The 230,686-nt window shown below is 42.2% G+C and carries 167 protein-coding genes, 1 pseudogene and 1 riboswitch (2 of these 169 cut by a window edge); of the genes and pseudogenes, 86 read left to right on the top strand and 82 right to left on the bottom strand.

Annotated elements, in window-relative coordinates:
- The 3 genes in view from R8P61_15705 to R8P61_15715 are tightly spaced (at most 2 nt apart) and all read left to right on the top strand, a layout consistent with a single transcriptional unit that may run on beyond the window.
- Positions 1-1,224, top strand: the final stretch of a protein-coding gene (locus tag R8P61_15705; GenBank protein ID MDW3648511.1) for a TonB-dependent receptor. 1,488 nt of this gene lie to the left of the window's left edge; the window shows 1,224 of its 2,712 coding nt (coding positions 1,489-2,712); its start codon lies beyond the left edge, outside the window; the stop codon is at positions 1,222-1,224.
- Entirely contained in the window at positions 1,221-2,303 is a 1,083-nt protein-coding gene (locus tag R8P61_15710) for a DUF4249 family protein (GenBank protein MDW3648512.1), read from the top strand. Before R8P61_15705 ends, R8P61_15710 begins: the two co-directional genes overlap by 4 nt.
- A 2-nt stretch (positions 2,304-2,305) precedes the next feature.
- Positions 2,306-3,934 (top strand): hypothetical protein, encoded by a 1,629-nt coding sequence (locus R8P61_15715; GenBank protein MDW3648513.1) that lies wholly within the window; start codon positions 2,306-2,308, stop codon positions 3,932-3,934.
- 151 nt (positions 3,935-4,085) lie between these two features.
- Here the strand turns inward: R8P61_15715 and R8P61_15720 are convergent, their stop codons facing one another.
- The 4 genes from R8P61_15720 to R8P61_15735 form a co-directional block, all read right to left on the bottom strand.
- Entirely contained in the window at positions 4,086-4,667 is a 582-nt protein-coding gene (locus R8P61_15720; GenBank protein MDW3648514.1) for a YceI family protein, read from the bottom strand.
- A gap of 90 nt (positions 4,668-4,757) precedes the next feature.
- On the bottom strand, positions 4,758-5,645 hold the full coding sequence (locus R8P61_15725) for a dienelactone hydrolase family protein (protein ID MDW3648515.1): 888 nt from the start codon (positions 5,643-5,645) through the stop codon (positions 4,758-4,760).
- Between the two features lie 67 nt (positions 5,646-5,712).
- Positions 5,713-6,405, bottom strand: coding sequence for a response regulator transcription factor (locus R8P61_15730; protein MDW3648516.1), 693 nt, complete (start codon positions 6,403-6,405; stop codon positions 5,713-5,715).
- Entirely contained in the window at positions 6,402-7,433 is a 1,032-nt protein-coding gene (locus tag R8P61_15735; GenBank protein MDW3648517.1) for a histidine kinase, read from the bottom strand. Before R8P61_15735 ends, R8P61_15730 begins: the two co-directional genes overlap by 4 nt.
- A 234-nt stretch (positions 7,434-7,667) precedes the next feature.
- Between R8P61_15735 and R8P61_15740 the strand changes: the two genes are divergently transcribed.
- Positions 7,668-8,207, top strand: coding sequence for a TlpA disulfide reductase family protein (locus tag R8P61_15740; protein MDW3648518.1), 540 nt, complete (start codon positions 7,668-7,670; stop codon positions 8,205-8,207).
- A 27-nt stretch (positions 8,208-8,234) separates the two neighbouring features.
- Positions 8,235-8,840 (top strand): thioredoxin family protein, encoded by a 606-nt coding sequence (locus tag R8P61_15745; protein MDW3648519.1) that lies wholly within the window; start codon positions 8,235-8,237, stop codon positions 8,838-8,840.
- Positions 8,841-8,912: 72 nt separating this feature from the next.
- Here the strand turns inward: R8P61_15745 and R8P61_15750 are convergent, their stop codons facing one another.
- Complete coding sequence (locus R8P61_15750; protein ID MDW3648520.1) at positions 8,913-10,235, bottom strand: prolyl oligopeptidase family serine peptidase; 1,323 nt, start codon at positions 10,233-10,235, stop codon at positions 8,913-8,915.
- 223 nt (positions 10,236-10,458) lie between these two features.
- On the opposite strand from R8P61_15750, the gene R8P61_15755 reads away from it, so the two are divergent.
- Positions 10,459-12,840, top strand: coding sequence for a TonB-dependent receptor (locus R8P61_15755; protein ID MDW3648521.1), 2,382 nt, complete (start codon positions 10,459-10,461; stop codon positions 12,838-12,840).
- Between the two features lie 120 nt (positions 12,841-12,960).
- Here R8P61_15755 and R8P61_15760 read toward each other — a convergent pair whose 3' ends face one another.
- Positions 12,961-17,481: a translocation/assembly module TamB domain-containing protein gene (locus R8P61_15760; GenBank protein MDW3648522.1), complete on the bottom strand. Its 4,521-nt coding sequence runs from the start codon at positions 17,479-17,481 to the stop codon at positions 12,961-12,963.
- Between the two features lie 95 nt (positions 17,482-17,576).
- Between R8P61_15760 and tsaD the strand changes: the two genes are divergently transcribed.
- The gene (gene tsaD / locus R8P61_15765; GenBank protein ID MDW3648523.1) at positions 17,577-18,575 is read left to right on the top strand and encodes a tRNA (adenosine(37)-N6)-threonylcarbamoyltransferase complex transferase subunit TsaD; all 999 of its coding nucleotides are present in this window, start codon (positions 17,577-17,579) and stop codon (positions 18,573-18,575) included.
- A 22-nt stretch (positions 18,576-18,597) separates the two neighbouring features.
- Here tsaD and R8P61_15770 read toward each other — a convergent pair whose 3' ends face one another.
- Positions 18,598-19,146 (bottom strand): sigma-70 family RNA polymerase sigma factor, encoded by a 549-nt coding sequence (locus tag R8P61_15770; GenBank protein MDW3648524.1) that lies wholly within the window; start codon positions 19,144-19,146, stop codon positions 18,598-18,600.
- Between the two features lie 208 nt (positions 19,147-19,354).
- Between R8P61_15770 and R8P61_15775 the strand changes: the two genes are divergently transcribed.
- The 6 genes from R8P61_15775 to R8P61_15800 are packed head-to-tail and all read left to right on the top strand — an operon-like array spanning position 19,355 to position 32,486.
- Entirely contained in the window at positions 19,355-20,362 is a 1,008-nt protein-coding gene (locus tag R8P61_15775) for a FecR domain-containing protein (GenBank protein ID MDW3648525.1), read from the top strand.
- 59 nt (positions 20,363-20,421) lie between these two features.
- Entirely contained in the window at positions 20,422-23,931 is a 3,510-nt protein-coding gene (locus tag R8P61_15780; protein ID MDW3648526.1) for a SusC/RagA family TonB-linked outer membrane protein, read from the top strand.
- Between the two features lie 6 nt (positions 23,932-23,937).
- A complete protein-coding gene (locus R8P61_15785; protein MDW3648527.1) occupies positions 23,938-25,737 on the top strand; it encodes a SusD/RagB family nutrient-binding outer membrane lipoprotein in 1,800 nt (599 codons plus the stop codon).
- Positions 25,738-25,745: 8 nt separating this feature from the next.
- Entirely contained in the window at positions 25,746-26,732 is a 987-nt protein-coding gene (locus tag R8P61_15790; protein MDW3648528.1) for a hypothetical protein, read from the top strand.
- Between the two features lie 14 nt (positions 26,733-26,746).
- Positions 26,747-29,341, top strand: coding sequence for a T9SS type A sorting domain-containing protein (locus tag R8P61_15795; GenBank protein ID MDW3648529.1), 2,595 nt, complete (start codon positions 26,747-26,749; stop codon positions 29,339-29,341).
- A 19-nt stretch (positions 29,342-29,360) separates the two neighbouring features.
- Complete coding sequence (locus R8P61_15800; GenBank protein MDW3648530.1) at positions 29,361-32,486, top strand: hypothetical protein; 3,126 nt, start codon at positions 29,361-29,363, stop codon at positions 32,484-32,486.
- Between the two features lie 56 nt (positions 32,487-32,542).
- On the opposite strand, the gene R8P61_15805 is transcribed toward R8P61_15800, so the two are convergent.
- The 5 genes from R8P61_15805 to R8P61_15825 form a co-directional block, all read right to left on the bottom strand.
- Positions 32,543-33,562, bottom strand: a complete 1,020-nt coding sequence (locus tag R8P61_15805; GenBank protein ID MDW3648531.1) for a radical SAM/SPASM domain-containing protein — start codon at positions 33,560-33,562, stop codon at positions 32,543-32,545.
- 134 nt (positions 33,563-33,696) lie between these two features.
- Complete coding sequence (locus tag R8P61_15810; protein ID MDW3648532.1) at positions 33,697-34,674, bottom strand: type I restriction enzyme HsdR N-terminal domain-containing protein; 978 nt, start codon at positions 34,672-34,674, stop codon at positions 33,697-33,699.
- Positions 34,675-34,906: 232 nt separating this feature from the next.
- The gene (locus tag R8P61_15815) at positions 34,907-36,382 is read right to left on the bottom strand and encodes a DUF1501 domain-containing protein (protein MDW3648533.1); all 1,476 of its coding nucleotides are present in this window, start codon (positions 36,380-36,382) and stop codon (positions 34,907-34,909) included.
- An 18-nt stretch (positions 36,383-36,400) separates the two neighbouring features.
- The gene (locus R8P61_15820; protein MDW3648534.1) at positions 36,401-39,595 is read right to left on the bottom strand and encodes a DUF1553 domain-containing protein; all 3,195 of its coding nucleotides are present in this window, start codon (positions 39,593-39,595) and stop codon (positions 36,401-36,403) included.
- Positions 39,596-39,597: 2 nt separating this feature from the next.
- Positions 39,598-41,016, bottom strand: a complete 1,419-nt coding sequence (locus R8P61_15825) for a c-type cytochrome domain-containing protein (protein MDW3648535.1) — start codon at positions 41,014-41,016, stop codon at positions 39,598-39,600.
- 188 nt (positions 41,017-41,204) lie between these two features.
- On the opposite strand from R8P61_15825, the gene R8P61_15830 reads away from it, so the two are divergent.
- A complete protein-coding gene (locus tag R8P61_15830) occupies positions 41,205-42,059 on the top strand; it encodes a VOC family protein (protein MDW3648536.1) in 855 nt (284 codons plus the stop codon).
- A gap of 4 nt (positions 42,060-42,063) precedes the next feature.
- Here R8P61_15830 and R8P61_15835 read toward each other — a convergent pair whose 3' ends face one another.
- Positions 42,064-43,809: a hypothetical protein gene (locus tag R8P61_15835; GenBank protein ID MDW3648537.1), complete on the bottom strand. Its 1,746-nt coding sequence runs from the start codon at positions 43,807-43,809 to the stop codon at positions 42,064-42,066.
- Between the two features lie 379 nt (positions 43,810-44,188).
- Between R8P61_15835 and gtfA the strand changes: the two genes are divergently transcribed.
- The 10 genes from gtfA (at position 44,189) to R8P61_15885 (ending at position 56,565) form a co-directional block, all read left to right on the top strand.
- Positions 44,189-45,688: a sucrose phosphorylase gene (gene gtfA, locus R8P61_15840; protein MDW3648538.1), complete on the top strand. Its 1,500-nt coding sequence runs from the start codon at positions 44,189-44,191 to the stop codon at positions 45,686-45,688.
- Positions 45,689-45,726: 38 nt separating this feature from the next.
- Positions 45,727-47,376 (top strand): alpha-glucosidase, encoded by a 1,650-nt coding sequence (locus tag R8P61_15845; GenBank protein MDW3648539.1) that lies wholly within the window; start codon positions 45,727-45,729, stop codon positions 47,374-47,376.
- Between the two features lie 90 nt (positions 47,377-47,466).
- Positions 47,467-49,845, top strand: a complete 2,379-nt coding sequence (locus tag R8P61_15850; GenBank protein MDW3648540.1) for a TonB-dependent receptor — start codon at positions 47,467-47,469, stop codon at positions 49,843-49,845.
- Between the two features lie 230 nt (positions 49,846-50,075).
- Entirely contained in the window at positions 50,076-50,456 is a 381-nt protein-coding gene (locus R8P61_15855; GenBank protein MDW3648541.1) for a transmembrane 220 family protein, read from the top strand.
- A 283-nt stretch (positions 50,457-50,739) separates the two neighbouring features.
- Positions 50,740-51,102 carry a CHY zinc finger protein gene (locus R8P61_15860; protein MDW3648542.1) on the top strand — a complete coding sequence of 121 codons (363 nt, stop codon included), beginning with the start codon at positions 50,740-50,742 and terminating at the stop codon, positions 51,100-51,102.
- Between the two features lie 107 nt (positions 51,103-51,209).
- Positions 51,210-51,722 carry a DUF4395 family protein gene (locus R8P61_15865; protein ID MDW3648543.1) on the top strand — a complete coding sequence of 171 codons (513 nt, stop codon included), beginning with the start codon at positions 51,210-51,212 and terminating at the stop codon, positions 51,720-51,722.
- 9 nt (positions 51,723-51,731) lie between these two features.
- A complete protein-coding gene (gene miaA / locus R8P61_15870) occupies positions 51,732-52,643 on the top strand; it encodes a tRNA (adenosine(37)-N6)-dimethylallyltransferase MiaA (GenBank protein ID MDW3648544.1) in 912 nt (303 codons plus the stop codon).
- A gap of 24 nt (positions 52,644-52,667) precedes the next feature.
- Entirely contained in the window at positions 52,668-53,063 is a 396-nt protein-coding gene (locus R8P61_15875; GenBank protein MDW3648545.1) for a nuclear transport factor 2 family protein, read from the top strand.
- Between the two features lie 318 nt (positions 53,064-53,381).
- A riboswitch (cobalamin riboswitch) is annotated at positions 53,382-53,568 on the top strand.
- A gap of 127 nt (positions 53,569-53,695) precedes the next feature.
- Positions 53,696-55,597: a TonB-dependent receptor gene (locus tag R8P61_15880; GenBank protein MDW3648546.1), complete on the top strand. Its 1,902-nt coding sequence runs from the start codon at positions 53,696-53,698 to the stop codon at positions 55,595-55,597.
- Positions 55,594-56,565: a DUF4465 domain-containing protein gene (locus tag R8P61_15885; GenBank protein ID MDW3648547.1), complete on the top strand. Its 972-nt coding sequence runs from the start codon at positions 55,594-55,596 to the stop codon at positions 56,563-56,565. The genes R8P61_15880 and R8P61_15885 overlap by 4 nt, the downstream gene beginning before the upstream one ends.
- A gap of 48 nt (positions 56,566-56,613) precedes the next feature.
- Here the strand turns inward: R8P61_15885 and R8P61_15890 are convergent, their stop codons facing one another.
- Positions 56,614-58,731, bottom strand: a complete 2,118-nt coding sequence (locus R8P61_15890) for a cation-translocating P-type ATPase (GenBank protein ID MDW3648548.1) — start codon at positions 58,729-58,731, stop codon at positions 56,614-56,616.
- A 123-nt stretch (positions 58,732-58,854) separates the two neighbouring features.
- On the opposite strand from R8P61_15890, the gene R8P61_15895 reads away from it, so the two are divergent.
- Positions 58,855-59,610, top strand: a complete 756-nt coding sequence (locus R8P61_15895) for a DUF1573 domain-containing protein (protein ID MDW3648549.1) — start codon at positions 58,855-58,857, stop codon at positions 59,608-59,610.
- Positions 59,611-59,658: 48 nt separating this feature from the next.
- Here R8P61_15895 and R8P61_15900 read toward each other — a convergent pair whose 3' ends face one another.
- Together R8P61_15900 and R8P61_15905 are read right to left on the bottom strand one after the other, a co-directional pair.
- Positions 59,659-61,818, bottom strand: a complete 2,160-nt coding sequence (locus tag R8P61_15900) for a right-handed parallel beta-helix repeat-containing protein (protein ID MDW3648550.1) — start codon at positions 61,816-61,818, stop codon at positions 59,659-59,661.
- A gap of 195 nt (positions 61,819-62,013) precedes the next feature.
- A complete protein-coding gene (locus R8P61_15905; GenBank protein MDW3648551.1) occupies positions 62,014-63,435 on the bottom strand; it encodes a redoxin domain-containing protein in 1,422 nt (473 codons plus the stop codon).
- A gap of 177 nt (positions 63,436-63,612) precedes the next feature.
- Between R8P61_15905 and R8P61_15910 the strand changes: the two genes are divergently transcribed.
- The 3 genes from R8P61_15910 to R8P61_15920 all read left to right on the top strand — a co-directional run bounded on the left by R8P61_15910 (position 63,613) and on the right by R8P61_15920 (position 66,230).
- Positions 63,613-63,894, top strand: coding sequence for a 4a-hydroxytetrahydrobiopterin dehydratase (locus tag R8P61_15910; GenBank protein MDW3648552.1), 282 nt, complete (start codon positions 63,613-63,615; stop codon positions 63,892-63,894).
- Between the two features lie 13 nt (positions 63,895-63,907).
- Positions 63,908-64,342: a dUTP diphosphatase gene (gene dut, locus R8P61_15915; GenBank protein MDW3648553.1), complete on the top strand. Its 435-nt coding sequence runs from the start codon at positions 63,908-63,910 to the stop codon at positions 64,340-64,342.
- A gap of 280 nt (positions 64,343-64,622) precedes the next feature.
- Positions 64,623-66,230 carry a tetratricopeptide repeat protein gene (locus tag R8P61_15920; protein MDW3648554.1) on the top strand — a complete coding sequence of 536 codons (1,608 nt, stop codon included), beginning with the start codon at positions 64,623-64,625 and terminating at the stop codon, positions 66,228-66,230.
- Between the two features lie 23 nt (positions 66,231-66,253).
- Here the strand turns inward: R8P61_15920 and R8P61_15925 are convergent, their stop codons facing one another.
- Genes R8P61_15925 through R8P61_15935 form a run of 3 tightly spaced genes read right to left on the bottom strand, consistent with a single transcriptional unit; the run spans position 66,254 to position 68,933 of the window.
- The gene (locus R8P61_15925) at positions 66,254-67,297 is read right to left on the bottom strand and encodes an MlaD family protein (GenBank protein MDW3648555.1); all 1,044 of its coding nucleotides are present in this window, start codon (positions 67,295-67,297) and stop codon (positions 66,254-66,256) included.
- 24 nt (positions 67,298-67,321) lie between these two features.
- Positions 67,322-68,086 carry an ATP-binding cassette domain-containing protein gene (locus R8P61_15930; protein MDW3648556.1) on the bottom strand — a complete coding sequence of 255 codons (765 nt, stop codon included), beginning with the start codon at positions 68,084-68,086 and terminating at the stop codon, positions 67,322-67,324.
- 1 nt (position 68,087) lies between these two features.
- Positions 68,088-68,933 (bottom strand): ABC transporter permease, encoded by an 846-nt coding sequence (locus R8P61_15935; GenBank protein ID MDW3648557.1) that lies wholly within the window; start codon positions 68,931-68,933, stop codon positions 68,088-68,090.
- Positions 68,934-69,089: 156 nt separating this feature from the next.
- On the opposite strand from R8P61_15935, the gene nadE reads away from it, so the two are divergent.
- The 4 genes from nadE (at position 69,090) to R8P61_15955 (ending at position 74,382) form a co-directional block, all read left to right on the top strand.
- A complete protein-coding gene (gene nadE, locus R8P61_15940) occupies positions 69,090-71,012 on the top strand; it encodes an NAD(+) synthase (protein MDW3648558.1) in 1,923 nt (640 codons plus the stop codon).
- A 181-nt stretch (positions 71,013-71,193) separates the two neighbouring features.
- A complete protein-coding gene (locus R8P61_15945; protein MDW3648559.1) occupies positions 71,194-72,480 on the top strand; it encodes a citrate synthase in 1,287 nt (428 codons plus the stop codon).
- A 211-nt stretch (positions 72,481-72,691) separates the two neighbouring features.
- A complete protein-coding gene (locus tag R8P61_15950) occupies positions 72,692-73,690 on the top strand; it encodes an acetyl-CoA carboxylase carboxyltransferase subunit alpha (GenBank protein MDW3648560.1) in 999 nt (332 codons plus the stop codon).
- A 185-nt stretch (positions 73,691-73,875) separates the two neighbouring features.
- Positions 73,876-74,382, top strand: coding sequence for a hypothetical protein (locus tag R8P61_15955; protein ID MDW3648561.1), 507 nt, complete (start codon positions 73,876-73,878; stop codon positions 74,380-74,382).
- Positions 74,383-74,598: 216 nt separating this feature from the next.
- Here the strand turns inward: R8P61_15955 and R8P61_15960 are convergent, their stop codons facing one another.
- The gene (locus tag R8P61_15960) at positions 74,599-75,036 is read right to left on the bottom strand and encodes a peptidylprolyl isomerase (protein ID MDW3648562.1); all 438 of its coding nucleotides are present in this window, start codon (positions 75,034-75,036) and stop codon (positions 74,599-74,601) included.
- A 235-nt stretch (positions 75,037-75,271) separates the two neighbouring features.
- On the opposite strand from R8P61_15960, the gene R8P61_15965 reads away from it, so the two are divergent.
- On the top strand, positions 75,272-75,622 hold the full coding sequence (locus R8P61_15965; GenBank protein MDW3648563.1) for a T9SS type A sorting domain-containing protein: 351 nt from the start codon (positions 75,272-75,274) through the stop codon (positions 75,620-75,622).
- 82 nt (positions 75,623-75,704) lie between these two features.
- Here R8P61_15965 and R8P61_15970 read toward each other — a convergent pair whose 3' ends face one another.
- Positions 75,705-76,817, bottom strand: coding sequence for a D-TA family PLP-dependent enzyme (locus tag R8P61_15970; GenBank protein ID MDW3648564.1), 1,113 nt, complete (start codon positions 76,815-76,817; stop codon positions 75,705-75,707).
- A gap of 194 nt (positions 76,818-77,011) precedes the next feature.
- Here R8P61_15970 and R8P61_15975 point away from each other — a divergent pair, with 194 nt between their 5' ends.
- Together R8P61_15975 and R8P61_15980 are read left to right on the top strand one after the other, a co-directional pair.
- On the top strand, positions 77,012-77,953 hold the full coding sequence (locus R8P61_15975; GenBank protein MDW3648565.1) for a DnaJ domain-containing protein: 942 nt from the start codon (positions 77,012-77,014) through the stop codon (positions 77,951-77,953).
- 58 nt (positions 77,954-78,011) lie between these two features.
- Entirely contained in the window at positions 78,012-79,571 is a 1,560-nt protein-coding gene (locus R8P61_15980) for an FMN-binding glutamate synthase family protein (protein MDW3648566.1), read from the top strand.
- A 67-nt stretch (positions 79,572-79,638) separates the two neighbouring features.
- On the opposite strand, the gene R8P61_15985 is transcribed toward R8P61_15980, so the two are convergent.
- A complete protein-coding gene (locus R8P61_15985; protein MDW3648567.1) occupies positions 79,639-80,376 on the bottom strand; it encodes a DJ-1/PfpI family protein in 738 nt (245 codons plus the stop codon).
- A gap of 154 nt (positions 80,377-80,530) precedes the next feature.
- Between R8P61_15985 and R8P61_15990 the strand changes: the two genes are divergently transcribed.
- Positions 80,531-80,980 (top strand): hypothetical protein, encoded by a 450-nt coding sequence (locus R8P61_15990; protein MDW3648568.1) that lies wholly within the window; start codon positions 80,531-80,533, stop codon positions 80,978-80,980.
- Between the two features lie 90 nt (positions 80,981-81,070).
- Positions 81,071-82,186: a glycoside hydrolase family 3 protein gene (locus R8P61_15995; GenBank protein ID MDW3648569.1), complete on the top strand. Its 1,116-nt coding sequence runs from the start codon at positions 81,071-81,073 to the stop codon at positions 82,184-82,186.
- 182 nt (positions 82,187-82,368) lie between these two features.
- Here the strand turns inward: R8P61_15995 and R8P61_16000 are convergent, their stop codons facing one another.
- The 3 genes from R8P61_16000 to R8P61_16010 form a co-directional block, all read right to left on the bottom strand.
- A complete protein-coding gene (locus R8P61_16000) occupies positions 82,369-83,736 on the bottom strand; it encodes a PDZ domain-containing protein (GenBank protein MDW3648570.1) in 1,368 nt (455 codons plus the stop codon).
- Between the two features lie 56 nt (positions 83,737-83,792).
- Positions 83,793-84,200: a hypothetical protein gene (locus R8P61_16005; GenBank protein ID MDW3648571.1), complete on the bottom strand. Its 408-nt coding sequence runs from the start codon at positions 84,198-84,200 to the stop codon at positions 83,793-83,795.
- Positions 84,201-84,345: 145 nt separating this feature from the next.
- Positions 84,346-84,747: a response regulator gene (locus R8P61_16010; protein MDW3648572.1), complete on the bottom strand. Its 402-nt coding sequence runs from the start codon at positions 84,745-84,747 to the stop codon at positions 84,346-84,348.
- Between the two features lie 113 nt (positions 84,748-84,860).
- Between R8P61_16010 and R8P61_16015 the strand changes: the two genes are divergently transcribed.
- Positions 84,861-86,249, top strand: a complete 1,389-nt coding sequence (locus tag R8P61_16015) for an aminopeptidase P family protein (protein MDW3648573.1) — start codon at positions 84,861-84,863, stop codon at positions 86,247-86,249.
- Positions 86,250-86,252: 3 nt separating this feature from the next.
- Positions 86,253-88,034: an aminopeptidase P family protein gene (locus tag R8P61_16020; protein MDW3648574.1), complete on the top strand. Its 1,782-nt coding sequence runs from the start codon at positions 86,253-86,255 to the stop codon at positions 88,032-88,034.
- Here R8P61_16020 and R8P61_16025 read toward each other — a convergent pair.
- Positions 88,019-90,070 (bottom strand): AMP-binding protein, encoded by a 2,052-nt coding sequence (locus R8P61_16025; GenBank protein MDW3648575.1) that lies wholly within the window; start codon positions 90,068-90,070, stop codon positions 88,019-88,021. The two genes, R8P61_16020 and R8P61_16025, sit on opposite strands and share 16 nt — an antisense overlap.
- 297 nt (positions 90,071-90,367) lie before the next feature.
- Between R8P61_16025 and R8P61_16030 the strand changes: the two genes are divergently transcribed.
- Complete coding sequence (locus R8P61_16030; GenBank protein MDW3648576.1) at positions 90,368-91,324, top strand: hypothetical protein; 957 nt, start codon at positions 90,368-90,370, stop codon at positions 91,322-91,324.
- A gap of 63 nt (positions 91,325-91,387) precedes the next feature.
- Here R8P61_16030 and R8P61_16035 read toward each other — a convergent pair whose 3' ends face one another.
- Positions 91,388-92,299: a helix-turn-helix domain-containing protein gene (locus R8P61_16035; protein MDW3648577.1), complete on the bottom strand. Its 912-nt coding sequence runs from the start codon at positions 92,297-92,299 to the stop codon at positions 91,388-91,390.
- 179 nt (positions 92,300-92,478) lie between these two features.
- On the opposite strand from R8P61_16035, the gene R8P61_16040 reads away from it, so the two are divergent.
- From R8P61_16040 to R8P61_16050, 3 genes are read left to right on the top strand one after another with little or no spacing between them, the layout of a single operon-like run.
- On the top strand, positions 92,479-92,934 hold the full coding sequence (locus R8P61_16040) for a (2Fe-2S)-binding protein (protein MDW3648578.1): 456 nt from the start codon (positions 92,479-92,481) through the stop codon (positions 92,932-92,934).
- Between the two features lie 45 nt (positions 92,935-92,979).
- Positions 92,980-95,253: a molybdopterin cofactor-binding domain-containing protein gene (locus R8P61_16045; protein ID MDW3648579.1), complete on the top strand. Its 2,274-nt coding sequence runs from the start codon at positions 92,980-92,982 to the stop codon at positions 95,251-95,253.
- Positions 95,254-95,261: 8 nt separating this feature from the next.
- Entirely contained in the window at positions 95,262-97,514 is a 2,253-nt protein-coding gene (locus R8P61_16050; GenBank protein MDW3648580.1) for a molybdopterin cofactor-binding domain-containing protein, read from the top strand.
- Between the two features lie 111 nt (positions 97,515-97,625).
- Here R8P61_16050 and R8P61_16055 read toward each other — a convergent pair whose 3' ends face one another.
- The 3 genes from R8P61_16055 to R8P61_16065 all read right to left on the bottom strand — a co-directional run bounded on the left by R8P61_16055 (position 97,626) and on the right by R8P61_16065 (position 100,459).
- Entirely contained in the window at positions 97,626-97,994 is a 369-nt protein-coding gene (locus R8P61_16055; protein MDW3648581.1) for a hypothetical protein, read from the bottom strand.
- 190 nt (positions 97,995-98,184) lie between these two features.
- Positions 98,185-98,850, bottom strand: a complete 666-nt coding sequence (locus tag R8P61_16060; protein MDW3648582.1) for a T9SS type A sorting domain-containing protein — start codon at positions 98,848-98,850, stop codon at positions 98,185-98,187.
- A 598-nt stretch (positions 98,851-99,448) separates the two neighbouring features.
- Positions 99,449-100,459 carry a histidine kinase gene (locus tag R8P61_16065; protein ID MDW3648583.1) on the bottom strand — a complete coding sequence of 337 codons (1,011 nt, stop codon included), beginning with the start codon at positions 100,457-100,459 and terminating at the stop codon, positions 99,449-99,451.
- Between the two features lie 76 nt (positions 100,460-100,535).
- On the opposite strand from R8P61_16065, the gene R8P61_16070 reads away from it, so the two are divergent.
- A complete protein-coding gene (locus tag R8P61_16070) occupies positions 100,536-101,462 on the top strand; it encodes a J domain-containing protein (GenBank protein MDW3648584.1) in 927 nt (308 codons plus the stop codon).
- On the opposite strand, the gene R8P61_16075 is transcribed toward R8P61_16070, so the two are convergent.
- Positions 101,459-102,934, bottom strand: a complete 1,476-nt coding sequence (locus R8P61_16075) for an FG-GAP-like repeat-containing protein (GenBank protein ID MDW3648585.1) — start codon at positions 102,932-102,934, stop codon at positions 101,459-101,461. The genes R8P61_16070 and R8P61_16075 overlap by 4 nt on opposite strands.
- Before the next feature lie 171 nt (positions 102,935-103,105).
- Between R8P61_16075 and R8P61_16080 the strand changes: the two genes are divergently transcribed.
- Positions 103,106-105,550 (top strand): TonB-dependent receptor, encoded by a 2,445-nt coding sequence (locus R8P61_16080; protein ID MDW3648586.1) that lies wholly within the window; start codon positions 103,106-103,108, stop codon positions 105,548-105,550.
- Positions 105,551-105,552: 2 nt separating this feature from the next.
- Entirely contained in the window at positions 105,553-106,620 is a 1,068-nt protein-coding gene (locus R8P61_16085) for a DUF4249 domain-containing protein (protein MDW3648587.1), read from the top strand.
- Here the strand turns inward: R8P61_16085 and R8P61_16090 are convergent.
- Positions 106,617-108,164, bottom strand: coding sequence for a hypothetical protein (locus R8P61_16090; protein ID MDW3648588.1), 1,548 nt, complete (start codon positions 108,162-108,164; stop codon positions 106,617-106,619). The two genes, R8P61_16085 and R8P61_16090, sit on opposite strands and share 4 nt — an antisense overlap.
- Before the next feature lie 134 nt (positions 108,165-108,298).
- Here R8P61_16090 and R8P61_16095 point away from each other — a divergent pair, with 134 nt between their 5' ends.
- From R8P61_16095 to R8P61_16110, 4 genes are read left to right on the top strand one after another with little or no spacing between them, the layout of a single operon-like run.
- A complete protein-coding gene (locus R8P61_16095; protein MDW3648589.1) occupies positions 108,299-108,880 on the top strand; it encodes an RNA polymerase sigma factor in 582 nt (193 codons plus the stop codon).
- Positions 108,858-109,238 (top strand): hypothetical protein, encoded by a 381-nt coding sequence (locus R8P61_16100; GenBank protein MDW3648590.1) that lies wholly within the window; start codon positions 108,858-108,860, stop codon positions 109,236-109,238. The genes R8P61_16095 and R8P61_16100 overlap by 23 nt, the downstream gene beginning before the upstream one ends.
- Entirely contained in the window at positions 109,216-109,731 is a 516-nt protein-coding gene (locus tag R8P61_16105; protein MDW3648591.1) for a hypothetical protein, read from the top strand. Before R8P61_16100 ends, R8P61_16105 begins: the two co-directional genes overlap by 23 nt.
- A 36-nt stretch (positions 109,732-109,767) precedes the next feature.
- Positions 109,768-110,982, top strand: a complete 1,215-nt coding sequence (locus tag R8P61_16110; GenBank protein ID MDW3648592.1) for a cytochrome c peroxidase — start codon at positions 109,768-109,770, stop codon at positions 110,980-110,982.
- Between the two features lie 34 nt (positions 110,983-111,016).
- Here the strand turns inward: R8P61_16110 and R8P61_16115 are convergent, their stop codons facing one another.
- From R8P61_16115 to R8P61_16125, 3 genes are all read right to left on the bottom strand, one after another.
- Complete coding sequence (locus R8P61_16115) at positions 111,017-111,274, bottom strand: hypothetical protein (protein MDW3648593.1); 258 nt, start codon at positions 111,272-111,274, stop codon at positions 111,017-111,019.
- A gap of 716 nt (positions 111,275-111,990) precedes the next feature.
- On the bottom strand, positions 111,991-112,296 hold the full coding sequence (locus R8P61_16120) for an SH3 domain-containing protein (GenBank protein ID MDW3648594.1): 306 nt from the start codon (positions 112,294-112,296) through the stop codon (positions 111,991-111,993).
- Between the two features lie 30 nt (positions 112,297-112,326).
- Entirely contained in the window at positions 112,327-113,349 is a 1,023-nt protein-coding gene (locus tag R8P61_16125) for an SH3 domain-containing protein (protein ID MDW3648595.1), read from the bottom strand.
- Positions 113,350-113,496: 147 nt separating this feature from the next.
- Here R8P61_16125 and R8P61_16130 point away from each other — a divergent pair, with 147 nt between their 5' ends.
- Positions 113,497-114,150: a DUF1080 domain-containing protein gene (locus R8P61_16130; GenBank protein MDW3648596.1), complete on the top strand. Its 654-nt coding sequence runs from the start codon at positions 113,497-113,499 to the stop codon at positions 114,148-114,150.
- Between the two features lie 60 nt (positions 114,151-114,210).
- Here R8P61_16130 and R8P61_16135 read toward each other — a convergent pair whose 3' ends face one another.
- The 8 genes from R8P61_16135 to R8P61_16170 form a co-directional block, all read right to left on the bottom strand.
- The gene (locus R8P61_16135) at positions 114,211-115,770 is read right to left on the bottom strand and encodes a helicase HerA-like domain-containing protein (GenBank protein MDW3648597.1); all 1,560 of its coding nucleotides are present in this window, start codon (positions 115,768-115,770) and stop codon (positions 114,211-114,213) included.
- Positions 115,771-115,897: 127 nt separating this feature from the next.
- Positions 115,898-117,589, bottom strand: coding sequence for a hypothetical protein (locus R8P61_16140; protein ID MDW3648598.1), 1,692 nt, complete (start codon positions 117,587-117,589; stop codon positions 115,898-115,900).
- A 176-nt stretch (positions 117,590-117,765) separates the two neighbouring features.
- On the bottom strand, positions 117,766-119,892 hold the full coding sequence (gene recQ, locus R8P61_16145) for a DNA helicase RecQ (protein MDW3648599.1): 2,127 nt from the start codon (positions 119,890-119,892) through the stop codon (positions 117,766-117,768).
- A gap of 512 nt (positions 119,893-120,404) precedes the next feature.
- Complete coding sequence (locus R8P61_16150) at positions 120,405-121,991, bottom strand: hypothetical protein (GenBank protein ID MDW3648600.1); 1,587 nt, start codon at positions 121,989-121,991, stop codon at positions 120,405-120,407.
- Between the two features lie 204 nt (positions 121,992-122,195).
- Positions 122,196-123,569, bottom strand: a complete 1,374-nt coding sequence (locus R8P61_16155) for a DUF5723 family protein (protein ID MDW3648601.1) — start codon at positions 123,567-123,569, stop codon at positions 122,196-122,198.
- Positions 123,570-123,626: 57 nt separating this feature from the next.
- Positions 123,627-124,985, bottom strand: coding sequence for an alanine/glycine:cation symporter family protein (locus R8P61_16160; GenBank protein ID MDW3648602.1), 1,359 nt, complete (start codon positions 124,983-124,985; stop codon positions 123,627-123,629).
- Between the two features lie 125 nt (positions 124,986-125,110).
- Positions 125,111-126,625, bottom strand: coding sequence for a M28 family peptidase (locus R8P61_16165; GenBank protein ID MDW3648603.1), 1,515 nt, complete (start codon positions 126,623-126,625; stop codon positions 125,111-125,113).
- Between the two features lie 81 nt (positions 126,626-126,706).
- Positions 126,707-127,291, bottom strand: a complete 585-nt coding sequence (locus R8P61_16170; protein ID MDW3648604.1) for a hypothetical protein — start codon at positions 127,289-127,291, stop codon at positions 126,707-126,709.
- A 300-nt stretch (positions 127,292-127,591) separates the two neighbouring features.
- Here R8P61_16170 and R8P61_16175 point away from each other — a divergent pair, with 300 nt between their 5' ends.
- Complete coding sequence (locus R8P61_16175; GenBank protein MDW3648605.1) at positions 127,592-128,851, top strand: TPM domain-containing protein; 1,260 nt, start codon at positions 127,592-127,594, stop codon at positions 128,849-128,851.
- Positions 128,852-128,945: 94 nt separating this feature from the next.
- Positions 128,946-130,085, top strand: coding sequence for a hypothetical protein (locus tag R8P61_16180; GenBank protein ID MDW3648606.1), 1,140 nt, complete (start codon positions 128,946-128,948; stop codon positions 130,083-130,085).
- 7 nt (positions 130,086-130,092) lie between these two features.
- On the opposite strand, the gene R8P61_16185 is transcribed toward R8P61_16180, so the two are convergent.
- Positions 130,093-131,052, bottom strand: coding sequence for a DUF2027 domain-containing protein (locus R8P61_16185; protein MDW3648607.1), 960 nt, complete (start codon positions 131,050-131,052; stop codon positions 130,093-130,095).
- Positions 131,053-132,532: 1,480 nt separating this feature from the next.
- On the opposite strand from R8P61_16185, the gene R8P61_16190 reads away from it, so the two are divergent.
- The 3 genes from R8P61_16190 (at position 132,533) to R8P61_16200 (ending at position 135,146) form a co-directional block, all read left to right on the top strand.
- Complete coding sequence (locus tag R8P61_16190; GenBank protein MDW3648608.1) at positions 132,533-132,718, top strand: hypothetical protein; 186 nt, start codon at positions 132,533-132,535, stop codon at positions 132,716-132,718.
- A 290-nt stretch (positions 132,719-133,008) separates the two neighbouring features.
- Positions 133,009-133,539, top strand: coding sequence for a GNAT family N-acetyltransferase (locus tag R8P61_16195; protein ID MDW3648609.1), 531 nt, complete (start codon positions 133,009-133,011; stop codon positions 133,537-133,539).
- A gap of 197 nt (positions 133,540-133,736) precedes the next feature.
- On the top strand, positions 133,737-135,146 hold the full coding sequence (locus tag R8P61_16200) for an RtcB family protein (GenBank protein ID MDW3648610.1): 1,410 nt from the start codon (positions 133,737-133,739) through the stop codon (positions 135,144-135,146).
- Positions 135,147-135,984: 838 nt separating this feature from the next.
- Here the strand turns inward: R8P61_16200 and R8P61_16205 are convergent.
- From R8P61_16205 to R8P61_16215, 3 genes are all read right to left on the bottom strand, one after another.
- Positions 135,985-140,559, bottom strand: a complete 4,575-nt coding sequence (locus R8P61_16205) for an SUMF1/EgtB/PvdO family nonheme iron enzyme (GenBank protein ID MDW3648611.1) — start codon at positions 140,557-140,559, stop codon at positions 135,985-135,987.
- 184 nt (positions 140,560-140,743) lie between these two features.
- The gene (locus R8P61_16210; GenBank protein ID MDW3648612.1) at positions 140,744-142,234 is read right to left on the bottom strand and encodes a CHAT domain-containing protein; all 1,491 of its coding nucleotides are present in this window, start codon (positions 142,232-142,234) and stop codon (positions 140,744-140,746) included.
- Positions 142,234-143,232: a MoxR family ATPase gene (locus R8P61_16215; protein MDW3648613.1), complete on the bottom strand. Its 999-nt coding sequence runs from the start codon at positions 143,230-143,232 to the stop codon at positions 142,234-142,236. The genes R8P61_16210 and R8P61_16215 overlap by 1 nt, the downstream gene beginning before the upstream one ends.
- Positions 143,233-143,433: 201 nt before the next feature.
- Here R8P61_16215 and R8P61_16220 point away from each other — a divergent pair, with 201 nt between their 5' ends.
- The 8 genes from R8P61_16220 to R8P61_16255 all read left to right on the top strand — a co-directional run bounded on the left by R8P61_16220 (position 143,434) and on the right by R8P61_16255 (position 150,881).
- Positions 143,434-144,168, top strand: a complete 735-nt coding sequence (locus tag R8P61_16220; protein ID MDW3648614.1) for a metallophosphoesterase family protein — start codon at positions 143,434-143,436, stop codon at positions 144,166-144,168.
- A gap of 16 nt (positions 144,169-144,184) precedes the next feature.
- The gene (locus R8P61_16225; GenBank protein MDW3648615.1) at positions 144,185-145,117 is read left to right on the top strand and encodes a hypothetical protein; all 933 of its coding nucleotides are present in this window, start codon (positions 144,185-144,187) and stop codon (positions 145,115-145,117) included.
- Positions 145,118-145,128: 11 nt separating this feature from the next.
- Complete coding sequence (locus R8P61_16230; GenBank protein ID MDW3648616.1) at positions 145,129-145,866, top strand: DivIVA domain-containing protein; 738 nt, start codon at positions 145,129-145,131, stop codon at positions 145,864-145,866.
- Between the two features lie 48 nt (positions 145,867-145,914).
- Complete coding sequence (dcd, locus tag R8P61_16235) at positions 145,915-146,451, top strand: dCTP deaminase (GenBank protein MDW3648617.1); 537 nt, start codon at positions 145,915-145,917, stop codon at positions 146,449-146,451.
- Positions 146,452-146,642: 191 nt separating this feature from the next.
- Entirely contained in the window at positions 146,643-147,572 is a 930-nt protein-coding gene (locus R8P61_16240) for an ATP-binding cassette domain-containing protein (protein ID MDW3648618.1), read from the top strand.
- A gap of 24 nt (positions 147,573-147,596) precedes the next feature.
- On the top strand, positions 147,597-148,322 hold the full coding sequence (locus R8P61_16245; protein MDW3648619.1) for an ABC transporter permease subunit: 726 nt from the start codon (positions 147,597-147,599) through the stop codon (positions 148,320-148,322).
- Positions 148,323-148,332: 10 nt separating this feature from the next.
- Entirely contained in the window at positions 148,333-149,856 is a 1,524-nt protein-coding gene (locus R8P61_16250) for a Gldg family protein (protein MDW3648620.1), read from the top strand.
- Positions 149,857-149,945: 89 nt separating this feature from the next.
- Positions 149,946-150,881: a DUF4340 domain-containing protein gene (locus R8P61_16255; GenBank protein ID MDW3648621.1), complete on the top strand. Its 936-nt coding sequence runs from the start codon at positions 149,946-149,948 to the stop codon at positions 150,879-150,881.
- Between the two features lie 594 nt (positions 150,882-151,475).
- Here the strand turns inward: R8P61_16255 and R8P61_16260 are convergent.
- The 4 genes from R8P61_16260 to R8P61_16275 all read right to left on the bottom strand — a co-directional run bounded on the left by R8P61_16260 (position 151,476) and on the right by R8P61_16275 (position 156,840).
- On the bottom strand, positions 151,476-152,087 hold the full coding sequence (locus R8P61_16260; protein MDW3648622.1) for a riboflavin synthase: 612 nt from the start codon (positions 152,085-152,087) through the stop codon (positions 151,476-151,478).
- 90 nt (positions 152,088-152,177) lie between these two features.
- Positions 152,178-152,903 (bottom strand): hypothetical protein, encoded by a 726-nt coding sequence (locus tag R8P61_16265; GenBank protein MDW3648623.1) that lies wholly within the window; start codon positions 152,901-152,903, stop codon positions 152,178-152,180.
- A gap of 101 nt (positions 152,904-153,004) precedes the next feature.
- Entirely contained in the window at positions 153,005-153,880 is an 876-nt protein-coding gene (locus tag R8P61_16270) for a LytTR family DNA-binding domain-containing protein (protein ID MDW3648624.1), read from the bottom strand.
- A 17-nt stretch (positions 153,881-153,897) separates the two neighbouring features.
- The gene (locus R8P61_16275; protein MDW3648625.1) at positions 153,898-156,840 is read right to left on the bottom strand and encodes a gliding motility-associated C-terminal domain-containing protein; all 2,943 of its coding nucleotides are present in this window, start codon (positions 156,838-156,840) and stop codon (positions 153,898-153,900) included.
- A 484-nt stretch (positions 156,841-157,324) separates the two neighbouring features.
- On the opposite strand from R8P61_16275, the gene rplM reads away from it, so the two are divergent.
- From rplM to R8P61_16295, 4 genes are all read left to right on the top strand, one after another.
- A complete protein-coding gene (gene rplM, locus R8P61_16280) occupies positions 157,325-157,771 on the top strand; it encodes a 50S ribosomal protein L13 (protein ID MDW3648626.1) in 447 nt (148 codons plus the stop codon).
- A gap of 23 nt (positions 157,772-157,794) precedes the next feature.
- The gene (rpsI, locus tag R8P61_16285) at positions 157,795-158,187 is read left to right on the top strand and encodes a 30S ribosomal protein S9 (GenBank protein MDW3648627.1); all 393 of its coding nucleotides are present in this window, start codon (positions 157,795-157,797) and stop codon (positions 158,185-158,187) included.
- Between the two features lie 18 nt (positions 158,188-158,205).
- Positions 158,206-158,991 carry a 30S ribosomal protein S2 gene (rpsB, locus tag R8P61_16290; GenBank protein MDW3648628.1) on the top strand — a complete coding sequence of 262 codons (786 nt, stop codon included), beginning with the start codon at positions 158,206-158,208 and terminating at the stop codon, positions 158,989-158,991.
- Between the two features lie 113 nt (positions 158,992-159,104).
- Complete coding sequence (locus tag R8P61_16295) at positions 159,105-159,890, top strand: hypothetical protein (protein ID MDW3648629.1); 786 nt, start codon at positions 159,105-159,107, stop codon at positions 159,888-159,890.
- A 3-nt stretch (positions 159,891-159,893) separates the two neighbouring features.
- Here the strand turns inward: R8P61_16295 and R8P61_16300 are convergent, their stop codons facing one another.
- From R8P61_16300 to R8P61_16325, 6 genes are all read right to left on the bottom strand, one after another.
- Positions 159,894-162,971 carry a DUF2723 domain-containing protein gene (locus R8P61_16300; GenBank protein MDW3648630.1) on the bottom strand — a complete coding sequence of 1,026 codons (3,078 nt, stop codon included), beginning with the start codon at positions 162,969-162,971 and terminating at the stop codon, positions 159,894-159,896.
- A 132-nt stretch (positions 162,972-163,103) separates the two neighbouring features.
- On the bottom strand, positions 163,104-163,472 hold the full coding sequence (locus R8P61_16305) for an SxtJ family membrane protein (protein ID MDW3648631.1): 369 nt from the start codon (positions 163,470-163,472) through the stop codon (positions 163,104-163,106).
- A gap of 1 nt (position 163,473) precedes the next feature.
- A complete protein-coding gene (locus R8P61_16310; protein MDW3648632.1) occupies positions 163,474-163,623 on the bottom strand; it encodes a DUF5989 family protein in 150 nt (49 codons plus the stop codon).
- 24 nt (positions 163,624-163,647) lie between these two features.
- Entirely contained in the window at positions 163,648-165,468 is a 1,821-nt protein-coding gene (locus R8P61_16315; GenBank protein MDW3648633.1) for a carbamoyltransferase, read from the bottom strand.
- 125 nt (positions 165,469-165,593) lie between these two features.
- Positions 165,594-166,709, bottom strand: coding sequence for a T9SS type A sorting domain-containing protein (locus R8P61_16320; GenBank protein MDW3648634.1), 1,116 nt, complete (start codon positions 166,707-166,709; stop codon positions 165,594-165,596).
- A 10-nt stretch (positions 166,710-166,719) separates the two neighbouring features.
- The gene (locus R8P61_16325; protein ID MDW3648635.1) at positions 166,720-173,616 is read right to left on the bottom strand and encodes an HYR domain-containing protein; all 6,897 of its coding nucleotides are present in this window, start codon (positions 173,614-173,616) and stop codon (positions 166,720-166,722) included.
- A 666-nt stretch (positions 173,617-174,282) separates the two neighbouring features.
- Here R8P61_16325 and R8P61_16330 point away from each other — a divergent pair.
- Genes R8P61_16330 through R8P61_16340 form a run of 3 tightly spaced genes read left to right on the top strand, consistent with a single transcriptional unit; the run spans position 174,283 to position 179,090 of the window.
- On the top strand, positions 174,283-176,253 hold the full coding sequence (locus R8P61_16330) for a DUF1592 domain-containing protein (GenBank protein MDW3648636.1): 1,971 nt from the start codon (positions 174,283-174,285) through the stop codon (positions 176,251-176,253).
- Positions 176,250-177,626 (top strand): DUF1552 domain-containing protein, encoded by a 1,377-nt coding sequence (locus tag R8P61_16335; GenBank protein ID MDW3648637.1) that lies wholly within the window; start codon positions 176,250-176,252, stop codon positions 177,624-177,626. Before R8P61_16330 ends, R8P61_16335 begins: the two co-directional genes overlap by 4 nt.
- A gap of 3 nt (positions 177,627-177,629) precedes the next feature.
- The gene (locus tag R8P61_16340) at positions 177,630-179,090 is read left to right on the top strand and encodes a c-type cytochrome domain-containing protein (protein MDW3648638.1); all 1,461 of its coding nucleotides are present in this window, start codon (positions 177,630-177,632) and stop codon (positions 179,088-179,090) included.
- Positions 179,091-179,141: 51 nt separating this feature from the next.
- Here R8P61_16340 and R8P61_16345 read toward each other — a convergent pair whose 3' ends face one another.
- Positions 179,142-181,547 (bottom strand): TonB-dependent receptor, encoded by a 2,406-nt coding sequence (locus R8P61_16345; GenBank protein ID MDW3648639.1) that lies wholly within the window; start codon positions 181,545-181,547, stop codon positions 179,142-179,144.
- Between the two features lie 367 nt (positions 181,548-181,914).
- Here R8P61_16345 and R8P61_16350 point away from each other — a divergent pair, with 367 nt between their 5' ends.
- The 4 genes from R8P61_16350 to R8P61_16365 all read left to right on the top strand — a co-directional run bounded on the left by R8P61_16350 (position 181,915) and on the right by R8P61_16365 (position 187,979).
- Positions 181,915-183,588, top strand: a complete 1,674-nt coding sequence (locus tag R8P61_16350) for a T9SS type A sorting domain-containing protein (GenBank protein MDW3648640.1) — start codon at positions 181,915-181,917, stop codon at positions 183,586-183,588.
- Positions 183,589-183,705: 117 nt separating this feature from the next.
- The gene (locus R8P61_16355) at positions 183,706-185,964 is read left to right on the top strand and encodes a TonB-dependent receptor (protein ID MDW3648641.1); all 2,259 of its coding nucleotides are present in this window, start codon (positions 183,706-183,708) and stop codon (positions 185,962-185,964) included.
- An 82-nt stretch (positions 185,965-186,046) separates the two neighbouring features.
- Positions 186,047-186,826 carry a DUF4292 domain-containing protein gene (locus R8P61_16360; protein ID MDW3648642.1) on the top strand — a complete coding sequence of 260 codons (780 nt, stop codon included), beginning with the start codon at positions 186,047-186,049 and terminating at the stop codon, positions 186,824-186,826.
- On the top strand, positions 186,804-187,979 hold the full coding sequence (locus R8P61_16365) for a peptidoglycan DD-metalloendopeptidase family protein (protein ID MDW3648643.1): 1,176 nt from the start codon (positions 186,804-186,806) through the stop codon (positions 187,977-187,979). The genes R8P61_16360 and R8P61_16365 overlap by 23 nt, the downstream gene beginning before the upstream one ends.
- Positions 187,980-188,114: 135 nt before the next feature.
- Here the strand turns inward: R8P61_16365 and R8P61_16370 are convergent, their stop codons facing one another.
- The 12 genes from R8P61_16370 to R8P61_16425 all read right to left on the bottom strand — a co-directional run bounded on the left by R8P61_16370 (position 188,115) and on the right by R8P61_16425 (position 200,837).
- Positions 188,115-188,624, bottom strand: a complete 510-nt coding sequence (locus R8P61_16370; protein MDW3648644.1) for a hypothetical protein — start codon at positions 188,622-188,624, stop codon at positions 188,115-188,117.
- Between the two features lie 122 nt (positions 188,625-188,746).
- Positions 188,747-189,496 (bottom strand): tetratricopeptide repeat protein, encoded by a 750-nt coding sequence (locus R8P61_16375; GenBank protein ID MDW3648645.1) that lies wholly within the window; start codon positions 189,494-189,496, stop codon positions 188,747-188,749.
- Between the two features lie 192 nt (positions 189,497-189,688).
- Entirely contained in the window at positions 189,689-190,615 is a 927-nt protein-coding gene (locus R8P61_16380; protein ID MDW3648646.1) for a DUF58 domain-containing protein, read from the bottom strand.
- Between the two features lie 92 nt (positions 190,616-190,707).
- On the bottom strand, positions 190,708-191,448 hold the full coding sequence (locus R8P61_16385) for a LytTR family DNA-binding domain-containing protein (protein MDW3648647.1): 741 nt from the start codon (positions 191,446-191,448) through the stop codon (positions 190,708-190,710).
- 23 nt (positions 191,449-191,471) lie between these two features.
- Positions 191,472-192,281 (bottom strand): hypothetical protein, encoded by an 810-nt coding sequence (locus tag R8P61_16390; GenBank protein ID MDW3648648.1) that lies wholly within the window; start codon positions 192,279-192,281, stop codon positions 191,472-191,474.
- Between the two features lie 50 nt (positions 192,282-192,331).
- On the bottom strand, positions 192,332-193,021 hold the full coding sequence (locus R8P61_16395) for an ATP-binding cassette domain-containing protein (protein MDW3648649.1): 690 nt from the start codon (positions 193,019-193,021) through the stop codon (positions 192,332-192,334).
- A 40-nt stretch (positions 193,022-193,061) separates the two neighbouring features.
- Complete coding sequence (locus R8P61_16400; GenBank protein MDW3648650.1) at positions 193,062-193,277, bottom strand: fructose-6-phosphate aldolase; 216 nt, start codon at positions 193,275-193,277, stop codon at positions 193,062-193,064.
- Positions 193,278-193,281: 4 nt separating this feature from the next.
- The gene (locus R8P61_16405) at positions 193,282-194,034 is read right to left on the bottom strand and encodes a PspC domain-containing protein (GenBank protein ID MDW3648651.1); all 753 of its coding nucleotides are present in this window, start codon (positions 194,032-194,034) and stop codon (positions 193,282-193,284) included.
- A 251-nt stretch (positions 194,035-194,285) separates the two neighbouring features.
- Complete coding sequence (locus tag R8P61_16410; GenBank protein ID MDW3648652.1) at positions 194,286-197,636, bottom strand: CHAT domain-containing protein; 3,351 nt, start codon at positions 197,634-197,636, stop codon at positions 194,286-194,288.
- Positions 197,636-198,319: a hypothetical protein gene (locus tag R8P61_16415; GenBank protein ID MDW3648653.1), complete on the bottom strand. Its 684-nt coding sequence runs from the start codon at positions 198,317-198,319 to the stop codon at positions 197,636-197,638. Before R8P61_16415 ends, R8P61_16410 begins: the two co-directional genes overlap by 1 nt.
- A gap of 115 nt (positions 198,320-198,434) precedes the next feature.
- Positions 198,435-198,983, bottom strand: a complete 549-nt coding sequence (locus R8P61_16420) for a hypothetical protein (protein ID MDW3648654.1) — start codon at positions 198,981-198,983, stop codon at positions 198,435-198,437.
- A 3-nt stretch (positions 198,984-198,986) separates the two neighbouring features.
- A complete protein-coding gene (locus tag R8P61_16425; GenBank protein MDW3648655.1) occupies positions 198,987-200,837 on the bottom strand; it encodes a hypothetical protein in 1,851 nt (616 codons plus the stop codon).
- Between the two features lie 250 nt (positions 200,838-201,087).
- On the opposite strand from R8P61_16425, the gene R8P61_16430 reads away from it, so the two are divergent.
- Positions 201,088-204,300, top strand: coding sequence for a CHAT domain-containing protein (locus R8P61_16430; GenBank protein MDW3648656.1), 3,213 nt, complete (start codon positions 201,088-201,090; stop codon positions 204,298-204,300).
- Here R8P61_16430 and R8P61_16435 read toward each other — a convergent pair.
- Genes R8P61_16435 through R8P61_16445 form a run of 3 tightly spaced genes read right to left on the bottom strand, consistent with a single transcriptional unit; the run spans position 204,260 to position 206,354 of the window.
- A complete protein-coding gene (locus tag R8P61_16435; GenBank protein MDW3648657.1) occupies positions 204,260-204,820 on the bottom strand; it encodes a hypothetical protein in 561 nt (186 codons plus the stop codon). The two genes, R8P61_16430 and R8P61_16435, sit on opposite strands and share 41 nt — an antisense overlap.
- Before the next feature lie 3 nt (positions 204,821-204,823).
- A complete protein-coding gene (locus R8P61_16440; GenBank protein MDW3648658.1) occupies positions 204,824-205,648 on the bottom strand; it encodes a hypothetical protein in 825 nt (274 codons plus the stop codon).
- Positions 205,649-205,661: 13 nt separating this feature from the next.
- Entirely contained in the window at positions 205,662-206,354 is a 693-nt protein-coding gene (locus R8P61_16445; GenBank protein ID MDW3648659.1) for a sigma-70 family RNA polymerase sigma factor, read from the bottom strand.
- A gap of 363 nt (positions 206,355-206,717) precedes the next feature.
- Between R8P61_16445 and crtD the strand changes: the two genes are divergently transcribed.
- The 3 genes from crtD to R8P61_16460 all read left to right on the top strand — a co-directional run bounded on the left by crtD (position 206,718) and on the right by R8P61_16460 (position 211,978).
- Positions 206,718-208,184: a 1-hydroxycarotenoid 3,4-desaturase CrtD gene (gene crtD / locus R8P61_16450; GenBank protein MDW3648660.1), complete on the top strand. Its 1,467-nt coding sequence runs from the start codon at positions 206,718-206,720 to the stop codon at positions 208,182-208,184.
- A 258-nt stretch (positions 208,185-208,442) separates the two neighbouring features.
- Complete coding sequence (locus R8P61_16455) at positions 208,443-210,923, top strand: TonB-dependent receptor plug domain-containing protein (protein MDW3648661.1); 2,481 nt, start codon at positions 208,443-208,445, stop codon at positions 210,921-210,923.
- Between the two features lie 11 nt (positions 210,924-210,934).
- Positions 210,935-211,978 carry a DUF4249 domain-containing protein gene (locus R8P61_16460; GenBank protein MDW3648662.1) on the top strand — a complete coding sequence of 348 codons (1,044 nt, stop codon included), beginning with the start codon at positions 210,935-210,937 and terminating at the stop codon, positions 211,976-211,978.
- Positions 211,979-211,980: 2 nt separating this feature from the next.
- On the opposite strand, the gene R8P61_16465 is transcribed toward R8P61_16460, so the two are convergent.
- Positions 211,981-212,727: a PLDc N-terminal domain-containing protein gene (locus tag R8P61_16465; protein MDW3648663.1), complete on the bottom strand. Its 747-nt coding sequence runs from the start codon at positions 212,725-212,727 to the stop codon at positions 211,981-211,983.
- Between the two features lie 174 nt (positions 212,728-212,901).
- On the opposite strand from R8P61_16465, the gene R8P61_16470 reads away from it, so the two are divergent.
- Positions 212,902-213,666, top strand: coding sequence for a GLPGLI family protein (locus R8P61_16470; GenBank protein ID MDW3648664.1), 765 nt, complete (start codon positions 212,902-212,904; stop codon positions 213,664-213,666).
- A gap of 86 nt (positions 213,667-213,752) precedes the next feature.
- Here R8P61_16470 and R8P61_16475 read toward each other — a convergent pair whose 3' ends face one another.
- The 4 genes and pseudogenes from R8P61_16475 to R8P61_16490 form a co-directional block, all read right to left on the bottom strand.
- Positions 213,753-216,680 carry a TonB-dependent receptor plug domain-containing protein gene (locus R8P61_16475; GenBank protein ID MDW3648665.1) on the bottom strand — a complete coding sequence of 976 codons (2,928 nt, stop codon included), beginning with the start codon at positions 216,678-216,680 and terminating at the stop codon, positions 213,753-213,755.
- Positions 216,654-216,821, bottom strand: a pseudogene (locus tag R8P61_16480) (carboxypeptidase-like regulatory domain-containing protein). The gene R8P61_16475 and the pseudogene R8P61_16480 overlap by 27 nt, the downstream one beginning before the upstream one ends.
- A 15-nt stretch (positions 216,822-216,836) precedes the next feature.
- Positions 216,837-217,010 (bottom strand): hypothetical protein, encoded by a 174-nt coding sequence (locus R8P61_16485; protein MDW3648666.1) that lies wholly within the window; start codon positions 217,008-217,010, stop codon positions 216,837-216,839.
- 278 nt (positions 217,011-217,288) lie between these two features.
- Positions 217,289-218,608: an NCS2 family permease gene (locus R8P61_16490; protein ID MDW3648667.1), complete on the bottom strand. Its 1,320-nt coding sequence runs from the start codon at positions 218,606-218,608 to the stop codon at positions 217,289-217,291.
- A 103-nt stretch (positions 218,609-218,711) separates the two neighbouring features.
- On the opposite strand from R8P61_16490, the gene R8P61_16495 reads away from it, so the two are divergent.
- The 4 genes from R8P61_16495 to R8P61_16510 all read left to right on the top strand — a co-directional run bounded on the left by R8P61_16495 (position 218,712) and on the right by R8P61_16510 (position 223,230).
- Positions 218,712-220,268, top strand: coding sequence for a hypothetical protein (locus R8P61_16495; GenBank protein MDW3648668.1), 1,557 nt, complete (start codon positions 218,712-218,714; stop codon positions 220,266-220,268).
- 37 nt (positions 220,269-220,305) lie between these two features.
- A complete protein-coding gene (locus R8P61_16500) occupies positions 220,306-221,370 on the top strand; it encodes a purine nucleoside permease (protein ID MDW3648669.1) in 1,065 nt (354 codons plus the stop codon).
- Between the two features lie 11 nt (positions 221,371-221,381).
- Positions 221,382-222,179 (top strand): hypothetical protein, encoded by a 798-nt coding sequence (locus R8P61_16505; protein ID MDW3648670.1) that lies wholly within the window; start codon positions 221,382-221,384, stop codon positions 222,177-222,179.
- Positions 222,180-222,459: 280 nt separating this feature from the next.
- The gene (locus R8P61_16510; GenBank protein ID MDW3648671.1) at positions 222,460-223,230 is read left to right on the top strand and encodes a hypothetical protein; all 771 of its coding nucleotides are present in this window, start codon (positions 222,460-222,462) and stop codon (positions 223,228-223,230) included.
- 281 nt (positions 223,231-223,511) lie between these two features.
- Here the strand turns inward: R8P61_16510 and R8P61_16515 are convergent, their stop codons facing one another.
- Positions 223,512-224,357, bottom strand: a complete 846-nt coding sequence (locus R8P61_16515) for a S1-like domain-containing RNA-binding protein (GenBank protein MDW3648672.1) — start codon at positions 224,355-224,357, stop codon at positions 223,512-223,514.
- A 253-nt stretch (positions 224,358-224,610) separates the two neighbouring features.
- On the opposite strand from R8P61_16515, the gene R8P61_16520 reads away from it, so the two are divergent.
- Positions 224,611-227,433, top strand: coding sequence for a TonB-dependent receptor (locus R8P61_16520; protein MDW3648673.1), 2,823 nt, complete (start codon positions 224,611-224,613; stop codon positions 227,431-227,433).
- Positions 227,434-227,524: 91 nt separating this feature from the next.
- Entirely contained in the window at positions 227,525-228,325 is an 801-nt protein-coding gene (locus R8P61_16525; GenBank protein MDW3648674.1) for a DUF5995 family protein, read from the top strand.
- Here R8P61_16525 and mgrA read toward each other — a convergent pair.
- From mgrA to R8P61_16540, 3 genes are all read right to left on the bottom strand, one after another.
- The gene (gene mgrA, locus R8P61_16530) at positions 228,322-229,320 is read right to left on the bottom strand and encodes an L-glyceraldehyde 3-phosphate reductase (protein MDW3648675.1); all 999 of its coding nucleotides are present in this window, start codon (positions 229,318-229,320) and stop codon (positions 228,322-228,324) included. The two genes, R8P61_16525 and mgrA, sit on opposite strands and share 4 nt — an antisense overlap.
- Positions 229,321-229,364: 44 nt before the next feature.
- Complete coding sequence (locus R8P61_16535) at positions 229,365-230,114, bottom strand: MBL fold metallo-hydrolase (GenBank protein MDW3648676.1); 750 nt, start codon at positions 230,112-230,114, stop codon at positions 229,365-229,367.
- Positions 230,115-230,223: 109 nt separating this feature from the next.
- Positions 230,224-230,686, bottom strand: the 3' end of a protein-coding gene (locus tag R8P61_16540; GenBank protein ID MDW3648677.1) for a PKD domain-containing protein. It continues 1,400 nt past the right edge of the window; only the last 463 of its 1,863 coding nucleotides appear in the window; the start codon falls outside the window, past its right edge; its stop codon occupies positions 230,224-230,226.

Below are 230,686 nucleotides of genomic sequence, written 5' to 3' on the forward strand. Positions count from 1 at the left end.
AGTGTGGGAAATTCCTATTGGAAAGCCAAAGAGAATTTCAATTTCTCCAAAGACAGATTTTCGATGGATGCCGGCATTTCGGCTATTTTGTATAAGGTAAATCCGGGTGAATTGAAAGCCAATGGTCCGACTTCCGCTATTTCAGAAAGAAAAGTTGAGCGGGAAAGGGGCTTAGAACTGGCAACTTATGTAAGTGGGACCTACGACTTTTCTCCCCGACTATCTGTAAATAGCGGCTTACGCTTCACCCATTTCCGCTATCTGGGTCCCGGCAGCCTACACATCTACCAAAATCCAGATCAAGTACGTGAAGATGAAATCATCGGAATCCAGGACTTTGATTCGGGCACCATTTTTAGCGAAGGGAAAGTTGAACCCCGACTTTCAATAAGGTATAAACTAGACTCGCAGTCATCTCTTAAATTCAGTTATACTCGGAGCAGTCAGTTTATCAACCAGATTTCTAATACTGAAACGCCCTTGCCAACTGACATTTGGCAATTGTCGAGCCCTTATATCCCTACTCACCTATCCCATAACTTTTCTTTGGGTTACTTCAGAAATTTTGATCAAAATAAATGGATTAGCTCACTGGACATTTTTTATCGGAATATAGACCAATTGTTTGATTACAAGGATTTTGCTGAGCTGGTAAGCAATGAGCATATCGAAACAGAATTGAGACAAGGAATAGGGCGCAGCAGGGGCATAGAATTGAGTATCAAAAAACAGCTGGGATTTATTCATGGCTGGTTTAGTTATACCTTTTCAAGAAGCGAACGAAAAGTGATGGAAATAAATGAAGGTCAATGGTATCCTTCAACTTTCGATAAACCCCATGAAGCATCTCTGGTAACAAATATTCAGCTGAGTAAAAGAAGCACGATCTCTTTTAATTTTAATTATGCGAGTGGAAGACCTATAACCATACCCATTGATAGGCACCTTATAGATAATCGATTGATTCTGTTAAACTACTCTCAGAGAAACGCTTTTAGAATACCCGATTACCATCGCCTCGATATTGCATATACCTTAAGTCAAAGTTTTAGGAAAAGTCAGAAGTTGAAAAGTAGTTGGACTTTTTCCGTCTACAATATCTATGGACGGAGAAATCCATTTGCAGTATTTGTAGATCAGGCCATAGTGGGTGATCCCAAAATCAAAAGACTATCTGTATTGGGTAGCGCCTTTCCTTCTCTTACCATTAATATTGAGCTATGATCAGAAAATCTCAGATATGGAAATGGACCTGCATAATTCTGGCTCTCTTTTTTTGTTTTCAAGCCTGTATCGATACTATAGAAATTGATCTACCTGAAAGCGATGGAGGAAGACTTGTTATAGAAGGTTCGGTAGAAAGAGGTCCAGATGCCTATGTCATTCGGGTTTCGGTTCGACGTACAGGACAGGACATCCGGGATATTGTTTTGAAACTGGAAGAAGCAGATATTTTTCTCATCATGAATGATGAAGAGGTACTTCCTCTCATCAATAATGAAGCCCAGTTGATCGAAATTCGCTCCTTTCATTTTCGACATGGAGCAGATCCCGCGAGTGCAAATTTCAGAATAAGAGTCAGACTTAAAGATGGTCGTGTTTTTGAATCAGAGGATCAGAAAATCCTGGATCCCGCTGCTTCTTCCTCTCTTGCAGTCAATATGTCCGAACGTAGTCTGGTGAATGATGCAGGTATTTTGATCCAGGAAGATTATGTTGAGCTTTCTGTCAATACAGCATTAAGGAATGACCTGGGTGAAGAACTCTCTTATTTATGGGAGGTTTCGGGTGTATATGAATTTCGGGAAGTAGCATGGACAGATGATCCTGGGTTTTTTCCCTCTACCTGCTATGTCCCGGTTTCCAGTCCTCCCGATGAAATCAATGTGATCCTTGCCAGCGAATTAAGTGGAGATAGCTTGTCAAATCATAAAATAGCTGAAACAGAAGCCGACTTTCGCTTCGTAACTGGCTACTATTACACGGTTTTGCAAAAAACAATAGATGAAAAAACTGCGAAATATTGGAATCAAGTTGCGGTAAACATTAGCCGAGATGGCACCATTTTCGATCCACCTGCCGGGCAAATAGAGGGCAATATTCGAAATATTAATGACGAGCAAGACGAAGTATTGGGCTATTTCTATGTTGCGGGAGTTGATACCCTGAGGTATCTGACAATTCCAGATGAAACCGGCAATCAACGACATCCTTGTGCGATCGAACCCCGTCAACCCCTATGCTGCGATTGCCTGGCTTCCCTTGTCAATAGCACCCTTATAAAACCTCGTTATTGGGATTAAATATGAAGGCTATCCCTCAGCTCCTCGTCTTACTATTTTGCCTAAAGGCGTTAAGTCCTTTACAAGCTCAATCTGCTTATTTGCAGCTTGACAAGCCTTATTATTTCAATGGAGAATACATTTTTTATACGTTCTTTTTAGGCGAAGTAAAAACCGATTCAGCTGTACTTTTACTTAGACTTGTTAAAGAAGGAGAAGTACTCGATCAGCATTATCAGGCAAATGATGAAGGATTTACAGGGGGATATTTCAAGCTTGCTCACGAACTCCGTAGTGGTATTTATGAAATTCAGGCCTTTGCCTTTGATAAGAAAAATGGAAGTCCCATCGACTTATTCAATACTCCAATCTCGATTTTTGGTGAAGATAGTCCATCAAAAAAGCCTGCTCATTTTATCAGCTCCAATTCCCCTCCATTGCCGGACAGAAATTCAGCTATCCAGCTGAGATTTAAGACGGATGATGCCCCAGAGTCAGTTTTAACTTCTTGTACGATTCAAGCTCTACCTGAGGGAAGCAGCCAACTTTCTATTGCAATTCGAAAACTCAGAGAGGAGACTCACTTATTAAGCAATATCCGATACTTCCAGCATGAACTGGATGTGCGATCCTGTGTAAGTCAGTTACCCATTTTGGGTTATAAGTCCAGATTAGATTCAGCCTCCTCAGAAAGTGCCCTGATTTATGCATTTCAGGCAAGGTCCTTACTATTTCAGCTTGCCTCTATGGATTCTAATAGAAATGTTCCTATTGAATTCCCCAGAATGTATGGCCCAAGTGAAATACAGTTTCTTGATTTTTTTCTATCTCGTCCGGCACAATTGGAGCCCTTTACTATACCCCCACCAGAAAAGTCAGAACATATAAAAATAAAAGACGCAAGCATATCTGCTGAATATTTACTCCTGCAAAAACGGAAGCAGATTTTTCAACTCTTCCATCAATTACCACATCAGGTAATAGCAGAGAATTCAGCCCTCAGGCAAAAACTTCCCGAAGCGGATTTCGAAGTAGACGTACAAGATTATGCAGTTAAAGGGAAATTGAGCGATCTGTTTTCAGAATTTGTTTCTCCCTTGAATTTCCGAAAAAAGAAGGGAGTAGATCCAATCAGGGTATATTATAGATTTAAGGGGAAGCCGATTTACCACAAATTTCCACCTTTATTTGTTGTTAATGGAATCGCGACACAAGATGCAGATTTCATTTGTTCCCTGCTTTTACAAGAAATAAAAACTGTCCACGTTTATAGTGAGCCAGAAACTTTAGGTGCTATTGTGGGGAGCTATAATATTGGGGGATTGGTAGTCTTAGACTTAGTTGATCCCTTATTCAAACTCCCGGAGGAACTCAGCTTGCCGGGGATGAAGATTCCCGGTTTGCAGTTGCCCATCATTTATCCAATCAAAGGGGAGATGGAATCCGAAACCCCACGAATTCAATCCTTGCTGTATTGGTCTCCCCATCATGCGCTTGAGTCGGAAAATCAGGTTCAACTTACATTTCCCACCCCAGACTTATTTGGGAAATATTGCCTTGATATGCTTATTCAGGATTCGAGGGGCAAAGTTTATGTGGAGAGCATTCCTTTATTATTTGAGGAAAATGTCTGGCGACGCATAGGAAATTGATTTTAGCAAGAAGTAGGTCCAGGCTTTTCAATTTATACCTCCTCGATAGGAACCCTCAATCTTGAATCCATATTCACACAGATGGTATACATAGACAAAGGGCCTACCAAGCGAAGTCGGCAGACCCTCTTTTTGTAGCTAGTATTATTTCTTACTTAGCTTCGTTTAGTTCGATATTGCAGGTGATTCCAATTTCCTGGCTCACTACCAATCCTCCTGTTTCCAGGGCACGGTTGAATTTGATCCCGTATTCAAAGCGATCAACGGAACCTGTCACCTTAAATCCTGCTTTTCTACCCCTCTGCCCCAGAGAGACACTTCCATTGTACTTGACATCAAATTTGACTGGCTTCGTGACATCTCTCATCGTAAAGTCTCCAACCAGATGGTATTGCTCTCCGTCTTTTTCAATTTTGCCTTTAAATTTGATTTCCGGATAGGTCTCAGCATTGAAAAAGTCATCGGATTTCAAATGTCCATCTCTTCGTTCATTGTCTGTATCGATAGAGGCAACCTGAGCCGTAAATTCTACCTCTGCCCCATCAAAGTCCTCCGGAGCATTGCTTACCGTACCTGAAAAGTCTTTAAATTCTCCATCCACTTCACTGATGACCATGTGGACAGCTGTAAAACGAATATCAGAATGGTTCTTGTCAATGTTCCAACTGCTTTGTGCAAGCAGGAAATTGAAAGAAGCGAGAGCAAATAAAAGGAGGATCGTGATTTTTTTCATGTTTCTCATCTTTTAACGGAAATTTGGATTTGTATTAGTTTCTCTTGTATTAGATCAGACAATTAGCAGGAGATTTTCATTCCCTGTTTTCTACTTCAAATGTTTTTTAAAGAATTTAACCGTTCTTTTCCAGGCCTTCTCTGCTGAGGCTTTTTCATATCGGGCTGTTGTATCATTGTGGAAACCGTGATTGGCTTCTTCATATACAAAAGCTTTGTATTTCTTTTTATTTGCCTTTAAAGCCGCCTCATACTCCGGCCAGCGTGCATTTACCCGCTTATCCAATTCGCCAAAATGTAGCAATAAAGGAGCTTGAATGTCGGGAACCATTTCTACCGGAGCCGGGCCTCCATAAAAAGGAACAGCAGCTCCCAAATCTGAAACTTTCGCCGCCATCATATTGCAAATCCATCCTCCAAAGCAGAAGCCTACTACACCGACCTTGCCGCTACATTCCGGATGTGATTTCAGGTATTCAAAAGCAGCAATGAAATCTTCCAACATCTCATTTCGATCTCTTTTCCTCTGCATTGTTCTGCCTTCATCATCCGTACCCGGATATCCTCCCAACGGCCATAGTGCATCCGGGGAAATTGAGATAAAGCCTGCCAATGCTGCTCTTCGACCGACATCTGCTATATGGGGATTTAGGCCTCTATTTTCATGAACGACCACAATACCTGGCAATTTCCCTTTGGCATCTACTGGCCGGGAAAGTTGTGCCCGGATTTCCCCACCTCCTTTGGCCGAATTGTAGGTAACATTTTCTGTTTTCAGTCGAGGATCATCCTGCTTGAGCTGAATCTTACTTTCATAATCGGGCATGATAAAGCCCAATAATGAGCTGACGGTTAATCCCCCTACAGCATAGAGAGACAATTTATCCATGAATTGCCTTCGATCCAGCCGGTTGTGGGCATAGTCGTCATAGAGATCAAAAACTTCCTGATCGATGTCTTCTTTTCGTAGTTCTTTCATAGCGGTATGATTTAGGTTTGCGTTATTTTTCTGAATTGAGGATATACAACATAAGATACAATTCTACTCATTTAAGAAATCGCTTGGTGAATGCTTCTTTATATGCTCGGCCAATAGGAACGATACTTCCACCCTTGAGATAGATCTGATTCCCGGCGACTTTTTCCACCCAGGAAGTATTGATCAAATAGGACTTGTGTACGCGGGTAAATTGCTTCTCGCCCAGGCTTGATCCCCAATATCTTAAACTCTCCTGTGAAAGCAGTTTCTTATGGGCAAGATGAATCTCCGTATAATCTGAATCGGACTTGATAAATAAAATATCTGAAACAGATACCTTAATATGCTCATAGCCTGATTTAATGAAGATTTCCCCTGAAGTCAAAGCAGCTTCTTCTGGCTCTTTCCCTTCTTGGATATTGGGGACTTTAGCAACTGCTTTGACAAAGCGCTGAAAAGAAAACGGTTTCAACAAATAATCAATCACATTCAAATCATAGCTTTCCAGGGCATAATCGGGAAATGCAGTCGTAAGGATAATGTGGGGAGGATGAGCCAGGCTTTTGAGAAAATCCAGTCCGGAGAGTTTAGGCAAATGAACGTCCAGAAAGATAAGTTCCACTTTCTGAGACTGTAAAAATTTTAAAGCCTGAATGGCATCTGAGAAGGTCGCCTGTAAATCAAGGGTCCCCAGGTCATCGATGAATTTTTTCAAAATTCGCTGTGCGGGTGGCTGATCTTCAATGATGATACAGTTCATACTAATTCCGCTTGATGAAGATTAAGAGAAAGGTACACATCATATTGCTGTTCTCCTTCCTGGATTATCAATTCGTACTCATTTGGGTACAATAGCTCCAGACGCTTCCTGACGTTTTCCAGACCGATTCCTTTGGAGAGATTCTCTGTATTTGAAATCGGGAGAAAATTATTGCTACAATAGAATTCCAATATTCCGGAAGGGGAAATATCCATTTTTATGTCGATCTGAATATTTTCTGCCTGACTTGCCTGGCTATGCTTAAAAGCATTTTCAATGAATACAATGAGAATCAGAGGTGCAATTGCGAAAGATGAGGGAATCTCTCCACACCGAAAATTGACATCTCCTCTTTCTTCAATCTGCAGTTGACTCAATTGAGTAAAATTCTTCAGATGCTCTATCTCTTTTTTGAGGGGGACAAAATTGGATCGACACTCATAGAGCATATAGCGCAATACTGAACTCAACTCTAAAATGATTTCAGGCGTCTTGGGGGAAGCCTCTATCGCATAGGAATACAGATTGTTGAGGTTGTTGAAAAGGAAGTGGGGATTTATCTGAGAGTTCAGGAATTGCAGCTCGCTTTCTTTTATTGCTTCCTTAAGCTTATCGACTTCTTTTTGTTTCTCTATTGCATCCCAGGCAAATTTAAATCCAACCAGAATGACGATAACAGGCAAGACCTCCCATAAGGTAAAGAAGATACCCGGAAACCTTAGTCCTCTACTGTCCGGGTAAAAAATTTGTTCAAGCAAAAGCTCCTCGCTCAGGATCACATACATCACAAGGAGCGTAGTAAAAAAGAAAAATTCCAGGTACTTTTTTTTGTAAAAGAAGGTAGCCAGAAGGACATAATTGATCACAAATGCAGGGAGTGCATTGTTGAGGAAAAATATGACATGCAGATATTCGAATCGAGGATTATCTTCATCAAAGGAATAAAAGGAGAAGAGCAGCAAGTGGAGTACGAGCTGAAAAATTAATTCTCGATAGGGCCTGAGTATATTCGATAGCCGCTCTAACATATATTAAACTTACTAATCCCCACATAAAGCTGAAAATCAAGTCTCTGAACAACCATTTTTTACCTGCAATCGACAGTCTTTTTGAAAAGGCCCGTGAAAAATAGCATTTCATCGGACATTCCTCATGCTTGATAGATTGATTTTGTAGGAGTAGGGAATGAAAGAGAAATTAAGCTTGTCTAAAGGAAAATTCCCCACCCCACTCCTCCAAATTGTACCACTAAACAAAGTGAAATGAAGTTTTACAAACTTTGGAGTTTGCTTCCAATATTCTGCTTTTCCGTGATCTTTTCAGGATTCCAAACGGAGGAAAAACTTATCGAAAAAAAAGAATCCTGGCCGGAAGCATCCAGCTATCTGGAAGGAGTCCCGATCTACGAGAAGTTCTCAGATCTTGAATCTTTGTTTCGATTTGAGAATGACACGACTTATGTCATCAATTTCTGGGCTACCTGGTGTAAGCCTTGCATAGAAGAACTTCCCTACTTTGAAAGCTTACACGAAAAGTATCAGGATAAAAAAGTCAGGGTTGTTTTGGTAAGTCTTGATTTTCCCCGACATCTGGAAAGCAAACTTCTCCCTTTTCTGGAGAAGCATTCACTCGCCTCTACGGTCCTGGTTCTTCTGGATGGTTCTTATAATGATTGGATAGACAAAATTTCTCCGAAATGGTCAGGAGCCATACCGGCTAGCTTGATCTATAATAAGAAGGAAAAGAGATTCTTCGAAGATGCCTTTCCAACTTATGAAGCACTCGAAGCAGCACTTCCTTAATTCTTGAACAATAAACCTTATTCACATATGAAAAACATTCTTTTCTTCACCGCCTTTATCGCCATCTTAGGATTTACTCCTCAGCCAAAGCTCGCGGGCATTGGAATTGGAGATATGGCTCCTGCTTTCAATTTGAAAAATATAGATGGCCAAATGTATTCTTTCGAGAATATCAAGGATGCGAATGGCGAAAGTCCTAAAGGATATATTATTGTATTCACCTGTAATACTTGTCCCTATGCAAAAGCCAATGAGAGTCGATTGATTCAGCTTCAGGAAACCTACGGACCAGCAGGTTACCCGGTCGTAGCTATCATGCCTAATAATCCTGAACGGAAGCCCGGAGATAGTTTTGATGCAATGAAAGCCAATGCTGATGAAAAAGGCTTTAACTTCCTTTATCTCATAGATGAAGAGCAAAGTGTTTTCCCTCAATATGGAGCGACCAAAACGCCCGAAGTTTTTCTCCTGGATGAGAAGCGCATTGTTCGCTATCATGGAGCGATTGATGATAGTGTAAGGGATGAAGAAGGAGTAGAAACTAAGTTCGTTGAGAATGCGATAGCAGCTATTCAAAATGGACAAGATCCCAGCCCAACTACCACCAAGTCTATTGGTTGCGGTATACGATAGACATGATAAATATTTGGATTAGAAATAACCCATTTGGCTTTCGCGCCAAATGGGTTTATTGATTTATTCCTACTATTTCGATTTTCGCTTTTGACGAGCCATCCAGCCCATGAGGGTAAGCGGCTGACCATCTATCATTACAGCTTTTCCATCATAGTCCAGTTGGCATTTATTTGCATGTGAATAAATCCAGGAAAAGTGGCCCAAATAGTGGAAATTCTCTCCCCCAAATTGATTGGTAATGTCAACCACATGATCAAAATAAGACAGATGCACATTCTCTGCACCTGCTTCGATTAACTTTTTATAGGCAGGTACAGCCGTTTCATCAGCTCTCGTTACAGGGTCATCTTTGCTATGGATAAACCAAATCGGAAGGTCCTTGATTCTTTGGATATCATCCTCTTTGAGGTTCTTGGCATGATAGGCCAGCGCACTGGGAAAAGCAGCTGCGAAATAGTCCGGATGAAGCAAAAGAAGTTTCAGGGTCATATACCCTCCATTGGAACAGCCCCCTACATAAATCCGATCTTCATCAATATTAGGATTCTTATCTACATAGTCTTTAATCAAAGCCATCAAGCTTTCATTATAGGTATCATTGACTTCTCCACGTGTGTATTGCCCTTTCCCATTATCCATCCAGAAAGTAGGGCTTTGTGGAACCAGTACATAAGCTCCTCCAAAATATGCCTGAATCTCAGGAGAGGCATAATTTGCAGCCCTATTGGCTATCAGGGGAATAGTCGGATCAGTTCCTCCTTCTCCGCCTCCATGAAGCCAAATAATCAGGGGACGTTTGCCATTGGTAGAAGCAGGTGTATAAGCAGCATATGTCAGATCTATGTCCTCATGGGTAAACGTCCCGCTAAGGTCAAAGGCATCAATCAGAGGTATGATACGATCTCTTTCCTTGTTCCAGACCTGCTCATTTCTTTTGTCTGTAACGGTCAGCATAAAATCAATCCATTGATTTCCGCTACATTTCTGATTTCCAGGAAAGTATTTGATGGGAGAACCTAACTGTTCAAAAGGAGCTGCATAAAGCACCAGGGAAATGTGTTCTCCTTTGGGTACTCGATTTCCCCTTTCATCTGAAACATAGGCATATAAAACCCGTAACTTTCCGCTTGCCTCCGCAGCTGAAAGTTTGCCACAACTAGTTGATCGATTGACCTCCACTTCAAAATTACTTCCATCAATTGCTGAAAGGCTTTTCGACATAGGCAGGATCACCTTACTAGCAGCAGCTCCCCAATCGAAACCTTCTATAACCAGGGTATATTCGCCATTTTCTACTTGATGGGAATGTGAAGGTACGGCAGGAGAATTTTTCGCTATGAGTATTACCAAGCTTGAAAAAAACAGATAAACCAGAAGTAGTAGATGTTTCATATCAGAAAATTGTAGGATTAAGATAAGGCTAAATACTACACATTTTCTCAACAGAAAAAAAAGCTCGCCAAACCCCAGATTTCAAGCTGCGAATGACACAAAAGGCAGGGGAAAATCAATTCAGTCGTTGGGCCTTCAATACTTGCTGTTTAGCGATATTTTTTGGCTACAAATAAAACAATAGAGAATTTTGAATCATCAATACACCTCAAAAAATTTATCTATGAGCTTCATGAAAAGTAGCAAAGTAATATTCTTTGTATTTCTTCTATTTATTCAAAGTCTGCAAGCACAAAATTCCTCTTTTATAGTTAAAGGGAAAATTGTAGAAAGTCAGGAGCAAACTCCCATAGAATTTGCGACGGTCTTGCTATTAGAGAAAGACAGCGAGAAAGCCATAGGTGGAACTACTACAGATGAAGCCGGCTTATTTGAAATCAAAACTCAAGGAAAAGACTTTCAGCTAAAGATAAGTTTCATCGGTTTTGAGACTCAATTTATCAAAGAGTTTGATGGTAAGGAGTCAATTATTGATCTGGGAGTTATCCAATTGAAGGAAGTCATTACAACTACTGGTGAGGTAGTTATTCAGGCAGAAAAATCTCAGCTGGAATTTAAGCTGGATAAGCGGGTATTCAGAGTTGGCAAGGATTTGAGCAGCACCGGAGCCAGTGCGCTGGAAATATTGAATAATGTCCCCTCTGTAAACGTAAATATCGAAGGGGTCATAAGTCTTCGTGGAAGCGCCGGAGTCCAGGTTTTGATCAATGGGAAACCTTCTGTTTTAACTAGTGAAGAAGGGAATGCATTGGGGTCTATTACTGCTGAAATGATCGACAGAGTAGAAGTGATTACCAATCCATCTGCCAAGTATGATGCGGAAGGAACTTCTGGCATTATCAATATCGTTTTGAAGAAGGATGAGCGGAAAGGCATCAACGGCTCTGTAACCCTCAATACAGGCGTTCCGCATAACCATAGCCTGGGATTAAGCCTCAACAGAAGAACAGAGAAATTCAACCTATTTGCGCAGTTGGGGGCAGGCTATAGAAACCTGCCTAATGATTCAGAAAGCATCAATGAAGACCTCAGTGATAATAGCCAGGTCAGAAGTATAGGAGATGAGGAAAAATTTGAGACCTTCCTCAATTTGAATCTAGGAGTAGATTACTATTTCGATCCCAATAATGTACTCACCCTGGCCGGAAATTTCGCCTATGAATTTGAGGACCAACCCTCGATATCAGATTTTCAGTTTTTGGATGGTTCCGGAGCGCTACTTTCTCAATGGGAAAGAGAGGAGATCACTACGGCAACCAATCCGAAGTGGCAATACGAACTCCAGTACAAACGAGATTTTAAAGATCATAAAGAACATGATTTGCTTTTCAGCGCTTTGGGCAATTCTTTCGCCAAAGACCAGCAATCTCAATTCTTAAATACTACAATTCTGGGGGATGATCTTTTCGGGAATCAGGAAACCATAACTGATTTTCGAGAGGATGAATACACCTTTAAGCTGGATTATACCAAACCTATATCGAAGACCTTAACGATGGAAACAGGTGCTCAATATGTAATCACTGATGTGAGCAATGATTTCGCAGTAAATGACTGGATCAATGGCGAATGGACAGCAGATCCCAGTCTTACCAATCTGTTTGAATATGACCAAAAGGTTTTGGGCGTCTATGGTACAGGAGCTTATGAAGGAGTGAAATGGGGACTAAAATTGGGCCTGAGAATGGAAAGCACTGACTTGCAGACCTTACTGGTAAATACAGCAGAGGTCAATAAGCAGGATTTTGCCAATCTTTTCCCTAGCATCCACAGTTCCTATAAAATCAATGAGCAATTTTCCATGCAGGCAGGCTACTCTCGTCGAATCTGGAGACCAGGACTTTGGGACCTCAATCCTTTTATGAATATCCGCAATAATTTCAGCATTCGTACAGGAAATCCCGCCCTGCAACCGGAGTTTACGGATTCTTATGAGATCACGGGTATTTATGTATTTGAGAACCTATCGCTCAACTTCAGCACCTATCACCGATTTACAACTGATGTAGTAGAACGGATCGCGACTTTCGAAAATGAAGTAAGTACAAGCAAACCTGTCAATATTGGGACAAACCGAGCTACAGGTCTTGAATTTAATGCCAAATACAATCCCGTGAGATGGTTCACCCTGCTGACAGATTTGAATTACCTCTATTTTAATCGGGAAGGAACTTTTGAAAACACCGTCTTTGATTTCAATGCAGATCAGTATTCAGCCAAAATCATGAGTAAATTTAAACTCCCGGCAGACATTGATTTCGAAATAGTAGGGCAATACAGATCTCGGGTTCAAATGGTTCAGGGAGAGATGTCAGAAAATATATTTGCGGATCTGGGCATTAGAAAAAAACTCCTCAATGGCAAAGCGGTCATCAATCTTAGCGTAAGAGATGTGTTCAAATCCCGTATCATGGAAATCAATACCTTTCAACCTGACTTTTATCTCTATAACTGGAGAAGAAGGGGACGCTTTGTAACGATTGGATTTAGCTATGGATTTGGGAAAGGAGAAGCTATGGAATTTTCTGGACAGAAGAGATACTAGAACCCAGCGCCTCAGGCCCACACTCCCTTGTTCTGGTGTGCCGTGCAACACAAATTGATAGTGTAGATTTGCGCCTCCCTTTGCTTCTATAGCAAGGGGAGGTTTGCGCGTGCCGTGGGGTCAGCGCTTTTTCTTACTTTTAAAGATATTCCCCAGTTTGTCGAAATCCTTTTTGTAGAAAATCCCCAGGCCGGTCTGTGAGGTATTATTGTAAAGTTCGCTGTCTATACCCTCGCGATTAAATACCTCCAGTACCAGTTCATTTCCTTTGTTAAGGGTGCCCAGATTATTATTGGCTCTGGGAAGAAGTTTGATAATGACTGAGAGGTTACCGATCGTTAGGTTTGAATCCTGACTTACGAGGTTTCCATCTCTTTCGATAATGACCCGGTCATTGAAAAGTTTATAGGAAACGAGGAGATTTACGTCTTTAAAATTGGTGGTTCCGAGGTTCAGACTGAGCTTATCATCTACCGCTTGTGATAACCAGTAATTCAGTTGATTGCTTAGCATTTCAGATACACTGGTTGTTACTCCCAAAGCGGCAGCATCCTGTCCATTGATAAAGCCACCAGTCGGGGCAAATCGATTGAACACCATCAGGCTAAAGACCTGTTTATTGAGTTCCTGTTCATCATAAGTAATGGTTTTCAGATAAGAAGCTACCTGCGGGATGTCATCATTACTCATACTGGGAAGCTCAATCTCCAGGGCTATATTAGGTTCAAGCAGGGATCCCTGCATTTTCATCAATACATGAACCGGAACCCTTACTGCATTCTCTTCATTGATTACTTCGCGTATATCTGCATAGAGAGGATAGATGGCTTCGAGATTCAACTCTGCCTCATAAGGATCTCCGGACCAGGTGATACGGCCGCCTTGCTTTACTTCAAATTTCTTATTGAATACATTCTGTGCGGTAAAGAGATAATTCCCTTCTGTGATTTCATAATTGCCATACATTTTGAAATCCCCATCGGTATTGATCACCATGTTCAGGTTTCCAGTACCCCTTCCCTGCATGATATCCCCTACCCTTTCATCAAATATGAGTTCAACATCGCTTTCCTCCGAAACATAGGCAGTCAAATTGATTTCTACATCTTTCAGACCGGTATTGACCTTTCCATCATCCTCTTTATCTCCTTTAAATCGAATATAATCCGGACGTCCAAACTCCGAATCATAGGTAACCGGAACTTTGAGATAACTACCAGCTCCTGAAGAAGCAAAGGCATTGACGACAAGTTTTTCCAGGCTACCTGTAATATCAGCAACTCCATCTTTTACAAATACTTTCCCATAAAAGAGTTTATTGTCGCCTTTATCCGTATCCATGACCAGGAAATTTGAAATCTTGTCCAACTGCAAGGCAAATATGAATCTCTGCAGGCCCTCATGGTAGATATAGCCATTAAAATCTGCATGATTCTGATATTTATCGAAGAGTCGGATTTCCTCAAATTTTATGCGGTCATTGTCGAAAGCAATTTCACCATTGAAGGTGTATTCTGTTTTGAAATAATCAACGCCAAAGCCTGCATCTTTGAAATGCCCAATTCCATTTACTTTAAAATTGTCCAGATTTCCGGAAATCTTAAAACTATCCAGTTCCACGCTTCCTTTCATCCCATACAGCTGACGTTTCACAAATGGATAAGCATATTCTAAGGGTATAGGATTATTGGTTTGAAGCTCCAGATAGAGAGGCGATTTCTTTTCATCCGCCGCATATCTACCCGCCAATACAAGGGTTGTATCTTTTTGATTCTCGTACAGCTGGCTTTTTACCCGAAACACATTCTCAGACTCTTTCCAACTCAAACTGCCAAACATGTCCCCATAATTGAAATCATCCAATCCGAATGAATCGATCCGAACATTGCTTTCAACAAAGGGATCATTTAGAAGATTTTGTAAGGATATAGAAGCATTGAGTTTTCCATTGGGGAAATACTCGGCGGGATAAAGGTCCTGGAAAAGTTTGAGATCCAGTTTACTCATATCCAGGGTCAGCAAATCCTCAGGATCCGGCGAAAGCATACCTTCTGCCCGGATATAAGTATTGCCATTGGAAAGCATGAGGTTCTGAATATCGAGTCGCTGCTCTTCGTAAGAGTAAATGATGGAGTCTTCCTGACTAACAGGAAGGGTATCCCCCCTCATGACGAGTAAAGAGTTGCTGGGATTGACCGCAGATCGAATACTCCCATCTTTGGCAAAATAGGTTTTCATCTGCAACTGGACCCGATTATTATATTTTTCCTGAACAGCTATGAAGGTACTTTCATAGTTCTTTTCCAATCCATCCAGGTTGAAACTGATTCTTTCCAACTTACCATCCTGAGGCAACAAAAGACTATCCATCAATAAGGCTCCCACTATACCCAATTGCTCATTTCTCGCCAATTTGAATAATTCTATATCAATTTGATTGCCCATCAAATTGAATTCTTTGTAGCGCAAGCTATCAAGGTTCATCTTCATGCTTACCTGCTCATACTCCCCGAACTGGAAACTTCCAGTCATAAGTCCTTGTGTACCCGGCTGTGCAGGTATTCCCAATAAGGCCAGCATCTTATTCAAGTCCTCTTTGGGAGCCATAGCAAATTGCCCACTGACTTCCGTACTGTCTATTTCCTTTTCGGCATAATAAGCCTGACTCAGGCTATCATTATTCTCAAAGAATAATTGCGTTTCTTTGGCCAAGGTAGATACAAGCGAAAAGCCCTGACTAAGGTTGAGCGTTCCTGTTATATCAGCATCAACCACTGAACTTTTCAGGTTATAATATTTGCTCTTATTGGGGAGTCTGTCTGCACGGAACCAAAGATCCGGAATATGTAAATCCTGCTTTTCCGTGTTCTCAATCAGATCTGTATTTTTCAGGTTTAGCTCTCCGGTGATATCATCCGGAAAATTTCCTAACAGACTTCCATTTACTTCGGTGCTAATTGAAATATCTTTTTCATACAGTCCATATCGCTTCAGATTGAATCCATCGATTCGTCCTGTGGCGGCATAAACCGGAATTTCTTTGCTTTGATCAATATTGAGGTCCAGATTTAATTTACCTTCCTCATCCTCTCCATATACCTTTCCAATCAGGGCATCTTTTTCAACACTGATATCCGTATAAATGGAATCGACCTTTCGCCCCATAATCTCGGAATCAATCATAAATCCTTTGACTTTCATCTGGGCAGTTGAAGTCGAAGTCCCTGAGCCATCCAATAAGACATCCACATTCAAATTGCGGGAATCCAACACATCCTTGAAGCCCATGGCATTCAGGTTCAGTTTGTTTGTCAGGATTTTGCCAGAATATTTGGTCTGATCCGCTTTGGGAGGAAGTTGGATATGTAAATCAGCCACCAAGGTTCCTGCACTGGTGTCCTTGGCCGTTGCATTCAGGTCAAAATCAAAATAATTGCCAACCAGTTTTCCATTTATGGAAGTATTTCTAAGCTTATTCAAAAAGGCTGGCAAACCTACAGTTGGAAGCGTCTTTTTCAGATCTATAGCTGAAATTCGGGCTGTTCGGAAAAGGATATTGATATGAGCCTCTTCTTTTTTGAGTGCATTTTCCAAAATGAAACTGGAATAGATCGAACTGGAATCACTCAGGGCCACATGAAAAGCATCGCTGTTTAGTCTTTCAATATTCCCTACAAGTTTGCCCTTCAAGCCCAATCTTCCTTTGACTGGGAGGGTATCCGGAAGGAAATGATACAATGAATTGATATCCAGTTCACTTTCCTTTAGATCCAATTCAAAATCATCAGTAATATCCGTATCAAAGACCTGTTTTAAATCTGAATAAGGAAATGATATGCTACCCATCAATCGGCTATCATCCATTTTTACAAGAAAGTCTTGAAAATGGACTTCTGCTCCTATTCCTTTTGTAGTATCAGGGAAAATAGAAGATAGACGAGTTTGGAGACTGTCCAATTGAAAACCACTCAGACTTTCAATAAAAGATAATTGATCGATCCGTGCATCCAGGCTAATACCGGGATTAAAGGTCATGGCTAATTCTGTACTAATATCTTTCAGGTCCAGATTATTGAAATTAATCCTGCCTTCAACCAAAGAATCTACTTTCTGACTCAGAGAATCTATATGTCGGAATTTTGCCTTATGCAAGCTTATATCCTGCAAAACAAAACGTAAGGGTCGTTTCGATTTGGTAGTATCGGTACTACTGAAAATGGAGAGATCAATGGGGATATTATAGGAACTGTCCACCCGACTACGAACCAATCTGAGTTCGGGATTGAAGACCTGAACGTCTGTGATGCTTACCTTATGAACCGGTTCGCTATTAAGCAGATATTCCCATAAAGAAAAATTCAGAAGGTCGATTTTAACGGCATTTATCTTGAGGAAATCCTCTCCATTTTTATCCGGGATTTCCAGACCCTCAAGAATCGCATAAGTTGGAAGCCCTGCATCTACCCCACTCAAATGCACCTCTGTTCCCAGGTCTTTTTCCAGCACTCCTTTGATCTTATAGACCATCCAGTTCTGGACAGGAGAGAAAGTCAGCGAGTACCCCAACAGCGATACCGTACCTAATAGAATTATTAAGCCGATACCTAACCTTCTGCCGATTTTATTAACGCGCTGTTTCATTAAGAGCTTGAATGGGCAAATATACGCAGCAATTATCTATCCAAATTGCCTGATTTTCTTAATTTTACGGGAATTTTAACATAAAGTATGACTTCGTGTCCTATTTATTAGCAATAGAGTCTTCCTGCGACGAAACAGCTGCATCAATTTTGAAAAATAATGAGGTGCTGGCCAATATTATTTCCTCCCAACTGGATCACAGTGAGTATGGGGGAGTAATTCCTGAATTAGCTTCGCGCCTTCATCAGCAAGCCATCATGCGTGTGATTGAAGCAGCCCTGGAAAAAGCGGAGATTAACAAAGAAGATTTAGATGCCATTGCCTTCACACGAGGGCCGGGCTTATTGGGTGCCTTATTGGTGGGAACCTGTTTTGCCAAGGCTTTTGCCTATGGGCTGGGCATTCCCCTGATTGAGGTCAACCATATGCAGGCCCATGTCCTGGCAAATTTCTTAACAGAAAGTCCTCCGGAATTTCCTTTTATGTGTTTGACCGTATCAGGGGGACATACTCAATTGGTGCTGGTTCGCGATTATCTGGACATGGAGATCATAGGCCAAAGCATAGATGATGCAGCCGGAGAGGCTTTTGATAAAGCTGCCAAAATCATGGACCTACCCTATCCGGGAGGACCAGAAATTGATAGGCTTTCCAAAGTCGGAAATCCCACAGCCTTTCAATTTCCCAAACCCGAGATAGGTGAATTTGAATTCAGCTTTAGCGGTCTGAAAACTTCTATTCTCTACAAGATTCGGGATGGCATGAAAACAGATCCCAATTTCCTCAAGGAGAATATGGCAGATCTGGCTGCCAGTTATCAGCGAAGGATCGTACAGATCTTATTGGATAAACTGGCCAAAGCAGCCCAAAAATATGAAGTCAGGCACCTGGCCATCGCCGGAGGGGTATCCGCCAACTCAGAACTAAGAAGCAGCTTCCAGGAAATGTGTAACGACAAAGGCTGGATTGCTCACATTCCGCCCTTTGAATTTTGCACCGATAATGCTGCCATGATCGGCATCGCAGGATATTATAAGTATGTACAAAAGGAATTTACGGATTTGTATGCGGTTCCTTATACGCGGGGATTTTAGCTTGCTTTTTGCCACAAATATCTTAGGAATTTCCAAGAAACAGGCTCAAAATCATAAGTGAATACAGGCTTGTTGCAGGGTCCATGTTCTCAAGTTTTTGGCGCACATAGCCTCTTGCTTTCACCAATTGAGATTTTACAGTATGGACTGAGAGTTGCAATTCCTGCGCAATTGTAGGATTGTCTTTGCCTTCAAAATAGCGCTTCCGAAATATCAGTTTCCTTTGGGGAGGTAGGCCTTCGATAATATGATCTACCTCTGATGCATACTCCTTTTTAATAAAAATAGTCTCTCCATTTTCAAGATCTATTATTGGATAATTCTCCAAAAACTTTCCTCGAAGTCTCTCATCACTGGCTATTTTCCTTAAGTAGGTATAGGTAGTATCCCGGGCTATTTTATATAAAAAGGGTCGAATGGATTGCTCAGAATTTATCAGACTTCTTTTTTCCCAGATTTTAATAAAAACATCCGCTGTGACCTCTTCTGCTAGCTCAGGGATTTTCAACATGCTTTTGCAGAAATGATAAATAGGCACCTTATACTGCTCAAAGAGCCAATTTAAGCCCACTTTTTCGCTTCTCTTGAGGGCCTCTATATACCTATGTTCCTCTTTTACTACCAATAAAATAGATTACTAAATAACAGACATCTGCAATTCTTAATATACGAGAAATCGGATGTATCCACAAAAAATTTAGCCTTAGCGTAATCCTTTTGTGCTCTTGCTTGCGGATATACATAAACAAGGATTATTATCCTTCAGACTACTACTACAGATGAAGCGAAAAGACCAACTCATCCAGAAACTCTATAACAATAGTTGTTCCCGATCTGAACTAGAAGAATTATTGAATTTGCTATCTGAGGAAACCTCCGATGAGGCTCCAAAGATTATGGAAGAATTATTGAATCAGATGCCTGAGATCTCCATTCAGGAAAAAAATGATTTCAGTAGGATAAAGGAACAGATAGATAGGCATATAAATAAGGAAGCCGAAAGAGAGCAGGAGTATAGCTCTGATAAAAAACTCAAGCCATTCTTTTTTAGACGGACAATGAGGATCGCCGCTTCACTCGTCTTATTGGCATCCTTTAGTTGGCTGCTTTATCAAAGTCAGGAGAGCAAGAAAAGCACAAAAACAACCCTGGCCGGGGAGATCAAAAAATTTGAATTACCTGACGGTTCCCAGGTAACCCTCAACGCCAATTCCTCTATTAAATATGCAGAAAACTGGAAGCAAGGAGAAACAAGGACCGTTTACTTAAAAGGGGAAGCATATTTTAAAGTTGAAAAAAAGCCTGCTAGCGGAGCAAAATTCCAGGTTTTAACCAATGGCTTGAAAGTCGAGGTTCTGGGAACCTCCTTTAATGTCAAACAAAGAAATAAATCTACTTCTGTTTTTTTGGAAGAAGGGAAAGTTCGTCTCCAGGCCCCTGAAAGTGCAGAACCGGAAGTCCTATTGAATCCCGGAGAGCTGGTTCATTATTCTACCAGTAAAAAATCACTCACTTCTCCTAAAAGTGTTGATGGAAGATTCGAAACCTCCTGGAAAACAGGAATTCTCGAATTTGAAGAGGTTCCCTTACAAGAAATTCTTGAGAAACTGGCTGAAATCAATGAATTCCAATTCGAGCTGAGAGACAGCTCCTTAGGCCAGGAATTACTGACCAGTTCAATTCCCGCTCACAATATTGAAAAAGCGATATCCATTTTAACGAAAACCAGCGGAATGAATTTCTCGCTTGAAAATGGAAAATATATTCTTCAGCAAAATGCTGAATAGAAGGAAGGATTGAAGCAATTTTTCATAGTCTTTTTAGCAGACCTAAAAACCAACAGCCTGTGTCTAATAACTCTACTACATATAAAACTGCAAGTTTACTTCTGCTTCTCTTTTTCAGCAGTTGGCTTTCATTTAGTTATTCCTTTCCAGCAAATATCCAGGATGAAAATGCTGGCCGACCGCTGGCAGAAGTCCTGGATGATCTGGGAGAAAGGTATAAAGTCTTTGTGAGCTATCAATCTAAATTGATCAATGGGGTAGAAGTCGATTTTACTTTCAAACAGACAGAAAGTCTGGAAATGGCATTGGATCGATTATTGACTGAAATCGATTTTTCTTACGAATTATATCAGGACCAATATCTTATCATTTATAAGAATAGTAAGAAAGGTAGCCGAAATGCAAAGCGAATTCAGAAAAAAATCGCCCAAATCAAGCAGTTGGAAAAAAAGGGAAACCTTACCCTTCTTCGAAACAATAAAGATTTATCTCGGAGAAATCAGGAGGTACTTACAGAGCTAAAAAGGCGGAGAGATCAGAGCATTTCCGGTAAAGTCACAGCAGAAAATGGAACTCCTCTAATAGGTGCAACTGTTCGGGCAAAAGAAAGCAGCCAGGGTACCCTGACCAATCAGGAAGGAGAGTATACGCTCATACTTTCGGATGAGGTAAAAAACCTGACATTCTCATATGTAGGCTATGAAAAACAGGAAGTAGAGATAGCTGGAAGAAAGGAAATAGACATTGTCCTGTTGGAAGAAATAAAATCTCTGGAGGATGTTGTGATTACAGCTTTGGGGATGAAAAGAGAAAAAAAATCCCTGGGATATGCTGTTCAGGATGTTCAAGGAGAAGTAATCCAAAAAAGCCGTGAGCTGGATGTTGTAAATTCTCTTTCAGGAAAAATTGCGGGGGTAAATATCACCCAGGGAGGTGGCGGACTTGGAGGCGGAGGAGCGAGAGTTGTAATCCGGGGAGAGACTTCTCTTTCAGGAAAAAACACTCCCTTGTTTGTGATTGACGGAATCCCCGCTAGTTCCAATGATGTTGCCTCAGATGATATAGCCTCTATTTCGGTCCTGAAAGGTCCGGCTGCGGCAGCATTGTATGGGTCGAGAGCTGCTGCCGGGGTTATTCTTATAACAACTAAATCCGGAGCTTCTGCACAAAGTAGCCGGGTGGGAGTAGATGTAAACCTCAGTGTCTCCTCTCAACGTCCGTTTATCCTTCCCTCTTATCAAAATGAGTTCGGGCAAGGAAGCGGAAGTCAGTATCGATATTTCGATGGAAATAATGGTACCTGGCCAGATGGTTCCATCTCAAATGATGACTCACGGATAAATTGGGGACCTCGATTTGACGGCCAACTTAGGCCTCAGTTTACCGGTAATAATCCCTGGCAGGCCTATCCGGACAATGTAAAGGAATTTTATGAGCGAGGAATCATAGCCAATAATAATATTGCGGTATATGGAGCAAGTCAGGAAGGGGATTTCAGACTTTCTTACACCAATATCATCCAAAAAGGGATCATTCCTAATACGGGACTTCAAACGGATCGTCTTGACTTTTCAGGAGGATGGAAACTATCTGATAAATGGGATGTCCGCGCAAACATAAAATATATTGATTCTCGCTCGGACAACAACCAGGGATATGATGTGCGCCTTTATCCCCGAAACATCGATATTCACGCCTTAAAATCCTATTGGGTGCCGGGTATGGAAGGCCTTCAACAGCTTAAATGGAGAAGTAGCGCCAATAATCCCTATTTCATTTTACGTGAAAACAGAAGAGCTTTTAATAATCAAAGGCTGATCGGATATGTAATGACCAATTACCAAATCAGTGAGGAATTTTCCGTCATGGGACGCATTGGGCAAAACCGAAATTTTAACGAAAACAGTGCGCAAAATGCTTTTAGTACCGTGGGGAACAACAATAAGTTTGGCGCATTCTCCACCGGTCAGTCTCGTTCCCGCGAATTGAATGCCGATTTCCTCTTAAAATATCAGCGGAACTTTGGTGAGGACCTGAATATTATCATCAGTGCAGGTGGCAATCATCTTCGCCAGGATGGCTCAAACATAAGCAGTTCTGTCGAACAACTATTGGTGCCGAATATATATAACCTTGGAAACAGGAGAGTATTTCCCAAGACAGGTAATAATGTCTATGAGAAGGAATTAAATTCTTTATATGCCTTCACAAATATTGGGTATAAAGATTACCTCTATTTAGATATCACAGCCAGAAATGATTGGTCCTCAACTTTACCGACTAATAACAACTCCTACTTCTATCCTTCTGCCACTTTAAGTGCCGTGTTAAATGAAGCTATTAGCCTCCCCAAACCTATCAGTTTCTGGAAACTGAGAATCGGTCTGGCAAGAGTAGGAAACGATACAGACCCTTATGCATTACAGGATCAGTTTTTCTGGGGTACAGGAGAAAATGGTGTTGCAAGTATTATTCAAAGCAATGTAAAAGCAAATCCAGAGCTAAAGCCTGAAATTACAAGTGCATGGGAAGTGGGAACAGACATCCGATTCTTCAACAATCGTTGGAAAATGGATCTTACCTATTACAATTCTATCACTTCCAATCAGATTTTGCGTGTAGAAGTATCTCCGACAACCGGATATGACTTTATTCTAAAAAATGCAGGAAAAATCAGAAGTAGCGGCTGGGAGCTGATCTTGAATGGCCAAATTTTCCAATCCAAGAATTTCAGTTGGCGGACGACTCTGAATTGGTCCCGAGATCGATCTATCGTCGAAGAATACGATCCAGAAAATCCTGATGCCTTTCTTTCAAGAAGTATTACTACCCATTTGTTTGTTGAAGATAAGTTGGGGGAAAGAAGAGGTGCGATGTATGGCAAAGGATACGAGCGTGCGCCCAATGGAGAAATTCTCTATACCAAATCCGGTGACACACAAAGAAGCGATAAAATATTTCTGGGTAATTACAATCCTGATTGGATGGGTTCGCTCTACAATGAGCTGGATTGGGGACCACTTAGTCTTGCCTTTCTCCTAGATGTCCGATATGGAGGGGCCTTTTATTCCTCCACTAATTATAACCTGAACATACGGGGACTTTCTGAAGCAACCCTTTTAGGAGGCACAGATGCAAATGGCAATTTTACCCCCCGAGAAAACATATTGCCTGAGGGTATGTACCTGGATGAAGGGACCTATAGAAAACTGACCAAAGAGGACCTCCGAGAATCCGGATTAAGTTCTGGAGGATTGACGGGACAACAGTACTGGGAAAACATCATGGACAGTGAAATCCCTGAAGCGGTAATTTATGATGCTTCCTATATCAAATTTCGAGAACTAAGTTTTTCTATTGCCCTGCCCAATTCTTTCATTTCAAAACTATCTCTTCAATCCGCCCGGGCAGGCATTGTAGTTAGGAATCTTGCTGTATGGACGGATGTCCCCAATGTGGATGCAGAAACTTTCAGTTTTTCTAACCAGGCTGGAGCCGTTCCCGGTTTGGACCGGGGAGGAATTCCTTCCGTGCGAAATATCGCCCTCAACTTAAACCTAAAATTCTAAAGAGACATGAATAGATCTCATACCAGCATATCTCTAGGTATTTATAGCCTCTTGCTCCTGCTTGCTTTGAGCATTCCTTCCTGCAACACCTGGGACAAGGATATCAATATTAACCCTAACTCTCCCAATGCGGTACTGGAGGGGGAAAACGCGAATGATATTGATCCTTCGGTTTTCATGGTCCCTATGCTTTGGTCTACCGTAGATGGATTTGACTATTTGGCCTGGAATGTAATTCCAGCAGTCACAGAATATCATGGAAAGACTAAAAGTCTGAGTCAGGGTAATCGACATAAATCCTGGCATGCATTTGATGACTCAGGATTTTGGGTACCTATGTATAGCGCGATTCGGGTTGTAAAAAACATGAGGAGTGCGGCGATACAGGCCGAAGATCAACGCTACGAAGCTATCGCTGACATCTGGGAATCTTATACCTTCTCTATGATTACCAATCTCTATGGAGATGTTCCCTACTTTGATCCTATATCAGACGATCCTCCGCTCCTGAGCACATATGATAGCCAATCAGAAATTTATCCGGCCATTCTACAAAAACTCAAAGAAGCAGGTGAAAAGCTAGGTCGGCTGGATGTACCCATCAATCAAGCCAGTGATCTGATATTCGCAGGGGATATTCTAAAATGGAAAAAATTCTCAAACACTTTACGTCTTCGTTTGGCCATGTATATGTCCGATGCAGATCCGGAAGCATCAAAAGCCATTTTATCTGAGATCCTCAATGATCCTGAAAACTATCCGATCATGGAGTCCAATGATGATAATGCTTCTTTCAAAAATGATCCCATCGAAAGACCTTCCGTCTTATATAACATCAGCAAAGCCAAGATCGAAGAAGCACCTTTCAGCAATGTATTTATTGAACGGCTCATTTCTCTAAGAGATCCTCGCTTACCTATACTTGCGAAACCTGTTCGTCAGGTCCATAGTGATCCCAATACCCATGTCTTACCTAGCAATCCGGGAGCGGTAAAATATGCGGGGCAATTATATGGTATAACAACAGATAATGCACATGCCGCTCAGTGGAATGGAGGTTTCCCTTTTGCGTCAGCTTTGGGAGATTTCTTTCGAAAGGAGGATGCAGAAGGCTTGCCTTTGATTGAATCAGCTTCAACTCCTACCCTTATTGCCATATATGCCGAACAAGAATTTTTCCTTGCAGAGGCGATTGAAAGAGCCCTGATCGGAGGAAACGCGCGCGAACACTATGAAAATGGAATCAGGGCATCTATAGATTTTTATCAAGCCAGTTTTTCTGGCTCGCTGTATGAAGGAGCTTATGGAAATGATGGCTTCAATGATTTATCTGCTTATCTGAGTCAAAGTTCTGTTGACTATGATGGGGGTAGAGATAAATTGACCCTTATAGCGGAGCAGAAATGGTTAGCATCCTTTTTCTTGGGGCTTGAGCCTTATTTCGATCATAGAAGAACCATGCTGCCTCCTTTGCGTGCCTCCTCTGGCGCGGAGAATTTTGGTCCCAATGGTAGTGGTAGCAAATTTCCCAGCCGCGCGGCATACTCAGATGCAGAATTGGCGAACAACTCTTCAAATGTCCAAAAAGCCCGGGCAAGTGGTTTCCATATCCCTATTGATAGCGATGAAAGTCGCAATGAAGCCTTGATGTGGATACTCAATAACAGGGATTTACAAATGCCAACTTTCCAGGAACCCATTTATAGTAGTGATTATCCACTCATTCAATCTATCAATGGATCCGGGACGGACTTCAAGCAATGGTATAATGAGCATTGGGAAACGATGTTTTGGTGGAAAAAATAATGAAAAGCATGAATATGTTAATGCATAAGAAATATCTCTGGCTCTATATGTCCTTATTCTTCCTTGTGGGTTTAAGTGCATGTGTTGATTTGGTTGATGAAGGATTAGAGGTAAACTATCCATTATCTGATGCCAGTTTAACGGTGCAGGCTATTACTGCTGAAAAAGGAGCAGTAGATGAAACCATTAGTTACCAGATTTCGGTCTCCTCCAGCGAGGATATTAAATCCTGTATTGTACAAAGCAGCAATCCGGGACAGAATGGTTCTGGCTTCAATGTAAGTGATCCAGCATTCGACGATCCCTTCATTGATCATATTTTTGGTACTGTACAGAAAAATACCCAGTCATTTACTGCCCGCTTTGATTACATCATTCCAAAAGACATTAACAAAAGTCGATTAAGCTTCTCTGTAATAGACGAAGCGGGCAAAGTAAGTATAGAAAAAACCATAGAGGTTGTTCCTTCTATTGCCAGATATAGCAATCAAAAACTGTATGCAAAGGATAAGAATTTCCAGGATGCCTTTGCCTCAATTGAAGGAGAAGTCTATGAGGATATAAAAAGCAATTATAGCTCTGTTTCGGAGGCAAATCGCGAGGTGCAGGAAAAAATCGACATTCTTTTTTACTATGATGCCAACGCTCGCAGATCAACAATCGCAGCTCCGGCTTCAGAAAGATTGGGATTATCTCTTAGTGTAGAGAACAAGACTTTGTTCAAGAAACTATCCGGCCTAAACATCTCGGATATATCTGAATTGAGCCCAGCCTATATCAGTCAATTGAGGGAGAATGCTTCTCTCTTGCAAGAAGGCTCGATGCAAATAGACAATCTCAAAGTAGGAGATGTAGTTGGTTTTATCACTGATTTAAATGCGCGCCATTCCCTCAAAACAGGCTTGCTTATAGTTACAGGTTTGCATCCCTCAACGGTACCTCAATATGATGGGGTTTCTTATGTACTGGAATGTGATATAGTTGTTCAGGAATAATTATGAAAAGACAAATGATATATCGAATTAAGGTACTTCTTTGCTACTTTTTCACTCTCGCATTGATCTTTAGCCTACCCTATTCTTTAAAAGCTCAAAGTGATTACAAATTAGCTGAGCAGGATTCCTTAGCACTAGTAGCCTTTTATTGGGCAACTGATGGCCCTAACTGGCTCTCCAATCAGCCGGGTTTTGGATTTAATGATTTGTCCTCGGAATGGCAAGGCAAATACGACGGGCAATTCAATCCCTGGTTTAGCGGACCCGCCAAAGACTGGTTTGGAGTAAAGGTAGAAAAGAGAGCTATTCCTAATTCAAATGACTCCACTTATAGAGTTACCTGGTTATGGCCGGTCATTGGTCGCCGCACAGATGGACAAAACCTGCTTAATGGCTATATCCCCAGAGAAATCGGACTACTCACTGCTTTGGAACAATTCAGGGTAAATGGGAATGATGGCTTTAGGTGGGAGCTTGTACCAGATGAATTATACCTTCCATCCTTGCAATGGTTGGATGTTGAAGCCTGCTGGTTTGGAGGAGGTGTTTCAGATGAATTAAGGAACTGTGGTCAAATTCTTAAAATGAATTTGCGCTACAACTACTTCGATTATATCCCCAACTGGGATTTCCTTGATGAACAAGCCTTGAGAAATTTGAATGGAACGCAGTGGCTTTATAATTCCAGGTTTTCCTATGCAATCCTCGAACAGATTATCGATTACTTCTATACCATTTCCCCAAACCCACAGGAATTTGGGGTTGAAATGCGAGATATGTTTGATGTGGGTGATGAGCGAGAAATAGTAGCCCCTCTGGGTAGCTCGGTGGACATTGTTTGTAATGATGCCGGAAATCAGGATGCATTCATTAGCTATCAATGGTTCAAAGGAGGTCTTAGCCGATTTGGTCGTACCCAAAAGACTTATTCCATACCTTCCGTTTCTGCCAATGATTATGGGAATTATAAAGTCCGTATCTCAAATGATTATGTAAAAACCTATGATCAAAATACCAATTATGGCGAGGTTTTTACCAAAGAAATCCATCTGGTTGAACAACCAGTTCCTCCGGTAATAGAGAAAGGAATCAGCTCGAACAATGGACAATCGCTTAGGCTCTTCTTCTCTAAACCAATGTCAAATTCAGCTTTGATCGAATATCAAAATCTGAGTGTAATGGCCGGCACAAATAATCTGAATATTCTATCGGCAACGATAAAAGGAAGATTAGAGAAACAAGTGGTCTTGGAATTGGATTCCCCGATTAAGAATGGAGACTTGATTGATCTGTCCTACACAGGCAGTGGAAACATAGCAGATCATAATGGAGGATTACTTCAGGCATTCACAGGTTTTGAGGTAGAAAACAGGGTTAGACTAGCCCCCATAATCACCTCGGCGGCAACTAGCCTGGATGGTTCAGGTATCGAAGTATATTTCGACCAATTCATAGATGAGAATTCCTTTTCCGGAGCAAATTTCAAAGTTTTTGGAGACAGTCTATTGGGAATTTCAGCCATAAGTTTATTGCCAGGAGAAATAGACCGCCACATTTCAAAAACTGTCTTTCTTAATCTCACAGAACCCTTATTAGATACTGCTGCAAGTTTAAATATTCAGTACCTGTCTGGGGAAATTGCAGGTTTATACGGAGGGACGCTTGAAAGTAGTGATACGATAGCCATAGAAAACCGGGTATCCATTGAGCGGGAAACCATTACCTTCATTTTTGAAGATGGGAGTGAATCTCTGGATAATATCCTCCTTAGCGGCTCCTGGAAAGTTGATCCTATCCAAATGTATGACGATGGTACGCATGCTGATGCCATTGCCAATGACCATATCTGGACACATGTTACACAATTGGTCGAGGACGATTATAGCTGGGACATCATCAGTCGGGAAGAAATAATGCGTTTCGATACGGTTGAAACGGTGGATCCCAATACTGGGGTTGTAACCCTGGTAATTACCCCCATTTCTATCAATGAAGATTCTATTTTAAGTGGAAATATACTCCTGGAACTTTCCGTAAAACCGGGCGAAGTTCTTGGAGATACACTCTATGGCATTCAAAATCGAGACGTAATTTTCAGATTGCGCACCCAGGGAGCCAGTGAAAATGTCTTCCTTATGGGAATTGAGGCAGATTGGAGCAATGGAAGGTTAATGTCAGCAATTGATCCTGGGAATCTCTATGCCGACACCCTTATAAAAATGACAGCAGGAGATCTTATTTCCTACAACTATAGAATTGGGGAAGATTGGGAAAACCTGACTCCAGACCCCAGAGAGTATACCGTAAAAAATGGGGAGAACCTGATTCAGGACGAATTTGGTGTCTTTACAGATATCAATGAGCCCGCTCCTCCCCCACTGAGTATTTTCCCAAATCCAAGTCTGGATGGATTTATCAGAATCTCTGGATTGGAAGAAGTCGTGGATTTGGAAATCTATGACCTGAATGGACGAATGATAAAAGGCCAAACAAATCTTCGGGAGCATGAAATCACTTTAGACTTGAGTTCACAAGCCGCAGGCCTTTATGTAGTGAAAATTAAAACCAATCGGGGATTTGTATATACCTATAAATTTCTACTTCGCTAATAGACCAAAACCATTAACAATGAAAAACTATTACCAACGTGCATTTCTGCTTTTGTTGACGGGGATTTTCTTCTGCTTCACTCCTGCAGCTGCACAAACTTTAGAATCAGACTCTCTTGCACTGGTTGATCTTTACAATGATTGTGGGGGTACAAACTGGGTAGGATTCGATAACTGGTTGAACGGCCCCATATCGAGCTGGGAAGCCGTAACCATCGACTCCGCTCTGAATCGCGTAAGCCATGTAGGTTTTAAAAACATGGACTTGACTGGAAGCCTCCCAGCTTCCCTTGGGAATATGGATGAAATGAGTGGAAAGATCGAATTCCATGATGATAAAGGACTGACGGGAACCTTTCCATCTTTTATCTGGAATTGGACGAAAATAGACCGATTTCAATTAAAAAGGTCCGGTATTACAGCTATAGATACTACGGGACTTTCAAACCTTGTAAACCTAACGGAATTCAATACTGAAGCAAATCCCATTACAGGAATGGTTCCCGGGGTAGTATTTACCCTTCCCGCTATGGAGAAGGTGTATGTCCATGATTGCAATTATGACCAACTTCCGCCTGAATTGACAAATATCACTGGCTTGACTCGTTTATACTTGAATGGAAACAACCTAACTGAGATCCCAGATATGTCGGGGATGAGCTGGGGCAGCGGTGCAAAAGTCCGCTTTCACAATAACGCCTTAACCTTTGAAGACTTAGAAGCCAATGTAGCCTTGAATTCAGATCCAAATGTAGCGGAATTCCGCTACTCCCCGCAAGCGGTTGTAGGAACAGAGACTTACACCTATCCAGCTGCAGGTAGTGCTGTAAGCATTCCGGCAAATGTAGGCGGTAGTGACAACGTTTATACCTGGATCAAAGATGGGATACCTGTTGGGAGTAATCCTAGCTATGATATCGCGGCTTTTGATGCCAACACGCATTCTGGTACTTATTATGCAGTTGTGCAAAGTAACATAGTAACTGGCCTGGATATCTCTACAGGGGAAACCAAATTGTTTGCTTCTGCCGCTGCACAGGATTCATTAGCACTCGTGGATCTTTACAATGATTGCGGAGGAACAGAATGGGTTGGATTTGATACCTGGTTAAATGGGCCCTTAAATACCTGGGAACAAGTGACAGTGGATAGTGCAAGTGGAAGAGTTACTCATGTGGGATTCAAGACAATGGACTTAACAGGCACTCTACCCGCTTCATTGGGAGATATGACAGAAATGGGAGGAAAGATCGAGTTTCATGATGATAAAGGATTGACGGGTGAACTTCCTGCATTTATCTGGAGATGGACAAATGTAGAACGCTTCCAGCTCAAGCGTTCAGGTATAACAAGCGTCAATACAAGCGGTATGGAGAACATGGTCAACCTTACGGAGTACAATACCGAAGCTAATCCTATTGCAGGAATGGTTCCGGGCGTAGTATTTACGCTTCCCGCAATGCAGAAAGTGTATGTTCATGATTGCGATTATGATCAACTTCCTCCGGAGTTGACTTCAATAAGTGGTTTGGATCGTTTATACCTGAATGGAAATAAGCTTACTTCAATGCCTGATATGTCAGCGATGACATGGGGAAGTGGAGCTAAAGTTCGCTTCCATAATAATGCGCTGGATTTCGAAGATTTAGAGCCCAACATAGGCCTGAATTCAGATCCTAATGTTGCAGAATTCAGATACTCTCCTCAGGCGATGGTAGGTATGGAAATGTATACCTATCCGAATACAGGGGATAGTGTAAGTATCGCTGCAAATGTGGGAGGATCAGCAAATGTGTATACCTGGATCAAAGATGGCGCGCAAGTGGGTAGTGATGCTACGTATGATATTCCTTCTTTTGATCCTGCGACAAATTCAGGTACCTATTCTGCCGTTGTTCAGAGTACAATCGTAACAGGTCTGGATATCACCACCGCTAACACACACCTCTTTGCTTCTCCCCTGGATCAGGATTCTTTAGCCCTGGTTGACTTGTATAATACCAATGGTGGTACAAATTGGACAGGTTTTGATACCTGGCTAAATGGCCCCCTAAATACCTGGGAACAAGTCACTGTGGACAGTGCGACACAAAGAGTAACACATGTTGGTTTCAAAACGATGGATATTGTCGGAACCTTGCCAGAAAGCTTGGGTAACCTCACCAGGATGGGAGGCAAAATTGAATTTCACGATGACTCCCTGATGACAGGTGAATTCCCGGCCTTTATCTGGCGTTGGGTAGATGTAGACCGTTTTCAATTAAAACGTTCAGGAATTACCAGCATGGATCTTACCGGCATGGAAAACATGGTCAATCTGACCGAATACAATACAGAAGCAAATCCCATCGGAGGTAGTGTACCAGGCGTGGTCTTCACCCTTCCTGCTATGGTAAAAGTATATGTTCATGACTGCGAATACGACGCAGTACCAGCTGAACTTACTTCCATCAGTGGTCTGGATCGTTTATACTTCAATGGAAACATGATTTCAGATCTTCCAGATATGTCCGGCATGAGTTGGGGGCCAGGTGCAAAAGTCAGGGTACAAAACAATGCTCTTACCTTCGAAGATTTAGAAAGCAATGTGGTGCTGGAAGCAGATTCAAATGTAGCTGAATTCAACTTTTCTCCTCAAGCCCATGTAGGGATGGAGACTTTGCTTGATTTAGCAACAGGAGACACACTGGATTTGAGTATAGCAGTAGGTGGAACAGCCAATACCTATACCTGGATCAGAGATGGATCTCCTATTGGAAATGACATGCTTTACAATGTTGATTCTGTAAGCGTTGCAGATGCAGGATTTTATCAGTTACTGGTTCAAAACACAATCGTCCAGGGACTGGATATTTTTAGTGAAATCTATCAGGTAAATGTAGATGGAGTAACAAGCATCAATGATCCTCTCTACTTTGGAGAGATAAAAGTGCTTGGAAATCCATTTGATACAAATCTGAGAATAGAAACAGGTCGATTGGTCGAAGAACTATTGATTCTGGATATCCATGGGAAGAAGTTGATCTCAGAAGATATCAATGCAGATTACATGGATTTACAACTGGATGAATTAGAATCAGGTGTGTATCTCGTAATGCTTCGTTCAGGAAATGCGTTCCACTCCTTAAAAGTAGTGAAGCGATAAACCAAGCATTATAATTAGAAACCGTCATTTAGTATTGAGCTGAATGGCGGTTTTTTTTACCCCCACACTTTCGTCCCCTCTGAACAATTTTTACAAATCTCGATTTCCGCTCTGGATTTGAGCAAATTTCCTCTGAAGGATTCATAAATTGGATTTCGCCAGATTTCCTCAAAGGATTTCTCCTGCAAACTCCCCATTTCATAATCAGCATCCTTATCAAAACAACAGGGCAAGACTTTACCATCCCAGGTAATTTCCGCTCCATGCCAAAGCTTCCAACATTGGTTTTCCAGGCTATTTTTAATCTGATAGCTGCCATTAGCCTGCTTTTTATACCGACTATAGCGATCTATTGTCGGTATAAGCTCGCTTCCCTTTTCGTAGTCATAAATCTGAGCCGTTTTAAACATGACTTTATCTACCCCCAATTCTTCTCCCATCTGTTTAATATCCTCAATCTGATGTTGGTTGGGTTTGACGACCAAAAACTGAATCATGATAAAAGGATGCAAACTATTTAGTCGCTTTCTGGCCGCTACCAGATTCCTCACCCCCTGTTTTACTTTTTCGAGATTGCCCCCAACTCTATAAGCAGCATAGGTATCCTGCGTTGTACCGTCAATAGAGATAATGATCTCCGAAAGGCCACTTTTGATGGTTTCCTCTGCCCTTGATTCTGAAAGATAATGGCCATTGGTACTTGTGGCGCTATAAATTCCTTTCTCTTTGGCATAGGCAGCCATTTCTAAAAAATTGGGATTGAGGTAAGGCTCCCCCTGAAAGTATAACAAAAGGTATATAAGGTCCTTGTGAAGCTGATCCATGGTCGATTTGAAAAGCTCCAAATCGCCCATACCCGTAGGACGGGTAAAGGAACGTAAACCCGAGGGACATTCCGGACAGCGAAGATTGCAATGCGTCGTGGGCTCAAAGCCTATTTTTGCAGGATTTCCCCAATGCCGACTTTTCCCTAACATTCTGGAATAATGAAAGGATGACCAAAGGGCAGCAAAATTTGCCACTTTTCTGGGTCTGAGGGTTTGTGTCAGCAATCGAGCCTTGCGCAAGGATAGCATGTAGGCAAGTTAGGAGCTTTTGGGCTTATGGGGAAGGGATGTAAGGAAAAAAGGGAAGGTGTTCTCGTGTTCATGGGTTCCAGTGTACATGAAATATACTAGAACACAAGAACAGGAGAATACATGCGCACATTTTACCTCCCTTCCGCTTTACTCGCCAACCAAATCAGGGCATAAACCGCAAAGAATTGAAAAGGAATGGACTTGATATAGGGCCAGAGATAGGTCCAGATGGGATATTCTCGGCTATTGAAGCTATCCAGGCTCCACCAGAGGGCATCCGGTTCTGAGGTCCCGACATACCATGCGGGAATCAAGAGGATCATACCAATGATAAAGAGCATGGTTCGCTTTTTCCCTTTTTGAACGCCAAACATACGATGAGAGCGCATGAACAGAGCTCCAAAAAAGAGGCTGAATAAGCTGGCCAATGAAATGATGAGGTTATAAATCCACAATTCATTCATCCCATAATCTTCCCACAAAAAAGTCGTCCGCTCGTAGATCCAGTCATGATATTCTGTAGCAGCTTTACTTAAAAGTAAAGTTGAAATGATAAGAACAGAGGAAAACAAGAGGGTATCTCCCAGAATCGCATGATTTTTTAAGCCTTCCCATTTCCTTCGAACGACAGTTTTGGATTTTCTAGTCTGCTTGTAGGTAGGAATACGCCGAATGCGATTTTTGTGTCGCTCCTTAATCTTTCCTGGCATCACCTTAAAAGCGGCCGATTTCTTCCCCGCAATGGTCCATACGTATTTTGCATGGGTAGCGGCAGCATAGGAAAAACCCTGGTCTATGGCTTCATAAAAGCCAGAGGCAGAGATTTTGGGCTTTTTGCACTCCACGATGATCAAGGGTGTCTTGCAGGCAGCGTCTTCATACACGACAATATCTGCTTCTCTGGAAGAGGAACCGATCTTGATATGTTCGCAGACGCGTATCTGTTCGGCCGGATAGCCAAATTTGTAAATCAGGCTCAAATATGCCTGAATTTGTACAGATTCTTCGGGATTGCTGAGTTTGCGTGTTTTTCCCTGGGGTAGATAGGAAACCTTGTCTTGTTTCTTGTTCAGGAACAAATATCGGTCTCTTTGTGCTTGTCTTATCAAATTACTCGATGTTTATGAGTGAATTTTTAAAGGAGCTTTTGAATTCGATTTTGTCACATGTACTGCTGTTGATACAGCTATTCGGATAATATTTGGCTGGGGAATAGTTTGCTTACGGGAGATTGGGGAGAAGGTTATAGGGAATGAGTTAGTGTGTTTGGGTATTAGGGTGTTAGCGTTTGAAAATCAGTTTATCCTCTAACACACAAACACCCTAAAACGCTAATACGGCCTACGCCAGTAGGCCTTTCACCACCTTCCCATGCACATCTGTCAATCGGTATCTCCTACCCTGATGTTTGAAGACCAGCTTTTCATGATCGATGCCGAGAAGATGCAGAATGGTGGCCTGGAAATCATGGACATGAACGGGGTCCTTGGCTACGTTATAGCCAAATTCATCGGTTTCGCCATAGCTGGTACCGGCTTTGATGCCGCCACCTGCCATCCAGGCTGTAAAGCAGCGGGGATGATGGTCCCGCCCATACCTATCACCTCTTTTGAGGCCCTGAGAATAATTGGTTCGCCCAAATTCTCCGCCCCAAATGACCAGGGTATCTTCGAGCATACCTCTTTGCTTGAGGTCTTTGACCAAAGCGGCAGATGCCTGATCGGTATCACGACATTGTGCAGTCAGATGTTCAGGGAGGTCATTATGGTGATCCCAACCCTGGTGGTATAGTTGAACAAATTTCACATCTCTCTCAATCAGCCGTCGAGCCAAAAGGCAATTAGCAGCATAGGTCCCAGGGATACGTGATTCTTCTCCATACATCTCATAGATGTAATCCGGCTCGCCAGATACGTCCATGACTTCCGGGACAGAAGATTGCATGCGGTAAGCCATTTCGTATTGGGCGATGCGGGATCGAACTTCCGGATCGCGAACTTCCTGATGGTAAAGCTGATTGAGCTGTTTGATGAAGTCCAGGCTTTGCCTGCGGCTGATATCGGATACGCCTTCCGGATTGCTGAGAAAGAGCACCGGATCTTTGCCTGAACGAAATTGTACGCCCTGATGCAGCGAAGGTAGAAATCCCGTTCCCCAGAGTCGGGAGGAAAGCGGTTGTGCGGCTGCGATCCGACCGGATCCTTTCGACAGCAATACACAAAAGGCCGGCAAATTTTCATTGCTACTTCCCAATCCATAACTCAACCAGGAGCCCATGCTCGGGCGGCCACTTCTCTGAGAACCGGTTTGAAAAAAGGTCATAGCCGGATCGTGATTGATAGCTTCTGTATGCAGGCTTTTCACAAAACAAAGATCATCTGCTATACTGGCTATATGAGGTACAAGATCACTCACCCAGGCTCCGGATTGGCCTCTTTGTTTAAATTCTCTGAAAGCAGCTTTCAGGGGAAAAGCAGCCTGATTAGCGGTCATCCCAGTCAATCTTTGCCCCATACGAATCGAATCGGGCAAATCCTCCCCTTCCCGATCACGCAATAAGGGCTTGTAATCGAAAAGTTCCATTTGGGCAGGTCCTCCACTTTGAAACAAATAAATGACTCGTTTGGCTCTGGCGAAATGATGGGGTTGAATCAGGCCTCCTATCCCTTGACTTTCTGTTGGAAGGGGAGTTTCTCCGCAGCCGGGAAGTAAAGCACTCAAAGCCGCAACACCTATACCTGCACTAGCCCGACTCAGGAAATGCCTGCGACTCAATTGCAAAGGGGAAGTATCTTCTGGAAGTTCCTTATGTTTCATTTCTTTTGAGGCTTTTGATCAGGCTTTCTGGATGCTTTCAGTTAGGTTCAAAATAGCATTGGCCAACTGGGCATAAGCAGCAAGTTCCGTTTTATCAAATTCTTCCGTATCCGGGTATTCACCAATATTCAAATAGGCAACTGCCTTTGGGGGGTCTTTCTTAAATGCCTGGCGATGTTCGATTAACAATTCTTCCAGAAGTTCTAGCTCTTTATCTGAAGCAGCACGCGAAGTCGCCAACTTAAAAGCAAAGCTGATCCGATCTCGATCATTGGATCCGCCCTCTCTCAGCATCCTTTCTGCAATCAGACGAGAAGCTTCAATAAATTGAGGATCATTTAGCATAACCAGGGCCTGCATAGGCGTGCTGGTAGATTGCCTTCTGACCGTACATTCCTCTCTCGGAGGTGCATCAAAAATGATCATGGATGGAGGAGGAATGGTACGCTTCCAAAAGGTGTACATACTCTTTCTATAAAGATCCTGTCCATGATCCTGTATGTATTTTCGCAAGGGCTGATTTCCTGAGGCAGTTTCCAACCAAAGTCCATCCGGATGATAGGGTTTTACACTAGGACCTCCGATTTTTGGGCTTAACAAACCGGAAACAGCAAGCGCATGATCGCGAACCATTTCTGCCTGTAGACGAACTACCGGGCCTCTCGCGAGGTAAATATTCTGAGGATCGATTTCCTGGAGTTTTTTATTGGAGGCAACGCTTTGTCTGTAGGTGGCAGACATCAGCATTTTTTTGAGGAGCGCCTTTAGATCCCAGCCTGATTCTCTGAAATCTATCGCCAGCCAATCCAATAATTCAGGATGAGTAGGCAAATCTCCCTGGCTTCCAAAATCTTCCGGTGTTCCGACAATCCCTCTTCCAAAGATCATTTGCCAATAGCGATTTACGGCTACCCGAGCAGTGAGGGGATTCTCTGCATGGAAAAGCCATTGAGCAAAGCCAAGTCTGTTTTTGGGAAGCTCCTCCGGAAAGGAGAGTATATGAGCAGGTGTAGCAGGATATACCCGTTCTGTAGGAGCTTCATATGAACCTCGATCCAGCATATAAGTCGGACGCAGAGAATCCATATCTGCCATGATCATGGTTGGCTTTAGGATAATATCCTCTGTCCTCATTTCTCGAATCTTGTACTCTTTTAAGCGCTGGACATGACGCTGATAGGTTTTGTCCTGAGAATGGAGATATTGATAGGCCAGGCGTTTATCGGCATCATTTACCTTTCTTGCTTCCAGATTTGCCAAAGGATTGTAGTGCTTAAGCTCTTGGACTTCCTGTTGATCGAGTCGCCGATTGAAAAACATCAGTTCATCCAATCTCCCACTGATCATTCCTCTCTCTTCAGCTCTACGCCCTATTTTCATGCGAGAATGAGCTTTAACGGAAGACTTCAAATCATCGGACAATGAAATCCCTTCCAATTGTTCTCCGTCCAAATAAATGCTCACACCTTTCTGACTTCTTGAGCCATCATAGGTGAGACTTACCTGCACCCACCTGTCCGGAGGTATTTCTTCCCTGCTTCTGATTTTTAGTAATTGTTTTCCCACGCGCCCCTTAAGAGAAAACTCCAGATGCCTATCCCAGGAAACGTAGAAATCCATGCCTCTGGCTTTTTCCTCGCCCTCAAAAATCGGAGCCAGAATTGCTCCCCCAGCTCCCCCATGTACGCTGTACAACCAGCAGGAAAAACTAAAAGCTTTATTAGGATTAAAGTCTGGAATTTTTCCGAGGTCCAGATAATTTTTGCTATTAAACTCCAGGGCTCCTGAGGAATAGCCGGATACCGGAACCGGTTGATTATAGGCTTTGCCAGGACGAATTCGTCCTTTTTCTTCTTTTACTATATCATCTTCCAGGTAGTCAAGCGGAAAATAGGCAAGCAAACCCTTCGGTATAGTAGCTTCTTGTGGCTCATTAGGTTTTAATTTCTCCTCTTCTATCTCCTTGCTGAAAAATAGTTTTTCATATTCTGCCAACTCACGACTTTGATCCTGAACCAATTTTTTCGTGTAGGCCTTATAGGATTCCACCGTTTCTTCGGGTAAAGGTAAGCTTGGCTCAGCTACTTCCACATTATATTCCACCCTTCCCGCTTCCGGAACAGAATTGAAAAAGCTAAACATTTGATAAAACTCCTTCTGCGAAATGGGATCAAATTTATGGTCATGGCATTGTGCACAGGCCATAGTAAGGCCGAGGAAAGAAGTTGAAACAGTGTGCACACGATCCAACACATATTCCACCCGATACTCTTCATCAACCACTCCTACCTCCTGCGTAATTTTATGATTTCGATTAAAACCAGTAGCCAATTTCTGTTCGTAAGTGGGCTCAGGCAGTAAATCACCCGCCAATTGCCAGCTTACAAACTGATCATAGGGTAAATTTTCATTGAAAGCTTTTATCACCCAATCTCTCCAGGGCCACATACTTCTTTCGATATCATCCTGATAGCCATGTGAATCAGCATAACGTGAAACATCCAGCCATTCCATAGCCAATCTTTCTCCAAAACTCTCAGATTCCATAAATGCATCAATGATTTTCTCATAAGCATCCGGAGAATCATCCTCAAGAAAGGCATCAATTTCCTTTATATCCGGGGGCAATCCTCTTAGATCAAAAGAAAGTCTTCGGATCAATTTTTCCTTGCTCGCTTCCGGAGAAGGTTGGAGTCCCTGCTCCTCCATTTTTATCCGGGTAAACTGGTCGATTTCATTAGTACCCCAACCACTATTCTTTTTGGGTGTTTCGGTCTTTTGTGGGGGAATAAAAGCCCAATGGTCCTTCCATTCAGCTCCTTGCTCTATCCATTTTTTCAGAATTTCTATTTCATGTGGTTCCAGAGACAAATTAGACTCAGGAGGAGGCATGACTGTCTCAGGATTATTGCTGATGATCCTGTGATAAAGGCTGCTGGCATCAAGATCCCCGGCTACTATAGCGTAGGAAGTTTCAGAACTATCCAGCATAGCAAAGGCTCCCTCTTTGATGTCCAGCCTCAGATTTGCTTCGCGAACCTTTTCATCCGGACCATGGCATTTAAAGCATCGGTCTGAAAGAATAGGTTTGACATGAAAATTGAAATCTATTTTATCTGGAATACTGGCAATAGCAATCTTTTCCTCCTCCCCTTTTGAACAAGCAAGAAGTAAACAAAGAATAGGGATAAGACTTAGAGACCAGTGCTTCATAATCATTCAGATTGGGAGTCCTCTTCATCTCCACTATCTGCAGAAGCTAGCTCAAATCCGATATTGACTTCCACCTTAGGATGATCTGCCCTAAACTTCAGGGCAGCTTCTTTACTTACTTTGCTTTGCCAGAGATAGAGATTTTTCAGACTGGATAAAGCTGCTATGGGTTCCAAACCAGCATCCGTAACTTCGGTAGCATACAGATTGAGAGATTCCAGATTTTTCAAGCCTGAGAGGGCTTTCACCCCTTCATCTGTTATGGGATTTTTCTCCAGGCGCAAACGGCTCAAATTTTCCAGCTTTCCAATCGCTGCTAACATCTCATCGCTAATGTTCATTTTCGCCAAATTGAGCCAGGTAATATGCTTTTGAGCTTTCTCAAGGCTTGCGATATTTTCAGGACTGAGCTCCACGCCGGATTTTGGACTTACGCTGAGCAAATTATTTGTCTCTGCCAAAGCGCTTACTTTAAACCCATTGTTTTCGATTTCAGCAATAATCGCATCATCCAAAGGCTCAACTTTTATCAGCTCAACAAAGGGTCTGGGCTTGGTATCCAGGCTATATTCTGCCATGAGTAAAGACTTCATATCTTCAGATACTTCCTGAGAAGTAATCGAATTATCAAATTTTGCTCCATTATTGATCCACCATTCTATCACTTTTATTTCCTGGAAAGTAAGGGGATCGCCTTCGGGAGGCATTCTTTTTTCGCTGCTGTTGGGAAGGGTTACTCTTCGAAGCATTTCACTCTCCCAGGATTTGCCAGCTATATAAATAGGTCCATGACTTCCTCCTTCTGCTAATGTTTCCGGAGTGGTCATCAAAAGCTTCCCTTTGGTTTTGCTTTCATTATGACAGCTAAAGCAATTTTCCTCTAAAATTGGTTCTACCAAATGCTGATATACCATTACCGAATCCGGGCGCAGAGGTAAGTTGCGATTATTTTCCTCTTCGGCAACATCTCCTCCTTTCAGGAATGCAGGTGCATAGGCAAGCAGATATCCTTCTCCATGGGTGATGTTTCCTCCCAAATGCCCAGCTACTGTCAAAAGAATAACCATTGCAGCACTCATGCCGGTCAGAATCTTTTTATCCAGACTTTTGTCGGGGCGATGAAACCACCAGAGTACGGATGCAAGCACCGCCAGCCCCACTCCGGTCCATCTGTGCCAAAAGATCGCGTCATCATTATATCCTCCTCCATCAGCCAATTGCCAACCAAAAAAGGCAGCAAAAATTGCTGAAATTGCTCCCCAGAAAAAACTGTAGCTAATGGCTCTGCTTAGGCCTTCGGAAGGAGATTTACTGTTTCTCCATTTCAAAAAAACCGCCAGCAGCAAAATCCCTATAGGAAAGTGAACAATCAGCGGATGAAAACGGCCGAGAAACAGACCAAAATCTGATGCAAGTAGCATGTGTAGAAAGTAGTTAGAGTTAATTATCCTTATCCAGAAGGGAAGTTAGCAAAGGGAACTTCTCTTCTCTAAATTATATCATCTAAAATAAGTAAGTATGCCTTAAATTGAAACCCCGAATGTGAATACGCAAAGAATATTTGTAAATGCTGCTGGAAATCAATTTCTTATCCTATTTTTAGGATATTTTGTTTCCTGCATCTATTTCTTTATCATTTGGCAATTTCCTCATTACTTTAAGCTCTAGTCCTATCATCCTCCCTATCCATCATATCGTACTTGGCGTAAAGAATCTCTCTGAGGCCGTGGCCGAATTTGAAGCTCAGGGTTTCACCCTAAGTGAAGGAGGGCAACATCAGGGAGGATTCTCCCACAATGCACTTATCCATTTTGAAGACGGCAGTTTTCTAGAGCTTTTTGCTTTTAGAAGCAGTCTCAAAGTTGCTTTATTACGCCTGGCTGATCGACTGGGCTTACTTGAAAAGATGAAAGCCCGGGAAAAAATGGGGCACATGCCACGCTTCATGAAGTGCTTACATGGGGAAGAAGGGATTATGGACTTTGCCATGTTGGTTCATGACATTGATAAATACAAAGACAGGGTTTCTTATGAGGATATTGGTCCAGCAATTCCCTTTTCACGAATTCGACCAGATGGCAGTGAGATCAGTTGGAAATTGGCTTTCCCCACTGAATTGAAGCTCCCTTTTCTCATGAGTCCTTATCAACCTCCACAAGAAGTTCCTGAGGATAAACGCAAACATTCAAATGGAGCTTTAGGAATCCGCCAATTGGATATAATTGTTCAGAACTGGGATAATCATTTCCAATCTTTTTTGCGCTTTTTAGATACTACCCCTCAGATTGGCAGAGAAGCCAAAGAGCCCAAGGCTTCCTTTATGATAAATAAGCAGCATATCCTCCTCAAATCCACCAGCGATGCCAGATTTTGTGGCATCCATAAAATACACCTTCTAGGTGCTCAGGGAGAGAAGAAAGAGATAAATCTGAGAAATATCCTGATTGATATTCATCAAAGCTGAGTTCCTAGTACACCTTTTCAGGCTGCCCTACTCCCGCTTTTATCGGGGATTTCGGTCCCAGTATCTTATCCAGAATTTTTCGGGTTATGAGGTAAGTGGGTCTAACCCCAACTGCTCCCAAACTCCCTGATGCCAACGTACTTCCCGTTTCCAGGGGATTATCAGAAGCATAATACGCATATCTCAATATGACATCTTTGCTAATATTCTTTCTGATCCAGGCCGCAGCCTGTATAGCTTTCTGATAATGCGCTCCTTCCATTTCGAGTCCGATGGCTTGCCAGCTGGATTTCTTAAAGTAAAACAATACATCTTTATTCTGCAGAGAGGTGCCCAATACCGTGATCATTGGCCCTTCACATACATGGGTTTCTTCAGATGAAAAATCCTCACATTTCAGATCATTATCAAAAGGATAGTTATCAGCAGTTCCTTCAAAAACATGTGCATTGGGGATCATGATATCTCCCTTTCCCCCGGTAAGAATGCCTGCTTTTCCCATGATGGAAATTGATTCCACAGTCATAGCAATACTTTCATCTTCTATATCATAGGGCTTAAGCAACTCATCCATGGTCTCATAGGCTTGCTCTCCAAAGGCATAATCCATGACCAGGATTATAGGTTTGTCTTCTTTTAAAGCCTGGGCATCCAGACTTAACTCAGGAGAAAGTTTATCCAGATCCAGCTTTGCCGTATCGAAAATCTGTACGGTAATATTGGTTCCAAAAGGATCATCCAGCTCGTACATGCCGTGTGCAAGTGCGTATTTTTTGACCCGTTCCATCATCGCCGCTTGCTCTGGTTTGGATAGTTCCAGAGCCATCTCTTCTATGCTATGTTTTGCACTAAGGTTCTTTCTCAGAGCCGGGAATGCATATAAGCTATTGACTACACTATGCAAATTGGCACTGATAATATGCAGAGGTCTATCCAGTAGCTTCTCTTTATGAAGGAATCCTTTGATTTGATTGGCCCACCTTTCTCCGTAGATATGGTGTCCAATTCTTTCTCTCAAGGTAGGACTAAAGCTCACCATGCGAGATTTGTTTTTCTCTTCATCTTCCATCGCCACATAGCCCAACCAATAAACCACATGAAAAAGCCGGCTATTCATGCCCGTTTTAGGCTGAAGCTTTTCATAAGCGGCCCGTGTTTCATTAAAACTCCTCCCAAGCAAGGTGCTCAGGTATATCAGTGCCAGCTCCTCATTTTTCGCATCAATATTTGTTTCTCCTTTGACAATCTTTCCCAATTTTTTCCATTCCAGTGTGAAGGTACCATCATCATCGCGGGCATTGCGCTTGATTTTCTCTCCCTCTACGTACATGAAAGTCAGGTGAGTCAGGATATCATAGATTTCACTTCTGCCCCGAGTGATCTCAATAAACATTTGCTCCTTATCTACCCGATAGCAATTCCTTCTCCGCTTACTCGGTACAATCACCTCAAAACCTGTTGTACTAAATCCTTCTTCCGAAATGAGCTTTATATAGCGACATTCTTCGATCCCTTTGGGAAGACGGTCAATCACATATACCAATCCCTCAAGTTCAACTTTGTTGGGATCTCCCATATCCCCATAAATTTCCGGGCTCAAGGTAAGAAGGGCATCCGTCAAGACCTCTCCCGATGCGCCTAACTGCTTATACCAACCTCTGTTGGCGAGATGTCGCATCTCAATATACAGTCGCTCTATAGCTGCACGGGCTTCTCTTGCTTTGGTGAGTTCTTCTTCCTTATTGATCATATATTTCTCCTTAATGTTCACTAGCTAAATTCTCGTAAAATTACGAAAAGTCTTACGCTTATTTTTACGGTTCTTTTTTGATTGGGTTAAAGGCCTGAACCATGAAATTTGGCCTTACTATCATTTCTTATAACCTAATTCATAATCAAGCGATTAGCTCGAAAACGATAACGCAATCGATTTCGGAAATTTATTCGAAAATTGCCTTGACAGCTTGCCGAAAAATCCTGTATATAGAAAAAGTAAAGCCTATTATTTATGTGGAAATATGCTACTTCCTCCGGTCATTTTTTTGGATAAAATGGCAGATTGCTTCCCCTAAATTATAGGCAACAAACTCGAATTTCAGAATCTATCATGAACGCTTTTCCTGCCTGGTATGAAGAATAAAGTTCAGCTTATCACCTACGTAAATCGATTTGGGGGAAAGACGCTATCCGATTTGCAAGGCTTATTGGAGGGACCTTTGAAAGGGCTTTTTGGCGGTGTCCATATCCTGCCTTTTTACTACCCTATTGACGGCGAAGATGCTGGCTTTGATCCGATTGATCATACGCAGGTTGATCCGCAATTGGGAGATTGGGAATCAATTAGATCTTTATCTGATGAAGTCGAGATTATGGCTGATCTGATCGTGAATCATATGTCTGCCGATTCTCCACAGTTTCAGGATGTCATGGAGAAGGGCTCCGATTCGCCACATGCAGATCTATTTCTGACCTATTCCCGGATTTTCCCTAAAGGGGCTACCGAAGAAGAGCTTGTACAAATCTATCGGCCGCGTCCTGGTTTTCCATTTACAAAAATGAAGTCCCAAAACGGGGAGCAAAAACTGTACTGGACGACCTTTACGTCCAAACAGGTCGATATTGATGTAAAACATCCTGCCGGCAAGACTTATCTGGAAAGTATACTGAAGAAGTTCCAGCAGGCGGGGATTGGAATGATCCGAATAGATGCTGTAGGCTACGCCATCAAAACTCCCGGGACCACCTGCTTTATGACCCCTCATACCTATGAATTTATTGAGGACTTAAGTGCAGCGGCTGGGCAGTTGGGTATAGAAGTTCTGGTTGAAATACATGCATATTATAAACAGCAGATAGAAATTGCCAAAAAGGTAGATCGAGTCTATGATTTTGCTTTGCCTCCTCTCATTTTACATAGCCTCTTCAAACAAGATTCTGCAGGAATAAAAAAGTGGCTGAAAATTAGCCCAAGAAATGCCATCACGGTTCTGGATACTCATGATGGAATTGGTATCGTAGATATTGGTGCTGGTGCTTTGGCAGGAGAAGAGGAAGGCCTGATTGCACCAGAGGATATTGACGATCTGGTGGAAAGCATTCATGAAAAAAGCCAGGGAAAATCAAGGCTGGCAACAGGCGCAGCCGCTTCCAATCTGGATCTCTATCAGGTCAACTGTACTTTCTTTGATGCATTGGGAGGAGATAGGCATCAGTATTTATTAGCAAGACTTATCCAATTCTTTTGTCCCGGAATACCTCAAGTATACTATGTAGGTTTTCTGGCTGGAGAAAATGATATGAACCTCCTGGAAAAAACAGGAGTGGGGAGAGACATTAACCGAGAATACTTTAGCCGTGAAGCACTTCTGGAGCATTTGGATAAGGATGTTGTGAAAAATCTTTCTCAACTAATCCGCTTTAGAAATGATCATCCGGCCTTCGAAGGGGAATTTGAGCTCAAGGATTCCGATAGTAAAAGTTTGATTCTCCGCTGGGAGAAAGATGAAGACTATGCGGAATTATCTCTCGATCTGGAAGCTTATGAATTCCAGCTGAGTTTTAGTGCTAATAATCAGGAAAGGAGCGTCAAAAACCACTTTGATTTTTCCCTCGATAGCATCAGAGCCTAAACAAAGGTCAATCATTTATCCAAACAAAGATTAAACCTATGAGAACCTGGTGGAAAGAAGCGGTCATTTACCAGATCTATCCTCGAAGCTTCAAAGACAACAACAATGACGGAATTGGAGACCTGCAGGGAATCATCGAAAAGATTCCTTACCTCAAGGAACTGGGCGTAGATATCATTTGGCTTAGCCCCATTTATCAATCTCCCAATGATGATAATGGCTATGATATCAGCGATTACTACAACATCCTGCCAGAGTTTGGTAGTATGGAGGATTTTGAAGAAATGCTGGAGAAAATGCATGCAGCCGGCTTGAAGCTGGTCATGGATTTGGTTGTCAATCACAGTTCAGACGAACACCAATGGTTTCAGGAATCCCGAAAGTCAACAGATAATCCCTATAGGGACTACTATATATGGAAAGCGCCTACAGCAGATGGCGGCCCTCCCAATAACTGGAAATCTTTCTTTTCCGGAAGCGCATGGGAATGGGACGAATTAAGCGGAGAGTATTATCTACACCTGTATACCCGCAAACAACCTGATCTCAATTGGGAAAACCCCAAAGTTCGGCAAGAAATCTACCAGCTTATGCGTTTCTGGCTGGACAAGGGCATAGATGGTTTCCGCATGGATGTCATCCCGCTTATCAGCAAAGATCCCGAATTCAGGGATAAGGATTGGAAAAGCTTAGGAGCTGACTTCGGAGAGGCATATGCCAGTGGCCCAAGGGTACACGAATTTCTGCAGGAAATGAATCGGGAGGTACTTTCGAAATATGACATGGTCAGTATAGGAGAAGGTATTGGGGTTAGATCAGACAATGCCAACAAATATGTAGGGGCGGACAGAAATGAACTTAGCATGGTCTTTCATTTTGGCCATATGTTTATAGACCATGGAGAGTTAGGGCGGTATTATCCCAGAGATTTTGAGCTTCACGAATTTATGGGGGTATTTGAAGAATGGGAAGAAGCTTTGGGAGATCAGGGTTGGGGAACCATCTATTTGGGGAATCACGACTTCCCTCGTGCAGTTTCCCGTTTCGGGCAGGAAGGCGAATACCGTGAGCTTTCTGCAAAAATGCTCGCTACCTTGCTCATGACACGCAAAGGTACTCCGACCATTTACCAGGGAGATGAAATCGGCATGCAGAATACTGATTTCAAAATGCTGGAAGAATATAGAGATGTTGAAGCCTTTAATGCATACCAGGAACTGGTCCTTGAGGGAGACATGCCTAAAGAAACATTTCTGACGGCAGCCAGAACACATGGCCGTGATCATGCCAGGACCCCCATTCTCTGGGAGGATGGCCCATTTGGAGGGTTTAGTGAGGCAAAACCCTGGATAAAAGTTTCAGAAGACTATCCGGAGATCAATGTCCAAAAAAGCATCAGCGACCAAAACTCCGTTTTTTATTTCTATAAGAAGCTAATGAATCTGAGAAAGGAAAACTTTTCCTGGGTTTATGGAAAAACCGAAGTACTCCAGGAACTTCAAGCTCCTCTTTATGGATATTATCGAAAGCATGAGGAAAGCACTTTTTTAGTCCTGCTGAATTTCTCTTCCGAAATACAAAACATTAAACTCGATTTGAGTAATGCAGAATTGATCATTGGAAACTATGGTCAGCTAGAAGAAGAACAGCAAGTCCAAGGTTGGGAGTCCCGCGTTTACAGATTATAAACAAAAGAAAGCCTGGTCAGTAATATTCTCGAAATACTTAAATTTTCTCACGAAAAATGAGTTGATTTGTAGTCTAAGTCGTTCGAAAATATGAACCTAAAGTTAAGGGCTGGCTATATATACTTACTTCTTGCACTAAGCTTCGGTTTTCTAACTGAATCAAAGGCACAAGACTTTCGCCAGCAAGTCAGGGGAAAAATCTTTGATGAACTGAATAAGCAGGAACTGGATGCAGCAAGTATAAAGCTGATTCAGGGAAATCAGGAATTAACTACTTCCAGCAAGAAGGATGGCAGCTTTGAGTTTGAAAATGTACCGGTAGGCAGGTACATTTTGCAAGTCCTCAAAGAGGGCTATGCAGTCTATCAAATCCCGGACCTTGTAGTCAATGCGGGAAAAGAACTAAACCTGGAGATTCCCTTAAGTTTTTTCAGTTACAGTTCTGATGAAATCGAGATTTCCCAGTATAATTCCAGAAAGTATAATCTCAGCAGCGTAAGTACGCGGGTTTTCACCGTAGAAGAATCCCAAAGATTTGCAGCTACCTACTACGATCCTGCTCGTCTGGCAGCCAATTATCCCGGAGTAGCAGTTACGGCTGATGAATCTAATAATCTGGTGATCCGGGGTAATTCTCCTAATGGAGTCTTATGGCGCCTGGAAGGAGTAGATATTGTAAACCCTAACCATCTCACCAATGCTGGTACTTTTACCGATCGTCTCACCCAAAGCGGTGGGGGGACCATTATTCTAAGTAACCAGCTGCTTTCTGATTCTCGCATACAAACCGGGGCTTTTGATCCGCAATATGGAAATGCCCTTGCGGGAGTTTTTGATATGCGTTTGAGAAAGGGAAACAATAAAAAACATGAGTTTATCATCCAGCCCAGTTTGATTGGTTTAGATCTATCAGCAGAAGGCCCTATAGGAAAAGGTGGGAGCTCTTATCTCGTCAATTATCGTTATTCGACCATCGGTTTGTTTGCCCTCATGGGACTCGAGGTTTCTCCGGAAGACATCACCTATCAAGATTTCGCTTTCAATGTGAGTGTGCCTACCGAGAAAGCCGGAACCTTTACTTTCTTCGGAATGGGTGGATTGAGTAGCAATAGATTTGATGCTCCCAGAGAAGATAGTTTGATCGAAGAAAATCGCGATCGTTTTGATGTGGATTTTTCCTCCAACATGGGTGCTATGGGTATGACCCATCGCCTAAATATCGGAGAAAAAACGCTCTGGAAAAGTGTACTTGCAGCCTCAGCAATTGATAGCAAGCGAGAAGAAAATTTTGTTCGCACATTCAGCCAGACAGATCCTTCCACTTTTGATGAAATCAAGCAGGAGAAACTTTCTTTCACCTCCAGCCTCTCTCACAGAATTAATTCCAGTTTTAATCTTGAAGAAGGATTTTTCCTGACACGCCTGGGATACAACATGAATAGTGAACAGTATTCTTTGGAAAATCCAGGATCAGCCGCTCAATTATTGGCCCGAGCAGAAGGAACTTCCCTCCTGTTTCAGCCCTATGTTGCCGCCATCTATTCGCCCAATAGCAAATTGCGTCTAAATGCTGGTCTTCATGCGGTGTATTTCGGCCTCAACGGAAGTACAGCTGTAGAACCCCGACTTAATATAGACTATCAATTCTCTCCCAAATCCAGAATTACAGCGGCCTATGGACTTCATAGCCAATTGCAATTATATGGGACATATTTCACAGAATTTGAAGGTAGATCTCCCAATAGAGAACTGGACTTTACCAAAGCTCACCATGGAGTAATCCGTTTCCTTCAAAGCCTGACTGAGGGTCTTTCTTTGAGTGTGGAAACCTATTACCAATCCCTGTATAATGTCCCGATCTCACAGGATCCGACAAGTAATTTCTCTGCCCTCAATCTTTTCGAAGGTTATGTAACTGATTCTCTCGTAAATGAAGGAAGCGGCAGAAATTATGGGATTGAAGTAAGCCTGGATCAAGACTTGAAAAATGGTTTTTACTATCTGGTAAGTGGCTCGATATATGAGTCTAAATATACCGGAGCAGATGGAATTGAAAGGGATAGTCGCTTCAATGGAAACTACCTTTTTAATGCAGCTGCCGGGAAAGAGTTTGAACGAAATACCTCCAAAGGAAAAAATAAAATATTCGGAATCAATCTCAGCCTGACCTATCAGGGAGGTTTCCGGGATTCTCCTATTGATCTGCTAGCCTCTCAAGCTGCGCAAAGAACAGTCTTTGATTTGAGCAATCCTTTTAGTGAAAGATTTCCCGATTTCTTTAGAACAGATTTGCGACTGGTATTTAAAAGGAATAAATCCGGCTTTACCCGGACGTTCGCCCTCGATATCCTCAATCTTACCAATCGGGCAAATGTGGCCTTTCGGAGATATGACTTGGTAAGTAATAGTGTAGTTAATAAAACCAGTTTTGGTTTACTGCCTTTGCTTAGTTATCGGATGGAATTCTAATTGAGTTCAGACTTAGTTGGAAAGAGTGTTGGTGACTTGGAGTTTCAGCAGGAGAATATTCTTCAGTGGTTGGCTTTGGCCTCTGCGATTTTTGCTCCAGCTTTTTCTAAAAGAGCTGAAAAAATGCCGCACAAGATCGTCTTGAATTTTAAAAAATAAGCCTTTAGTTGAGTTAAATCATTTGATTTGATTTTTGAAGCCGACTAACTTAGTGCTTCAAAAATATTGCTATGTGGAACCTCAATAAAATCATCAAACTAACTCTCTCAGGACTTTTTATTCTCTTTGCATATTTCCAGTTGAATGATCCCGGGGATTCGACCCTTTGGATCGCCATTTACCTCATCTTATCTGCCCTCTATGGCTTCGCAGCTTTTGATAAATACAATCGAATTGTATTGGCTGCCTGTATGCTAGGCTTATTGGGAGGGGTTGTATACCTCTTTCCCAGCATGATTGAGTTTTTCACCAATGATGATGGCATAGGACTGGCGCAAACTATGAACAATGATTTTCCTTATATCGAAGAAGCCCGGGAATGTGGGGGCTTGTTAATTGGGTTTTTGGCGATTGGCTATTTGTGGAGAGAATCCGGAAAAAGTATAGCATAAAAAAAACAGTCCCGACTCCTCGGGACTGCACGCTTAACGTTTCATTTCTCTTTAGCAATCTTCTGAATACAGAAGATGTACTTCAGAGGTGGTACAATCTATTTGGTTTACCCCTACAAATAGATCTTGTGTACAAAACTAGAAACAACTTTCGTGCCAAAGTCCGAAATATTTTCCCAGCCGTACTGATTTTCTTCATAAAGGGGAAAATTCCCAATTTTCAATCCCCAAGAAGCTAAATCTGTGGTGTTTTGAATACCTGCTGTATTAAATTTGATGCAAGATGTCTAAAAAGTCCACACATTCATTCTCAGAGATTCTTATTGGAGGCCAAAGGGTACAGGGCCTTGAACTCGATTCCCAAAGCAGATGTGTGCATTGGAATAGCGAACTTGATATCGTTGCCCTGAGGATGCCCGAGGATGAGGCATTTTATGCCTGCTATGAATGCTATGAAGCCATTCATCATACACTTCCTCCTCGATGGAAGAAAGAGGATTTTGAGGAAGCCAAATCCATCTTATGTGGTCAATGCGGAACTGTCATGAGTGTCCGCACCTACCTCGATTCAAAAAATCACTGTCCTTCTTGTAAGAGTTCCTTCAATCCCGGATGTGCGAAACATTACCATTTTTACTTCGAATAGAAATAAGATACCAAGTACTCAGTCAGAGCTGCCAACAGCTTAAAAGCCCCATCTTTTAGCCTTCCTCCCTCCTATCTTAGCTTAACATCATTAACAATAAGCTAAACATGGAAAAGAAATTAATTTCAGAAAGTAGAAAAAAGAGATTTGAAGTTCAGGGAATCACAGGCTTTAGTATAGAGACATTGAGTGAATTGAAATACGGGATACGCTTTGCATTTCAACTCTGCGTTTCCCTCGTTTTGATCGGCTTGCTCACGAAAAGTTATATTCTGCTCATTGCCATGAATTTGGTTGCAATTGGAGGTTCTATTTTTTCAAGACATCCCTTCGACTATCTGTTCAATCACATCCTTAGCCCCCTTATTAAAAAGCCAGCCGTTCCCCAAAGATCCCCTCAACTTCGATTTGCCTGTATCATGGCCAGTTTCTCCTTAGCGGGAATCATAAGTCTGTTTTATCTGCAAATGGATACTGCTGCATATCTCCTGGGAGCAAGCCTTGTTTTGGTAGGAGGATTGGTAAGTACGACTGATATTTGTATTCCTTCCCATATTTATAATGCTTTATTTCTGAAAAGTAAAAGCCCCAAAGCTGTAAAATCAGGAAATCTGTTTTAGCTTTGGTATGTGAAATATGTCATCTGTATTATCGGTCCTACAGCCGTAGGAAAGTCGGCCTTATCCCTGGAACTGGCTGATCGGCTGAAGGCGGAAATCATATCCTCTGATTCGAGGCAGATGTATCGCTACCTGGATATTGGTACGGCTAAGGCAAGTGAAGAAGAGCTTGGCAAAACCCCACATCATTTTATAAATAATCTTGATCCCGATCAGGCTTACAATGCTGCTGATTTCGAAAAAGAAGCAGAAAACCGGATAAAAGACCTCCACAAAAGTTCTGATGTAGCAATAGTCGTGGGAGGTTCTACCCTTTATATGGATGCTTTGTGGTATGGCTTTGATGAAATGCCGGAAATAGATCCGGAGGTTAGGAGAAGGCTTATGCAGGAGCACAAGGAGCAGGGTTTAGGGAAATTGCTCAAAGAATTGGAGGCAGTCGATCCTTTGAGCTATGAGAAAATTGACCAGCAGAACCACGCGAGAGTCATACGGGCACTTGAGGTATATAGGAGTAGTGGAAAGCCCATTTCCTTTTATCGCAAAGGAAAGAAAGCCAAAAAGACTCCCTGGACATATATAAAGATCGGTTTGACGGATGAAAGGAAACCTCTGTACAAACGGATAGATAAGCGGGTCCTCGAAATGATTGAGGCAGGATTGGAAGACGAAGTCAAAAGTTTGCTCAAAACATATGGTTCAAAAGCTCCTGCTTTGCAATCGATTGGTTATTCAGAAATGATCTCCTATTTAGAAGGAGAAATAGATCTAGCTGAAGCCATACGCCTGATCCAGCGCAATTCCCGAAGATATGCAAAACGACAATTTACCTGGTTCAGAAGGTATGAGGATATTCAATGGTTTGAGGCCGGACAATTTGAAGAAATTTGGAAGTGGCTGCAAATAGAAATGGAGAATTAACGTAAATTCCGAAAACAATACCTCATGATACAAACCATCGAAAAGTGGCACCAATGCATGTCCAGTAGAGATATGAGCATCCTGGACGAATTATTGGACGAAGAAGTGGTCTTCCATTCTCCCGTTGTGTGGACTCCTCAGAAAGGAAAGAAGATGACCACTTTCTATCTCATGGCAGCGGATCAGGTACTCGGCGGGGGACACTTTAGCTATCAAAAAGAAATAATTGGTGAAAGACAGGCTTGCCTCGAATTTGAGTCTAAAATAGGAGATACCGTTGTCAATGGGGTGGATATTATCAGCTGGAATGAGGAAGGTAAAATCACCGAATTCAAAGTCATGGTCAGACCTCTTCAGGCAGTGAATGCCATTTGGAAATCCATGCAGATGATGCTGGAGAATATGGGCTATAAAAAATAAGCTTCAGGAAAACTTTATTATACAGCCAGGTCATTGCGAGCCGGAAAGACCGGCGAAGCAATCCCCTTGGAACCTAATAACTTTTTGCAGTCAAGGAGATAGCTTCGCACCGAGTTAGGGCTCGCAATGCCATGGGTATATGGCAAAGAAAAGCTTATTCCTTTATTTGATTTCCCCCAAGAGACAAATTTTTCTCTCAAATAGGAGCTCCTCACTATCCGTCTGATTATCAAAGCACTACTATTCAGAAAATTCTTTAGCTCTTATACATCACCCCTACACATTCATAATTCCGGATATGACTTCCGAATTACTTTCCTATCTTTACCTCACTTTGGTGCTTTAATCACAAAGCTGAAAAGGGAATCCGGTGTAAATCCGGAACAGTCCCCGCTGCTGTGAGTTCCAATAGCACTTTTGGCCTTATGCCACTGTCTGACAAACGGATGGGAAGGCGCCAAAAGCGGAACAAGTCAGAAGACCTGCCAGGGTATTTTTCGCAATCACAACTTTCGGAGGAAAAGTTGGCGATAGATACGCATAGATGTACCCTGAGCTTTTGGTCCATTCATCTATACCTGCCTTCTATCTCCACCCAAATTTTTCTTCCTGAGTTGTAGAGAATTTGGCTTATGAGATACATCTCTACGAAACTCATAACATGTTTATTTTTTTCTGTGCTGCCCTGGCTTTTGCCTGCACAAACAGATACCCTGCAACTAAAAGTCGTAGAGATAGAAGCTATCAATATCCGAACAGATACGGAGGCAAGAAATCAAAAAGTCTGGAATCATCAGGCTCTCAAAGAGCTAGGCTATACTAATCTCGCTGAATTACTCTCTGCTGAAACAGGCAGTTTTATCAAAAGCTATGGACAAGGCAGTTTGGCTACCTCTTCTATCCGTGGGGGAAGCGCCGGACAAAGCCTGATCTTATGGAATGGCCTGCCTATAAGCAGTCCTATGTTGGGGCAATTGGACCTTTCTCTTCTCCCCCTCAACAACAGTGAATCTATCCAATTCCAAAAAGGAGGGAACTCGGCTCTTTGGGGAAGTGGTGCAATTGGAGGCCTGGTTTCTCTTCAAAATCAAGCTGAATTCGAGAACAAATTGCTCATCGATGCATTCTCCAAAATTGGAAGCTTTGGACGCTTTGAGCAGAACCTCCAATTGGGACTAGGCAACAGGCAATTTCAAAGCCGGAGCAAAGTCAGCTATCTGGAAGCGAAAAATGACTTTTCGTATTTCCTTGCGGATGGTTTACCTGAGCGTGTTCAGACCAATGCCAGCATTCAGGTCCGAAGTTTACAACAGGATTTGTACTGGAAACCCTCTCCCAAGCATCAACTCAGCCTGAATTTCTGGACACAGGATGCTCATCGGGAGATTCCTCCAACCAACGTACAAAACCGAAGTGAGGCACATCAGGAAGACAACTTCATACGTAGTCATTTGTCCTGGAAGTATGTAGGCAAAAAAAGCCTTTATGAAGCAAAAGCTGCCTATTTCGATGAAGAGCTCAATTACTTTAATGACTTAATAGGGCTTGAATCCAGAAGTCATTTCAAGACCCTGAGCGGTGAGATAAGTGGCCAATGGAGCCTTAGTCCGACACATCGATTGCATGCAGGAAGCACCCTTCGCCATACACGGGCCTGGTCCGGCGGTTACCAATTCATTCCTGACGAATTGAGAAATGCGGCTTTTGTATCCTGGTTGTGGCAAGTCAAGCGTTTGCGGATTCAAAGTAGCTTAAGGCAGGAAATCGTAGATGGCAAAGCAGTTCCCTTACTTCCGATCCTGGATCTCAGCTACCAGTTGTTGCCAGCCTGGTCCATTCGCGGAAAAGTAAGTAAGAATTATCGTCTACCAACCTTCAATGATCGCTATTGGGCGCCGGGAGGCAATCCTGATCTATTGCCAGAATCCGGATGGAGTGGAGAATTGGGAATCGGGACGGAAAAGAAAAATGCTTTTTGGCAACTGACTGTGGACCTGACGGCATTTAACAGAAGGATAGATAATTGGATCATGTGGGGAATTGCTGAAGGTCAAAGTTTTTGGTCGGCCAATAACATCACCCGGGTATGGAGCCGGGGATTGGAACCCAGGATAGGGATCAGTCATCAGAGAAAGGAAATCAGTATAAGTGCTCACTTGGCATATGATTATATCCTATCAACCAGCCAGGCAGCGATTGAGGCTCCAAGAATCCCTCTGGGATCTCAGCTGTTTTATACTCCGGTTCACCAGGCTCAGGCAAGAGTCAGTTTTGCCTGGAAAAGTTTCAGCTTACGATATACACATTTATACACAGGAAAAACTACGGGAATCAATGAGAACCCTCCCTCCTTTCAATTGGGGAATGTACACCTCCAGTTTTTAAGAAAAAGGAAGTCGGGGAATTATCTCATTTTTTTCCAGATCAATAATATCTGGGACCTGGATTATCAGGTAATAGAAAGGCGCCCTATGCCGGGTATCCATTACCAGATGGGAATCAATTTCACACTCAATAAGAATCAATCGAAATGAAACAGATTTTTACCATTTCTTTACTCCTAATTTCTAGTTTATTAGGAGCCCAAAACACTTCAGATTTTGAGAATTTCACGGTGGCAGCGGATTCCTTCCTTAATGGAAGTGATGGGATCACTACTTTTAGCGATGGCTTTATTTCTATGTCGGTAGACTATAATGAAGCCTGGATGTCCTGGGAAGGTTGGTCTATTTCCAATAGCACCGATACCTCGACTATGGGATTTATGAATCAGTATAGTGCTATTCCTGGAATGGGAGCTGATTCTTCCAGCAATTATGCCGTTTCATTCAGGTTCGGGCAAGCCAATATACTGAGACTAGAAAATGATGCAGCGGGAAAAGAAGTTGCAGGACTGATGGTTACCAATGGAACTTATCCTTATTTGAGTATGCTCAATGGAGATAGTTTCGCCAAAAAATTTGGCGGGGTAACTGGAGATGATCCGGATTTTTTCCTCCTCACCATCAAAGCTTATAAAGACGGAGTCCTGAGTACAGATAGTGTAGATTTCTATTTGGCGGACTATAGATTTTCTGATAATAGCCAGGATTATATAGTTGATGAATGGACCTTTGTTGATTTGAGTTCATTAGGGCAAGTGGATAGCCTGTCCTTTGGCCTAAGCTCTAGTGATACAGGAGCAGCTGGAATGAATACTCCAGGATATTTCTGTATTGATAATGTACAGACGGAAGATGCCGCCACGGGAATTTTTGGAAATCGTGAAGAATTGGCTTTTAGTTTCTACCCTAACCCGAGTTCAGAACTCATCAAAATTCAGGGCATGGAAGGAAAAAGCGCTCATTATTCAATTTATGATCTGAGTGGCAGGGAAATAGTTTCAGAGGAAAGCTTGGCCTTTGACCAGCAATTCTCGGTAAATAATCTGCAGCCCGGATATTACCTCTTGAAAATGAGAGCAGGTAATAAACTTGGAACAGAAGTATTTATCAAAAAATAAATCTTTAGGACTTCGGGTTGGAAAATATGCTAGCCCGAAGTCAATTTTCTATGTCAGAGATTTTATCCTTAGCCGGAGAGAGTTTCCAATTACGATTACATCAGAGAAAGCCATAGCTGCTGCTGCTATGATTGGTTTCAGCATGCCGATTGCTGCTAAAGGAATTGCCAGCACATTGTAAAAGAATGCCCAGAAAAGATTCTGATGAATCGTTTTTACAGTATGCTTACTGATTTTATGCAAATCGATCAAACTATCAATTTTATCGCTGGATAGAATGACATCAGACGCATGCATGGCTACTTCGGTAGCTTTCGCCAGAGAAATGCCTACATGAGCTCTGGACAAAGCCGGCGCATCATTTACTCCATCCCCGACCATAGCTGTTGAAACTTCATCCGAGAATCCTTTGATCATTTCCAATTTCTGATCGGGTAGCTGTTCGTAATAAATACGGTCTATGCCCAGTTCTTTGCCAACTTCTATACACTTCTCTTCTTTATCTCCGCTCAACAGGATTGTTTCAACTCCCAGTTTCTGAAAATAGGCGACCATATCTTTTGCACCGGTTCTTAACTCATCTTTTAAGTCTATACCTGCCCAAAACTCTCCATTCCGAAGGAGATACAGGCTATGATCTTTGATACCTGTTTTATTTCCAAGGATACGAGCTGATCCCAAATGATACAGATTCCCTTCTTTGTCTTCAGCTTTCATTCCTATCCCTTTCTCTTCTTCTACTTGTTTTAGCATTTTCAAACCTGCATGTGCCAACTCCCTTTGAATAGACTTTGCGATTGGATGAGAGGAATATAGTTCGATACTTCTCAATACTTTTTCAACCTCTATCCTATCAGATTCAGCCGTTTCTATGGCTGCAATCTTAAACTCACCACTGCTTAGCGTACCGGTTTTATCAAAAACTATCCGTTTAATCTTAGAGAATTTTTCCAGGGTACTTCCTCCCCGGATCAAAACGCCCTTTTTACTCGCCCTTCCAATCCCCACAATCACTGCTGTAGGAGTAGCCAATCCCATTGCACAGGGACAGGAAATCACCAGAACAGCTATACTGTGAATGATAGATGCCTGTATACTTATTTCAAATACGAAGTAGGAAAGCAGAAATGTCAGTGCAGAAATCCCCAAGACTATGGGCACAAATACAGCACTGATGCGGTCAGCCAACTTCTGAATTTCCGGTTTATCTTTTTGGGCTGACTTAACCAGCTTAATGATCTGGGAAAGGATTCCTTCCTGAGCTGTTTTATTTACTCTAAACTGTAAATTTCCCTGAATGAGTAAAGTTCCACCTATCAGTTCCTGTCCCTTTTCTTTGGCCAGGGGCAAACTTTCCCCACTGATCATAGACTCATCCACTTCTCCCTGTCCTGCCAATACCAATCCATCAGTAGGAATTCGATCTCCTGTATTCACCTGGAGAATATCCCCGATCTGCAAAGCTTTAATTTCTACTTCCTCCAGAACTTCCTGCCCATCTATCAATTTCAATCTTCGGGCTTTCTGGGGTTGAAGTCTCGCCAACTCGCGAATAGAAGAAGTAGTCTTTTTTACAGACCTTTCTTCCATCAAATTTCCCAATAAAACCAGGGTAATGATACTGGCAGCCGTTTCATAAAAGAGGAAATCAGGCCCTAATTGCAGCAAAGTCCCATATAAACTATAGCCAAAAGCTGCAATGGCTCCCATCGCTATCAATACATCCATATTGGGAACGCCCGTTTTCAGGGATTTCCATCCAGAAACTCCAAAATGAATCATTCCGATAATAAATACCGGACTGGCTAATACTAATTGAACCCAGGTATTGTGAAGCCAATGCCATGAGACAAACATATGCAGGATAAGGGGCAAAGTAAAAATAGCAGAAAGGTAAAAACGCCTTTCCAGCTTTGATAAGCCTTTCGTTTCATCTTCTCCTTCTTCCTCCGTACTTACCTCATAACCAAGGCTTTCTATTCCTTCTATGATCCGGGGAATCTCTCTTTCGTTTAGCAACTCAAATTCCACCTCTCCATTGGCAAAATCAACAGAGACCCCTTCCATTCCCTCTTTTTTCAGGTATTTTTCCACTCCGAGGGCACAATTGTTACAGGTCATGCCATTGACCTGGAGGGATATATGTGTAAGTTCTTTTACAGACATTCTATTCTTAATTCAGGATAATTCCTGTAATTTATACGTCCAAAGTTCAGTCAAAGATACCAGAATTAAACAACACTTTCGACTGATTAACGTTATAGCAGAAAGAACCAAAAATCATTGTATATGAAGATCAATCATATGACTCTTGCATTGTTAATCGCTGGCCTTGCCATGCTTTACCCAGCGAAATCCAATGCCCAAGACACAGAAAAGAAACCAAAAGTTAATAAAGAACTCAAACAGGTAATGAAGGAATTGCCTGCTGATCTCCAATTGCAGGTACTCCGATATGCAGAACGGCAAAAAGCTGTGTATATGGCTGCCAAAATCAAAAGAGAGGAGTTGGCCAATAGCCCAAAAGCTGTTGATATCAACGATCCCAGAGTTATTCAGCTTGAAAGTAGTAGCCCTGAAAAGGAACTAAAAGTAAAACCTCATCCGGAAAAAGCTCAGGAATTGAAAGTGAAGCCTGCAAACAATTCAAATTTTGCAGTTAGTCCTCCAGCTGCAGCCCCGGCTGCTCCTGCCAAACCTTCTTATATGCAGATCGCAGAGGAGATGCCACAGACCAACATTGAGTGGGTAGAAGAAAGTTTTGACTTCGGAGAGGTAAAGGAAGGGACTCAACCCAGCCATATCTTCCGTTTCAAAAATACTGGAGATCAACCCCTAAAGATCACGAGAGTAAAACCTTCTTGCGGATGTACAACTCCCAATTGGTCCAAAGATGAAATCGAACCGGGCGGGGAAGGATTTGTAGAAGTTTCCTACAATTCAAAAAATCGTCCCGGCATGGCTAATAAATCTATAACCGTAACCGGAAACTTTAATGAACGCAATAAAGTATTGCGCTTTAAGGTGAATGTAATCCGTGAATAGATACAAAGCTTATAAAACAAAAAAGGCCGGAGATGATCCGGCCTTTTTTTATTTATCAATTAAGATTTGTTGTCGCATTATTGAGAGGGGGGTTTTTAGCATCAAGGTATACAAACCATTCGGAAGGTTCGGGACCTTAAGGCTAAGGCTATCCTGTACTGGATTTAAGGTTTGTTTTAAGACAGATTTGCCTTGCAAGTCGATTAACTCCACAACCACCTCTTTATGGCTGATCGGGCTCCTCAGAAAGATTCCCAAATCTTCTTTGATCGGATTGGGGAAAACCTGCATGAATTCCTGATTTTCGAAGGCAAAGATTTCCAGAATGCGTGAGTAGTTTACTTCGCCATTCAAGTCTTCTAAGCCCAATCTGTAAAAGACCTTTGTGGAAGGGGATCTATAATCATAGGTATGCCCTATTCTACTTTTAAGTTCAGGATTCAGGACAAACTCGAAATTTTCTCCATCCAGACTTCTTTCGAGGATCAATGATTCCGGCATTTCTTCCAGTCCCAGATCAAAACGGAGGAAGACCGTTCCATTCTTAAGTCTTTCTCCAAAGAATTTGATGTCTCTGGCAGAAAGCGTCGCCCCCGGAGTTTCATAAGCCCCAATATCGTGGGTTGTATTTACGGGTACTGTAGTCCCATAAAAATCACGAGCTCCCACATTGATCCCAAATAAGGTATTGAGATCCAGACCTGCATCTTCTAAGGGTGAACCTGCTTGTAGGGTATAATCATTGAGGGTCGGAAGATTGTTTGGATTTCCAATGATTCCTCCATTTCCGGCATTTACCAGTTGAGGATCAATCTCCAGACCTACATTGGTGAGCCCGACCATTTCCTGTCCGCTAGCTCTCCAGGCAGCCAAATTTCCATATACAGTTCCGGCCTCATTGTATTCATAGACTCCTGTCAAACTGAAGTAGGCATTTCCTGCAAAATCCAGATCCGTTGCAAACTGTTTATCCACCATGCGAATACCATCCGCAGTAATAAAGACATTGTTTGAGACCTTTGCATTGGTTATGGCTCCACTTATAGAACGAATAGCTGCGGGAGCTGCTCCTGCACCTGCGCCGATATAAACTACATTATTATACACATAGGATTGGTCGAGTACACCCGTACCCGGAGTTACGGCATCACGCCAAAACTGTATGCCTGCATAATCATTGTCGCGGCCATCATTTTGGCTGATATTATAGCGAATGGTGTTATTGATCATGTCACGGGACTCTCCGAATTCTGCCAGCAGAAAACCGGCGCCGTCATTATCATGTGAATAGCAGTACTGTATCACACAATTGACACATCCTCCATCCAAATCAAAACCTCCACCATCCTTGGTACTATTGGTTTTATTTTCATAGGATTCGCTGCTTTGGATGATCCCATCTTTGGTATCCCAAAGCCAGATTCCTACGGGTCCTCCATTATTGGCGACATTATCGGCTCCATTATTATAAGCCACACATAGGTCTATCAGAACATCTTCTGCATTTCCTACCACAATCCCATTACCGGTATGCTCTGTAGTCAATCCGTTTTGACCGGGATTATTATAGGCGGTACAGTTTTGGATTAAAATGTCTCTATTGGGATAGATCGTAGTTCCTGTCAACCAATCACCGATGATTTCGATGCCAAAATCCCCATTATCATGTACATCTGCATAAGTGATTGATACGCTCTCCCAACCACTGGACGCCTGAGTTCCTCCACTACCTCTATAAATCTCAGTACCCTGAAATTTGATACCTCCGAGGTTAAAGCCAGATACTTCAACTCTACTGATTAGCACGTGCTCATAGCGATTAGGGATGACAGGCGTACCTGTGTCTGAGTAAAATACGATGCCCGCAAAATTATTCACTAGCCTACCTGCACCCACAAAATTCAGGTCTGTTATTTCAAAACCCGCACATTCGTAGGCTACGAAAGCATGTGCACCTGTGACATTTAGAGTTGCTCTACCCGTTCCATAACTGGAAATTATGATAGGGTTTGCTGCAGTACCACTTCGGGCACCGGTAAAGAAAAGTCCGTTTGCAGAAACAAAGGTTTGTCCACCTTCAAAGAGGACTTCATCACCAGGGCCTATTGCTGCCAGATTGACCCGATCAATAGTTTGCCAGGGATCTGCCGCAGTAAGGCCTGTATTCAGATCATTACCTGTAGGAGATACATAATAAGTAACCGCCATTGTGTCGAATACAAAGGAGGTGAAAATGAGGAAAAGTAAAAATTTAGAGCAACAAGGAAGAGAAAGGTTTTTAAATATAGTCAGCCAACTATACCTGTCTATCCACATATAAGGAGTATTGAGAAGATTCGTTTGGTAATTTACGAGAAAATTTCGTCTTATTCTAACATTCGTAAAATTCTGCCCGTAAAAATTCTAGCGTAAATTTCGCAAAATTTGTGCCGAGGCTTCGGGATTGCTGGGAGCAAATGCAGAAGCATTTGCAATGGTCCCATCCTTTGAAATAATCATGTATCCCGGCAAGGTCCTGATGCCATAAGACATAGGAACTTCTGACCACAATCCTTTTGCCCAAACATGAATTCCTGCCAATTGAGTCTCCTCTACTTTTTGTAGCCAGGTTTTTTGAAATTCATCCAAAGAAACATTTAGTATGACTATGTCTTCATCCGAAAACTCAAAGGCCAACTTATTGATATAACTTAGTTCGTTTTTACAGGGATCACACCAACTGGCCCAGAAATGCAGGTATATGGTTTTCCCTTGATAATCACTCAAGCTAACCATTTTCCCTTCACGATCTTCCAGGCTAAAATCCGGAGCAGGATTTCCCGGAGCCAAAGCCAGAATATCTTTAAAGGCATATTCCAGATATTCTTTCAATGCCAATCCTTCTTCAGAGTTTACAAACTGAAAATACCGAGGCAGTACATCACCTGGATTCAGGTATTGAATCGCATGCATAAGGCTACGGGCTCGGAATACACTTAAGGGCATTCCAGTCAAATAATCCGGTGCACGATCATAGAGATAGGCAAAACGGGAGGAAGGACTCATTTTGCTGATCACTTTGCTATATTCATAGGCAAAGAAAGCATCCAGAAAGTCCTGGTATTCTCTCAGTTCCCAGGCTTCTTTATCCTGTATATTGAGTTCATTTAAAAAGCCATAATAGGATGTCCCTACGGGTACCCGTTCATAGGGCAATTCATTCAGATAGGCATGTTTGACTGGGTATTCGAGTAAATCTCTTCCCCACATATACTCTATCCTTTTCGCCATATAGTCTACAAAATCTTCCGGCAAATCCTTATTCTCATCGAGAAAATTGAGTTTGTATTCTTTCTGACGGCTGAGGTATTCCAGATAGGAAGCTGGAGATGCTTCTTTGATGCGGTTATTTGCTTCTCTTCTAAATAGTTTGTCTTCAAACTTGAGGAAGAAAGCCGCCAAAAACTGGCTGGCATTTACTCCGGAGCCATAGCCGGTAAAGACCAGGGTTTCATCAAAAGACTCAGCATCTGCAATCAGGTCAATACGATCTCCTGGGAAAAGGTAGACAACACTTTGCTCCCTGCCATAGCGCAGATAACAGGGCCGCGCCTTTTCAATGTTCAATTTGAGTTGAAAATTACCCTGACGATCCAGTTTAGCTTTGATGGTTTCCATCTCAGCCAAAGGATGCTCTCTGAAACTCAGGGATATTTCCCGGGTCTCATCATTTAATATATTTCCAAAAATCCGCACGGGCTGGCTAGCCCTTGCTTCAGTCCCCTGCAGAAGCAAGATACCAAAGAGGGAAAAAAGGATCTTGATTATCTTGAGGTCAGCTTGCATGGATGCTCTTGTTGAGAAAGCAAAATACTCCATTTCATACTTAGAATTGTCCGGATATTTTTTCCTTGAGCATTGTCAATCAAGATGATAGATTCATTTATTTAATTGACTATGGACAATCGCCTATTAGTACCTATCTTGTCAATGATTATAAGTTCAAATTAAAAAAAATAGTCGATGAAAACCTATAATTCTGAAGAAGCCGGGCCAAAACTTTCTGTACTTTCTGGCTGGGAATTTAAGAATGAAGGAATTGAGAAGACCTTTATGTTTTCAGATTTTGTATCGGCTTTTGGTTTTATGAGTCAGGCTGCTATTCTGGCGGAGAAAGCCAATCACCATCCAGAGTGGTTCAATGTGTACAATAAAGTAGAGGTACGCCTCAGTACACATGACGCTGGCGGCCTTACAGACTATGATTTTGATTTGGCTGCAAAATTCGACGCACTTATTTCTTAAATATTTTACCCCAATGCTCCAGGTTAAGATCATCAATACATCTTCCAATCCTTTGCCCAAATATGCCACTCCTGCCTCTGCCGGAGTAGATCTTTATGCCAACAATGAAGAAGCTATTACCCTCGATAGCCTCGAAAGAACCCTTATCCCTACCGGTCTATTCATGGAACTCCCTATCGGATATGAGGCTCAGGTAAGGCCACGCAGTGGTCTGGCTATAAAACATGGCATTAGCCTCGTAAATACGCCCGGTACCATAGACGCTGATTATAGAGGAGAAATCAAAGTCATCCTCGTAAATCTAAGCAAGGATCCTTTTACCATCGAAAAAGGAGAGCGTATCGCCCAAATGGTCATTGCCAAACACGAGCAAGTTGACTGGGTAGAAGTTCAGGAACTCAGCGCAACTGAAAGAGGCGCCGGAGGATTTGGGCATACGGGGAAGTAATCGTCAGAGACGATTACAGTTCGCAGGTATTCATGTGTTCTCGTGTTCTCGAAAAATCACCCGAACACAAGAAAACGAGAACACCAGAACACTGCATTTCGCAATCGATCAATATTTCCCCTCCCTTCTTCGTTATACCTACACATGCAGATAGTATCTGCCCATATAGCGAATTTCTGGAATGAAATTCGCCCTATGATGTAACCTCAACATACTTTACTGGTATTTAAAGAAAGATTTTAGGAACTTATACGTTCCCTAAGTAAAGAAATTAAGCCCAATGCGAATTCCATCCCTCATATTCCTCTTGCTCGCTGCTACCGTAGTGTTTACATCCTGTAAAGGAGCAAAGGACATTAGGGACATGCAAGCAAAGAGTTTACAGGCTTCCGCGGAAGAAGAAGCATATGTCGAGCCTGATCTTACTGAATTTTTCAAACTCTTTGAAGATGAGTTGACAGAAAATGAAGAGGTAGAGCGTGATTTCGTGGAAGGCTGCACCCAAATGATGCGAGGCAATTTTGATGAAGCTCTCCGTCTTTTTGAAAAAGTACTCGAAGCAGATCCTGATAATCATCCCGCTCAATATAATAGTGCCCGCATTTATCTGGATCAGAAAAACTATGAAAAAGCAATTGAGCTTTCTCAACAAGCGGTAAAAGGACAATCCGATAATTATTGGTACCACAAATTTCTCGTCCGTGCCCTAAGAGCTGGTGGCGATATAGACAGAGCCATCAATGCCCAAAGCGATCTGGTCCTAAGTTTCCCGGAGAAATCTACGGAAAAAATGGACCTGGCAGAGCTGTATTTCAAAAGCGGCAATGCGAGTGGTGGCCTGAAAGTTCTAGACCAATTGGAAAAAGAGAAAGGTATAAGCCGTTTGATAAGCTTGAGAAAGTTTGAGGTGGAAAAGGAAAGAGAGAATTATGAGGAAGCCCTGGAAAGCTTGGATGAACTGCTGGAGATCGGAGATACCGATACAGGCATTTACCAAAGAAAATATGAAATGCTCTATAGACTGGGCAGATTTGAGGAAGGAGTTTCAACCTTGAATGCCATTCTTGAGCAAGACCCGGACAATGGTTTCGCTCTCCTTTACCTGGCTGACTATTATAAAAAACAAAATCAGATTGAGAAGTCTGATGAGTACCTTTTCAGAGCCTTTGCAAACCCCCTGATTGAGTGGCAAGGCAAAATGAATATTATTCAGCAACTCCTCCCCTATGCAGACAGTGATGCTACAGTTCGGGGAAGGCTGAGCAGACTTCTTGAAATATTCAATGAAGCACATCCGAATAATCCTGAAGCGATTATGTTGCAAGGAAGACTGGGGAACAATGTTGCAGGAGGGGCTGCTCCAGATTTGGATGCTGTAAGAAGCGCTTTGGAAAAACAACCTATGCAAATTGAGCTTTGGTTGGAATTGCTCAATGCATCCAATTCTGCCAGAGATTATGATCAATTATATAAAGACGCAGAGTTTGCCTTAGAGTATTATCCCAATCAAGGTCAATTCCTTTACTATTATGGAAAAGCTTCCAGCAGAACGCAGGATTATTCCGCGGCTGAGTATGCCTATAATAAATTGAAGAAAATTGCGGCTCAGGATGATTTCAGCCTGATAAGGACTCATTTGGGTCTAGGGGAAATGCACAAACTTAAAGGAGAATCTGATAAAAGCGGTCAAGCGCTTAAGGAGGCTAAAACAATCCTCGATAGATTATCCGGAGCAAATGATCCGATATTCTTTGTACTCCTGGGAGATTATTATGCAGTCTCTGGTGTTCCCGAACTGGCAGAAGAAGAGTGGAAGAAAGCAGCCAGAGAAGGAATAAAACTTGACATCAAAGCTCGCCTGAAAGAGTATGGATACGAGAAGGAATAAATTCCTTCCCGTACCGAAATATCTTAGTTGCCTCTGGGGCTTTCCCCATTCGCTTCAGCAGCTTCTTTTTTCTGATTGGATTTGCGGTATTCTTTATTCTTGCGGAAAATTCTTTCACGCATCAGGAAACTCTTTTGAACATCTTTCAAGGTTTCATCCAACTCATCTGTACTTCCTTCCAGATTACGCATAGTCTCCTGAAGGTTACGGGCAAATACAGAGTCCTGCATTAATACACCTAAAGGAGAATCAGGATTATTCAAATCTTTCACCAGCACATTCAGGTCCTGCGTAATTTGATCAACCCTTTTCATCGTACCAGCTGCATTCTGGATAGTAGCCTGCGCAGATTGAACACTTTCATTCAGACGCTTCTCATATTCCGGACTATTTAGTAAAGCACCAGCCATACCCTTACCTGCATTAATGTTGGCCATCATGTCAGATAATTCTTTGGTAGCGTTTTTCGTATTAAAACTGGCTAGACGAGCTTCGCGAATACTTGCCTGAATCTGGGCATACATAGTGGAATCATTAAAAAGTCCCCCTACAGTTCCTTTACCACTGACAATCCCATTGGTAATCCCTTTGAAATCCGTTGTGATGGCTTGAAGATTATCATTGGTTACCTGAAAAGTTGCCATCAGCTCATCCAATCCCGTACCGCTCTCACTTTTAAGCAAGCCCATATTATCGATTACTTCTGCCGAAGAACTTCCTCCGGATATAATCACCAATTTATTCCCAATAAACCCATCAGAACCAATGCTTGCTGTAGCATCCTTTTTGATAAATTTCTTATTGTCAGCAGTGATATTCATCGTAAGTTTTACCGCTGTGCTACTTTCAATATCAATGCTTTTAACGGTTCCGATTTTCACTCCTGCAAACCATACACTACTTCCTTTCTGTAAACCATCTACATTCTCGAAAACGGTTTGAACACGGAAAGTTTTATCGAATAGATTTTGCTGCCTGCCAATGAGGTAAAGAATGAAAATGAAAAAAATCACACCCACCACTACAAAGGAGCCGAGTTTGATGAGTTTTGTACGTTCGTTGTCCATTATTCTGAATTAATAATAATCTAATTAAGAGGAAGAGTATTCGAAGAAAGGTGCCAGTCGTGGATCACTGATCTTCTGCAAATCTTCATAGGTTCCCTTGATCGGGAATTCGCCATCTGCCATGAGGTTGATCCGATTCCCAGTCATACGGGCACAGGTCAAATCATGGGTAATAATGATGGAAGAAGTTTTATAAGTCTCCTGTACACTCAGGATCAATTCGTTGATTTCTTTTGCCGTAATGGGATCCAATCCTGCCGTAGGTTCATCATAGAGTATGATCTTGGGATTCAGGATCAACGTTCGCGCAATACCGACACGTTTTTGCATACCCCCTGAAAGCTCAACCGGCATCATATCAATCGCATATAAAAGACCCACATTATGTAGGGCTTCCTCCACGCGATCATTCATTTCTCCCCGGCCGACATCAGGCTCATTACGCTTTAGCGGAAACTCGAGATTTTCTCTTACGGTCATGGAGTCATAAAGGGCAGACATTTGAAAAGAGAAACCTATTTGCTTTCTCAATTCATCCATCTCATAGGTATTGGCAGTCATGATATCCTTGTTCAATACATTGAGCTTACCAGCATCTGCTTTGATCAAGCCTACCATACATTTTATCAGAACAGATTTACCTGTTCCGGATTTCCCCAATACCACCAGGTTTTCCTCTTCATAGAGGACCATATTTATATCAGTAAGTACCACATTGTCACCAAAGCGTTTTTGCAAATGCTCGACTTCAATGATGATCTTATCTGGTGAATAATCTATACTAGGCATCCTAGACGGTGTAAATTAGGGTTCTAACAAAAGTCATGATCTGTAGGGTGATGAGGTCAATCACGAAGATCATAAACATGGACAATACCACAGCAGAGTTTGCAGCTTTACCTACTCCAACAGTCCCTTTCTTGGAAGTAAAGCCCTTATAACAACCGATAATCCCGATTGCAAAGCCAAAAAGCAGGGATTTGAGGGTTGAGGCAAAAATGTCTTCCATTTTCAATACACTAAAAGCCTCTGCCCAATACAGGGTGAAACTCGTTCCCTCATTAAAATAAATAGAAGTAAAGCCTCCCAGCATGGCCAGGGTATCTGTAAAGATTACCAATAAGGGGATCATAAACATACAGGCCAGAACCCGGGTGATCACCAAATAGGTAAAAGGATTGGTTCCGGACACCTCCATCGCATCAATTTGCTCGGTTACCTTCATCGATCCCAATTCTGCCCCAATATTAGAAGCGATCTTACCTGCTCCGATCAATCCTGCAATCAATGGCCCCAAAGAGCGTATGATCCCGACTCCTACCAGGGATGGCAACCAGGAGACGGCTCCAAATGATTCAAGACTTGGCCGGGATTGACGGGTAAATACAATTCCTCCGATATAACCGGTAAAAATGATTAGCGGTAATGTTTTATATCCAATGATATAGCATTGGTTGAGCACCTCCTTAAATTCATAAGGCGGGCGAAATACGTCTTTAAAGAATCGGGCGATGAATTTATAGACACCTGCCATCTCGAGTAGAAAGTCCTGAACTCCGTTGGGCAAAGTGAATTTTCCAGAAGTGGATTCAGCCTGATTATCCAGCTGTTCCTCTTGGGCAAACGTTTCTTGCATAGAAAGGCTTTGGGTTAATGGGGCGAAAGATACAGATTTGTACGCAAAAAACGAGAATAAGATGTTGAAAGTACCAACACTAGCATCCTGAGCGACATCTCCCAATAATTTTCTAATTTGCCAACAAATCCAGCTGTTAATCAGTATCATATATTAATGAAACACCTCAAGATCGCAGGATCCTGTCTCAACCAGACGCCACTGGCTTTCTCCAGTAATCTCAAACACATCCTTCACGCAATTGAAGCTGCAAAAGCGGATTCCGTCCAGGTACTCTGCCTGCCGGAAATGGCCATTAGTGGCTATGGCTGTGAGGATACTTTCTTTAATGATTATGTACTAAAGAGCTCACTTGAGAGCCTGGAAAAAATCGTAGAAGCCTGTGTGGGAATCACTGTTTCTGTCGGTCTTCCGATGGAATATGAAAATTGCCTGTACAATGTTGTAGCCCTCATCCATGATCAGGAGATCATGGGCTTTGTCGCCAAACAGGAATTGGCCGGGGATGGTATTTATTATGAGCCTCGATGGTTCAAACCCTGGGAAGAAAATGTGATTGTCGCCTATGAGTGGAAAGACAATCATTATGATTTCGGAGACCTGATCTTCGAAATCGGAGGAGTGAGAATAGGTTTTGAAATTTGTGAGGATGCCTGGAACGGGATCAGACCTGCCCAAAGGCACTACCTAAATAATGTAGACCTCATTCTCAATCCAAGTGCCTCCAATTTCGCTTTTGGAAAAACACATGTCCGCAAAGGCCTGGTAGCAGAAGCTTCCCGCTCTTATAATTGCACCTATGTATATAGCAACCTGCTGGGAAATGAAGCAGGGAGAATCATTTTTGATGGCGAAATCCTGATTGCACAGGCAGGTGATCTTTTGGTCAGAAATAAGCGTTTCTCCTATGATGATTTTCAAATAGCCTCAGCTATTGTGGATATAGAACGGGTACATATACACCGGAAAAAGTCTTTCAACTTTAAACCCGAGTTCCCCGAAAACCTCATCATTTCAGAGGATCCCTATAAAGAACTATCCGATAGGGCATCAGAACCCAATATTGCTCCCATCGAAAGCAAGGAAGAGGAATTTTATCTGGCAGAAAGTCTGGCCCTTTTCGACTACATGAGAAAAAGTCGAAGTAGAGGCTTTATGCTTTCTTTATCCGGAGGAGCAGATTCTTCCTCCAGCGCGGTCCTTTGTGCACATGCACTAAGGCGTGCGGAATCAGAAATGGGAGCAGAAAAATTCAGGGAACGGATTGCCTACGCAGCTTTGGATGACAGCAAACCCTATATGGAGCAATTGCTCACCTGTGTGTATCAGGCAACAGAAAATAGCGGAGAAGATACCCTGGAAAGTGCACGAGAATTAGCATTGGGCCTTGGAGCCAATTTCCACAACTGGAATGTTGAACCTTTACACAAAGCCTATAAAGACCTGGCAGCTGAAGCAATCGGTCGTGAACTGAGCTGGGAAAAAGATGATATCGCTTTGCAGAATATCCAGGCTCGCCTTCGATCTCCGGGAATCTGGATGCTGGCCAATATCAGAAATGCCCTTTTGATTACTACCTCTAATAGAAGTGAGGCAGCAGTGGGCTATGCAACCATGGATGGAGACACCTCAGGGGGTTTGGCTCCGCTGGGAGGTATGGATAAAGACAGTTTATTGGAATGGTTGGTGTGGGCAGAGAAAGAACTTGACATCCCGGCCCTCCGTTTTGTAAATGCCTTAAAGCCTACCGCAGAGCTGAGACCTGCTGAGCAAACCCAGACGGATGAATCGGACCTTATGCCTTATGGTGTACTGGATGATATAGAAAAAGCTGCCATCAGGGATTATAAATCTCCAGTAGAAGTTTTCAAGACCTTGAGAGGTACTTATCCAGATTCGGTTTTGAAAGGCTACATCCGAAAGTTTTTCCTGCTTTGGTCCAGAAATCAATGGAAGCGCGAAAGATATGCGCCTTCCTTCCACCTGGATGACGAAAATCTTGACCCAAAAACCTGGTGTAGATTCCCAATACTCAATGGTGGATTTTACGAAGCTTTGCGGGAGATGGATGAGCTATAAATACTGCAGATGTGTATTATACAGGACAATAGGTATTAATAATTTTATAAAATTGCATATACTGAATAAAAAGCCGATAATACTCGCGTGTAAAGGGGGATGCTAATTTTTAATTTCCTCCCCGAATGTATATTTTTGAGGCTAAATTCTAGCTACGAACAACGATAATTTATCCAAACCCATGTCTGAAATATCCGATAAAACCGAGAGCGTTTCATTTAATATTGATGGAGAAGCCTATGAGTTTCCCGTTCTAACCGGTACTTACAACGAAAAAGGTATTCATATAGGAAAGCTGAGAGGACAAAGTAAATATGTTACCCTCGACACAGGCTTTAAAAACACAGGTTCTACAGCCAGCAAAATCACATTTATTGATGGAGAAAAAGGGGTTTTACAACACAGAGGTTACCCCATTGAACAACTGGCAGAAGATGCTTCTTTCCTCGAAGTAGTTTATCTCCTTTTACACGAAGAATTGCCGACCCAGTCCCAACTGGATGAATTTGTAGCAGAAATGTCGGCATGCAGGGATCTGCCTGATGGAGTAAAAGGAATTCTAAACTCTTTACCAGATGGCACCCACCCTATGGGTATGCTTTCAATTGTATTCAACTCCCTTTCCGGATTTTATCCCGGGACCCTTGATACCTGGAGCGACGAAGGAGTTCGCAGAAAGGCTATCTATAGAATGATTGCAAACATGCCTACGATGGCGGCTTATGTATATCGCCGTTCGCAAGGGCTGGACTATATAGATCCTGATCCTTCTTTAGGATACATCGCCAACTTCCTGCATATGATGTTTGGGAAAGTTGATCCGGTGATCGAAGAAGCCCTGGATACCCTCCTCATCCTTCATGCAGATCATGAGCAAAACTGTTCGGCTTCTACTGTAAGATTTGTGGGTTCTTCTCATGTAAATCTTTTTGCAGCTATTGCTGCCGGAAATAATGCCCTTTGGGGACCGCTTCATGGAGGTGCTAACCAAAAGGTACTGGAGATGCTGGAAGACATCAAAAATGATGGCGGAGATACGGCCAAGTATATCAACAAAGCCAAAGACAAAGAAGACTCTTTCCGTCTGATGGGCTTTGGGCATAGAGTTTATAAGAATTTTGACCCCAGAGCGAGGGTTATTAAGAAATATGCAGATAAAGTCCTCGATCAATTAGATACGGATGATCCTGTACTGGATATCGCCAAAGGACTGGAAATTGCAGCACTTGATGACGAATACTTTGCAACACGCAAAATCTTCCCTAATGTAGACTTCTACTCAGGTATTATCTACAGAGCTTTAGGAATCCCTGTGAATATGTTCACTGTGATGTTTGCCTTTGGAAGACTTCCCGGTTGGATTTCTCAGTGGCAGGAAATGCGTCAGAATAAAGAGCCAATTGGTCGTCCAAGACAAATCTATGTTGGGGAAAGCAGCAGAGATTATGTTTCCATCGACAAACGCTAATGCAACGCTCAAGGCAATTTCAAGCTCTTTCTAATACCTCAGAGAGAGATTGAATGTAAATTTGAGTAATACTGAATGACTGTTTACGAAATTTATTACCTTTGAGGCCTGCCAGAAAATGGCAGGCTTTGTTTTAAGGGGAAGGACCTGTAGAAGAGGGACAGGATTTGGGAATATTTTTGTAAATTGATTTGTGTAACGTTTTTACCCTATGAATGCAAAAAACATCTTTGACTTTGAAAAGCCTATTGTGGAGCTCGAAAGTAAGCTGGAAGAAATGAGGCAAATTGCGGGAGAAAGCGGTGTGGAGATGGATGCAGCCACTGGAGAGCTGGAAAAAAAGATAGAAGAACTCAAAGTCAACATATATAGCAACCTTAGTCGTTGGCAAAGGGTCCAGATTTCCAGACACCCGGAAAGGCCCTATTCACTGGATTATATACATGCCATTACCGACGAATTTGTTGAGCTCTTCGGAGACAGAAATTATCGGGACGACAAAGCTATGATCGGAGGGATAGGAAGGATTGGAGACCAAAGCATCGTCTTCATCGGTCAGCAAAAAGGAAGGACGACCAAAGAGCGCCAATACCGCAATTTTGGTATGCCCAATCCTGAAGGCTATAGAAAAGCCTTGAGGTTGATGAAACTAGCTGAAAAATTCGGATTGCCTGTCGTATCTCTAATAGATACACCTGGCGCATATCCTGGACTGGAAGCAGAAGAAAGAGGACAAGGAGAAGCCATTGCCAGAAATCTTTTGGAAATGTCTGCCCTAAAGACACCTATTCTTTGTATCGTAATTGGAGAAGGAGCATCTGGTGGAGCCCTCGGCATTGGGATTGGAGATAGAGTGTATATGCTGGAAAATACCTGGTACTCTGTTATCTCTCCCGAGTCTTGTTCCAGTATTTTGTGGAGAAGCTGGGAAAATAAAGAGCAAGCGGCTGAAGCACTTAGACTCTCCGCCAGCGACAACCTTGAGCTGAGTATCATCGACGGGATCATTTCAGAACCTGTAGGAGGCGCTCATAAAAGTCCGGAAGAAGTCTTTGAGGGTGTTAAGGCCAAAATTCTGGAGGATTTAACTGAACTAAAACAACTGGAAACTCAAGATCTTTTGATCAATAGGGTTGCCAAGTTTACAAATATGGGAGTCGTAAAGAATCCTAATAAGAAAATAACAGAAAGTGTACTCGCTGGACGATAATTCACACTTTCTTTACATGCTAATAAACCCCCGTTCTTAGTTTTAAGACGGGGGTTTAATTTCTTTAGATTTATTCAATTATCCTGATTTTAATATATTCCCCCTTTTCAAATGAACAAATCTCGAAAACTTTTTTTTCTCAAAAACCTTAACTAATTTTGGTTAAGGGAAATGAAACCAGAACAATGGTCTATCAAACCCAGAAGGCATTCATCATCATAGCAACTATCACACTCATCTTATTTGGATGCAGTGATATCGCGCCTATTTGGAAAGGAGACTATAAACTCCAGAATTTTACGCTATATACCAATGAGCCCTGCCAGTACAATGTAAAGGTAGGCCCTGAGTTTGGCGAATTGGATGCAAAGCTGGAACTCACCATTACCTATTACAATAAAATTTCCCGAAACGACCTCCCACTTTCTATTTTCCTGGAGCAAGACAGCACCCACGAAATTCAGGAATTCACGGCTATCGTTCCACTTAAAGAAGAAGGAGACTGGCTAGGTACGCCAATCGAAGGGAAAGAATATGACCTCATCCTGAGTCATGATGCAGTAGAAAGAATAAATCTCGCTCCCGGCAATTATACCCTTCGGATTTTTGCCAATGATATAGAAGTCAGCAGCGGGGAAATAGAAGGAGTCATGCAAATCGATGCACGATTATATGGCTTGTCTGAGGAATAAAGTTCATCCACAATCCCAATTGCCTCGAAATTCTTTTTGATTTCCTATCAGGATTCTTTCACCCAAAAAGGATGTAAACCAAAGTACGAATATTCACTTGATATAGAAATTTCCGGCTGAAGCAGGCCTTAATTCGGGCATTTTCCCTTCAAATGATTCTACTAAAAAAGGGAGACATAATTGCTTATGCCTCCCTTTTTCATCAGAATGTATGTTTTACTCTTCGGTAACTACAATCTTTTCAATTTTATCACCCGCTCTTATGGCATCAATCACCTCTTGTCCCTCAACAACTTTCCCAAAGCAAGTATGGTTTCTGTCAAGGTGAGCTACGTTTTGACGGTTGTGACAAACAAAGAATTGAGAACCACCGGTATTTCTTCCAGCGTGAGCCATAGAAAGAACTCCACGGTCATGGAACTGATTATCACCCTCCAATTCACAATCAATTTTGTAACCAGGGCCACCTGTACCTGTACCATTAGGGCAACCTCCCTGAATCACAAAGTCTGGAATAACGCGATGGAAGGTTAGGCCATCATAAAAGCCTTCTTTAGAAAGCTTGAGAAAGTTAGCCACCGTGTTGGGAGCATCCTTGTCATAAAACTCAACCTTCATCGTCCCTTTTGCCGTTACTATATCTGCTTTTGACATATTATATTGGTTTAAAAATATTCTGGAATGGGGGCAAAGGTAGGAAGCATTCTCTATTTGAGAAAATTATTCTTCGTAGGGGAAAAGTCTTTAGGCTTTGTCTATATAGGGTAAGTTATTATTCACGCATTTTGAGCAATTCTGCACGTTTTCATGAATTTCCTATTTATGGGGAAACAAAATGGCATGGATTTCGGTATAAAAGTGTATATTGACACTCGAATATAAGCGCAGTATGAGAATAAAATTTTTACTCTTCGCCTTGCTGGCAACTTTTTCACTTCAGGTAATGGCTAATACTCCCTGGCCTGTAAATGAAAACTTCGATGCCGACCTTGGTATTGAATTAGTTGTTTACCCTAATCCTACCAATGGAATATTCTTCTTGAATATCAAGAATGAAAATCTATTGCAGGAAAAACTTGAAGTTAAAGTGGTAAACCTGATTGGCCAGACAGTTGCTTCTCAGGAAGTAGAAAGCAATCTCGAAACAAAATTTGATCTTAGCACACTGCCTAAAGGATTCTACTTTATTCGTGTACAAGTAGGAAAACAAGAAATGGTAAAACGCGTCGTAATACGATAGTACCACAGACGCTGCGAATATATTTGTAAAGAAATTGAAAAAGCCATCCAAATTGGATGGCTTTTTCGTTTATATCTATTGCTTATAAGGCGTAAAGTCTATCCCGGGCTACTACTTCCCATCTTTCTTTCGTCTGCTCATTCTTCACCACATAAGCCTCCTGATGAAGTGCCACCGTAGGACATACATGCCAGGGAACTCCATATAGGATATCCCCAACTTCTACTTTTGAAGGGTCTTTAGGTTTTAGGGTTAAATGCTCCTCACTATGGCCGACAAACTCTTCGACTTCAACATTCAGAAATCTGACCCTTTTATCTATGGGATTTTCTGAACCGATACTTTTATGCCCCAAATCCACGCATACCAAATCTTTCGATGGTTTACTTATTACTCTGCTTAGCACAAGTGCAGCTGGCTCAAAAGGGAGTTCCCTCATTTTCTCTCCATAACCCGCATCCCAGAATACATAGGTTCCTGGACTCAGCACTACCCTATCTCTTTGTGCATGGACGGGGAAAGTCGGACTCCCTCCGGCAATGATCTCCGGAACTTCCTGCCCAGCTTCCAATAAGCTCTTTTCAAAACTCCATACCGATTCAAAGGCCTCATCCGAATCAGATTTTCGCTTATCAAAATCCGGATCTCTGAAATGCCCATCATAGGCATGCAATCCTGCCTGATAAACCTGCGGCAATGCAGAGATAAATTGGTAAAGAGCCCGTGCATCATTACCGATTGGAATTCCTGTTCTATTCATCCCCGGATTGAGGTCGATGAAGATTCCAATTTCTACTTTGTGGGTTCTTGCAGCAGTCGAAAGTGCTCGAAGTATAGTGTGGGTGTCAACTAATGCCGAAAACCTTACTTCGGGAAATGCTGCGGCAAGCTTGCAATACATATGGATATTGGGTCCAACAGGTTGATAGGCCAATAAGATATCTTCTGCTCCCGCTACTGCCAACATCCGGGCTTCTGCAAGGGTTGCACACTTAAATTTCTTTATACCCAGCTCCAGGTGCATCTCTGCTACCTGAGCCATTTTATGCGTTTTTACATGCGGACGCAGTCTTTTTACATCTCCCGCAATTTCAATCATCCGATCAATATTCGCTTTGATTCGATCCGGATAAACAAGTAATGCTGGAGAAAAGATTTCGTAAGTATTTGATGCGAGGTACCAGGCTTGATTCATGTGAAATTGACGTTAAACGAAGCTAAATTTCCAATAATTTATAAATTTCTTACAAGTAGCCTTCTATTTAGCTGAAAATATAGCTTAGGCATAATCTTTGGGGTAAATACTCTCCAGATTGTGAAATAAATTAGGTATCCTTATCTGGCCACAAACAAGAGCAGCCCCATTTCATTTAAGGTCTGCATCCACATATGTTCAAGGATTATTATCACATATTAGAAGTTGACAGGGAAGCCGGTCAGCCGGAAATTAAGAAAAGCTACCGAAAACTCGCCAAAGAGCACCATCCGGATAGCAATCCTAATCCGGACGGAAGTGAGTACTTTCTGTTGATCAATGAAGCTTATCAGGTTCTCAGCGATGCAGAGAGTCGGAAAAGCTATAATAATCGCTATGACCAGATTTATCGGGTAAAGAGGGCGCGAAAAAAGAAGGAAAATTCCAATATTTTTACGGAAGCCTTTTCCAAAGAACCTGTAGTAGAAACCTACGAACAACAGGCTTATACTCCTCCCAAGGCAGAACCCCAGAATCGTGCCTACCAGGAATCTTACCAGGAAGCCTTCGACTTCTCTGAAGCTTTCCGCTCCTATCCTCCACCAGAGGATAAAAGCAAACAGACGACAAACAAAAGAAAAGAAAATAGAAGCCGACCTACTAGGGTTCATCCGATTTCCAGAATCTCATGGGTAGGAAAACTCGCTTCTGTAATTTGTTTGTTGTTTACTTTCACGATTATCACCGACTATTTCCTATCTGAAGCATCTGAAGTCCAGGTAATGCTGGAAGCCCGATTGACCACAGGTCCAGACGATAAACTCAATTGTGTAATTAAGACAGACAAGTCTGAATTTCCTATTGACTATGATAAGTATGGTTTTCTGGGGAAAGGAGATCGCTTGATCACCTATACCACTCCCATTTACAAAGTGATGAACAGCGTTGAACTAGTGGAAGGACAGAGCATCTGGCCCCACTATGGTATTTACAATGCCTTCTCCATTTTCATTTTCGCTTTATTGGCTTGTACAAGTCTCGGGATTCTATCTAAAGATCCCCTCATTATCTTCCGTCTTGGTATAGCCAATGTTATTCTGGCGCTTATCACCGCACTCATCCTTTTTCAATCCTGATCGATGGGGTTGAATTTATAGGCACTCTTGAGTAATTTCTGCAAAAATTACTCGAAACATGGCATCCATCTCATCCTTCTTTGCAGCTATTCCCTGGTGGGCATATCCCCTTTTCCTGATTGCACTCATCGCAATCCGGGATATATTTTTCAATAAACATCACACCATCCAGCACAACTTTCCAGTAATTGGACATATACGATATATGCTGGAAAGTATAGGCCCGGAACTGCGGCAATACATCGTTGCAAACAATCGGGAAGAGCTACCCTTTAATCGAAGAGAAAGAAGTTGGATTTATGCTTCAGCCAAAGAGCAAAACAACTACCAGGGATTTGGTACAGATCAGGATATCCATAGTCCTGGCTATATATTCATCAATCCCAGTATGCTTCCTTTCCAGACTAAAAAAGGACATCCCAATGAGACAGATAAAAGTTTCCTTCCCTGCGCAAAAGTAATGGGCGCTTACAATAAACGGAAGCGGCCTTTTCGTCCTATGTCTGTTGTTAATATCTCTGCCATGAGTTTTGGTTCTCTCTCTGCAGCAGCGGTGAGTTCTTTAAATAAAGGGGCACATAAAGCCGGTTGCTATCATAATACAGGAGAAGGAGGTCTTTCCCCCTATCATTCACATGGAGCTGATGTTATGTTTCATTTTGGTACGGGATATTTCGGAGTAAGAAATCCGGAGGGGAATTTTTCCATGGAGAAAATGAAAGAACTGGTTGAAAAAAATCCTTTTGTCAGAGCCATCGAGGTCAAACTTTCACAGGGAGCCAAACCAGGAAAAGGAGGAGTACTCCCAGGTAAAAAAATCACCGCAGAGATTGCCGGTATCAGAGGGGTAGAAAAAGGAAAGGATGTCCTTTCCCCTGCACGCCATACTGCCTTTAGCAATGTAGTTGAGTTGCTGGATTTTGTAGAGGAAATTGCAGAGCAAACCGGACTGCCTGTAGGCATAAAATCTGCGGTAGGAAGTCTGAAATTGTGGGAAGAATTAGCAGATTTAATGCTTTCAAGTGGAAAAGGGCCGGACTTTATAACTGTTGATGGAGGAGAAGGAGGAACAGGTGCAGCCCCCCCTTCCTTTGCCGATCATGTTGCCTTGCCGTTTGTATATGCCTTTAGCAAGATTTATAAGCTTTTTCAGGATAAAGGTCTGGCTGAAAGAATCGTTTTCATAGCATCGGGTAGATTGGGATTGCCTGCTCCCGCTATGATGGCCTTTGCAATGGGTGCAGACCTCATCCATGTTGCTCGGGAAGCCATGATGTCTATCGGATGCATACAGGCTCAGATTTGCCATACCAATCGTTGCCCTACCGGCATAGCAACTCAATCAAAATGGCTGCAAAGAGGCATCAATACCCAGCTCAAATCCGAGCGATTCTATCAGTACAACAAAACCATCCGCAAAGAAATGTTGGAGATTACCCATGCTGCCGGATACGAACATCCCTGCCAGTTGACTATGGAAGATATCGTCATGGGCATGGGAGATAATCATTATACCAAAAGCCTCAGAGAGACCTTTGGTTATGAAAAAGCAGAAGTCGCATTTAGTGATATGCAGGCTTTGAAAGATTGCCCGCATTTAGGGCAGAAGGATGAATAGTGTTCTGGTGTTCTTGTGATTTTACAGAACACGAGAACACCAGAACACCAGAATACATGAACACCTCCTAAAAAATCTTTTTAGGAATTTCCCCTACTTCCCAATCGATTACCAGGCCTCGTGCGATCCCATCTGCGACCTTTTTACCATAAAGTAATTCGCAGAGATACAGGGCGGGTTCAAAAGATTTGGCGCCACCAGCTCCAGTGATTGCATTTTGGTCATGGACAAAGATGACATCTCGATGCACACTGAGTTGGGGAAACATTTTCTTGTATTTGTCGATATCACTGGGGAAGGTTGTTGATTCCAATCCATCCAGCAGTCCAGCCTTGGCAAGAACAAATGCTCCATCACAGAGCGACATATTGTATTGAGTTTTTGCTCCGGTTTCGCTTACGAATTTGATCATTTCTTCATCTTCCAAATCCGTGTCCAGATGATGCTCAGCACTTGGTACGACCAGAATGTCAATATTCGGATATTCTCCGGAACTATAGCTATAATCGGGCGTGATGACCAATCCTTCAAAACTCCTGACCGGATCCAGACTTTTAGCAATAGTAAAAACTTTCATGCCGGGATCAGTATGAAAGATGGTATGCTGAAAGATGTCCATGGGAGCGGTGAGTTCGGTATTGTAAACGCCATCCATGATGAGAAATCCTACATTCCAAACACCTTCGGGTTTAGGAACATTCGGGAGAGCTTCCTTTTTTTCCTCTGTAGCAATAGCAAGTTCTGTCTGCTTTTCACTACAGGAAAAAGTAAATAAAAGGATAAGAGAAAGAAGAAAGTATTTCATTGTGTATAATTTTCTATTCAATCGATTCTTACTATTCGCGAAAATATTTATTTCACCGAATCTTGAATCTCAATAATTCGTTAATTAGCATTACAAACGAACGAATACTACGCTTCATCCAGTAATCTGTCGTACTTTCACACCCCCAGACAACATGAACAGCGAACGTATTATTCTTGCTAATTTCGAAAATATTCATGAAGCAAACCACTTCGCCAATCTGCTGCTCACAGAAGGAATCAATTGCGAAGTAATAAAAGAAGAAAGTCTACCAGGCTTTCTTAAACATGCTTCCCTTCTACAAGCCTTTCAAATTAGAATTTCGCCCGAAGATGAATTCATGGCAAGGGTTATCCTGCAAACTCAGGATCCCTGGTTTATGCCACAGGTCCAAACCCCTATTGGCCAGCAATATCGCCTGATTGGTGCGATCATCACCTTTGTAGGATTCCTTTGTGCTTTCTTAAGCCTGGGAGGCCCCAATATACAATGGGTATGGATTCCTCTTTGTCTCGCGATCGGAGGACTCTTTCTTTTTATCACAGGAATAAAAAAAACTGCAGCGGAGGAAAAAGAAGAATTATCCAGGCATCAGGACAGTTGATTCAAAGAATCCAAAAGAAATCCTATTGATTTTTCAAATCTTGTCTAACTTAGTTCCGTATAAGTAAGCTAGAATTGATAAATCCCTGTTATGCGCTATTTGAGCATTATTGTCCTAATCCCCCTATTGTTTTCCTGTTCAGAACCTAAGAAAGAAGTCGTCGATGAGGTGGTCCTCGAACAAAAGATCGCCCAATTGCTGATGGTTGGTTTTAGAGGAACGGAACTCTCAGATACCAATCGTATCATCGCTGATATCAAAGAAAGGAACCTGGGAGGGGTTGTCCTCTTCGATTATGATGTAGAGCATAAAGGCCTTCGAAATATAGTGTCGCCAGCCCAGGTGAAAAAACTGGCCCATGACTTACAGGCGCTCACAGAAAGTAAACTTCTGATCGCCATTGACCAGGAAAATGGCCTGGTAAATCGACTCAAATCCAAATATGGTTTCCCCGATTTCAGCGCTTCTGCCCAATACCTGGGAAGTATGGACAACCTGGATTCCACACGCAACTGGGCCGATAGTACAGCAGCACTCCTGGCTGAGCTGGGGATCAACCTGAATTTTGCCCCTGTGGCTGATGTGAATGTGAATCCCGCATCTCCGGCTATTGGAAATAAGGAAAGGAGTTATTCAGCAAATGCGGCCACCGTTGCTAAACATGCAGGAGCTGTGATTGATGCGCATACTGCCTATGATGTAATGACCTGCCTTAAACATTTCCCCGGACATGGCAGCGCAAAATCGGATTCTCATGCAGGATTCACGGATCTCACCGATACCTGGTCAGAAAATGAATTGAGTCCTTTCGCAGAACTCATAAAGTCCGATAAGGCTACTATGGTAATGACGGCTCATGTATTCAATAAAAATCTGGATGCAGAATATCCGGCCACGCTTTCCGAAAAGGTGATCAATGGCGTTTTAAGAGGAGACCTGGGATGGAAAGGAGTCGTAATCTCTGATGATATGCACATGGGAGCCATTACCGAAAATTACGGCCTCGAAGATGCCATCGAAAAGAGCCTGAATGCCGGAGTAGATATCCTGGTTTTCGCAAACAATAATGGGCGCTTTTATGATGGTGATGCAACAAGCAAAGCCATAGCGATCATCAAGAAATTGATCGATGAAGAAAAAGTGAGCATGGAAAGGATTGAAGAATCTCTTGCCAGAATAGATGCATTGAAAGGAAAGATCATGTAAGTCCCTTGGGCATGACTGATCCATATTTCCTCTAAAAAATATCAGCAAAGCTGTCATTGCGAGCCCTTATGTAGGGCGAAGCAATCTCCTTGAATCAAATCCTATTATCTGTTGACAAGGGGATTGCTTCGCCGGAGTTTCCGGCTCGCAATGACATGTTGCTTAATTTTTTTTAGAGGCGACTAGACTCCTCTAATCTTATTGATCCAGTCACTAAAAGTATTGAAGATCTCTGTATTCAGAGGAACTTGTTTTTGGAGTCTGCGGTTTTCAAAGGCTTCTGCTTCGGAACTGGCTTTTTCAAACCAGTGATTACCATCTACCATAGCCAGACTACCTTTTCCCGGATGATAAGCATTGACGATATCCCGAATCAATTCATGATCCTCTTTATTGGATACGTAGTCTCCTTTTCCCCAAACCGCCAATACGTGCGCATCCAGATTTTTCCAGGCCTGCGAAATATTTGTATTGTGCAATTGAACCTGAAACTGATAGAGTCTTCCAGCATGCAAATGTCTTATTTTTGCTTCAGGATCTCTTTCACTGGATATCTCTCTCATACGAGCCTCCAGGAAAGGATGATTTTCTATAATTTCCTCAGGGCTTAATTTCTCATTGTATAGGTAGTGATAAAGCTGAGCATCATTTTTCAGACTTTGCTCCAGCCTTTCTACATCCACTTCTCCCAAAAGAGCCTGGCGACGAGAATTCTCAAGCATATATTCAGCCATAGGTCTGGCAATCGTTCCATAAGCCATGACTCCCTTCACTTTTACTTCATTGGCAATCAAAGGTGCCCAAACGCCGCCCATACTCAAACCTAATAGATAAACTTCCTCGGGATTTACTTCATCCGAATTTTTCAGCTCTTTCAAAGCTTCCAGAAAAATGTTTTTATCTTCTTCGAAATCACATTCTGTGCAGGCTTTTCCTTTACCGTCCCCTACTCCACTTTTCTCCACCCGATAAGTAGCAAAACCTTTATTGTTGAAATGTCGAACTAATTGAGCAATACCACTTTGAGGCGCGAATGCAGCATCTACAGAGCCGCAATCTATTCCCTGAATGATATACACCACTGCCGGGATTTTTACATTCTCTGGCAAACTCATGATGCTACGGTGTAAACCTGTCGCGGTCTCCACACTCCGGTAAATCATGGTCGCGCCTTCATACCGTTCTTCGGGAAAGCCCATCAACTCCAACTCAAGCTCTTCTTTCTTTCCATTTCTAAAATAAGCGAGATTGACTTTATCTCCTGTTTGAAAGGCTTTGATTTTTTGGATAAAGTCCTGTCCATTGGTGATAGAATTTTCTCCGAGTTTCACAAGCACATCACCGGCCTGCAAGCCTGCAGCTTTTGCAGTTGAAGCATCATAGACTTGCTGCACATGAGCACCATTCAAGTCAACTAACTTCAATTCATTTTTCAATTCTTCAGTTACGGCTCCCAATCTGACGCCAAGGAAGGCACGACGAGCCAGGTCCTGCGCCTGAATAGTACTTAAGAGAGCACAGAGAATAAGGTATAGCAATGTCCTTTTCATAAGATTAAATGAAGTGTGAAAATTGCGTGTGTATTTCGATCGGGAACTTAGAAAGCCTAGAGAAAGCTGTCTCCTCTCTCATGCGGATCAAGCCCTAATTCGGAGATGCGCAGATTTATTTTTGAGATAAGGGTCTCAGCAGTACTTCTTTCTTTCCTTCTAATTTTTAAAACGGCTTCCCCTTTTTCTGTTCCGGGTACTTCATTGAGCATATCCAGACGAAGGACGCGAACGATAACTTTGGTACTGAACCAGCTTTTCTTTAAGGTAACGGATTCTACTTCCATCAAAGGAATATCTATTTTTTTGGGGCGAGATTTCAAGACTCCTCCAAAAAGATTTTCCTTGGTTTCAAACTCCAGGATCAGGATATCATTAATTACTCGAAATATTCCGGTAACCTTCGCAAAGCCTGCATAGACATTCTCTATGCTAAAGGCCAATCGCATTCGATCAGTAAGCATGTTCTAAATATTAGGAGCTCACAAGATACCACAAAATCTGCATTTAGCTAGTATTGAGGGATTTTTGAAGCTTCGCCAAAGAGTGCCCGGCCAGGATTGCATATATCCCTTGTCAGTAAGCTAAAATCAGATGAGAAAGGAAAGATTATGAGGCGCGCAAATTGAAAAGCTGATCAATTCGGCTTACCAACTCAGGCATAAGAATGGGTTTTTTGATATAGTCGCTTACTCCTTCTGCCATGGCTTTCTGGACAGCACTCTTTTCTGAGCGACAGGTAACCATGACAAAGGGTATATCAGATAACACTAGGTTACCTTTTACCATTCGACAAAAGTCTATACCTGACATTTCTGGCATCATCCAGTCGCAAAGGATCATATCGGGCCTAACTTCCCCCATGAATTCCCATGCTTTGTTAGCGCTTTCGAATGCAAAGACCTCATAGCCCTTTTTCTTGAAATGGTACTCCATGAGATCGAGCAAATCCTCTTCATCGTCTATAATGACAAGCTTTTGGCTATCTTCTATGTTGCTATATGGATTCACCTTGCAAAAAAACAATGTGTATGTATACTCACTATTAAGATTAAATTATCTAGAGATGATTTTTTCTCTTGCCCTCATTTCCTATCTTCCTAATCTAATTTGATCTAGCCCCTATGTTTTCAGCTACTACCTATACAGAAAGAAGACAAAAACTGATCCAGTCTATGGATTCCGGCCTCTTGCTCCTGCTCGGGAACAATGATAGTCCGATGAATTATACCGATAATATTTATCCTTATCGTCAGGACAGCAACTTCTTGTATTTTGCCGGGATAGATATTCCTCAATTCGCCGTTATCATTGATATTGAAGCTGGCACAAGCACTTTATATGGCAATGATGTTTCGGTCGAAATGGTGGTTTGGACAGGTCCTCAGGCAAGTGTTCGGGAACTAGCGGATAAGGCAGGGATCAAATTCACTGCCCCTTTAGCCCAATTAGCTGGAGATCTGGCTCAAGCAAAAACAGCAAGCAGAAATGTTCACTTTCTTCCTCCTTATCGCTTCGAAAACAAGATCCGACTATCACAGATATTAGGACTAAATCTGGCAACGATAAATGAGCAGTCCTCCCGGGCTTTTATAAAAGCGGTTATAGACCTACGTTCAAAGAAAAGCGAAGAAGAAATTGTAGAATTGGACCGTGCTTGTTCTATCACAACTGATATGCATGTGGCTGCTATGAAAGTATGTCGGCCTGGTATCAAAGAATCAGAAGTAGTAGCTGCTGTCAGGTATGAGGCGCTCAAGCATGACGGGGATGTATCCTATCCGGTAATTGGAACCATCCACGGAGAAACCCTCCACAACCATCATTACCATCATATACTTGAAGCCGGCCAGCTATTTCTACTGGATGCAGGAGCGGAAACTGATACCCGGTATGCCGGGGATATGACCCGAACTTTTCCGGTTTCACCGACTTTTAGTTCTCAGCAAAAAGAGATTTATCAGATTGTCCTGGATGCCGAAAATCGCTCGATAGAGATGTTGAGACCCGGTATTACTTATAAAGAAGTTCACTTGGAAGCCGCCCGGACTATTACGAAAGGGATGCAGGCCCTCGGATTGATGAAAGGGGATGTAGAATCCTCCATTGCTGCAGGCGCTCATGCCCTCTTTTTCCCACATGGATTGGGACATATGATGGGATTGGATGTACATGATATGGAAGATCTGGGAGAAGATCATGTAGGGTATACCGATCAATTGAAAAGAAGCACGCAATTTGGGTTAAAGTCCCTCCGACTCGGTCGAGAACTGGAAGAAGGATTTGTGTTGACCGTCGAACCCGGAATTTATTTTATTCCTCTCCTGATTGATACCTGGAAAAAAGAAGGGACTTGCGAAGAATACCTCAATTTTGATAAGCTTGATGCATATAGAAGTTTTGGAGGTATCAGGATAGAAGAAGATTACCTCATTACTTCGGGTGGCAGTCGTTTGCTCGGTAAGCCACTGGCCAAAACTATTGAAGACGTAGAAGCCATAAGAAATAGCTAAATCATGCAGCAAAGCCTAGAAGCACTCAAAAGACAACTATCCGATAGAGGCCTTTTTGCCTTAATTATTCCTAATACAGATCCCCACCAAAGTGAGTACATAGCTGACTACTGGAGGGTCATGAAATTTTTGACCGGCTTTAGCGGCTCTACAGGCAATGTTGTGATTAGTTCTGACTTTGCCGGCGTATGGACTGATTCCCGATACTTTCTCCAAGCAGAATCTCAATTGAAGGGATCTGGCTATGAGTTGGTAAAGCTCAAAATTCCCCATACACCTGAATACATAGATTGGATAACAGAAAAGGCTCCTGAGCATGCGAAAGTTGGGATAGATGCCCGTTTGTTTTCATTGGCTTTGTATCGCAGGATGGAAAAACGATTTGCGAAAAAGGGTATTGAAATTGTCGATGTAGGTGATCTTATTTCAGATTTATGGCCAGCTCGTCCAGAAATACCTCTAACTCCTATATTCATCCATGATCAATCATTTGCCGGAAAAAGTCGGGCGAGTAAATTGAGAGAATTGCGGGAGGAAATGAAAGCAAAAGCTGCGGATTATACCTTTATAAGTAGCCTGGATGATATTGCGTGGTTATATAATATCCGGGGAAATGATGTGGATTACAATCCCACGCCTCTCTGCTTTAGTCTAATTGGACTGACTGAGGCAACTCTGTATATCAATCCCAGCAAAGTTTCAGATGATATCACCGAGATACTTGAACAGGATGTAAAGCTGAGGCCTTATGAGGAAATCTCAGATAGCCTGGCAAAGATTGAAGGAGGACAAAGTCTTTTCCTTGATCCAGGCAAAAGCAATAAAGCTGCTTTGAGTAGTATTTCCAATGAGGTCAAGCTCCTTGAGGGGATGAATTTAACGACCCTTCCCAAAGCTTTAAAAAACGAAACCGAGATCTCCCATATTCGGGAAGTTATGATCAAGGACGGAATTGCCATGTGTAAATTCCTGATGTGGTTAGAATCTCATATTGGTAAGGAGAAAATCACGGAAGTGAGTGCTGCCGAAAAGTTGGAGGCCTTCAGAGCAGAACAGCCTAATTTCAAAGGGCCCAGTTTTGGCACCATAGCCGGTTATAAAGGCAATGGTGCCATCGTTCATTATTCGGCAGAGGAAAGTAGTTGTGCAGAACTCCATGCGGATGGGATATTTCTCCTGGATTCAGGAGGGCAATACCTGGATGGTACGACTGACATTACCCGTACCCTTGCACTCTCTGAACCCAAAGAGAATGAGAGAAGAGACTTTACATTGGTTTTAAAGGGTCATATCGGTATTGCGACTGCTGTATTCCCTGCAGGAACCCGAGGACAACAAATCGAAGCCTCCGCGCGAAGAGCCTTATGGAAATATGGCTTAAACTATGGTCATGGTACCGGACATGGGGTGGGATTTTTTCTCAATGTCCATGAAGGCCCTCAAACTATGGGGAGTGGCGCAAGTGGTGCACAGGGAACTCCTATGATGCCAGGTATGCTGACTTCCAATGAACCGGGGATTTACCATAGCGGAAAGTATGGGATACGAATAGAAAACCTCATCCTTTGTGTGGAAGATCAGGAAACGGAATTTGGTCAGTTTCTAAAGTTTGAAACCGTTACGCTCTGTCCGATTGATTTAGGTTTGGTGGATGCAGATCTCCTGAACCGGGAAGAAAAGGATTGGCTTAATTCATACCACGCAGAAGTTTATGAAAAACTCGCTCCTCGTATGAATGAATCCGAAAAAGCCTGGCTAAAAGAAAGAACTCAAGCATTGAGTTGATCTTTCGCCCACTCTTCTCCTCTTTCTGCTACTTCCAGAATTGAAGGTTCGGTGATCAGGTAATCCATAACCGGCCACTCGACACCAATGAATTTGGAGACTTCTTCCTCAAATTCTGCTGTCATCATGGAATCCGTTCCATAGGCATTCATAGAGTCTGCCGTATCGATATCACTCACCGGAATGCTCAACTTCTGACTCATCCAGTTCATGATCCATTCCAGAATTTCAGCAGTACTTTTGATCTGCTTTGCATTTTCATCAGTCACGGCCTCCTGCTCAGTTTCTTCCAGAGGCAATTGCCAACTGGCTTCTTCATAAAGCTCTCCAGCTAAATATGCCTTTTTACAAGCTCTGCGCATGATCTTTCCACTGGAAGTTTTCAGGATACTTCTTCTTTTCACCAACTTTATCGCATATACCTGCAATTCATGTTCGGCTGAGATGGACTCACGGATTGCCTTGAAGACTTCTTCATTATCCACTTTGCGGAACAGGCCTCTATCTACCTCATAGATTACTACCAATCTTTCATCTCCAGCAGCCTCCACCGAAAATGCAGCACCACCATTAGGTCTCAGCACTTTGTGGCTATTTTCTACGGTCAACTCTATATCTTGTGGATAATGATTTTTTCCACGAATGATAATCAAATCTTTAAAGCGACCTGTAATGTATAATTTATCTCCACGCAGGAATCCTAAATCTCCTGTGCGTAAGAAGGGACCTTCATTATTTGGAAGATAAGCTTCAAAAGTTTCTTTGGTTTGCTCAGGGTTCTCCCAGTATCCTTTCGCTGAGCTTGGCCCTTTAAACCAAATCTCCCCAACCTCATCTGCTCCGCAAGGCTTCAAGGTTTCTGGATTTACAATTCTGACTTCATGTTCTGTATCTGTAAATCCACAATTGGCCAATTGGTGGGCATTCGGATGATCTGGAGATACTACTTCTACTTTGTTTTGCTCCAGCAATTCTCCATTGAAATGCTCGTGATTAGCTACATGCCCTTTTCCCCAGGCAGTGATTACGAGGGTTGATTCTGCCATTCCATAAACGGGAAAGAGAGATTCTTTGCGAAAACCTACAGGGCCAAATTTATCTGCAAATCTTTCTAAGGTATCAATTCTTACAGGTTCCGCTCCATTACAGGCGTGATCCCAGGAACTTAAATCCAGTTTTGCCAGCTCTTCATCATTCACCCTTTGCACACAAAGATCATATCCGAAATTTGGACTAACAGAGAAAGTAGCCTTATAATCAGAAATGGCTTTCAACCAACGATGAGGACGCTGAACAAATGAGAAAGGCGCCATCAAATAGCTGGTAATCCCATAAAATACCGGCTGCAAAGCAGTACCAATAAGTCCCATATCGTGAAAAAGAGGTAGCCAGCTTACATAAACGGATTCATCATGGCTGCCGGTAAGATATGCCAGTGAACGCTGATTAGCCATGAGGTTGCCATGACTTACCATCACTCCTTTGGGACTTCCGGTAGAACCAGAAGTATATTGAAGAAATGAAATGCTGTCCTCTGTCAAATTAGGTCGTGTCCAGATACCCGCATGAGAGTCATCGATGGAATCGGTCAATAACCATTTCCCTCTCAAACGCTCTGCAAATTCCGGCATATTGGTTTCGATACCGTCATAAATATCCTGCGTCCCCATAAAAATGCGGGGAGTGGCATCTTTGATGATAGATTCAATTCTGGAAACCTGTTTCCCCATTTGCGGAGGATAGACAGGTACAGCAATTACTCCGGCGTATAGGCAAGCAAAGAAAGCGGCCATATACTCGAGACTTGAAGGATACATCAGCACCGCCCTTTCGCCCTCTAATCCTTTTTCCTGAAGATGTGCTGCAATAGATCTCGCTCTTGTATCCAGTTCATCAAAGGTATAGGTCTGACCTAAGTCTTCTCCATTTTTCAGAAAGCCAAAAAGGCGTTTGCCCCTATTGATTTCTGACCTCTCTCTCAAGACGTCTACAAGATTGTTTACTTTGAGCACAGCTTGTGGAATTCCCTGCGACATGTTTTATTTTCTTTTATTAATTATCCTGAAGCGAAAATAAAGAAGGGTAGCTGTAAATTTCTTGCCTTTAGCTTCATCCGCATAACAAGCCGTTTTAACGGACATTTTATCAAAATCAGAGGAAAACAAACTTCCTATTGCTGAAAGAAATCATTCCTTTAAATGATTAAAATCTCTGCTTATTTCCTGAATTAAAGCCAATTTTGTAGCAGAGGCCCGAACAATGGTCAGCTACATGACGTTGAGTAGCTAAGCACCAGCCTAATTTGGACTCATTCATCTTTATTCTCTATCGAAATGAAAAAAATCGCTTTCCCGCTAATCTTTCTCCTAGCCACTTTGATGGCTTGTCAGGAAGATAGGAGTAAACCTCAAGTTGATCAGCAGGATATCCCGGCTCAATTCGCCTCATTAGAGGATGATGCTGAATCCTTTAGTGAGAATTTTAATGAGTATTGGTATAAAGGAGAAGCAGAAATTAGCAGCTATAAATTGGAACAGGCACGCTACGGAGAAATTCATGAGGGGCATGCGGTTCTGGTTTATGTAACCGAGGATTTTTCCAAAAAGAAGCAGGTAAAACTGGACAATGCAGGGAGTGCCGGAACAGACAGAGTTCCGATTCTAAAATTGAACCTTACAAAGAAGTTCAATACGGGTATTTACCCTTACTCCATCATGCAATCGATCTTTACGCCCGTTGAATTGGATAAGCATCCTCATAGTTTGAAAACGACTATGAGTTCACAGGAATGGTGTGGACATGTATTTGCTCAGCTGAATAATCGTAAGAATCATTTTGAATTATCCAGCTATTCCTATTTTGAATCAGAAGGAGATGTAAATAAGGAAATAGAGAAAGTAATGCTGGAAGATGAATTATGGACCCGCATTCGTATCAATCCTGCTGAATTGCCTACGGGAAAAGTAAAGTTGATCCCTTCTGTGATTCATAGCAGACTAAGACATCGTGAACTTAAGGCGGAAGAAGCCATAATCAATTTGGAAGAGAAAGAAGGGAAGATGCACTACAAAATATCTTATGCTTCAGCAGGAAGAAGTCTGGAGATTGTTTTTGGTAAAGCCTTTCCTCACAAAATTCTTTCCTGGGAAGAAAGTAGTAAGAGTGGATTTGGTCCCAATGCGAGAAATCTTGTTACCAAGGCCAGCCTGATGGAAAGTTTAAACACAGATTACTGGTCTAAACATAATACGGATGATCTGCATTTGCGAGACAAACTGAGACTTCCTTAAGAATTTCAATTTACTCATCGTATGAAATCCAAAAAGGCGGCTCAAGGGCCGCCTTTTTCTTTCTTAATTCAGGTTTCTGTATTCATTGGGAGTCATTCCTACCTGCTTCTTGAACAATCTCGTAAAATGTTGTGGATACTTGAAGCCTAATTCGTAAGCAATCTCGCTAATGGTTTTTCTTGTGTCGAATGTCTTACTTTTGGCTAAATCAATGATTTTGTCGTGGATAAAGGTCTTGGCAGATTTACCCGTTTCTTTTTTGATTAAATCTCCAAAGTAGTTTGCCGAAAGATTTAATTCATCCGCAAAATATGCCACGCTTGGTAAGCCGAGTTTTTGGGCATTGTTCCCGGAAAAATAGTCCTGAAGTAAGCTTTCAAACTTTTCTAATATTCCTTTATTTATATGATCTCGGGTAATGAATTGACGATCGTAAAAACGAACACAATAGTTTAGAAAAAGCTCAATATTAGAGACAATTAACTTTTTGCTGTGTTTATCAACTCCCTGCTGCAGTTCATAGGCTATTTTTGAAAAACAGTCAAGAATGATTTGACGTTCCTGTTCCGAAAGATGCAAGGCTTCGTGGGCCTCGTAAGAGAAAAAATTATACTCCTGAATCCCATTTGCCAGAGCTGTGCCTTTGATTAAATCCGGATGAAAGACAAGCGCATATCCTTTGGGTTGATAAACCTTGCCATCGGTTTCTAAATTCAGCACCTGACCGGGAGATACAAAAACCAGGGTGCCCTCCTCATAATCATAGTAATTACATCCATATTTTAAATTCCCACAATTAATCTCTTTCAAAAAGATACAGTAGATACCAAAAGCCAGTTTTAACTTTTTATTCCCATCCCAAGATCTGGGATGAGCTTTTGAAAAATCGATGATGTTTACGAGTGGATGCAATGTCTCATGTTGGTTAAGCGCATTGTATTCACCTATCGTATCAAATTGATATATCTTCTCCATAAGAAGTTCATTCGGTTCACCTAATATATATATTCTATCTGGAGTCCTCTTGTCTAGCTGTAAAAATGGTAGATAAAGCAGTAATCGGTATACAAATACTAGGTTTTTTATTGCCTTCTTTTGTTACTTAAAGGAAAAGACCGATAATTTATTTTCCCATCATTCTCAATACTAATTCTATGGCAGCCTTTACCTTAAACATAAATGGAAAAGATCATCAGCTGGAGGTAGATCCTTCAACTCCCATGCTATGGGTACTTAGAGATCACATCAATTTGGTTGGAACCAAATACGGCTGCGGGATCGCTCAATGCGGTGCCTGTACGATTCACCTGGATGGCGTAGCCGTCCGTTCCTGCCAAATGCCGGTTTCAGCAATTGGAGATAAAGCCATAACAACCATTGAAGGCTTATCTGAAAAGGGAGACCATCCCTTACAAAAAGCATGGATAGAGCATGATGTTCCTCAATGCGGCTATTGCCAGGCGGGGCAGATCATGAATGCAGCCGCTTTTTTGAAAGACAATCCCAATCCTTCAGATGAGGAAATTGAATCAGCTATGAATGGAAATATCTGTCGCTGTGGGACTTATACTCGTATCAAAGCGGCCATTAAAACAGCGGCGAATTCCTGATCCTTTTTTAGAGATTATTTCTGAATTACCATTTACTCATTTCCAATGTCAAATATTAAAACTTCCTATAACAGACGGTCTTTTTTAAAAGCTAGTGCCCTTGCAGGTGGTGGATTGGTGATTAGTTTCAACTTCCTGGCATCCTGTACTCCAGAAGAAGTAGAGGAGAAACTGGTTCTACCTAAAGAATGGTACGATTTCAATAGCTATCTCAAAATTGGAGACAATGGGGTCGTGAGCATTTATTCTCCCAATCCAGAATTTGGGCAAAATGTAAAGACTTCCATGCCTATGATTGTTGCGGAAGAATTGGAGGTAGACTGGAAAAATGTAATCGTAGAGCAGGCAGCTTACAGTCCGGAGCAATTTCCGGGATCTCCCTTCGGTCAATTTACCGGAGGAAGTCGGGGGATCATGATGAAATGGAAACCCCTGCGTATTGCCGGAGCTACAGCTAAACAAATGCTGAAAGAAGCTGCCGCAAAGGCCTGGCAAGTACCTGTAGGAGAAATCACGGCGCAGGCCGGACTATTGGAACATAAAGCCAGTCAAAAATCTGCGGGCTATGGAGAAATGGCATCCGCTGCAGCTCAAATCCCCGTTCCAGAGGAAGTGGATTTAAAAGAACCTAAAGACTACAGCATCATTGGACACTCAAAGAAAAATGTAGATGGCAAGAAAATAGTTACAGGAAAACCCCTGTTTGGGGTAGATTATCAAAAAGAGGGGATGCTCATCGCTATGATTGAGCAGCCCCCTGCTTTTGGTATGACCTTGAGTTCCATTGAAAATGCAGATAAATTAAAATCCATGCCGGGCATTGTGGATGTATTTCCTCTAAAAACTTATAAAGATGGCTTTAAACGAGGATTTTTTGATACCAATGCTTTTGCAGAACTTGTTGCTATCGTAGGCAATTCTACCTGGGAAGTCATGCAGGCAAAGAAAAAGCTGGAGGTAAGTTGGAAGCCGCTACCCGACAAGACCTTGACCATGAGCAGGTTTGGACGGGATTTCAAGGTAAATGTACCCGGAGGGCTTGAAAATACGGTTGAGCACAATGCCCGGATGAGCGAGTTAATGGATAAACCGGGCAAGATTGTTCGGGAAGATGGAGATCCTGATGCTATGTTCAAAAAAGCTGCCCGGATTATAGAACGGACCTATACGGCTCCTTACCTTGCCCATAACTGCATGGAGCCCATGAACTTTTTTGCTGATGTAAAAGAAAATCAGGTACATGTGGCTGGCCCACTTCAAGGCCCGGGACTAATTGAATCCGCAATAGCAGATCGTCTCGGCATAGCAGAAGAAAATATCGAAATAGAAATGACACGAATGGGAGGAGGATTCGGTCGCCGTGCCTATTCTCACCATGTCGTTGAAGCAGCTGTGATTTCCCAGCGAGTAAATGCTCCCGTTAAATTGATTTATAGTCGTGAAGACGATATGACCAATGGTGTTTATCGTCCCACCTACCAAGCAAGGTATCGTGCTGCCCTGGACGAGAACAATCAACTATTGGCTATGCATGTGAAAGCTGGAGGAGTTCCCGAGAGTCCCCTCTTTGCAAATCGTTTCCCTGCAGGTTCCCTGGATCATTATAAAGCAGAGGAGTTTTCCATCGACTCCAATATTACCACAGGTGCATTTAGAGCTCCCCGGTCAAACTTTATGGCAGGAGCAGAACAATCTTTCCTGGATGAAATAGCGGAGGAAATGGGTAAAGACCCAATAGAATTTCGCCTTGAGTTATTGAATCGAGCGGCAGAAAATCCTGTCGGAGAGCGAAATGACTATGATGCAGAACGATATGCAGGCGTCTTGAAACTGGTAAGAGATAAATCAGCCTGGGGAAATAAAGATGAAAACCTTCACCGGGGAGTATCTGCTTACTTCTGTCACAATTCTTATGCTGCTCATGTACTGGATTTGAAACTGGTAGATGGAGAGCCAAGTGTCCAGAAAGTAACCTGTGCAATAGATTGTGGGATTGTTATTAATCCAGATGCAGCTGCGAACATGGCCGAGGGAGGAATTACAGATGGAATAGGAAATGCATTTTTCGGAGAAATGAGCTTTATAAATGGAATTCCTCAAAAAAATAATTTCCATCAGTACCGAATGATTAGAATGGAAGAAGCTCCTAAAGAGATAGAAGTTCACTTTGTAGATAGCGATGTCGATCCTACCGGATTGGGAGAGCCCCCTTTCCCACCCATCTTTGGAGCTGTTGCCAATGCTATGTACAAGGCTACAGGAGAACGTCAATACAATCAACCCTTTCTGGGAGAAAAATTAGATTTGACGAAAGAATAAAGTAAGATATGACACCCATTAAAACCTCTCACAATAGACGGTCTTTCCTTAAAGCCTCTGCTTTAATGGGAGGAGGAATGATGCTTAGCTTTAGTTGGTTGGCGTCTTGTGCTTCCGAACAGGAAGAAAGTCTGAGTTTGCCAGATGAGTGGTTTGAACTGAACGGATATTTGAAAATTGGGGATAATGGAGTGATTACGATTATTTCTCCCAATCCGGAAGGAGGACAGAATATAAAAACGTCTATGCCTATGATTGTCGCAGAGGAGCTGGATGTAGACTGGAAGGATGTAATCGTTGAACAGGCTCCTTTGAACACAGAGCTTTATCAACGTCAGTTTATAGGAGGGAGCAATGCCATTCGATTTGCATGGAATAGCCTTCGTATGGCAGGTGCGACAGCTCGTCAAATGCTATGTAATGCAGCTGCCAGCGCTTGGGATGCATCGCCAGCAGAAATTACTACGGAGGCAGGGGTTCTGTATCATACAGCCAGTGGTAAATCTGCAGGATATGGAGAAATGGCTGCTGCAGCGACACAGACTCCAGTACCCGAAGAGGTACAATTAAAAAACGTACAGGATTTTACCCTCATTGGCACTTCTCGCAAAAATGTAGATAGCAGGAAAATCGTAACTGGTGAACCCTTATTTGGGATAGATACCCAAAAGGAAGGGATGCTAATTGCTATGATTATCCACCCTCCAGCTTTTGGGATGAAGTTATCATCTGTTGATGATGCTAAAGCCCGATCCATGCCTGGCATTCAGGATATCTTTCCTATCAAAGTGCTTGAAGATGATTTCAACAGGCAACATTTTGATACCTGTGCGTTTCTCGACGTACTGGCAATAGTAGGAAATTCAACCTGGGAGGTAATGCAGGCTAAAAAAACTCTTGAGGTGAAATGGGAGCCTTTTGAAAGCTATACAGAGGAAAGGCAGCCATTTAGAGGTCCTAAGTTAAACCTGCTTATCCCAGCTGGATTGGAGAATACAGCTGATCATCAGGCAAAAATGAGAGAACTGGATGCAAAAGCCGGTCAGCTAGTTCGTAAAGATGGAGACCCTGAATCGGCTTTTAAAAATGCAGCCAAAGTCATAGAACGCACGTATACTGCACCCTTCCTGGCTCATAATTGTATGGAGCCTATGAATTTTTTCGCAGAGGTTAAGGAGGGCAAAGCAAAATTGGCAGGGCCTCTTCAAAAAGCAGAACTTACTGAAAAAACCCTATCGGCCCGCCTGGGGATTCCTCTTGAAGATATTGACATTCAGTTGACCCGATTAGGCGGGGGATATGGACGCCGTTCCTATGCAAACTGGGCAATAGAAGCTGCCTTGATCTCCGAAAAGGTGAAGGCCCCGATTAAGCTCATTTATACGCGTGAGGACGATATGACAGGGGGCATTTATCGCCCCGCTTATCAGGCAAGCTATCGGGCAGCATTTGACATAGACAATAAGCTGACAGCCTTTCATGTAAAGGCAGGAGGCATTCCTGAAAGCCCCTTATATGCAAACCGATTTCCTGCTGGTGCCATTGATAATTATCTCGCGGAGAGTTGGACACTCAATACCAATATCACCATTGGCTCCTTTCGAGCACCCCGATCAAATTTCATTGCAGCTGCCGAGCAGTCTTTTTTGGATGAATTAGCTGAAGCGGTAGAAAAAGACCCGATTGAGTTCCGCCTGGAGCTTCTTGAACGTGCTGCAAAGCACCCTGTTGGAGAAAGAAATGACTATGATGCAGAGCGATATGCAGGAGTGTTGAAGCTACTCAAAGAGAAATCAGGCTGGGGAAAAGATCAGGACTCGCAGATCCGAAGAGGGGTATCTGCCTATTTTTGCCATAATTCCTACGCTGCTCAGGTCGTTGATCTTTATGTAAAAGATGGAAAGCCTGTGATCGAAAGGGTTTGCTGTGCGATTGATTGCGGCATTGTAATAAACCCTGATGCTGCGACCAATTTGTGTGAAGGTGCCATAGTAGATGGAATTGGTAATGCACTTTTTGGAGAATTAAGATTTCGTAAAGGAGTGCCTGAAAAAAACAATTTTCACCAGTATCGCATGATCCGCATGGGAGAAGCCCCTAAAGCAATTGATGTTCATTTTGTAGAAAATGAAATTGACCCTACAGGCTTAGGAGAACCTGCCTTCCCTCCTGTTTTTGGAGCCCTGGCAAATGCGTTGTATAAAGCTACCGGAGAGCGCCAGTACCATCAACCTTTTATCCTGGATAAAAAACAGATCTGAAGACAAAGGTCTATCCTTTCGAAAACCTTAACTATCACTTACCCAAAAAGGCCACTTTATGAAAGTGGCCTTATTCAATGGCAAAACATATACAACACTACTGAGGTTTCTTTATCTTCGAACTACTATGATCCTTCTTGGGTATCGGTAGAAAAATGGGCTGTAATATCCATAACGACCGTAATAAGGATTATAATTGTTGAATCTGTCTCTGTTTCTTCTGTAGGTATAGAACTCATCTTTATCCTTCTCCTCGCTGATGATCCTTTGCAGATATTTTTTCTGCTTTTTCCAGATCTGCTTTTCCTCTTTGGTGAGTGATCTTTTGTCTACCTGTATCAGTTCGTACAATTCCTGTTCTGCGTCGATCAGTCTTTGAGATGCTTGTCTCTCTTCCTGCGCAAAACTTATCTGAGCCATCCCCAGCATCAGGGTTAAAGCTGCGATGTATTTGATAGATGATTTTAAGAGTACTTTCATAACATTAATTATTAGAGCAATTACTTAATACACGTTAGGAATGCAAGGGAGGTTAGGGACTATTGGACCGGAGTGTATGAGGGAGGAATATCCGTGCCCTGGAACTTAATTTTAGTGTAGGGCCATATACACAAAAAACAGCCCGAATCACTGATTCGGGCTGTTTTTTGTAAACGTTCTTGTATGAGTGTTAGTTCTTAATGATCTTATGTTCCCAGCTTTGATGGCCGGATTGAACACGGACCCAGAGCATTCCTGCACTGAATCTGCTCATATCGAAGGTTTGTAATTTAGTTCCAAAGGAGTTGGCTTTGATCTCAACTTTATCCAGCAGAGTGCCAGATACATTGAAGAAAGAAACTGTATAACTTCTGTTTTCAGTTTCGGGTAGATTGAGGCTCAACTGATTATTAACCGGACTTGGAAAGGCTTCTAAACTTAGAGCGGGTACGCTAAGTATGGTAATGGGATCGTGATAAATGAAAGTCCCGTCTTCAAATTTTTGCTTGAGACGATATTGTCTTCTAACATTGGTTTCAAGTTCCCACTCATCTTTGAAAGTATATCTGCGAAAATTCGCTCTTTCTCCAAATTCTTTTACTCCGCCTATTGCTAAGAACTCTGAATCTGGAGTTTTTCTCTCTACTATAAAGCTACTGGTATTGATATCCCCCTCTATTTCCCAATCGAGGTAAACATTGTCTCCTTCCAGGCGAGCATCAAAATGCAGCAATCGACCTGCAGTCGCTGGTAAAACAATAATATCACTATACGTAGAGTTAATAATTTCCGTGGTAGGCTCATATCCTTCAGGAACCGTAGGAAAAGCAGCTGCTTCAACCTGCAGGTTAATCAAGAATACGAGAATTAAGAACAGACATCCCTGTCTTTTCATAACTGAGCGAATAAGATTGTACCTGAATTATCCTGTAAGATGATAGTTATGAAGAAAAAATAAACAAGGGAAAAACTAGTTTACTATAGATCCTCATAAAAACCCCTTACAATCCCCTCAAACCCAATTGGATTACGACGCTAATTTACGATTAAAATGTAATGACTTATTCTTTATGTAATATTTAAGTCAAAAATGAACATTTTTTGGGTTATGACCATTCTACACAAGAGCTATTTTCTAATTACGCTGGAAATATACGAAAAATAACATAGAAAGAAAGAAATGACCTGAGTAAGAATATTGAAGACTTATTCAGAATTTGTACAGAAAAATGATTTTTTTTCCAAAATCCTACGTCCCTCTAAGGAATTCTGGCTCAGGCATTTGTATTCTCAATACAAAGAAAATTCGGTTTTTCCTCTTATCCTCTCAGCTTAAATTGCCGAGAGAAAAATATTTAGATTCAGAAGTATCTTCCCCTATTCTTGGGGCTTAGGAAACCCTTTATTCTGTACAGTCCACTGTGCAGAATTTTATTTACCTAAATAACAGGGACTTATAACAAAGGAATTCTGGCGAGATAGGCATTACCCTCTTCTCCAAATTCAGGCATTCGATCGGAAATCAGTTGGTATCGGGAATACAGGTTCTTGAGTCCCAGGCCTGTGGACTCTACTTTGCGAAGTCTTTTTTGTAAATTATTCTTGACCAGCAGGGTATTTCCTTCCTCTACTCTGAGTTCAATTGTGAGGGCATTTTCTGCAGAAATCTCATTGTGTTTGATGGCGTTTTCTACCAACAATTGTAAGCTCAAAGGGGGAACTTTTTTTCGAAGTGCTTCCCGATCCACCTGCCTGTAGAGCCTTAAGTTATTCCCAAAACGAATTTGTTGGAGAAAGAGGTAATTGTCAATAAATCCAAGTTCATCTTCCAGCGGAATGAGGGTGCGATCATTTAGGTCCAGCACATATCTATAAATACGGGTGAGTTTCAGGATGAAACTTTCCGCCAAATCCGCATCTTCATGAACCAGGGTACTTAGTGCATTTAGGGAATTGAATAAGAAATGGGGATTGACTTGGTTTTTCAGGGCTTCAAAACGAGAAAGAATGTTCTCACGTTCTTGTCTGGCATTTCTCAATTCCAGCAAAGCCTTCTCAGCATGTAGCACCTGGTTTTCTTGCTGCAAACGAAAAGAATCCAGGGCTTTGTCAATGATCATTTTCAATTCATCCAGATTCCAGGGCTTGGTGATGTAATAATAGATTTTGCCTTTGTTGATAGCCTGGATCACAGCTTCGATGTCACTATAGCCCGTCATGATCATGCGCACAGCCTCCGGATGTTGTTCCTGCACTTTCTCCAGAAACTCTACCCCACTCATTTGCGGCATCCTTTGATCACTGATAATGAGCGAGATTCCCTCAGCTTCATCAAGGATTTGAAGAGCTTCACTTCCCCCTTGTGCAATAGATACCTGATAATGATGTCGGAAACTGGCTTTGAATGAAACCAGGTTTTGTCGTTCATCATCCACATACAGGATATGTGCTTTATTATCTTCCATACATCATTATTCAGGAACCAAATTCGCTAAATTTCTTTGAAAATAGTAACTTCGATAGCCTTCTTGAAGACCTCTTATGCCTCCTCCGAAGAAAAAACCCTTTCAGGATTATTATAAATTGTTTGGCTTGCCTCCCACAGCGAGCCATTCGGAGATAAAAACTGCCTATAGAGAACTTGCCCTAAAGCTCCATCCGGACCAAAATCCATCCCCTAAGGCACATGAGCAATTTTTAAACCTAAACGAGGCCTATCATGTGCTTAATAATCCAAAAGAACGTGCCAAGTACGACATTCGTTACAAAGCATTCTACAATCCGCATAAAAAATCCGTCGGTCTCAACGAGCGTATAGAACTCACACGTGCCAAAAGGGCCAGCAGATACGGGCGAACCATGTATTCGCAACGCATGAGGTACCGGGGAAGTAGTGGACCCTCTAGCGGTACAAGGGAACGAAAAAGAAAATATCCTCCTCCCCCACCGAGAGAATCTACTTACAATTGGGAGGAAAAAGAACTCAGTGAAGAGGAACTTAGCTATCGGAAGTATGCGGGCATCATCAAGATGATGACGTTTGTCCTACTTCTTTTTGCTTCCTATAATCTCTCAGACTATTTCGTGAAAGTTGTTTCAGATAAATTGAAGGTAGTCGAGACGGTAACTTCTGAAAGTGGGGACGTACAGGTCTTTGCCCGAAAGTATTATTACCAGAGCTATAAGTTTTTTGTAGAGCCCAAAGACCGAGAAGTTTTCACTTATGATACAGAAGTTCAGCTGGAGCGTTCCTATTTCAAAGGGCGGCTTGCATCCATCAGGGTTTATAAGGATAATCGGATCTTTGTGATTGATCCTATCCGGCCCTTTTTCGATTATAAATTCTATTTATTGATCTTTCTTTGTCTGGCTGCGCTTGCTACCCTTGTCTTAGGAGGGAAGTCTCAGAGAACCATCATCCTGGGAGCCGCAAGTTTTACGCTAGGGATCATTTTATTTCTGATCTAGTAAATTCCTTTTCCCTCTGGCCCCATATACTGACCCCAATTGTTTTTTGCTGAAACCGGAATCCGGGTTTTGCTCCGAACAATCATGAAGCCAAAATACTGATGGATAACAGAGGTATTAGCCTGCATACAATAGAGAATATCTAAAAAGCCATCTCCATCCAAATCTCCAAGCCAGGGGGTACTTCCTATATTTTTACCCGCTATTTTAGGACTCATGATTTCTTCTCGGGCGTGATTGAGGTCTTTGTAAAAAAGGTAATGTTGGCCATCTGCCGCGTACAATCCATCACAATTATATTCATTGACAGTCCAGACCGCCTCCTGATAGCCATCACCGTCAACATCATAACTCAAGGGACTGCTATACCCACAACAGCCTAAATTCTTTTCCCACAATATCTTTCCATCCTTTCCACTAATGATAAACTGCTTCTGACCGGTATTCTGAGGCCAAACTCCTTCACTCATGGATAAGAATATATCCAGGTATTCATCTTCATTGAAGTAGCCCGGACAAGGACTGGTATTAGCTTCTAAATCCTGAAAAACATGGAAACTCAGCAGGCGCCCCGTTCTGCTATCATGTACCCCATACCTTCCATTGTGAGAAATAGAGATTATTTCTTTTATGCCGTCATTATTAATATCAGCCAGAACCGGAGGAGCTATGTATCCATGTTCCGCCTCCTTATATAAGGCCATAGCCCCGGAAATATCTGATTTCATCAAATCGTCGAGACTGAGGATGTAAAGAGAGCCTCCTATCGTTTCTCCCCCGGTACCAAATATGACTTTCAGATCGCCTTCTTCCTCAAACTGATAAAGTAGGGGAGACATATAGCTTTCTTTCCCGTCTGGCATCGTATCGGCAGCAAGGACTTCTCCCGTAGCAGAACTCATCACAGCCAGCACAGCAGGATATCGATCCTTCTCAGAATTTGGGGCAGCATTTACATTCCCTCCATTAGCCAGCAAGAGATCTTGCAGACCATCGCCATCCTGATCGGGGATAAATTGGCTATTGTAAAAATTAAAACGCAAAAATTTTGCAGCAGGCCCCTGATAAGAATCTTTCTTAAACCTCCAGATTTCCTTTCCTCTTTTTCCATCTATGGCCAGGAGTTGAGCACTTCGCCCTCCAATGATCACATCCTCTGTACCATCCTCATTTATATCGAGAAAACTGGCTGAGCCTACTATTTGATCTACACCGCCTATCGTCCACAAGATTTTTCCAGTCTTCCCGTCGAGAGCAATTACTGCAGAATCAGAATCCTGAAATTCATTCTTTCCTGCCCCTATCACCACATCCAGAATACCATCTCCTGTTAAGTCTGCACATTTTATAGAAGAACTAGTCCCTAAAGTGGGAAAGCTGGTATTCCAAACCAGGCTGTATTTATCTCCCTTGGGGCTACAGGAAGTTGCCAGAAAAAGGGAAGCTATAAGCAGACGAAAGGCTAATTTCATGAGAGATTATCCGGGATTGATAAGCAAGTTAGAATTTCAATATTTAATATTATGGTCAAATTTACAATAAGCTAAAATATAATGTATCTTTAGCAAGATTTTTTCCTCTTGTGGGGCAGGAAATTCTGGACGAACTTGCATCGACCATCGTTCCATTCGAAAATAAATACATTGCTAACTACCTCTACCTATCATTTATCCATCAGGAAATATCTCTTCCTGATAGGTATTATCCTCTACTCTCCTCTTTTGCTGTCCCAAACGCAGGATAGTGTACAATACCAAACATTTGGTCAACAGGAATCTGCCACCGCCGAGGAATACAAGCTTAGTGGTACGGTAATCAATGCCAATACCGGTCAGGGTTTGACGGGTGTGGCAATTGCCGTTGAGGCCCTTTCTAAAGGGACTTTTTCCAAATCCACAGGCAGGTATAATCTAAAATTGCCAGCGGGGAAACACTTTATCAAAGTATCTCTCTTTGGTTATCAAAAAAGATATTTCGAGATCGAACTATATGCTGATGGGATTTTGCCTATCGTTATGGTTCCGGCTGAATTTGAAGTAGACGAAGTAGTCATAGAAGATGAAGCTGCTACTAGCCAGGTCAAAAGAGAAATTGCGGGTTTGGAAAGAATGTCCGTGTTACAAATGGAAAGAAAGGCTCGCTTATTGGGAGAAACCGATGTCCTCCGCAGCCTACAATCCGTTTCCGGGGTTAGTAGTGTAGGAGAAGGCGCTTCAGGTTTCAATGTTAGAGGAGGAAATGCTGACGAAAATTTGATCCTTCAGGATGGCGCCTTGATATATAATCCTACCCATGCTCTGGGATTTTATTCACTTTTTCATCCCGACTTACTCTCAGAGTTTCAGTTATACAAAGGAGGAGTTCCGGCAAAATTTGGCGGAAGGCTCTCTTCGGTTTTGGATGTAAAATTGAGAGAAGGAGATAAAGAAAAATTCAATGCAAAAGGTGGACTTGGAATTGCTTCTTCTCGGCTAAGTCTGGAAGGGCCTATAAGTAAAGGCAAAAGCTCTTTTCTCATAGGAGCCAGGGCCAGTTATCTCGATTGGATTCTTCAATCTTCTGGTAATATCGATCTCAAAAAAAGCGAGGCCTTCTTTTATGATATAACTGCCAAAGTTGATGCTCAGCTGACTCCTTCCACTTCTGCAGGATTCAGTGTATTCACCAGCCATGATGACTTTCAGTTTGCCGAAGAGGTAAAACTCGATTATGAAACCTATACAGGAAGGGTTTATCTCCGGCAACTAATCGGCAAAAAGAACAGCCTGAATCTGGATGCGAGTGTAGGCCGATATGTGAGTTCGCTTTTTGATGTACAGGGAAACACCCAGTCGGTATTTGATACAAAGATCGATTATCTCCGTTTTCGCCTCAATGACCTCATTTCCTTTAGTGAAAATCACGCTTTCACCTTTGGAATTGAAGGAGATTACAGTCAGGTCTCTCCGGGTAGCCTGAGTCCCCTGAATAATGAGTCACAGATCATCGCCAAAGAACTCCCCATCGAAAAAGGCTTAACACTGAGTGCATATGCAGAAGAGAAATTTACAGTCGGAGATTGGTTGAACGTTTCTTTGGGTATTCGATATTCTCAGTTCAGCAATTTCGGACCAGGCAATGTTTACCTTTACCAGGAAGGAGTTCCCAAATCTCCTTTTTCTGTAATTGATTCACTTTCTTTCGGGGAAGGAGAAGACATCGCTACCTATAATGCATTGGAACCCAGGATTTCTCTTAAAATTAACCCGGGAGAAGATAAAGCCATCAAGATTGGCTATCATCGCTCTTATCAGTTTATCAGTCAAATCTCCAATACAGCATCAGCTGCTCCAATTGCCATCTGGCAGTTGAGCAATTATCATATCGAACCCAATTTCGCCGACAATTATTCAATCGGGTATTTTCAGGAGTTTTTGGAAGGGAAAATAGAGAGTTCTGTTGACATCTTTTATCGGGATATACATCGCCTGATTGAGTATAAAGATTTTGCAAATTTGCTGCTCAACGAAAGTGTTGAGACCGAATTACTCGTCGGGAAAGGCAGGTCTTATGGGGTGGAATTTTACTTCAACAAAAAGCAGGGGAAACACCAATTTGAAGGAAATTACACCTATTCCAGGACACAAAGACAGGTAGAAGCAAATGCAGAGCAGGAAGGCATCAACAGCGGAAGTTGGTATCCTTCCAATTTCGACAAACCTCATATCCTGAACGCCAATTATTTCTATCAGATAAATCCACGCAACAATATTTCTGTCAATTTCACTTACAGCACAGGAAGGCCCACAACAGCTCCCGTTAGTTCCTATCGTAATTCCAATATTTTGAATATCCCGGTTTACTCTGACAGAAATGTATTTCGCATTCCAGACTACCATAGACTGGATTTTGCCTATACCACCATTTTCAGAAGTAAACGCATAAAAAGATGGAAGAGTAGCTGGACATTTACCGTTTACAATTTGTATGGGAGAAAGAATGCCTATTCGGTATTCTTCCAACAAAGACCCTCTCAGCCTGTTACTGCTTTTAGAATAGCCGTACTTGGAACCGTTTTCCCTGCCATCACCTATAATTTTAGTTTCTAAGCATGAACCTCCTTTTCACTCATATAAAGAAGTTCCTTTATCTAAGTCTGGGTCTCTTAGTCTTCTCGGCATGTATAGATGAAATCCGCCTCGACATAGATGCTGATCAGGCCAAAATATCAGTAGATGGTTTTATAAGTGATAGCCTAAGGGTACATAGCATCGGGCTTTCGTACAGCTCGGTATTTGGCGTGGGAAATGATAACATTCAGGCTCCCATTTCCGGGGCGAGTGTCGGAATAAGAGATGGGGCTGGCAATTTTTTCGCTTTTGAAGAGTCTAGCGATGAAGCAGGATTCTATGAACGCTTGATGGCAGGTGAAATTGGCCAAAGTTATCAACTGGAGATATTGCTGGCTGATGGGAAAGAGATTCGATCTAAAGCCATCACAATGCCGGAGAAAAATGAGCTATTGGGAGTCCATTATGAGCAAATCGAAAACAGTTTCGTCAATCCTGCGGGGAACGTGAGTACAAGCCTTGATTTGGTGGTCAAAATTGATAGCAGACTGGACATAGAAAACAGGCCTTTCCTCCGCTGGCGTGTAGGGGGACAATATGAATTTCGGGAAGAATACCCTATGGTAATCAATGCACGCTGGTGTTATATCCCGGACAATCTGGATTTCAATTCTATTCAGACCCTGGATGCCCGAAACATCGAAGGCCCTTTACTTCAAAAGCAGACAGTGATTAAAACTCCCCTGGATCACCGCTTTGCCTGGCAATACTGTTTCCATATCCAACAATTTAACCTGAGCGAAGAAGAATATACTTATTGGACAAATATTGAAGAAATTATCAATACGGGTGGCAGTCTATTTGATCCGCCTCCGGGGACGGTAAAAGGTAATTTATTCAATCCTTCAGATCCCAGTGATCAGATTTTAGGATTCTTCTCGGTAGCCTCTGTTTCCTACAAACGCTACTTCAGTAATCCTGACATCCTTAATCGATATATTGATTCCAAATGTTCATTCAGTCCCTTCCGGCCACAATTTCCAGAGTGCAGAGATTGCAGAATAATTTTTGGCAGTACACTTGAAAAACCAGAATACTGGATTCCTTAAAACTCGGCTTTACTTGACTGCCCACTTTCATACCAATAATAGGAAGAGATCCGAATTTTATCTTTAAGGCTGGCAGCATCCGGAATTTGGGGATTTATGTAATAATAATGAGCATGGTCCCCATTGCTCGATGAAAATTTTGCAATCAATTCAAACGCTTCTTCTTCTATATACTGATCGAGGGTATCGATCATATCTCCATAACTCTCCCATATGGGATTCCCTCCCGAAATAGCTGAACTTTCATACTTATCATACATAATGATATCCGGGCCAAAGTCTCTTAAGTAATCGCCCTGAATCACCCCATCCAACGCAATTTGATGATCATTGAGTCCCCAGCTATCCAGGCATCTCCAGCCAGAATAAAAGGGAAGCAAGCCAGCTTCAGAAAGTGCGATCGAATAGCCTTTTTCTTTATAGTCATGTAATATCCTCCCCACCTCATATCTACCATCCTGCTGTATTCCTTCTGAAGGAAAAGCAGATAAATAGTGTATTAGGGAAAAGGCAATAATCGGAACCGCAATAAGCCTGGATTTCAAAGGAAGCCATATACGAGGAGAATTTTTACCTAATACATATGCCAGTAATAGAAGGGCCATGGGAAGCAAAGCATACTGAAAACGCATGAGATAATTCATCTCATTGGAAAGGAGGATCCAGATTCCACTAAACGCTAGAATTGGGAAGAGGAAAAGCCAGGCCGATTTGTATTCTTTTTTATATATAAAGTTCAGGAGGAAAGCTATAATTAGTGGAAACAATAGCTTGAAAGCATTCGAAAGGGATTCAAAAAAGCTTAAAAGATAAATGCCCCCTCCTTTCTTGTAAAAGGGATTGGGAAAGAGATGACCAAAGTATACATAGTGCCAGAGAAAGTAAATGCTTCCGAATCCCAATACCCAGATAGCATAGGACTTCAATAAATGCTGACTCTTTCCTTTCCCCAAATATCCTCTAACTCCTAGCCATAAAAAGGCAGATAAAAAGACTCCCTCTGGACGGCATAGGCCTAACAAAAGGGAAGCTATTCCAAATGCATAGCTCCATGCTTTTTCCTCTGGGTTTCTAAGATAAAGAAGGGCAGATAATGAAACCAAAGCTGTCAAAAACCCAAAAAAAGGACTAGCAAAAGCTGCTTCAATATAGGCATAGGCAGGGCCAGACAATATAAGACTCGCAGCTAAAAATGACAGCCATCTTGCGTTCCCCATCCGTCCCCATCCGATGTATATCAGAAATGAGGTAGCGAAATAGGCAAAAAGATTTAAAGACAAGACAGCATTTTCTGTGCTTAAACCCATTTTCTGTAAGAGAGCAGCGAAGACCAGAAAAAGGAAATCAGTTCCTCCATCGATGGGAGTTTCGCCCGGATTCCAGACAATACCGAAACCATTTGCCAGATTATCTATATACCTCATCAGGATGGCTGCATCCTCATAAGGCAAGGAATTAAAAACCCCTCGATAAGCTAAATAGTAGCCTCCCAATACCAGGAGCAGCAGCATAGCTATAAAATCTCTTATGTGAGAGGACTTCATAGATGCAAAAAAACCAATTCTTTAGACTTTCAACTGATTTTCATGCAGCAAAATTTAACATAAAGCTGTTTTTGATTTCCTATTTCCACTAGTTCTGCCTTTTTTTACCGATTCCCCGCGCCTTTATCTATATTTTGAAGCAAGACCAAGCACTCATAGAAGCAATTATAGCCAAAGACCCACAGGCCTTTGAGTCCTTTTATGAAGTGTATAAGAGTCGTGTGTATAATACCTGCCTGAGTTATACCCATAATGAAGAAGATGCAGAGGAAATTACGCAGGATGTTTTCATAGAGGTATATAATTCAGCCTATAAGTTTCAGGGGAAATCGAGTTTGAGCACCTGGGTTTACAGAATCAGTATTAACAAAAGTCTGGATTTTCTCAGGTATAAAAAGCGAAAGAAGCGCTTTGCTCAGATTCAGCGTTTGTGGGGAGGGGAAAAAGACGAAGCTTTGGATTTGCCTGATTTTAAACATCCGGGCGTATTGACTGAGAATCAGGAAAAAGCTGCTATCTTGTTCCGGGCAATCGAGACTTTAGCGGAAAACCAGAAAACAGCATTTATTCTGAGTTTTGTAGAAGAGCTTCCCAGAAAGGAAGTCGCGGATATTATGAAGATTAAACTTAAGGCTTGTGAATCTTTGTTGCAGCGGGCCAAAGGAAATCTTCGCAAAAAACTGGAAAAATTCTATGAGGAAGAAAGGAATTCCTGATGGAAAACGTCAAATGGATATGGACCCCAAAAAAGAGCAATGGTTGAATGAGGTTATGAATAGTCTCGAAGGCAAATCTGCTGCCGAGCCTAATCCTTTCTTATTCGCCAAAATCAAACGTAAAATCGAAAGCCCCGATGCATCAGCCGATCATGTTTTTATCGGTAAAAGAGCATTGGTGATGGCTTTTGCTGCCCTGGCCTTGCTACTTTCTCTGAATATCCTGGCCATTTCTGAATTGAGTCAGCAAGAGAGCACGTCTATTGCTGAAACTACGTCTCAGGATGACTATTCCTATTCTGTTGTTTTTCAAGACAATCTCAATATCTACGAGGATGAAACAGGATCTACTTTTTAAAATTCTGGTAGGGACAATGGCAGTCCTGAACCTCGTATTGTTAGGATTCATCTTTTGGCCCAATACTTCCAGGCCGGGAAAGCATAGACCTCCGGGTAAACCGGTTCCCGAGCTTGTGGCTGAAATCCTTGATTTCAGCAAAGAGCAAAAAGATCAGTATAAAAAGATGGGACGGAAACACCATCAAGCGATTACAAAATTACGGAGACAAAAAGATGATGCCGTAGTTAATTTTCTGGAAGCAAGTACACGAGATAGCGTCGATAAAAGTCTGGACACAAAAATGGAGAAGATCCTGGAGATTGAAGAGGCGAGAATTTTGCTCACCTACCAACATCTTGAGGATATCAAAAACCTTTGCAATGACGAGCAACTAAAAAAATTCTCTAAGGTCATTAATGCAATGTTTAAAACTCCAGCCGGTGGAAGAAGACCGGGAGGCCCCAATGGACCAGGAGGCCCACCAGGACACAGAAGACCACCGGGAGATTAGTAGACTTTACTCCCAGTTTTATTCAACAAACAACATATGTTAATCACTCACTTATCACGCAATTTAATTTCGAGTTCTCTACTTCTTGCATTGGTCCTCTTCTCCTGCGAAGGAGTAGAATTGCCGGGTCCAGATCCAGAAGACCCGACCGATGATCCAAAAACCTCTGAAGAAATCATTGCCGATTATCTTTCGATTGAGCTGAATTCTCCAGAGAATTATAGTGATCCCGTCTTTCCTGCTCATTATAATGCACAGGTAAGAGGAAATGACAATACACCATTAGCCAATCCCATAACCAATGATGGAGCAACCTTAGGAAGAGTTTTGTTTTATGACAAAAGTCTCAGCCTCAATAATACCATTTCCTGTGCATCCTGCCATACACAGGAAACTGGCTTTACCGATCCAGCCCGCTTTAGTGAAGGATTTGAAGGGGGACTAACGGGTGCTCACTCCATGCGACTCGGCAATGCAAATTACTTTACAGGAGCTCGGATGTTTTGGGACAAAAGAGCTGATGATCTGGAAGATCAGAGTACTCAGCCCATTCAAGACGGAATTGAAATGGGATTTACGGCACTCTTTGGAGGCATGGACTCCCTTTCAGAAAAAATGGCTGCCCTCCCCTATTATCCTATTTTGTTTGAAAAAGCTTTTGGTAGCGAGGAAATCAGTGAAGAGCGTATGCAAATGGCTCTTGCACAGTTTATCAGGAGCATGAAATCAGTCAATTCTAAATTTGACGAAGGATATGCAGCGGTTTATTCGCCCACTCAGATGGGTGATAATGTGGGAGCTGATTTTCCCAATTTTACAGCAGAGGAGAATCTGGGGAAACGCCTCTTTTTTGCAGCAGGTGGACGAGGAGGAATGGGAGGAGGCAATTCTTGCAATACCTGTCATCAGGCTCCTACTTTTGCTTTAGGAAATAATTCGAGGAGCAATGGATTGGATGCAGGAGAAACTGTGATATTCAAATCTCCTTCGCTGAAAAATATAGCAGTTGTCGGAGGATATATGCATGATGGAAGGTTTGCTAGCCTCAGAGAGGTTGTGGATCATTATGCAGATGGAATTCAGGCAGGCCCAGCTTTGGATAATCGTTTGAGAATGCCTGGCCGAAATGGAACACCTGTTCGCCTGGATTTGACGAATAATGAGCGAGAAGCTTTGGTAGCATTTTTGGAAACCCTGACAGATCAGGTATTGTTGGAAGACGATAAATTTTCAAATCCATTTTTGAACTAAGATACTTCGAAAGGGCAGCATCCTTGTTGCCCTTTTATCTTTTATAACCCTTCCAGTAGGAGAGAATATCCTGCCATTTTTGGGACAAATCTTTCACCCCTTCTTCAGAAGGACTACTTAGTCCATGAACGGAAAACCAAACCTCACAGATCGCGAGGTCATCCGCATATTTTTCGGAATCAGTACTGAGGAGGTTATACATGCGGTACCAATTGTTAATCTGCGTTTCCGTAACCATACGGCTGTTTGCGTAATAAATCCAATTGGGGCCTTCCTGGTAAACCAGTAGCATGATCGAGGCCAAAGTAAGAGCTCTCCACAAATAAAGTGGGGGAAATCGTAGTTTATCGAAGTACATAAAGTTCTGGATTGTGTATTCAAAAATACCTTTGTATACAGCATTAGCCAAAGCAGTGCAGGGACATTCATTACATGTGGAAAACTTTTTTGAATTACCGGAATCCTGATAGTTCGACAGCTGGGAAAGCTGGAAACAGGGAAAGGCCCGAAGGCCATATTCCCCTTTCATGATTGTGCTTTGGAACCCTTCTGGAACCCTCATGCTGCAAGCCCCGTTTCCCTTCAGTAGAAAGGAAACAACGCTCGGATGACAGCTTGATTTTCCTGGGCGTTGGTCATCTCGAAGTTTGGTTGTGTGTAGGTCTGTGCGCTGAGAGATCATGTATTTTTCAGACAAATTAAATACAAGGTCCCTCGGCGCGCTGGAGCCCTAGCCCATCCAATCCTCGGGATGACAAGCTTGCTCAGGGCTTTGCGCGCACTCCTTTGTTTGCAAAACAAGGGAGTGTGGGCTTGAGGTGGTGGGTTTTGGACGCTTACGCCCTAGGCCCCTTTTCCTTGATGAAGAAAAGACTTCATATGACATTTTGTGCTCTTCTTTGGGCAGATTATAATCTGCCCCTACCATGCATGAATTATCTCTCTGTGGCCCGGCGCGCACTCCTTTGTTTGCAAAACAAGGGAGTGTGGGCCTGAGGCGGTGGGTTTTCAGAGGCCAAAAACATATCCCTTCACTCCCTTATACTCCACCTTCACCCACATTCCCGATTGACATTCGATTTGCTGAATGCCTCCTTTACTTCCTTTTGCAATTACTTCTTCATCACAAGGGATAATCCCGATTCGTTCGGCATCTATGCGAGGAGCTTTTCTAAGACTTAGTCCTAAGGGATTTTCTATGCAAATCCTTTCCTCAGACGCACTATCGTTCTGGCTGGCATAAGCGGGATAATAAAAGAGTCCCAGAAATATGCATTTGATGATGAGAAGTGAAATATATTTGAATGAAAACATGATAATCGAATTAAAAAGTTGATGTTGTAATTAGCAGCAGTATCCACCTTCTCTACTCGCAACACGCTTAAGGATTTTTCCCGGCTCTGCATAGCGGCTTAGATATAAATAGGCGGAACCACCTCCCTCTCCTCTTCCGGCTCTGAACAATAGATCAGGAATATTATCTCCGTCCAAATCTCCTGCAAATTCAAGGATAATTGATGACCAGTAATATTTTCTGTCTTGCGGATTCAGGTACTCCTTCATCTTATGGAGATCGAGCTTTTGAGATTTTCCCTGATATGTTACTTTCAGGCTGAAGTAAGGAGTTTCTTTTTCCCCCATCTCCCAGGGATTTTTGCGGACTAGTTCAGCATCCACTTCATGCAATTCTATCGATAGTTTCAATTGGTCTAGTTGAATGCTAGTGTCCTGCATGGACAAATCTGTATATTCTATCGGGCTAAAGTCCTTGATCTCCTTTCTTTCCTCCAGGCGAACTTTACTCCCAATCATGAAACGAGAACCTCTTTCCAAACTGCTATCCTGTAGCCAGTAATCTGACAATTCCAACATTTCATCCATCCCCATTCCATATAAAAGAAGTTCAGGCTTAATCGCGGTCATTTTTCCTTTCCCACTTTCCCAATCCCACTCAAAACCATACCAGTGAAGCCTGGGATCATAATTTACATCACCCGTACAATGAGATCCGTAATCCAGACGTACCTCCCGATTCATATCGGTGCTTTTCAATTGTTTTAATGGATTCAGGTAAGGCCCAAAGGAATAACCCGTCTTGCCTTTATAAGTAATCTTTCTCCAGAAACCTTCTACTCCACCAATCTTCACCAATTGTCCTACTTTTCCGTGATGCTTTACTTGCTTCCCAAAAGGAATGACCATCACTCTCTTTCCGGATACATCTGCCTCCGCACGTAGACTCAAACCAGAAGGAGCCATTACATTCAAATGCGTTTGGTCTTCATACCAGCGGCCTTGTCCAAATGCAGAAAGGGAAAAAATAAAGGCCAGTAAAATCGTCGTAGCTATTTGTGTGAATCTTTTCATTTTTTTCTCGATTAATGTGTTACTTGTTGTTTACATCGGTAAAACTAGTTGCCATGCCTTATAATAATCGGGGCTTTCGAATAAGTGCAGGCATTGTCCGAGAATCCGTATGGGAGCCCCAAGAATTTGATTTAAGCTGAAAACCTCATGCAAAAACTCACTACACTACTAATTATCCTCACCTTTTGTATTGCGGCTTGCTCGCAAAGCACTTCAACTTCAACTTCCACCACAACTCCTGCTGAAGAACCGAAAACTGAAGCCATGAGTCTCTTCAATGGGACGGACCTCAGTGGATGGGTTATTCACGGTACTGAGAAGTGGTATGTGGAAGATGGCCTACTTATCTGTGAAAGCGGGGAAGATGCTGCTTATGGCTACCTGAAAACGGAAAAGACTTTTAAGGATTTTGACCTGAGTCTGGAATTCAAACAGGAAGCCAATGGAAATAGCGGTGTATTTTTTCGTTCCTCTATAGAAGAAGGAAGCGTAAAGATCAGTGGCTGGCAAGTCGAAGTGGCTCCTCCCAATCACGATACTGGAGGCGTTTATGAGTCTTATGGCAGGGGTTGGTTAAAGCAAATCCCCGATGAGGAAGAAGGAGACTTAATGATGGGCGAATGGAACCAGATGCGGATCAAAGTGGTCGGAGATCATGTTCAAACCTGGCTCAATGGAAATCCCAAAGTAGATTTTCACGATGAGAAGATCGGTGAGGCCATGGGATCAATTGCCTTACAGATTCATGATGGAGGAGGGATAAAGGTCAGATGGAGAAATCTGGAAATGACGGAATTGTAATACCCAAAAAAACATAGGGGCAGCTCTTTAGCTGCCCCTACTATATATTTTTAACTAGATTTATCTCCTTCTTCTCGTAGTCTTCTTAATTCCCAACACTCCCAGCAATCCACGCGTCAATTCTCTGGCCACTGTCCGACCAATTTGTCTGACCATGGTATTTTTGGAGATGGCTTCGAAAGCAGTTTCATCTTTCTTTACCCTTCTCCGGGAACTGCCTCTAGCTTTACTTCTTTCTTCCCTTCTTTTTTCCTGGGCTTCATCTTCATTAAACTCCTCGATCTTCTTGTTTAGAATCTCGTAGGCACTTTCCCGATCTACATCCTTATTGTATTCACGTACCAGTCGAGATTTTTTCACAATACCATCGATCTCTCCTTTTGTCAAAACGTCCATACGTGATTGAGGAGCACGAAGCATGGTATAGGCCAAAGGAGTGGGTATCCCTTTTTCATTCAGGGCAGTAACAAAGGCTTCCCCAATCCCCAATGAAGTCAGGACATCCTTGGTTTCATAGAATTTGGTAAGAGGAAAGTTCTCTGCTGCCAGCTTGATAGCTTTACGGTCTTTGGCCGTAAAGGCACGAAGCGCATGCTGTATCTTTAGCCCCAACTGTCCCAATACATCATCCGGAATATCTGCCGGATTCTGGGTTACAAAGAAGATCCCTACGCCTTTGGAACGAATCAGCTTGATAATAGCCTCTATCTGATCCAGCAACTCATCTGAAGCCTCCTCGAAGATCAAGTGGGCCTCATCTATGAAAATAACCAGTTCCGGACGATCCGAATCTCCTTGCTCAGGGAAAGTCGAATACACCTCAGCCAGTAAGCTCATCATAAAGGTCGAGAACATGGCCGGACGATCCTGAATATCCGTCAAACGGATAATGGATACAATTCCTTTCCCCTCATCATCAATTCGCACCAAATCCTCCACATCAAATGAAGGCTCTCCAAAGAAACGATCCGCTCCCTGCTGCTCTATGGTAATCAACTTACGCATGATCGCCCCAACAGAGGCAGTCGAAAGTCTTCCGTATTCTTTCTGCATTTCTTCCTTCCCTTCATTGGTCAGGTATTGCAGGGTCTTTTTAAAGTCAGGGAGATCCAAAAGTGGTAGTCCATGATCATCACAGTATTTAAACACTACCGCAACTACACCCGCCTGATTCTCATTCAGTCCGAGAATTTTTGAAAATAATACCGGTCCAAATTCAGTAACTGTTGCACGAAGTTTTACGCCAGGTTCATCAGAAATAGATAGCAATTCTACTGTAGAACCCGCCGCTTCAAAAGGAAAGCCTATTTCAGTATGACGTTCATCGATCTTGGGATGACCTCCACTGGGAACAGCAATTCCACTCAAGTCTCCCTTAATATCCATGAGGAGAGAAGGGATGCCCTGATTGGCCAATTGTTCTGCAACGATTTGTAGGGTTTTGGTTTTACCCGTACCCGTAGCTCCTGCTATCAGGCCATGACGGTTGAGGGTTTTGAGAGGAACAGAAATATAGGTTCCCGTTTGAACTTCTCCTTCAAAAACAGCAGCACCCAGGGTCAAAGAATCTCCTTTGAAGGTATAACCGCTAATAATGTGATCTATAAATTCGTCTTTCATTTTGTGTATAGGCTTGTTTCCAGAGACAAATTAGTATTTTTTTAATTTTTTGTCTTTGAACTTGGGACGCAATTTTCCCAATAAGGTATCATGTTCTTCTTAAAATCCTAAGAAAAGCGCTTTGTGATCACTTTTTTCGTTTGAATAAGCCTCCACTTTTTCGAGGGGCATCCAGAGACTTGATGGGTAAATTGGCATAGATAGCCATGATATTTACCCTTTCTTCCTCAAATTTCTCTACTTTCTCTACCAGTTCTCTCAACTCTTTCTTAAAATCGTCCTGCTCCACAACTGCAAAAGAAGGGTCCTGCCCGAATTTTCCTTCCATTCCATTGATACTGAGTTGGATTTTTCCGGTTAAAGAGATTACCTGTGCTTTGAGGTTGACTATTTTGTCCAGAGACTTATTGGCGATATTGCGGATACCGATCAATGAAGTAGCAGCAGCCCCAATGGGAGCAGAAGCATTTTGTAAACCTTCAGAAGCTATATTGGAACTGGCGATACCGGTAAAGACTCCTACTGCAATGGTCGATATATCAAAGAAGGTATTCCAGTTACGTTTTTTCTTGATGACCAGACCCAGGTGATTATCGATACGGATCAGTTTGTCATAGATATCTTTGGCAGCCTGCAAACTCTGTCCATAGGTCTTCTGGGTTTCTTCCGGATCATCTCTATCCAGAATGGTAATATTCAGGCTCTGCTCATCTGAGAGTTCTCCATCACTTACCCTAAAGTGCAGGGTGATATTTCTTTTGCTTCCCTGTTGTTTTACGAAGTCAAAACCAGGTTTCCAGCTGAATTTTCTTTCCTCTGCATTAAAGTCATATCCATTGATTCCTCCATCATTGACCAGACTGAGGTCAATGTCCTCTAAGCCATTTCTATCCTGTACATCCAGGGTAATCAGCAATTCTTCATTCTCAAAAATCTCCTGATTCCGAAGCTGGGCTATTTTGGGAGGATAATTATTAGCTGCAACACGCACCATGATGGTGTCATAAACCGTAAAACTTCCATCGCTGGCAGAAAAGATCAGGGGATAGCCACTTGCCGCCTTTGCATAGGTAAAGCCGGGTTTCCACTGAAATTTCCCGGTATTTCTGTCAAAAGAGTAATCTCCATTCCGTATATCTCCGGATTGAATACCATAGATGACCTTTTCTCCATCCTCATCAGTTGCCTTAACCTGAAAAGAAGAGCTTTTATCCTCTCCAAACACATAGGTGCGGGTAGGGTTTCGAAAAACAGGCGGATGTTCTATATCTTCTATAAGGAAATATAGGTTCTTTTCATTCGCTAATCCTTTATCATCCTCTACTCGAAAAGTCAGGGTAAAATTGTTTTTCTTCGCCTGTTCATTGGTAGGGCTCCAAAGGAAGGTAGCTACGCGATCATTGACCTGGAAATAGGCATTTTCAAATTGCTTCTCTTTATCCAAATCAACAAAATAACTCAGCTTGAGCTGGTCATTTCGATTTTTATCCAATCCCTCTATTACCAGGGCAAAATTCTCTCCTTCTTTCAGCTCAATCAATTTAGCGGTAAGATCGGTTCGAGAAGTGAGGGAAAGTTGCGGTCGGTATTGAGGGGCTTTGACAGTAATGATAGCAGCCTGGCTGGTTTGCTCTTCTGTCTGATCCTCGATTACCGTAAAAATAATGGGATGTGTACCAATATCCTCTACGCCGGGTTTCCAGATAAAAGTCCCTGTGGTTTGATCGATTTCTCCTCCGCGAGTCCAGCTGAACTCAAACGTAAGAGGAAGACCATTGCCACTGGTTGCTCTAAGTGGAATGACAAGCTCTCGGCCCACAGTAATTTGTTTTGCAGGAATAGGAGCTAGTCTTAGCTTCTTCTTGGGGGCTGGTCCCTGCGATTGGTTTTGGGCTTGGAGAGCGGGGGAAAGGAGGATTGTAATTAGTATTAATGCTAGCGGAAAGCCAAAAATTCTCATACTCAGAAAATTAAACGGGGCGGCAATTTACCAAATCAGTTATTTATTTCCTTCTTAAATGTGCTAATCCCAAACCTAATTTTAGCATAAGAAATTTCGCCGCCCAAATAGCTAAAATAGGTTTTGGAAGAAGCCTTGGGTCCCAGTTTTTCACAGGCCATGTAAATACGATCCAGCAGCTGTTGATCCAGCACCCTCGCTGCTTCGATTTCGTATCCTTCTTCGTACAATCTCCCCAAATGGCTAATGACCGTTTCGGGAGACATTTTTCGTTTTTGCGCAATTTCCTCTACACCAAGGCCCTCTCTGTAATAGGAAAGACTTACAATATTAGAAGTGCCTTTGGGTAGATAATCCTGCGCTCGTATATATGCTATAATGGTGTCCATAAAGCTTTCACCATATTGATCCAATTTTCGTTTACTCATCCCATTGATATGTGCCATATCTACGGGATGTGTAGGATGTTGAAAGACCATTTCTTCCAGACCCGTATCTGCAATCACCTGATAGGGAGCAATGCTTTCCTGATCAGCTAATTGTTTGCGAAGATCTTTCAGAACTACCAGCAAGCCCTCCTCCCAAATCTCTTTTTTGGTTTTAGGTTTTTGCATGCTGGCTTGTCGCTTCTGACTGATGGCCAGCATTTCACTCGGATGGACCAGCATCACCTTTCGTCCGAGGAATAAAATATCCCGACTCGCGGCGGTAAGCTTGAGTACATTTTTCTGATCATAGGCAATCTCTATAAAGCCCTGATGCAAAAGCTGGCGAATGATTTCCTGCCAATGACTCACACTCATATCCCTTCCTGCCCCATAGGTCTTGACCTGGTCATATCCTTTCTCCACAATTTCTTTTCTTCCCGATCCCCTCAGAATATCTATCAACATACTTATCCCAACCATTTCCCTAACACGTGCAATTGCGGAAAGGGCTTTCTGAGCTAAAACTGTACCATCAAATCGAGTAGGGGGATTTTTACAGACATCGCAATTGCCGCAATTTTCTTCCAGATGTTCCCCGAAATAACTCAAGAGAATTTTTCTCCGACATATCTGGGCATCCGCATATTCCTGCATCCGCTCCAGTTTGGCAAGTTGAAGTTCCTTTTGGGTGCTTCCATCTATAAAATAATGAAGCTGCATCACGTCCGCATAGGTATAGAATAACACAGTATCACTATCCAGTCCATCTCTACCTGCCCTACCGATCTCCTGATAGTATCCTTCTATATTCTTGGGAAGATTGTGGTGGATGATCCAGCGAACATTGGATTTATCTATCCCCATACCAAAGGCGATAGTCGCCACAATGATGGGTACTTCATCATTGATAAATCTTTCCTGCGTTTTCGAACGCTTATCTGCAGGCATGCCCGCATGGTAAAAAGCAGCGGGGAAACCGGCATCCTGTAATTTTTTCGTCAGGCTTTCTGTAGTTTTCCGGGCTGTACAATATATAATGCCTGACTGATCAGGTCTTAGTCGGATAAATTCTGAGATTTGTTCGAACCTCCTTCTGCCGGGAAGTACGCTGAGGCTAAGATTGGGGCGGTCGAAAGAAGAAAGATATACCTTGGGACCCGGCAGGGCCAATTGCTTGATAATGTCCCGGCGGGTGATTTTATCTGCAGTAGCAGTAAGGGCAATAACCGGGACATGAGGAAACATCCGTTTGAAATAATTCAATTGGGTATATTCCGGACGAAAGTCATGCCCCCATGAAGAGATACAGTGGGCCTCATCAATCGCAAAAAGCGCAATTTTAACCCGCCGTAGCAATTGACCAAAATCTTCGGTCAGGGCTTTTTCCGGTGAAACATATAGTAAATCTATTTCTGCCAGTTCTACCTCTTTTAGCATAGAGGCCTGATCTGTGCTCGAAATACTGCTATTTAGAAAGGCTGCTTTTACTCCATTGGCTCTCAGGCCCTCAACCTGATCTTTCATCAAGGCAATCAAGGGAGATACCACAATGGTCATTCCCGGCATCAGTATAGCCGGAATTTGGTAACAAATTGATTTTCCTCCACCTGTAGGCATGATAACTAGACAATCTTCCTGGTTAAGGACAGAGTCTATGATCTCACGTTGCAGAGGACGGAATTCTTCGTAGCCAAAATACTGTTTAAGTGCTGATTCAGGGGACATTACCTGCATAAATGCAAGTTACTCAATAGTCCCGGGAAAAGTAATTTTAGGGCAAAAAGAAAAGGCAAAGGATGAAACCTCTGCCTTCGGAACTACATCTAACCTAAAAACTAACTAACTATGAACTACTACTACTAACGCTCTGAATAATATTACGGAAATCTTCCGTAAAAGTTGTGATTGTTCCACATGTCTTTCAACCTTTTTCCCATCCTTCATCTTTTCCTCAAATCTGCCCCTCAATATCGTGCAAACTACTTATAAAAGACATGTGGACTCAATCAACTTAGGAACTACACCTAATGTTCACAAATATCACAATTTCAAACCCCACTTTCACATCAAGCATAGCAAGTTTCTTACATAGATTTTCCTCAAACGAAATGGATCAAATAAAAAACTCTTAACCTAATACCTTCCGGGAATACTAAATATCAAACTCCGTGCCTAAAATTGCAGGGCTAGAAAAAATTTGGTCCTCAGAAGTTTTTGATCAAATCCTGAAGTAAGTTTTTTGGAAATTAATCGCCCTTTTTTGCCCGATTTTTTTTGTCTTTCTTTTTCTCTTCTTCCACAAATTCCTCAGCCAAATTAACAGAAACGCGATATGCAGAGCCATTATCTCCCTCAATCATGATAAAACTCAGGATATCTTCATTGAGCCATACCGTGTAAGGATTTAGGAAAAACTGGTATCTCCTTTCACCTTCATATATTTTTTTCTTTTGGCTAATTTCTCCGGTATTCAAATTTATATTGCGGAAGAAGATTCTTTCGGGACCTCGGAATTTTTGCTCAGACGGCTCATAAGTTAACATGGAAATCTTACCTTTTTCTTTATCGATTTGCATATGATAATCAAAAAATAGTCTTTCCATATATCCGGATATTCTCTGATATGAGGGTATGATTAGCGCCTTGACTGCCTTGCCTTCCGGAGAAAACTGAAACAGGATAAACTCAGCCAATTCATAATTATTAACCGGCGCTTCCCAATAATTTGCGCTTTGAGGATTTTCCAGAGAAGAGGTATGGTATTTCTGGACCAGAAACCACATATTTCCATCTTCGGTCTCGAATATGTCGCGCATGAGGTATTCATCAAAACGTTTCAAGGGTCGAAGCCCCAATTCTTTACGCTGTTTTTCAATTTCAATCTGTAATCCCGGATTGATATTGATCTTTCTACTCAGGTCGAGTTCCTGGGTTTCAAAATCAAAACAGAGTAGCTCATAAGCCTTGGTCCCTCTATCTCTCCCATATCCTTTGCGATTGGCTTTGGGCAGGTATAATTTCTGGCCACTTCCGACAAAGGTAGGCATACGGGTATTGAAGCGATTGAACATATCATTGGGTTGCAGAAATTCATCATATCGAATTTTCTTTTGCTCACCACTTTCAATATGATACTGCAAAGCTTCCAGATTGCCTGGTTTTTCATAGGAAAGGCTGTACACATTCCCTTCATTGTCGATCTGACAGTCCATAATTGAAGCCTTTCTACTCGTTCCCTTGAGGCTTCCTTCCGCTAAAAGATTCAATTTCCGATCATAGATCAACAAATGCACCTTATCTACATTTTTGTATCTATAGCCAATCCGATTGTCCTGGCGAATGAAATTGTAATTAGCGCGTGCGAAAGTCCCAGGCCGCTCATGCTGAAAATAATAATAGAGAAGTTTGCTTTCATCCGGCGAGACCTCAAAATACAAGGTCTGGTCAGCCTTGATTCGTTGGTTATGGACTACCCGAGTATTTTCTACCTTTCCGCTATCCAAAGAAATCACATGAGCAATGATCATTTGTTCTTTGCTACTTCTCTTTCCCACAGAGCCCATCACATAAATTTTATCTTCTTCTACAAAATAGTAGTCTATGCTCTCCTCATCTTCTAACTCAAAATCACATACCCAAATCTCCTCCTGGAATATGTTGTACTTACTGAGTCTGCGGTTTTTATACCGAGTCCGTTCAGGCTTCCAAAGGTGCAAGAATTGACCGGAGTTGAGTTTCAGGGCCGGATTAAATGATACATACATATCCGTTCCGTCCAGGCTTCCCAGGGCAACAGGATAAACCCAGGGCGCTTCGGTGGGGAATTTTTTCATTTTTTCCTTGCCCAAGACAGCTTGTGCCCTGACTGCTTGCTGCTGCCCGAAACAAGACGCGATTAGTAGCAAAAATATTATCCGTAAGCTAAATCCAGTCATTATGATCCATTAAGTCCGGTAAAAGTCCATTCACTTTTACTCCTCATCATTAAGATAAGATAAATCAAGAAATTCCACGTTTCAGCTTGCAGATTTTATTTCCTAGCCTCCAAGACCAATGGTCGAGATGGATAAAGAAGCCAGTGGACTTCTATTGGTAAAGAAGGTCAGGATGTCAGTTGTGGATAGACTGATCAGGGAATTTCTGCGAAAACCGAAAGATATCCCCAGGGGCATTCGCCAACCATAACGTCCATTGTAGTAGGCTCCGCTATTTATTCTCAACATACGGATAGGGCTGACGGTAGCAGTCGCATGAAATACTGAAGCCTCCGGATCAATATAGGTCAGGTTGTCTTTATTAAAAGGAGTCAACAATTCCCCATGCAATACAACTTTACGGGACAAGCGGAAGGTGGTATTAAGCCTCATCCGGGTATTAAGCGGGACTTCAAATTCCTGACCTGGACTTGATTGAACCAGATCAAAGAGATTCCCCACTTCTTCTGATAAATTATAGCTATTGATAATTCCATCTCCGAGGTCATCCAGCACTTCCCCAAAGTTGATCTCGCTTTCAAGTATGTCTTTTTCCCATTTCAAATTCCCGACATCAACGATAGAGGCCCCCAGACTCAACTTCTCTCCGAAATCCATGACGACTCCTATATCAAAGCCACTTCCATTTCCTGCAGAGGAAAGCAGCTGATTACGATCTGAAGGATCACGCAAATTGAGCTGACCGAAATTGATATCATACAGAGCGGCAAAAGAGGATAGTCCTTGATATAATCCATTTTCTACTTCAGCTCCCAGATAGCCTATTCCCCATATGCGTTTATAGGTGAAGCCGGCATATAGACTAAAGGCACTTACTTTCATAATCCTCCTTCCATAGCCAATTCGTAGTTCTCGGATATGAGAATAAGATATTCTGCTCCCATCTGCCGCACTATTGAGTTCGGCAGGACTATTTGCATTCTGAAAGGTAGAGCTGTTTTGCCCCAAAGCCAACAGGGAAATCATATCATTGGGAAGGAGACCAGTATTATTGACTCGATCCTGAACGCCCACAGCTATCCCTCCCAGTTTTTCAGTAGCATAAGAAAATGACATCCAGTTTACACTCAGCCGAGCTTCATACTCAAAATTCTCCTGAGGATTGGTTCTTCCTAAAATTCCCTGCTTGAGGGTATCATTCAATACATCATCTGAGAAAGTGGCATCCAGCAATTCACCGAGATCAAGGCCCTGGCCATATAGGCTGCCTCCTACTTGTAAAAATCCTCCCGAACGCTGGGTTCTTCCAGTACGCCCCAGATGGGCGGGATTGATCCCGAGGGCTCGATACTTTCCACTAATTATGCTGTCACCACAGCAGATCTGCCTACCATTGTCATAGTAAAGTTGTGCGTTTAAGTCCGACTTGCTGTTGAAAATCAGAACAGCTAGCAAGAGCCAAAATAGATGTTTCATTGGGCTTTGTTATTTGCATGAAAGAATACATTCTCTGCAATAGCCCAATGAAATAGATCAGGCTTTTTGCATAGAATCAAAATACTCTTTGGCAGCAGCTTTTACCCGCGGAGCCATCAAGATCGCAGCGATCATTGTGGGAAAGGCCATCAATGCATAGGCGCCGTCAATAATATTGATGACGGAGGTAATTGAGACTGCGGCGCCAAAACAAATAGAAGCTACGTAAAAATAATTATAATAGTGTTGTTTTTCTGCACCAATCAGGAAACCCAGGCTTTTGGTCCCATAATAGGAAAAGGTAAAAAGAGAACTGAGGGCGAATATAGATACACAGATCATCAGCAAATAAGAACCTACTCCCGGCATAGCCGATTCAAAAGCTTTCAGAGTAAGACTGATTCCCTGAGAGCCGCCTTCCTCCCATACACCCGTAATGATAATGGCTAAGGCAGTCATTGTACATACGATCAGGGTATCAATCGCAGGTCCCATCATAGCAATCAAGCCTTCGCGAATGGGCTGAGCCGTTTTGGCGGCACCATGTGCCATAGGGGCTGTACCAATACCTGCTTCATTGGAAAAAGCTCCCCGCTTTACCCCCGAACGAATGATTTCTCCCAAAGCACCTCCTAAAACAGCACTACCGGAAAAAGCATCTTCAAAAATCAAAGCAAAAGCATCCGGTACTTGAGAGGCATTGATCAACAAAATGTAGATAACCATGGCTGAGTACAGCACAACCATCACAGGCACCAACTTTCCGGCAACTCCGCCTATTCGTTTAATCCCCCCAAATATGACCAGACTCACCAGAATGGTTATGAATATCCCAATAACAAATTTGGTCCCAAATGAATCAGAGAAGCCTGCAGGAACGAGAAGAACATCTGTCAAGGTTTGTGTGAACTGATTGGCATTGAATATCGGCAAGGCACCTACCAGTGCAGCTACTGAAAAGAAAGTAGCCATAGGCTTCCATTTCTTTCCAAGCCCTTCTGTTATAAAATACATAGGTCCTCCCTGCACATCCCCCTTGCTATCCTTACCCCTGTACATAATAGCCAGGGTACAGGTAAAGAATTTGGTAGCCATCCCGACTATTGCTGTCATCCACATCCAAAACAAGGCTCCGGGTCCCCCAGTAGCTATGGCTACAGCCACTCCACTGATGTTTCCCATACCAATCGTAGATGCTAAGGCCGTAGACAATGCCTCATAGTGATCAATATCACCCGGATCATTCGGATCATCATATTTCCCTCTCAGGATACCAATGGCATGTCCCAAATAGCGATAGGGAATCAGATTGGAATAAAACAGGAAGAAAAGTCCTCCTCCAATGAGGAGAATCAATAAAGGCATGCCCCAGGCAAAGTCGGAAAAAGCCTGCGTAGCGGCGTCGAGTTGGTTCATAGTAATAGCGTAGTTTTAGGTGTTTGGGGGTTAGTGTATTAGGGTGTTAGAGTTGGTCCATGTCAACGCCATTCGCTAACACCATAACACACTAACACTCTAACACTCTAACACTCTAACACTTCTTAATCTTCCCCATACAAAGCCTTACCGGCTTTAAAGTACTTGCTTTCGTCTCTCCATGTAGGGGTTTCATCGGAATTGGCCAGAATGCTGGCAATTTCTGCGAAAGACTTTACGAATTTTGAGATGTATACGAAATCAATGCTTTCTGCTTCATCAGCTACCTGGTGGTAGTATTTCATCAACTCTGCGTCGAAGGCTTTGGTTCCCGGACTTACATTGATCGCGGGAATCCCTTTACTGGCGAAAGAAACATTGTCAGAACGATCGTAAAGGTTTTGCTCTGGAACGGGATCGCCAGCGGCTATTAGTCCATTCTTTTCAGCACCTTGCTTGATAATGGGTTCAACATCCACATGATTGAATCCGACTACAGAGACCAGGGTCTTATCATTATAGCCTGCACCGTCGCAATTTAGGTTAAAGACCATGGTATTGAGTGGCAGCAAGGGATTGTTTGCATAATAGGAGCTTCCCAACATGCCCATTTCCTCTCCAGTTACCGCTAAAAACAAAACGGAACGTTTAGGAGGATTGGCTGCGAGCAATTTTGCAGTTGTCATAAGAGAAACAGTACCGATAGCATTATCTCTGGCTCCATTGAAAATAGAATCAGTTTCTGTAACTCTCCCTCCCGAAGGTCCTGTTCCAACATGGTCAAAATGAGCCGTGACTAATAAGTATTCATTTTTGAGATTGGGATCGGTCCCTTCGACCCAGCCCAATACATTTCGAGAGCCTCTGTATTCCAAATCCACACCTTCATGCTCTATTTTTATATTTGTTCCTTTGTTCTCCTTCAAGGCTTTTGCCAGATCAGCCCCTTTATCTTCTGCCCAGATATGGGTGAAAGTAGCTGCGGGAGAACTGATATCAGAAGAGTTACTGATTTGAAGACGAGCTCTATTAAGTCGACGGGTAACAAATTGCCAGGGAATACGAGAAAGTCTGTATAATTCGATCAGGCCAATCCCTCCTCTTTCCAGGACCCACTCTCGTTTTTTCGCACCCAGCTGAATGACGGAAGCAGGATTTTCATCTCCGGCCTGTCCGAGATTTGCTACAACGATTTTTCCTTTCAAATCCAGGCCTTCATAATCATTGACCCCATTTTCTTCATCAATAATCCCATACCCCACAAAAATCGCTTCGGCATCCATGTTCCCAGCTTTACCTCGAGCTACGATAAAATCCTTACCAACTGCCCAGTTTTTATCTCCCCATTGGATGCTCCCTTCTTTGGGAGGCGTAGTCATGACAAAGGGGATTTCCTGATAATAACCAGTTGCTCCCGGCACTTCCTGAAGTCCATTGGACTGAAAGAAGGCAGAAATATAGGCAGAGGCGACATTGTTGCCGGCAGTACCTGTAGCCCTTCCTCCCAATTCATCGGAAGCCAAAAAGCGTAAATGTGTTTCAATCTCCTTCGAGGTATTGTCTTTGGACTCCTGAGCCCAAAGCTGGAGGGAAGGAACACTTAGTAGTAAAATGAATAAGTAGGTGTGTAATCTGTTCATAGCTTAGTTTTTAGCAAGACCAAATATACAGATTCCACCTACAAAATAGCAGCAGGAACAGATTATATATGCAAGCTGTATTTATTCAGCTGCTAAATCCTTCTTGAATTGACGCAAGGTTGAGCCAATTCCTTTATACACCTCACCACTTCCTTTAAATTTCTGAGTAATGTAAGCATCATTTTCCTGTATATCCCGGATGTAAAAATAGTGATGCCACATGCTATTTCTATTGTTGTACATCTTGTTGGCAGTTCGCCACTTATCATAAGCAGCCACCAAAGCCTCTGGTTTGGGCTGTTTCATCTGCTTGGGCATAAGAGCCATATCCAGAAAATACTTATAGCCTTTGGCCTTATAATAATTGATCTCGCTAAGGCTGATCAGTTTGAATTCATAAGGATAGGCTTTCGTGATGGTCTTGTTGAGGGTAGTGTTTGCCTCTTTCGCCCTCCGATTCATACTTACAATAAACTTTCTCCTTTGACCTACTGCTCCATCTTCAGCATCCATAAAATCAAAGCGAGGAATCAGCAATACATTTTTATCCAGATCTTCAGGTGTATCAGGAATGATTTTATTGACAGGTATTTGTTGTGGGGGAATTTCGGTAGAAGGGGCTTGCAGACTTAAAAGTCCAGCCAACACTATATAGATAAATTTCATAAGTAAAGAATATGCGATATAAGAGAACTATGAATTTAAACGAGATATTTCAAGCCTCCAAAGCTTTTATACAGCTGAGTTTACATAGGATGAATCTTCCCTATAGCATAGAGCAATTCTTCCTTTCCAACCCGTTTGGCTTCCTACTTTGCTCGAAGTATTATTTTTAGAAACAAAAATTTAAAGCTGGTCGAGAAATTCTTATTTAGGCAGTCAAGCTTTCCTTAAATTTTTACTTATTATAGACCAATGGTTCATAAAGCATGTCTTTAGGGAGCTTCACACATACAAAACCAAATCATGAGATCCTTTCTGTTCTCAAAATTTCTCCTGGCTATCTTATGCCTAATTCCATTTTCTGTCCTCGCACAGACAGCCTATACAATTGAAAACATCCCCAATCCTAAAAACGGAGGAAGCGGATACGTGAGCGACCCCGATGATATTTTGAATCCGGCGGATGAATTGGCACTCAATCAGCTGATCTCCGAAATGGAAGATTCCACCACAGCGCAATTAGCGGTTGTAATTGTGCAGAGTATCGGCACGGTTAATCCCAAATTCTTTACCACAGAGCTTTTCAATCATTGGGGGATTGGGCAAGCGGATGTAGATAATGGGCTCCTGATCTTTACGGTTATGGACCAAAGAAGGACCGAATTTGAAACAGGCTATGGGCTAGAGGGAGTTTTGCCGGATGTAGTCTGTTATCGAATCGGTATGCAGGAATTGGTACCAGAGTTTAAACTGGGCAATTATGGACAAGGCTTGATCAATGCAGTAAAAGCTATAAAGTTAAACCTGGAAGATCCGGCGGCAGCGGCTGAAATCAGTTCCAATAGACAGCCTTCCTATATTTCAGGAAACAGTAATCGAACGGACCCTTTATTAGGTTTGTTTTTGACCTATCTGGGCATAGCTTTTTTAATAAGTGTGGTAATGTTGTATCTGGCTGAAAGGGTTTTGTATGGGAAAGAAGAACTCTATGATAAGTATCACAATCTCAGGAATTACTATTGGGGCTTTTTGGTTTTCCTCATTCCTATACCCTATGCTTTTCTCTATTTATTTCTAAAAAGAAAGCTCAAAAAACTAAGAACTCAGCCTCGGTACAGTAGAGAAACAGGGGCACTATTATTTCTTTTGTCTGAAGAAGAGGAAGATCCATATCTGAAGAAAGGGCAGATTACAGAGGAAGAAATTGGTTCGGTGGATTATGATGTATGGGTAAGTGAGGATAAGGAAGAATTTCTCATCCTACGCTATAAAAAGCGGATTACCAGGTATAAAAAATGTCCCAAGTGCGGATACCTTACCTATTATCATTCCCATAGTCGCACCATATCTTCCCCGACTTATTATTCGACGGGTAAAAAAGAAATTGTACATAAATGTAAAAGCTGTACCTATCAGCAAAGAAAAACCAAGACCATTCCGAAACTTGTTAAGTCCAGTTCTTCTTCCGGTAGTTCCTGGAGCAGCGGAGGTTCATCCTTCGGAGGAAGCAGTTCCTTTGGAGGGGGCTCTTCTGGTGGTGGGGGTGCTGGTGTAAGCTGGTGATTATCAGGTATAAATCTTAGAAAAAATTCTAAATAAGATTAAGATAATTTCATTTTAAATCATGATCTTATAGAAACACCCATCTTAAAAGATCATGAAAGCTACTCAGTATTATCCTTTTGTATTAAGCTTCCTGTTAATACTCTTCGGTTGCCGGGACGGCTTAATTATTCCCAGCAATCAAAACAATGAGCTCCAACTTGAGGGCTTTTATCCCGGCCTGGATATAAAGAAAATGTACCATCAAAATCATATCCTGGTTTTACAAGAAAATTGGGACCGGGATAGAAAACGGCCCATTCAACTTTTTGATACAGATGCTGAACAACGCTTAAGAACCATACCCGATTTGCATGGGCAATTAATATCGGTCAGGAATCGGAAAATATATGTGCTAGGTTCTACGCATAATATTAACATTGGACCGGAGAAAGTAGACATTATTCTAGAGGAATTTGATTTCGAAGGAAATCAAATTCGAGCATTAAGCAAGGAGAATAGCTGCATTAATAATAAATATCGTCTGCAAAACGGACATTTAGCTGACGTCGATCAAAAGGGAAATCTATGGATGGCGGTAGGAAAGGCCGATCCCAGTTTTGTCTATGAAGGGATTTTGCAATTCGATCTCGAAAACAACACTTGCAGTATCTGGAACACGAATAATTCTTCTTTGACTAGCAATGAAGTCTCCAGGTTAATAATATTTAACGATCAGCTTTATGTCGTTTTAAAATTGAGTTCGAGCAAAAGATATGAGCTTTTCCAGTTTAAAAATGGGGATTTTGAATCCTTATTAAAGACAGAACCTAGCGAATTCGCCTTTGCGGGCCCCTTTTTTGATGCAGAAGGAAACATCATTTATGGCCAAAGGTCTTCTGAGGGAACCTTTTTAAAAGACCTGGATGGAAAGGAAAAATCAATAGGTAGTGATGAGTCCATAGATTTGATTCCTCATTATTATATGGATTCTAGAGGAAATGAATATATAGTTGGTACAGAGCAGGTTTTGGTACCCTATCGCGGCTATGCTCCTACCATAACTGCTGCAAGCTTTTTATCAAGGAATGGAAAAGTTTATGCGAGTTTGGATATGGAGGGCAACCCATTTTATGGGACCGAGCGGATGTTTATCAATGCTTTGTACGTGAATCCGAACAAGACCTCAAGCCTCTGGATAGCAAATGGGATGGAAGGACATAAATTAGGCGGTTTGGTAAAAATTACTTTTTAAGAAATCCTTATTTAAAAAACACCTCTGTAGCCCCATTTCCATATTTGTGAATATCAGCGGGGCCAAAGTTCTTGACATGGGTAGTTTCCTTTAGGATTTCCAGAACAGCCTTACGAAGCTTTCCCTCTCCTATGCCGTGAATAAACACCACACGCTCATAATTTTGTACCAAAGCATCCGAGAGGGTTTTATGTACTTCTGCCAGTTGAGATTGAAGAATGTCAGAGGAAGTACTTTGATAAGGATTGATGCCCAAGGCCTCCGCATGCAGATCCACTTCTATATGCTGTCTTTGAGGTTTTGGAGCCTCTTGCTCCTTGACCCGAATAAATTCACTCTTGCTGATCGCTTCAACATCCAATTGTTGTTTATCCTCTCGTAAGGAATAGACCCAGGCCTTTTCTTCGAGGAAGTTTACTTGCTTTTGTTTTTGACTAAAGCGAGAACGATTCCAGCTAAGTTCAAAAGTGTAAGGACTATGGGGATGTCCCTTGCCCGGTTTAAATGCGAGTACTTGTATATAAAAGGATCGGGTTTTAGATAACTCATCTCTATCTAAGGCAAGTATTTCCCGATAGGCTCCTCCTTCTATTTCTACTGCATCCAGCAAAAAATATTGATTTCCCTGCCTACGATATAGGGTCAACAACTTATCTGTCAACTCAGGATTGGCGATAAAAATTTTGTGAATTCCTTCTTCATCCTTACCTACCACCAGACTCAAATCCAATATAGAAGCTCCCCTTAATTGGGTTTTACTTTCTTCTTGCTCTTTGGCTTCTTCTATGGGAGTTCCCAAATAACTACGCTCTCCACTATCTACAGCTACTAATTCATCCACATGCACATCCAGGGGAAAGTCATCTCCCATATCCACCTCTACATAATGCTTATCAATCAAGGCAGTTATCACCCCTTCTCCATTGGCGTGCAACATCCGTACTCTTTGGCCTACTCGGTATCTCATCTATAAAGCTTACTTATTGATTCTGTTTATGTCCGTAAAACTACTCATACTGGCTGCTGTAAGCAATGGGAAAGCCCAGTATTTGGAATTAGTCTAAATTAAAACCAAATTTGACCAAACAGGAGCCCCAAAATACCATTCAAACATCAATATATACCGTTCACGCACTCCAAATAACCGTTCATGCGCAAAGCCGAATCTTTCTCTGATTAAAAGCGTTCATTTGTGTAAAGTTTTTAAACAAAGAATTAGCACTAGATAAGTATGCTCAATTACAATCACATATCATGTATCAAATTGCGTCAGGCAGTTCAGCTTGAACCGCGCATGGCAGTAGATACTGGTAGTGATAGATTCGGGTGTGTGCATTGGCATATATGATGTCAGAAACATTGTTTCACATGCACCCGGAACCCAAAAAAGTTCCGGGTTTTTTATTTCCCGAATCTATCCTCCGAATACTACTGTAATCACAAAAAGCTGATTTTCAGACCAAAACGGTAGACAAATCGCGAATTGTGAGCTGGGAGAACTATGCCTTGACCTTTGGGAGAACCAAAGGAAACATTGAAAAGTTGAAAAATACTTTTCATGACGAAAGGTCATGGGCCTAAAGCTTTCCTGGCAACAATTCGACAAGATAGCTGTGTAGCTTTTCCAGAGAAAATGGAAAAGTGCAGATGGGAGAGCTATGGATACAATTGAGCAATAATATTGATTTAACACTTTTTTGTTATAATAAATCGTTCTTTATTAATTCATTGAGAGGTGTATTGTTGGAGAGTCTTGTGCCGGCTTGTGAGGAAAAGATCTTGCATCCGGACCGTGAAAACACAATGACCGGCACAGGCTCCTGACAAAAAAGAATTTTTGCATTTGCACAACCTTGAAATGCAGGCTTCGGCCTGCGTTAGAACCCAGATCAGCGGGATACCAGAAAGGTTCGACTCCTTTTGGGTTCTCATGGGAAGGAAGATCTGATAAAACACAAAGGAGGTGATCTAGCACAATCATTTAGAGGGAAAGTCCCTCACAGATTTACTCCTTCCCACAAAACAATCATCAATAAATAAGCATTAACCATGAAACGATTTCTTAAATATTTCCTTGCGCTGCTCTTTTACAACCGCTACAGACGATACAATATTCGGCACAAAAGGCGGTACAGAGAGCCAAATCCGGAACATTTTGGGTACGATTGGTATCAATTCGGGGTCTGATTCTTACATAGAGAATACAAGAATCTGAGGCTTAGGCATGGCTTTTGTATAAACGGAATGGGTACAATCTATTCTACTTCGCGCCTAACCTTAGAAAGACAGATTCGTCTGTCTCCCCTGTGAATGTTCCTTGTTAATGGGAATACCCCCATCTGCGAAAGCAGTACCCTGGCAATTTTCTGCCAAGCAGAAAATTTCGAAATCACAAAGGCGTCATGCCTGGACTTGTAGAATTTTATTCACCTAAATCCTTAAAAGCAATGCAGAAGATGCGAAATCTCATGCTATCTCCTCAAAAGGAGCAGGAAGTGATCGGAACCCTTACCTACAAAGGTAAGCTCGAAGCGATCAAGTTGTACCTTGCGTACACAGGCTGCCGGCTTAAGGAAGCAAAGGTGGCAGTTGAAAAACTGGGACAAGATATTGAGCCAGGACAAGCAAGTTAAATATAATCGTAGCACGGATATGTTTACTCGCTAAGCAGCTTCACAGAACTAACAGGCTAGCGCCACCACTGCCTGTTAGTTCAAATTTCAATTGAACGTACGAGCGTGTTTGTGTTTAGGCGGGTTAGCGAGAGCTGATCGCCTGAATAGCAGGAGGTTAATATGCTTACCCTACACGTCACTATTTTATGAAAGCATCTGTGTTATCGTGTTTTAGTGTTGTTGTTAATCTACGATCAACTCTAACACCCTAACACCCTAACACTCAAACACTCAAACACATTACTGTCATGGACATGACAATAGAAACCGATCGACTATTCCTTCGGCCCCCGGAAAAGGGAGATGCCGAAAGTATGTTCGAGCAGTATGCCCGACATCCGGAAGTGGCCAGGTATTTACCCTGGTCCGTTCACAAAGACATAGAGACCACACAAACCTGGTTGAAAGAAATGGGAAACTCCCTTTCTAAAGAGACAGGATTTCACGGGCTCCTTGTTCCCAAAAACTATGGGAAGGCCATTGGTGCCTTTTCTGCCCGTGAACATCCTTTTAAAGTTGATGTCGGATATGCTATCGGACCAGAATTTTGGGGAAAGGGCTATATGTCCGAAATTCTCCGCGCAGTTATCCATCACTACTTCACCTATACAAACAAAGTTAGAGTAGAAGCGATCTGCGACGTAGAAAACACCGGCTCCGCCCGGGTAATGGAAAAAGCGGGTATGACCCGTGAAGCTTTCCTTCCCCGTTACGGAACGGCCCGGAATATTGAGGAAGGTCCCAGAGATATGTTTATGTATGGGATAATTAAGACGTAAAACGTGCGAGAGTGTTTGAGTGTTAGAGTATTAGTGTTGTAGTTTTATAGTGTTGTAGTAGGAATATTTGCACTCAAATGCGCGCTGGAGTTGGAACGGACGTGGGCGGACGGATTGTGCGTCGGCCTTGGTTAGTCCGTTCCGATTTTTGCCTACTTTTCTAAAAAAGTAGGAAGAAAATCCTTATAAAAAACCAAATGGCCAAGATAAAAAAAGTCCATCTGCTAAGAGCAGGCTTCGAACCCGGCAAAGCCATGAAAGAAGCCCTCAAAGCCATGCAGCATAGAAACTGGGCGAAGAAAAGCAGGGACGTAAAAATGGAAGTGCTGGAAGATCTGCTGGATCATCCGGAAAAATATGAAGAGGACGAAGTCCTCGGACCAATTGTACATGCACTCACAGAAGAAGAGAGAAGTACAATCATGAAACGCATCCCTCCTATGCGAACGGAAGGAGTCTCCTGTAGTATTTATGGGAGAGAGAACATAGACGAAGGAGCAGTCGATCAAATCAATATTGCTGCTAAACTTCCCATTGCACGAGCTACCGCCCTGATGCCGGATGCGCATGTAGGCTATGGCTTACCGATTGGAGGAGTTCTGGCTACGGAAAACGCCATCATTCCCTATGCAGTTGGGGTTGATATTGGCTGTCGCATGGCCCTGAGTATTTTTCCGTTAGGGGAAAAGCATTTACAAAGAAATGAGTACCAGTATACCCAGGACCTGAAATCCGAGACCTGCTTTGGAGCCGGTAAAGGAATGAACGATCCCTTTGATGATCCCATTTTAGAACGTTCAGAATTTCGAGACATTCCCTTCCTCCGAAAGCTCAAAGACAAGGCAGCTAAGCAGATTGGTTCTTCCGGCGGAGGCAATCATTTTGTAGAATTTGGCCTGGTGGAGATTCAGGACAATGAAAATGAGTGGAACCTCAAGCCAGGCACTTATCTGGGCTTGCTTTCTCATTCAGGTTCCCGAGGATTGGGAGCGACCATAGCTACGGAATATACCCGCATTGCCCAAAAGCTCACTCCCCTACCCAAAGAAGCTAAAAACCTTGCCTGGCTGGACCTGGATACCGAAGAAGGACAGGAATATTGGATCGCCATGAATCTGGCAGGAGATTATGCTTCGGCTTGTCATGACCATATCCATCGACGTTTGGCAAAAACCATCGGAGAAAAACCCATTTGCCGTATTGAAAACCATCACAATTTCGCCTGGAAGCAAAAGCTGGAGGATGGGACTGAGGTGATTGTCCACCGCAAAGGAGCGACCCCTGCTGCCAAAGGAGAATTGGGCATCATTCCTGGTTCGATGACAGCTCCGGGTTTTATTGTCAGGGGAAAGGGAAATCCTACTTCATTGCATTCGGCTTCGCATGGGGCTGGGCGGGTATTGTCCAGACGGAAAGCCCGTAATAGCATCACGCGTCATCAACTCAACAAACATTTGAAAGAAAAAGGCGTCAGCCTGATAGGCGGAGGGATCGATGAGGCTCCTTTTGTTTACAAGGATATCCATCAGGTGATGAAGCATCAGACGGACTTAGTTGATGTGATAGGGGCTTTTTATCCTAAGATTGTGAGGATGGATAAGCAATAAATTTTATTTTATTTGGCCTTGTCTTGAGCTTAGTTTTCTTTTTCCTTAGATGAAAAAGAAACAAAAAATCAAGCTGCTGCAAAGCTACCCCACAGTCCGGCCCCCGCACCCGATGCAGCAGCGAGGCCCTGTCGCGCTTGTGGGTTACAAAAAGCAAATGAAATAAAAATTACAATTGTCACCCCGAGCGCAGTCGAGGAGCCTAGATTGAAACCAAGTTCAGAGACATGTGCTTAGGAAAATTAGATGCCTCGACAAGCTCAGCATGACAAAATGGTCTGGCTTAACATCCATAAGATGGCTATCGTTCCCCTCCACCCCAAATATCGGCCCCGAGCGCATCCCATTCTAAGGGGATGTGGGCCTGAGGCGAGGGGTAAGAAAACCCGCCAGCTTATCTGGCAATTCTTTGTTATGTCTCACTCGAGGTTTGAGGTATAGCTTCAGACTGAGGGTGAGATTTAATTATTAGAAGTGAGGAGGAGACCCAAAGTCGGATTATCACGTAGACGATAGCAATCTACTATCAGCATTTTACTATATAAAGCTAATGAGTTAATTAAAAACAGCATAGGCTGTCATTGCGAGCCGTTGAAAATGGCGAAGCAATCTCCTTGACGTCAAAAGATTATTTGCATACAAGGAGATTGCTTCACTTCGTTCGCAATGACAGCTATGCTGACCGGCTAATCGCAATGAATTTCTGGATGATTGGGGGAGAATCCAAAGAAGTTTGAATCCTTAAACTAATGAAATTACAAAGCTATCGCCCCCTCCATCCCAAATACCGGCCCTTAGCGCATCCCATTTCAAGGGGATGTAGGCCTGAGGCGAGGGGTTAAGGTAAACGTCGAGAAAGTCGAAAACCATTATCGGAAGCCTTAGCTCTATTGTCAGGGAAGCTACTGAGCCGGTAAGAGAGGCGACAATAGCTATTGCTGTCTGCCCAAGACCCACCACGCATAACTCTGGTACGCCCTGTTAATGGCCCTTGAGGATTATTTTGAGAATCCGCATTCAAGTCTCCATACCAATCATTACACCATTCCCAAACATTCCCACTCATATCATAAATCCCCAGTTCATTGGCTACTTTTTGTCCGATGATTTGAGTCTGCCTTTTGGAATTAGCAGAATACCAAGCCACAGAATCCAATTCATTGCTACCACTATAAAGGGTATTCTGGGCTTTTAATCCTCCACGGGCAGCAAACTCCCATTCTGATTCGGTAGGAAGCCGATATCCATTCGCATTATAATTGATCCTCCATGCCTCGGCCTCTCCCTTATTAGTTTCAATACCCACTTTCTCATACACCTGTTCATAGCCCGCCTGAAAACTTAGCCAATTGGCATACTCAACCGCATCTTCCCAGCTTACGTTGATTACTGGCCTTCTCCTCCTACCCCAGCCTTCATCCAAAGGTTTTTCTCTCCTGGTTGCATCACAGAATAGATCATATTCCTCAAAGGTCACTTCATACTTGCCAATCTCAAAATTGCTAAGAGTTACCTCATGTCCAGGCTCTTTATCCTTCTGCCCTATCATAAAAGTTCCTCCTTGAACATAGACCATCGCCGGTTTCACAAAGCTGGATTTCCCAATCTGCTGCTGCTCTATATTTTGCTCCAGCTCGATTTCATTCAGCGTCAAAATCAATTCTTCAGCTCCTATACTGTCCACATATATCAGTGTATCCAATTCAAGTGTGCCAGGCAGAAACCTCTCTTTTCCTGCAAAGACCTCAAACTTATTGCTCAACTGCAATCTTACTGCATTTGCCCTTTGCAAGCGCACCGGCAATTCAAATTCGCCGTAGAAGGAGGTTTCAGTAAAGGAATTTGTAAGCGTTTCACGTACCTCAATTGCACTTATTCGATTCTGGTCTTTATCTACGACTACTCCCCGCAATACAGTAATCGCTGGGGGTTCCTCAGCCGTAGTATCCCTCTCCGCATGTAAAGTCGGATCTACTTCCAGTGCCGTCCCGGGATAGATGCTCAAGCTTTGGGACCTTCCCGCATAGTCTCCGATCCAATGGTTTACCGGAATATCATATGGACCAAATCCGTCAGGCGTTGCCAATTGCAAGTCTTCAATCAGCCAATCGTCAATGCCCGGCTTTCCTGCTATACCGAGTCGGAATTGAATTTCTTTGATCTCTCCTAAAGGAATGAAGCTATATAAGGTCCAACTATCCCTCCAGGCTTTTTCAAATTGGAAATTTGCATTTGTACTGCTATCCAAACGTACATCTATGTTCCCCTTCTCCCCGATTAGAGAAAGCATTATCGGTATTTCATCCGTATTCCCACCATCCAATCTTCCAGTAGTTACATTCAATCGATATTCATATCGCCCCAGTTTTTCGGCTAAAGAAGCGTATGCTTTATTATTACTAATCAAAGGAACTCTCGCCAGTTTTTGCCGCAATAATTCCAGATCTGATTGGGGCAATGATTGGAAAAACTCAGCTGCGAGGCTATTGAGATTTCGTATCACGGAATCGGCTAAGGTTCTCTGCACAAAGGCATCATTTTCTACTTCCGTAAATTCGAGGTAAACCAGACCTTTTAAATAGGAAATTCCATTTGGAGTGGAGTCTGACAAATCAGGAAAGTCCTGTTTAATTTTTCTAGTTAAAGCTCTGGGATCCAGGGACCTGTTTTTCGCGAGGGCAACAGATTGAGGATTTTTCAGGCTATCGGCCAGTACCCGATCTGGCAAGCCTAACAACAATTCCTGTGCCTCCTCATTATGTCGGGACTGATAATTGATCCGGGCCCATTTGTATCGGTGTTGCCAGAAATTATTGACAAAACTATCTGCGCGATTTGTTTCTAAAATCCCTTTATCAAAGGCCCTCTTATAATTCATTTCTGCCAATAATGAAATTCCATCCTGACTAGCTAATTCGTTTTGCTTAATCGTTTGCTGAACAGCCTGATAATGGTAATAGCGAGCGCTATCTTCCCGACTGTCCAGGTGTAGGTCTTTAGCCAGATAGACATGTTCTTCCTCATTGACCAAACGCCCCAAATCCTGCATAGAGACAATTCCAAGAAATAGCAGGATAGTTCCCAGAACGATCCCCAAACGGCTGAGCCATTGGGTCCCCATTAAACCAATCCCTCCTCTATATAAGCTTCTGGGCAAAGGAATCAGCATCGGATTATGCTTTACATCTGAAAGGTATTTCAGAGAAATAATGTCTTCCAGATCTTCCGGCCGTAAATCTTTTAGTGCTTGCTGCAATCGAGCCTTATCCTCCAGGCTTTTCGAAGAATTCAGGTATTGATAGATCGCCAAAGTCAGGTCCTGGTCTTGTTTAGCCAGGCTATTTTCCGGCGCAGGATTTTCTTTCAGTATTTGTGAAATCAGATTCCGTGTTTCCTTAGCATGCCTTTCTTCGAGTTGGTCAATAAGTTGTAGGCGAATATCATCCGGGATTCTTCCTTTTCTAAACCACTCCAAACGAAAAAGATGTCCCAAAGCTTCCAGTCCGATTTCATTGGAGGTGATCATTTCCCCCAATTGAAGTGTCAACTCAAAATATAAAACCGGATAAACCGCACAGGCACAAAGCCATTGAAAACGACTTTCTCCCAAATAAAGCTTTAATTCCTCTATGAGCTTCTCGGAATTTTCTTCCGGAGGACTGACTTCAAAGGCTTTTAATTTCCAATCGAAAGGTCGGGGCTTTTCTTCTTTGGCCCATCCGGGTACCATTTCCTCCCATCCTTCTTCCGTTGCGGGCAAGAAATTGAAATATTGGGATAACCTCTCTTCGGCTCTCCCCCAATCCTCATTAGGCAAAGTACTTAGCAGAGCCTTTTCCGCCCAGCCCTCCTGAGCCAGAACAAATTCTGAAAGCTCTCCTGTAAGAGGATCAAGCAAGCCTTCTCCCGTTCCAATAATGATCAATCGATATCCCGCAAATGTTGCTCCCAATTGGGACCAGCTGATCTGGGTTACCGCCTGAGATCGCCGCTTCCAACACAGACTGGGATCTTTATCATAAAAGTAAAACTCTGCCGTAATGTCTCGCTTATTGAGTTCACTGAGCATGGCATGATAAAAGCGAGCCAAATGATCCTTGGGACTACTTTCATCTATCAATACCAAATACTGAGAGGCCTGCAATTGATCTTTATAGGAGAATAGTGGAAATTCTCCGCCAGCTTGAATACTTCTTGATAAGGTTTTGGCCAGATCCAGGCTTTTGATGCCAGAAACTCTTCTTGCCCTCAACTGAGTAGCGACACTGGCAAAATGATCATTCCCAAAAAGATTTAGGTCAGGCAGCTCTATCTTCAGTTTTTGGCGTAAAGGAGGTAATTTTTCTGCACTCTCGTCCAGAACAGCTCTCCTGTTACTCCAAATGATCAATTCGTAAAGCCCATACAAGGCCAACGCAATCAAGGATAAGAGGAAATAAAGACCGTAATCTTCTTCCTGTCTGAGATCGCTTACATCTGGTGCCTTTATCTCGAGTTTATTTACGGGGACCAAAGGAAGGTCTACCACCCTTGGCAGGTCAATTATAATCGAATCTATGTGAGAACAAAGCAGGACATCAGGATGCTTAGGATCAAATTGTCTACTGATCAGTTTAACTACATAACTGCTTTCAACGGAGGGATATCTATAGATGATTGAATCTTTCTCTATAATTTCCCCATTGCCCAAGTCCCAGCTATAGGACATAAGATTCCTTATACTATCCGCTTGTTTCTCCAGTTCCTCATTGGGACCGAAAGAATCATAAATTTTTACCGGGAGAAAGAAATTTGCCGAAGCAGTAAGTTCATAGTTCTTTATCTGTGAATTTATGGTTGCGATACAGGTCGGATTGAAATTAACTCTTCTGCTTCCATCGCTTTTTTTCCCTCTGGCAGTAAGCACCGTATAGGTAATCTTATAAGACCTGTCCAAATCATCGTAGCGATGAGAAGCAGTCTTCGCTGTATCCCTTTTCGACCCATCTCCCCAATCCCAAATGGTTTGCACTACACTATCTCGCGCAAAGGAGTAGTCTTTAATGAGGGAATTTTCCTCCATAAAAACCTCCCCTGATATGTCATTTACGGAAGGAGCAAATGAATCAGCCTCCACATAGATCAAATTGCTAACGGTATATAAATAAGCCGCTGCACTCATGGATATCAGGCTAAGCCCAAGAAGCAAAAGGGCAATTTTATTTCTATCCCACCAGATTTTCACAATACTGGCCGGCTGAACTTCTTTTTTCTTTCTAAGTAATCCCAGGCTATGCTTCTCTCGATACTGATCAAAGAGTCGGTAAATTCTCCTTTGCTGCTCTCCATCTTTTGCCAGAACAGCAGCCAGTTTCTGCTTTATCTTTTGAGGACTATCTCCTCGCCTCGCCGAAGCTTCTAACAACTCGCTCACTCGTATCGCTTCCCTGGGACCGATAGGGATCGAATGTTCACTCAATTCCTTGAGGAAAGCTTCTAAAGGGATGATATGGAGAGGAGAGTTTTTGATGTTTTTTCGTGTTCTGGTGTTCTGGCGTTCTTGTTATTTTTTTGAGACATTCACATGAACACCAGAACACGTGAACACCTGCGCTCTATTATTCTTTCTTCAACTCCCGCATTAAGACAGGTTCAATATCTGCCATGGGAAGTTTATTTTTACTACCGAATAGGTCAGAGATCAAGCCTGGTTTTTCTTTGAGGTATTCTCCCTGCCAGGCAGCAACTTCATCACTATTCACAGATTCCAGTTTTTTGATCAGGATGCAATTATCAAAGGTCTCTACCAACTTCTGAAGTTTATTCTCTATGCCTTTGTCTTCTCTTTTCTTGAAAAAACCGGAGAGTCCTTTAGCGAGATTATAGGTCAGGTTAAATACTACTACGATTTGAGCCTGGGAGGATGTCAGTTCGAGATTCCAAAAATCTCCGATGTAGCGGTTGAGAAATTCGGGCATTTTTTCATGCCAGTGAATGGCCATAATATCATGCTGAATCAAAACTATTCGTCGATTAGGACCGATTCGTTTCAATACATCATTTCCATCCTCCGGTAAATCCAGGTCTTTTTGTTCGAAATGATTTTGCAGGCGAATAAAAGCGAGGTCTCTGTTTCTCTTGCTTTCAAAATCGCTTTTCTGGGGAAAGCCCAATTCATATCGATAGTATTTGCCGGGATTCAAAGGTTCTTTGAGCCGTTTTAACACATCTCTAACCGTAAACTCATAGAATCGATCGGCCAAACTGCCGGGCAATTCTTCATGTGGACCATGAATAAAGAAAAACTGCGGCCTGCGAACTTTTTCTTTGAGGCCAAACTGTAATTCATCTCCAAAGTCATTTACATATTCTTGCCGATCGCAGAGAAGATAGGTTTTGGTTCCAGAGGCTTTCTTTTCAGGAAGGAAATCATTTCTAGGGAGTCCTTCTTTCATCCACTGCTTCAAACTTTCATCTGCTCTACTTTCGCTCCCGGCTTTTACAGATAATTCAAATGGGAATACTTCTTCATCTCTTTCTTTTTCATCCCCAAAATTTAGGGACCGAAATCCTGCTCCTTCTCCATGCATGGATTCCAGACTGGACTGTGCTTCCTCAAATGATTTTTTGATGGAAGAACCTCTGACCAGACTTTTGTAAAATTCCTCGCTAAATTTTCGGGCTTCGGAATCTCCTATCTCCCGATTGGTTCCAATGACACAGGGAATGCCTGACCGGTGAAAAGCTTTTGCCTGGCCTATAGTATTGCAGCCATTCAGAAAGGCCAATTTCAAGCCTTCTTGTAAGCCGATAAATTTAGATAGTCCTTGTATGTGTGTATAGGCTTCTTCATTTAGCTCGGCTGCCTCTGTTGCCAGGCCTTCAGCTTCGGCATGTCCGCCGTAATGGAAGATTTTGATCTCCTCTTTATAATCCCGAAATGCATTGCGAATCTTCTCTCCACTTGCTGCTGGTTTGATCAAGGGAAACATTTCCGGTTGCAGGATTTCCCCCAACCTGAGCATTTCTTTATCCAACTCAGTCAGAAATCGCCCACTTCCGTTTCGGTCATTGGCGAAGGCAAGTAATATGACAGATTTTGTAGGCATTATTTCAGATCGTCAAGCAAACGCACACGATCTTCATAGTTTTTGGCCAGAACTACATAGGTATTTTCGATCTGTTTTTTCAGGGGGCCATCATCTCCTTCAGACAAACCAGCCCTCAGATCAATATTCTTCTGATTCAACAAATGAATCCAGGCAATCAGTTCAGCAGTAGCCGGCTGTTTTTTGATGCCACTATTTCGAACATCAATGAAGTGCTGAATGGCATGATCCAGCATATTTTCTTTGAAATTATCACTTAGTTGAAGATTGGCACTGACAATATCTCTCAGTCGATCAGGCCCGGGAAATTCAATATGATAATAGACACATCTTCGCATGAATGCATCTGGAAGGTTTTTTTCAGAATTGGACGTAAGGATGAGGATAGGTCTATTTCCTGAGGATTTATCATAACGGAAAAAGCCCTGATCATCGGGAGGAAGTTCCCATTTGTTTTTTTTCGCCCAGCTGGCAGATTCTTCCGCAGTTGCCTCTTCGATTTTAAATGCCAAATGCTCAAACTCAAAGAGGACATCATTTGGAAAATCTCTGGGGGCTTTATCTATCTCATCTATCAAAACGACAGACCTCCTTCCCGAAGAATTCAAAATGGCCTTCCCCAGACTTTCAAAAGAAATATAGCCCATGGTATTTACGGCAGATTCAGGATTTCTCGAATCGCGGAAATGGGAAAGCGCATTATACTTATAAAAAAGATCTTTGGCCTTGGAACTGGTTTTGGTATAAAACTCCAGAAGTTCACATCCTTGCTGTTTGGCTACATAGGAGGCCAGTTTAGTTTTTCCTGTTCCCGGTTTACCTGTAACCAAAAGAGGAAGATTTAAATCCAGGGCAACTTCTACTGCAGCAGCTAACCCATCGTCAATTAAATAGGTGTGCTCATTCAGGTCGAAGTTTTGGTCGTTTTGCATGGACTGATTTTTAGGTCGCTGTGGGAAGGATTTCATCCCAATATATGAAAAGTGTGCATTTTTCATGCCTAATTGCTTTTTCGGGAAATCGGATTTTCCCATTTTTACGTATATAAGACAGACTGGGAACCCATGGGAAAAGCGTTTTCAGCTAATTTTTCATTTGTGCAAGATGCTGATAAAGCTCGGCAGCTCGCTGGATTTCTCCTTCAAGAAATCCTGTGAGGTTTTTAGTTTTTATGTATTTTGCGTGGCTTTTGAAAATTTATGAGAAAGATTGTCATCTCTGACATACACGGTTGCCTAAAATCCTTCAAAGCTTTGTTGGAGCATCAGGTCGTACTCGAAAAAAGAGACGAGCTCTATTTACTAGGAGATTATATTGACCGCGGACCAGATTCTAAAGGGGTAATTGATCATATCATAGCATTGAAAGAAGCGGGGTATAAAGTTCATGCCTTAAAGGGAAATCATGAGGAAATGATGGCGAAAGCTGTCCGACAAAATGATGATACCTCTATGTGGCTTTACAATGGAGGCCACCAGTCTCTGGAAAGCTTTGGACTTCGCGACCCGAAAGAAATTCCTGAAAAATACCTCAAATTCATCGATGAGCTCGACAATTTCTTCGAAGTAGATGAATACATCCTCGTTCATGCAGGCCTGAACTTTACCGGCAATAGTTCCGAAGAAGAAGGAGATGATTTTCTCTGGCGGATGCACAATCCCCTTTCTGATCTCAAATCCATGATGTGGATCAGGTGGTGGTATGAAGACATCAACTGGAGTTGGTTGAAAGATCGCATCATTGTACACGGTCATACCCCGGTCGATATTGACGATATTTGGGATATGGTCGAACTTTTATCCGAAGATCAGGTATTGGATATAGACAATGGTTGTTTTGCCAAGTATAATGCCGGAATGGGAAGATTATGCGCCTTTGATCTGGTAAATCGCGATCTTTACTTCCAGGAAAACATAGAAGGCAAATCCACTTAACAAAATTTAATTTGGAATGGCCGTTAAAAAACAAATAGAAATTGAAAAAGCGGCCACTTATTCCGGCCACAGGGGCTCAGTCTTTGCACTGGCTCTGGATGAAAGTCATACTACTTTGTTTAGTTCGGGAGATGATGGGGTTGTTGCTGCCTGGGATCTGGAGAAGAAGGAGGATCAGGGGAAAGGTGTATTGAAAACAGAATCTGCGATTTATAGCCTGCTTTGTATCAGCGAACAGGATCTATTGCTTGCTGGAGGGAGCAATGGGAGTTTGTACCTTATCGATACACGCGCCAACAAATTGATCCAACAATTTAGAAAAGCAGATCTGGCCATTTATCACATCCATTATGATCCGGGATCGGACCATTTATATGTGCTCTTTGCCAAGGGATTTCTTTCTATCCTCCAGCTAAAGAGTTTCAAAGAAATCTATTTCAATCAAATATCTGAAAATCACCTGAGAAGCCTCGTCCAATTAGGACAGGAATTGTATATCGGGAGCAGTGATGGAAAAATACGAGTTATGGATGCTTTGGATGGCCATATCAAACAAAGCTGGGAAGCGCATGAAAACTCTGTATTCTCTCTCGCCTACCACGAAGCAGGAAAATATTTGATAAGCGGAGGTAGGGATGCTCAACTAAATGTATGGGATCAGCAAAGCAAGTGGGAACGCATTCATCACCTCCCTGCTCACAACTTTACCATAAATGATATCGACTTTTCGCCAGATGCAGATTATATCGTTACGGGGAGTAGAGATAAGACCTTCAAAATATGGGATGCTTATAATTTACAATTATTAAAAGTTATTGACCATGTTAGGTACGATTCTCATTTTCACAGCGTTAATAAAGTTAAATGGCTAAAATATTCGAAATATTCCTTAATTTCGTGTAGCGATGATCGAATGATCCATCGTTGGCTCTTGAGGATAAATACCTAAGAATAGATATCATGATTACTCCGATTGAAATACGGCAGCAAAGCTTCAAAAAATCCCTTCGTGGTTACGACCGTGAAGAGGTGGATGCTTTCTTGCTTGCCCTGTCCCAGGAATGGGCGAGACAATTGGAAGCCCATAGAGCCGTCAAAGACGAGCTTTATAGAGTACAGACCAGTTACAATACCCTCAAAGAAGTTGAGGGCATGCTTCATAAAACCCTGATTCAGGCAGAACAAAGCTCTCGCGATACCATGGAGAGTGCCAAACAACGTGCTAACCTCAAGATGAGAGAGGCCGAATCAGAGGCTCAGTCCATTATTCGTCAGGGAAGAGAAGAAAGAGACAGACTTCATAGAGAGATTACAGAGCTTTCCCGTAAGCGTGAACAATTGATGGTTCAGCTAAAAGGATTCCTGTCCACACAGCTGGATTTCGTTAATACCTATGAGGGCCGCGAATTGCCTCCTTCTTCAGAACCCATTCCTAAACATTTGCACTCTGGCTTTGATAAAATGTCTCAGCTTCCTCAGGTAGAAGAAATGACCGGAAGCACCCAGGTGGAAAAAGAAGAAGTGAAGGTAGAGCGTCAAACTACCTCTAGTGAGGAAACTTCGCAGGAAGAAACTCCTCAAATGAATGGCAATCATGCTCCCAATACCAATGGCAAGCAAGTAGAAAATATCTTCGAAAGCCATAAGAAAGGAGTAGAGGATGCCAATTTATTAGAAGATATCATGAAAGAATTGTAGGCAATTGTGTAATTTTGCCCGCTTCATGAAATCTTTAATCCATTCTATATGATTCTTACCGATGCCGGTATCCTTGCAGAAATTGAGCAGGGCAATATCGTTATTGAACCCTTTGAACGCAGTTGTCTGGGAAGTAATAGCTATGATGTACATTTGGGGAAATACCTCGCTGTGTATAAGGATCGTGTGCTTGACGCGAAGAAACACAATCAAATAGAAGAGATCATCATCCCCGAGGAGGGATACATTCTCCAACCCAATACCCTCTACCTCGGCGTAACCGAAGAATATACAGAGACCCATAAGCATGTACCTTTCCTCGAAGGAAAAAGTAGCATCGGTCGCCTTGGCATACATATCCACGCCACCGCAGGCAAAGGAGATGTCGGTTTTTGCAATACCTGGACGCTGGAAATAACCGTTGCACAGGCAGTACGCGTATATGCAGGTATGCCCGTAGGCCAGTTGATATACTTCGATGTACAGGGAGAAGTCATAAATGCCTACAACAGCAAAGAAAATGCAAAATACACCACTCGGACCATAAAGCCAGTGGAGTCCATGATGTGGAAGAATAAGTTTTAAGTGTTCAGGTATTCTGGTGTCCCAGTGTTCGAGAAGGGCCATAAGTAGTAACCAGAATACAAGAACACGAGAACACTTGCGCACATTTCGCTATTTTAACATAGCATTAACACTATCTTTCTTGACCTACATCATGGGTGCTTTTTAGATTTACGCCCAAAAATTTCCTTATAGACATTGGAAATACTACTATGGATATTAGTGTAAAGAACCTAAGCAAGAAATACGGGACGCAAAAAGCGGTTGATAATATTTCTTTTACGGTGAAAACTGGTGAGATCCTGGGTTTTCTGGGACCCAATGGAGCCGGAAAGACAACCACAATGAAGATCCTGACAACTTATCTTTCTGCTACAGAAGGAGAGGTAAAAATCGGGAGCTTTGATGTATCCGATAATGCAGAGAAAATCAAGGCCCATATCGGTTATCTCCCGGAAAACAACCCCCTTTATCTCGACATGCCCGTACTGGAGTATTTGTGGTTTATGGCAGAAACCCAGGGAGTAAGCAAAGATAATATCCCGGGGCGAATTGCGACCATTGTCAGTCAATGTGGCCTTAATAAAGAGAAGCACAAAAAGATTGGTGAACTCTCCAAAGGCTATCGTCAGCGGGTAGGTCTGGCTCAGGCACTCATCCATGATCCGGAAATTCTCATTCTGGATGAGCCTACTACGGGGCTTGACCCCAACCAAATCGTAGAGATCAGAAACCTGATCAAAGAGATTGGAAAAGAAAAAACGGTTATCCTGAGCACCCATATTTTGCCGGAGGTGGAAGCTACCTGTGATCGGATTCTTATCATAAATGAGGGAAATATCGTTGCAGATGGTACGCCCGAGAGTCTGAGCAAAAAGGCCGAAGAAAGCTCGGTATTTCGTGTGCAAATCAAATCACCTAAACCCGATGAACTCGCTGATGAGTTACGGAAACTGGAAGATGTCAGTCTCGTAGAAGTTCTCAATCGTGCATTAGGCAAGTTTGAAATCACAAGTAAAAGTGATATGCCTTTCCGTGAAAGGCTCTTCAATACCTGTGTAAAAAATGGCTGGATACTTACTGAATTACAATTCATGGAAGCCAGTCTGGAAGACATTTTCCGCGAACTTACCCTCAACTAATCTAATCCTGAAAACGAAAATCCAATGAAAAATATATGGATCATAGCAAAGCGGGAATTTCAAACATTTTTTGACTCCCTCGTTGCCTATATATTATTATTTGCTTTCCTGGGACTGACAGGATTTTTGACCTGGTTCTTTGGAAACGATATATTTTTGGTGAAACAAGCGGACTTGAGTCCCTTCTTTGATTTCGCCTATATCCTTTTCATCTTCTTCATCCCAGCCATCACCATGCGGATGATTGCAGAAGAGAAAAAAGCGGGCACCCTCGAAGTTTTGGTAACGAGAGCCATTTCAGACTGGGAGATTGTAGCCGGAAAATACCTGGCCTGTCTTATGCTAGTAGGAACTTCTCTTTTGTTTACCCTGCCCTATTACTTCACCATTGCCTGGTTGGGACCGATGGATCATGGAGCAACCATTATGGGTTATTTCGGGCTTTTATTGCTCAGCTCTGCCTATATCGGTATAGGACTTTTTGCCAGTAGTATTACCAACAATCAAATTGTGGCTTTTCTTCTGGCCTTATTGATCGGCCTTATTTTCGCTTTTATCTTTGACTTCTCTGCCAGCCTCTTTCCCGGAGGAGTAGGCAACTTCCTGGATTATCTGAGTTTCAATACTCATTTCAATTCTATCTCTCGGGGAGTTATAGATTCACGCGACCTGATCTTCTTCCTCACCCTTACGGCTTTAGGCCTTTTGTTAACCGAGCGCCAACTCGCTCAAAGAAACGTAATCGACTAAGCCTAAGATCATGAAACTGACAAAATCAACACTGAATATACGGACACTGCTGTACATAGGGATTTTCCTTATCGTCAACCTGATTGCCTATCGGGCTTTCTTTCGCCTTGACTTTACAGCAGATAAAAGATATACCCTGAGTGACAGCAGCAAGGATATCCTGGAGAATCTTGCAGATCAGGTAACTATCTCGGCTTACTTTTCACCCAACCTCCCTCCTGACTTTGAAAATGTAAAAAATGACTTTCAGGATATGCTCTCAGAGTTTGCGAGCTATTCGGATGGTCAGGTAGTCTACGAATTTCTGGAAGTTCCGCAGGAAGATGCAGAGAAAGCCAAGTTGCAGCAAAGTGGACTGGCTCAGGTGCAAATCCAGAGCAGGGAGAATGATGAAATTAAAGTGGTAAATGGATTTATGGGAGCCATTGTTAAGCTTGGAGCCCAGCAAGAGCCTATCCCTCTGATCCGCGATGTGAGAGGAATGGAATATTCTTTGGCTTCCAGTGTAAAGAAGCTGGCCATCAAGGATAAACCCAAAGTAGGCTTTGTACAGGGACATGGCGAACCTCCCATCCAACAGATGCCTCAGGTAGCACAGATGCTACAGGTATCCTATGTGGGAGACACGGTCAATCTTGCTCAGCCCAATTCCTGGGCTGCCTTTAAAACCCTGGTAATCCTTAAACCTCAACAACCTTATTCAGCACAAGAACTTGCTCAGCTAGATGAATTTCTGGCAAGTGGGGGAAATCTATTTGTAGGACTGGATGCTGTTCAAGCCAATCTACAAGGCCAGGGTCCCTGGGGGCCTTTGAATACTGGCCTCGAAACCTGGCTGGGAGAAAAGGGTGTGCGGGTAGAGCAAAGTTTTCTGGTAGATCAACAAGGAATTCAAATTGGGGTTCAAACTCCACAGATGACACCTTTTGGGCAAATGAATGTAACCAGTTACATCGATTTCCCCTACATCATGCAGATCAACAATTTCGAAGCTCATCCTATTACCGAAGGTCTGGAAGTCATGTTGATGCAATTCCCAAGTCCGATAAGTTTGAGTCTAGATAGTACTTCGAAAGGAGGGAATCTGGTTTATACCTCTCAACTCACCGGAAAGCAACCGGCTCCGGTCTTCTTTAATCCTAATAAACAGTGGACTCAAAATGATTTTACCGCCGGGCCTCAACCTATGGCAGTTTGGGTCGAAGGAAGTAAGGCAAATCAGGATTCAAGAATTGTTGTAGCAGGGGATGGAGACTTTCCCATCTACCAGCAGGGCCAGCAATTCATACCGGACAATGCCAACTTTCTCGTCAATGCCATTGACTGGTTGACGGATGATACCGGGCTTATTCAGCTGCGTACCAAAGGTGTGGTAGCAAGACCCCTGGAGAAACAATTGGAAGCAGGAGAAAGAAGTTTGGTCAAAGTGCTCAACTTCCTCTTACCGATCCTGATCCTCTTAGGTTTCGGGCTCTACCGCAGACAAAAGAGAAAGATGCAAACCCTTAAATGGAAGGCGATTGATTATAGTTAAAGAAGTGTTATAGTGCGGTAGTGTTATTGTTCTACCAGTTAACTACAAAAAAAAACACTACAACACCTTTACAGTAAAAACTCGAAAAGATGTTCAAAAGATTCACAAATAAACAACTGGGCATAGCTTTAGCAGGACTGACAGTCCTCTATTTGGGTATGGTAGCATTTGGAGGAAGGAAAGTCCGGACCTTTGAAAAGACCCTGGCAGCTGTAGATACTGCTCTGGTCAACACCATCATTGTAGATGCTCCTCAAAAAGACCAGGTAAAGCTGGAAAAACAATCAGGCGTATGGCGTTTGAAATTGGCTGATGGCAATACAGCTCCAGTCAATGGAAGCGGATTGCGTTCTGCCTTGGCAGGACTGTCCTTATTAGAAGCCTCACAATTGGTAAGTCGGGATGAAGATGATTGGGCCGAATATCAGGTAGACAGCGCTGGAACACGTGTTCAACTGCTGGGAGCAGATGGGAAAATGCTCGACATCATCCTCGGAAACTTTACTTACCGCACTACTGGCATGAACTATGTTCGTCTGCCAGAGGATGAAGAAACCTATCTGGTCGAAGGCTATCTGGAAGGGAATTTCAATAAAGCAGCCAATGACTGGCGTAAGAATAGCATTTTTGATTTTACAACTGCCGATGTTCAGGGATTGGGCTTTGCTATGGGTGAATCCGGTTCCTATAAAATCAGTAAAGACTCTACGCAGCAATGGATGATGATGGAAAGCGAGCAAGTCCTCGATCAGGCGGAAGTCAGCAGTTATATTAGCAGCATCTATGCCTTAAAAAGCAGCAATTTCGTAGACCGAAAACCTGCGTCTATGAGTCCTGCCATGCAATTAAGTATCCAAACTGCCACGAAAGGCATTATTACAATCAAGGCCTTTCCCGACGCTGAGCATGGCTTCCTTATCCAATCCAGTCAGAATCCCGAATCCTATTTCTCCGGAAATCAGGAAGACCTGACAGAAAAAGTATTCGTTCTGGCAGATAAATTCTTTACCAAAGAAGAAGAATAAAGAAATCATCTTACAAAAGATATGAGCCCTCACCTGCGGTGGGGGCTTTGTTGTTAGGCACAAACTGATCTAAAGTCCCACTGGTCCTACTCCTACTAAACCTCCTCTATAGAAACGCCTGAGAAAAAGAAAAAAAAACGAGACAGTTCAACTTCACTCAAGTCAACCCATACAAAATTGCTTTTACAAAAGCTCATTCGATAAAAACCCATCCCTTCAAAAGTGCGCTGGCCCTGCAGAGCCCATCAGGAGCCGGGGTGGCATGTGCGGCTGGCTTTGGGCGTTGCGATTTTTGCCCCTTTTTCTAAAAAAGGGGAAAGAAATCTCCTACTAAACCTCCCTTACAGAAAAGCCCACCAATAAGAAAAACTGAGAAAGCTCAACTTCACTCAAGTGAACCCATACACAATGGCTTTTACAAAAGCTCATTCGATAAAATCCAATCCCATAATAAGTGTGCTGGCCCTGCAGAGCCCATCGGGAGCTGGGGCGGCTTGTGCGGCTGGCTTTGGGCGCTGCGATTTTTGCCCCTTTTTCTAAAAAAGGGGAAAGAAATCTCCTACCAAACCTCCTATAAAAAAAGTAGCAAAACCCTCAGGAAAGCTGCTCCAACCACTGCTTCCTCAAAAAATACTTCCCAAGAATATCAAACTCCAGATTCACCGGATCACCAATCTTCAACTGATTGAAGCTGGTATGTTCATAGGTATAGGGAATAATAGTAATGGTAAAATAATCTTTACCTGCTTCAATAAGCGTAAGACTCGTCCCATTTACACAAATAGAACCTTTCTCCACCAATAAATGCGCAAACTCTTCCGGATAGCTAAACCTAAATAACCAGGAACCGTCTCTATCTTCGATTGCCTCTACTCTACCAACCGTATCCACATGTCCCTGTACAAAATGCCCATCGAGGCGATCGCCTACTTTGAGGCACATTTCCAGATTTACTTTATCTCCGGCTTTCCAGGAATCCACACTTGTCTTTTTCAAAGTCTCCTCAACAGCTACAACTTTATACTGGCTTCCCTCTTCATTGGAAAGAAGAATATCAGCAACAGTCAAACACACGCCTTCATGAGCAATGCTCTGATCTATCTTGATTGGCTCATCGAAAGGAGCAAATACCTCTATGACCTTGCCGCTGCCTTCTGATTTGACTGAGTAAACTTCTCCGATATGGGTTACGATTCCTGTAAACATGATAATTAGTTAAAACATGTAGGGACAGATCATAATCTGTCCCTACAAATTTACTTTATCTAATAGACTTTGTTTTGATTAAAGCCAAGTTTATGCAACCTGAGCTACTCTTTCCTTATTTTTCTTAGCCGGCTTTAATATTCCTTTCTTCTCATAGTACCTTCTCGCAAACGCAAGACCTATAAAAGTGAGGATGGTAGGCAATATCCAGGGAAGTATTTGCCAGTAGCCCGTCAGGATTCCGTCCAGGTATTGTCGTCCTCCGAAAGCAAGAAAAGCGGTATAAGCAGCAGTCCCCGTGGTAACCATGCCCACATAGTGCTCTTTGAACCAGGACTTGCCGGCCATTTGATTCTTATAGTCTCTGATCAGTTGAGGGATGGAAGCTATGCCCAACATCCCGAAGAACATCATCAAAATAGATGCGCCATTCTGAAGATTGAACAAGGCATAGGTAATCATCATGATGCTAAAAAGGATAATCGCGATATTGATCGTATAGTGGATTTGCTTGAAGCGCGTACTGACTCCTTTTTTATTCTTCAGGATCGCGACTCCATACCAGAGGGGATTGCCTGTAATAAAAGTCAGGAAGCCAAGGAATATAGCCATATTGTATTCCTCGATAATTAAATTTTTGATACTCAGTATCCCAGCCGTGATCACAACGAACCACATACAGTAGACATAGAGATTTCCAATTTTGCGATGTGTTTTTCCTCCCTTTCTGGTAAATACTGGTAGCCAAAAGAGGATCAAACTGATGAAGCCTGCGATGACATGTGAAAGGGTGGTGATTTTAGTAAACGATTCCATATAATTGCTTTTTCTCTTGCTTTACTCAAATGTAGGATAGGAGTTTCAGCATTGAAAGAAGCAGTGACGGCTGACAAGGCAATAATGACGAAAAACAAGCTTTAGGGATGAATGACAAGCTTTTGGGATAAACGGTTTTTGAGTTCCTTTATCTTATTTCGGGAAACTGGAACCTCCAAATCTTCATCGACTTTCAAACTCAGGGTCAATCCCTGGGCATTTCCCTTCACTTTTGAAATCTGTCCCAGGTTTACAATAAAGGAGCGGTGACTTCTGTAGAAATGATCATCCGGCAATTCTTTATCCAGCTGAGACAAGGTAGTTCGAAGGATTTCCTTTTCGATCTCACTTTCCCCTACATAATAAACCAGCACATAATTTTGCATCGCCTCCAAATAAAGAAGTTTGTCCAGTTCCACTTCAAAGGACTGTTTCTTATTGGCAGAAGAAAGCCTAAGTTTCTCAGCCGGATGATTTTCTATAAGAGGCAATTGAATCTCACTTGCGTGTTGGTTGTTTTTCTTTACAAAACGCAATTGATTGACCAGCCCACTAAAGATGATTGGGAATATTCCAATCGCGAAGGTAGAGATAAAGGAGAACAGCAGGTTTCCCACATGAAAAGGACCCGATGGATATCTATATAATAAGTACGCATGATTGGCCAGTGCAATAAAGGATATCAGGATAGTCGTGGTCAATATCCATTTGCCCAGGGTCCAGCTCGGCAAGTCTTTGCGGATTTTCAACACAAAGCGGATAAAGATTTCGAATAGCAAACTTACGGCAAAGGTGATCAGCCCAAAGCCCAGACAAAGCATGAGCGTATCATCCTGAACCTGCCCTATCCCAAAGGGTCGGAAAAAGTAGAGAAATAGAAAAATGAAAGCACCAACACCTAAAGCTTCCCAGAAAAAAGCTTTCAAATTAGCTGAATCCGGATATGCTTCATTGAGTTTCCGTAAAATAGATTTCACACGCGTTTCTATTGGACCTATCTAAATAAAGAGACCCAGCCTTTTTCTTCACGTGGAGTATTTCCATTGATGCCGAGTTCTTCATAGCGAATATAATAGTAATAAACGCCTTCTACAGCTTCTTTGGAAGTTCCATCCACCTCACCCCTCCATAAGGTATTGATATCTGTTAGAGTTGTATGCATGAGGCGGCCCCAACGATCAAAGACCTGGAACTCTTTTAGAATGACGTCCCGATGGAAGCGAGGTTTAAAAATATCATTGATTCCGTCCAGATTTGGAGTAAATACATTGGCCATTTCTAATAAAGGACAGAAATCAATACAGGCAACTGTTGAAATCGGGCTTTCATTACCCAGGGTATCAACTGCTGTTACTACATAGCAACCAGCCAAATCCTCACGATTGCTGCTAAAGTCATAGGTAATGGTAATCTCTTCTCCAAAGCTGTTGAAGGCGATGCTTTCCACCCAACGGAAAGGCCCTAATTCACTTGGGCCAAAGAGAATTCTGATAGAATCCGTATCTGAAGCACAATCCAACATAGATTTCGTTACGGTAACTTTATGTTCCAAATCCTCACAGGCTCCTTCAACCAACACACTCGGTGGGCAAGGAGGTTCTTCATCCTGTGCAAAGGCACATTCTTTCTGGGAATCATTGAGCAATAAAGGTTTGACATTGGCTACATTATGGCTACCTATAGATCGTATGAAATAACAATACTCCTGATTCGGATTTAAACCCGTATCCATATAGGTATGCAAAGTAGCTCCTGTGCCGTTGACTGTGGCAATAGGAATATAAGTTCCATTTATTCCATTATCAGATCGATGTACCTCATAGGAAGTATTAGACCAGGGCACAAATTCTGTCCAGTTCAATTCTATCTGTCCATTCCCACCTGTCGTTACCAGATAAATACTGGATCCCTGGTTTTCTCCCAAACTGGTATTTATCAGGAGACCAAGCGAATCAAAAATTTCAACCCGATAACTATACGCCCTGATTTCTGTATCCAGTCCTGTATCGGTATAAGTGGTATCATCATAATTCAGATCCACAATATCGATGGCTGGAAAGGCATTATTATTTGCCCGGTACAAGCGATAGGTGAAGGGTCCGGGGAAGAAAGGATCAATTGAAGGCTGAGACCAGGAAACAAAAATTTCGCCATTGACAGGATCAGTTACGGAAACACTGTCATTGGTTAGGTATAAGATATCATTCTCAATTTCCACACATGCCGGTCCATCCGCACAACTCTCCATTACAGGTAGGCCCGGATTATTCTGATCATCATAAAGGGCAGTAACTACATAGCAAATCTCTTTTCCAAAGATGCCATCGATACTAGTCAAAGAATCCCGTAAGTTGAGGTTATTCGGGCCTACATTAAATTGCAGCAATTCGTATCCCTGATCAGCGGGGCTCATGGTACAACAAACCGTGTCCTGCATAAAATCGCTGCCTTCTATCTTACGATAGACATTATAGCCCACGACCATGTCTACACAAATCGGAGGATCCCAGGCCACATCTACTACTCTGGAACCTTTGGTTACCCGTAGATTCAGGGGCGGGGGAGGAATCACTTTGATAGTTACGACTTTATTGGCAGTAAGGGTGGTAATTCCCGGGCGCGTAGTCAGCGCGTAATTCTCATTATCTGAAGCAAAGAAGTCTATCTGGTAAAACTGCTTTCTGATATTTTCACAAGCCGTATTCCAGACGACCTCCCCTCTAATCGTATCCGGGTCTGCAGGGCTCCCATTGACCACTCCATTATTTAAGGTAGCTTCCGGTAGATTGGTGAAGTTTCGCAAAGGTCCCACTACTCCATCAATCACCCGGCCTTGTATAGTTGCAGGATTATTCACGGAAAAAGGACCATTATTTCCCAGCACCCCATTATTAAGCCTGAGATATAAACTATCCTGTTCATCGGGGTCCCATGCCTTAAAATCAAAGGCAATGGTTTCCCCTGCGAAAACACAGGTGTCATTGATAGTCTCTATTATAGGAGGATTATTATCACAAGCCTGGACAAAGACAGCCATGTCTCGTATTACATAGCCCAATAAGATTCCATCCCGCCATTCTTCCACTACATAAGCAAAATTGTACAGGTCTACCCTACCCGGTGCATCCCAGGTGATCAATCCCGTTACAGAATCCATAACCATGGTATTTCCTGCTCCAAACTCAGCATTATCCGGGAAACGGTAGTTGGTAACTGAAATGGGCGTATTGATTGTAGGAGGATCATACTGGAAAGAAGGTCTTAGGTAGTAAACCAATGAATCTCCATCCGGATCAAAGCCTCCGGGATTATGTGTCCAGATTTTTCCCTGACAAGCATCATCCAAGGGCTCATTCAAAAGAACCGGAGTATTATTATTTCCTATAATGGGCGGGGTAATAAATAATTGTGTCTCTATATAAAAGGCCAGCTGTTCGGAATTATCCATATTCGCGATACCTGTCCTTCTGTTTTTGTCGAAATAGCGAAGTTGATACAGTCCGGGACCCGGGAAGACAAAATCAGTAAAATAAAGATTACGTTTTACAGGCCCTTTCACTTCGACCCCATTTCTGGGACTGACGATATTACAATCTTGGGGAGGTACAGTCATGATGACCCCATTCGCTCTCGGAATCTGGTCGAGGCTACCAATCTTAACATAGGTAGGATTACCAGGAGCCCCAGGTCGACCGGGAGAACCTGTTACAGCCCAAATTTCTATATCTGCCGAACAGCGATCCACATTTGCCACTGAGGGATCCGTATAGGTTGTCAGCGTTATTGTATAACTATTGGTGTTGTTAGGATCATTTTGTTCAAGGGTGATCTGCCCTGCCAGGTTATGGGTAGCCCAAAGATCATTGCCTGTGATTAATAGGAGACTGCATAGGCTAAACAGGCGTACCCATAGGGAAAAGGATTTGCTTTCTGGCATGTGTTTACGTTTGTTCATATTCGCGCTCATCGACAAAAGCGGGTTTGTATTAAAAATAAGGAAATCAGGCAGAAAACTCAGCCTTTTCAAAATAGTTTTGAATCTGTCCCAATTTTGACTCTTTTTTATAAGGATCGCAAAATCCTCTTGAGTCCATAAGCTATCCTGGATTTGTCGAAAATTAGACCCTCTTTTTGTAAGAAGTCCGACCAATTCCAGTATTTTCTAATAAAGGCTCGATTTTTTACCAAAATCTGCTTTAAAGGAAAGGCCCCTGCAATAAGAACGCCCATTAATCTTCGACGGTGGTGTGAAGGAAAGAAGATAAAAGGATCGATATAAGAGCCTTTTTACTGCCTACCTATTGAAAAATGTAAAGAAGGGCAAAATTCCCTAATCTTTTCTCGATCCATAGTTGCATGTTTTTCAAAATTAACCGTAATTGCACAGCCGTTTTGAGAAACATTTGTATTTACAGAATTTAATGGATTCAAAAAGTTATAAAACACTGTCAGCCAACGCATCTACCGTAGAGAAAAAATGGTGGATTGTTGACGTAGAAGGAAAGGTACTTGGCCGTGCTGCCAGTGAGATCGCAAAGATTCTCAGAGGTAAGCACAAACCTTCTTTTACCCCTCATGTAGATTGCGGAGATAACGTTATCGTTATTAATGCAGATAAAATTCGTCTAACCGGAACTAAATGGGAAGACAAACAATACATCCGCCACACAGGATACCCTGGAGGTCAGCGTGTATTGACTGCAAAAGAACTTATGGAGAAGCATCCTATTCGCATGGTAGAGAAAGCTGTTAAAGGCATGCTACCGAAGAATCGTTTGGGAAGCACACTCTACCGTAACATGAGAGTATATGCAGGTACAGAGCATCCACATGAAGCTCAAGAGCCTCAAGTTTTAGAAATCAAGTAATCAACGAATTAATCTAATATATAATGAGTCAGATAGTTTCAGTAGGTAGAAGGAAGCGTGCGGTAGCACGGGTTATCCTTTCTGAGGGAGGTACTGGAAAATTCACTGTCAATAAAAGAGAACTAGATGTTTTCTTTCCTTTTCCACTCATGCAGCTCAAAGTAAAAGAGCCTTTTACAGCACTTGAGGTAAACCATAGCGGTTATGACATCAAGGTAAATGTAAATGGAGGAGGGATCAAAGGACAAGCAGAAGCTATTCGTCTGGGGCTATCCAGAGCACTCATCGAAGCGAATCCTGAGTTTCGCCCCGTTTTGAAAAAAGCTGGACTATTGACTCGTGATGCTCGTAAAGTTGAGCGTAAAAAATACGGAAAGAAAAAAGCGAGAAAAAGTTCGCAGTTCTCAAAGCGTTAATCGATCGAAAAGATACCTATGGAGTCACCATCATATCAAAGTTTACTCGAAGCAGGCGTTCACTTTGGACACCTCAAAAAGAAATGGGATCCCCATATGTCTCCGTACATTTTTATGGAGAGAAATGGCATCCATATCATCGACCTGAACAAAACCCAAAAGCTGCTTGATGAAGCTGCTCGTGTTGCAAAACAATTGGCTGTATCAGGAAGAAAGATCCTCTTTGTTGCTACAAAAAAGCAAGCCAAAGAGATCGTTGAAACAGAAGCTCGTCGCATCAACATGCCATTCGTTACAGAACGTTGGTTGGGAGGAATGCTGACAAACTTCGCTACCGTTCGTAGAAGTATCAAAAGGATGAAAAACATCGAAAAGATGAAGTCTGATGGTACTTTCGAGCGTATCAATAAGAAAGAGCGTCTCATGTTAACTCGTGAGCAAACCAAACTTGAAAAAGTACTGGGAGGAATTGCAGACCTTAACCGTCTTCCTTCAGCTCTTTTCGTAGTTGATATCAAAAAAGAACATATCGCAATTGCTGAAGCCCGTAAATTGGGTATCCCTACCATCGCTATGGTAGATACAAACAGCAACCCAAATCTCGTTGATTTTCCAATTCCTGCCAATGATGATGCTGCCAAGTCAGTATCTCTGGTTATCAATACAATCTCAGGCGCTATTGCTGAAGGATTGGAAGAAAGGAAGAAGCGTCGTGAAGATGATAGAGTGAAGAAGGAAGCTCAGCGTCAAAGAGAAGAAGATGCTAAACCGGCAACTGAAGATAAAGTTACCGAGGAAGCATAAAAATATATCTATTAACGCTTTGAACCGGATCTGAAAAGGTCCGGTTTTTTTTTGCCCCGACTTTTCCTTTTGCAGCACAGAGCTCTTTTCTTACGTCATAAAAGAAAACCCCTATGAAAAGCTATACACACCTACTAATTATATGCCTGCTAGGAAGCCTTCTACTCCCCTCTCACACAGATGCACAAATCAACCAAAGAAATAAACAAAGGGTCTTTCTGCAAAATGGATGGATTCTCAAAGGAGATACCAGCCTCGTAGATGCCGGAAGAAAACTTAGAGTAGAAAGTGTGGACAGTCAAGTCTTTATCTTTTCTTTAAGTGAAATAGACTCCGTACGCTCAGAGAAATTGTTCAATGGACCGGGTAGTCAGAGAGGCTGGAGAAATCATGTGCAAGTGGGTTTTCTACTGCATAATCCAGATCCCTTACCGGGAGTTGATCCCAGCCTCCTTGGTAATTTCTTCTCGCTCTCTCTACAATACAGTGCAAACTTCTATACAGAAAAAGGCTTGGGGCTGGGAGTAGGTACAGGAGTAAACCTCTTCAATCGGGGATATATCATGCCGCTCTTTGTGGATATTCGGGGAGATTTGGGGAAAGGATACATCCGCCCGCATGTCTATGGACAAGTTGGAACAAGCTATCCTCTTTATGGTAGAGAAGAAGTAACAGATCCCTGGGGCAATATCCTTTTTGAAGATTTTAAAGCGGAAGGAGGGCTCCTTCTAGAATTGGGTGCAGGATTAAAATTCCTAGCAAAGGAACATTATGCATGGACCTTGAGCCTGGGATGGCGATTGCAGGAAATCAGTGAGGACTATAAACAGTGGGAGATCCGCTACAAAGATGATTACTCTTTCCAACGGATCTCCTTTCAGATCGGATTTATCTTTTAATCTCTATTGCCCAAAATACTTAGGCATAGACTGTCTCGCTTGCTGAAGTTCCTGAGCTAATTCAGGACGATTAAACTCCGGATCCAATGCCAGACTCGCCAGATAGTTGAGGGTCTGAACATATACACTCCTTCTTGGAAAGGTATCTCCGGAATCATAATAATACTTAAGGGAATTGACCACGCGATCTTTCGCCATATTAAAGTATTTATCTGCCTTTTCCTTATTCCCTAATTGATTCCAGGAAATAGCCGTTCTCACAATTAGATAAGGCTCTGGAGTTGCGATTTCCAATGGGAATTTTTCTTCAGCAGCAATAGCCAGATTATTAGCTTTGCTACGATAATCGGCAACTACTACCCTATTATTATCAATCACAGCCTGAAGACTATCCGCAGCTTCAGATCCGCCGGCTATTTGAGATTCCATATTAGCGATACCTCGCTCAAGCTCTGTAGCATCACGCACATAACTTCCAATCAATCTATGGAAGGTATTGTGGTAGTTGGAAACCATACGAATGATGTTCTCATCAAAATAGGTTCCGGGCTTGTTAAGGTTACGGAAACGGAATTTGTTCATGAGGTTATCATACATCCGTCCCTTATCGATATTACCGGAAAACTGATCAAATCGATCACTAAATCCTGGTTTTTTCAAGGGAAGAACCCGATAAGCCAATCCTTCCTGACGAAGGAAAGGATCCAGTTTCAGGAAGTTGCTGGGCGTTACTGTATTAGCGAAATAGATCGGACGCTCCCAACCTTGACTGGCTGTATTTTCCAGAAGATTCAGCAGCAATACGTCTTTCAATTCCAAATAGCGGCTTTGTCCTCCGCGTGTATTAAACTTCCAGCTCATATTTTGCTGAACATAAGGAGCATCCTCAGCTCCAATGATTCCTTTTGCCACTAAATCTGCAGCAGAAGCTCCATTGATAGTCTTGGTTACTTCTTTCTGAGAACCATAATTACGACTCTGGTTAGTCTGTCCTCTATAATTGGAAGGAGAAATAGACAAAGGTAAAGGAGGAGAATCATTGACCTTCTGGTACATTTGATCGATATACCAATCAGTATTCACATAGCTCAAACATAGTACTCGAACATCAGGACGTACCTGTTCAACTTCCTGCGCATACCATAAGGGGAAGGTATCATTATCCCCATTCGTAAAGAGTACTGCATTAGGAGCGAGTGAGTTCAGCAGGTTGTAGGCTGAATCTGGTGCTACATATCGATCTGCACGTGAGTGATCATCCCAGCCTTCTATTCCCATTAATAAAGTAGCAATTATCCCCAGGCCAATGCCGAGATAAGCCGCTGCATCTTTCAGGTATTGTTTGAGCACCATATAGATCGCAGGGACAGCCAGCCCAATCCAAATCGCAAAGGTTTGGAAAGAACCCGCAAAGGAGTAATCCCTTTCACGCGGCTGCATGGGATACTGATTTAAATAGATAATGATGGCAAAACCCGTAAAGAAGAATAGGAGTCCTACGATGATCGCCTCATTCCTTCGTTTGAGCGTTTGATATACCAGCCCAAATAATCCCAATAAAAATGGGAGTAAATAGAAATGGTTCTTCGCTGGATTATTCTTGATAAAGTCAGGCATGTCGCTGGTACTGGTGAAAATTCCACTTTCCCAATCCATATCCTGTGTATCTCCCTGTCGGCCAGCAAAATTCCACATAAAGTAGCGCCAGTACATATGGATCACCTGATAGTTCCAGAAGAATTTAATATCCTCCGAGGAGGTAGGTTTATCGTCATACGGGGTGTTTGCAGCCCCTTTCCGCCTCACATAATTCACATATCCATGCGGCCCCATATTGTAGCGACCACTTTCATACATCCGTGGGAACCATTTCAAATCCTTGTTGGCATAGCGTGCTTTTACTTTCTCACCTATCGCACGGTAGAATTCATTCCCATCTTTATCGGTATCCAGTATATATTCTGTTCCGGCATTGTCATATCCTACTGCACGAGCATTATAGAGAGGTCCTTTGAGTAAAGGCCTGTTTCCATATTGCTCCCTTTTCATGTAACTGATGAATGTATGGGTCGCATCGGGATTGTTCTCATCTATCGCAGGGTTGGCATTCGAACGAATTGGAACCATGAGATAAGAAGAGAAACCAATAAAGATGACCACTGTGCTCATAAGCGCCAGATTGAGCAGACGTTTCTTGTTTTTAGCGCTGTAATAAACGCCGTATGCAAGACCGGCAAATAGCAGCAGGAAGAATACCACCAGACCGGAGCCTACCGGTAATCCTAATCCACTTTTCACGCCTCCAACAGAAGAAACGGTTGCCAGAGCACGTTCAAATGCCCAGGCGATATCGAAGGTATAAATGATGATCCCTGTCTGAATGATCCCCAGAATAGCAACTGATATGCCACTGGTAACGAAAAATCCGGTCCAGGAGAAATCGTGTTTTTTGAAGTAATAAATAAAGGCAAGTGCCGGGATGGTCAACAAGTTCAACAAGTGAACTCCGATCGATAGTCCCATCAAATAGGCAATCAATACGATCCAACGCTCATTTCCAGGCTCATTGGCACGAGCTTCCCACTTAAACATCAACCATACTACAATGGCTGTGAAGAAGGAACTCATCGCGTAAACCTCTGCTTCAACTGCATTGAACCAGAAAGAATCTGCGAAGGTATTTGCCAATCCCCCTACTAAGCCTGCAGCCATAATGACCAGGGTTTGAATATTAGTAGGCGCCTCATCGCTACCTCCCATCAGGAGTTTTTTCGCGAGGTAAGTTGTGATCCAGGTTGTAAATAGCACAGTGAACGCACTCGAGAGTACACTCAAAAGATTGAGCATAAAGGCGACATTGAGCATATCAGGGCCTGCCAACATGGCAAAAATCCGTCCTACAAGTAGGAAGAAGGGTGCTCCGGGAGGGTGTGGAACCTCCAATTCATTTGCACAGGCAATAAATTCCCCACAATCCCAATAACTGGCTGTAGGTGCCATCGTCAATAGGTACACCACCAGGGCAATCAGGAAGGTTCCCCAGCCAGTAAAATTATTAATTCGGTTATAGTCCATATTCATGTTCAAATTCAGAGGTCGAATATAAAAAAACATTCGCACAAAGGCGCAGGCAAATCTGCTTAATTCGTGTAAAATCAGCGAATTAGATAGAAAAATCTACTTTTTGTGGGGAGAGAAAAATTTTTCTCCAAATTACCAGGGCTTATTAAAATCCTCAGGTGTATATATATGATTACGCTCTTCGAAATTTGAGGAGGAATTGGAAGCCGGATGGAAAGAATCGGCTGATTTTATTAGCCTGCGAATCCAGGCCAATGGGCTTAAGATGAGAAAAAACAGCAGAGCCAGCAATAGGAAAGAGGAAATCGCACCCAGTTTTTGACTCAGAAATACCCAGCTTTTATGGATTCCCTCACGTAGCTGTTTACTCAAAAGGCCTCCTGCTCCCAAAAATAGAGCTATCCAAAGGGCTATTTCCAAATCGAATAAAACAAAAAGTAAGCCTCCCAGTAACACCAGGGCCAGCAAACTCTCATCCGAACTGTAAGTGGGGGATCGCATATTAGAAAAGCGTATATACGAAACTTCCGATGGCAGAGCTTTCAGCAAAGATGAGGATGACAGCCATAAACAATATGATGAGGATTATCGGAGCCAGCCAGAATTTTTTTCGTTCCAGGACAAAGTTCCACAGATCCTTAAATGATTCCATATTCAATCTCTTTGAGTTCGCTAATTACATTTTCTGCGAATCTTTTTCAATGATAAAATTCTCCAGAACCAATACATCCATCTCGGTTTGCAGGAAACAATGAATAGCTTCTTGCGGATTACATACAATCGGTTCTCCTCGGACATTAAAACTGGTATTTAGTAAAATGCCGTATCCACGTTCTTCCTTAAACGCCTGCAATAGGGCATAAAAGCGCGGATTATCTGATTTTTTTAAGCTTTGAATACGTGCACTTCCATCCACATGTGTAATCGCAGGAAGGGCAGACCTTTTAAAAGTCAGCTTTTCCTCCAACGGTAATTCATGGTAATTCTCAGGAAGCTGACGGAGTTGATCAGTCTTTAGCTTCCGAACAAAACTCATATAGGGAGAGGATTGCTTTAGGTCAAAATACGCTTCCAACTCCTCTTCCAATACAACCGGCGCAAAAGGACGAAAGCTTTCCCGATTTTTGATCTTAAGATTGACAATACGCTGCATATTTGCCTGTCCGGGATCTCCCAGGATGCTCCGATTTCCAAGGGCCCGGGGACCAAACTCCATGTTTCCCTGAAACCAGCCGACTACTTTTGCAGATGCTAATTGATTAGCTATATAGGGAAAAAGGAGCTCATCTGCTTGTTCGGTAAACTTCAGATTTGCTTCCTCCAGGGCAGCCCTGATTTCCTCAGAAGTATATGCAGGTCCGAGATAGGTTCCTTTCTTTACATCTTGGGCAGGCTGCCTCCTTTCTTTTTCAAAATGGATGTAATAAGCAGCCAAAGCAGCCCCTAAAGAGCCTCCGGCATCTCCTGCAGCCGCTTGTACATATATTTCTTTAAAATCATTTTCCTCCAAAAGCCTCCCATTCGCTACGCAATTCAAGGCCACGCCTCCTGCCAAACAGAGGTAGTTTGAACCGGTCAGACGTTTCGCTTCTTTCGCCAGCAAAAGTATAATCTCTTCCGTTACTTCCTGAATTGCCCGGGCCAGATCACAATGTTCCTGCAAAATTGGGGTTTCAGCTTCCCGTTTGGGTATGCCAAACAAATTCGCCCATTGCTTATCCTGAATCATGCGCAGATCATAAGGATAGCTGAAATAGGAAATATTTAGTCGAAAGGATCCATCAGGAAACAGATCGATCAAGTGATCCTTTATGCTTTGTTTAAATTTCTGGGTTTGAGTTGAATGAGGATTGCCATAGGGAGCGAGCCCCATAAGTTTGTATTCCCCCGAATTCACCTTAAAGCCTAAAAAATACGTAAAGGAGGAATACAGCAAACCCAGAGAATGTGGAAAAGAAATCTGTTTTTTTACCTCAATCGCTTTTCCTTTCCCATGCATAATACTCGTTGTCGCCCATTCCCCTACTCCATCCACACATAAAATAGCTGCGTCCTCAAAAGGGGAAGGATAATAGGCACTGGCAGCATGAGACAAATGATGTTCAGGAAAGAGCAGAGGTACGGATTTGGGATCATATTCCCCGATTGCACCTAATTCCTTCCTCAGGCTCGATTTGAGGAAGAGTTTTTCTTTCACCCAAATCGGCATAGACTTTACAAATTGCCGAAATCCTTTGGGCGCATAGGCATAATAGGTTTCTAGCAAACGCTCAAATTTCAGCAGCGGTTTATCATAAAATACGAGGGCATCCACCTCCTTGAGCTTTATTCCTGCTTCTTTCAGGCAATAGGAAAGCGCTTGAGCAGGAAATTGAGGATCATGCTTAATCCTACTAAAGCGTTCTTCCTGGGCTGCCGCCAGTATTTCGCCATCCTTCAGTAAGGCAGCGGCAGCATCGTGATAGTACGCAGATATTCCCAGGATATACATGGACATCGAAAAAATTGAAGCGAGAATATCTTCTTTTTTAGCTAAAAAAGCGAACACTTTTACCTGCGAAACCAGACAAAAAAAAGGCGGACCCGAAAGTCCGCCCTCGTGAGGAAATAGCGTAGCTAAGTCTACTGCTTAAGAAATTTTCCGATTGAATGTTGATTTCCATCTTTTCCGATGAGGCTCGCATAGTACATGCCCTCACTTAGATTACCTACCTGCATTTGATATACCCCTTTTTCCAGGTCAAAGCTTTCTCTTAGAATTTGCTTCCCAAATGCATCCACTACCAGCACTTCATAGGCTCCTTTTGCTTGATCCTGCAATTTGAAGTTCACAAAGTCGACAGCAGGATTAGGCGAAATTTCAAAGCGGAGGTTTGAGAGAAAAGAATTCTCCAATTTGACTTCCTCTACTTTCGAATATTCAAACAAACCATTTTTATCTACCTGCTTGAGTCGGTAAAAGACTCTTTCGGCGACATAGGCCTTATCCACGTAGAAATATTCCTGTTTCTCAGTCGTATTCCCAGCCCCTTCAATTTGGGCAATCTTTTCAAAAGCCTGCCCATCTACACTTTTTTCAATTTGGAAGTAATCATTGTTGATTTCGATAGAAGTTCCCCAATTGAGTTCTACTTCTCTTCCATTGATGCCTCTGGCCGCAAAATGTGTCCATTCTACCGGAAAGGCTCCATTTGGGATAAAGCTGTCAAAAACATTTTGCCCTCCCATAAAAAGTGCAGGATCGGTATTGCCGAAAATGGTTCCAGCTCCTGTTGGCACAAATTCAAAAGCGGGGGTTGAGCTTGCGGTAAAATCCACATTAAATAGCTCCTGGTTCCCGGCGGCACTCAAGGCCTGGAGTCCAGACCCTGAGTTTGTGAATTGAACATAATAATATCCATCTCCTCCATCGGACCCAATTGCTCCCCCTGGCCCGAGGCCGGTGTTCTGGGCAAAGCCCATGGCTGTTCCATTAAAAGTGATGGATGACACCGGATTGGCACCTAATACCGCCGGCCAACGCATGGTGATCTGGCTACCCAAAGACCAGATATTGCATGGTGCTGCAGTTACATCCAGATTGGGTTTTATGAATACAGAAAGTGTATTTCCGGTTACGCTCTGGCCGATCTGCACTTGCAGCCAGTTGCAAAATTGTGCTTGTGCAGGGATAGGTAACAGTATCCCAAACCAAAACAAGCAAAGAACAAGTATATAAGGTTTTACTAATCGATTCATGATTATTGGATTAAGGAATTTGTTCACTGAAACTATGGCTATCACTAAAGGTGGTATTCAGTGGATGAAGAAGAATATTGAGGAACAATACATTCACCTCTGTCAAGGGACCCGTATAGATCACTGAGCCGTCCATACTCAAATCTTCTATGGCATATTCCGTAACTATATGAGATACCGAGAAGAAGGTATTGTCAGGCGCAAAGAGGATTTTACTGAATATGGGATTCGCATCTGAAAGAGGTCCTGTATAGAACACAGACTTATCTCCATTTGCGTCACCTCCCCAGAGCATTTTCACCCCGGCTGCTATCCTTTGCGCATGATTGCCATGAGTCGCAGTAGACAGATTGGTAAAATCTACAGAAGTAGCCGAGCCAGTCGTAACTGTAGCAGTTCCAACTGTCATGGTACCCAGGTGATTTCTATGTCGAACTGCGATGTAGTAATCATCCGTCGGCAGATCAAAGCCGATAGGGGAAACACCATCTCCTGCATCGACTACAGATCCATTTCTCAACACCAGGCCTGCCTGACGTCCCAGGATATTCGCAGGATTGATCTTATCTCTCAACTCAACAAATACCCAATCAACCGGAGCAGTAGTTCCACTCGTATTTAGCACAGGTCCAGAAGCTGAATTGCTGCCTAAACCTGCTATAGGAGCATAGCCCATGGCGGTATAGGGTTCGGTCAGCATATCTACCGGATGTTTTACCCTCAGTGAATCGTGCATTAGGCCTGCCGCAGAAACATAGGCTCCCTGCAAGAAGACTTTTACATCTACCAGGATAGGATTTACGGGAGGCTGGTCGAGGAAATAAGAAATGGAATCAGAGGTACATCCTTTATCATCCGTGATCACTACTTTATAGGTATCACTTGCCAATCCTACAGCCAATTGAGTGGTCTGGGTTAATGGATCATCCCATTGGTAGCCAACATAAGGAGGAGTTCCGCCTTGAGGTACAGCCAGGAGTTCTCCATTTGAAGCACCATTGGCACTAATAGGAGAAGTTTCCAGAATAAAGCCCGTAGGCAATGCATTCACCTGCACATAAACCGTATCACTGCTGGAGAAACAATTATTGCTAATGGTCCAGATCAGTGGGAATGGATTCAAGCCACTTACAGTAGGTGTAAGTAGGTTGGTCAGGTCTGCGGTTGGATCCGTATTGCCTGGAACAAAGATGGCATTAGGATCTCCGAAAGACCATGCGCCTGTTTCTCCTACTCCTGGGCTATTTGCACTCAATGTCAGAAGTTCTTCTGCACAAACCTCCACAAGATTCGGCATATTGATTACTGCCGTAGTAGGAGCGACTGCAGGAAGTACCGTTACATTGAAACTACAGGTATCTATATTTCCAACAAGATCCACTGCCTGATAGGATACGACTGTATTACCTACCGGAAAGGTCGAACCACTGGAGAAGCCTGCAATCAGAGAAATTGAGATCGTTCCCGGACAATTATCAGAAGCTGTAACCCCTGTATAGGTAACTACGGCATCACAGGTCGTAGGACTCCCCGTTACAACAATATCCGGAGGACAAAGTATTTGTGGAGCTTCTGTATCTGTAACCGTAACATTGAAACTACAGCTAACTGTATTGCCTCCCAGGTCCGTATAGGAATAGCTAACAGAAGTTACTCCCAGAGGGAATTGATCTCCGCTCGCAAAACCTGTCTGCAATGTAGGAGGTCCGGTAAGCGGGCAATTGTCCGTTACAGCCGGCAGGGCATAATTTACCACTGCTCCACATTGACCCGGATCATTGGATACAGAAATATCCAGTGGACAAGTCATCACAGGTGCGATATTATCATTGATGGTTACGGTGAACGAACAGGTATCTGTATTTCCAGAAGAATCCGTAGCTATATAGGTTTCGGTTGTAGTACCGACCGGGAAGAAATTCCCATTTCCTATCCCAGAAATCAGGGTAACCTGAACGGGAGAACAGTTATCAGAAACTCCTACTCCGGGATAAAAGACTACTGCACCACACTGACCTGGATCTACATTCTGCACGACATTAGCCGGACAAGTGATCACAGGATCTTCATTATCAATAACCGTAATCGTGAACGTACAGGTATCAGAATTACCAGACTCATCAAATACTATATGCGTAATGGTATCTGTACCTATAGGATAAAAGGCTGTGATACTTGGATTTATCCTTCCATTTCCATTAATCCCACAATTATCTGTCGCTGTAGGTGTATTATAGCTTACTGTTGCGCCACATTGACCGGGATCATTGAATACCACGATATCTGCAGGACAGTCTATGACAGGAGGAATGGTATCCAGAACGGTAACATTGGCTGAACAGCTACTGGTATTTCCATTTACATCTGTAACGGTAAGCACCACGGCATTCAATCCTGTATCCACACAAGCAAAGCTTGTTGTACTTAAACTCAAGGATGCGATCCCACAGTTATCCGAACTTCCATTGTCAATCTGCCCGGGAGTTATTATTGCTATGCCTCCTGTATCAAGGTAGACCGTAAGGTCCTGACAAATAGCGATCGGAGGCAAAATGTCTTCAACCGTTACCGTCGCTGTCGCAGTTGAGCTATTGCTATTATTATCGATAGCGGTCAGGCTAACAGTGTTGGCTCCGACATCCGCGCAATCAAAATCATAGTCTGAAAGCAATAAGGTATCTATCCCACAAGCATCCGAGCTTCCATTATCGATATCATTTGCTGTGATACTGGCTTGCCCATTTGCATCTAATTGAATGGTGATGTTCTGCGTTTGGGCAATGGGTGAGACGGTATCCTCCACCGTAACTGTGGCTGTACAAATTGCACTATTGTTGTAATTATCGACAACAGTCAGGGTAACAGTATTTGTCCCTACATCCGCACAAGTGAAATCATAGATATCCAAAAACATGGTATCGATTCCACAGGCATCATAACTATTGTTGTCAATATCAGCAGCGACGATACTGGCATTTCCACTGGCATCCAATTGTACAGTGATATCCTGACAGCTAGCAAAAGGAGCTATTGAATCGACGACCGTTACTATAGCAGTACAAGTTGAGATATTTGAATTATTGTCGGTTACGGTTAGGGTAACAGTATTGGTTCCAATATCCGCGCAAGTGAAGGTGCTCTTATCCAGACTCATGCTGGCGATTCCACATGCATCTGAACTACCATTGTCAATATCATTAGGGCTAATGCCAACAAAACCAAAGAAGCCTCCGAGATATACCGTGATATCCTGACACACCACAGCTGGAGCTACATTGTCTTCAACCGTAACATTCGCCGTACAGGTCCCAATATTTCCACTACTATCTCTGACAGAAAGGATAACACTATTTACGCCAACATCAGAACAGGAAAAGCTAGTTTGACTCAGATATATGCTATCAATTCCACATATATCAAAACTTCCATTATCTATCTGAGAAGGAAGAATCGTAGCTAATCCATTCACGTCTAATTGAACAGTCAAATCCTGGCAAATTGCGGTAGGAGGCAGATTGTCTGCTATTACGATCGTAGCTGCACAGGTATTGCTATTTCCCGCAGTATCGATAACCTCCACAATGATATTGTGAGTTCCGATATCACTACAGTCATACAGCGTCTTCAAATTTCCATTCAAATAGAAATTAGTCTGCGCAATCCCACAATTGTCGAAGCTGTTTGCCCAGGCTGGACTCAAGCTTATATCTGTAATCCCGGTAGCTGGTAAGGCAAAGGTAATCGGGAAAACCGGACATACAGCTGTTGGGTTTTCTGCATCATTTACAGTTACGGAAACGGAACAGCTGCTTGTATTTCCAGAAGGATCTGTAGCTGTAAAAGTAACCACTGTTGTTCCCACCGGATAAAAATCACTGGCAACCTCATCTCCATTATTGTAATCATTCACGACCGTTACTGCACAATTATCAGATGCACTTGCAATAAGTGTCACTTGTGCACCACAAGAAAAGGGATCATTGTTTACCACAATATTTGCGGGACAAATGATCACGGGAGCTATAGTATCCAATACTGTAACTACTGATGAACAGCTTGCCGTATTTCCATTATTGTCTATGACTGTCAGGTTTAATGCATTTGCTCCGGTATCGGTACAACTAAAATTGTAAAGATCAAGGAACATAGTATCAATCCCACAGATATCAGAACTTCCATTATCGATATCCAGGGTTTGAACAGAGGCCTGTCCGCCCGCATCCAGATAAATGGTAACATCCTGGCAAATCGCCTGAGGAGGAATCGTATCTAGAACTGTAACATTGGCCGTACAGGAAGCACTATTACCATTGACATCATCTACGGTTAGGGTAATAATATTTACGCCCGTATCCGCACAGCCAAAGCTGCTCTGGCTCAAATTTCTTGAACTTATGGCACAATTATCACTCGAACCATTATCAATATCTCCAAGTCCAATAGTAGCTAATCCAGAGCCATCCAGGTAGATGGTAACATCCTGGCAAATGACTACCGGAGAAATTGTATCGAGTACTGTGATGCCTGCATTACAAGTAGAAAGGTTTCCACTGGAATCAATAACTGTCAAAGACACCAAACTCGCTCCGACATCAGCACAGTCATAATCGTACTTACTTAGGAACATGGTGTCGATTCCACAAGCATCAGCACTTCCATTATCAACATCAGCAGGCGTAATAGAAGCCAGTCCATTATTGTCCAGGTATACATTTATGTTTTGACAAACGACAGTTGGAGAAACCGTATCCACAACTGTTACGATTGCTGTACAGGTACTGATATTATTGTTTACATCTTCTACCGTGAGGGTAACCGTATTGCTACCGATATCCGCACAGCCAAAATTGTAAAGATCCAAATAGACAGTATCTATTCCACAGGCATCATTACTTCCATTATTTATCTGTGTAGCAGTTATACTTCCAGTTCCTGCAGCATCCAAATGGACAGTGATATCCTGACAGACTGCCGTTGGAGGAGTATTGTCTATCCCTGCAGCGACCGTAACGGTTTTGCTGGATTCACATCCATTGGCATCTACCGCCTTGATAACATAGGAGCCAGGAGTCAATCCTGTAGAACTTACAGTGGTTCCCCCTGTTACTCCTGTCCCAAGAACTGTAAAGGTTACTCCCCCATTATTTGAGATGGAAAGGGTATATGGTCCATTGGCGGCGGTAGCATCAAAGGTAATAGAGCCATCGTCCGTTCCAGGGCAACTTTCATCTACTATTGTTTCCGTAATGGTAGGAGCAGGAATTACATCCAGCGTACTCGTAGCTGTATTCGTACAGTTATTTCCATCTGTAAAGGAATAAGTTATGACAGCAGAAGCCAGTCCTACCGCATTCGGATCAAAAGTGAAGGTATTACCATTCCCATCATCAGTAACTCCGGTTCCGGAATAGGTACCTCCTGCAGGAAGTCCACCTCCCAGTCCAGCTTGTATGCCCGCACTAATACAAACATCTGCCAAAGCAGCAAAACTCACAGTAGGTAAGGCATATATTTCCAGGATGGTATTGGCCGTTTTGCTACAGTTATTGCCATCTGTATAGGTATAGGAAAGGATATGCACACCTGCTCCTGCTGTAGTGGGATTCAGGCTAAAAGTATTTCCATTTCCATCATCGGTAACACCCGGGCCGGAATAGGTCCCCCCGGCAGGAGACCCTCCGCCCAGGCCGGTTTGAACAGCTGCATCAACACAATATCCTGATACAGGTGAAAAGCTAACTGTGGGTAACGCGAATATCTCAACGTCATCATCTGCAGTCGTGCTACAGCCATTCGCATCCGCATAGGTATAGGTAATCGTATGAATTCCGACACCGGCTGTAATAGGATCAAAGGTATAGGTCAATCCATTGGCATCATCAATCACGCCTGGACCTGAATACGTACCTCCTGTTGGAGTTCCTCCCCCCAATCCAAATTGAAAAGGAGCTTGTTCACATAGGTCTGCCGGGGCAGTGAAGCTGACTAGCGGTATATCGAAAACTTCTATATCATCATTAGCTGCACTTGTACAGCCATTTCCATCCGTATATGTATAGGTCAGGGTATGAGTGCCCAGACCTGCAATCCCCGGATCGAAGGTATAGGTCAATCCATTGGCATCGTCCGTTACTCCTGTTCCAGAGTAGATACCCCCTGTTGGACTTCCCCCTCCTTGCCCTGTCAGGATTCCGTCATTTATACATACATCCGGGCCGGCCGAATACGTAACTGTGGGTTCCGCATAGACGACCACATCATCTGTGATGCTATTGGTACATCCATTTATATCCGTATAGGTGTATGTTAAGGTCTTGGTTCCGACCCCTGCGATGGCTGGATCAAAGGTATACGTTAAACCATTCGCATCATCTGTTACGCCAGGTCCGGAATAGATGCCGCCAGTGGGTGTGGCTCCTCCAACTCCTGTGAGTACAGGGTCATTGATACAAAGGTCCGCTGGAGCTGTGAAGCTAAGAATAGGATTGTTGACATTTGTTGTGGCAGCAGCTCCCAAGGTACAAGTATTGGGCGTTGCATCCGTAGCAGTTGTTAATTGGATGCTTAGTGCTCCTGCCGTAGTAGGTGTAAAATTGACAGTAGCCGTCGGATTATTCATACTCAATTGCGGCTGCGCAACTCCTCCGACCGTGTAATCCACCAAAATGGGATAGATAGGGCTGCTAGAGGCACTTGCATCAAAGCTGATGCTAAAAACTTGTCCCAGACATACGTTTACCGGGACACTTACTGTCACATCGCATTGAGCATAGCTTGTAAAAGAGTAAAAAATGAAGAGGCAACTTAGGAGAGTTGCTCGCCAAAGTCGGGTAAAGAGAGCAAGTCGGTGGCTGTTTGCTGGTCCTTTATTTGGCCAGACTGAATTGCCAGGGTAATTGTTAACCATAGAGAATTCTAAATAAGTGTGTGTTGTACTTGAGATAATTCTTTCCCAGCACGAAAATTGATTTTCGCGAGATCATTAAATGAGGTACCCCAAAGCTTCACTATGGCCGCTGTTCAAACCAGAACCTATAGGAGGCTTTCCCACAGGCTTTAGGAAATGCGCCAAAGCGGGATCAATAGGAATTCAGGGCGATCCTGAAACATATAAATGTTGAGGTCCTGAGATGCGGCTAGCCAGGGAGGGGGCATAGCGATTGAAATCCAGTATTCAGGACATTGTAAGAGGCAGGTTTTCTTCAGCTTTTAAAGCAAGGTACTTTATCAGCATAGGCGATTGTTATAAACCCAAATAAAAGACACCTGTTTACTCCGCGCGACCAGGGAGTCAATGTCAACAGGTGCTATAAAAGAATGAAGAAATGAAATGTATTTCTGGCCCAAACAAAAATTAATTCAGGCCTGTTTCTTCAGACCTTTAACCAAATGTAAATACTTCCGTTAATCCAAATCCACGTTTTTTATCGATGTCTGAAAAGAATTGATAAGTGTAGAAAAATTCTTGATTACTGTAAGGAGGCTTTCTTCTGGGAATTTTACTTATGGTAAGTTGTACCAAATCTGCATTATTCGCAGAAAATCAATATATTAGGTTATAAATACTGCTACAATGAAATTCAGGGCCATTCCCATATTATTATTGGTCCTCTCATTCGCCATTATACCTGAGAGTAAAGCCGAAGACCGTCCGAGAGAAAAACATTATCAACGGACGGTCAGGCCTATTATGCGCAAACATTGCAATTCCTGCCACAATCAGGAAGACAAAAAAGGCGGATTGAATCTTGAAAAATATGATTTCACTTTTGGCATTGTTCGAGATGGGGAGCTATTCACCCGGGTAGTAGAAATGGTAAAGGAAGAAAGTATGCCTCCGGACTTTCGCCCTCGAATGAAACAGAAGGAAATCGATACCCTCACTTTTTATCTGAATAAATATATTGAAGATGCCCTGGCTGAAAAAGATCCGGGCCTCATTCCTCCCCGAAAACTCAACAATCGGGAATACAGATATTGTGTAGAAGATCTCTTTGGTATAAAAATCAATACCGATTCTCTTTTTCCTTCTGAAGCTTCAGGAGGTTCGGGTTTTGATAACCAGGCTCGGGTTCTTTATCTCACTCCTTTACAAATGGAACGCTATTATGAAGCAGCGGAGATCATTTTGGAGGAATTATACACAGATAGTGCAAAATGGGAACATTTTGTTCCTAACTATCAAGTTCCCTTTCGCGAGTCAATACGGGTTTGGTGGAATAAATGGTGGAAGGAAGAAGATATATCTTTAGCACACCCTATGAAAACGGCGAGAGAAATCCTCCTGCCTGTCGCAACAAAAGCCTACCGAAAATTTCTCAATGCGAAAGAACAACAACAATTGCTGAATTTTTTCAAAGAGGTCTATCTCGCTTCTCGAGGCGAGGAAAAAGCTTTTGATCTGGCGATGAAAGAGACCTTCAAGGTCATCCTTTTATCTCAAAATTTCCTGTACCGACAGGAAAATGATCCGGATATCTCAGGTGCTTACCCGATTAGCTCCTTCGAAATGGCTTCTCGTCTTTCCTTTTTCCTTTGGTCCAGTTTTCCAGATCAGGAATTACTCGAATTGGCCTATAGAGGAGATCTGCAATTACCAGAAGTACTGGATCAGCAAGTCAAGCGAATGCTTTTTGATCCCAAAGCTCAAAGAATGGGTGAGAGTTTTGCCTTAAACTGGTTTGAACTCAATAAAATGAAAGCGCCGGATTTCCAGGTCGATCCAAAGACATATCCCGAATTTACCCCCCTCCTGAGAGATTTGATGTTAAAAGAAGTCGAACTTTTTTTCAATCATGTCCTGACGGAAAGTCAAAATTTCACAGACCTTATAAACAGTGATTACACCTACCTGAATAAAGAGCTGGCAGCCCATTATGGCATCGAAGGAGTGGAAGAAGAAGGATTTGAGATGAATTGTCTGGAAGATAATGCTAGAGGAGGCGTATTGGGTATGGCTGGTATTCTGACCTCTACTTCTCTCCCAGTGCGCACCAGTCCTGTCCTCAGAGGAAAATGGGTATTGGAACAATTGCTGGGGACTCCGGCTCCACCTCCCCCACCCAATATTCCTGATCTCGAGGAAAGCCAACATGAAGGTGCAGATGAATTGAGTCTTAGAGAATTGCTCTTAAAACATCGCGATGATCCGGCTTGTAAATCCTGTCATTTACAAATGGATCCTTTGGGCTTAGGACTTGAAAATTTCGACGCAATTGGGAGATGGAGGAAAACCTATGATAAACATCCCATAGATGCTTCTGGAGAACTCGCTAGTGGAGAAGCATTTGAGGGACCAGCGGAATTGAAACAAATACTTCTGAATAAAAGAGAGCTATTTGCCAAAAACCTGAGTAAAAAGATGCTCTCCTTCGCTCTCGGCAGGTCCTTACAGTTTAAGGACACGCCTTCCATTCGCCACCTCAGCAAACATCTGTTGGAAAATGATTTCCATACGATCAGCTTTGTTCAAGAGGTAGTGAAATGTTATCCCTTTACTCATAAAAAAAGTGATCGACCTGTAGAAGAAATTTATTCCTCATGAAATCTAGCTGGAATCTATCGCGAAGACATATGCTAAAAGGTATGGGGGCTAGTATTGCCCTTCCCTTCCTTGAAGCAATGATTCCTCAGAGATTATTCTCTCTTTCAAAATCCCCAAAAAGGCTAGCCGTACTCTTTGCCCCAAATGGAGTATGTCCCGGGAAATGGGCGCCTGAGAAAGAGGGAAAGGACTTTGAACTATCTCCTATCCTTCAACCGCTTAAAGGCTTTGAGGATAATCTGCTTGTTCTTCAGCAATTGATGAACATGAAATCCGTCAATAGCTATGACGGACATTATACCAAGACCGCCAATTTCCTTACCTCTGAGGAAATAAGTAAAACCATAGGAACCAATGTACATTCTGGTGGAGTTTCTATGGATCAATTGATCGCCCAAAAAGTGGGAGGAGAAACCCTCTTTCCATCCCTGGCTTATGGCATTGACAGAATCTCCAGTGGAGTGGATGTAAATGTAGGACTCACCCGGCTTTATGGTTCTTCTATTTCCTGGAAAGCTCCGACTCAACCCTGCGCAAAAGAGATTGATCCTCGCTTTGCCTTTGATCGCTTGTTTGGAAGAGTAGTTCCCGGCAAGGTAGTTAAGGAAGAAAATCCCTGGAAAAAAAGTATCCTGGATGTGGTTCAGGAAGATGCAAAATCCCTACAAAAGAAATTGGGGATTGCTGATCAAAATAAACTGGAAGAATATCTGGAGTCCATTAGATCTATTGAGATGAGACTGGGCAATATTGAGAAATTGGAAGAATTTGAGAAAAGCCTTTCTCCGGATATTAAGCAGGAACTCAAACAGATGGATATCCGCATAGATGAGTATGTCGATATCACTGCAGGAATTGATATTACAGAAAAAGTCCGCCTGATGCTGGACATCATAGCCCTCGCATTCTGGAGCGATGCCAGTCGCATAGCTACCTTTATGTTTGGCAATTCGGTTAGTGGCCGGAACTTCTCCTTTCTGGAAGGCGTCCATGCAAATTTCCATTCCCTTTCCCATCATTCCAATGATCCCAGGCGCATGAAACAGTATGAGCTGATCAATACCTGGCATATGGAGCAGTTGGCATACTTCCTCAACAAATTGAGGTCTATGCAGGAAGGTGATGGCAATCTCCTGGAAAACTCTATGGTCCTCTTTGGTTCAGGTTTAAGAGATGGCAATCGACATTCTCCCTACAATCTTCCTATCCTTCTGGCGGGTAAAGGAGGAGGTAGCCTAAAAAGTGGCCAACACCTCATTTTTGAAAAAAATACTCCTTTCGCCAACCTTCACCTGAGTTTGATGAATGTAATGGGATGTCAGATGGATTCCTTTGCAGACAGTACAGCTGAACTTTGCGAAATCCTTGTCTAAACTATGGCAGCTGTTCGGAGCAAGAAATTACTACTAAGTATCCTGCTGGGAATAAGCAGCCTGATCCTCCTATATCTTGGATTGAACTCAAACATGGATGCTGATGGAGGCTTTATTGGCTATCTCGGCCGTTTTCACCCCCTCATTGTTCACTTCCCCATAGTTCTGGTAGTCTTAAGTCTGATTATAGAACTTGTGGAAGTTTGGAGAAAAGACCTCATCCACAAACAGTTAAAAACTGCGCTGCTTTTTACAGCCATTGCCAGTAGTCTCCTTTCTGCATATCTGGGCTATTTCCTCTATCAATCTGGCGAATACGAAGGTCAACTCATTAACGATCATATGTGGGGAGCTATTTACCTGAGTCTGATTTTATCTTTGGCAGGAATAGCTGCTCTATATGAAAAGAAAAGCTTCAGAATAGCAGGGATAATTCTGGCAAATTTGCTACTCATCTATACCGGACATCTGGGGGGGAGTCTGACGCATGGGGAAAATTACCTCTCCGAATTCTTCACAAATATCGAAGCTGAAGATACCCCCATCCTGCAAAAATCCAGAGACGATATTCTGGTCTTTGAGGATTTGGTTCTGTCTGTTTTTCGGGCGAAATGCCTGGCTTGCCACAATGAAAACAAGGCCAAGGGAGGATTGGTGATGGATTCTTACAAAAGCCTGCTTGCAGGAGGTAAAAGTGGAAAATCTATGCTTGACAGCCTTCAGGCAGAAGAGGGAGAACTCTTTAAACGATTGAAGCTTCCCCTATCCCATGAAGAACATATGCCTCCTTCTGGCAAAGCTCAATTGAAGGAGGAAGAAATTGCGATTCTGGATCTCTGGATAAAAGCAGGTGGAAAGAATGCCCACAAACTAGGGGAATTGAATAGGGATCCTGCCCTTGATAATTTGATTGATGCATACATACCCAAAGTGGCTCAGTTGCAAGTACTGGAAATGAAGGAACAAAGATCTCATAAAGAGATTTCGCAGGAATTGATTCCACTGGCTCAGGATTTAGGATTTGTAGTAGAAAGTGATTCAGGAGAAGATTCCCTGAAATTTATCCTGTCCATGAAACTACCTCCTGAAGCAATTGGAGATGAAGAACTCATTGAATTATTGCCCTATGGCGATTACATTTCCCGTATCTCTCTCATTTCTTCTGCAGTTACGGATGATGGTCTTTATACTCTCGGGCAGTTAGGAGGTCTCAAAAAGATTGTCCTGGCCAAAACCTGTGTCAATGGTTCTGGTCTGATATATCTTGCACATTTGGATGATCTGAAAAGTCTTAATCTTTCTGAAAGTTTTCTGGATGATGTTGGAGCTTTAGAACTCATCCATTTGAAACAATTGGAGGAGGTTTATTTATTGAATGCCGAACTAAGCGAAAAACTTCGAATTGCCCTGGACGAATTTCTCCCAAATACGGATCTTAAACTGGAAGAAGGACCTTTATACTAAAAATAGCGCAAGGCAAAACCTTGCGCTATAAAACAGTTTATAAGGGCGTCATTAGAAATCTATCTGAAAACTGAATACAGGTACCAGACCACTTTGAAATCTGTTTTGCAGGCGATTAAATCCCGGATCATAGATTTGATCTCGTATATTTCTTCGGTTGGTTACATTTTGTACATCCAGTGAGAGGATATAAGCCGTCTTTTTCAAGTTTTTTCTATAGGCAATCCGAAAGTCAATGCGATAATAAGTACCCACACCCAGAGCAAAGGCCTGTCCCGGCTGTTCGACAAACTCTCCCTGCAATTTGGAAGCGGCTTCATCTCCGGGAGTAAATCTCAATCCCCCATTGAGTACAGAGCGGGCACCTAGTTGAAGACTTCCTCCCTTTTTCAAGGGAATTTCTGTTCCCCCCATCAGGCTTTGATTGTAGCGGCTGTTATAGCGAGTATTGTAGGTCTCACCATCCGAAGCAACATAATTACTCTCGTAAACTGATCCGGTAAAGAGGAAGAAGAATCCCTGAGAAAAGTATTTTTCAAAGGTCAAGTCTAATCCAAGATTTGTACCCGTTCCATTACTGACCAGTGCACGATCTCCATATCCATCTCTCAAATTCAGCAACATAAAATCACTAGGCTCTGAATCCGGGCTAATTGGAAGATTAAATAGTCTCTGGTAATAAGTCTCTAGCAGCAAACGTGTCCTGTTTTCGAAGATTTTCTCATAGGCCAAAACCGCATGATGTGCTCTTATCATGTCCAGATCGAGATTGGGCTGAGTAGTTTCTCCATTCCGTTCTACTTCGGTGAAGTAGGAACCTAGTGGTAAAATCTGACTGTGAAGACCATAGGCAAGGCTTATCGATTGCCTGGCCGGCATTTGATACTTGAGAGAAAGTCTCGGATCAATGGCTCCGGAATTATTAAGACTGAGCATACTCGCATGTACTCCTGCATTGAGTGTCAATCGATCTGATGCATGAATCTTGAACTGGCTATAGGCCTGTAATAATTGGGAACTTCCTTCCCCTTCCACCAGGGTTCCAAAGGCATTGGTTTCGGCATTTCTCTCCTCATGATTAAAACCATAATTGATGTGGCTGGCGATGATGCCATTTTTCATGGTGAGGCTGGGAGAAAATTGTCGACTGTAGAAAATATGGGAGGAAATACGTGTATTTCTATAGTCTTCTTTTTCGAAAGGGGTTTCATCCAGGCTAGTCCAGTCAATTTCTTCCTCCAGCATATCTGGGTTAGGACTAGGCACTACAGTTCGGATATCCAGGGTATCATCATTGTCGATCACCTGATTGCCAGAAACTGCTACCACTGCTTTCAAGAAAGATTTATTATCTATCAAACGGGTATAAGTAATTCCTGCAGCTCCAACCCGAGTCAAATAGTCTCTGGTAGTTCTGTAAGGTCGACTCCAGCTCAGGCTATCTTCTACCGGATCCCATAGTTCTTCACTCAGCCCTCCCATTCCGAATATCGTCCAGGTATTTTTCAGGTCTTTGGAGGGAAGGTATATATTAAAGGAAAGGTCCTGAAAATTGTTGTCTATCCTTTCGCCCACCAATCTGAAACCTATATCATTCAGAATTCCCAAAGTAGAGTAACGATAATTGACCAAATAGGAGCTTTGTCCCTTCTTGATGGGGCCCTCTAAAGCCAGGTCGGTTCCGAGTAAGCCGAATTTGAAGCGACGCTCTGACTTTTCTGTATTTCCCCTTCTAAAGCGCATATCAAATACGCCTGAGGTTGCATTTCCGTATTCTGCCGAAAAAGCTCCCGTCGAGAAGTCGGATTTTGCCAATAGCTGAGCAGAAAATACGGTGATCCCTCCTCCGGATGATCCCTTGCGGGCAAAGTGGTTAGGATTGGGAATATCAATCCCTTCCAGTCTCCACAATAATCCGGCAGGAGAATTTCCCCGAATGATGATATCACTATTATTGTCCTGAGAAGCCTGAACTCCTGCAAAACCCATGGCCATACGGCTGGGGTCATTGAAAGAACCGGCATAGCGCTGGGTTTCCTCTACACTGAAACTCCTCATACTTACGGGATTGAAAGAGTTGATGGCCTCATGAGGATTATCATCTCCTCCGACAGTAATATCAACTCCTTCCATTTGGATACCGACTTCTACCAACTGAATATCCAGCACCATTTCTTTCACTGAATTCAGGATGAGGTTGTCGGTAACATAGTCTTCAAAGCCAATGAATGTACATTTCACAATTTGGCGACCTACGGGAACTCCTACAATTTTAAAGCTGCCCGTTTCATCAGAAACGGCCCCTTTCATAGGACTTAAATCTTGAACTACTAGCGTGGCACCAGCTATGGGTTGCTGTGTGTCCTTATTGATAACTCTACCTCTGATGGTTTGTGTTTGAGCGAGCCCGAGGTAGGGAAATAAGCTCGCCAAAAGGATTAGGATGTGATTCTTCATGTTCTTGATAAATTGATGCAATTAGGAACATGAGCAAATTAGCGGGAGGACAAGGGAATTGATAAAGGCATTTTAGGCCTTCTTCTGCTCAATTATGTATAATGAATAAATCAGGACAAGTCTGTTCTCTTCTTTCCGAGGATTTGCAAGAATTCTCAGGGATGAAAGATGATTTTGGGTTTTTCGCAAAAAGTATGGGCAGAATTACGGGAAATACCCAAATGAAGTCTTTTGGGAGAAAAAGGTTCATGTAAGAAATTGACCAAATGATACGGAAAAATGAACGAATGGGGATAGAAAGAGTCTTGAAGGCATTGCTTTTAGCTACCTTTAGTTAGCTGAAGAATCCCTTTAAACCAGAATGTATATGAGGCAGATGCAGAAAATGCTGCTTGCATGCTTACTCCTGATTATCCCTGGCTTCTTCTATCCTCTTTCCGGTCAAACCACCAATGTGAGTGGTGTGATTAACCAGTATTTTTCCGTTACAGCCATAGATGCTTCCAATGAAAGTCTGACCTTATCAACTTCTGCGGCAAGCTTCAATACCAATGATGAAATCCTGATCATTCAGATGCAGGGAGGCACGATGGAAAATGCTGATAATGCCAATTTCGGAAATGTAACGAGCATAGGAGGAACGGGTTTGTATGAACGGGCCACCATTTGTGGCAATACGGGTAATGAGATCAGCCTTCAACACACATTGAGTCAATCTTTTGATGATCCGGCGGCAAGCAATGCCGTAATTCAGGTGATAAAATTCAGCTCTTATGTGGATGTCAATGTGAACGGGAGTCTTTTTGCTCCGGCCTGGAATGGAGCTACTGGAGGAGTACTTGTACTCTCAGCATCCGGAACAATCAGCCTCAATGCAGATATCAACCTAAATGGATTGGGATTTCGAGGAGCCGCAACTGAAACCATGAATTCAGGATGCGCGGGTATGCCTTTTTTCAGCTTTGACCAATACTTTTATGCACAAGCAGATCAGGGGGGAGCGAAAAAGGGAGAAGGAATTATTCCCTATGAAGCCAATAAAGATTACGGCAAAGGAGCTCAGGCAAATGGCGGAGGTGGTGGAAATGAGCATAATGCAGGAGGAGCTGGTGGAGCCAATTATGGGAATGGAGGACAGGGAGGAGAAAAGACAACAGGAGGCTCTTTTACCTGCTATGGAAATCATCCGGGAGTCGGAGGAAAAAACCTTCAGACTTTTATCAATGCGTCAAACATGATGAGTCTTGGTGGCGGCGGCGGTGCAGGAAATGATAATGATGGAGAATCTCAGGATGCTGCACCGGGAGGAGGGATCGCAATCATCCTAGCAGATCAAATAGAAGGGAATGGATTCAGTATATCGGCCAGGGGAGAAAATGCTGCAGCAGCAGCTGGAGATGCTGGTTCCGGAGGAGGAGCTGGGGGAAGTATCCTTTTGAGCACCAATGGCTTTGGTGCTACAAATCTGAACCTTGATGTAAGTGGTGGACAAGGGGGAAATGCCGGCATTGCAGCCAATTGTCTCGGACCGGGCGGTGGCGGAGGTGGTGGTCTGATCCGAACCGCTACAGCGCTGAGTGTAAATGTAATCAGCAATGTCGCTGGAGGAGCTTCCGGTGTAATTAATGCTTCGGTAACGCTTGCCTGTGCGGGTTCTCAAAGCTCTGCAACAGATGGACAAGCAGGGGCTGTAGTCAATGTGGCTCTGCTTCCTCAAAGTAGCACCGCAAGTTCATGTGTACTGGCTGCCAGGCCTCGGATAGAAGAGCTGGAGGAAAGCGAGATACTGGACATTCAAGTATATCCCAATCCTGTAAACCGAGGAAATGAAATAGAGATTCTATTGGAAAGTGAAAAAGATATTTGGGGCTATGTGGATCTTCTTGATCTGAAAGGAAGTAAAATCCTTCAACAGAATTTTGAAAAAAATGTAGGCAAAACCAGGCTCGCATTCCCAACTCATGAGCTTCCAAAAGGAATATATCAGCTGAGAATAATATTGAACGCCCGGCTATATACAAGTCGTTTAATTATCCAATAGTCGAAAGCAAGAAAATCCCATCTTAAGAATAGTTTTCTCTCAGGAAATTCAGGATATTCCTAAAGCAACATCTTCTTCGTCTGTAGCGTTTGAAGTATGTGAATCTAGGCAAAACACATGAGAAGACTATTAGGTAGTTTAGGGGTCCTATTAGGATTATGCGTTCCGTTCTTCCTTCAAGCCCAAAGTCTCGAAGGGAAAATTCAACACAAATTTAGTGGTAAAGCCCTGAAAGGGGTTAAAATTCTTGTTATCAATCAGGAAAGGAGTTTTCAATCCGATAAGGAGGGGAGATTCCGGATCGAAGAATTGGAAGTAGGAACCAATTGGATTGAGATCAGTCATCCCGGATTTAGGACCCAGAAAAAAGAACTCTTCTTTGCCAAGGATTTTCAAGACGAATATTGGACAATAAATCTTTGTCCGGGACCTTCCACTCAATTTGATGAAGAAATCAGTCTCGGAACAAAAACAGAGATACCCGTTCATGAATCTCCCTTTTTTACACAGGAATTTGATCAAGTCGAATTTCGGGAATATGCCTCCCGCAATATGAGCGAAGCCCTCCTAAAGATTCCGGGGATGTGGGTTCGGGAATTTGGGCCTGCCCAAAGCAGTCCTATCATCAGAGGGCTGGGAGGAGACTTCAATAGCTTATTGGTTGATGGAATTCGTACCAATCATTCCCTGATGGGCAAGTTCTCTCCAAGTATCCTTGGCAGTGTTGATCCTTTTCATTTACAATCCGCCGAGATTTTATTTGGTTCTGCTTCTACTCAATATGGCTCAGATGCATTAGGAGGAGTCGTTTCTCTTCAAAGTAAAGATCCTGATTTCTCAGACGATGGAGTCCAATTTCATGGCCATAGTTTGTTTAGGTTTCTGGGACAGGGAAGTGAGCAAAGCGGAGCAGGAGCCCTGGAATTAAATAGTTCCCGATTAGCAGTATTGAGTAGTTATAGCAGGCGAAATTTGGGAGGACTGATCCCAGGGAGTTCAGGAGAGAATTTCCAACAAGAATCAGCCCTTCTTAAAGCCAAACTAAAAATAAGTCCTCGGCATTTATTTAGCATATCCTATCAGAAACATATCCAGCGAAACGCCCATAGCCGTGAATCAGGAAGGCCCGTTGAGCAATTGCAGGACAAACTCAAACCCTTGCAATGGCAAATGGCTCATGCGCGCTTCAGTTCTCAAAGCAAAAATAAATGGTTTAAAGAAATGCGAATCAGCGGGGCCTTTCAGCAATATGATGAGAACCGCGAGCAAGAGCTCCCACAAGAGAATCTGAGTCGAAAAGAAGAAAATCAGAGTAAGATTTGGACTGGCATATTTGAGGTTCACTCCCAACCCAATATTTACTGGGATATCGTTTCTGGTGTTGAAGTCTATCAGGAAGGCATCCAAAGTCAGGCTTTTCAGGGAAGAAGCGGATTGGGAGATTTAAATATTGTAAATCCACGTTACTTAGATCAGGGGCAAAGCGGAAGCATGGACATATACAGCTTGCACACCTTTAAACTGGTAAAATTAAGGCTGAGTCTGGGAGGTCGGGCACATAGGAGTCTCATTAAAGCAGAAGATCCTGAATTTGGAGATCAATCCCTCAATCCAAATGCCTTTAGTGGTAATATCAGTGCCGTATATCCCTTAACCAAACATATATTTTTCTCCTCTTCTTTCAATACCGGCTTTCGCAATCCCAACATATACGACATAAGTAGTTTTGGTACGCAGGAGGATCGTTTCGAACTTCCCACAGACAGTCTGGCTGCAGAAAGATCATTTAGCTCTCAAATAGGTCTGAAGGCAAAAACACAGAGCTTTATTGGTTCTCTCGTTCTCTATCGAACTCGTCTAAATGACCTGATTGACTATTTACCCGGAAACTATTTGGGAAATTCTGTTTATGAAGGCAGACAGGTAGTTCAAAAGGTCAATAGCGGACAGGCTTATATTCAGGGTATTGAGGCCTCTCTTGAAATTCCCCTGAGCAGGAGCATGGCTTTTTACGGGAGCATTATGTACACTTCTGGTGAAAAGATGGAGGATCAGACACCTTTAAGTAGTATTGCTCCTTTGAATGGCAGGCTGGGATTTCGTATGCGAGCAAAATCCGGCGTTTGGACCCGCCTAGAATGGCAGAAAGCTGGGCGACAAGATGAATTGTCCATTTCAGATCGAACCAATCCTTATATAGGCCCTAATGGAACTCCCTCCTGGAATGTATTGAATTTGCATGTTGGCTATGACTTTAACTGGGGCTATATGACCCTTGGCGTTCAAAACTTCTTTGATCAAAACTATCGGGTTCACGGCTCGTATGTAGATGGTATTGATCGGGTGGTTCTTCTCTCAATGCAACTCGGATTTTAAATAAAAATCTGATTTTCCTTTGAATCATCGATTATTTGCATACATTTTGTACGGATAGTTTTAAATGACCCAAACTCCAGGAATGAATTGTATAAGTAAGCTACTTATTATCCTCCCCCTATTGGCCTTGCTAAGTTTGCAATCATGCAAAGGCCTCAAGAAAAAGCAAGGTATACAGGCTGAAAAAGCCTGGAAAACAACCATTTCCAATGCTTCAAAAGAGCGGGTCGAATACAAGACCCTGGAACTTAGCGGGAAAGCACAATTGGATATCGAGAAAATGGGCGTCAATAATATGGGCGTCAGTTATCGCGTCAGCATGGAAAAGGACAAAAGAATCTGGATCCGTGTGAGCAAGCTGATCGAAGTTGCTCGTATTCTCGCAAGGCCGGACTCACTCTTCGTACTCGACAAGATCAATCGCAGATACATTGCCTGTGATTATGCACTTGCTGAAAAGTTTACCGGACTGGAAATGGATTTCGAATTATTGCAAGACCTCATATTAGGAAACTTCAATCCCATACCGGAAGAATTGAGCCCCGGTTTGCAAGAAAATGGTGTGCAAACATTTACGGGGGAGAAAGCAGGCACAGACTTCACTTATAAAATTGATAATTCCACCTTTAAGGTGAAAGAAATAAAGGCTGTGAATAGCGGATTAAAGCAAAACACGGTGATAAGCTATAGTGATTTTTCGGAGAAAGCATCTACCTTGATGCCTCAAAACACCTCGATTTCGGTGTTATCCCCAGAGGAAATCTCGATTGACTTATCTCACAGAAAAGTGGACCTTAATCCTTCGGATCCCAGCTTTTCATTTAGGGTACCCAGTTCTTATGCCAAAAGAGGCTGTAAATAGAATCACCTACCTTGTACTCTTATTGGGACTTCTTTTAGGAGCCTCTGGAGAGAGTATTGCCCAAAGTAAAAAGCAACTCCAACAGGAATTAGCCCTTACCAATGAGTTTATTGCTGAAACCCGTAAGAATCAAGAGATCAGTTTTACCGAGTATAATCTCCTGAAAGAGAAGATGAGACTTCGAAATGAATTGCTCAGAAAACTCAAAGGAGAAATTAATGAGAATCAAAAAGAGATTGAATCTTTGGATGCCATTATTTGCAAAATGGAAGAAGACATCATCAATCTGAAATTTAATTACTCTCAAACTGCTAAAGCTACCTATCTTAGCCATGACCAGTCCAACTTCTGGCTTTCTCTACTAAGTTCGGGTTCTCTATCTGAAGCCTATTACCGAATGATGTATTATCGTCAGTTTAGTAAGCACAGAAAGCAGCAGATAGAACTTCTGAAAAGAAGCCAGCAATACCTGATCGAAAAATCTATCAAACTCAATGAGAAAACAGAGTTTAGGAAAGTACTGGTAGCTGAGCAGATGGAAAGTGAAAATATCCTCAAAAAAGAAGAAGGAACAGCGGAAGAAATCGCCAGCAACCTCAAAAGTAGATATGCTGAGTATAAGGCCAATAAACGCAAGGAAAAGCAATTGGTTAAAACAGCGATCAATAAAAGCGAAAAGTCCTGGGATGCAGTCTATTCCAGTACACAGGGAGAGAGCAAGAGTAGTTTCACCGGTAAGAAAGGATTGCTTAATTGGCCGGTAAAAAGAAGTCGTTGCATCATAACCGGCAAATTTGGTAAGACTGAAGATGCTTATGGAAATCCGATTACTAATGATGGGCTTTTCATCAGAACTCAGGTAGGAGAACCCATTTTATCTGTTTTTGATGGTACAGTTACGGCAGTGCAAAATCTTCCGCTGGGAGGCAAGATGGTAGTGGTAGCTCATGGAGATTACCGGACCACTTATTCTAATTTGGATAGGGTTATTGTTCGAAAAGGAGATCAGATCAGCAGTGGCCAAAGAATCGGCACGATACATACCGACAGCCGAACAGGGGAAAGCGTATTACAATTCCTCATCTATAAACTTCCCGGGACTTTTGTCAATCCGGAATTGTGGCTGGCAGACTATACCAGGGGGAGTGATTGACTCCTTTGCACAATCCCCATTCCCCTTGAAATGGGAATGCCCGCAAGGCCAAATCAAAGATTTATGATGTGTATTCTATAAGAAGTCCGAAGAGGTCTATTCTCTTGCATGAAGAAACAGGGCTGTCGCGAAAGTTTAATTAAAAACCACCTCTATCTCATTTGATTCAACTTTCCCCACCCAGATCCCAAACTTACGGGCAAGGCCGTCTGTCTTGTTTTCATAGGTCGCTTTGAGGGTAGCTTTTATTTTTTCTCCATACAGATCCGGAATTCCCTCCCAAACACCTGTACTCATATCCACTTCAAGAATAATCGTTTCCCCCGGCATAGCCACCCAAAAATCAGGAAAATCTCCATCCCAGGCTGTAGGAGTCTTTTTTCGGATTGTATGCTTCTCCCCTTCCACTTCCCAGAGCATATTGAGATTGAAAAAGCCCCAGGTATTCCAGTCCTTCCACAACTTCAAGGTCTCTGTAGAGGTATTGGTCATCAGGATATGAAAGCGTGGATAACGATCTAAAACGATCTCTCTTTCGCCTGCAGGATTACTGATCGGTACGACCAGTTTCATTTCCCAATCTGCCTGAGAAAAGGCAAGATGGAAGCAAAAGGATAAAAACAGAAAGGAGAAAAAGCTTTTCATAGTACAAGCTAAGGAATAGGTAGCAAATGGGAATCCCCACGAAAGAGTCTAAGACTTTATCATGGGGATTCGAAGTTCGGCATTCTGCCGATAGAAAAAAATGTCTTTCCTAATATCTGTATTTACAGTTGTTTCAATTGGTGCTTCACATAGGCGGGGATCTTAAATCCTTTCAACTCTGCCATAGCAAGGTAATCATTGGCTTTATCCTTGTCGCCCATTCTCATGTGTGCAAGTCCCAGGTAATAAGGAAAGTATGCCTGATCTCCCAACTGCTTCCTGGAGGCCTTGAAGTATTTGATCGCTTTTTTGGTCTCCCCTATTTCCAGGTAAGATCTTCCGGCCAACATACGCGCATCTGCTGCTGCCTTATTGCTTTCTGCATTCAGGTATATGCGCATAGCCATTTCACTAGATTGAATGGCATCCAGATATTGCTTTTGATTATAGTGAACCAAAGCCATTCCATAATAAGCTTCAGGATGTCCTGGAAAGTGTTGGAGAAGGGTTCTATACTGAGATATAGCCATTCCGTACTCTTCACTCATTTGATAAATGGCTGCTAGTTCCTGATGAGCTTTTAGCCCTCTGGGGAATACTTTCAGGGATTTTTGGTAAGCGATAGCCGCACTATCCAGTTCACCACTTTCCCGGTGATACTTACCCAAAGAATTCAATGCCTGATAATATGCAGGATCGGTTTGGATAGCCTGCTTGCAAAAAGCCTTGGCCTCAGGAACCTTTCCTTTTTCAAAAGCAGCCTCAGCCTTGCTATAAAAGGCCATAGCTTCAGTTGAACCAGATTGGGAGAAATTTTGTGCTAAAAGGGGGGAAACTAAGCAAGTCAATAGAATGACCAGTGAATATTTCATGTGCGGATTGCCTGTTGGGTTTTAAGAATGTTTTGAATTACAATAGGCAAGGTTTTACAGTAGAAAGCTAGTATCAAGCCAAGCTTTTTCCAAACCATTAGCACGGGAACGGCTACAATGGCTTCCTTAATGGTCAGGAAGTCATGTAATATTTCGTAAATAATCAGGTAATTTTCAGAAATGAGAAAAGCTCTACTGTAGACTTCTTCTCTTGACCAGATAATCTGTCAGAACTTTATCGTAGGATTGCTTGATATCCACTTCTACGAAGTCTATGCTAAACTCATAGCAACGCTGTTTAAAACGAGCTTTAAAGGCTTTCATCATTTCCTGGTACTTGCCACGAATCTGGTTAGGCAGGACTTCAATTTTTTCGCCACTTTCCAAATCTTTCAGAATGATAGGACGATTGGGGAATTCAAAATTTTCCTCTGTATCCCGATCCAGTAAATGAAAAACCAGGACCTCATGTTTTTCATGACGAAGGTGTTGAAGGGCCTTAAAAAGCTCATCTCCATCTTCTATCTGGTTAAACAAATCCGTAATCAGCACCACAAAAGATCTCCGATTGAATTTTCTCGCTACCGTATGCAGGATTTTGGCGGTGGCAGTTCTTTTGGTGAATTGGGTTGCACTTTGAACTACTTCTTCCAACTTCTTGAAGATGGGCACCAACCAGGAGTAACGAGATTTTGCGGGTGCAAAAAAGGTAATTTCTTCATCAAAAAGAGTCATTCCTGCAGCATCTCTTTGATTGATCATGAGGTATTGAAGGGCAGCAGAAAGATAAGCCCCATACTCCATTTTACTCATGCCTTTTTGTGGGTACCGCATGGAATCACTCACATCCAAAACCACCTGACAACGCAGGTTAGTTTCTTCCTCAAAACGTTTCGAAAAAAGTTTATTGGTCTTGCCATATACCTTCCAGTCGATATTCTTCAATGACTCGCCTGGATTATAAGGTCTATGTTCTGCAAATTCTACAGAAAATCCGTGATAGGGACTTTTGTGCATCCCTGTGATAAAACCCTCAACGATAAGCTTGGCTTTGATCTCAATATTCTTTAGTCGGCTTACTACAAGCGGATCAAGGTATTTTATGGCGGATTTCTGCATAGTTTAAAGGTACGAGGAATTTCTGGGAAGTGTTCACGTATTCTGCTGTACATGAATTCTGGAAAAATTACGAGAACACGAGAACACAGGAGCTATAGCTCCGATATCTGCTGCATCACCTGGCTCTTCTTACGACTACTGACTGGCACATTAGAATCATCTGCCATGACGATATACCCACCATCGATCTTCACGAATTCACGAATGTACTCAGTATTGACCAGGTGGGATTGATGGACGCGCATGAAACCAGAATCGCTCAGCATGCCATCAAATTCTTTCAGGGTTTTGGTAACGAGCAATTGCCGACCTCCTTTGAAATAGAAGATGGTATAATTAGTACTGGATTCGCAGCGAATGATTTCCGACAAATGGACGACATGAATCTTTTCCAGGGTGTTGAGTGCCAGACGATTCATAGGTTTTTTCTCCTTTACATTGTCCAAAAGGAGGTCTAGTCGTTCTTGTTGGCTTCCCAGGGACTTACGGGCCTTTTCTACGGCAGCCAAAAGATCATCAGGGTCTATGGGTTTGAGAAGATAATCAATGGCTGAAAAACGAAAAGCCTGGATTGCATAGGCATCCGAAGCAGTAGTAAAGATGACACCGAAATTGATTTCCCCAAATATTTCCAGCAAATCAAATCCACTTCCATCCGGCATTTGTATATCCAGAAAAACGATCTGAGGTTTCTTTTCACGGATCAATTTAGCACCCTTTACTACCCCTTCCGCTTCTCCTATGATCTCCAGTTCCGGGCAGTAGCTGGCCAGATCAGCTGCCAAGGTATTTCTTGCTTCAGCTACATCATCAATAATTACTGCGGTCATCATAGTACGAAGCTAGGAAATTATCATCACAACTGCACGTGGAGATGGTCATCATGCCTTACCGCCCTGCAACCATGAAATCGCACCTTATTATAATTAAGGCCAAGTCTCTGTTTAAGATGGGGTTCCAGGAGAATTTTTCCCGCTCTGGAATCATTCACCAAAATTCTCACATAGGCTTTCATCCGAATTTCATCCAAAATCATTTTCTCTTCTGAAGTAGAGGGCATAAAGCGAGACATCAGATCGTACTGCCAATATCCTTGCTTTACACAATCTGCTGCTTTATCAATCTCTCCTTTTCTGGGCAAATCAGATCCTCCATAGCCCATAAAATTACGGGCCGTTCTATGAAGTGCATCCCCACTTTCAGCATCTTTATATAAAAAGGCTATGTCTGCTTTCTTTCCATCCGAGTGACTTAGATGGGGGACTAAGGGAAAACCCTTGAGGAAGGCTAGATTGGCATCCATATAAGCAATTACAGTCCCAGGATATTTCGCCTGCATCTTATCAGCACTATCCTGAAGTAAATCCTTCAATTCTGGACTCACATAATGTCGATTAAGAATGGCAGTAAAATAATTGAGAGGCTTTAGGTTTCCACTCAAGGGCAAAGGTACTCTTCCAAATGGTTTGGCGAGTAGGGGTAGAAGTATAAAACTGATGCAAAGATAGAAGAGCGTAAATCCAGCTATTTTCGCCAGAATTCTCTTTGACCTTTCCGGAAAGTGTTTTTTAAAATAAGGGCGAAAGCCTATGAATAATATATAAATAAGTCCTCCTAGCTGGGTGAGGATCGTCAATAATACGAAAGCCAGCAGACGTAAAAGCATACGAAAAAATCTGGCGAGGCTCATTTTATAATTGGCTTGGGAAGGAATCCCTATTGATAAAGCGGCGAATTGAGGAGGAATTCCTCAGTATCATTGTGCCTGATCAATTTTCCTTCTTTTATCTCAAGGATGCGGGAGGGGAACTTCTGGATTAAGGGATAGTCATGGGTAATGATCAATATGGCCGTACCATCTCTATTGATCTCTTGCAAGAGTCGCATAATTTCCATGCCTGCAGTTGGATCCAGATTCCCCGTAGGCTCATCAGCAATCAGGAGTTTGGGATCATTGATAAGAGAGCGGGCAATGGCTACTCTTTGTTGCTCCCCACCGGAAAGTTGGTAAGGATAAGCTTTCCCTTTACCTGCCATCCCCACTCGAATCAATACATCATTGAGTTTCTCCTTCATCGAGGAGCGATTTTTCCATCCCGAAGCCTTTAAAGCAAAAATGATATTTTCATTTACCGTTTTGTTGGGAAGGAGTTGAAAGTCCTGGAAAACGATTCCCAGCTTTCTCCTCAATAATGGGATCTGTTTTTTCTCAATATTATGTACAGAGAAAGAATCTACCTGAATAAAACCAGCATCGGGCTTAACATCTGCATAGATCAGGCGGGAGAAGGTACTCTTACCAGCACCTGTCTTACCAACCAGGTATACCCATTCACCCAAATTGATCTCACTCGAAATACCGTCAAGGACTTTTTGACCTCCAAAGGATACGGAGATCTCGTGCATGTGTACAATGATTCTGGTTCCTAACATGGGTCGCTTTTGCTCAGACTTCTACCTTCGTGATCTTGCCATAATCTTCCATATCGTCTATGGCTTTCTGGATAATGGCAGCCTGATCAGGATTGGGGACAACCTTACTCAGACGTTCTTTTCTATTGGGACGAAAATACCCAACCAGGGTAAGATTCTCATCTCTCAATTGAATATAGTCCGGGATTTTGGCTTTCCCTTTCACCTTCATGAGGTAGTAGGTTGGCATCTATCTAGTTTTTGAATATATCTCTATTCGTTCCGGCATTCCCGCCTGTTCCTGGTTTGGAACCCCGGTAACCGAACATGTCGTCATAATTGGTCGGAAGGACCATTGAGAGCAAGAGATACACAAAGATAGAAGCACCACCCGAAGCGAATAGGGAGGCGATGAAGGCAAAACGAATCAATACGGCAGAGATGCCAAAGTAATCCGCAATACCGCCTGCGACTCCGGAGAATACCCGATTGCTTCTGGAACGACGGAGACCTTTTTGTCTACCGGTCGTGAAGGTTTCGGCTCTTCGATAGTCGGTGCGATTTCGAGTGCTTCTATAAGAATTTTCAGTAGAGCGATCCTGTGTACGGGAACGACTCTTTTCTTCGTTTCTTGGGGGTGGCGGAGGTGCCGGTTTTGTCTTACGATATACGTTAAGTGCCGGGAAATTGAGTTCTTTCTTGCGGAAAGCGAGTCTCATGGTTTTGAAAAAACCATATCCCAGTGCAAGGTATCCGATTACAGAAAGGATGGGTACAAGCGCTTCAAAGAGATCCCCGATAACGGGAACCGTTCCTGCAAAGATGGTCGTAACCAGGAGACCGGCTCCTGCTACCAGCGCCATCATACCTGCAGCCCCTAATTGCGTACCCTGATCTTTAGCGACCTCTTCTTCCGCTTCTCTGATCTTTTCTATGTCATCATACATCAAAGAGGTGTCGAACTCTTCGATTATGCTACTTCTTCTTCTTGATCTTTCTCTGGCCATATATTTTGTGAGGAAATACGATTACAGTTCTTCACCTATAGTTTACGCAGAAATTTCGATAAGTTTTCAAGAAAATCAAAATGAGTAGGTCTTTCCTGAAATTATTTATTTGATTTTGCTGAATTAGTCAAGGGATAGGAACGTTTTTGCGTGTTGGAGTGTTAGGGTGTTAGCGTTTTAGAGAGGGTGTTCAGGTGTTCTTGTATTCTCGTGTTCTGGAAAAATCACTAGAACACGAGAACACCAGCGCACTATAACACTTTCTTTTGGCTGCTATATCTTCTTAATACTGCATAGATCACGAGTAATAAGAAAAAGCCTATGGCCAGCATCCACCAATTCTTTTCGAACCAATTGTCTTCGACGATGGGTTTGTCATCTCCGATGAGGGTAAAGCCTGCCCAGTAGAAGGGGTGGGCGTCAGCATGTTCGTTTAGATAATCAAGTTTGGCGAGTTGGAGGGCTTCGTCTTTGCCTTTGCCATCGGCGAGGTGCTGGTAGAAGCTTTCCATGAGGCGACGGGTAGCCGATTCCTGCACTTGCCAAAGGGACATGACCGTATTCGGACTACCGGCATGTGCAAAGGCTCGGGCCAGGGACATGATCCCCTCCCCTGCCTGGATTTTGCCTAAGCCCGTTTGGCAGGCTGACATAACGACCAATTCGGCATTAAGTCGCATATTGTAGATCTCATAGGCATGGAGTATTCCTTCATTAGTTGGGTTGGTGCTATCAGATATTCCAGCAGCCTCCAGCATCGATCGAGGTGTGAAAGCCAAACCGGAATACATAGGATCACAATCATCTGTAAATCCATGCATGGTTAAATGAAGGATACGATAATCATTGGCTATCTCTTTGAAGCGGGCTTCGCTGGCATTGAGGGTATCGAAGCGGGTCCCATTTATATTTGCCAGAATTTCATCCAGTTCCTGGCTAGACTGCGCTAGGTCTACGAAATCATCTTCATCAGGAAGTTCACATGTTTCTCCTCCTGCACTTTTAAAGGCTTGCACCAATTGGGATTTACTCATATAGGAAGGGGCAAAGGCAGCCATTAGGGCTTTATCTTCTGTTTCCTTGTCTTCCAGCAATTTCATCAGGGTAGCTGAGTAGGCCTGACGGATACTGAATTTCTTCATAAGAAATGGATAGCTGCGATAGTCGTAGATATCCTGCGGATACTCAGTCAATAGAGCATCCCAGGGAAGATAGCCAAGCTTGCCATCGGGAACGATGATGAGTTGGGGTTTTCCTTCGTGAGTAATTGGTTTTAATGAGTCCAGCAGCGGTTCTACAAGCACTTGGTACAAGTCATGAGCCTGCTGTGCATAATAGCTTCTAAATTCTTTATCGCTCTTGGGGGTAGTCTTTGAGCTCAGGAGAAATTGGTTTAATTCTACGTCGAAGTTTTCGGGTAAGTTGAGCTTTTGGAAGCTGACATCATCGCGATTGATGGCGAAGGCGTAAAGGGCGGTGTCTGTGCGGAAGTATTCGAGAAGGGTTTCTGAGGGAGAAAGGGTGGATTGGAGTTCCCCAAGGGAGATTACTTTTGTGTTGTATTTGGAGCGTGCGAAGGCGGGGTGGGTTTCATTTAAATTTTCAATGATTTTATCATTTCGCTGGTGATAGTAATGAAGACTATCTTTGATTGAATTCTTATTTAACTCCGTTTTAGAGAATCTTGAATCATCGAATTTTAATAATGACTTAAAATACAGAATTTTAGCTTCCAGGAAATGTAATTCATTCTCAATTTCATCGTTGGGCAAGAAGGTGGAAATCTTGCTCAATTCATTAAGATTAAGATATAAATCATTTGATTTAGCCTTTTCAGAAAACAAGAAACTTTGGTTCAATATTTTTTTGATCTCCTTTTTATTAGAAATTTCGTAGCCAGCCCAAATACCAATACCGTATATTTCTTTTCTTCCTTCCAGAAATGTAAACCTGTCCCTACCTTGATTAATTACCAATTTCATAGAATCGATAACTTGATCAGCCAGGGAACTTACTTTCATACTCTTTTCTAGAAGATCATAAGATTTATGGAATGTGTATGATCGAGATAGGATTTTCGCCTTCATTTGGAGCGATAATAAAGAGTAAATATCTATGTCTTTCTCTTGTATATATTCAGACATAGATGGATAATTTTTTTCGAACTCTAAAAATTCAGTATCAACTAAACTTTTGTCAATATAGTTGACTGCGGAATCATAGCTTTCTATGTTAAAAAAGGCAGAAGAAATTCTTTCATCCAAGACCTTCTCTCTAAGACTTTTTTTCCCATTTGATGCTAGTAAAGATTTTGCCTTTTTATATTCTTTCAATGCCCTATGAAAATCATTCTTCAACAAGAACAGGTCTCCAAAATACTGATAAAGCAAAGCTTGCTTAGGTTTATTTTCTATAAAATCCTTTGAGTATTTATATCCATCTAATGCCTTATTCAAAAATTGTTCTCCCTTATCTGTTTCTGCAGATTTTATAAATTTCATTGCAATTGTAAAATCAAAATCGGGAATCAATTTTGCCATATTGGGGCTAGATTTCAAAATCTCACTAGCTTCTTGGTAGTATCCTAAAATTTCTTCTATTTCCGTATGACCATAAGGAAGGTTTGCTAAATTTTGGAGAATTCTCAGTTTCTTATTTTTGTTCTTTTCAAAACCCAAATTCTCATACAGCCTAAACGATTTCTGGAATGCTTCTTTTGCCCTGGTAAAATTGTTTTGACTTAACCATGCATATGCGGAATAATTAAGAATTTCGGCTTCTTTTGCCTTGGATACTTTCCTTGTAGAATAAATTTCATCGCTCCTTTTAAATGCCTTTAATGCAGCATAAGGTTTTTGTGAATAAACCATATTCATGCCCAAATCTTGAAAGTACCTAGCCTTTCTAGGAGCATTCTCAGGGAAAAAATTTATAAGAATAGAATCTATTTTGGATAGATAATACCGTGATTCTCTATACTTTCCCTTTGCAAGATATAACCATTGAAGTTTTGACAACAAATCAACTTCCAATGCATTTCCATAACTAGAATTTATAGGGAAGAACTCAATTAAATATGCAACATCCTCTATTTTTGTAATAACCTCATTTGAAATATTGTGTGAAATTTTAAGGTATTGACTCTTTATGAATTCGAGCGAATCCAACCTATCCATCCCCATATTTAATTTAATCGCCAGGTTTATTTTTTCAATAGAACTGCTCCAATCTTGATCTCGAAGTGCTAGTCGTGCCTGATGATTAATATGTCTTATTAATGAAGAATTGGCCGTACCTTTACTTCCATCTGTGTTAGTTGATTTAAGCAGGCTATCTATAACATGGGTTCTACCCAATTCGAAACAAGTTTCAATATAATTTTGAAAAGCTTCTTCACGATCGATTTTGGTGTTATTATCAATTGAGAAAAATTGTGCATAATGGTGATACGCACTGTCCCACATGAATAAGTTGAAATATTCACTTGCTAATTCAATATTTGAATTAGAAACATTTAACAATTCCTTATCGTCCTGGGTATTCTCAGTCAGACAAGAAATAGTCAAAATCAAGAGTCCTGCTAAAAATACTCTAAAAGACACTACTCGTAAAATTCAATAAAATTCAGGATTTCGGGTATTTTCGAAGAATTGCAACGTATTCTCAAAAAGGAACTCTCATTCATCTTAATAATATAAGTCCTGATAAAGGTCTGATGTTCAAGGTAAAAGCCCTGGGTACTAAGTCCATTAGGACCTTTCAAATCATAATTGACATCTACCCTGACTGGCTTAGGGTTAATATTATTATCAATTTGAATTTGATGATCATAATAATCTCGGATTTGGGTAAAAGCATCTGAGACTCCTAAACTGCTATAATCAAACTTTGCAATAGTTATCCCGCTATCTGCATCAGCTTTTTGAAAATTAAAGTAAAGCAAATTCCCAGTTGGTATTGATTCCTCATTATTCACTTCATTTAATTCAAAAATAGACGCATAGATCCTTTCTGCATTTTCAGGATTGGCATCATGGTAGGCATCTCCACCACCTGGAGGAGGAGGTAAATTACAAGCAGGAAGGCCTTCATCAGGGCTAGCATTGCCATTTACAAAAATACCGGTGACTAAGGTATCATGTCCAATAAATGTATTATAATCCACACCAACGGCTAATAATTCTCCACTCCATACATCATAAAAATTCCCCAAATCTCCGTAACAATCTTGGGAAGCTTCAGGACATTGTATGTTTCCACTTTCCATGCAGATCCGTAGTTTCACTGCAGGTGTATCAGGAAAACACGAAGTCTCACAATCTCCACAACACGTGCAGGATGACAAAATCCCACTGACTAATAAAACAATCAATAGGTTTTTATATCCCAATTTTACAAACTTATTTTTTGATTCCATTGTAGTATGATTTTTTAGCAAAGTCGAAATTATCGGGGATCAATTTATCTGATTGAAGCTGTTGAATGAGATTGTTAATGTATTCAATCAATATTGGATCCTGAGTTTTTCTCTTGGTTTTAGACAAATATTTACCATTGTAATTTGCTTGTATAGCTGCAATGGCTGTGATAGCTCTCAATCTTGCGATCTTATTGATATTATTAAGGTTTTCTATCGGAGATATAGGAGAAATTTTCAAATCATTACTGTTGACCCAATCAATAAATTTAAATGAGATTATTTGGTATCTCTGATAAATATTTGCTATTAAATGTCGTGGCAAACCATACTCCACAACATCTTGCAAAAACGGAATGGCATCCTCCCCAAGAAGAAGAATCTGGTTTAACTCTCCATCAAGACATTCCTCACAAAGCAAAAATGGCATTGAATTACGTTCTATCAGACTTTTGTCTAATGGAACTACTTTTTTACTACAAGAGATTAAACTTATAGAAAACAGAATTACAATTGAACAGGTGAATTTCATGTTTCAGTTATTGAGCCCAACACATGGACACTCTTTGTCATACCGATAAAAGGTATCAGTATGCCATTCTTCACAAGCACGACACGCTTGATTAAGCCTTAATCCATTAAGAATTAGCGAAGAATATGGTTTTATGTTCATTCGCGTTATTTGCCCTAAAGTAAATTCAAATCTCCCGACAGCTCCCGAATTCATGAAATTATCGGAAACTGTAACATTACTAATACTGTTATATTCACAATCTAATACCCCACTTGCTCCAATATGTTCTAAGCCGAAACTATGACCAAATTCATGAGTAAGTGTCTCGGAGATAGCATTCCGAACATCAATGATTATTATATTTTCAAAAATATAAACTCCTCTTCTAGAAGCTGGAACAGTTCGCGTGATAGGATTATTATTATCATCTAATGCTGAAATAGTAGAAGGAGGATGCAAATAATATACATTCAGTGCATTTTCAACAAAGTGGTTTGTCAAGCTAAATGTGTTTTTGAATTGTCTTTCAATAAGAGGCCTACGAGGATTACTAGCATGGTAAATAAGACTACTAAGCTGTTCCATTAAATTATCATCATCTACATTGGTGATAACAGCATTATTTACTACTCCTCTAAGATTGATTCCCGTTTGATATCTCTCGAAATTACAAGCTGCAAGCCCAAATTCCGAACTTATTTTTGAACTCCTATCTATTGATATTCCCATAGGAGTTACATTAAATAACTTAACTACTGGTTCATGCCTAGGTTTGAGGCTGATATAATAACTTCCATTAAGGCCACTATTTAAGGTCACGTGGCAAAGCTGATTTTTTCGATTATAAATGAATAATTCAGTGTTCGGCCTATCTGATTGTAGGTTTGGGACATTAAAGAAATAAATTACTTTTCCTGGATTATTAGATTCTATATAGTGAAATGGCCAATACAAATTATCATTAAGATGATTTCCGTTTGAATCATAACCATCGATCGAAAGAGTAGGCCTGTAAAAGTAGTTATCTGGATTTGGTAAAGGATTGGCCATGTTGAATGGAGTGGCCTCTACGCAAATGAGACTCCTAAAATAAAAAGGTCTAGGTACTGGAATTAATATTCCCAATAGAGGAATCGAAAAAGGTAAAATCATCCGGGAAATACATGATCGAGCCCCGTCTCCACCTAATAAAGAAATTAAAGACTTCAGGGTAGTGTAATCATTCTCCGTATAACCTGGAAAGAAAAAAGAATTTAGTTGATCCTTAAATTCATACTCGATAGAATAGTTACCAACTTTTTCAGCCTTATATAATTGCTCAATATTAAATATAAAATTTTTGTATGAATTCTCTGAGTCTAAAATCCTAGGTACTAATTTTATATCAGCAATAACTGGGAGTAACCTTCTTTTTCCAACTATATGGCTTAAAGCAAGAACTTCCTGCTTGTTACTTTCATACAGACTCGAATCAAGCTTGTTTATTTCGATTTGTTTGATACCCTTAACAACAGTTCTTCCCTCTTTTATTAATAGTTTTGTATTACTTAAAATCTTATAATTTCCTGTCAAAATTAGTTCATTAAAACTAAAACCAGGAGTCCTTCCAAAATCCAGAACTAAGGAATCAATAAGATTAATTACGGAATCAGTAGGAGGTTCGAAATTAATCACCCAATCTAGTTCTGTTTTATGACTTAATGGTTTCAGGCAATATTCACAGCCCCATACAATTGCTCGAGATTGATTATGAACTAAAGTTAAATGTTCAGGAAATAAAGAATTCGTATAAGATTGAGAAAAAACTGGCTGCCCTAGAAATAGCATAACTGTTACTATTATTTGGCAAAATCTTAGAACAAGTAATTTCATTGGGCAAGTTATTAGAAGGGGGATATATTTAAATTATCCAAAATTTATGGACATTCACAACTTCCCATTCACAAACTCAAAATTTAGAACAAAAAAAAAATTGGCCCTAACACATCTGTATCAATATTTCAAATAATCGGCTTGCCATAAATTCCAGATAGTGCTACATTTGTTTAGTCTACAAAATTATCCCGCCGTTTAAATATTAGCTTTTCCCATAGCTGGTCAAGTAACTTAAACTTTAGCAATCATGCCTAAAAATGCTATTGCACATATCCTATGGGAAAATGCAAACATGAGTCCGACCTTTGGACTGATGTTAATTTTTACTTTTGTAAGTTTTAATTATTCATTTTCCCAAAATAACTTCAAAAAGTCTTGCGAAGACTATTACCTGGGAATAGATGTCCCTAATTCTAAGCAACCCATATTTCTTGATGCATATGCGGAATTAAGTAACGCTCAAGAAAGCAAGGAAAAAGTTGATTTTGACAGATACATGCTTGCTCTTGAAATGGACTTAGATACTTTAAAGTCCTTAGGCTGTTGGGAAGGATATAGCCGAGCTCTTCAAACACTTGGAGCCAGTTATTTGTCAATGGGTGCTTACATGAATGAGTTTGAGAAAGCAAAAGATTATTTAGACGAAATATTTACATTAGATTCATTAAAACTTCATTCTTCGCATCCCATTCGAACTAGCTCGGCTTATTATTTGGCTCAATTTTATGAGAGAACTTACCAAGCTGACTCCGCAATTAAATTTTTTAAGATTTGCCTTCAACATTATGGAGGAAATATAGCTAATAAAGGATTAAATATTTCCCTGATACATTTTGGATTAGCTCAAGTATATTTAGAATTAAAGCATAACATAGTAAAAGCCGAAGAACATTTTGAGAAATTTCTTGAAACAAGAAGGCATCCAGAATATGATACGTCAAAGGATTTAAGCGGATATCACAATATTTACAAATTAGAAGGTTATCATAATTTTGCTAAAAAATATTTTATAATTGGAGATTATGATAAGGCTCTTTCATACACCTACAGATTTAAAGACTCACTTTCCATTCACCCCTTTAATATTGAAATTCGAAAAATCTACGCATCTAAACTGCTAGGAGAAATCCATTTTAAAAAAGGGGAAATTGAATTTGCCTATGAAAACTTTTTGCAGGCCAAGGAGTATTTAAAAAAATCTCCAAACTACTATAAGTCATCTTCTCTTGATTATTTTTTTATTTCACTAGGGATTTCAAAAATCCATACAGAAAATAATTCCTTCAAAGATGCTAAAAGCTCTCTCATTGAGGGAATGAAAATTCTAACAAAAGAAAACAATCCAGATAATAAGTTTCATGCAGCCTTAGGCCTTCAACAACTTGCTTACATAGAATTTTTATCGAATCAATATGAAAATTCTATGAAATCCATTGATAGTTGCGACCAACTATTAGATCAATTTGAAATTGTGAGCGCAGATCTCAAAAGTAAAAATCTAATCCTTAGGAGTAAGATTTTGGAAAAGCGAGGTGATCTTAAAAAAGCATTAACGCTTATTAGCAAAGCTGAAAAAATGCTTACGGATAATTACTTTGAAGAGTATAATCCATACAAAAATATACTTTTAAAAGTATATAGCAGGAAAGCAAACCTCTTATGCCAGCTTGCTCAATATGGTTCTCTGGATCAAAACATGCAAAAGGAGGCTATTGAATACTACTTTAACGCAAGTACGATTTTAAAAGACTATCTCTATGAATTAGAAAGAGAGAATAGTCTACTCGAATTAAAACAAAGTTCTTATGAACTTTTTGAAAATGCTTTAGCTTGTATTTGGTCAAATTATCAACATAATCCAACGGAGACATTAGCTCAAAAAGCTTTCCTTTTAATGGAAAGAAGTAAAGGATCCGCTTTAGATAGGAAGTTAGTTGAAAAATATAACAATAGGCTGCTACCAAATATAGACGAGAAAAATAATCGAAATCTTCAAAAGGAATTGGCATTTCACCAGGCCCAATTGACAAAATTAGATCCCGCTGAAGATTTTTATGAACGTGAATACAGACAAATTTCTCAACGGATACTAGAGCTTGAAGAGAAATTAAACCATATTACCAAGCCCTCTAAAAAGCTTTATTCCTATGCAAATGCAGGAATAGTCGACTTCACCCAAATGTTAAATAATATAACTAAATCTGATTATGAGAATATTTTATCTTTCTACTGGGGAAAAAAATCCCTCTATAGGATATTCTATAATTCCGATAAGGGCTTTACCTTCTATAGAACTGATAATATTGAAGCCTTGAAAACAGAAATCCTCAGACTTAGAAATGTCTTTCTAAGCTATAAACCAAACAAGGATGCAAGGGTATTACAGAATTCGTATATAGATTTCACAGAATCTGCTTATTCACTTTATAAAAGCCTGTTTGAAAATATTGAGTTGAATAGAGCCAAAGAAAAAAGTGGAATTTTAATCCTCTCGGACGGACCTTTAGGAGTCATTCCTTTGGAGGTTTTGCTAACACAAAAGCCTCCGAAACAATTTTCCGGTTATAATGACCTTTCATATCTTGTTCGAGATTTCAACTTACACTATGCGCCATCGTTTTCATTCTTAATGAATGAAAACCTAATAAAAACAAAATCCCAGAAATCTGAAATCCTGGCATTTAGTTATTCAGGAGAAAAAGCAAATTTCAACAAGGTTTATGCATCAATAAAACGTGGGGGGAAACTTGAAGATTTACCAGGTTCCTATGCAGAGCTTCAAAGTATCTCCAAATATTATGATGGTTCATATCATATAGGTAATGAGGCGACTAAATCTCAATTTTTTAAGCAAGCGGGGAATTATAGCGCCTTGCATCTTTCTTTACATGGAGGTTGGGACAGTTTAGATTTCCCTTATTTGGTATTTCCTACCAATGACGCTTCAACAGATGTAGATTTTCTGTATTCTTATGAATTAGCAGGTTCCGGGCTAAAAGCAAATTTAGCAGTTCTTAGCGCATGTGAATCAGGCCTTGGGTCTTATATTTCAGGAGAAGGAATGCAGAGTATTGCAAATAGTTTTTTAGGCGCGGGATGCAGCTCTGTTATTTTTAGTTTATGGAAAGTTGATGATAAATCCACCTCTGATTTGATGGAATTCCTCTACCATAATCTTAGTCAGGATAAAGAGATGAATGATGCATTATCCCAAGCCAAAAGAGACTTCCTAAAAAATACCGACCCCTATATTTCTCATCCTGCAAACTGGTCTTCTTTTATACTTTATGGGCAAAAGAAGCCCCTTAACCAAAATAGTTGGATGTATCAGCTTCCCCTTTTTCTTTTGATTTTCATCTCAACCTTAACTCTTATCCTTGGGATGTTATATCTACAAAAGCAAAAAAAGATAAGTACAGCTAATTCCCGGTCTCTATCCAACCCCTTCGAATTGTTATGATTGAATCTGTAATATTATATTCTGTGTAATGAATACTTCCAAAAGGTCCAGCCGAAGTACTACGGAAATTCCCTGTAGGAATAAGACTCCTGTCTAAATCGGGAGTTGGTATTATTTCTGCGGTGATTATAATTGGCTCCCAAAATGGAGCCATTCCAGGATCACAAATTGGAGGTTTGGGTTTAGGAAATTTCAATCCTGCAACTTGTAAATAAGGGCTATATTCAGCTCTAATTTGCTCAAGCGTTTTACCATCAGGTCTATCCGTATATAAGGAATGAGGTATTCCATCATCGGTACTATTGCTATTGATTATTTTGTATTTGATTTTGCTAGTCTGGAGACTTTTGTCTCCAGGGAAAACACCCACAACTTCTATTTTCTTCTGTTTTATTAGAACAGTTAAAGGATAATTTAGCTTACTATCCGGATCTTTTGCCGGAAGAAAGTCTGTAATGTAAGGAGTACATGAGCTAAATAAAACTAAAAAGCTCAAAAGGAATATCTTTGAATTTTTCATCTCTTATTTCAAATTTTGCATTGATAAATTTAGTTTCTCCGATCTTATTTTATAAGGCCCATCCTCGCTTGCTAATTTCTCTAAAATAGATCTTGCACCGGAAAAATTGCCTTCTTTTAGATATACCAGAGCCAAATACCAATTGGCATCTTGAATATATTTTCCATCAGAATTATTATCGAGATATAGCTCAAGATCATTAATTGCAGATTCATATTTCTCCAGTTTCAATGAAGCCATAGCACGATAGAATCTCCCGATTTTTAAACTGTCATTTCCTGAATCAATAAAAACAGCAAGTTCTTTTGATGCAGCTTCAAAATTGTCTCTGGAATAAGTCTGTAAAGCATCGAATAGTAAAGAATCCAATGGATTATCCTGAATTACTGTAGGATCGGCACTCCTTCTAGGCTGTGTGGTTTCCTGGTTACTGAGGTGTCTATAATTTTCAGCAAATAGCTTATCATTCATATTTTCACCAGAATTAGCCATCCACCACACCCCCACACAACACACCAGAAAGAAAGCAACCGCAGCAGCCAGCTTCGCAGGCTCACGATACCATACCAAAGGCATCACAACGGTGGGCCTCTCAAGGCCAGATTCAGTATGGGTAGAATCAGTATTCTCATCAGGTGTATTAACTACCGTGCTATCTTCCTCTAAAGCCTCTCCTACAATTTCGCCCAGATAGATCTGTTGTTTTAGTTGTTCAAGAAGTTGAGGGTTGCGGCTGAGTTCAGATTCGAACTCCCGTTTCTCCTCGGCGCTTACTTGCCCGGCAAGGTATTTCTCTCGGAACCTGAAAGTATATTTAACGCTGTCCATTACTCTTAGGGAATTAGTAGTTTGAATTGGGAATCAGAAATGAGAGAAGCTTGTCCAGGTGTGAGATGGCTGCATCGCGTGCCGCTTCGAAACTGCTGTATCCTAGCTGCTTCAATTTGGCCGCATGCTTTTCCCTGAATTCCTCCGCATACCATTCACGCCTGCGTTTGGGATCAAAAATTTTCAATAGGACGCGAGCCTCTTCTCCCAGAGATGCGATAAATAATTCTCTGGCCTTTTTCCTGCACTGATTGGCCCGGCTGTTGATTGTGTCTTCGGTGAGCTTGAGGGTCTCTGCCAATTGACGGGAACTCTTTCCCTCGGCCTTTCCCTGGAGAATTTCTAAACAATTGCTGCCACTGGCTTTAAGATTTTCATGAATGAAAGTCTTACGTTCGGATTCCAGCCGTTTATTCAACTCAAGAACCGGATCCTCATAAAATGCCATTTCCACTTCCGCTGGCAATTCATCCGTAGTATAGGGTTTGCCCAATAGATTCCGGACAAGGTTTCTACAAATGCCAAAAGCATATCCTTTCTCCGATTCTATCACTTTCACCTGCCCCTCATTGCGCTTTTTATGGTACTCCAGATAGGCATCCGACAATATATCATCGGCATCCAGTCTGCGTCCGGAATACTTGTGCACAAATCTCTTGACGGCAGAACGAAAGTCCTCATCTGTAAAAGGATTATAATCCTCCATGTGCAGCTAATCTTTTATGCGAACGAGTAAAAATGGATACTCTCATATACTCAGTTCAATTAGTAGTGTGAATTCTTAGGTCTTTCTAAATCAAATTCGGAAAAATTGCTGCTTTATTTTCTGAAAGGGGCTATTCACAAGAATAGGAGGCGCTAATAAGAAGATAGAGCAAGTATTATTTCCCGTTGAGATGTAAACAAGATCACGAAAATTTTTAATTAAGTCAATTTTACGATTTATCAGACTTATCAGGATTCCATCTAACAGAAAACTGAAGCACAAAATCAGCTGGCATACTTTTATTATCAGAAACAAATCCAAATATTTAGAGTTTCCATAAGGTAAATTCAGGAATCGCAAAACATGCCTCAAAAGAAAGCCATAGTAGTAGGTGCAGGAATTGGTGGATTAGCCACATCCATTCGCTTGAGATCAAAAGGATATGAAGTAGAAGTTTTCGAAGCTTCTGAGAAAGCCGGAGGGAAACTCAATCAAATGGAGGAAAAAGGTTACCGATTTGATATGGGCCCCTCTCTATTTACCCTGCCAAAAGAATTGGATCATGTCTTTGAAACGGCTGGCAAAAATCCCCGAGACTACTATGATTACGAAAAGCTGGAACTTATTACCAAGTATTTTTATGAGGATGGTACCCAAATAGATGCCTGGGCAGAGCCTCTGCGTTTTGCCAAAGAACTCGAAGAAAAGACGGGCGAAACTGCAGCAAAGGCCTTGAAGGTATTGAAGAAAAGTTCGGAGATTTACGACATCACTTCCCATGTTTTCCTCGAACGTTCCCTCCACAAACTCAGCACCTACCTTCGAAAGGATACCCTGATCTCTATTTTGAATTTGCATCGCATCGACTCCATGCGAACCATGCATAAAGCCAATGCAAGTCAATTCAATGATCCACGTGTCGTACAGCTTTTCGACCGATATGCTACCTATAATGGTTCCAATCCCTATGAAGCTCCTGCAACCCTGAGGATCATTCCCCATCTCGAATTCAATATCGGTGCCTATTTTCCGAAAAAAGGAATTTATGCCATTCCTACTTCCTTATACAGTCTCGCTACTGATTTAGGGATAAAGTTTCATTTCGGAGAAAAAGTGGATGAAATTCTGGTAGAGGATAAAGCAGTTAGAGGGATTCGGATAGGCGAAAACAAGCATGAAGCAGAGGTGGTAGTGAGCAATATGGATGTCGTGCCTACTTACCGGCATTTGTTATCCAGTCAAAAAGCTCCGGAAAAAATTCTGACCCAGCCTCGTTCCAGTTCAGCCCTTATATTTTACTGGGGAATAAAGGATAGCTTCCCTGATCTGGATTTGCACAACATTTTCTTTAGCCAGAATTACCAGGAAGAGTTTCGATATATCTGGGAAGAAAAAAGCATCTACGAGGATCCAACCATTTACGTCCACATCAGCAGCAAATGTGAAAAAGGAGATGCACCTGCAGGCAAAGAAAATTGGTTCGTCATGATCAATGTCCCCGCCAATCAGGGACAGGATTGGGAAAGTCTGATTTCAGCTGCCAGAAAAAACATCCTCTCAAAACTTTCCCGCATGCTGGGAAAAGACATTGAATCGCTGATAGAGTTTGAAGATCGCCTTACTCCCGAACTTATAGAAAGCCGAACCTCCTCCTATCAAGGTGCCCTTTACGGTAACAGCTCCAACAACAAATTCGCAGCTTTCCTCCGTCATCCCAATTTCCACCGCAAGATCAAAGGACTATACTTTGTCGGAGGTAGCGTACATCCCGGCGGAGGAATTCCCCTCTGTTTGCTTTCAGCTCGTATCGTCGGAGATTTAATTGAGTAAACTCAGTGTTAGGGTGTTTGAGTTTTAGGGTGTTAGGGTAGAGAGTAGTTTGTGATTTCGCTTCCTTTCCATCCCTAAAACACGAATACACTAACACGCAAACACCCTCTTTTTCCCTTCCTCTAACACATTAAGACACAGCTCCCCATCCCTATCCCCTATTCCATAATTTTTACCCCAAAATAACTTTGTGGCCGCGCATCTTTTTGCCCTACTTAGCCGTCTTCTATGGCAAATGTAAAAACCTGAAAACTATTTATGAACCTACTCAGAATTTCAATTCTAAGCCTTGTATTCCTGTGCTTTTGCTGGATACAAGGCCAAGCACAGTCCTACACCATTAACGGCTACGTAAAAGATCTCAGCAATGGGGAATCCCTCATTAATGCTACCATCCTGGATGAAGCTTCAGGAAAAGGGGCCATCACGAACAATTTTGGATTCTTTAGCCTTAAACTGCCTCAGGATTCAGTCAAATTGAAACTTTCCTACGCCGGCTTTAGTCCCAAACGCATCTCATTTTTCCTCAAGCAGGATACTACCCTCAATGTGAGCCTGGATGCCCTGACCTTAAATTCGGTGGACATCATTGCAGAGGAAGTCGAAAGAGAAGTTGACAATGCACAAATGGGAGCTGTAGTGGTGCCTATTTCGCAGGTAAAACTGATGCCGGCACTATTGGGGGAAGTCGATGTAATCAAGGCTATCCAATTGATGCCCGGTGTTCAATCCGGAAGTGAAGGTACTACCGGCCTTTATGTGCGTGGCGGTGGACCTGACCAAAACCTCATTATGCTGGATGGAGTTCCTCTCTATTATGTGAGCCATTTGGGAGGCTTTTTCTCGGTCTTCAATGCTGACGCCCTAAGTTCTGTTAAACTCTACAAAGGGGGCTTCCCCGCTCGATATGGAGGACGGCTTTCTTCTATCCTGGATATCCGGATGAAAGAAGGGAACCTCAACAAATTTGAAGGCGAAGGAAGCATAGGCTTAATATCATCCAAACTTTCCCTGCAAGGGCCAATACAGAAAGGAAAATCTTCTTTCATCATTTCAGGCCGACGTACCTACATTGATCTGCTTACCCGTCCGATTTCCAAAATTGCTTCTCAGGGAGAGGCTTCAGTAGGCTATTATTTCTATGATTTAAATGGAAAGATCAATCACCGTTTTTCCGATAAGGACCGTTTATACTTCAGCTTTTACATGGGAGATGACAAATTTGGTGGAAGCGGAAAAACGGAAGACACAAATTATGAAGACGAATTCAAACTCGGATTAAGTTGGGGAAACAGGATAGGAGCCTTGAGATGGAATCACGTTTGGTCCAAAAATCTCTTTTCCAATGTTACGGGTACTTTCTCTCGCTATCAGTTGAAAACAAGTGCAGAAGGAAGCAGTAAATACTCGGATGGAGATACCACCATTACTGATGTATTTGGACTGGAATATCTCTCTAGAATTCAGGATTGGGGAGGTCGAATTGACTTTGATTATTACCCTTCTCCAGCTCATGATATAAAATTTGGGATACAGACCACCTACCATACCTTCGAACCCGGCACCATTGGTATTAATCAAAGAAGTAATGAAACCCGGGTAGACACCAATCTGGTATCAAATCTTGACTATACCTGGGAAAGTGCGATTTATTTTGAAGATAGAATAAAGATCGGGCAAAAATTCAGTGCCAATCTCGGGGTACATGCCACCCAATATCTGATCGATAAGAAAACCTTTTATACCATTCAGCCTCGACTATCTGCCCGCTTTGCCTTGAGCAAAAACGTAGCATTCAAGGCTTCCTATGTTCAGATGAACCAATTCATTCATTTGCTGACCAATTCTGGTACCGGACTCCCCATCGACCTCTGGGTACCAGCTACAGATAAGGTCCCTTCTCAATTTTCCTGGCAGGCCGCAGCCGGCGTTTCAGCTTCTCTTTGGCAAGACCAGTATCAATTGACAGTAGAAGGCTATTATAAAGAAATGACAGGCCTCATTGCCTATAAAGAGGGAAACAACTTCTTCTTCGGTGGGCTTCAATCCGGCAGTTGGGAGGAAACAGTGGAAACCGGAGGAAGAGGAGAATCCTATGGTGCGGAGGTTTTACTCCAAAAGAAAACTGGAAAAACGACCGGATGGATCGGATATACGCTTTCCTGGAACTGGCGCCAGTTTCCCAATATCAATGAAGGCTCTCGGTTTCCCTACAAATACGACCGCCGACATGACATCAGCATCGTAGTCAGCCATAAATTCAACAAAAGAGTATCGGTAGCAGGCACCTGGGTATTCGGTACAGGAAATGCCATCACCTTGCCTACGGGTGGATATCCGACTTTGGCAGATCCTACCCGACAAGGAAATATCAGGTTCAGAGATGTGAATGGAGAAACCTCTCCAGTATTCTATACTCCTTTCCGACAAATCTTCACAGACATTACGGGATATGGAAATGGAGCACAAGTATTTGAAAATGGAAGAAATGGCTTCCGGATGCAGGCTTATCACAGATTAGACCTTGGAGTAAACTTTACCAAAGAGAAAAAATGGGGAGAGAGAACCTGGACCATTGGGGTGTATAATGCATATAGTCGCCTCAATCCTTTCGCTTACTATTTGGATGGCAATGAAAGATTCAATCCGGACACCGGACAATTCGACAGCAATCCAACCCTAAAAAAGCTGGCCATTTTCCCCATCATTCCATCCGTCAGTTACCAATTCAAATTCTAAGCAGCAAACAAATGAACAAGTACATAGCAATTATATTTCTTAGTGGCCTATTCTTCTCGGCTTGTCAGAGGGACCTCAATATCCCTTTGCCTCAGCATGAGCCGAAGTTAACCTTGTATGCCTTTCTTCAGGCTGGAGAACCGATTGATCTCTATGTGATGAGAAGCTTTGGAATACTCGAAAACCTGGAAGATAAAGACGTAGCTGTCGCGGATGCAAAAGTGGAGCTTTACAAGAATGGCAACCTGATTGATGAGTTAATATATAAGGATACCACTTTTACCGATACCCTCTGGAGATTTACCTTCAGCCCAGGTCCGGGAGAACCAGATACTACCATTTATTATACAGAGGTTTTGAATGGAGCAAAATATTTCCCCAGCAAAGTTCTCGATGCTCCCCAAGCCGGAGAGACCTATAGGTTCGTAGCGAGCCATGCTACCTATGGAACTGCAGAGGGAGAAACCACCATTCCAGGGAAAGCCGTACTAAATGGGGTAAACTTCTATGCAGATTCCTTGTCTTTTGTAGATTCTTATGGGGATGAAATGAATTGGTCTGCCCTGGATTTAAAAATCAATGATCCGCCCGGAGAAGGCAATCACTACAACTTCATTGTGGGGGTAGATTATGAAGCAGATGATTTTCAAGGAGGATTTGAAGAACGCAGAGAATGGAAATGGCCGGGACTGGAAATCAAAAGCGATCCCGATGGTTACACCTATATTCAGAATAAACCCTTATCCGATGAAGATTTTGATGGGCAAACAGCTGATCGTCTTTGGTGGTTTGATTTGCCAGAAAGTTACAGATGGTCAGGGCAGGAACCACGAGAAGTAAAATATCATCGATTGCTGATACAAGGAATCAGTCTGAGTAAAGAATATGCCAGATTTCAGGAGAAATTGCAGCTACAAACCTACAATCGTCTATCAGGAATAGAGAGTGCCTTTGTTCCCAGCGAACCTGTTATCATTCCCAATAATGTCAAAGGAGGCTATGGGGTCATTGGTTCCTTCAATGTAGCAGAAGAATATATACTCGAACTGCAATAGATCTAGTTTAGCACTTTCAACTCCCTCCTCGCGATATTCAACCATTCCTTTTGGGATTGTTTGTAATGTTGTGGGGAGGCTTTTGCATAAAGGAGCATTTCATTATAAATATCCCGGGCCTGATCCTCTTTCCCCTGACTTTGGAGAAATTGAGCATAGCGACATCGAGCTTGTTCTCCGCTAAAGGTTTCTGCCAGAGCACTGTATTCGATTTCTGCAGCAGCCAGATTTCCCATTTGTTCCAAAGCCTCCGGAAGTAGCAGGTCAAATTCTGTAGGTTTATTTCCGCTCCGAAATTCACGCATACGTTCTACCGCCGCAGGAACCTGATCAAAACTCCCTAAATGGAATTGAGCATAGGCAATTCCCTTCCAGATATTGGGATCTTGTTTGCCGGGGCCTGTAGAAAGAGCCGTATAAATATCCAGCGCATCTTCATAACGCCTGGCTCTCTGGTAGCCATCAGCTAAGGCCATTCGATTTTTGAAGGAAGGAGATAATTCAACTGCTTCCTCCAGATTTTGAATTTCTTTTTCCGGATAAAAGAAGGATCCCAGACTCTCTCCGGCTTTATCTGTAATACCCTGATCTTTTAGTTCGGGAAATTTTTCAATAAAGAAGTACAGAATGCTTCCAAAACCTGGTACAAAAAGGATAACAAAAATCCAGAAGAACTTTCTCTTCTTATAGGCATCATACATAAAGTAGATCTGGACAGCAATTACGAGGAAACTTAAAATTCGGCCCATGGTGTACACGTCTAATGGTTAAATAGCGAAGTAAAAATAGTGCTTTTTTTATGATAAGCTTTAACAGAATCGACGCAAAAAGAGCCATAAGGGTCTAAAACATTAGGAAAACTTTAACTTTTCATTAGGAATTAGACTGAGGAATCCCCCCTATTTTTGACAAAAACCATCAATATGAAAAAAGTCTGGATACTCTTTTTACTCTTATTGCCCCTGATGAGTCAGGCTCAGAATACAGAAGGGCAAATCTTGTTCGAAGAAAAAATGAACATGCACGTTGACATGGAAGTTGACGGAGAAAATGAAGAAATGATGGAGCAGCTTAAGGCTATGCTCCCGGAACATCGCATCACAAAAAGAATGTTGACCTTCACTGAAACCTCCTCTATTTACAAAAATCACAAAGGCACAGATGAGCCTATGGAACTCTCTCATGAGAGTGAAGGCATGGCTATCCACATGAAATTTGAAGAGCCGGAAAATATCCTCTTCAAAGATCTTGATGCCAATCGAAGTGTTCAACAACAGGAATTCTTCACCCGTAAATTCCTGATTAAGGATGATATCGAAAATTTTAAATGGAAATTGACTGGAGAAAGCAAAGAAGTGATGGGATACACCTGTCAGCAAGCAACTTCAGGTGAGGGGGAAGAGAAAGTCATTGCCTGGTTTGCCCCGGAAATACCTGTTTCAGGAGGCCCTGGTAAATATGGCCAGCTGCCCGGAATGATCCTCGAATTAGAGGCACAGGAAGGAAAGCTGAAAATCTATGCAACAGCTATCACTTTTGAGAAAGTGGATAAGAAAATGATGGAAGAGCCTAAAAAAGGAAAGGTTGTTAGCCGTGATGAGTTCAAGAAGATTCAGGAAGAAAAAATGAAAGAGATGCAAATGGAAATGGGCGGTTCTGGAGGAGGAAGAATCATTATTCGAAATTAGATTTTCATTTCGATCAAATAAAAAAGCCCGCATCTTGTGATGCGGGCTTTTTTTATATCTATGCTCTTAGAGAGCTTTCTTTCAAATTAGAAAGAGTAACGCAGACCGATCTGGCTGTACCATCTTGCACTTCTAGTTCCAGTCTGGATCAAGCTGTAAGGCTCTCCATCCACGCCGTCAAATGCAAAGGTAGGCTGATTGGTTCCAGGCAAGAAGTCAACAAAGCGAATCAGACGGAAGTATCCATCATCTACGAAGTAAGACTTACCCCACTCTGGGTTGATCAGGTTAGCTACGTTAAAGATATCGTAAGAAATCTGTACTGTATGTCTTTTGTTTCCAACATTGAAAGAGATATCCTGAGCGATCTTCAAGTCGAAGAGGTGCTCGAAAGGAGTTCTGGAACGGTTTCTTTCAACATACTCACCACGAACAGTACTCAAGTAAGGATCAGCTTCGATATAAGCATCCAAAGCGGCCCATTGCTGAGAAGCTGTAGCAGCATCAGCAAATACAATATCGCCTTGAGAAGCAGGAACATAAATCAAAGCTCTGCTATCTTCACTATCCTCATTGGTAAAGTTGTCTCCGTTTTGGTAAACGTAAGAGAATGGCTGACCTGCTTGTCCATTGTAGAACAAGGAGATAGTAGTTGACAGGTTTCCGTTACCATATTCGAAACGCTTGGCAAGGAAGGCACTGATTCTTGAACCGGCATCAAATGTACTTCTGGTTACAATAGGATTGTTACGTCCCATTACAGAAGTGTTATCTCTCCAGTTAGTAGAGTTGATAAATCCAGTTCCTTCAAAAAGAGACTCAGAACGAGTGAATGAGTAAGCAATGCTACCCAACCAGTTGTCAGAGAATGGTTTTTGAAGTTGTACCGTGAAGTTTCCAGTATATCCTTTGCTGGTATTATCTACCAGAGTTACTCTTGAATAGGTATCATCAACAACATCTCCACTAAAGATGGGACGCTGATCAGCACCATCAAGATTATCAGTAGAAGGAGCGAGGTTAACATTCTTCACATCCATATCGTTCAGCGCCTTCGTGAAGATTCCTTCCAATGTCAGGATAAATCCACCGGGAAGCTTTTGATCCCAGGCAACAGAAGAACGGAAGAACTGAGGATACTTGAAGTTCTCAGCAAACAAGTCAACATCACCGGAAGGAGAAGTCAGGGTAAGACGCTCTCTCCAGGAATCAGGAGTCGCACGGAAAGGTCCGAAAGAAGCATTGAAGCTTGAGTTCAAACCATTACGGATGAACATACCGCCTGGCCATACCCAGGGCACTCTGGAGGTGAAGATACCTGCACCACCACGAACCTGAGTCTTCTGATCTCCATTAACGTCCCAGTTGAAACCGATACGAGGAGAGATCATGATAGAAGTACTAGGAGCTTTACTTGCCTGAGCACCTTTCAAATCATATCCAGCTGCTTCAAGAACGGGAATAGTTTCGCTATTGAAAGCTGCATTATCCAAAGGAGGATCATCCGTAAAAATCGGGATATCAGCGCGCAATCCGTAAGAAAGCTTGAAGTTATCGTTGACGTCCCATTCGTCCTGTGCATAGAAAGCCAACTGCATCGCATTGAAGGTAGGCCCGAGGTTATCAGCCTCATCACCAAATCTTACAGAAGCAGCATCGCCAGGAGTAGTTGGTTGCTCATGTCCAAAGAGAGAGAAACCAGGAGCACCACTCATGAAGAGATCCAAACCAGTCTGGATTACGTTACCATTATCATCCAAAACATTGTCATAGAAATATCTTGGAGTAGAGAAGATGGCAAAGAGGTTCTGAATTTTGAAAAATTCGTTATGCGTTCCGAAGGTGAAGTTGTGACGACCTTTACTGATAGTCAGGTTGTCTGTAACAGTAAATACATCCTGGTTTACAATGTTTGAGTAAGAGAAATTATCTGTACCAAACAAAACCAATCCGTTTCCGTCCTGAGCCTGAACCTGAGGGAATGGATCTCCCAGAATATCACGGTCATCACGAACAGTTGTCAAACTCACAACCAGGTTGTTGAAGACACTGCTGCTGATCGTACTTTTAAGTTCTAAAGCTGCAGAGTTGGTAGTTGAAGGGAAGAATACACCTACATTCTCGAAAGGAAGGGTAGTATTACTAGGTCTCAATACATCAGACTCAACTCCTTTTACATAAGAGTAACGAAGAGACATTTTGTTGTTCTCATTGATGTTCCAGTCCAATTTAGCCAGGAATCTATCAGTAGAACGATCCGTTGCATTGTTCAAATATCCACCAGGATTATAATTGTAGGTATTATCCAGGTAATTTACCAATTCGTCAATCTTAGCAGCATCAGCACTTCCTTGATAATCAGCAAAAGAGAAAGGCTTAGGTTCTTCATCTCTTTGAATCTCAAAGTTGGTAAAGAAGAAAAGCTTATCCTTGATTATCGGACCACCAAGTCTGAAACCGGTAGTATAAGAAGTAAAAGGATCAAGTTGTGTTCTGTTAGCGATATCATCTCCAGGTGTTTTACCTGCAAGATTTTGATCTTTGTAGAATCCATAAACAGATCCTTCAAATTCATTGGTACCACTACGAGTTACTGCATTGATACTTGCTCCGGCGAAACCACCATATTTTACATCAAAAGGAGCCAATACAACAGAGATCTGCTCAATTGCATCTGGCGAAATAGGACTGATACCTGCCTGTCCACCATTGGTTCCTGAGTTAGCCAAACCAAAAACATCATTGTTAACAGCACCATCAAAGTAGATAGCATTGTATCGGTTGTTCATCCCTGCAACAGACAATCCACCACCGTTTGCATTTCCTTTCTGAGAAGGAGAAGTACGGGGATCAAGTCTTGCAAAGTCCTGAAGGAAGTTACGGTCAACCGTAGGAAGCGTATTGATTGCTTCTTTTCCTACAAAAGTCTCCGCACCTGTACGGTTACCATCGAAAAGGTCTCCGGAACCCGCTGAGATTACAACCTCTTCCAGAAGGATATCCTTGCTACTCATTCTCAGGTTTACCCGGTAGGTTTGACCCAAAGTAAGGTAGATCCCTTCTTGCGAAGATTGCTCATAGCCTACAAAAGTAGCAGTTACTTTGTAAGGACCACCTACACGCATGTTGGGGATACGGAAATATCCTTCATCATTGGTAAGGGTACCAAACTAAGAACCCGTAGGACCATGAATAGCAATTACAGTGGCGGCGGCTAATCCGTTGCCGTCATCGCCAGTGACCCTTCCGTTCATTGTAGAAGTGGTCGTGCCCTGTCCCAAAGCATTGGGAACAATTCCAATGGCCAGCAAAGCCATAATCAGAATAGTAAAGGCTTTTTGCATGTTTAGTTTTTAATTAAGTTAGATAAGATTAAAAAAGAACGAATACATAAATGATAAACGCGCATTTGCCAGTGGCAAATGCGCGCAGTCTTTTATACTAAGTTTTGTATAGATCTTAGATTAAAATGGACCTTCCTATAAATATAAGGTCGCATTGAAGCTTTCCAATAATTTCTACTCGTGTACATGTAACCTTTCGGTGTTTTCAGGTATCACCCTAAAAGACGCCGCAAGCTAGTCATAATTTCTAATTTTGAAAACTCCTCTTGAAGATTTAATTATATCATAACATACTGAAGTACGAAAAGCAGTACTAAAATGTATAGAATTGGATGTACGGATTTTGCATTTCCTTTAAATACATTCACCAACACATAAAACATCATCCCTATGGCGATCCCATTGGCAATGCTATAGGTAAAAGGCATGAAGATGATCAATAATAAAGCAGGAACGGATGTTTCCAAATCACTCAGATCGATCTTCTGAATACTTTCGAGCATCAGCAAACCAACCATGATCAATACCGGAGAGGTAGCTGCCGCAGGTACAATCCCGGCAACCGGTGCCAAAAATATAGCCAGCAGGAAAAATACTGCAGCACTCACCGCGGTCAATCCCGTTCGCCCTCCGGCAACAATACCCGAACCACTTTCTATATAGGTAGTAACTGTTGATGTTCCGAGCAATGATCCAATCAATGTCGCACTCGCATCTGCCAATAATGCTTTTTCCATACGAGGTAAGTTCCCATTTTCATCCAGCAAATCCCCCTTGGCTGCGGTTCCGATCAGGGTCCCAAAAGTATCGAAGAGGTCAACCAGGGTGAAACTCAGAATAACCAGGATAGCAGTGAAAATCATCCCTGCACCACTCTGCCCTTCCGGGGGGGTAAACAATCCAGCCAGATCCAGCTGAAAAGCCGTCTCTGATAAACTGATTTCCGAGAAGCTATAGGAATCCGGCAATTGGGTAACTCCCATAGGAATACCCAACAATGTAGTACCCAATATCGCCCAAAGCATGGCAAAACGTACTTTCATAACCATAAGTGCAGTCAGGAGAACAAATCCGATGATCCCCAGTAAAACCGGAGCAGAATTCACATCTCCCAAATCCAGTACAGGTCCTTCCATATTTACGATGCCCGCATTCTTCAATCCGATCAGCGCAATAAATAGACCTATGCCCGGAGCGATGGCAAATTTCAGATTGGCCGGAATAGCATCAATGATGCTTTTTCGTAATCCAGTAATTGTCAACAGGATAAATATCAGGCCAGAAAGAAAGACAATCGCAAGTCCTTGCTGCCAGGTGTAGCCCAATCCCATGACGACGGTGTACACAAAAAAAGCATTCAATCCCATACCTGGGGCCTGAGCAAAAGGATAGTTTGCCAATAGACCGATCAACAAACTTCCGATCGCAGAAGCAATACAGGTTGCGACCAGAACGGCCCCCGTATCCATCCCTGTTTTCCCCAGCATTTCCGGATTGACAAAGATGATATATGACATGGTTAAAAAGGTGGTCAGACCGGCGATGATTTCTGTCCGGACGTTGCTCCCCTTTTGGGATAATTGGAAGAACTTATCCATGAATTTCAGCTAGTAATAATATAGTAGTTATAAAAACTTAATCTCTAAGAAGGGCATAAGTAAGTAAAAAATTCTTAATTTTGGCGGAATTTCGATTCAACCTATGATAAGATATTCACTGCTCTTTCTTCTCATCATCTGCTCCAATCTCTATTCCCAAACAAATGTTGATCTCCAAGAGTATCTCCTTCAACGAGAGGCTCTGATGCAAACAGACAGTTTGGATTTTTTGAGTAGAAACACCCTTCTTTCCGTAGAAGAAAAGCTGCTCAATGAAAAAATGAAGGAATACCAGAGGAGTATGCTTGAAGCATATAAGGCTGAGCATTTCTTTCCTCCCGCCCGCAATTTCTACCAGTCTAAAAGCCATATTGAGGCCAACCCTTTCTTTGACCTTATTCACAGGATGCCCAAAGGAGGTATTTTACATCTGCACGATCTGGCTATGACAAATGTGGAATGGATCCTTGACAAAGCCATTCACACACCTGAGATACATGTCTTTTGGGAAGAGGACAACAAAAGCTTCCTCAAAGGGAAAATGTATGCCTATAAACAGGGGCAGGCTCCGCAAGGATTTTATCCTGCAAAAGAACTGGATCAAAGAATTCCGGATTTCAAAGAAAAGTTAAAGGCTCTACTGACCTTTGACGAAAGCATTGAGGGAGATTCTGTTGATATCTGGTATGAGTTTGAAGCCATTTTCGAAAGGGTTTATGGATTCACCTATTATAAACCCGTTTTCGCTGAGTACTTTTACCAGGGACTCAAAGACCATATTGAAGACAATATTCAACATATAGAGTTGAGAGGACGCTATGACGAACACCTCTATACCCTGGAATCCTCCACTACCCCACATGCTGAAGTCATGGCCATAATTCGGGAAGCTTATGCAAGAGCCAGAGAGTTGGATCCGGAATTTAGCATGAGCCTGATCTGGGCCAATCTTCGTTTTCTGGACAAAGAATTTATCGAAAAAGATATGTTCGCAGCGCTCGAAGCCCATAAAGAAGATCCGGATTTGATAAAAGGCTATGATCTGGTAGCGGAAGAAGACAATGGTAACCCAACCCTTTACCATGCAGCAGCATTCCTCAAACTGAAAAGGGAAATTCAGAATCAAAAGCTGGACTTCAATCTCTATCTACATGATGGAGAAAGTTCCTGGATGCATGTGAGCAATCTGTATGATGCTGTATTGCTAGGATCAAAACGTATCGGACATGGATTCAACCTTTTTCGTTTCCCACAATTGATGAAAGTGGTAAAAGAGAAAGATATTTGTATCGAGGTGAGTCCATTGAGCAATCAAATCCTAGGATATGTTAGAGACCTGCGCATGCATCCTGCAAGTACCTATATTCGAAATGGATTGGAGGTAGTTATCTCTTCAGATGATCCTCAACTCTTTAATTACAAAGGCTTATCCTATGATTTCTGGTCAGCTTACATGGCTTGGGAGCTGGATTTAGCTACGCTCAGGGAATTGTGCAAAAACAGCATAGAACATGCCGCCCTTGGGCCAGAAGAAAAAGCCCATGCTATGAAAGTCTGGGAGCATCGTTGGCAAAATTTTGTCACAGATGCAATCGCAAATTGGAATATAACTTCGAATGAGACATATCTGAGGAAAAGAAAATCCTCAGAAAAGGAATAGATTTGTGTTCAACTTCCTATTGACCTAAACAATACCTATGAATCGCTACATCCCATTTTTCCTGGCATTTCTTTTTGCCGCTTCCTGTACCTCCCCTCAAAAAACCGAAAAACTTCCCGTCAAGCTGGTACTCGTTTCCATGTTCGAGAAAGGCCAGGAAACAGGAGATTTGCCCGGAGAGTTTCAGTATTGGGTAGAAAGACTGCCCTTGCAGGATAGCCTTGCTTTTCCTCAGGGCTACAGACAATTGAGGTACAATCCGGACTTGCAGGTATTGGGAATTATGACCGGAGTAGGAAACATCAGAGCTGCAGCTTCTATTATGGGCTTGGGGATGGATGAAAGATTTGATCTTAGGGATGCCTACTGGTTAGTAGCAGGTATTTCCGGAGTTGATCCCGAGGATGCTCCTACTGGTTCGGCAGCCTGGGCAGAGTGGTTGGTCGATGGAGATTTGTCTCACCAGATCGATGCGCGTGAAATTCCGGAGGATTGGACAACCGGCTATTTTCCCCTAAGGAAAACAAAACCCTACGAACAACCCAAGCAGGAAGATGATGAAGGTGCAGTAGCGAGACTCAATCCTCAAATGGTTGACTGGGCCTATCAAATGACCAAAGATATCGAGCTGGCTGACAACGAAAAGATCAAAACCATGCGCGAGCAATATACGGGCTATGCGGTTGAATCAATGAAACCTATCGTAATGAAAGGAGACCAATTAGCGGCCAGCACCTATTGGCATGGAAAGCTATTTAATGAATGGGCAAATGACTGGGTGAAGTATTGGTCGAATGGAAAGGGAAACTTTGTCACTTCTGCTATGGAGGAAATGGGGACCTATCATGCCCTGGATAGATTGGAGAAAGCCGGAAAAGTGGATAAAGAACGTTTACTCGTTCTCCGCACTGCCTCCAACTTCACCATGCAATGGCCTGGCATCACCGCTCAGGAAAGTATTGCTGGGGAAAAATTGGGCAAAGGATATACCGCTTATATTCCTTCTCTCGAAGCTGCTTACCAGGTGGGGAGTCCTGTTGTACTTGAGATTGTCAACAATTGGGATAAATACAAAGACCAGCTGCCAGGTACAGCTCAGTAAATACTCCAAAAATGAAAACCCTCTATTTCATAGTATTCTCGATTAGCCTCTTGTTTTTATCCTGCGAAGGCCCGAAACCTAAAGATATCCGCAATGAATATCTAAGGAATAATCTTTCAGATGCAGATTATCAAAAAGGGAAAGAGCTTTTACATAAAATGCAAGAGGCTTATGGAGGTAAAAATAACTGGCTGGACAAAAAGCAAGCTCGTTTTGTCCAAGTCGCAGACTGGTATGGAAATAATATAATTGGTCGATGGGATACCCTGCCACAGATATTTGAGATGATATCTGAGTTGGGTGAAGATAATAGTTCCCTGATCCTGAAAAATGGGCCTACACAAGGTACTTATTGGGCCATAAAAAATGGAGAAACCTTTAGCAAGGAAGAAGGAAAGGAAGTGAAAGAAGAGAATGAAACCATGAAGGATAAGCTCCTGTTCAAAAACTATTGGTTCCAGTTTCCCTTTAGAATATCAGAGGCAGAACATATCATCTATGCTGGTCAGGAGAAAGTGGGTGAAAAAGATTATGAACTCATTTATGCCATTTGGGGCAGTGAAGAAGCAAATGCAGAGTATGATCAATTTATTCTATACCTTGACCCTGCTACCTTTTTCATAGAATACCTCTATTTTACCGTAAGAGATAAAGCAAGGATTCTGGCATTATCCGCTCGATTCGATGACTTTAAATCTATCGATAATATTAGCCTTCCCCATAGTCAATTCGTCACCAAAGGTAAACCCGGGGCAGATGGCCTGAAGTTCCATGAAAACCATTATTTGGAAATCGAGTGGCTTCCCTAATTAGTAGATTTTTACACTTTTTTTTATCCCCATGTTGACATAGCTAGTTGCTTTGGGGTCTTATCCTATTGAGAGGATTTATCCTCCTTAGCTATCGTACACATTTCAATCAACCCTCTAAAACACCCTGCCGGTCATTACAGGACTGACCCTCCAGCAATAGTGGATATTTCTGGCTGATCCACCATATACCTATGCCAGGCGCGAAACTGAAAAGCGCATGAGAAAGAATTACCGAGTTAAGGAAAACACAATAACACAACTCACAATGAATGTAAACATGAAAAAGAACCTAATTATTACCCTAACAGCCACCATACTACTCACGATCTCTCCCCTATTTCAGGCTTGTAGCCAGGAAGAAGTGGGAATTGAACAAGTTCGAAATGAAGAAATCTTGCTATTTCAAACAGAAATACAAGAGCTCTTTTCTCATGTAAGTGAAGCTATGCGAGGAAATACAGCGAACAAGGCCTCCAAGCTCAAGGAAGTATTTAAAAATGTCTTGTGGAGTACATACGAAAGCCAGGATTCCTTCGACAGCTTTGACCTGCAATATAAAAGAATGAGTACAGGCTCCAGCCTAACTAAAGCTTCAGAATATACAGAGCTCCAGAAGCTCATTTATTCTTTTGATACCTATGAAGAAGCTGTTTCTAAATTGAACCAAAAACTGGAAGAAGGGCAAGGTAACGAAGTAGAACAGCAAACTTATGTTGTCATGATAGGAATCCTAAATCTATTCAATGAACATCCAGACGAATTTGAAAAATTCTTCCGCACCAAGGGGGAAGGAGAAAAAAGAGCCAAAAAATGTGGTTGGTGGGAATCCTGGGGAGAATGTGCTTCAGGAATTATAGGGGGAGCCCTTGAAGGAATAGTAGGTGGATGTACAAGCGTTGGAGGAACAGCAGCAATTGTCGGAGCGATTGGAGGCCCATTTACTGCCGCAAAAGGAGCGGTTGTTGGCTGTATTGGTGGCGGAGTGGTAGGTGCTGTTTATGGAGGCTTAAATGGTGCGACTGGCAATTGTGATGGTTGCGGCGAATAAATACCCTAATTATGGAGAAATTCAATAAAATTACCCGCGTATTCATATTTTTTGCTTACGCAACTTCCATTTTACATTTCATCAATGATTTTCAGGAGCAGGTTCCGCTTATAGGAAACTATGAAGGTTGGAGGTTTTATGCAGGTCTAATCAGCCTCTTCTTTAACTTACTTCTCATATCTAGCCTTCTCATTTTTTTTAAGCGAATATTCACCTGGGCCTGGCTAGAATCATAATTTAGATGAAAGGGAGTAAATCTCAGAAAATGAGAGGTAGTCTCTTTAGTCTTTGCTCAAGTAAATCCCATCGGATTTCAACTCAATCATTCTTTGTTTGTAAAGAGATCCGATGGCTTTTTTGAATAGTTTTTTGCTGATCCCAAATTTCTGACGAATAGCATCAGGATCACTTTTATCCGTAAAAGGTAGAAAACCCTCAGCTTTCCGAAGAGCACTAAGGATCAGATCGGCATTAGGTTCGATACTGGCAACACCTATGGGTTCCAAACTGATGTCCAGTTTCCCATCTTCGCGGACCTGTTTTACATAGCCTTTGATTTCCTGACCGAATGCCAATTCCCGGAATAGTTCATTATTAAAAATGAGGCCTTTATAAGCTTGATCGACAATAACACTGACACCCATATCACTTTTTCCACGGACAATCAGGTCTACTTCCCGTCCTCGGGTCAAAACTCCCACAGGACTCTCTTTCAAAAAAGAATCAATTCGACTGCTAGCAACCAGCCGATCACTCAGATTGTCCTTGTAGAGATAAACCAGATAAGATTTATTCTGCTGCATCTTATTCTTCTGGTTTTTAAAAGGAACCATCAATTGTTTCTCCACCAAACCCCAATCTAAAAATGCACCCACATTATTCACTTCCGCTACTTTGAGATAGCCAAATTGATTCAAAATCAATAAAGGTTCCTCTGTAGTGGCCACTTTGCGATCCTGGGTATCTCTATAAACAAAGACCCGAACCATTTTCCCAGGTTCCATCTCTTCCAATAAATACTTATTGGGAAGCAAGACTTCTTCCTCTCCGTCTACAGCCTTGAGGAATAAACCGACCGGGCTGCTCCGATTGATCAATAAATCCTGGTAAATACCAATTTCAATCATATCATTTTCATCAAAAGCCCTGCAAGTTGCCAAAAAAGCCCAGCAATGCCAATCTTCTTGCCCGCTTCAACCCTTATTCATTAACAATATTTTAACCTTTTCTTTAGAATTCAGCATCATTATATGAATTACCTTTGGTCCAGTTCGATCTGTTTTGTGAATGAAACTATTGGGTTCAAACGTGGAAAAAGGAGTTGAAGCAAAATTTTTATTGACTCCTCTTTTGTAAGTTTGTTGTAAGCCCTTAGTATTTATGAAATCCCCACATTTACTACTTGTCTTTTTCTTGCTGTCCTTTTCTCAACTTCTTTTCGCCCAAAAGAGTTCGCTTGAGCTTGTTGGGAAAATTATCGATGAGGAAAATCAGCCCCTGAAAGGAGCTACTGTTGTAGTCCTTAATGCTGCTGATTCTATTATGGTCAGCTTTGCCCTTTCCAATAAAGATGGAAGCTTTAAATTTCGGCGCATCCCTGTCGGGGAATACCTTTTACAGGTAACCTTTATTGGATACAAAAAGATTTCTCAGGAACTGAACATCGATCAGATAGATCAGGAAACAAGAGATATCGGTACCATATTAATGGAAGAACAGGACCTGAGTTTGGATGAGGTAGCTATAGAAGCCGAGCAAACTCCCATTCTCCTAAAAAAAGATACGGTAGAATACAATGCCGGCTCATTCAAAGTGCAGCCCAATGCAGCCGTAGAGGATCTCCTGCGAAAATTGCCGGGCGTAGAAGTAGAACGAGATGGAAGTGTAAAAGCACAAGGTGAAAATGTCCAGAAAATTCTGGTAGATGGTAAGGAGTTTTTTGGAGATGATCCCACCATTGCCACTAAAAATCTTCCAGCCGATGCAGTAGACAAGGTCCAGGTTTTTGATAAGAAATCAGAAATGGCCGAATTCTCGGGAATTGATGATGGAGAGCGAAATAAAACCATTAACCTCAAACTAAAAGACGGAAAGAAGCAGGGAGCTTTCGGAAAGATCAGAGGAGGATATGGAACAGAAGATCGATATGAAGGGAATTTCAATATCAATCGTTTTAGCAAAAAGCTTCAGCTTTCAGCCCTGGGTATGTTCAACAATACCAACCAACAAGGCTTCTCTTTCAATGACTATATTCAGTTCATGGGAGGTCTGGGCAATATGATGTCATCTGGCGGCGGAGGAGGAGGAGGAGGAATGAGCCTCAGCATAAATGGCGGAGGCATGGGTATTCCTCTGGGCATGAATCAGGCAAATGGCTTTACCACTACCAATGCAGGAGGGATAAATTTCAACTATGACTTCAATAAGAAAACCGAATGGCAAAGTTCCTATTTCTACAATGAAGTGATCACAGATCTGGATCGAAGTACCAATCGCCAGAACTTTATCAACGATGGAGACTTCTTTACCGAAGAAAAGCAGCTACAGGAAAGCAGAAGCAAAAATCACAGGTTCAATTTCAACCTCAAACATAAAATTGATTCTAGCCAGAACCTCATTTTTCGGGGAAACATTGGTTTCAATGATGGGAGCGTGATGAATAATAGCGAAAGACTGACCCTCAATACAGAAAGAAATCCGGAAAACAACAGCCTTCGGGATAATACCTCTGAGGGAAATCAATTGAATCTTTCAGGCACCCTAATTTATCGCAAGCGCTTCCAGAAGAAAGGAAGAACCTTTAGTACTTCATTGAGTGTGAGTGATAGAGATAATGATCAGGAAGCTTTTATCAATTCGATCAATAGCTTTTTCGATCCTAATCCCTTGTTCGCATTTGTGGATACCGTAAACCAAAGTCAATTTCAGAATACGAAAACTACCAATTATAACCTCAGGCTAAACTATACAGAGCCTCTTTCAAAGGGCCTTTATTTAGGACTATCAGCTTCCCATAGAAACAATCAGTATGACCTGATCAGGGATGTATTTGATTTCGATTTACGGAACCTTGATCCCTGGGTAAGAAATGAGATTTTGAGTAATTTTTATGACTCTGATTATCGATACAATCGCTTTGGGACCGACCTCAGGGTCAATAAGAAAAAGCATACGATGAGTATAGGAGTAGATGGCCAGCAGTCTTCTCTTAAAGGTACTCCCGGAAATACAGGGCTTCCCATCAACCAGGAATTTTATGCCCTTTTGCCCAAAATGAATTGGAACTGGGACATCGCTACAGCAGAAAATCTGAGTTTCAACTATCGGACAAATCTTCGCGAGCCCAGTCTGGAACAATTACAACCGATTGTTGACAATAGTGATCCCCTCAGTATTTATGAAGGAAATCCCAATTTGAGACCTGAGTATTCTCATAATGCCAGCCTGCATTATATGAAATATGACCAGTTCAGTTTCACCAGCTTTATGGTGATGGTCAATGCAACTTATACTCAATTTAAAATCACCAATGCCAGATTTGTAGATAGTCTCTTCAGGCAGATAACCTCACCAGTCAATGTGGATAATGATCTTCGGGTAACCACTTACCTGAACTTTAGTACTCCGATCAAACCTTTGGGGATCAAAATTGGCTTAAATGGAAATGTAACTGCCATGCGTAGCTTCCTCTTCCTCAATGAAGTTGAGAACCTCGTAAATCGTCTCAACAGCTCTGTGGGGCTTCGTATCGACAATCGCAACAAAGACGTCATTGATATCAGTGTGGGAGCTACTTTCGGCCATAATCTCACGGATTACTCTGTGAGTAGTGAATTGAACAGAACCTTTCTGAATCAGAGCTATAATGCGACCCTCATTCTCAACCTCGGCAAGAGCTGGAATGTAGAAACAGATATTGACTACAATATCTACACAGATGATGAATTTGGGCAACAAAGTATTCCCCTTTGGAGAGCCAGCATTTCCAGATTTATCCTAAAAAACAATCGAGGTCAACTCAAACTCTCTGCCTTTGATATGCTTCAGAGAAACCTCGGATTTAGTCGAAATAGTAACTTCAACTACATAGAAGAAATAAGTACCGCCACCCTAAGTCGCTACTTCCTGCTTAGCTTCACCTACTCCTTATCCAGAGTAGGCTTGAAAAGCGAGGGTCAGGGAGGAGGCTTTATCATGCACTAAACTTAATATCAGATATTCCAGGGGGCAGTTTTCACTGCCCCTTTTTCATTCATGTAAATTATTTCTACCTTTTGCTGTATTTGGAAAAGCTATGAGTAATTCAGCCCTAAAGCCCATCTACATCAATCGCGAAACCTGTAGTATTGATGAAGTGATCGATCAATTAGGTCGGATCATAGACTGGGCGGAAGAACAAAACAATCCCCTTGGCTTCTTTCCGGCTCTTTATCAAGCCGTTACTATCCGAGTTGCAAATGGAATCAAAATCCAGCGATTTGCAGATGGAGGAGGCATGGAAAAGTTGGACGTAGTATTTGCCAATCGCTATTTTGAAGCCCTTGATCGGTACCTCAAAAGTGAAAAGACTACCCAATCCTGGAAACTGGCTTTCGATCAGCATCAGAGAGATGACCTGATTGTATTGCAGCATCTTTTACTGGGGATCAATGCACATATCAACCTGGATTTAGGACTATCAGCAGCCAAAGTTGCTAAAACTGCAGGTCAACTGAAGCAGGTAGAAGCTGACTTTCTGGAGATAAATTATTTATTGCAGGAGATGATCGAAGAGGTTCAAGATAGATTGAATACCTTTTCCCTGATTTGGAAGTCAGCTGATTTCCTTCTGGGCAAAGCAGATGAGCTCATGGCATCCTTCAGCCTAAAAAGATCACGGAAATTAGCCTGGAAGATTGCTGAGGAGGCCTATTTACAGGCCGATCCCTACGCTCCCAGTTTCATAGCAAGTATGGACAGAAAAGCAGAGAAGATGGGCAAAGTTATTTTATCTCCTCCCAACTTCATGCTTACGACCGGACTAAGACTTATGGGCAAATTTTCCTTTACAGATGCTAATGCGATTATCTGTGAACTCAGGAAACCCTATGACTAAGGCTTATTTTTTAGTATTCCCTCTATCTCATCCAGCTCTGCCTCAGAAAAAGATAAATTGTTTAGACTATCCAGAGAGTTAGCCAATTGAGCGGGTCTACTTGCTCCTATCAAAACAGAGGTAACTCTATCATCTTTCAACAGCCAGGCAATGGCCATCTGAGCAAGACTTTGCCCCCTTCTTTCTGCTATGGCATGCAGGGCTCTTATTTTTGTAAGAACCTCCTCATTGACTTCATCTTTTTGCAGAAAACCATGCGATTTTCCTGCACGTGAATCTGCCGGAATCCCTTTCAAATATTTATCAGTCAGCAGGCCCTGAGCAAGAGGAGAAAATGGAATGCATCCTACTCCTTTATCTTCCAATACATCTAACAAAGCCTCTTCAACCCATCTCACCAACATAGAATATTTGGGTTGATGGATAAGACAGGGAGTTCCCAGGCTATCCAGGATTTCCACAGCTCTTTTCGTTTGCTCTGCATCGTAATTAGAGATGCCCACGTAGAGGGCTTTCCCCTGCCGAACAAATAGATCCAGGGTGGCCATGGTCTCCTCCAATGGAGTTTCCGGATCAGGTCTGTGAGAATAAAAAATGTCAACATAGTCCAGTCCCATTCTCTTGAGACTTTGGTCCATACTGGCAACCAGGTATTTCTTAGAGCCCCATTCTCCATAGGGGCCGTCCCACATGAGATAACCGGCTTTAGAGGAGATGATGAGTTCATCCCTATAAGAACGAAAATCTTCTTTCAGGATGCGGCCGAAGTTCTCTTCCGCCGAACCAGGAGGTGGACCATAATTGTTGGCCAGGTCAAAATGGGTTATTCCACGGTCAAAAGCCATTCTGAGCATGGCTCGACTATTTTCGAGTACATCTACATGACCGAAATTATGCCAGAGTCCCAGAGAGATCGCTGGTAATTTCAGGCCACTGTTTCCACAACGACGGTATTGCATCGTTGCATATCTTTGAGGAGAAGCTTGGTAGTTCATAAGTAATTTTCTTATCGGAAGATGAGATATTTCCCTAAGAAAAACTACTTTTCCGGATACCAATTTCGCAATCTTACCTCAACTTTTTCATTGCCACTATTGACGAGTTTTTTAAAGGCTTCTACATCACTGAATTTTCCGCCGCCACCCCGATAATGAAAAGGGTATACAATTTTGGGAGAGAATTCAATCACAGCGCTGGCAGCGGCCTCGACATCCATCGTATAGGGCAAGTTCATACAAACAAAGGCATAATCAATGTTCTTCAGGGCTCGCATCTCCTGAATATCCTCGGTATCTCCAGAAACGTATAGTCTTTTTCCTCCGATGGTAAGCACATATCCATTCCCTCTACCTTTGGGGTGGCGAGAATCAGCTGTTTCAGGAAGGTTGTACATAGGAATAGCCATAATTTCTATTCCCTGGGTCTCCATTTTGGAACCATTGGATAAAGCAAAATCAGAAGCATAGCTTAAGTCCCCCAGTTTATCTATGACGGCTTTAGGAGCAATGATTTGTGCTTTGGAAAGATCCAGTTTCTCCAGGGTTGATTTGTTCAGGTGATCCCCATGGATATCTGTTATCAATACCAAATCCGGCGCTTCAAAATTCTCGAATTTTTCCGGACCACCATAAGGATCTACATATACCGTCAATCCGTTCCATTCGAGTACCATAGTTGCATGGAGAACCGGATGGATTTTCAGGCTCCCCTTTTCCGTTTTATGCTCATCTGTTTGGGCAAAAAGCAGGAAGGGGATACTTAGTAGTAATAGCGCGATCAATCTTTTCATATCTGTTAATTTGAATTAGCTTTTCGGAAGGGAATTAATTTCCCCTAAAAAAAGAAACTGATTTGAGAAAAAATGTTCCCAAATCAGTTTCAGATTTATCAGATTACCATTACTGCAAACACTGCAGCACAGGATTGGCATGCATGGATACAGCAAGTATCACTGCCAGTACACCCATAGCAATAAAAATCGCTATCTGAGTAATCGTATGCTTGTCCTTACATCTCCGCTGATAATAAATAGCGGTTATAATGCCGAGAAATAGCATAATGAAGAATAAAGGAAGATAGCTTTCGAAACATTCGCCGATCAAGGCGGAGAAGATGGAGGAGCCAATCAAGCCTGTCGCGAGGATTAATAGGATATTGCAAATCCGGGGTCCACAAGCAGATTTTTTCCCTAACACAGCCCAGATAAAACCCAGGATCATAGTCGCAAACGCAAGGACAATTGTCCAGGTGTACATATGATCTGTGGGAGCACCTTCTATGGCTTGCCCCATATTGACACCGACATAGCAGGTAATAACAGCACCCATGAGCATGGTAAATAACAAAGCCAGCACATATGGG

The organism is Bacteroidia bacterium (assembly GCA_033391075.1).
GTDB lineage: Bacteria > Bacteroidota > Bacteroidia > J057 > J057 > JAWPMV01.

Bases quoted from the DNA above. Each gene is read 5' to 3' on its own strand.
- R8P61_15710 (MDW3648512.1), top strand. From the start codon at position 1,221: ATGATCAGAAAATCTCAGATATGGAAATGGACCTGCATAATTCTGGCT.
- R8P61_15715 (MDW3648513.1), top strand. From the start codon at position 2,306: ATGAAGGCTATCCCTCAGCTCCTCGTCTTACTATTTTGCCTAAAGGCG.
- R8P61_15720 (MDW3648514.1), bottom strand. From the start codon at position 4,667: ATGAAAAAAATCACGATCCTCCTTTTATTTGCTCTCGCTTCTTTCAAT.
- R8P61_15725 (MDW3648515.1), bottom strand. From the start codon at position 5,645: ATGAAAGAACTACGAAAAGAAGACATCGATCAGGAAGTTTTTGATCTC.
- R8P61_15730 (MDW3648516.1), bottom strand. From the start codon at position 6,405: ATGAACTGTATCATCATTGAAGATCAGCCACCCGCACAGCGAATTTTG.
- R8P61_15735 (MDW3648517.1), bottom strand. From the start codon at position 7,433: ATGTTAGAGCGGCTATCGAATATACTCAGGCCCTATCGAGAATTAATT.
- R8P61_15740 (MDW3648518.1), top strand. From the start codon at position 7,668: ATGAAGTTTTACAAACTTTGGAGTTTGCTTCCAATATTCTGCTTTTCC.
- R8P61_15745 (MDW3648519.1), top strand. From the start codon at position 8,235: ATGAAAAACATTCTTTTCTTCACCGCCTTTATCGCCATCTTAGGATTT.
- R8P61_15750 (MDW3648520.1), bottom strand. From the start codon at position 10,235: ATGAAACATCTACTACTTCTGGTTTATCTGTTTTTTTCAAGCTTGGTA.
- R8P61_15755 (MDW3648521.1), top strand. From the start codon at position 10,459: ATGAGCTTCATGAAAAGTAGCAAAGTAATATTCTTTGTATTTCTTCTA.
- R8P61_15760 (MDW3648522.1), bottom strand. From the start codon at position 17,481: ATGAAACAGCGCGTTAATAAAATCGGCAGAAGGTTAGGTATCGGCTTA.
- R8P61_15775 (MDW3648525.1), top strand. From the start codon at position 19,355: ATGAAGCGAAAAGACCAACTCATCCAGAAACTCTATAACAATAGTTGT.
- R8P61_15785 (MDW3648527.1), top strand. From the start codon at position 23,938: ATGAATAGATCTCATACCAGCATATCTCTAGGTATTTATAGCCTCTTG.
- R8P61_15790 (MDW3648528.1), top strand. From the start codon at position 25,746: ATGAATATGTTAATGCATAAGAAATATCTCTGGCTCTATATGTCCTTA.
- R8P61_15795 (MDW3648529.1), top strand. From the start codon at position 26,747: ATGATATATCGAATTAAGGTACTTCTTTGCTACTTTTTCACTCTCGCA.
- R8P61_15800 (MDW3648530.1), top strand. From the start codon at position 29,361: ATGAAAAACTATTACCAACGTGCATTTCTGCTTTTGTTGACGGGGATT.
- R8P61_15805 (MDW3648531.1), bottom strand. From the start codon at position 33,562: ATGCTATCCTTGCGCAAGGCTCGATTGCTGACACAAACCCTCAGACCC.
- R8P61_15815 (MDW3648533.1), bottom strand. From the start codon at position 36,382: ATGAAACATAAGGAACTTCCAGAAGATACTTCCCCTTTGCAATTGAGT.
- R8P61_15820 (MDW3648534.1), bottom strand. From the start codon at position 39,595: ATGAAGCACTGGTCTCTAAGTCTTATCCCTATTCTTTGTTTACTTCTT.
- R8P61_15825 (MDW3648535.1), bottom strand. From the start codon at position 41,016: ATGCTACTTGCATCAGATTTTGGTCTGTTTCTCGGCCGTTTTCATCCG.
- R8P61_15835 (MDW3648537.1), bottom strand. From the start codon at position 43,809: ATGATCAATAAGGAAGAAGAACTCACCAAAGCAAGAGAAGCCCGTGCA.
- gtfA (MDW3648538.1), top strand. From the start codon at position 44,189: ATGAAGAATAAAGTTCAGCTTATCACCTACGTAAATCGATTTGGGGGA.
- R8P61_15845 (MDW3648539.1), top strand. From the start codon at position 45,727: ATGAGAACCTGGTGGAAAGAAGCGGTCATTTACCAGATCTATCCTCGA.
- R8P61_15850 (MDW3648540.1), top strand. From the start codon at position 47,467: ATGAACCTAAAGTTAAGGGCTGGCTATATATACTTACTTCTTGCACTA.
- R8P61_15855 (MDW3648541.1), top strand. From the start codon at position 50,076: ATGTGGAACCTCAATAAAATCATCAAACTAACTCTCTCAGGACTTTTT.
- R8P61_15860 (MDW3648542.1), top strand. From the start codon at position 50,740: ATGTCTAAAAAGTCCACACATTCATTCTCAGAGATTCTTATTGGAGGC.
- R8P61_15865 (MDW3648543.1), top strand. From the start codon at position 51,210: ATGGAAAAGAAATTAATTTCAGAAAGTAGAAAAAAGAGATTTGAAGTT.
- R8P61_15875 (MDW3648545.1), top strand. From the start codon at position 52,668: ATGATACAAACCATCGAAAAGTGGCACCAATGCATGTCCAGTAGAGAT.
- R8P61_15880 (MDW3648546.1), top strand. From the start codon at position 53,696: ATGAGATACATCTCTACGAAACTCATAACATGTTTATTTTTTTCTGTG.
- R8P61_15885 (MDW3648547.1), top strand. From the start codon at position 55,594: ATGAAACAGATTTTTACCATTTCTTTACTCCTAATTTCTAGTTTATTA.
- R8P61_15890 (MDW3648548.1), bottom strand. From the start codon at position 58,731: ATGTCTGTAAAAGAACTTACACATATATCCCTCCAGGTCAATGGCATG.
- R8P61_15895 (MDW3648549.1), top strand. From the start codon at position 58,855: ATGAAGATCAATCATATGACTCTTGCATTGTTAATCGCTGGCCTTGCC.
- R8P61_15900 (MDW3648550.1), bottom strand. From the start codon at position 61,818: ATGGCGGTTACTTATTATGTATCTCCTACAGGTAATGATCTGAATACA.
- R8P61_15905 (MDW3648551.1), bottom strand. From the start codon at position 63,435: ATGCAAGCTGACCTCAAGATAATCAAGATCCTTTTTTCCCTCTTTGGT.
- R8P61_15910 (MDW3648552.1), top strand. From the start codon at position 63,613: ATGAAAACCTATAATTCTGAAGAAGCCGGGCCAAAACTTTCTGTACTT.
- dut (MDW3648553.1), top strand. From the start codon at position 63,908: ATGCTCCAGGTTAAGATCATCAATACATCTTCCAATCCTTTGCCCAAA.
- R8P61_15920 (MDW3648554.1), top strand. From the start codon at position 64,623: ATGCGAATTCCATCCCTCATATTCCTCTTGCTCGCTGCTACCGTAGTG.
- R8P61_15925 (MDW3648555.1), bottom strand. From the start codon at position 67,297: ATGGACAACGAACGTACAAAACTCATCAAACTCGGCTCCTTTGTAGTG.
- R8P61_15930 (MDW3648556.1), bottom strand. From the start codon at position 68,086: ATGCCTAGTATAGATTATTCACCAGATAAGATCATCATTGAAGTCGAG.
- R8P61_15935 (MDW3648557.1), bottom strand. From the start codon at position 68,933: ATGCAAGAAACGTTTGCCCAAGAGGAACAGCTGGATAATCAGGCTGAA.
- nadE (MDW3648558.1), top strand. From the start codon at position 69,090: ATGAAACACCTCAAGATCGCAGGATCCTGTCTCAACCAGACGCCACTG.
- R8P61_15945 (MDW3648559.1), top strand. From the start codon at position 71,194: ATGTCTGAAATATCCGATAAAACCGAGAGCGTTTCATTTAATATTGAT.
- R8P61_15950 (MDW3648560.1), top strand. From the start codon at position 72,692: ATGAATGCAAAAAACATCTTTGACTTTGAAAAGCCTATTGTGGAGCTC.
- R8P61_15955 (MDW3648561.1), top strand. From the start codon at position 73,876: ATGGTCTATCAAACCCAGAAGGCATTCATCATCATAGCAACTATCACA.
- R8P61_15960 (MDW3648562.1), bottom strand. From the start codon at position 75,036: ATGTCAAAAGCAGATATAGTAACGGCAAAAGGGACGATGAAGGTTGAG.
- R8P61_15965 (MDW3648563.1), top strand. From the start codon at position 75,272: ATGAGAATAAAATTTTTACTCTTCGCCTTGCTGGCAACTTTTTCACTT.
- R8P61_15970 (MDW3648564.1), bottom strand. From the start codon at position 76,817: ATGAATCAAGCCTGGTACCTCGCATCAAATACTTACGAAATCTTTTCT.
- R8P61_15975 (MDW3648565.1), top strand. From the start codon at position 77,012: ATGTTCAAGGATTATTATCACATATTAGAAGTTGACAGGGAAGCCGGT.
- R8P61_15980 (MDW3648566.1), top strand. From the start codon at position 78,012: ATGGCATCCATCTCATCCTTCTTTGCAGCTATTCCCTGGTGGGCATAT.
- R8P61_15985 (MDW3648567.1), bottom strand. From the start codon at position 80,376: ATGAAATACTTTCTTCTTTCTCTTATCCTTTTATTTACTTTTTCCTGT.
- R8P61_15990 (MDW3648568.1), top strand. From the start codon at position 80,531: ATGAACAGCGAACGTATTATTCTTGCTAATTTCGAAAATATTCATGAA.
- R8P61_15995 (MDW3648569.1), top strand. From the start codon at position 81,071: ATGCGCTATTTGAGCATTATTGTCCTAATCCCCCTATTGTTTTCCTGT.
- R8P61_16000 (MDW3648570.1), bottom strand. From the start codon at position 83,736: ATGAAAAGGACATTGCTATACCTTATTCTCTGTGCTCTCTTAAGTACT.
- R8P61_16005 (MDW3648571.1), bottom strand. From the start codon at position 84,200: ATGCTTACTGATCGAATGCGATTGGCCTTTAGCATAGAGAATGTCTAT.
- R8P61_16015 (MDW3648573.1), top strand. From the start codon at position 84,861: ATGTTTTCAGCTACTACCTATACAGAAAGAAGACAAAAACTGATCCAG.
- R8P61_16020 (MDW3648574.1), top strand. From the start codon at position 86,253: ATGCAGCAAAGCCTAGAAGCACTCAAAAGACAACTATCCGATAGAGGC.
- R8P61_16025 (MDW3648575.1), bottom strand. From the start codon at position 90,070: ATGTCGCAGGGAATTCCACAAGCTGTGCTCAAAGTAAACAATCTTGTA.
- R8P61_16030 (MDW3648576.1), top strand. From the start codon at position 90,368: ATGAAAAAAATCGCTTTCCCGCTAATCTTTCTCCTAGCCACTTTGATG.
- R8P61_16035 (MDW3648577.1), bottom strand. From the start codon at position 92,299: ATGGAGAAGATATATCAATTTGATACGATAGGTGAATACAATGCGCTT.
- R8P61_16040 (MDW3648578.1), top strand. From the start codon at position 92,479: ATGGCAGCCTTTACCTTAAACATAAATGGAAAAGATCATCAGCTGGAG.
- R8P61_16045 (MDW3648579.1), top strand. From the start codon at position 92,980: ATGTCAAATATTAAAACTTCCTATAACAGACGGTCTTTTTTAAAAGCT.
- R8P61_16050 (MDW3648580.1), top strand. From the start codon at position 95,262: ATGACACCCATTAAAACCTCTCACAATAGACGGTCTTTCCTTAAAGCC.
- R8P61_16055 (MDW3648581.1), bottom strand. From the start codon at position 97,994: ATGAAAGTACTCTTAAAATCATCTATCAAATACATCGCAGCTTTAACC.
- R8P61_16065 (MDW3648583.1), bottom strand. From the start codon at position 100,459: ATGGAAGATAATAAAGCACATATCCTGTATGTGGATGATGAACGACAA.
- R8P61_16070 (MDW3648584.1), top strand. From the start codon at position 100,536: ATGCCTCCTCCGAAGAAAAAACCCTTTCAGGATTATTATAAATTGTTT.
- R8P61_16075 (MDW3648585.1), bottom strand. From the start codon at position 102,934: ATGAAATTAGCCTTTCGTCTGCTTATAGCTTCCCTTTTTCTGGCAACT.
- R8P61_16085 (MDW3648587.1), top strand. From the start codon at position 105,553: ATGAACCTCCTTTTCACTCATATAAAGAAGTTCCTTTATCTAAGTCTG.
- R8P61_16090 (MDW3648588.1), bottom strand. From the start codon at position 108,164: ATGAAGTCCTCTCACATAAGAGATTTTATAGCTATGCTGCTGCTCCTG.
- R8P61_16100 (MDW3648590.1), top strand. From the start codon at position 108,858: ATGAGGAAGAAAGGAATTCCTGATGGAAAACGTCAAATGGATATGGAC.
- R8P61_16105 (MDW3648591.1), top strand. From the start codon at position 109,216: ATGAAACAGGATCTACTTTTTAAAATTCTGGTAGGGACAATGGCAGTC.
- R8P61_16110 (MDW3648592.1), top strand. From the start codon at position 109,768: ATGTTAATCACTCACTTATCACGCAATTTAATTTCGAGTTCTCTACTT.
- R8P61_16115 (MDW3648593.1), bottom strand. From the start codon at position 111,274: ATGCTACTGGTTTACCAGGAAGGCCCCAATTGGATTTATTACGCAAAC.
- R8P61_16120 (MDW3648594.1), bottom strand. From the start codon at position 112,296: ATGTTTTCATTCAAATATATTTCACTTCTCATCATCAAATGCATATTT.
- R8P61_16125 (MDW3648595.1), bottom strand. From the start codon at position 113,349: ATGAAAAGATTCACACAAATAGCTACGACGATTTTACTGGCCTTTATT.
- R8P61_16130 (MDW3648596.1), top strand. From the start codon at position 113,497: ATGCAAAAACTCACTACACTACTAATTATCCTCACCTTTTGTATTGCG.
- R8P61_16135 (MDW3648597.1), bottom strand. From the start codon at position 115,770: ATGAAAGACGAATTTATAGATCACATTATTAGCGGTTATACCTTCAAA.
- recQ (MDW3648599.1), bottom strand. From the start codon at position 119,892: ATGCAGGTAATGTCCCCTGAATCAGCACTTAAACAGTATTTTGGCTAC.
- R8P61_16150 (MDW3648600.1), bottom strand. From the start codon at position 121,991: ATGAAAAAATTCCCCACCGAAGCGCCCTGGGTTTATCCTGTTGCCCTG.
- R8P61_16155 (MDW3648601.1), bottom strand. From the start codon at position 123,569: ATGAAACATCTATTTTGGCTCTTGCTAGCTGTTCTGATTTTCAACAGC.
- R8P61_16160 (MDW3648602.1), bottom strand. From the start codon at position 124,985: ATGAACCAACTCGACGCCGCTACGCAGGCTTTTTCCGACTTTGCCTGG.
- R8P61_16165 (MDW3648603.1), bottom strand. From the start codon at position 126,625: ATGAACAGATTACACACCTACTTATTCATTTTACTACTAAGTGTTCCT.
- R8P61_16170 (MDW3648604.1), bottom strand. From the start codon at position 127,291: ATGAAATTTATCTATATAGTGTTGGCTGGACTTTTAAGTCTGCAAGCC.
- R8P61_16175 (MDW3648605.1), top strand. From the start codon at position 127,592: ATGAGATCCTTTCTGTTCTCAAAATTTCTCCTGGCTATCTTATGCCTA.
- R8P61_16180 (MDW3648606.1), top strand. From the start codon at position 128,946: ATGAAAGCTACTCAGTATTATCCTTTTGTATTAAGCTTCCTGTTAATA.
- R8P61_16185 (MDW3648607.1), bottom strand. From the start codon at position 131,052: ATGAGATACCGAGTAGGCCAAAGAGTACGGATGTTGCACGCCAATGGA.
- R8P61_16190 (MDW3648608.1), top strand. From the start codon at position 132,533: ATGCAGAAGATGCGAAATCTCATGCTATCTCCTCAAAAGGAGCAGGAA.
- R8P61_16195 (MDW3648609.1), top strand. From the start codon at position 133,009: ATGGACATGACAATAGAAACCGATCGACTATTCCTTCGGCCCCCGGAA.
- R8P61_16200 (MDW3648610.1), top strand. From the start codon at position 133,737: ATGGCCAAGATAAAAAAAGTCCATCTGCTAAGAGCAGGCTTCGAACCC.
- R8P61_16210 (MDW3648612.1), bottom strand. From the start codon at position 142,234: ATGCCTACAAAATCTGTCATATTACTTGCCTTCGCCAATGACCGAAAC.
- R8P61_16215 (MDW3648613.1), bottom strand. From the start codon at position 143,232: ATGAAAAATGCACACTTTTCATATATTGGGATGAAATCCTTCCCACAG.
- R8P61_16220 (MDW3648614.1), top strand. From the start codon at position 143,434: ATGAGAAAGATTGTCATCTCTGACATACACGGTTGCCTAAAATCCTTC.
- R8P61_16225 (MDW3648615.1), top strand. From the start codon at position 144,185: ATGGCCGTTAAAAAACAAATAGAAATTGAAAAAGCGGCCACTTATTCC.
- R8P61_16230 (MDW3648616.1), top strand. From the start codon at position 145,129: ATGATTACTCCGATTGAAATACGGCAGCAAAGCTTCAAAAAATCCCTT.
- dcd (MDW3648617.1), top strand. From the start codon at position 145,915: ATGATTCTTACCGATGCCGGTATCCTTGCAGAAATTGAGCAGGGCAAT.
- R8P61_16240 (MDW3648618.1), top strand. From the start codon at position 146,643: ATGGATATTAGTGTAAAGAACCTAAGCAAGAAATACGGGACGCAAAAA.
- R8P61_16245 (MDW3648619.1), top strand. From the start codon at position 147,597: ATGAAAAATATATGGATCATAGCAAAGCGGGAATTTCAAACATTTTTT.
- R8P61_16250 (MDW3648620.1), top strand. From the start codon at position 148,333: ATGAAACTGACAAAATCAACACTGAATATACGGACACTGCTGTACATA.
- R8P61_16255 (MDW3648621.1), top strand. From the start codon at position 149,946: ATGTTCAAAAGATTCACAAATAAACAACTGGGCATAGCTTTAGCAGGA.
- R8P61_16260 (MDW3648622.1), bottom strand. From the start codon at position 152,087: ATGTTTACAGGAATCGTAACCCATATCGGAGAAGTTTACTCAGTCAAA.
- R8P61_16265 (MDW3648623.1), bottom strand. From the start codon at position 152,903: ATGGAATCGTTTACTAAAATCACCACCCTTTCACATGTCATCGCAGGC.
- R8P61_16275 (MDW3648625.1), bottom strand. From the start codon at position 156,840: ATGCCAGAAAGCAAATCCTTTTCCCTATGGGTACGCCTGTTTAGCCTA.
- rplM (MDW3648626.1), top strand. From the start codon at position 157,325: ATGGATTCAAAAAGTTATAAAACACTGTCAGCCAACGCATCTACCGTA.
- rpsI (MDW3648627.1), top strand. From the start codon at position 157,795: ATGAGTCAGATAGTTTCAGTAGGTAGAAGGAAGCGTGCGGTAGCACGG.
- rpsB (MDW3648628.1), top strand. From the start codon at position 158,206: ATGGAGTCACCATCATATCAAAGTTTACTCGAAGCAGGCGTTCACTTT.
- R8P61_16295 (MDW3648629.1), top strand. From the start codon at position 159,105: ATGAAAAGCTATACACACCTACTAATTATATGCCTGCTAGGAAGCCTT.
- R8P61_16300 (MDW3648630.1), bottom strand. From the start codon at position 162,971: ATGAATATGGACTATAACCGAATTAATAATTTTACTGGCTGGGGAACC.
- R8P61_16305 (MDW3648631.1), bottom strand. From the start codon at position 163,472: ATGCGATCCCCCACTTACAGTTCGGATGAGAGTTTGCTGGCCCTGGTG.
- R8P61_16310 (MDW3648632.1), bottom strand. From the start codon at position 163,623: ATGGAATCATTTAAGGATCTGTGGAACTTTGTCCTGGAACGAAAAAAA.
- R8P61_16315 (MDW3648633.1), bottom strand. From the start codon at position 165,468: ATGTCCATGTATATCCTGGGAATATCTGCGTACTATCACGATGCTGCC.
- R8P61_16320 (MDW3648634.1), bottom strand. From the start codon at position 166,709: ATGAATCGATTAGTAAAACCTTATATACTTGTTCTTTGCTTGTTTTGG.
- R8P61_16325 (MDW3648635.1), bottom strand. From the start codon at position 173,616: ATGGTTAACAATTACCCTGGCAATTCAGTCTGGCCAAATAAAGGACCA.
- R8P61_16330 (MDW3648636.1), top strand. From the start codon at position 174,283: ATGAAATTCAGGGCCATTCCCATATTATTATTGGTCCTCTCATTCGCC.
- R8P61_16335 (MDW3648637.1), top strand. From the start codon at position 176,250: ATGAAATCTAGCTGGAATCTATCGCGAAGACATATGCTAAAAGGTATG.
- R8P61_16340 (MDW3648638.1), top strand. From the start codon at position 177,630: ATGGCAGCTGTTCGGAGCAAGAAATTACTACTAAGTATCCTGCTGGGA.
- R8P61_16345 (MDW3648639.1), bottom strand. From the start codon at position 181,547: ATGAAGAATCACATCCTAATCCTTTTGGCGAGCTTATTTCCCTACCTC.
- R8P61_16350 (MDW3648640.1), top strand. From the start codon at position 181,915: ATGAGGCAGATGCAGAAAATGCTGCTTGCATGCTTACTCCTGATTATC.
- R8P61_16355 (MDW3648641.1), top strand. From the start codon at position 183,706: ATGAGAAGACTATTAGGTAGTTTAGGGGTCCTATTAGGATTATGCGTT.
- R8P61_16360 (MDW3648642.1), top strand. From the start codon at position 186,047: ATGAATTGTATAAGTAAGCTACTTATTATCCTCCCCCTATTGGCCTTG.
- R8P61_16365 (MDW3648643.1), top strand. From the start codon at position 186,804: ATGCCAAAAGAGGCTGTAAATAGAATCACCTACCTTGTACTCTTATTG.
- R8P61_16370 (MDW3648644.1), bottom strand. From the start codon at position 188,624: ATGAAAAGCTTTTTCTCCTTTCTGTTTTTATCCTTTTGCTTCCATCTT.
- R8P61_16375 (MDW3648645.1), bottom strand. From the start codon at position 189,496: ATGAAATATTCACTGGTCATTCTATTGACTTGCTTAGTTTCCCCCCTT.
- R8P61_16380 (MDW3648646.1), bottom strand. From the start codon at position 190,615: ATGCAGAAATCCGCCATAAAATACCTTGATCCGCTTGTAGTAAGCCGA.
- R8P61_16385 (MDW3648647.1), bottom strand. From the start codon at position 191,448: ATGATGACCGCAGTAATTATTGATGATGTAGCTGAAGCAAGAAATACC.
- R8P61_16390 (MDW3648648.1), bottom strand. From the start codon at position 192,281: ATGCTTTTACGTCTGCTGGCTTTCGTATTATTGACGATCCTCACCCAG.
- R8P61_16395 (MDW3648649.1), bottom strand. From the start codon at position 193,021: ATGCACGAGATCTCCGTATCCTTTGGAGGTCAAAAAGTCCTTGACGGT.
- R8P61_16400 (MDW3648650.1), bottom strand. From the start codon at position 193,277: ATGCCAACCTACTACCTCATGAAGGTGAAAGGGAAAGCCAAAATCCCG.
- R8P61_16405 (MDW3648651.1), bottom strand. From the start codon at position 194,034: ATGGCCAGAGAAAGATCAAGAAGAAGAAGTAGCATAATCGAAGAGTTC.
- R8P61_16420 (MDW3648654.1), bottom strand. From the start codon at position 198,983: ATGAAATTCACCTGTTCAATTGTAATTCTGTTTTCTATAAGTTTAATC.
- R8P61_16425 (MDW3648655.1), bottom strand. From the start codon at position 200,837: ATGAAATTACTTGTTCTAAGATTTTGCCAAATAATAGTAACAGTTATG.
- R8P61_16430 (MDW3648656.1), top strand. From the start codon at position 201,088: ATGCCTAAAAATGCTATTGCACATATCCTATGGGAAAATGCAAACATG.
- R8P61_16435 (MDW3648657.1), bottom strand. From the start codon at position 204,820: ATGAAAAATTCAAAGATATTCCTTTTGAGCTTTTTAGTTTTATTTAGC.
- R8P61_16440 (MDW3648658.1), bottom strand. From the start codon at position 205,648: ATGGACAGCGTTAAATATACTTTCAGGTTCCGAGAGAAATACCTTGCC.
- R8P61_16445 (MDW3648659.1), bottom strand. From the start codon at position 206,354: ATGGAGGATTATAATCCTTTTACAGATGAGGACTTTCGTTCTGCCGTC.
- crtD (MDW3648660.1), top strand. From the start codon at position 206,718: ATGCCTCAAAAGAAAGCCATAGTAGTAGGTGCAGGAATTGGTGGATTA.
- R8P61_16455 (MDW3648661.1), top strand. From the start codon at position 208,443: ATGAACCTACTCAGAATTTCAATTCTAAGCCTTGTATTCCTGTGCTTT.
- R8P61_16460 (MDW3648662.1), top strand. From the start codon at position 210,935: ATGAACAAGTACATAGCAATTATATTTCTTAGTGGCCTATTCTTCTCG.
- R8P61_16465 (MDW3648663.1), bottom strand. From the start codon at position 212,727: ATGGGCCGAATTTTAAGTTTCCTCGTAATTGCTGTCCAGATCTACTTT.
- R8P61_16470 (MDW3648664.1), top strand. From the start codon at position 212,902: ATGAAAAAAGTCTGGATACTCTTTTTACTCTTATTGCCCCTGATGAGT.
- R8P61_16475 (MDW3648665.1), bottom strand. From the start codon at position 216,680: ATGAGTAGCAAGGATATCCTTCTGGAAGAGGTTGTAATCTCAGCGGGT.
- R8P61_16485 (MDW3648666.1), bottom strand. From the start codon at position 217,010: ATGCAAAAAGCCTTTACTATTCTGATTATGGCTTTGCTGGCCATTGGA.
- R8P61_16490 (MDW3648667.1), bottom strand. From the start codon at position 218,608: ATGGATAAGTTCTTCCAATTATCCCAAAAGGGGAGCAACGTCCGGACA.
- R8P61_16495 (MDW3648668.1), top strand. From the start codon at position 218,712: ATGATAAGATATTCACTGCTCTTTCTTCTCATCATCTGCTCCAATCTC.
- R8P61_16500 (MDW3648669.1), top strand. From the start codon at position 220,306: ATGAATCGCTACATCCCATTTTTCCTGGCATTTCTTTTTGCCGCTTCC.
- R8P61_16505 (MDW3648670.1), top strand. From the start codon at position 221,382: ATGAAAACCCTCTATTTCATAGTATTCTCGATTAGCCTCTTGTTTTTA.
- R8P61_16510 (MDW3648671.1), top strand. From the start codon at position 222,460: ATGAAAAAGAACCTAATTATTACCCTAACAGCCACCATACTACTCACG.
- R8P61_16515 (MDW3648672.1), bottom strand. From the start codon at position 224,357: ATGATTGAAATTGGTATTTACCAGGATTTATTGATCAATCGGAGCAGC.
- R8P61_16520 (MDW3648673.1), top strand. From the start codon at position 224,611: ATGAAATCCCCACATTTACTACTTGTCTTTTTCTTGCTGTCCTTTTCT.
- R8P61_16525 (MDW3648674.1), top strand. From the start codon at position 227,525: ATGAGTAATTCAGCCCTAAAGCCCATCTACATCAATCGCGAAACCTGT.
- mgrA (MDW3648675.1), bottom strand. From the start codon at position 229,320: ATGAACTACCAAGCTTCTCCTCAAAGATATGCAACGATGCAATACCGT.
- R8P61_16535 (MDW3648676.1), bottom strand. From the start codon at position 230,114: ATGAAAAGATTGATCGCGCTATTACTACTAAGTATCCCCTTCCTGCTT.